Source organism: Pseudomonas sp. MWU12-3088 (genome assembly GCF_023242405.1).
GTDB classification, from domain to species: domain Bacteria; phylum Pseudomonadota; class Gammaproteobacteria; order Pseudomonadales; family Pseudomonadaceae; genus Aquipseudomonas; species Aquipseudomonas kribbensis.
In genome coordinates this window covers 56,046-286,731 of record NZ_JALJEA010000005.1, presented here as the reverse complement: position 1 = coordinate 286,731, position 230,686 = coordinate 56,046, and the positions used below count along the sequence as shown (strand labels likewise).

Below are 230,686 nucleotides of genomic sequence, written 5' to 3'. Positions count from 1 at the left end.
CGGCGTCTGACCCGCTCCCAGGATCGGGTGTTGCTCAACGAGAAGCACCCGGAAGACGGCGTGCTGCTCAAGGACAACATGAAGGGCGACCGTCGTGTGGCCGTGCATCTGGGGGAGGGCTGGCATGTGGCGCGGGCGTTGCTGCCGGTGGCCGAGAAGCGTGCGGTGATGCTGATCGACCCGCCGTTCGAGAAACTCGACGAGATGCAGCGTTGCGCGGCGTCCTTGAAAGAGGCGATCTCGCGCATGCGCCAGACCGTGGCGGCGATCTGGTACCCGGTAAAGGACCAGCGCGCATTGCGTCGTTTCTATCAGGATCTGGCCGGCACCGGTGCGCCGAAGTTGCTGCGGGTCGAGCTGCTGGTGCATCCGCTGGACACGCCGAACAGCCTGAACGGCTCTGGCCTGGCGATCGCCAATCCGCCGTGGGGGCTGGAGGAAGAATTGCGTGAGCTGCTGCCGTGGCTGTCCAAGAAACTTGGGCAGACCCAGGGTGGGTGGCAGATGGACTGGTTGATCGCCGAGAGCTGATCAACCGTCAATCGCTCCCGCACATAGCGCGGGAGCGATCAGGACGGGCTTAGTTACCCGCCAGGCTCGGTGGCATGCAAACGCCAGTGCCGCCAATCCCGCAGTAGCCTTCCGGGTTTTTCGCCAGATACTGCTGGTGATAAGTCTCGGCGAAATAAACGGTCGGGGCCTGTTCAATCTCGGTGCTGATTTCACCCAGACCCGCCTTCGACAGTTCGGCCTGATACACGGCCTTGCTCTTCAGCGCCGCATCCAGTTGCTCCGGGTGGGTCGCGTAGATCACCGAACGGTACTGGGTGCCGATGTCGTTGCCCTGACGCATGCCCTGGGTCGGGTTATGCAATTCCCAGAACATCGCCAGCAGCTCTTCGTAGCTGACCTTGGCCTTGTCATACACCACCAGCACCACTTCGGCGTGGCCGGTCAGGCCCGAGCACACTTCTTCGTAGGTCGGATTCGGCGTGAAACCGCCGGCGTAACCGACCACGGTGCTGACCACGCCTTCGCGTTGCCAGAAACGGCGTTCCGCACCCCAGAAGCAGCCCAGACCGAAAATCGCGAAGTCGACGTCCTGAAAGAACGGGCCCAGCAACGGCGTCTCGGTGAAAACAAAGTGTTTTTCAGGCAGGGCCATCGGGGTTTCGCGGCCGGGCAGAGCTTGTTCTTTAGTCGGTAGCACGTTTTTGTTCACCAGAATTTCCGAGCGCAGAACCATGATCGTTCCTCTCAGTCAGGATGGGATGTAAATAAGCAGACCACCAGTGTGCCCAATGATGCCAAGTTAATCACCAGGCAAAGTGTGCGGATAGTGTCCGGTGGGTTACAGGCAGAGCGGGCCGCGCGGGTAGCGCTTGAGCGCCTGGATCAGCTCGCCGCCCGGAATCGGCCGGTCGAACAGGTAGCCCTGGCCGACGTCGCAGCGGTGGCGGCGCAGGAATGCCAGCTGCTCGGCGGTCTCGATGCCTTCGGCCACGACCTTGAGTTTCAGGTTGTGGGCCATGGCGATCACGGCGGAGGTGATTTCCATGTCGTCCTGGTTGTCCGGGATTTCATGGATGAAGCTGCGATCGATCTTGATGATGTCGATCGGGAATTTCTTCAGGTAGCTGAGCGACGAGTAGCCGGTGCCGAAGTCGTCCATGGCCAGGGTCAGGCCCAGGCGCTTGAGCTGGTCGAGCTGCAAGTGGGTGTCTTCGGTGGCTTCCAGCAGCAGGCCTTCGGTCAGCTCCAGCTCCAGCAGATTGGCCGGCAGGGCTTCTTCCTTGAGGATGTTGGCGATCGAGGCCACCAGATCCGGGTCGGAGAACTGCTTGGGCGACAGGTTGATCGCCACTTGCAGGTTGCCCATGCCGGCGGCGGTCAGCGCTTTGCTCATGCGGCAGGCCTGGCGGGCGATCCACTTGCCGATCGGAATGATCAGGCCGGTTTCCTCGGCGACGCTGATGAACTGGTCCGGGCGGATCATGCCGCGTTCCGGGTGGTTCCAGCGCAGCAGCGCTTCCATGCCGAGCAGACGACCGCTGCGCAGGCACAGCTTCGGCTGATAGAACACGTCCAGCTCGTTCTGGGTCAGGGCGCGGCGCAGGTTGTTCTCGACGAACAGTTTGTAACTGGCCTCGGCGTTCAGCGCTTCGGTGAACACCTGCACCTGGTGTTTGCCGTTGGCCTTGGCCTTGTGCAGGGCGAGGCCGGCGTTACGCATCAGGGTCTGCGGGTCGCGGCCGTGCAGCGGCGCGCAGGCCAGACCCACGGAGCCGGTAACGCTGATCAGCTGGTTGTCGACGAACATCGGTTTGTCGAGAGTCATCAGCAACTGGCTGGCGATCTGTTGGCCGGCTTCAAGGTCGGTGTTGTCGAGCAACACCGCGAATTCGTTACTGGCGAACCGCGCCAGGCTGCCGCTCGGGCTCAGGCTGTTGCGCAGGCGCCGGGCCAGGCTGATCAACAGTTTGTCGCCGGTCTGGTGGCCGAGGCTGTCGTTGATCCGCTTGAAGTTGTCGATGTCCACCAGCAGCAGGCTGATCGGGGTATCGCTGTCTCGGGCGAAGCGTTCGTCCAGATTGCGGATAAATGCAGGCCGGTTGCCGAGGTTGGTCAGGTTGTCGGTGTACGCCAGGCGCTCGATGCGCTGCTGCGCCAGTTTGGTCTGGGTGATGTCTTCGTAGATGCCGATGTAATGCGTCAGCTCACGGTTGTCGCCGTAGACCTTGGAAATCGACAACTGGCCCCAGTAGGGTTCGAGGTTCTTGCGGCGGCTCTTGAATTCGCCCTGCCAGCTGTTGCTCTTGGCCAGCGCGGAGGGGGCGTCGAACAGCAGCTCGCTGAGGTTCTCCAGGGCCGGCAGCTCCGACAGGCGCTGGCCGTGGACCTCCTCGGTGGTGTACTGGGTGATCGCGGTGAAGCTCGGGTTGACGTATTCGACCACGCCGTCGCAGTTGACCAGCAAAAAGGCGTTGGCACTTTGCTCGACCGCACGCTGGAACAGGTGCAGGGCGCTGGTGGCGGTGCGGCGGTTGTGATTGTTGATGACCTGGGCGAACTGGTCGGCCAGCTCGCCGGCAAAGGCGATTTCGTCGGATTGCCAGGCGCGGGTGACGCCGGTCTGCTCCAGGCACAGCACGCCGACCACCTGACCGTCGACGCGGATGCTGGCGTCGAGCATGGCGTTGACGTCACGAGGGCGCAGGGCTTCGGCCATTTCCCGGGTACGCGGGTCGCGCATCGCGTTGTGCGCGTCGATGGCGCGGCTGCCGTGCAGCGCTTCCATGTAATCGGGGAAGCCGCTGACGTCGATCACGTCCGGCAGGATGTATTCCTGGGTGGCGCGGTGGTAGGCCGAGATCGGTACCAGTTTCTGGCCTTCGAGGTTCCACAGGCTGGCGCAGTCGATTTCGTAGATATCGCAGGCGCAACGGGTAATCAGCTCGGCGGCTTCCTGCAGGGAGTTCTGGCTGCTGTAGCGCTGGCGGGCCAGCAACAGGATCAGATCCTGCTGGGCGCGCACCCGCTCCAGGTGCTGCAATTGTTCCTGCTGGGCGCGCTGATTGAGCTCAAGGGCGATTTGCAGGCGGGAGTTCTGGGTTTCCAGGTCGACGGACGGCAGCGTTGGTGCTTCGTCAAATACGTCGTCGACCGCCAGCAGGTAACCACGCAGCAAATGACGGTTGTGCTGTTTGTAGGCTTCGCCGAGTTCAAGAATGCTCAGGGCGCCGGCAGCGGTGTGCAGGGTGTAGCGCACCAGATAATGCGGGCTCTGGCCGAGCTGCTGCTGGATTGCGTCGTGCAACTGATAACGCGCTTCGGGCTCCATCAGGCTGGCGTAGGGCGAACCGACCAGGGCGCAGAGTTCGACGGCCGGCTGGCCGAACTGACGTTCGCAATTGGGATCGAGAAACAGCATCGCCCAGCTGGCTTCATTCAGGCGCTCGAAACGCAGCATGCCGAGCCGCGAGGGCACAGGCAACTGCGTCACTACCTCGGCCGCCATACGGCTGGCGGCATCGGGTTGGCTCTTCATGAAGGGAACTCGCTTGGAAATTTGCTGAACGCGCCGGGCTCTCGCCCTCTTTACTGTTGCCTGCGGCAAGGTTGCATCATTGCGGCACCGACTGACAAGAGACATGAAGGCCAAGTGCTATAAGAATATGTCGGCTGCGGCGGGCATTTCTCCAGCGGGTGGCGGAAAGTAATGCGCGATCGCGCGGAAAGTACCGTTCCAGAGCCATCGCGCAACTGGAACGGTAAAGCCTCCGGGTTTAGCGAAGTGGAATGTTGATCGTTTGCAGGCGCTTGCCATCGCGGTCGTGGTAGTTGACCAGGATGTGCCCGGCCTCGACCACCATGTGGGCAAAATTGTCCTGACTGACGACTTCGCTGGTCAGCGTGTGCCGGTATTCTCCTGCGTCGGTACGGGCCAGCGGCTGATCGAGAATGAACGTCGAGGCCGTGGCATAGGGCAGCAGTTTGCTGTTGCTCAACGGCGAGGACACGATGGTGTGCACTTCGAAGTCAGGATCGTCGCTGTGGGTCAGGCGGGAGGTCAGCGAGCCATGCACGTCGCCGGAAATAAACACCACGTTTCTGATCCGATGCTGGCGGATGGTTTCCAGCAGGCGCAAACGCTGTTCCGGGAAGCCCATCCAGGCATCCTCGCCGTTCATTCTGCGATCCGGGTAGAACATGACACTGGTGACTACCAACTTGACCCGCGCGGGGCTTTCGATCAACCACTTGCACAAGGCCTGTTCCTGTTCTTCATCCAGGATGCGGCGGTTCTCGCTGGACAAGTTGCGACGGGTTCGGCTATCGGTCACAAACCACTCGATATCGCCATCGCTGAATTGATACCAATAGTGCTTCAGCGAAGTATTCACCTGGCCGTTAGTTGTCAGCGAACAGGCCGGGCTGTGACTGACCTGATAGATTTCGTAAGCCGCCATTGCATTGTGAAACAGTGCTTCATCGGATGGGTCGGCATTTGCTGGCCAGTTGTCTTCTATTTCATGGTCGTCGAGAATCATGTAAGTCGAAGTGCCCGACATCAATCGTTGAATATTTGGTTGAGAGAAAGCTGCACGATATTTGGCAATGATCTCGTTATATTCGCGGTCCGGTGCAATCAGGTTCAAATCATCGGCGTAGATCTGGTCACCGCTCATCATGATCGCGCTGACCGGGGGGCGTGCGCCTTCTATCAATTGGCTGATCGAGGCGAAGATCCGGTCGCCCAGCTGCGGGAGCACGGGCAGGCCGGCGGTCAGGCGCAAGTAACGGCAGGAGCCGAGGATGTAGGCCCGTGGTTGCAGAGGCTGGTCGCTGCGAGTACGAAAGCGACAGGTTTCGCGTGGCCATTGCAGCGGGAGTTCCGCCACGCTTTCAACCGTGTGGGCCGGGCTCATCGGGGTGAACCAGCCGGTCTGGTATTCGTAATCGGTGTCGGCGGTCAAGTTGTCGAGAACCAGGACGCCAGATTGATCACGGCTGGCATCAAGTTTGATAAACAGTCCCTTCGACCATTGTTTTGAATCAGTGATCCGGTAACGGATGCCGGCAAATGCCGTCGCGCCATTTTGAAAGTTGCCGCGAATGAATATTCTTGTCTGGTGAGTTGTGGTGTGGCCAATAATCGGGCCGACAACAGGCTTTAGCATGTTCGAATCCATTCGAATGAAAGTTAATGAGTAATAAAGTTTTCCAGTTTTTATTGGCTAACTTTTGTGCGCCAAGATTAGTTGCCTGCTGCTGAAAAATATCGACAGGAAGTGGACTTGGGTCGTGGCTGATGTCAGCGCAAGTTGTGGGAAAAGTACAGGCGTGCGTTATTTCAGGCAAAAAAAAGCCCCGCCAAACTGACGGGGTTGAGGTACGAGCGTGTGGCGCTCGAAAACGTGGAACGCAGTCGGCCCTCCGTTGCCGGAGGGCCGAGCGCTTTACAGCAGGATGGTGCGGATGTCCGCCAGCAGATCGCTCAGACGCTTGGTGAAGCGTGCCGCAGCGGCGCCGTTGATCACGCGGTGATCGTAGGACAGCGACAGTGGCAGCATCAGTTTCGGCTGGAAGGCTTTGCCGTCCCAGACTGGCTGGATGGTTGCCTTGGAAACACCGAGGATCGCCACTTCCGGCGCGTTGACGATCGGCGTGAAGCCGGTGCCGCCAATGTGGCCGAGGCTGGAAATGGTGAAGCAGGCGCCTTGCATCTCGTCCGACGAGAGCTTCTTGGTCCGGGCCTTTTCAGCCAGGGAAGCGGCCTCGGCGGCCAGTTGCAGCAGGCTCTTCTGGTCGACGTTCTTGATGACCGGTACCAGCAGGCCATCCGGGGTGTCGACGGCGAAGCCGATGTTCACGTATTTCTTGCGGATGATCGCTTTGCCGCTTGGCGCCAGCGAGCTGTTGAAGTCCGGCAGTTCCTTGAGCAGGTGTGCGCAGGACTTGAGCAGCAACGGCAGGATGGTCAGCTTGACGCCGGCCTTCTCTGCAACGGCTTTCTGTGCGTTGCGGAACGCTTCCAGCTCGGTGATATCCGCCGAGTCGAATTGCGTCACGTGCGGCACGTTCAGCCAGCTGCGGTGCAGGTTGGCGGCGCCGACCTGCATCAGGCGGGTCATCGGCACTTCTTCGATTTCGCCGAAACGGCTGAAGTCGACGACCGGAATCGGCGGGATGCCCGCGCCACCGGTTGCGCCAGCAGCAGCGGCCGGTACTTCCTTGGCCTTCTGCATCATGGCTTTGACGTAAACCTGCACGTCTTCTTTCAGGATGCGACCGTGCGGGCCGCTGGCGCCGACAGCGCTCAGCTCGACGCCGAATTCGCGAGCCAGTTGGCGCACGGCAGGGCCGGCGTGAACTTTTGCGCCAGGCTTGGCTGGAGCGGCAACCGGAGCGGCAGCAGCCGGTGCAGCGGCGGCCGGAGCAGCAGCGGCTGGCGCCGGAGCGCTCGGAGCAGCAGCGGCAGCTGGGGCCGGGGCAGCAGCCGGAGCGGCGCCTTTGACTTTCAGCTTGAGGATCAGGTCGCCGGTGCCGACTTCGTCGTCCAGCTTGATGGAAATGCTTTCCACCACGCCAGCGGCAGGCGACGGGATTTCCATGCTCGCCTTGTCGGATTCCAGGGTGATCAGCGACTGGTCGGCTTCAACGCTGTCGCCAGCCTTGACCAATACTTCGATGATCTTGGCCTTGCCGGCCGAACCGATGTCCGGAACGTGGATGTCCTGAACGCTGTCGGCAACCGGTGCGGCAGGCGCGGCGACCGGAGCCGGCGCAGCAGCAGCGGCTGGAGCAGCAGCCTGGGCCGGAGCGGCAGCCGCAGGGGCCGCAGCACCCGCCACTTCCAGATCCAGAATCAGGTCGCCGGTGCCGACTTCGTCGTTCAACTTGACGCTGATGGCCTTGACCACGCCAGCGGCAGGCGACGGGATTTCCATGCTCGCCTTGTCGGATTCCAGGGTGATCAGCGACTGATCAGCCTCGACCTTGTCGCCGACCTTGACCTGGATCTCGATGATCTGGGCCTTGCCCGACGAACCGATGTCCGGCACGTGCACTTGCTGAACCGAAGCGGCAGCAGGGGCAGCGGCTGGCGCGGCAGCAGCAGGAGCGGCAGCCGGTGCGGCTTCAGCCTTGGCGGCAGGCGCAGCAGCCGGAGCAGGGGCCGCTTGCGCGGCGCCCTCGACTTCCAGTTCCAGCAGTTCGTCGCCTTCTTTCAGGCGATCGCCCAGCTTCACTTTCAGGCTCTTGATGACGCCGGCCTTCGGGGCCGGCACTTCCATGCTGGCCTTGTCCGATTCCAGAGTCAGGATGCTCTGGTCGGCTTCGATACGGTCGCCGACCTTCACAAACAGTTCGATTACTTCACCTTCACCGCTGCCGATGTCAGGTACGCGAATGAGTTCGCTCACAGAGTTTCTCCTCAGCAGTCCAGTGGGTTGCGTTTTTCCGGGTCGATGCCGAACCTGGTAATGGCCTCGGCCACGACTTTAGGTTCGATATCGCCACGGTCAGCCAGTGCTTCCAGGGCTGCCAACACCACGAAATGACGGTCGACTTCGAAGAAATGACGCAGTTTCTTGCGGCTGTCGCTGCGGCCGAAACCGTCGGTGCCCAGGACTTTGAATTCCTTGGACGGTACCCACTGACGGATCTGCTCGGCGAACAGTTTCATGTAGTCGGTAGAGGCAATGACCGGACCTTTACGGCCGCCCAGGCACTCTTCGACGTAGCTGCGCTTAGGCTTCTGGCCTGGTTTCAGACGGTTGCTGCGCTCTACGGCCAGGCCGTCGCGACGCAGTTCGTTGAAGCTGGTGACGCTCCACACATCGGCGCCGATGTTGAACTCTTCACGCAGGATCTTCGCCGCTTCACGGACTTCACGCAGGATGGTGCCGGAGCCCATCAGCTGTACGTGGTGCGCCGCATCGCGGGTGTCTTCTTCGAGCAGGTACATGCCTTTCTTGATGCCTTCTTCGGCACCGGCCGGCATGGCTGGCTGCTGGTACGACTCGTTCATCACGGTGATGTAATAGAAAATGTCCTGTTGCTCTTCGGTCATCTTCTTCATGCCGTCCTGAATGATCACCGCCAGCTCGTAGCCGTAGGTCGGATCGTAGGTGCGGCAGTTCGGGATGGTGGCAGCCAGCAGGTGGCTGTGACCATCTTCGTGCTGCAGGCCTTCACCGTTCAGGGTGGTACGGCCGGCGGTGCCGCCGATCAGGAAACCACGGGTACGGCTGTCGCCGGCAGCCCAGGCCAGGTCGCCGATACGCTGGAAGCCGAACATCGAGTAGAAGATGTAGAACGGCAGCATTGGCTGGTTGTGGCTGGAGTACGAAGTACCGGCGGCGATGAAGGAACTCATGGCGCCCGCTTCGTTGATGCCTTCTTCAAGGATCTGACCTTTCTGGTCTTCCTTGTAGAACATCACCTGGTCTTTATCGACTGGCTCGTAGAGCTGGCCGACGGACGAGTAGATGCCCAGCTGACGGAACATGCCTTCCATACCGAAGGTACGGGCTTCGTCCGGGATGATCGGAACGATGCGCGGGCCGATTTCCTTGTCCTTGACCAGTTGCGCGAGGATCCGCACGAAGGCCATGGTGGTGGAAATTTCACGGTCGCCGGAACCGTCGAGGATCGCCTTGAGGGTGTCCAGATCCGGAGTCGGTACGCTGAAGCTTTGTGCGCGACGCTGAGGCACGAAACCGCCCAGTGCGGCGCGGCGCTCGGCCAGGTAACGGGCTTCGGCGCTGTTTGGCTCCGGCTTGAAGAACGGCAGGTTTTCCAGCTCTTCGTCTTTCACCGGGATGTCGAAGCGGTCGCGGAACAGCTTCAGGCTGTCGACGTCGACTTTCTTGGTGTTGTGCGCGGTGTTCTTCGCTTCGCCCGCACCGGTACCGTAACCCTTGATGGTCTTGGCCAGGATGACGGTCGGCTGTTCTTTGTGGTTGACCGCTTCGTGGTACGCCGCGTAGACCTTGTACGGGTCGTGGCCGCCACGGTTGAGTTTCCAGATCTCGTCGTCGGACAGGTCTGCAACCATCGCCTTGAGTTCAGGCGTGTTGAAGAAGTGTTCACGCACGAACGCGCCGTCTTTGGCTTTGTAGTTCTGGTACTCGCCGTCGATGACTTCGTCCATGCGACGTTGCAGGATGCCGTCGACGTCTTTGGCCAGCAACGGGTCCCAGAAACGGCCCCAGATGACTTTGGTCACGTTCCACTGAGCGCCGCGGAACACGCCTTCGAGTTCCTGGATGATCTTGCCGTTGCCGCGAACCGGGCCGTCGAGGCGCTGCAGGTTGCAGTTGATGACGAAGATCAGGTTGTCCAGCTTCTCGCGGCCGGCCAGGGAGATCGCGCCCAGGGATTCCGGCTCGTCGCACTCGCCGTCGCCCAGGAAGCACCAGACTTTCTGTTTGCCCGGCTGGATGAAGCCGCGGTGTTCCAGGTACTTCATGAAGCGCGCCTGGTAGATCGCCTGGATCGGACCCAGACCCATCGAAACGGTCGGGAACTGCCAGAAGTCAGGCATCAGCCAAGGGTGCGGGTAGGACGACAGGCCCTGACCGTCGACTTCCTGGCGGAAGTTGTTCATCTGGTCTTCGGAAATGCGGCCTTCCATGAACGCACGGGCGTAGACGCCTGGCGAGGTGTGACCCTGGAAGTAGATCAGGTCGCCGCCGTGTTCGTCGGTCGGGGCCTGGAAGAAGTAGTTGAAACCGATGTCGTACAGGGTCGCGCTGGAGGCGAAGCTGGAGATGTGACCGCCCAGGTCAGAATCTTTCAGGTTCGTACGCATTACCATGGCCATCGCGTTCCAGCGTACCAGCGAGCGAATGCGGCGTTCCATGAACAGGTCGCCAGGCATGCGTGCTTCGTGGGTAACCGGGATGGTGTTGCGGTAAGGCGTGGTGATGGCGTAAGGCAGTTGCGAGCCGCTGCGGGTCGCGAGTTCGCCCATACGGGTCATCAGATAGTGAGCACGGTCTTCGCCTTCTTTGTCGAGAACCGATTCCAGGGCGTCCAGCCATTCCTGGGTTTCGACGGGATCGAGGTCTTGCATGGCTTGCTCCAGGGCGGAAAGGCTTCCAGAATCGGTTGCCTGAGTTTGCGACTGGCCTTGTGGGCAGACGATTTAAAATTCTTGGATTGCCGACAGGTTGTTCCGGCGGCGTGTAGTTTTACTACAAATCATCCGGCATTTCAGCCTTTCGAATGTATAGACGAGTAGTAAAACTACAGATGAAAGGCTTGTGGCCTCCGACTGCGTTGTGAGAATAATCGTTAAGGTTGGTCGTTAGCCATCCGAAAAAGGTGAAAGTTTGATGTTGGCTGCCAAAGAAAAAGAAATTTCAGCTATTTCTCACTTTTGTTCGACAGTCCTTCGCGTAGCGGTTTTTCAATCATCACTACAAGCGGCCATTTACACGCCGATCAAGGATAGACCATGACCCTGCCCGCGCTTGCCGAACTGCCCGCCATTCTCCTGCCGTTGGTCAGCCGATCGGAGCAGTCGTTCCGTACGGCCGTCGCCGGATTGACCGAAGGCGATCACGGCTTCTCCACCTGGACTCCAGAGCGCTGGGCGCAGTTCGCCCGCGTCACCGCCGCCAGCGATTTCGTGATTGAACAGAGTGTTCGTGACCCTTTGATGTTGCTGTCGCTGGTGCAGTCCGGCGAACTCGACCGGCCGTTCGCCCCCGGCGAGCTGTGCGGGCAGATCGCCGCCGCAGTGAACGCTGCACAAACAGAAGACGAACTGGGCCGTGTCCTGCGTCGCCAGCGTGCCCGGCATCAGGTGCGGATTATCTGGCGCGACCTGACCCGTCAGGCCGATCTGGTGCAGACCTGCCGCGACCTTTCCGACATGGCCGACGCCAGCATCGACCAGGCCTATCAATGGCTGTACAGCCGCCATTGCCAGCAATTCGGCACGCCCACCGGCCGGCGCAGCGGCGAACCGCAGCAAATGGTCATCCTCGGCATGGGCAAGCTCGGCGCGGTCGAGCTGAACCTGTCTTCGGACATCGACCTGATCTTCGCCTACCCCGAGGGTGGCGAAACCGTCGGCGTGAAGCGCGCGCTGGATAATCAGGAATTCTTCATCCGCCTCGGTCAGCGCCTGATCAAGGCCCTCGACCCGATGACCGTCGACGGCTTCGTGTTCCGCGTCGACATGCGCCTGCGCCCTTACGGCTCGTCCGGTGCGCTGGTGCTGAGCTTCAATGCGCTGGAGCAGTATTACCAGGATCAGGGCCGCGACTGGGAACGCTATGCGATGATCAAGGCGCGGGTCGTCGCGGGCGATCAGGTGGCGGGCGCGCAGTTGCTCGACATGCTGCGACCGTTTGTTTACCGGCGCTATCTGGACTTCTCGGCGATCGAAGCGCTGCGCACCATGAAGCAGTTGATCCAGCAGGAAGTCCGGCGCAAAGGCATGGCCGACAACATCAAGCTGGGCTCCGGCGGCATCCGTGAAGTCGAGTTCATCGCCCAGGCCTTCCAGTTGATCCACGGTGGTCGCGATCTGAGCCTGCAACAGCGCCCTCTATTAAAGGTGCTGGGCACGCTGGAAGGGCAGGGTTACCTGCCGCCGGCGGTGATCAGCGAACTGCGCGAAGGTTACGAATTCCTGCGCTACACCGAACACGCGATCCAGGCGATTGCCGACCGTCAGACCCAGATGCTGCCAGACACTGCGCAGGATCAGGCGCGCATCGCCTTCATGCTCGGTTTCGCCGACTGGGACGCCTTCCATGAAAAGCTGATGTTCTGGCGTGGCCGGGTGGCCTGGCACTTTGCACAAGTGATCGCTGACCCCGATGAAGAAGAGGGTGCCGATTGCGAAGTAGTGGTCGGCGGCGAATGGCTGCCGCTGTGGGAAGAGGCGCAGGACGAAGAAGCCGCCTGCCGCCAACTGGAAGAAGGCGGTTTTGCCGACGCCACCAAAGCCTTGAAGGCGCTGGCCGGTCTGCGCAGCAGTCCGCAACTGCGGGCGATGCAGCGTCTGGGGCGCGAACGCCTCGACGCCTTTATTCCGCGCCTGCTCGCTCAGGCAGTGGAGCACGACAATCCGGATCTGGTGCTAGAGCGGGTCCTGCCGCTGGTTGAAGCGGTGGCCCGGCGTTCGGCTTATTTAGTGTTGCTGACGGAAAACCCCGGCGCGCTGCGGCGCTTGTTGACCCTGTGCGCCGCCAGCCCGTGGATCGCCGAGCAGATCACCCGTTTCCCTCTGCTGCTCGATGAATTGCTCAACGAAGGCCGCCTGTTCAAGCCGCCGCTGGCGCCGGAACTGGCCGCCGAGTTGCGCGAGCGCTTGACCCGGATTCCGGAGGACGACCTCGAACAGCAGATGGAGGCCCTGCGCCACTTCAAGCTGGCGCACCGCTTGCGCGTCGCCGCCTCGGAAATCGCCGGCAGCCTGCCGCTGATGAAAGTCAGCGATTACCTGACCTGGCTCGCCGAAGCGATTCTCGAGCAAGTGCTGGCCCTGGCCTGGCGCCAGACCGTGGCCAAGTACGGCACGCCGCTGCGCACCGACGGCACGCTGTGCGATCCCGGCTTCATCATTGTCGGTTATGGGAAAGTCGGCGGGATCGAGTTGGGGCATGGTTCGGACCTGGATCTGGTGTTTATTCACGACGGCGATCCGCAGGCGGAAACCGACGGGGCGAAACCGATTGATGGCGCGCAGTTCTTTACCCGGCTCGGCCAGCGGATCATTCACCTGCTGACGGCGCAGACCAACTCCGGTCAGCTGTATGAAGTCGACATGCGTCTGCGACCGTCCGGTGCATCGGGGCTGTTGGTGAGTTCGCTTGGAGCGTTCGCCCGCTATCAAGAAAATGAAGCCTGGACATGGGAACATCAGGCGTTGGTGCGGGCGCGGGTGCTGGTGGGCAGTCAGGATGTCGGCCAGGCGTTCGAGAAAGTGCGGGCCCAGGTATTGGGCAAGGCGCGGGATCTGGCGAAGCTGCAACAGGAAGTGAGCGAGATGCGCGCGAAGATGCGCGACAACCTCGGGAGCAAGAGCACGGCTGCCGGTACCGGGGCGAATGCCTTCGACGCCATGGCGCCGTTCGACCTCAAGCAGGACGCCGGAGGTATCGTCGATATTGAATTTATGGTGCAATACGCGGCCCTGGCGTGGTCGCAAAGCCACCCGCCGCTGCTGCGCTGGACGGACAATATCCGCATTCTGGAAGAGCTGGAACACGAAGGGCTGATGCCCGTCGAAGACGCCAGCCTGTTGCGCGAGGCCTATAAGGCCTATCGTTCCGCCGCCCACCGGCAGGCCTTGCAGAAGGACGCCGGCGTGATACCGGGCGACCAGTTCGCGGACGAACGGCGGCAGGTGATGCGGATCTGGCGAGAGCTGGGGCTAAGCTGATTCTCGAGACGGGGAGGCGTAAGGCCTCCCCGGTTCGTTTATGGAAACCACATGAATATTCTGATCGTTGGGCCCAGTTGGGTCGGTGACATGGTGATGGCGCAGACACTGTTTCAGTGTCTCAAGCAGCGCCACCCGCAGTGCGAAATCGACGTGCTGGCCCCCGAGTGGAGCCGGCCGATCCTCGAGCGCATGCCCGAAGTGCGCAAGGCCTTGAGCTTCCCGCTCGGCCACGGCGCGCTGGAGCTGGCGACCCGCCGGCGGATCGGCAAATCCCTGGCCGGCCAGTACGACCAGGCGATCCTGCTGCCGAACTCGCTGAAGTCGGCGCTGGTGCCGTTCTTCGCCGGCATCCCGAAACGCACCGGCTGGCGTGGCGAATTCCGCTACTGCCTGCTCAATGATGTGCGCACGCTGGATAAAGAACGTTATCCGCTGATGATCGAGCGCTTCATGGCGCTGGCCTATGAGCCGAACGCCGAGCTGCCGAAACCGTATCCGCGCCCGAGCCTGGAGATCGACCCGGTCACCCGCGAGGCGACGCTGACCAAGTTCGGCCTGACCCTCGATCGCCCGGTACTGGTGCTGTGCCCCGGCGCCGAGTTCGGTGAAGCCAAGCGCTGGCCGTCCGAGCATTACGCCAAGGTTGCCGAGGCGCGGATTCGCGAAGGCTGGCAGGTCTGGCTGTTCGGCTCGAAAAACGATCACGCGGTCGGTGAAGACATCCGCGCGCGCCTGATTCCGGGCCTGCGCGAAGAGTCCGTGAACCTCAGCGGCGGCACTTCGCTGGCCGAAGCCATCGACCTGATGTCCTGCGCAGATTCTGTGGTCTCCAACGACTCCGGTCTGATGCACGTCGCAGCGGCGCTGAACCGTCCGTTGGTGGCGGTCTACGGTTCGACTTCGCCGGGTTTCACCCCGCCGTTGGCCGAACATGTGGAAATCGTTCGCCTGGGCCTCGATTGCAGCCCTTGCTTTGACCGCACCTGCCGTTTCGGCCATTACAACTGCCTGCGCCAGCTGATGCCGGACGCGGTCAACGATGCCTTGCAGCGTTTGCAGGGCTCCGTGGTCGAGGTTCATTAACTTGCGGGTATTGCTGATCAAGACTTCATCGCTGGGCGACGTGATTCACGCGTTGCCGGCGCTGACCGACGCGGCCCGGGCGATTCCCGGGATCAAGTTCGACTGGGTGGTGGAAGAAGGCTTTGCCGAAATCCCGACCTGGCACCCGGCCGTGGGCAAGGTGATTCCGGTGGCGATCCGCCGCTGGCGCAAGAACCTCTGGAAAACCATCACCAGCGGCGATTGGAAGCGCTTCAAGCAATCCGTTCGGGCGAACAAATATGACCTGGTGATCGACGCTCAAGGCCTGCTGAAAAGCGCCTGGCTGACTCGCTATGTCAAAGCGCCGGTGGCCGGTCTCGACAAGGGCTCGGCCCGGGAGCCGATCGCCGCGCGTTTTTATGACCGCAAACTGGCGGTGGCCCGTGGTCAGCATGCTGTCGAGCGTGTACGCCAATTGTTCGCTATCGCCTTGGGTTACGACTTGCCCAAAGGCCTGGGCGATTACGGCCTCAACGTCGAGCGTCTGGTCGAACTGCCGCGCAAGAATGCTTACGTGGTGTTCCTGCATGGCACCACCTGGGACACCAAGCACTGGCCGGAAAGCTATTGGCGCGAGCTGACCGAGCGGGTCGGCTATCTCGGCGTCGGGATCAGGCTGCCGTGGGGCAACCCGCTGGAGAAGGCCCGGGCCGAGCGCATCGCCGCCGGTTTCAAACACGCCGAAGTGCTGCCGAAGCTGAACCTGGCCGGGGTCGGCAAGGTGCTGGCCGGCGCCCAGGCCTGCGTCGCGGTGGACACCGGTCTCGGCCATCTCGCGGCGGCACTGGATGTGCCGACGATTTCCCTGTTCGGCCCGACCAATCCGGGCCTGACCGGCGCCTACGGCAAGCTGCAGATTCATCTCGGCAGCGATTTCCCGTGCGCGCCGTGCCTGCAAAAGAAATGTACGTATCAACCGACCGCGCAGGATGCCCGTCAGTTTGACCTGAAACGCGAGTTGCCCTTGTGCTTCACGCGTCTGAATCCCGAGCGTGTCGCCAGCCGACTGAGCACGTTGTTGATGGCTGAGGAGCTGCGTTGATGCAATTGGCATTTGTCCTTTACAAATATTTCCCGTTCGGTGGCTTGCAGCGCGATTTCATGCGCATCGCCCTCGAATGCCAGAAGCGTGGCCACCAGATCCGCGTCTACACCCTGATCTGGGAAGGCGACGTGCCGCCCGGTTTCGAAGTGCTGGTGGCGCCGGTCAAGGCGTTCTTCAATCACCGCCGCAACGAAAAGCTCAGCGCATGGATGGAAGCGGACCTGGCCAAGCGCCCGGTGGATCGCCTGATCGGCTTCAACAAGATGCCGGGGCTGGACGTCTACTACGCCGCCGACGGCTGCTTCGAAGACAAGGCGCAGAATCTGCGCCATTCGCTGTACCGCCGCTGGGGTCGCTACCGCCACTTCGCCGAATACGAGCGCGCAGTGTTCGCCAAAGACGCGAAGACCGAAGTGCTGATGATTTCCGAAGTGCAGCAACCGCTGTTCATCAAGCATTACGACACGCCGCTCGAACGCTTCCACCTGCTGCCGCCGGGCATCGCCCAGGATCGTCGCCGCCCGAAGGATGCCGACGAGATTCGCGCCGGTTTTCGCGCTGAATTCAACCTCAAGGACGACGAACTGCTGCTGGTGCAGATCGGTTCCGGGTTCAAGACCAAGGGTGTCGATCGCAGCCTGAAAGCGCTGGCCGCCTTGCCCGCCGAGCTGAAGAAACGCACCCGGCTGTTTGTAATCGGCCAGGATGACCCCAAATTGTTCCAGATGCAGAGTGCAACTTTGGGTCTGGGCGACAACGTGACGTTCCTCAAGGGGCGCAGCGATATTCCGCGCTTCCTGCTCGGTGCCGATCTGTTGATCCACCCGGCGTACAACGAAAACACCGGTACGGTGCTGCTTGAAGCGCTGGTCGCCGGGTTGCCGGTGCTGGTCAGCGCGGTCTGCGGTTACGCCCATTACATTGCCGAGGCCGACGCCGGGCGCGTGCTGGACGAACCGTTCGATCAGGCGCAACTGACGCAATACCTGACCGACATGTTGCACGACGACGCTGCACGGGCGGCCTGGAGCCGCAACGGTCTGGCTTTCGCCGAGACGGCCGACCTCTACAGCATGCCGCAGCACGCGGCCGATGTGATTCTGGCGGAGCACGCATAAATGAAGTTGATGCTGGCTGAACCGTTCAAGAGCCTCTGGGCCGGCCGCGATGCGTTCGCGGAAGTCGAGGGCTTGCAGGGCGAGGTGTACCGCGAGCTGGAAGCCCGCAGGACTTTGCGCACGGAAGTCGACGGCAACGGATTTTTCGTCAAGATCCACCGTGGCATCGGCTGGGGCGAGATTTTCAAGAACCTGCTGACCGCCAAGCTGCCGGTGCTCGGCGCGGGCCAGGAGTGGAAGGCTATCCAGCGTTTGCAGGAAGTTGGCGTGCCGACCATGACCGCCGTCGCGTACGGCGAAAAGGGCAGCAACCCGGCGGATCAGCATTCGTTCATCGTCACCGAAGAGCTGGCGCCGACCATCAGTCTCGAAGACTTCAGCATCGACTGGGTCAAGCAGCCGCCGCAGCCGAAACTCAAGCGGGCGCTGATCGCCGAAGTCGCACGTATGACCGGCATGATGCACCGCGCCGGGGTCAACCACCGCGACTGCTACATCTGCCACTTCCTGCTGCACACCGACAAACCGGTGACCCCGGAAGATTTCAAACTCTCGGTGATCGACCTGCACCGTGCCCAGACCCGCCCCGCGATCACCCGGCGCTGGCGCGACAAGGACCTGGCGGCGCTGTATTTTTCCGCACTGGACATAGGTCTCACTCGTCGTGACAAGCTGCGCTTTCTCAAGGGCTACTTCCAGCAACCGCTGCGCCAGATCCTGGCTGAAGAAGCGTCGTTGCTGAGCTGGCTCGAAGGCAAGGCCAACAAGCTCTACGCGCGCAAGCAGCGATACGGGGATGCGCTCTGATGGCGGGTTGGAATCTTGAACCCGGATACAGCGACCTCGAAGCGGATTTTGGCAGTCTTGAAGCGGTATTCGCGCTGGAAGGCGAGCGCCTGACCCGCGATCCGCTGTCCGAAGTCATTCGTGTGCAGCGCAACGGCGTCAACTATTACGTCAAACGCTATTCCGGCGCCGGCAAGGGCTTGCGCCGCTACCTCGGCAAGCCGCGGGTGAAGATGGAGTGGCAGAACCTCAAGCGTTTCGCCAAGTGGGGCATTCCTACTGCTGAAGTGGTGGCCTGGGGCCTGGAGCGCAACGGCATGGCCTACGACCGCGGGGCGATGATTACCCGTGAGCTGCCGCGCACCGAGGACCTCTCGGCGCTGGCTGAGCGCAACGATCCCAAGCTGCGCAATCACAGCTGGGTCGATGCCATCAGTCGGCAACTGGCCGTCTATACCCGGACGATGCACGATCATCGCTTCACCCATAACGATCTGAAATGGCGCAACCTGCTGATCGACGATCAGGCACAGCTGTTTCTCATCGACTGCCCGAACGGCGATTTCTGGCGCGGTTTCTGGCTCAAGTACCGGATTACCAAGGACCTGGCCTGTCTCGACAAGGTTGCCAAATATCACCTGTCGAACACCCAGCGCCTGCGCTTCTACCTGCAATACCGCCAGCGTGACCGGCTCAATGCCGCCGACAAGCAACGGATTCGTCACGTGGTGAGATTTTTCGAGGGACGCGAATGACTGATTTTCTCGCCGCTGAAGATCGTGCGCTGCTGGAGCGCCACGGTCTCGGCACGTTCGATGCGCTGTGGGCCAAGCAGCTCGAAGCGGTGGATGAGCCGAACACCGACGGCGGCGGCTGGAGCAGTGTGTTTCGCCTCGAACTCGAAGGCCACGGCTATTACCTCAAGCGTCAAAGCAATTACCTGACCCGCACCTTGCACGCGCCGTTTGGCGAGCCGACGTTTGCCCGGGAGTTTCGCAATATCAGCCGTTACAACCAGCTCGGTATTCCGGCATTGCAGGCGGCGTTTTTCGGTCAGCGCAAGGTCAACGGCGAAGTGCGCGCGATCCTGCTGACCCGCGCCCTCGACGGTTGGGATGATCTGGATTCCTTGTTGCAGCGCTGGTCGAGCCTCGACGTCACGCAGCAATCGGCAATTCTCAAGGCCTGCGGTCAACTGGCGCGGCTCCTGCACGGTGTACGGCAGGTACATGGCTGCTTCTATCCGAAGCATATTTTCATGCGGGCCGAAGGCGCCGGTTATCAGGCGCAGTTGATCGATCTGGAAAAAACTCGCCCTCTGCTGTTCGGTCAGCGGGATCGGGTCAAGGACCTGGAGCCGCTGCTGCGCCGGGCGCCGGAGTGGACTGATGCCCAGTTGCGCGAGTTGCTGGCGGCGTATCTCGATCAGTCGAGCGGCAGTTCGCTGGTCGATAGCTGGGTCACGCGGCTGACCGCACGGCGTAGTCGCAAGGAGACCCGCTGATGCAGCTGTCCGATCTGAGAAACGCCGGGCGCACGCCGAGTCTGCCGCTGACCGTTTCGCTGGCCGATGCGGCCGGGCCGGCCGATCTGCAATTGCTCAGCCTGTTGCGGGTGTTGCCGGGGCAGCGTTATGTCGGTGCCGGTGTGTGGCGCGGGCGCCCGGTGCTGGCCAAATTGCTGGTCGGCAGCAAGGCGGCGCGGCATTTTCAGCGTGAGCTGGAGGGCGTGAAGCTGCTCGCCGCCCAGGGCATGACCACGCCGTTGCTGCTGGCTGACGGCCTGAAGGACGGCGAGGGTGGCTGGCTGCTGTTCGAGTTCCTCGAAGGCGCCGAAAGCCTGGGCGATGCCTGGAGCAAGGTCGAGTCCTTGCCGGTGTTGGCCGACGAACAGTCGGCGGTGCTGGCCGAGGCCCTCGGCGCCATTGGCCAGTTGCACGGCAAAGGCCTGTGGCAGGAAGACCTGCATCTGGACAACCTGCTGCGCCACGGCGGTCAGTTGTACCTGATCGATGGTGCCGGCATCTGTGCGGAAAACGCCGGCCAGCCGTTGTCCCGGCAGAAAGTGCTGGAAAACCTCGGGGTGTTTTTCGCCCAGTTGCCCAAGTCGCTTGAGCCTTTCACCGAAGAATTGCTGGTGTATTACCTGCTGAGCAACAGCGAGCACGCGCTGCCGCTGGAAGCCTTGCAGAAGCAGATTGACAAGGTGCGCGCCTGGCGGTTGAAGGATTTCCTGATCAAGGTCGGTCGTGAATGCACGTTGTTCAGCGTGCGACGCGGAGCCTTTGGCCTGCGTTCGATTCGTCGCGAAGAAGAACCCGCGATGCTGCCGGTGCTGGAGCAGGCCGATGCCTTGCTCGATCAGGGGCACCTGTACAAGACCGGCGGCGCGGCCAGCGTCGGAAAGGTCGAAGTCGCCGGGCGTCCATTGGTGATCAAGCGTTACAACATCAAGAACTTTGCCCATTGGCTCAAGCGCTTCTGGCGCCCGAGCCGTGCCTGGCATTCCTGGCGCGAAGGCAATCGCCTGGCGTTCCTCGGTATCGCCACGCCCAAACCGCTGGCGGTACTGGAAACCCGGTTTTTCTGGCTGCGCAGCAAGGCGTACCTGATCACCGAATACCTGGCCGGGCCGGACATCATCGAGCGTTTTGCGCCGTATGTTGAAAGCGGTGAAGCGCCGGAAGCCGAGTTGCAGGCACTGGATCAGCTGTTTGCGCGGTTGATTGCCGAGCGCATCAGTCATGGCGACTTCAAGGGTCACAATCTGTTCTGGCATGAGGATCGCTGGGCGTTGATCGATCTGGATTCGATGTGTCAGCACGGCTCGGCGGGCAGCTTTGCTCCGGCCTATGCCCGGGATCGCGCGCGCTTCATGCGCAACTGGCCCGAGAGCAGTGCGCTGTATCAGGTGATTGATCAGCGTTTGCCCAAGGATGCATCGGCCGCTGTGTGATTTCTTTCGCAAGCCGGTAAGACGCTTCCGCAATAAAAATCGGGTAAGGCATGTGGCGACAAATCCTTGTGATTTTTCCTACAGCCTTCCCGGAACCCATGAACTGCCCCCCGCAAAGTCCCGATGCTAGTTTGCCCCGACGTTCCCGGAGGGCAAACCTTGACCATCAAAACGGCTTTCACCATCGGCGCATTTTCTCTGGCCCTGTCCGGCTGCGGCACCGCCGTCACCGTGTTGCAGGACGACGAAGACGCCACGCGCGGCCTGCGCAAACAGAAGACCTACTGCCAGTCCATTCCGCGTATCTACAGCGGCCTGGCCCACGACTTCTGCCTGCTGCACGCGCCGCCCGATCCCACCGGGATTCTGGTGCCGGTCGTCCTGCTTGACCTGACCCTGTCCGGCGTCTTCGACACGGCTTTTCTGCCGTATACGATCTATCGCCAGGCGGTGGACGGGAATATCAGTGTTTATTGGCGGCCAGGTCGTGGGTGAGGCTTTTAAAACTTTTGCGGCTTCCAGAAAGCGAAAAGCCCCGGTGATCTCACCGAGGCATCAACGCCGACCGGGATCTCCCAGTCCATTTGCAGGGGAGTCTAAGTTGAAGCTTCTGTTGCGTCAACGCACCGGCCGGCCAGTTCCGCTAGAGGTTTGTCGGCGCTTTTAAGCTATAATCCCGCCCTTTAGCTGTCTCTCGCCCGGTGCGAGGGCACATCATTTTTCAAGGCGCATCGCGCCTGAATGCAGACTAAAGAGGCTAGACCCCTGTGGCATTGACGATTCTTGGCCTGTCCGGCGCCCTTAGCCATGATCCTTCAGCAGCCCTGTACATCGACGGCAAGCTGGTCGCGGCGGCTGAGGAAGAGCGCTTCGTACGCGATAAACATGCAAAGAACCGCATGCCCTACGAATCGGCGAAGTTCTGCCTGGAGCAGGCCGGCATCAAGCCGTCCGACGTTGACGTGGTGGCGATTCCGTTCGCCCCGATCAGCATTTTCGGCAAGGCTCGCTGGCAGTACGCCAAGCGTTACTGGTACGCCCCGGACCGCGCACTCGACGCGATCCTGATGGGCAACCGTCGTTACAAGCGCTATCGCAACAAGATCGTCTGGTGCCTGGAGCAACTGGGCTTCGATCCGAAGAAAATCAAGATCGAGCCGGTCGAACACCACCTGGCCCACGCCTCCAGCGCCTACCACTGCTCGGGTTTCAAAGAGAAAACCGCGATCCTCGGCATCGACGGCAAGGGCGAGTACGCCACGACCTTCTTCGGTTATGGCGAAAACGGCAAGATCCACAAGATCAAGGAATTCTTCGATCCGGACTCCCTCGGCGGCCTCTACGGCGCGATCACCGAGTTCCTCGGTTTCGACATGCTGGACGGTGAGTTCAAGGTCATGGGCATGGCGCCGTACGGCGACGCCAGCAAATACGACTTCTCGCGCCTGGCCTCGTTCGAGAACGGCGAGCTGGTGATCAATACCGACTACGCCAACGTGATCGGCCTGCGTCGCTACAAAGAGAAGGGCAAGGGTTACTACTTCTCGCCGAAGCTGATCGAGTGGCTGGGTCCGAAGCGCGAAGGCGACATCGCCGACGAGCCTTACATCCACTACGCCGCCAGCATTCAGGCGCTGTTCGAAAAAATCGCGCTGCAGATGATCGACTACTATCTGGGCGACGTGCTCAAGGAAACCGGCAAACTGGCGTACGCCGGTGGCTGTGCGTTGAACGTCAAGCTCAACCAGAAAATCATCGCCCGCGACGACGTAAAGGAACTGTTCGTACAGCCTGCCTCCGGCGATGCCGGCACCGCAGTCGGCGCAGCGGCCTATGTGTCCAACGCCCGTGGCGTGCCGGTCGAGAAGATGGAACACGTCTACCTCGGCCCGTCGTACAGCAACGAAGACGTGATTGCTGCATGCGCCCGTCACGAGAACAAGCCGACCTGGCGCAAGCTCGACGACATGCCGGAGCAGATCGCCAAGATCATGGTCGATGGCAACCCGGTCGCCTGGTTCCAGGGCCGCATGGAGTTCGGTCCGCGTGCACTGGGCGGTCGTTCGATCATCGGTTGCCCGAGCGTGGCTGGCGTGGCTGACCGCATCAACCACCAGATCAAGTTCCGCGAGCGCTGGAGGCCTTTCTGCCCGTCGATGCTCGACACCGTTGCACCACAGATGATCAAGATCGATCACCCGGCGCCGTTCATGACCTTCACCTTCGAAGTGGCGGAAGAGTGGAAGACCCGCGTGCCGGAAGTCGTCCACGAAGACGGTACTTCCCGGGCTCAGGTGCTCAAGCGCGAATACAACCCGCGCTACTACGACATGATGAAGGCGCTGGAAGTGCTGACCGGCAACGGCGTGTCCCTGAACACCTCGCTCAACCGCCGAGGTGAGCCGATGATCTGCTCGCCGACCGACGCCCTGAACATGTTCTTCGGCTCCGATCTGCAGTACCTGATCATGGAAGACATCCTGGTGGTCAAAGAAGGCGCAAACGCTTATGACACGCTCGGCTGAACGCCATGTGCTGCAGTTCTGTCACGGCTATGACGGGCCGTTCCTCGACTGCGCGCGGCAGTACGCCAGCCTGTTCGCGGGTACCGGTTATCGGGTCACCACGGTCTTTCTGACCGGGGCGGCCGATAGCGAGGTGGCTGCGGCCTGCGCCTCCGACGAAGTGTTGTTCATGGAATACAGCTCCAAGGCCATTCGTGGCCTGAAGCTGGGTGCCATCGGCGATCTGCGCAAGATCGCCGCTTCACGCAATTTCAGTTTCTGCATCGCCCATCGCTTCAAGCCGATCTACATCGCCTTGCTCGGCACTTCGCTGCCGGTGATTGGCGTGCACCACGCGTTTGGCGATTACAAACGTGGTTCGCGCAAACTCTTTGCGCACATTTTCCACAAGCGCCTGAGCCTGCTCGGCGTGTCCGACGCAGTGCGCGACGACATGCGTCGCTGCCTGCCGAAATGGCCGGCGGCACGTATCCAGACTCTCTACAACCGCATCGATGTCTCGGCATTGCAGATGAGTCAGGTGTCCGCCCGTGAAGCCCGCGAGACCCTCGGTCTGTCTGCGGATGCATTCATTGTCGGCAACGTCGGTCGCCTGCACCCGGACAAGGATCAGGCCACGCTGCTGCACGGTTTTGCCGCCGCGCTGCCCGGTCTGCCGGCCAACAGCCAACTGGTGATTCTCGGCAAGGGTCGTCTTGAAGATGATCTGAAGGCTTTGGCCCGTGAACTGGGTGTCGGTGATCGCGTGCTGTTTCTCGGTCAGGTGCCGGACGCACGCAATTACTTCCGCGCATTCGATGTGTTTGCCTTGAGCTCCGACCACGAACCGTTCGGCATGGTGCTGCTGGAGGCCATGGCCGCCGGCGTGCCGTTGTTGGCCACGGCGTGCGGCGGGGCGAAGGAAGTGGTCGAGGGTGTGGGCATTCTGTTCCCGCTGGGCGATGCCGAGCATCTGGCCCAGGGCCTGAAGCATCTGGCCGGCATGGACGAGCAGCAGCGTCGCCAGTGCGCCGAGATGATGTTCGATCGCCTGCGCGAACGCTTCTCCGACCGCGCCGTACGCGACACCTTCTGGCATTTGCCGCAAGTTACCGATCTGGCACCGAGGGGCTGATGCTCAACCGATTTCAAGGCTGGCGCGAACGTGGCTGGTCGCCCGTTGACGCCTCAACTTATGCACAGGCCTGGCAGCGTTTTGGCGGCAGCGTCGCGACTCACCCGATGGTGGTCGAAAGTCTGGCGGACCTGGCCGGCATTCCGGTGCGTTATCTGGCCTGGGAACAGCAGGGCGAAGTCAAAGCGGCGATCCCGACCTGGGGCCGCGATCTGGCCTTGTCCAAGGACGTGCTCAAGCGCAACGGCAAGAAAGGCCTGTTCGATCTCGGCAACGCCGAACTGATCCTGCCGGCCGCCGCCGATGCCCAGGCCCCGCTGCGCCATCGCGGGCGTTACCTGTCGGCACTCAACGAGAACCGCTTCAGCGGCCTCAAGTTGCAGACCGAACAACTGGCCATGGCCCGTACCCCGGAAGAACTGTCGAAAAAGTTTCGCTACAACCAGCGTCGCGAACTGCGCCTGCTGGAAGAGGCGGGCGGTGTCGTACGACCGGTCAGCGAGTTCACGAGTGCCGAACTGGCAGCGATCTATTGCGACCTGTTCCAGCGTCGCTGGGGGTTTCCGGCCACTGGCGCGGCACGCATGGCCGAGGTCATCGAGCTGCTGCGCGAGTTGCTGATCGGTTCGGTGATCTTCCTCAACGATGCGCCAATCGCGATTCAACTGGTGTACCGCGTCGAAGCCCCGGAGTGGATCAGCGTCGAGTACATCAACGGTGGCGTCGACCCCGAAACTCGTGAGTTCAGCCCCGGCAGCGTCCTGAGTTTCCTCAATACGCAAAGTGCCTGGGAGCATGCGCGGGCAGTGAACAAGCCGCTGCGCTTTTCCTTCGGTCGTGCCGACCGTGAATACAAGGATCGCTGGTGCAATCCTGTGCCGGTCTTCACCGTATGAGTCAGCCCATGAGCCGCAAACAGCAATTGCTCAAGCGTCACCGGCGCAATAAACGGATCAGCCTGTTGATTGCACTGATCGTGTTGATCGCCCTCGGCGTGCTGGTGGCCTGGTGGTTGCCGCTGGTGCTGGCGGTGATTGGCTGGATCGCTCACGAGGCGTGGTTCGCCGATCACTTGTTCTATTCGCCGAAAGACGATTACCAATACAGCTTTCCGCCGTTCACCCCGCAACCAAAAGTGCATTTGCATGGTGAGCAATTGCGCCTCGACGAGGGTGTGATGCTGGTGGAGGACGCCACGCTGATCCTCGCCGTGCGGGTGAAAAGCACCTGGCTGGGACGCTTCTTTGATCCGCGCGTCGAGCTGGCGGGTGGATCGAACCCGGATACCCAGACCTTCGAACGCGGCGTCAACGGTCTGCGTTATCTGAACCTCAGCGGTCAGGCGCAGACACTATCGCAAGGTCTGTTGCGCTTGCGCGGACGCTTTTGCCGGGTGTCCGGCGAGCCGGTTCTGTGGGCGCTGGAGCAACCGGACTACCGCCAGCAGCGGGTAATGGTCATCGCCCCTCACGCCGACGATGCCGAACTGGCCGCCTACGGTCTGTACAGTCAGGCCAAAGAAGCCTGGATCGTCACCCTGACCGCCGGCGAGATCGAGGCCGAACACTATCAGCAGATGGGCCTGAACAAGGTCGAGGCGTCGCGACTCAAGGGCCGCTTGCGTGCCTGGGACAGCCTCGCCGTGCCGCGCTGGGCCGGCGTGCCGCAGGAACATTGCGTGCAGCTCGGTTACTTCTGCCTGCAACTGGCGGCAATGCAGGCTGCGCCGAATCAACCGGTGGGCTCGCGGGAAGCCGATCTGAACGACACGCGGATCTTTCGTCAGCTGAATCCGTTTGCCTTGCCCGGCGATGCCGATGGCGCGCCGACCTGGAACAATCTGCTGGCCGATCTGCGTGACGTCCTGTCCCGTGCGCGTCCGGATGTGATCGTGTTGCCGCATCCGACGCTGGATCCGCATCCCGATCATATCTGTGCCCAGGAAGCCGTGCTGGAAGCCCTGCGTGGTCTTGACTGGCAACCGACCCTGCTCGGTTACGCCAACCACTTGCACGATAACGACCGCTGGCCGATGGGCGACAGCGGGCAGGGCATCGCTCTGCCGCCGACGTTTGATGCGACTCTGGCGATGCAGCCGCTGTGCCTGCCGCTGTCGGTCGAATTGCAACGGGACAAGGCCATGGCACTGGGCATGATGCATGACCTGCAACCGCCGGCACCGTTCAAGCGTCGCCTGCGCCGGTTGTTTCAGCGACTGCTGGCTGGTCGGGCGCCGTCGGTCTACGGCGAGAACGAATTTTTCCGCAAAGCGGTCAGGCGCCAGGAGTTGTTCTGGGTGCTGAAGCAAAGCGAAACAGGCGCGACGGGTTCGCCACGGGGAGAGTCATGAGTCAACGCGCAAAGGTTCTGCAGCTGCAACCCGACTACAACGTCAAATCCCATGACTTCGCCGACCTCGCCGAACAGATCGTCAAGGCCCTGCCGACAGATCGTTATGAGGTGACGGCAGCCTTTTTGCGTGGCAAACCCGGTCCGGGTGAAGCCGTCAGCCGGGCCGACCGTTCGGTGTATTTCGAGTTTTCCGACAAGTCCCTCAAAGGCATGCGCCTGCGGGCGATGTGGCAGTTGTACAAGTTCTGCCGCCGGGAAAAGTTTGATGTGGTGATCTGTAACCGCTTCAAGCCGGTGAACATGATGCTGACCCTCAACCGCTGGTTGAAAGTGCCGTTGTGCATCGGCATTTCCCACGGTTTCGGCGAGTACGACCGCTTCTATCGTCGCCGTCAGACTCAACGACTGATCGACCGGCACTGGCGTTTTGTCGGCGTGTCGCCGGCGGTCAAACAGTACCTGCTGGATTGCGATTGCGGTTTTACCGACCAGAATACGTACGCGATCACCAACGCCATCGACATCGAACAGGCCGAAGGCTTGCAGCACAGCCGCGAGCGTGCCCGCGAGCTGCTGGGCATTGACCCGAAGGTGCGCCTGATCGGTGCGCTGGGGCGGCTGGTGTCGGTCAAGGGCCACACTTATCTGTTGCAGGCTTTCGCCCAACTGAAAGACAAATACCCGAACACCCAACTGGCAATCATCGGTGCCGGACGCCTGCAAGCGCCGCTGGCCGCCGAAATCGAGCAGTTGGGCCTGAGCGGTCGCGCGCACCTGCTGGGCTTCAAGGAAAACGCCCTGCAATACGTGCGTGCGTTCGATATCTGGACCATGCCGTCGCTGGCCGAAGGCCTGGGCCTGGCCTTGCTGGAAGGCATGAGCGGGCACTTGCCGGTGATCGCCTCGAACGTACCGGCCATGTTGCCGTTGATCGAAGGGGCCGGTGGCCTGGCGATCACACCCAAGGACGTGTCGAGCCTGGTCGCGGCGCTGGACACCTACCTCGGGTTGCCGGATGACGAGCTCAAGGCCAAGGGTGAGCAGGCCTATCGTTATTTGCAGGAACAGCACGACATCGAAGTCTTCCGCCAGGAATACCTGAACCTGATCGACTCCGGCCTGGCTCAGGCCCGCAAGGAGCAGCCATGAGTGAGGTCGCCGCCCAGAGCGATGCGCAACCCATCGTCACCGTGATCATCGCTTCGTATAACCACGGACCGTATATCGAGGAAAGCATCCTCAGCGTCATCAACCAGAGCTACAAGAACATTGAGCTGCTGGTGGTCGACGACGGATCGAAGGATGACAGTGTCGAGCGCATCAAGGCCTTGCAGGAACAGCACGGCTTCGATTTCCGGGTGCAGCAGAACCAGGGCCTGACCAACACGCTCAACGGCGCCATCGCACGGGCCAAAGGCAGCCTGATCGTACCGTTCGGCTCGGACGACATCATGTACCCGGACCGCATCGCCACCCAGGTCGCGTACATGGACGGCAAGCCGGAAGTGGGTATCTGCGCCGGCAACATCGAGTTGATGGACGCCGACGGCAACCTTTACCCGGAAAGGCGTCAGCGCCGGGACGTGCCGTTCCGTCGCCTGGACTTCGATGACATGTTCCTGGAGCGCAAGCCTTATCCTCCGGCACCGACCCTGATGATCCGCCGTGAAGCACTGGACAAGGTGGGCGGGTTCGATCCGACGATTCGTCTTGAAGACCTGTACATCGAGCTGAAAATCACCCGCGCCGGTTACTTCATCGATGGTCTGAACGTGGTGATGGCGCGCTATCGCAAGCACGCCACCAACTCTTACAAGAATCACCGTTTCATGATCGAAAACATCCTGCGTACCTACGCGCTGTTCAGCGATCACCCGCTGTATGACGAGGTGCGTTACAAGTCACTCAATTCGATGTTCCTGAAAACCGCCAACCGCGACCGCAAACTGGCGCGGGAGCTGCTGGCGCAGATTCCGTTCAAGGCCTGGAACAAGAAAACCTGGCGCGGTCTGGGCCGGTTGCTGTTTTCGCCGCTGGAAAAGGACTGAGCCATGGGCTGGCTTCAGCGCTGGCGTGAGCGACGCGCCAAACGGGCGATTCGCAAGCTGCCGAAAATCGAACGCGGTGCGGTGCGGTTCGCGCAGGCTTACCCTGACTACAGCTTTGGCCGGGGCAGTTATGGTCTGCCGATCGTTCATGACTGGAAGGAAGGCTCGACGCTGAAGATCGGTGCCTACTGTTCGATTGCCGAAGGCGTGCAGATCTTTCTCGGCGGGCATCACCGGGCGGACTGGGTGACCACGTTTCCGTTTCCGGCGATGCTGCCGCAGGCCGCGCATATCCGCGATTACAGCGGCACTCACGGGGACGTGACGATCGGCAACGATGTCTGGCTGTGCTCCGACTGCACAATCCTTTCGGGCGTGACGATCGGGAGTGGCGCGATCATCGCGGCCGGTACCCTGGTTACGCGGGATGTTGAACCCTACGCGGTCATGGGCGGCAATCCGGCGAAATTCCTGCGCTGGCGCTTTCCCGAGGAGCAGCGCCAGCAACTGTTGCAGAGTGCCTGGTGGGACTGGCCGGAAGCCGAACTGCACGGCCTGGCGCAAAAGCTGTGCAGTGACGACATCGAGGGATTCCTCGATTACGCCCGCCAGCGCCAGCCCTCATAGCCGCTCAGCGTTCCCGGGCGGCTTCTTCGGCCAGTTTTTTCGGACGCTGCTTCTGGCGTAACCAGTGCAGAAATGTCTTTCCGGCTTCGATTCCAGGCTTCTCGATGTACAGGAATGTCAGGCTGGCAATGACGATCAGCAGGCAACTGCAGACGACCATCAACAGCAGATAGAGAACCGGGCTCTGTGGATTGAAGGACATCAGGTGTGGCAGTTGCTGCACCATGATCCAGAGCACATAGCCGTGCAGCAGATAAGTGCTGTAGCTGATCTCTCCCAGCCAGCGGACACTGCGCACACGCAGGGTGCCCCAGAGCGGGTTGCCCGACGCGACGATGGCGAAGAATATGCCCAGCAACAGAAGCGGCATCAGGCTGAAGGCGCGTTTGAACAGAGTCATCGCCAATATCAGGGCCAGCAGGGCAACCGCAGTGGCCGCGTGGGTCTGGCCCCATGCGACCAGCTTCGGGCGTCGTACCCAGTAGGCAGCGGCGATACCGCCAAGAAAACTCGCCAGAAAATGCTTCTTCAGCGAATGCTCCCAACCGACGACCTGGTACAGGGCATAGATCCCGATCAGGCACAGTACGACTTGCAGCCAGTGCCCCCGGTAGATGAACACCATTCCCAACAGTGGCAGAGCCAGATAGAAAAACACCTCGTAGGCCAGTGTCCAGGTCACGTTCGAGATCAACATGCCACTCTGGTGGTACTGATTGATATCAGGCCGGTCGAATGTCAGCCAGCCCAATACCTGCCCGGCCACTTCTGCGGGAGAGTCCTTCAGTTCCCAGTCCTGCAGGTTGAACACGGTGACAAATACAATCAGCATCAGTGGCAGGTAGAGGGGATAAAGCCGAAACACCCGTGACACTGCAAATGCCAGCCAGTCGTGCTGGCGTCCCTGCTTGAGCAGGCGGCTCCAGAACAGAAAACCGGTGATCATGAAAAACAGCGCAACGCTGGCCTGGCCCAGCTGCGAATAAAAGTTGCTCGGCGGAAAGTCGATGACGCCGGTGCGCAGGTAGAACCAGGTAATGAGGGCGTGATGTATGAATACGCCAAAGGCCAGATAGCCGCGCAAGCCGTCGATACTGCCGTAGCGGCTTTCGCCGTTATGCTGCAGATGCAGGGCGGCTTTGGGGACCAGACGCAGGAATATCACTGAAGTCGCGATGGCGAGCAGATACGCTGCCAGGGCGAAGACTGGATTGGTAGCCGTCATGATCAATGGGCCCGTGCCGGGCGACCTCCCTGTTGCACTTGCCTGTGCAGATTATCGACGGCCGCCCGGGAAGCCGTTGTCGAATACCCCTGGAGCAGGGCATCGAAGTGTTCCTCGAACAGCCAGCGCTTGTCTTCCGTATAGCGCTGCATGTGACGCAGATTGCGTTGGCGCAATGAGAGGCTCAAAGGGGAGGGGTAGATGCGCAGGTCGGCCAGGTCGATCAGTCCGAATTCACCGTCATCCAGAACCAGTACGTTGCCCAGATGGAGGGAGCGGAAATACACACCCTGCTCATGCAGTCGCGCCATGAATTTGCCGAATCGCTCGACCAGTGCCTGCCGCACGGCCGGCGCTGTTATGCCCTGGAGCACCTGGCGCAGGGTGTGGCCCGGCAGCGGGGCGTAATGCACTGCGCTGCTGCCGTCATCGAGACGATACAGGTTCAAGACTTGCGGGGTCGGGATGCCCATCAGGCGCAGTTGTTCGCTATTGATGGCAAAACGTTCGGAGTAAGGGTTGAAGTTACCGGAGGTATACCAGCGGCGGCGGCGGAACAGTTTGAGAAAACTGCCGTCGGTCAGGCGCAGGACCTTTGGACCGAGGCCATCCTCTTCAACTACCTGAGCATTGGCAGCCAGCTGTTGCAAACCGGTGGCAGACATTCTCTGTACGGGCAGGGTCAGCAGGCGGCGAGCCCGCTGATTGATGCTCAGTGCGGCAATCAGTGCCAGAGGAATCCACAGCAGGAACCAGTGCTCCTTTGGCCGCGAGATGATCCCGCCGCCCTCGGTCAGTCCGGCACCGATACCGAACACCAGCCAGGTCGACGCGATGATCAGCAGTGGCTGAACGCGCTGACGCCAACTGCTGAACAGTCCCCAGGCCTGGAAGAACAGCCATGGCAGCAAACCCAGAATGCCGACGTAATAAAGCACGCCCAGCACAAAGCTGTGAGGTTCCTGAAAGCTGTAGCCAACGCCCGGATCGATGGCCAGATCGGCGTTGTAGCCATGGCCGAGCCAGGGATGATCGGAAATCTTTTGCAGGGCGATCTGCCAGATTTCGAAACGGTAAGAGTCGCCACGCTCGGTGATCATCTTCGAGAACAGGCAGACCACGGCGATGCCAACGGTGGCCAGGGCTCCCAGCATCACCAGCGAGCGACGGTTCCAACTGATGAAGCTGAGCCACAGCGCAGCCATGGTCAAAGCGACCAGCGGCGTTCTGGAGCCGGTCGCGATCACCGCCGCGAACATGATCAGCATTGCCGGCAGGCTCAGCCAGAGCAGGCGGCCGTGTTTGCACGACATGCTGATGCTGAGCCAATAGGCACAGAAGAAACCGAACAGGTGCGAGCTGAGCAGCGGGTTGTCGAACGCCCCGCCGCCAACCAGGCGGACGCCGGGTGTGTAATGAAGGATGAATGGAATCAGGAAGCACGTCGTTGCGACGAGGGCGACCAGGGCCGCTGCGAACAGCATCGGCGCAAGAATGTCACCGCGATACCGCACAAGCAGGTAGCAACCGACGAACAGCAGCAAGGTATGCAGCGGGGGCTTGAACATGCCAGCGGCTGATTCACCGTCGGCGGGTCCCCAGCCAAGACTGAGCATCGCCCAGGCGACAAACAACAGCACCGCAATAATCAACGGCTCGCGCAGCAGCTCCTTCAGTTCCCGCGGACGCAGGCACAGGGCAACCAGTGCCGGAATGCTGAACAGGCCGTAAAACAGTTTGTGATGCAGGCTGCGACCCGGAAGGAAGAACAGCGCGCACAGAAGCAGGAAGTAGCCGACGGGAAGTATCCACAGGCTGATGAAATCGAAGATTCGACTGGACGTACTGCTGAAGCCGCGAAGTTGCATGCTGTGAGATTCAATCCTGAAGTTGATCGGCCATTTCGTTGATGGCTATTTGATGCTGAAAAGACGCATAACAATAACAGCCTTTGCCCGATTGCCAGAACCCTTAAGAAGCTGTGCTAAAGTCAGCGTCCTTTTTATCGACTTTCGCGTGATATGACCGACTCCAGTCCCGCCGCAAGCCCTTCGAGCTTGAAAATCTACTTCCGCCTGCTCGGCTACGTCCGGCCGTATATCAGTCTGTTCCTGATCAGCATCGTCGGTTTTCTGATTTTCGCATCGACCCAGCCGATGCTCGGTTACATTCTCAAGTATTTCGTCGACGGTCTGTCCAATCCAGAGGCAGTGCTGTTTCCCACCGTGCCTTACCTGCGCGATCTGCAGCTTTTGCAGGCCGTACCGCTGCTGATCATCCTGATCGCTGCGTGGCAGGGCCTGGGGTCCTATCTGGGCAACTACTTCCTGGCCAAGGTTTCCCTGGGCCTGGTCCACGATCTGCGGGTGCAACTGTTCAACAACCTGCTGGTGCTGCCGAACCGGTATTTCGACAAGCATAACTCCGGTCACCTGATTTCACGCATCACCTTCAACGTCACCATGGTCACGGGGGCGGCAACAGATGCGATCAAGGTCGTAATCCGTGAAGGCATGACAGTCATCTTCCTGTTCGCCTCGCTGCTGTTCATGAACTGGAAACTGACACTGGTGATGGTTGCGATCCTGCCGTTGATCGCCGTGATGGTGCGCACCGCCAGCAAGAAATTCCGCAAACAAAGCAAGAAAATCCAGCTGGCCATGGGCGACGTGACCCATGTGGCGTCGGAAACCATCCAGGGCTATCGCGTGGTGCGCAGCTTCGGCGGCGAAGCCTACGAAGAGAAACGCTTCCTCAATGCCAGCCAGAGCAATACCGACAAACAACTGCGCATGACCCGCACTGGCGCCATCTACACGCCGATGCTGCAACTGGTGATCTACACCGCCATGGCCGTGCTGATGTTCCTGGTGCTGTTCCTGCGCGGTGACGCATCGGCGGGTGACATGGTGGCTTACATCACCCTGGCTGGCCTGCTGCCCAAGCCGATTCGCCAGTTGTCCGAAGTCAGTTCGACCATCCAGAAGGGCGTGGCCGGTGCCGAAAGCATTTTCGAGCAGCTGGACGTCGAGCCTGAAGTCGATACCGGCACGATCGAGCGCGATGCGGTCAGCGGTCGTCTGGATGTGCGCAACTTGAGCTTCACCTATCCGGGGACCGAGCGTCAGGTGCTCGACAACATCAGCTTCTCGGCCGAGCCGGGGCAGATGGTGGCGCTGGTCGGCCGTTCCGGCAGCGGCAAGTCGACCCTGGCCAACCTGATCCCGCGCTTCTACCACCACGACAAGGGCGAGATCCTGATCGACGGTGTGGAAGTCGAGCAATACAAGCTGCTCAACCTGCGCCGCCACATCGCCCAGGTCACCCAGCACGTCACGCTGTTCAGCGACACCGTGGCCAACAACATTGCCTACGGCGATCTGGCCGGGGCACCGCGTGAAGACATCGAGAAAGCCGCGCGTGACGCTTATGCGATGGACTTCATCGCGCAGCTGCCCGAAGGCCTGGATACCCAGGTCGGCGAGAACGGCGTGTTGCTTTCCGGTGGCCAGCGCCAGCGCCTGGCGATCGCCCGTGCCTTGCTCAAGAACGCGCCACTGCTGATTCTCGACGAGGCCACCTCGGCCCTCGACACCGAATCCGAGCGCCACATCCAGGCGGCACTGGATCAGGTGATGAAGGGCCGCACCACGCTGGTCATTGCCCACCGTCTGTCGACCATCGAGAAGGCCGACCTGATTCTGGTGATGGACCAAGGGCGGATCGTCGAGCGTGGCACTCATGGTGAATTGCTGGCGCAGAATGGCTACTACGCGCGTCTGAACGCCATGGGCCTCGATGCCCCGGCCGAAGATATCGCCTGATCCCGCCTTGTGAATGCCGGGCGCGCAATGCGCCCGGTGATTTGTATCGAAATACTTACCCTTCTTGACCAAACCTGCATAAAACCCGACATCGCGCTTGTTAAGGTTCCCGGACGAACTCTGACTTCCATCGAAGGGGCCATCCCCGTCGCGCGGGTACTTTCATGTTGCAACGCTATCTGTGGAAGCTGCTGCCCAAGCCGCAGCGGGCTTTTCTGCTGGGGCGCCTGTCGGTGGTCGACCGACAGGCAGTGAACAAGTCAATGTCGGCCTGCCTGCGCTTTCCCGAAGCCTTCGAGCAACGTTCCTGTCTGTTCATTCACGTCCCCAAATGCGCCGGCAGCAGTGTCTGCGAGTCGATGTTCGACGGCTGGCGTCCCGGTCACTTGCCGTTGTACTGGTATGAAGAACAGTTTCCCGCGCAGTACGCCGCGGCATTTAAATTTACTTTCGTGCGTGATCCGCTGGAGCGTGCCTATTCGGCCTATGCCTTCCTGCATGGCAACGAATTGGGCGGGCGCGATCAGGCCGCGCAACAAATGGTCAGGCACTACCGCGATTTCGACGACTTCGTTGCACGCTGGCTACATGCCGACACCATCGGGCGACAATTGCACTTTGCGGCGCAAACCGATTTTCTCACCGATTCACTGGGGCGCCTCGCCCTGGACTTCGTCGGCTATCAGGAACATCTGGAACGGGATTTTCGCCTCGTGTGCGAGCGTCTGGGTCTGACCAGCCAGCTGCAACACATCAACACTTCCCGGCAGCGACGCCCACAGCCGGCCCGTGACTTCTGTACGCAACGCACCCGACGCCTGGTGCGGCGAGTGTATGCACGTGATTACGAGATGCTCGGTTATGAGTGAGGCACTGTCAGTATCGCCGCCACCGGTGATCCGTCCCTATGCGCTGTCTCTTCCCGCCGAGGCGCGCGCCGCGCAGAAGACGCAGCGCCCCCGTTGCCTGTGGCTGACCGGACTGTCCGGTGCCGGAAAATCGACCCTGGCCAATGCACTGGAGCTGCACCTGCATCAATTCGGGCTGCACACGTTCCTGCTCGATGGCGACAATCTGCGCAGTGGCCTCTGTCGTGATCTGGGCATGAGTGACGCCTGCCGGCGCGAGAACATCCGGCGCACCGCCGAAGTGGCGCGATTGATGGTGGACGCCGGGTTGATCGTGATCGTGGCTGCCATTTCACCGTTTCGTGCCGAGCGGGATACGGCACGCCGGCTGTTTGCCGAAGGTGATTTCATTGAAGTGCATGTCAGCACCTCGCTGGAAGTCTGCGCCCGGCGTGATCCGAAGGGGTTGTACCGGGCGGCGCGCGAAGGTCGGATCAAGGACTTCACCGGGATCGACAGCCCGTACGAGGTGCCGCTGGCGGCCGAATGCCGGATCGATACGGACGAGGTCGAGCTGGCCGATGCCTGCCATCGACTGGCGGCGTTTTTGTGCAAAAAATGAGCAAAAAAGCCTGTCGTTTCATCCTGTTGCAGCCGCCGCACAAGCCTTCGCCAACCCTGTGTTAATATCGCGCCCCTGTTCATTTTGTATGTGGGTTGCTCCATGAAGTTGTCCATGCCGCGATTCGATCAAGCCCCTGTCTTGGTGGTCGGCGATGTCATGCTCGACCGTTACTGGCATGGTGGTACCTCACGGATTTCCCCTGAGGCGCCGGTTCCGGTTGTAAAGGTCGAGCAAATCGAAGACCGCCCGGGCGGTGCCGCCAACGTTGCCTTGAACATTGCCGCGCTGGGTGCGCCGGCCTCGCTGGTCGGTGTGACCGGCGATGACGAAGCCGCCGACAGCCTGAGCAATAGCCTCAAGGGGGCGGGCGTGCGCGCCTTGTTCCAGCGCATTGCGCACCAGCCGACCATCGTCAAGCTGCGGGTCATGAGCCGGCACCAGCAATTGCTGCGTATCGACTTCGAAGAACCGTTCGCCACTGACGCCCTGGCCCTTGCTTCCCAGGTCGACGACCTGCTGGAAGGTATCAAGGTGCTGGTGCTGTCCGACTACGGCAAAGGCGCACTGAAAAACCATCAGGCACTGATCCAGGCCGCGCGTGCCAAAGGCATTCCGGTGCTGGCCGACCCGAAGGGCAAGGATTTCTCGATCTACCGTGGCGCGAGCCTGATCACCCCGAACCTCAGCGAGTTCGAAGCCATCGTCGGCGGTTGCGCCGATGAGCACGAACTGGTGAGCAAGGGCGCGAAACTGATGCACGACCTTGAGCTCGGCGCACTGCTGGTGACTCGCGGCGAGCACGGCATGACCCTGCTGCGTCCGGATCATCCGGCGCTGCACCTGCCGGCCCGGGCCCGTGAAGTGTTCGACGTGACCGGTGCCGGCGACACGGTGATTTCCACCCTGGCGGCCGCGATTGCCGCAGGCGAAGAACTGCCGCACGCGGTGGCGCTGGCCAACCTGGCGGCCGGCATCGTGGTCGGCAAACTGGGTACGGCGGCGATCAGCGCCCCGGAACTGCGTCGCGCGATTCAGCGCGAAGAAGGTTCGGAACGCGGTGTGCTGGGTCTGGAGCAACTGATTCTGGCGGTTGCCGATGCCCGTGCGCACAACGAGAAGATCGTGTTCACCAACGGCTGCTTCGACATTCTCCACGCCGGGCACGTGACCTACCTCGAGCAGGCTCGGGCCCAGGGCGATCGTCTGATCGTGGCGATCAACGACGACGCCTCGGTCAGTCGCCTGAAAGGCCCGGGCCGACCGATCAACAGTGTCGACCGGCGCATGGCGGTTCTCGCCGGCCTGGGCGCGGTGGACTGGGTCATCAGCTTCCCTGAAGGCACCCCGGAAAACCTGCTGCGCGAGGTCAAGCCGGACGTGCTGGTGAAGGGCGGCGACTATGGCATCGACCAGGTTGTCGGCGCCGATATCGTCAAGGCCTACGGCGGTACCGTGAAGGTGCTGGGGCTGGTGGAAAACAGCTCGACCACGGCGATTGTGGAAAAAATCCGCAAGTCCGAGTGATGCAAACATGAAGACCGCGCCTGCGATGACTCTCTGGAGTCACTCGCAGGCGCGGTCTTTTGCCGTTCAGGAATTCACTTTCTTGCGCGGCACGATCTTCTTCAGCAGTTGCTTGGCCTTGCCGCGCAGGCGCGCGAGCCCCGTGTCCTTGGGGGGCGGCGTCAGGCCTTGTTGGCGCAGCCAGTCCTTCCAGCGAATCCGCTCATCGCGCACCAGCCAGCCGTCCTGCCGGGCGAAGCTCTCCGCCAGATACAGGCCTCGGGTGCCTGCCGGGGACAACTGACCTTTCTTCAGCGTATACAGCTCGGGCAGCGGTTCGCCGTCCTGCAACGGCATCAAGTACAGATCGGGCCGTTTGCGGTCGAGCCGGGCGACCAGTTGATCGCCTTCCAGCCGTTCATCGACGTGGAACAGGCTGAGGTTCTTGGCTTCCTTGGGCACGTCCAGTCGCAGGTCATAGATCAATTGCAGTGAAGCCGTCGGCAAGTGCACGTAGGCCCGTGGCCGTTCCAGCAATTGCAGATTGGCGCAGCGTACCGGTCGCGCCGAACCGGACAGCGGCGTCAGGCGAAACGGCAGGGCCTCGCGATAATGCAGCGCCGACGCGTATGGTGCCGGCAGCCAGGTGTCGTTGAAGCGCCCACCGAGCCAGCCTTCCGGGGTTTCCAGCAGGCATTCTTCGGCGATCTCCTGAATCGCGGTGTGCAACGGGATATTCAATTCGTGCGCCGGCACGTAGCCGGAAATCAGCTTGAGCACGACATCGCCACGATCCTGCCGCCGCTGGCGTACCAGCACCCAGTAATCGCGATTCTGCCAGTGCAGGGTCAGGCGCACCGAGACGCCGAGGTTGGCCAGCTCCAGTGCAAAGCGCTCGGCATCGGCCACGCTGACCGGTTTGCGCCGCTGCAGGGTCTGGGCGAAATTCAGCGGCATGCCGACGCTCTGGTAGGTCAGGCCTTCGGGCGTCGCTTCGACGAACAGTGGCAGCGTCTTGAAGTTGCTCGGGTTCTTTCTGATGAGCGTACGCGGCATGTCGGCTCCTGCTTAAGGCCGCGGGGCGGCGTCAGTGACCACGAAGGACCTGGGCAACGGTCGCAACGTTATGGGCGAGGTGCAGCGGATTGATCGTCCCGACGATGGCACTGGCCACGCCGGGCCGGGCGAACAGCAACTCGAAGCTGGCGCGCACCGGGTCCACGCCGGGACTCAGGCACACGTGACCGCTGGCCAGGGCCTTTTTCACCAGAATGGCTTTGCCGTGGGCAGCAGCATAGTCAATGACCGTCTTCTCGTTTTGTTCGTTCAGATTGTAGGTGACCATCGCGCAGTCGCCTTGCTCCAGCGCTTTGAGGCCGCCATCGACGGTTTTGCCGGAAAAGCCGAAGCCGCGAATCTTGCCCTCGGCCTTCAGCGCCGCGAGGGTTGCGTAGACTTCGCTGTCATTGAGGATGGCCATGTCGTTGCCATCGGAGTGCACCAGCACCAGGTCGATAAAATCCGTTTCCAGACGTTGCAGGCTGCGCTCCACCGACATCCGGGTGTGAGCGGCGCTGAAGTCGTGGGTCGACTGGCCATCGACAAATTCTTCGCCGACCTTGCTGACGATCACCCAATCCTGACGCTGGCCGCGCAACAGCGGGCCGAGGCGCTCTTCGCTGCGGCCATAGGCCGGCGCGGTGTCGATCAGGTTGATGCCCAGCTCCCGCGCTTGCTTGAGCAGCATGCGTGCGGCGTCGTCGTCAGGGATCTGGAAGCCGTTGGGATATTTCACGCCTTGGTCGCGACCAAGTTTTACGGTGCCCAGGCCCAGCGGCGAAACCAGCAGGCCGGTGCTGCCCAGCGGGCGATGCAGATCGTGCAGGGTCGGCAGGCTCATGGCAGCAGTTGCTCCCAAGCTGGAACGCCCATCGGTGGTTTTGGCAATTCCGGCAACGGTGCCGGGTGGCTCGGCTGGATGCCGTCACGTTGCAGGGAAGCGATCACCCGATCGGCGAAGTCTGGCGCCAGGGCGAGTTTGGTTGGCCAGCCGACCAAAAGGCGACCTTCTTCGGCGAGGAACGCGTTGTCCGGGCGGGTCAGGCCGGTTTGCAGCGGTTCCGCGCGGTCGACCCGCAGGGTCGCCCATTGCACGTTGCCCAGGTCGATCCACGGCAGCAACTGTGCGATTTCCTTTTGCGCAGTGGCGATCTGCTCGGCCGGCTCGCGAGCCACGCCTTCGGACTCGGCAATATCGCCGCCCATGTACCAGACCCACTGGCCGTCGGCGGCCGGGTGGGTGGTCACGGTGATTCGCGGCTTGGTGCCGCCACCCAGGCAATGGGCATACAGCGGCTTCAGGCCCGGGCCCTTGGCGATGATCATGTGCAGCGGCCGGCGTTGCATGGCCGGTCGGGTCAGGCCGAGGGTTTCCAGCAACGCTGCGGTGCCGGCACCGGCGCTGAGGACGATGCGCTGGGCGCGGATCTCGCGGCCGTCGACCTTCAGGCCGACCAGCACGCCGCTTTCCAGCAGCGGCTCGATGTTCTGACCGGCCAGCAAGCCGTCACCGGCGAGGTCGGCAAGACGCTGGATCACGCTCGGCACGTCGACCACCAGTTCGGCGAGGCGGTAGACCTTGCCCTTGAAGCGTTTGTCTTGCAGGGCCGGCGGCAATTGATCGCCCTTGACCTGATCGACCCGGCCGCGCACCGCTTTACTGGCGAAGAAACTGGTGAGGTTGCCGGCCAGGGTGCCCGGCGACCACAGGTAATGGGCTTCGGACAGAAGGCGCACGCCGCTCAGGTCCAGCTCACCGTTGCCGGCCAAGGCTTCACGCCAGCGGCGCGGCATGTCGGCGATGGCTTCCGAGGCGCCGGTCAGCGCACCGTGCAGCGCGTACTTGGCGCCGCCGTGAATGATGCCCTGGGATTTCACGCTCTGTCCGCCACCGAGGCTGGCGCTTTCCACCAGCACGGTCGAGAAACCCTGGCGGCGCAGGCGCGCGTTCAGCCAGAGACCGGCGACACCCGCGCCGACAATCAGCACGTCGGTGGAAATTGGAGATGGCATGCAACGACCTCAAGGCTCAAATAAGCCGCAAGTTTCAAGCTTCAAGCTGCAAGCTGCAACCCGAAGCGGAAAAATCGGCTTGGCTTGGCTTGGCTTGCAGCTTGTGGCTTGAAGCCTGTCGCTGCTGTTAATGGCCTGCAGTTTTCGAGAACAGCTGAATCACCACCACGCCGAGTACGATCAAGCCCATCCCGAGCATCGCCGGGATATCCAGCTTCTGCCCATAGATGAACAGCGCCGCAACGCTGACCATCACGATGCCCATGCCGGCCCACACCGCGTAGGCCACGCCCACCGGCACGCTGCGCACCACCAGCGTAAGCATCCAGAACGCAATGGCGTAACCGACGATGACCAGCACCAGCGGCAAAGGCGTGCTGAGGCCTTTGACGGCCTTCATCGAAACGGTGGCGATCACTTCGGCGCAAATGGCGATGGCCAGATAGACGTAAGCGTTCATGTTCAATTCCTCGTGTGAAGCGTTGCTTTCTGAGGCGGCATTCTAGTGACTGACCGGATGGGGTAAAGTCATTACCTATCTGTTTTGAAGATGGTTTGCCCAATGGACATGCAGTGGAATCTGGATCAGTTGCGCGTGTTCGTGGCCGTCGCCGAACAGCGATCGTTTTCCGCCGTGGCGCGCCAGCAACGCAAGGCACAGTCGGCGATCAGCAGCGCGATTGCCATGCTGGAAGACGACCTCGGCGTCAGTCTGTTCGAGCGTAGCAGCGGTCGCCAGCCGAGTCTTACCGAAGCGGGCGAAGCCTTGCTCGAGGAGGCGCGAGAAGTGCTGCGTCAATGTGAGCGCCTGAATGGTCGCGCCATGGCCATGGTGCGTGGCCAGGAAGCGCAATTGCGCGTGGCTCAGGATGAGGCGATGCCGTATCAGGCGCTGGTGGAAAGTTTCGGTGCATTGGCCGAGCAATTTCCGAGTCTTGAGGTACAACTGACCAGTGCCGCCCAAGGCGAAGTCTCGCGCAAACTGGTGGAGCGTCGGGCCGATCTCGGGCTGTTGTTCTATCACGATGAAATCCCCGAGGCGCTGGAGCGTCGGGTGCTGGGCAGCGTGGAGATGGTCACGGTCTGCGGCGTCAATCACCCGCTGGCGACGCAATCTCGAGTCAATTGCCAGCAACTGGCGCAACATCGGCAACTGCTGATGTCGACCCAGACCAGCGTCTACCCCGGCAGCGAACCGGCCAGTCCGCAGGTCTGGCGCGCCGACAGTTTCTATGTGATGGCCGAATGGCTGGTGCGCGACCTCGGCTGGGCCTGGCTGCCGCGCCACGTGGTGCAGTACTCGGCGTATCAAGGGCTGATGGTGGAACTCGACAGCGAATGGACGCCGCCGGCGCTGGTGGTGGAGCTGGTCTGGCGCCGTGACGAACCGCTCGGGCCGGCGGCACGTTGGCTGGCGGAGCGATTTGCCATACACCTGCGGGCGATCGGCGGCAAAAGCCGATAAACTCCGCCGCCATGAATAGAACTCTCTACACCGCGCTGTTTTACCTGGGGCTGCCATTGGTGGCGATTCGGCTATGGCTGCGTTCGCGCAAGGCGCCGGCGTATGCCAAACGGATTGGCGAACGTTTCTCCTACGGCATGCCGACATTGCAACCCGGTGGTATCTGGGTTCACGCCGTGTCGGTGGGCGAAAGCATCGCGGCCGCGCCGATGATCCGCGCGCTGCTGCAACGTTATCCAACGCTTCCGATCACCGTGACCTGCATGACGCCGACCGGATCGGAGCGCATTCATGCGATGTTCGCCAATGAGCCGCGCATCCAGCATTGCTACCTGCCTTACGATTTGCCCTGCGCGGCGGCGCGTTTTCTCGATCGTGTGCAGCCGAAGCTTGCCGTGATTATGGAAACCGAGCTCTGGCCGAACCACATTCATCAATGCGCCAAACGCGGGATTCCGGTGGCACTGGCCAACGGTCGATTGTCCGAGCGTTCGGCCAAAGGCTACGGCCGGTTCAGCAAACTGACCGCGCCGATGCTGGCCGAGATGAGCCTGTTCGCCGTGCAGACCGAAGCCGAAGCCCAGCGCTTCCGCGATTTGGGCGCACGCCCGGAGACGGTCGAAGTCACCGGCTCGATCAAGTTCGACCTGACCATCGACCCGCAACTGCTGCAACGCGCCGCTGAACTGCGCGGCCAATGGCAGGCGCAGGAGCGTCCGGTGTGGATCGCCGCCAGCACCCATGAAGGCGAAGACGAGGTGGTGCTCAATGCCCATCGCCGTTTGCTGGCCAACCATCCCGATGCGCTGCTGATTCTGGTGCCGCGTCATCCGGAGCGTTTCAACTCGGTGTTCGAACTGTGCCAGCGCGAAGGGTTTGCCACGGTGCGTCGTTCGACCGGCGCCAACGTCGATGCGCAGACTTCGGTGCTGCTCGGCGACACCATGGGCGAGTTGCTGTTTCTCTATGCCCTGGCCGACAGCGCGTTTGTCGGCGGCAGCCTGGTGCCCAACGGCGGGCACAACCTGCTGGAGCCGGCGGCCTTGGCGAAACCGGTGATCAGCGGTCCGCACCTGTTCAACTTCCTCGACATCGCCGCGCAACTGCGCAGCGCCGGGGCCTTGGCCGAAGTGGATGACGCCGAAGGTCTGGCGACGGAAGTGCAGCGGCTGTTCGAATTGCCCCGCGATGCACAGCGCATGGCCGAAGCCGGGCTGAACGTGATGCGCCGCAATCAGGGCGCGTTGCAGCGATTGCTCGATGGCCTGGGACGGTTGATCGACCGCCCATAAAAAAACGCAGCCTCAGGGCTGCGTTTTTTGTTTAAGGCCGGGCCTTGAGCTGTTCTTCGGCGGCCTTGGCCAGATCCGGTGGCAGGAAGTCCTTGTCCGGGTTGTAGTCGGCTTTCAGATAACGGGTCAGGTCCTGCAGGTCACCCGGGTTCAACGTCCCCGCCGCCTGCTTCAGGCGCAGGTTGTCGAGGATGTAGTCGTAACGGGTGTTGTTGTAGTTGCGCACCGAGGTGTAGAGCTGACGCTGGGCGTCGAGCACGTCGACGATGTTGCGCGTCCCCACCTGATAACCGATTTCCGTGGCTTCCACCGCGCTCTGGTTGGAGATGATCGACTGGCGGCGCGCCTGCACCTGTTCGACGTCGGTGTTCACCGCGCGGTGCAGGTTACGGGTGTTTTCCACGATCTGGCGGCGCAGGCTTTCGCGCTGCTGCTCGCTCTGATCCAGTTGCGCGTAAGACTGGCGCACCTGGGAGCTGGTCAGTCCGCCGCTGTAGATCGGGATGTTCAGTTGCAGGCCCACGGTGCTCTGCTCGACGTTGCCGTGATAAGGCGTACCGAACGCGCTCGGGTTGGAGAAACCGAGGGCGTCGTTGTCGCCTTTTTCGTATTTGGCCACGGCGTCGAGGGTCGGCAGGTGACCGGCCTTGCGCTGCTTCAACGTCTGTTCGGCGGAGCTCACCGCATAGTTGCTGGCCAGCAGATTGAGGTTCTGTTTGGCGGCGGTGTCGACCCAGGCCTTGGCGTCGTTCGGCGCCGGCGGCAGGATCGGCAGGGTGTGGACGATGCCCTGAATCGAGTTGTACTGACGGTTGGTCAGGGTGATCAGCGCTTCGAACGCATCATCCACCTGACGCTGGGCAACGATCCGGTTGGCCCGGGCGGTGTCGTAACTGGCTTGCGACTGCAGCACGTCGGTCTTGTCCGACAAGCCCACGTCGAAGCGCTCGTTGGACTGGTCGAGCTGGCGCTTGAACGCGGCTTCTTCAGCCTTGGTCGAGGCCAGGTTGTCCTGGCTGCGCAGCACGTTGAAGTAGCTTTCGGCCGATTGCAGGATCAGGTTCTGCTCGGTGGCCGACAGTTGCAGCGCGGCCTGCTCGTTGACGTCCTTGGCGGCCTGGTACTGGAACCAGCGATCGGCGCGGAACAGTGGTTGTGCGAGTGTCGCCTGATAGGAGTGCGCGCTGCGGTTGGCGATGGCCGAAGGCTGGTCGATCGAGGTGCGCACGCTGGCGGTTTCGGCGCCGCCGGAGAGGTTCGGCAGCAGCCCGGCGCGGGCCTGGGGCACCACTTCTTTCTGGGCGCCGTACTGGGCGCGGGCGGCGGCCAGATCGGCGTTGTTGTCGACCGCTTCCTGATAGACGCTGACCAGATCGGTCCTGGTCGACAAGGGCGCTTCTGCTGCCCAGACCATTGCGTTGGACGCACAAGACACGGCAACAGCCAGTGAGAGTTTGCGCAGCATGAGGCGATCCCTAGCATGAATATTATGGAAATAATCCGGGCGCCAAAGGTAAGGCGCGGGCCGCATAGCGTCAAGGCGCAGCAGGGCAAAGCGAGTGTAGTAGCGCATTGAGGCGCTCACAATCCTGTCGGCCGCCGCAATTGCGCCATTCATCATGGTGTTTGCTGCGGTGTTGGCGTTCTTTGCCGGTTGTGTCTAGACTGGCCGGGTTCTTGTCGGGGTGCCTTGCTATGAGGCTGAGATCGAATAATTTCGGATCCCGTTGAACCTGATCAGGTTAGCGCCTGCGTAGGGAACAAGATTTCTCGTCACCCGGCGAGTCCTCTTGTGCTTCGTCCGGGAAATTGTTCGACAATCGAACGCTCGACGACGATGCACAGCACCAGTCCTGGTGCGTCCGTGCCTTTCAGGTTCTGCTCCGACAATCCACTGCCTGGATGCTGTCTGGAGAGCCCGTGATGACTACAAAATCTAAAAACGCGATCAACCTGAGTGACTCGGCCAAGGTCGACGAGCAGTCGGTTCAACCGTTCACCCGTTCGCAAAAAGTCTACGTTCAGGGCTCCCGCCCGGACATCCGCGTGCCGATGCGCGAAATCACCCTCGATGTGACCCCGACCGACTTCGGCGGCGAAATCAACGCACCCGTTACCGTCTACGACACCTCCGGCCCGTACACCGATCCGAACGTGGTGATCGATGTGCGCAAAGGCTTGGGCGATGTGCGTTCGGCATGGATCGACGACCGTGGTGACACCGAGCGCCTGCCGGGCCTGAGTTCGAATTTCGGTCAGGAACGCCTGGCCGATCCGGAACTGACCAAGCTGCGTTTTGCCCACGTCAACAACCCGCGCCGCGCCAAGGCCGGGGCCAACGTCAGCCAGATGCACTACGCGCGCAAAGGCATCATCACCGCCGAGATGGAATACGTCGCCATCCGCGAAAACATGAAGCTGCAAGAGGCCCGCGCCGCCGGCCTGCTGAACCAGCAACACGCCGGCCACAGCTTCGGCGCGAGCATCCCGAAAGAAATCACCCCTGAGTTCGTCCGCGAAGAAATCGCCCGTGGCCGCGCGATCATTCCAGCCAACATCAACCACGTCGAACTGGAACCGATGATCATCGGCCGCAACTTCCTGGTGAAGATCAACGGCAACATCGGCAACAGCGCGCTGGGTTCGTCCATCGAAGAAGAAGTGGCGAAACTGACCTGGGGCATTCGCTGGGGTTCGGACACCGTCATGGACTTGTCCACCGGCAAACACATCCACGAAACCCGCGAGTGGATCATCCGCAACTCGCCGGTTCCGATCGGCACCGTGCCGATCTATCAGGCGCTGGAAAAAGTTAACGGCGTCGCCGAGGACCTGACCTGGGAGCTGTTCCGCGACACGCTGATCGAGCAGGCGGAGCAGGGCGTCGACTACTTCACCATCCACGCCGGCGTGCTGTTGCGCTACGTGCCGCTGACCGCCAAGCGCGTGACCGGCATCGTTTCCCGTGGCGGTTCGATCATGGCCAAGTGGTGCCTGGCGCACCACAAAGAGAACTTCCTCTACACCCACTTCGACGAAATCTGCGAAATCATGAAGGCCTACGACGTCAGCTTCTCGCTGGGCGACGGCCTGCGTCCGGGCTCGATTGCCGACGCCAACGACGAAGCGCAATTCGGTGAACTGGAGACCCTTGGCGAGCTGACCAAGATCGCCTGGAAGCACGACGTGCAGTGCATGATCGAAGGCCCGGGCCACGTGCCGATGCAGTTGATCAAGGAGAACATGGACAAGCAGCTGGAGTGCTGCGACGAGGCGCCGTTCTACACCCTCGGCCCGCTGACCACCGATATCGCACCGGGTTATGACCACATCACCTCCGGTATCGGTGCGGCGATGATCGGCTGGTTCGGTTGCGCGATGCTTTGCTACGTGACGCCGAAGGAACACCTCGGCCTGCCGAACAAGGATGACGTGAAGACCGGGATCATTACCTACAAGATCGCGGCGCACGCTGCGGACCTGGCCAAAGGACATCCGGGCGCGCAGATCCGCGACAACGCCTTGAGCAAGGCGCGTTTCGAATTCCGTTGGGAAGACCAGTTCAACCTCGGTCTGGACCCGGACACCGCCCGTTCGTATCACGATGAAACCCTGCCGAAGGACTCGGCGAAGGTCGCGCATTTCTGTTCGATGTGCGGGCCGAAATTCTGCTCGATGAAGATCACCCAGGAAGTCCGCGAATACGCGGCCAACCAGCGGATCGACGCGGTCGACGTGGACGTCGCCCAGGGCCTGGCGGAACAGGCCGAGCGGTTCAAGAAGGAAGGCAGTCAGCTGTACAAGAAGGTTTGATCTGACCTGAGTCCGGCGGCGCTCGCGCCGCCGCGATGACGATCGAAAAACAACAAATGTCCCTCTGAGATAACACCCTTGAGCATTCAACCCGGTACTTATTCCCCCGACCTCGCCGTGCCCGCCGACAAGCGTGTATTCGGCGGTCGCGATCTGTTTTCCCTGTGGTTTTCCCTCGGCATCGGCCTGATGGTCTTGCAGACCGGTGCATTGCTGGCGCCGGGGCTGGGCCTGTCGGGATCGCTGCTGGCGATTCTCCTCGGCACCCTGGTCGGCGTCCTGTTGCTGGCGGCGGTCGGCGTGATCGGCAGCGACACCGGCCTGTCGTCGATGGCCGCGCTGAAACTCAGCCTTGGCAGCAAAGGCGCGAGCCTGCCGGCGCTGCTCAACCTGCTGCAACTGATCGGTTGGGGCTCGTTCGAAATCATCGTCATGCGCGATGCGGCGAGTCTGCTCGGCACTCGTGCATTCAGCGAAGGTTCGCTGTGGGCGAGTCCGATGCTGTGGACGTTGTGCTTCGGTGCACTGGCGACATTGCTCGCGGTCAGCGGGCCGCTGACATTCGTGCGCAAGATCCTGCGCAAATGGGGCATCTGGCTGATTCTGGCCGCGTGCATCTGGCTGACCTGGAACCTGTTCGCCAAGGCTGACCTGGGTGCTTTGTGGGCACAGGCCGGGGATGGTTCGATGCCGCTCGCCGTGGGCTTCGACATTGCCATCGCGATGCCGCTGTCGTGGCTGCCGCTGATTGCCGACTACTCGCGTTTCGGCAAGCGAGCGAAGAACGTATTCGGTGGCACGGCCATCGGTTTTTTCATCGGCAACTTCTGGCTGATGAGCCTGGGCGTGGCCTACACCCTGGCCTTTGCGCCGAGCGGTGAAGTCAACGCGTTGCTGCTGGCGCTGGCCGGTGCCGGTCTGGGGATTCCGCTGTTGCTGATTCTGCTGGACGAGTCGGAAAACGCTTTTGCCGACATTCACTCGGCGGCGGTATCCAGCGGGATTCTGCTACGCCTGAAAGTCGAGCATCTGGCCTTGGCCATCGGTGTGATCTGCACCCTGATCGCGCTGCTCGCGCCCTTGGCGCAGTACCAGAATTTCCTGCTGCTGATCGGCTCGGTATTTGCGCCGCTGTTCGGCGTGGTGCTGGTGGATCACTTCATCCTGCGCAAGCGCAGTGGCCAGGTGGCTTCGGCCGCGTTGCGCTGGCCGGCGCTGTTGGCCTGGCTGGGTGGCATCAGCACTTACCATCTGCTGGCCAACCTGTATCCGGATGTCGGCGCAACCCTGCCGGCGCTGGTCCTGGCAGGGCTGCTGCAACTCGTGCTGGGCCGGGCCTTCAGTTACGGCCGGGAAACAGCTCGGGCTTGATGATGCCGTTCAGGCGCGGGTAAGGGATCTTCAGTTCGACGTGGCCCAGCGCGTAAGGCGCGATGGTGCTCACGTCGTACTTGAGGATCACGCCGCCGTAAGTCAGGGCCACGTGCGGGGTTTTGACGAACGGCCAGTTTTTCACGTACTCCGGTTCCTGATCGAGCTTGGTGCTGATCAGCCAGCTGTTATGCGCCACTTGCGCAGCCTTCCAGAAGGCTTCTTCCTGACCCGGCACCAGCATGTCCGACAGGCTCAGCACCTTGTGCTGCTGACGCGAATAGTTGATGAAGCCGCGGCCCGGCGTGCCGTGGGCGCCGCCGGTGTCCAGGTAGCTCGAGACTTCGACAATCACCAGACCGTCATGCTGCTCGCGTACTTTCGCCTGCAAATAGCTGCTGTTGCGCGGGCCGGCCGTGCGCAGGAACTGCTCGCGATAGGCCGCCAGGGTTGGCGCCACCGGGGCGTTCGGTTCGGTGCGGGTGAATTGCAGCAGGCGTTTTTCGATGATGCCGTCCAGCGCAGGCTCGGCCGGGAAGTGCAGCGTGTCGATGTTCACCAGCGGGCAGTCCGGGTTGGAACAGCCGGGTTTCAGGGTTTCCGAGGCGTCGCGGGTGGTTTCCAGCGGCGTGCGGTAGTTGGGCTGGAACAGGCTGGCACAGGCGCCCAGGGTCAGGGCGATGGCCGCCACGGAGGCGATTTTGAAAAGCGACATGGGCGTCCTTTCTGAAACAGGGGAAGGCAAAAAGTTACCGCTTCGACTCTCTGTGAAGCGGTCAGTTCGCCACTAAGCTAATTAGAGTGGGTTTCGCCTCCACCGTCCATCCCGCTGACGGTAAAGGGGCTGCATCAAACATCGCGGGCGCGTTAGGATGGCGCGAAGTCGAGGTTGCCCGTCACAAAAAACGCAGCCTCGTATTGGAATTGCAGTAAACGAGGATGCCCATGACCGATCTTGCCAAAGCCACTCCCGCCGCCATCGATATCGTGCGGCGCGAACAATGCTACAAGGGCTTCTACAAGCTCGACCGTGTGCATTTGCGTCACGAACTGTTCGCCGGCGGCATGAGCCGCGAGATCAATCGTGAAGTGTTCGTGCGACACGACGCCGTGTGCCTGCTGCCCTACGATCCGCAGCGCGATGAAGTGGTGCTGATCGAACAGTTTCGCGTCGGCGCCATGGGCAAGACCGCCAACCCGTGGCTGGTTGAACTGGTCGCCGGTCTGATCGACAAGGAAGAAGTGCCGGAAGAAGTTGCTCGCCGCGAAGCGCAGGAGGAAGCTGGACTCGACATCAAGGCGTTGTGGCCGATGATGCAATATTTCCCGTCGCCGGGGGGCAGCAACGAGTTCGTGCATCTGTTTCTGGGGCGTTGCAGCACCGAAGGTGTCGGCGGCCTGCACGGGCTGGAGGAAGAAGCAGAAGATATCCGCGTCACGGTCTGGGCATTCGAAGATGCGCTGCAGGCCGTACGCGACGGCCGGATTGCCAATGCGGCGAGCATCATCGCCTTGCAGTGGCTGGCGCTCAATCGCGCCGAAGTGAGGGGGTTATGGTCGTAAACAAACTGCGCGATCGTTATCGTGTCGACCTCGTGGGCCTGCAAGCCGCCTGCGAGGCCAACTACGCGCGCCTGATGCGACTGTTGCCGGACATGCGCCGCGAACCTGAAGCGCGGCGCATCGCCGTGACCCAGGGCGACCAGATGCTCGGCGTGCTGGCCATCGAAGTGTTGCAGACCTGCCCGTACACCACGACCCTGCAAGTGCGTCAGGAACACAGCCTGCCGTGGCTGCCGGTGCCGCAGCTGGAGGTGCAGGTCTATCACGACGCGCGCATGGCCGAAGTCATCAGCGCCGAACATGCGCGGCGCTTTCGCGGCGTCTATCCTTACCCCAATGCGGCCATGCATCAGCCGGACGAAAAGGCCCAGCTCAATCTGTTCCTCGGAGAATGGCTGAGCCATTGCCTGGCCTGCGGTCACGAGTACGCCGCCGTTCGATAGTTTCTATTACAGCGGCAAGTTGTGAACTGTGTCCGGTTCGGCGGTTTCTTCCCGGGGCCTTCCCCCAGCATAATTGCGAACCTTTCCGACCCGGCGTCCAGCCCTGGGAGAACGCCTTGCCGAGCGTATCGACTCTGACCACTGCCGATGCGGCGTTGCTGGTGCAACTGTCCGACAGTCATCTGTTCGCCGAGGCGGACGGCGCGCTGCTAGGCATGAAAACTCGTGAGAGCCTGCAAAAGGTCATCGAGCTGGTGCTCGAACAACAGCCGCAAATCGACCTGATGATTGCCACGGGCGACCTTTCCCAGGACGGCACGCTGGAGTCCTACCAGCAGTTTCGTCAGCTGACGGCGCAGATCGATGCACCCGCGCGCTGGATCCCCGGCAACCACGACGAACCACAGATCATGCAAATGGCCGCTGTGCAAAGTGCGCTGCTGGAGCCGGTGGTGGATATCGGCAACTGGCGCGTGACCCTGCTCGATTCGGCGGTGCCGGGTTCGGTGCCTGGGTATTTGCAGGATGACCAGTTGCAACTGCTCGCCCGTGCCCTGAGCGAAGCGCCGGAGCGGCATCATCTGGTGTGCTTCCATCATCACCCGGTGTCGATCGATTGTGCCTGGATGGAGCCGATCGGCTTGCGCAATCCCGATGCCTTTTTCGAAGTGCTCGACCGTTTCCCGCAGGCCCGGGCCGTGTTGTGGGGACATGTGCATCAAGAGATCGACCGCGAACGCAATGGCGTACGGCTGATCGCCTCACCGTCGACCTGCATTCAGTTCGAGCCGCGCAGTGTCGACTTCAAGGTCGGCGAGCAGGCGCCGGGCTATCGCTGGCTGCGATTGCTGCCGGACGGGCGGATCGAGACGGGTGTGGAGCGTGTCACCGATTTCCGGTTCACGGTGGATTACGGCTCCAACGGTTACTGATTCAGGGGCGCAGCGCTGATTTCCTCGGGTGCTGGCCCAACGACCCTCGACTCCCTGTAAACTCCGCTTTCTTTAGCCGACACCCAGGGAGCTCAAATGTCCGGTTCGATCCTCTATATCCACGGTTTCAACAGTGCGCCGGCCTCGAAGAAGGCCTGTCAGCTGGTCGAGGTGATGGAGCGTCTGGGTTTGAGCGATCAACTGCGTGTCCCGGCGCTGCATCACCACCCGCGCGAGGCCATCGGTCAGCTGGAGCAGGCAATTGCCGAGCTGGGCCGGCCGTTGCTGGTGGGAAGCTCGCTCGGCGGCTACTATGCGACTCATCTGGCCGAACGTCATGGCCTCAAAGCCCTGCTGGTCAACCCGGCCGTCAGTCCGCACCGGATGTTCGACGGATACCTGGGGACGCAAAAAAACCTGTACACCGACGAAACCTGGGAATTGACCCACGACCACGTGACGGCCCTGGCCGAACTGGAAGTGCCGGCACCGCAGGATTCGCAGCGTTATCAGGTGTGGTTGCAGACCGGGGACGAAACCCTGGACTATCGCCACGCCCAGCAGTATTACCGGGCCTGTGCCTTGCGTATCCAGGCCGGCGGCGACCACAGTTTCCAGGGGTTTGCCGGGCAATTGCCGGCGTTGCTGAGTTTTGCCGGCATTGGCGCCGATTTGTTTCAGGCAATCGATTTCACCGCGCTGTGAGCGGTTGCCCCCTTAATTTTCTTATTCACCGAACACTGACGACGAGACCTTATGGCCACTCCCAGCGCTAGCTCCTATAACGCCGACGCCATCGAAGTCCTCTCGGGCCTCGACCCGGTGCGCAAACGCCCCGGCATGTACACCGACACCAGTCGGCCGAACCACCTCGCCCAGGAAGTCATCGACAACAGCGTCGACGAAGCCCTGGCCGGCCACGCCAAATCGATCCAGGTCATCCTCCACGCCGACCACTCGCTGGAAGTCTGCGACGACGGCCGCGGCATGCCGGTCGACATTCACCCGGAAGAAGGTGTGTCGGGCGTTGAGCTGATCCTCACCAAGCTCCATGCGGGCGGCAAGTTTTCCAACAAGAACTACCAGTTCTCCGGCGGTCTGCACGGGGTGGGTATTTCCGTGGTCAACGCCTTGTCGACCCAGGTGCGGGTACGGGTCAAGCGTGACGGCAACGAATACGAGATGACCTTCGCCGACGGCTTCAAGGCCACCGATCTGCAAGTGATCGGCACCGTCGGCAAGCGCAATACCGGGACCAGCGTGTTCTTTGCGCCGGACCCGAAATACTTCGATTCGCCGAAATTCTCCATCAGTCGCCTCAAGCACGTGCTCAAGGCCAAGGCCGTTTTGTGCCCGGGGTTGCTGATCAGCTTCGAAGACAAAGGCACCGGCGAAAAGGTCGAGTGGCATTACGAAGATGGCTTGCGCTCCTATCTGGTAGACGCGGTCAGCGAATTCGAGCGCCTGCCGGATGCGCCGTTCTGCGGCAACCTGGCCGGGACCAAGGAAGCGGTCGAGTGGGCGCTGCTGTGGCTGCCGGAAGGCGGCACCTCGGTCACCGAAAGCTACGTCAACCTGATCCCGACGGAGCAGGGCGGCACTCACGTCAATGGTCTGCGTCAGGGCCTGCTCGACGCGATGCGCGAATTCTGCGAATTCCGCAGCCTGTTGCCGCGCGGCGTGAAGCTGGCGCCGGAAGATGTCTGGGAACGCATCGCCTTCGTGCTGTCGATGAAGATGCAGGAGCCGCAATTCTCCGGCCAGACCAAAGAGCGTCTGTCGTCCCGTGAAGCGGCGGCGTTCGTCTCCGGTGTGGTCAAGGACGCGTTCAGCCTGTGGCTCAACGCCAACCCGGAAACCGGTCTGGCGCTGGCGGAACTGGCGATCAGCAACGCCGGCCGTCGTCTGAAAGCCAGCAAGAAAGTCGAGCGCAAGCGCATCACCCAAGGGCCGGCACTCCCGGGCAAGCTGGCCGATTGCGCCGGGCAGGACCCGATGCGTTCCGAGCTGTTCCTGGTGGAAGGTGATTCCGCCGGCGGTTCGGCCAAGCAGGCGCGGGATAAAGAGTTCCAGGCGATCCTGCCGTTGCGCGGCAAGATCCTCAACACCTGGGAAGTCGACGGCAGCGAAGTGCTGGCCAGCCAGGAAGTGCACAACATCGCGGTAGCCATCGGTGTCGATCCAGGCGCCGAGGACATGAGCCAGCTGCGCTACGGCAAGATCTGCATTCTCGCCGACGCCGACTCCGACGGTCTGCACATTGCCACCTTGCTCTGCGCCTTGTTCGTTCAGCATTTCCGCCCGCTGGTGGATGCCGGTCACGTCTACGTGGCGATGCCGCCGCTGTATCGCATCGACCTGGGCAAAGAGATCTACTACGCCCTCGACGAAGCCGAGCGCGACGGGATTCTCGACCGTCTGGTGGCCGAAAAGAAACGTGGCAAACCGCAGGTCACCCGATTCAAGGGCCTGGGTGAAATGAACCCGCCGCAGCTGCGTGAAACCACCATGGACCCTAACACCCGCCGCCTGGTGCAACTGACCCTCGGCGAAGACTTCGCCCAGACGTCGGAAATGATGGACATGCTGCTGGCGAAGAAACGCGCCGGCGACCGCAAGTCCTGGCTCGAATCCAAGGGCAACCTGGCCGAGGTCCTGGCCTGATGCGCTTTGGCTGGGCCCTGGCGGGTGCATTGCTGCTGGGCTCGATGACGGTGTCGGCCGAGCCCGTGCAGGAACTGCGCGTGCTCTCCGAACATCCGGTCGAAGGCATGCGCGGCGGCAACCTTTCGGGGCTGGCAATGTGCGGCAACGAGCTGTGGACGGTTTCGGACCGCGACGATGATCAGATCTATCGTCTCGATACCCGCGATCCGGTCTGGCAGGCCACGGCCGTGCGCATCGACCCGCCGCCGGTGCCCGACAGCGGCTTGCCGTGGGGCATCAAATCGCGGACCTGGGCGGCATCGTTCGTCCGGGGCGGCGATCTGGATTTCGAAGGGATCACCTGCGACAGCGCCGGCAATCGCTACATTGTCAGCGAAGGCCACGCCGCCGTTTTGCAAGTCCCGCCGCAGGGGCCGTCCTCGTGGCTGAAGATTTCGCCGATGATGGTCCGCGAGGCGCGGGCCAGCGGCATGCTGCTGCAATTCAATGCGATCTTCGAAGGCCTGGCGATCAACCCCGCAGGCGATCAGATGTGGCTGGCCGCCGAACGGCAAAACCGTGGCTTGTTGCTGATCAAGCGTCAGCAGACGGTGTGGGACTGTGACGGTCGCTGCGTATTGCTCAGCGAGGGCGGTATGGAAATGCAGCCGCCGCAGTTTCCAAAAGCCAGACCGGTCAACCGGGACTTTTCCGACCTGTCACTGTTCAACGGCAAGCTGTTCACCCTTGAGCGCAACGCCTACCAGATCTGCCGCCGCGATCCGCAGACGGCCAAGGTCGAGCGCTGCTGGTCGTATGCCGACGAACTGTTGCAGGGCAACCGTCGCTACGCCCAGAACTTCGGGCTCGAAGAGGCGTTGGTGATTGATGCTGACGGTGCCTGGATCGGCGTCGACAACAACTTCGGCCCACGCGCCGATGGCGAAGTCCGCCCGATCGTCTGGCGTTTCGCCGCACCCGAGGGTGGCTGGAGTGCCAAGCCTTGAGCCAGCAGCCACCGGGCAAACGCGCCGGTCGGGTACTGATGATTCTGGCCTGGTGCGCGGCGCTGTTTCTGGCCACGCGGTTTTTCGGCCAGTGGGAAGACCGCCAGCGCAATCCCAACGTGGTGGTCAGTTCGGAGCAGGTGGGCGGCGTGATCGAAGTGAAACTGGCGGGTAACGCCCAGGGACATTTCGTCGCCAGCGGACTGATCAACGGCCGGCCGGTGGAGTTCATGCTCGACACCGGCGCGACCGACGTGGCAATCCCGGCCGAGGTGGCGAAAGACCTGCGGCTGGAAGAAGGTTTCGGTGTGACCCTGAGCACGGCCAACGGCCTGAGCCAGGGCTATCGCACCCGTATCGACCGCCTGCAACTGGGCGACATCGTGCTGCGGGACGTCCGCGCACTGGTGGCGCCCGGCCTGCATGGCGATCAGGTGCTGCTTGGCATGAGCGCCCTGAACAAACTTGAATTTACCCAGCGCGGTGGCACCATGCTGCTGCGCCAGACAACGAACCGATGAGGCCCGCATGAGCGACTCCCTTGATCTCAGCCTGGACGGTGTAGAACGCCGGTCGCTGGCTGACTTCACCGAAAATGCCTACCTCAACTACTCCATGTACGTGATCATGGACCGTGCCCTGCCGCATATCGGCGACGGTCTGAAACCGGTACAGCGGCGTATCGTCTACGCCATGAGCGAGCTGGGGCTGGACGCCGATTCCAAGCACAAGAAGTCGGCGCGTACCGTCGGCGACGTGCTCGGCAAGTTCCACCCCCACGGCGACTCGGCGTGCTACGAAGCGATGGTGCTGATGGCCCAGCCGTTCAGCTATCGCTACACGCTGGTGGACGGCCAGGGTAACTGGGGTGCGCCGGACGATCCGAAATCCTTCGCCGCGATGCGTTACACCGAAGCGCGCCTGTCGCGTTATTCCGAAGTGCTGCTCAGCGAGCTGGGCCAGGGCACTGCGGACTGGGGCCCGAACTTCGACGGCACCCTGCAGGAACCACTGGTGTTGCCGGCACGTTTGCCGAACATTCTGCTCAACGGCACCACCGGTATCGCCGTGGGCATGGCCACCGACGTGCCGCCGCACAACCTGCGCGAAGTCGCCACCGCCTGCGTGCGCCTGCTCGATGAGCCAAAAGCCACGGTCGAACAGCTCTGCGAACACATTCAGGGCCCGGATTACCCGACCGAAGCGGAAATCATCACCCCGCGCGCCGACCTGCTGAAAATGTACGAAACCGGCAAGGGTTCGGTGCGCATGCGCGCCGTGTACCACGTCGAAGACGGCGACATCATCGTCACCGCTCTGCCGCACCAGGTTTCCGGGGCCAAGGTGCTGGAGCAGATCGCCGCGCTGATGCAGGCCAAACCGTCGAAAGCGCCGCAGATCGCCGACCTGCGTGACGAATCCGACCATGAAAACCCGTGCCGCATCGTGATCATCCCGGTCAACAGCCGCGTCGATCACGAAGCGCTGATGCAGCACCTGTTCGCCAGCACCGAGCTGGAGTCGACCTACCGGGTCAACGTCAACATCATCGGTCTGGACGGCAAGCCGCAGCTGAAAAACCTCCGGGCGCTGCTGGTGGAGTGGCTGGAATTCCGCGTGCTGACCGTGCGTCGCCGCCTGCAATTCCGTCTCGACAAGGTCGAGCGTCGCCTGCACCTGTTGGACGGTTTGCTGATCGCTTACCTCAACCTGGATGAAGTGATCCATATCATCCGCACCGAGGATCAGCCGAAGGCCAAACTGATCGAGCGCTTCGCCCTCAGCGAGATCCAGGCCGACTACATCCTCGACACCCGTCTGCGTCAGTTGGCGCGACTGGAAGAGATGAAGCTACGCGACGAGCAGGACGAACTGCTCAAGGAACAAGCCAAGCTGCAAGCGCTGCTGAGCAGCGAAGCGAAGCTGAAGAAGCTGGTTCGCAGCGAACTGCTCAAGGACGCCGAAACCTACGGCGATGACCGTCGCTCGCCAATCGTCGAACGCGCTGAAGCCAAGGCGCTGACCGAGCACGATCTGCTGCCGAACGAGAAAGTGACCGTCGTGCTGTCGGAAAAAGGCTGGATTCGTTCGGCCAAAGGCCATGAGATCGACGCCACCGGCCTGTCGTACAAGGCCGGCGACGGCTTCAAGACCTCGGCGGCGGGGCGTTCCAACCAGTCAGCCGTGGTCATCGACTCCACGGGCCGCAGTTACTCGGTGGCCGCCCACACCTTGCCTTCTGCACGGGGCCAGGGCGAGCCGCTGACCGGCCGTCTGACGCCGCCGCCCGGCGCCACGTTCGAATGCGTGCTGATGCCGGAGGACGACGCGCTGTACGTGATCGCCTCTGATGCCGGCTACGGTTTCGTGGTGAAAGGCGAAGACCTGCAAGCCAAGAACAAGGCCGGCAAGGCCCTGTTGAGCCTGCCGAACAACGCCAAGGTGATCGCGCCGCGTCCGGTGGCCGACCGCGAGCAGAACTGGCTGGCTTCGGTCACGACCGAGGGTCGCCTGCTGATCTTCAAAATCAGCGATCTGCCACAATTAGGGAAGGGCAAGGGCAACAAGATCATCGGTATCTCTGGTGAACGTGTGGCCAGTCGCGAAGAATATGTCACGGACATCGCCGTTCTGCCGGAGGGCGCCACCTTGGTGCTGCAGGCCGGAAAACGTACCCTGTCGCTGAAAGCCGACGACCTCGAACACTACAAGGGTGAGCGTGGTCGTCGTGGCAATAAACTGCCACGGGGCTTCCAGCGGGTGGACGCGCTGCTCGTCGAAAACCTCAATTAAGCGGCCAGGGGGCATTCGCACTGATTTCTCCGGCGGAGAAAATGAGTGAGAACGCCTCTCTAGAGCGTCCGATCTTCGATTTAACCCGTAGATCGGCGCTTTGGCGCTGGAGTCGGAACGCATATTCACGGATGATATGGCCTTTCCAAGCGCCGGCGTGGCCGAGCGTTCTTCATATTTTTTGAGTATTTTCACTGTGGTCAGCCTTGTGGCGGCCACCTGGACGGGATGATGACTTCTCTGCGCCCCCTTATTTTCCTGCTCGCCGGCGTTCTTGGCCTGGCGGGTTGCAGCGTCCACCAGCCGGTGTCGCTGTATCAGCTGGACAGCGGAAGTCCGGCTCAGCCTGCGCAAAGCGCGGGCATGGCAGTTTTGCTGGGCCCTGTGACCGTTGCCGATTACCTGCAACGTGAAACCCTGTTGCAGCGTCAGCCGGACGGCAGCCTGCAGGCTGCGGTCGATGGCCGCTGGGCCGGTAGCCTTTCGTCGGATATCGATCAATTGCTGCTGCGTCAGGTTGCCGGTCATCTGGACAGTCAACGTGTAGTGCTGGCACCGGCCACCACCGGGTTCACCCCGGATGTGCAGGTGCTGTTGACCATCACGCGTCTGGACTCCGGTGCCAAGCAACCGGCGATTCTCGACGCGCAGTGGCGTCTGATCGACCGTCGTGGCCAGGTGCGGGACAACCGCATCGTTCACCTGCAAGAACTGCACAGTGGTGGCACGGCTTCGCAGGTTCAGGCCCAGGGCATCCTGTTGCAGCGCCTGGCCGAGCAACTGTCGGTCGCGCTCAAGCCGCTGGCCAACCAGCCACCGGTTGCCGAAGCACCGCGCAAACCGGCACCAAAACCTGCTGCGCCGGCGGCGGAAGCCGAGAAGCAGCCGAAGATCCCGATGGCTTCGCCGATTCGTACCGATATGGAAGTGTTCCGCTTCTGAGGCTGGAACGAGCCAGGACAGAGCCCGCCTTGTGCGGGCTTTGTTGTTTCTGGACGTTGGTGGGTCCATGCTTTGGTGCCCGGCTGGAAAAAGCCCCTCACCCTAGCCCTCTCCCGGAGGGAGAGGGGACTGACCGGGGTGTCTGGCGTTATCCATCGACCTGAGAAATCGTGTCGATTACGGATTCACAGCCGAGCGTTCAGGTCGGTGTATCGCTCGAGTATCCCCCAATCGGTCCCCTCTCCCTCCGGGAGAGGGCTAGGGTGAGGGGGCTCCAAAGCCGGGCGAGATCACGAAACCACCACACACAAAAAAGCCCGCAGACAATCACTCATCTGCGGGCTTCTTCACATCAAGGCCTCAGGCCCGACGCTCATGCATCCGCGCCAGTTGCCGCTCGAGCATCGACGGATAAGGCTCCATCAAACGCTCAACACAGCACGCGCCTTCAGGGCTGGCAATCGGCCGGATCCGCGCACGCTGGCGAATCAGCGTGTCGTCACCGATCTTGCGCTCCACCAGCAGCAGGTTGCGGCTGTGTTGCGACAGCGCCAGGGCGTCCTGGGCGGAGTCGGTCAGCAGCAGGTCGATCTGGCTCAGGCCGAACAGCTCATCACCGAGAGTCAGGCCCAGCTGCAGTTGCAGAGTGATGCCGCTGTCGGCGACTTCGATCTGCAACTGGTGGCCCAACGCTCGCAGCAGTTCGCCGCAGCAGATGGCGTTGGTCAGGTAATCGTCGCCGCTGTCCTCGGTGTGGAACAGCATCAGCGTGCTGCCGTCGTTCAGGGTTTCGATTTCACCCTGATACAGCGAAGCGGCCTGTTCCAGGCAGTCGCGATAGCGCTCCTGCAACTCTTCCAGGCGTGCCCGTGGCAAACGGCGCAATTGCTCTTGCGAACCCAGTTGCACGGCAAGCACCGCGGTGTGTTGCGGCACGCTCGGAGTTGGCTGGCGAACGGCAGGTTGCGCAGGTTCGTTCAGCGACTCGTCACGCAGATCGGCAAACGGATCTTCGTCATCGTCATCTTCAACGGTGCTGACCACATGGCGTGGTGCAGGCTTCTGCGCGGCCATCGGGCGAGTTTCGTCAAAGCTCGGATCACGCAGGTTGCGCACTTCGAATTCCGGCTCGACGTCATCGTCCTCGAACTCGGGTTCCGGCTCAGGCTTGGGGGCAGGTTCCGGGGCAAAGTTGGCGTGCAGTTGACGTGCCAGATCACCGATCTCGTCCTGACGCTCGGTCCCCGGCGTGTATTCGTCGATCCGGCGCAGCCATACCCGCAGTTGCAGCAGCGGTGTGGAGATGTGCCGACCAAGACGCAAGCTCAGGGCCAGCGACAGGGCCAGCAGGATCGCACTCAGAATGCCCATGCTCTGCAGGCTGATGGTCATCGGCTGCTGGAACTGGTCCATGTCCAGGCTGATGCGCAGTTGCCCGGCAGTCACGTCCTGGAAGGTGATCTTGCTCTCGTACATGCCTTCGGCCTCGCCCAACAGGCTGTGCTTGGGCCGCTGACCGGACTCGGCGAGGATGCGGTTGTCCACGCTATAGATGGCGGCATGGGCCACCAGCTTGTTCTTGGTCAGGTTGTTGAGCAGCACGTTGAGGCTGAGGATGTCGTTGGACACCAGCAGCTCGGTCGCGGAAGTGGCGGTCTGCGTGGTCAGGCTTTCGCCCAGCGCATCGGCCTGTTCGTGCATGGCCTGCTTGAACTGCAAGCCCATCACGCAGGCATAGATCACCAGGGCCAGGGCGACCAGGATCACGTTATGGCTGGCAATGCGCAATGCAATCGGTACACGGCGGTGGCGCAGTGCACGGAAGATCAGCAGGAAGAAGTTATCGGTTTTAACTGGCGTGGGCCGGTTCACTGAGCTCGGCTCTTTTGTCCGTGAAGTTGACGCGCAGTATAGCGACAGGCCCTAGACCGGCAAAGCGCTGGCGGTGCCCGATGGTCACTGAAAGTGGGTAGAATGCGGTTTTTTTCCAGTTGCGGGGGTGCGCGTTGCGCGAAATCGTCCTGATTAACATCACGGGAGTCGACCGTCCGGGTCTGACTGCGGCCATTACCGGCGTTCTGGCCCAGGGTGGTGTGAATATCCTCGACATCGGTCAGGCGGTGATTCACGACATGCTGTCGTTCGGCATCCTCGTGGAAATCCCCGACTCCGAGCAAGGCAAGTCGGTGCTCAAGGACATCCTGTTCAAGGGCTATGAGCTCGACCAGCAGGTGCGTTTCACCCCGGTGTCCGAAGAGGATTACCAGCAATGGGTGGGCAATCAGGGCAAGAAGCGCCACATCGTTACCCTGCTGACCCGCAAGGTCACCGCCGGCCAGTTGCAGGCCGTGAGTTCGATCACCGCCAAATATGGCCTGAACATCGACCACATCGACCGTCTGTCGGGTCGCATGCCGCTGGACACTCCGGCCGACAAGGGCAAGGGCTGCATCGAGTTCTCCGTTCGTGGCGAAGCGGCCGATCCGCAGGCCCTGCGCGCCGAGTTCCTCAGCGTGGCCCAGGAACTGAACGTCGACATCGCCTTCCAGGAAGATTCGCTGTTCCGTCGCAACCGTCGCCTGGCGGTGTTCGACATGGACTCGACCCTGATCGAAGCCGAAGTCATCGACGAGCTGGCCAAGGCCGCCGGCGTCGGCGACCAGGTTTCGGAAATCACCGAGCGGGCGATGGCCGGCGAGCTGGATTTCCGCGCGAGCTTCAAGGAGCGTCTGGCGCTGCTCAAGGGCCTGGATGTCAGCGTGCTGGATTCGATCGGCGCTTCCCTGCGCCTGACCGAAGGCGCCGAAACCCTGTTCGCCGAACTCAAGCGCCTAGGCTACAAGACCGCGATCCTGTCCGGCGGCTTCACTTACTTCGCCAAGCAATTGCAGGCCAAGCTCGGCATTGACTATGTGTTCGCCAACGAGCTGGAAGTGGTCGACGGCAAGTGCACTGGCGTTGCGATCGGGCCGATCGTCGATGCCCAGCGCAAGGCCGATCTGCTGAAGCAACTGGCTGAAAAAGAAGGTTTGCGCCTGGAACAGACCATTGCCGTGGGCGACGGCGCAAACGATCTGCCGATGCTGGCGATTGCCGGTCTGGGCGTGGCGTTCCGCGCCAAGCCGCTGGTCAAACAGTCGGCGAAGCAGGCCATTTCCACCCTGGGGCTGGATGGCGTGCTGTACCTGCTGGGCTTCCGGGATCGCGACGGGCAGCTCTGAACCCTCGCTCAGGATCGCAGCCTTGGGCTGCGATCCTTGTTCAAAGGGATTTCCACAACGAGTCGAAATCCTCCTCGCTCCCGCCATTCTGTGCGGCTTCCAGCGAACGATAGGCAAACTGATTGAAACTGTGTGTGCTCGCCACCCGCCGATCCAGTCCGGCGCGGTGCTCTTCGCCCTGGGTGTTGATCAGCACTTTGTTGCCCTCCTGAAACGGCAGTCGCGGCGCCAATAGCGTTGCGGGCAAGTCGATGGCGCTGATTTCCGGCAACAGCAAACCTCGCAGGTAATGGCTGTGATCGTCCCGTGTGCGCACCAGCTGCAGGCCGCAGGGCTGGGCGTATGGCGCTACCAGTTCGATGCCCATTTGTGTCCCGGCGCCCCGCACCTGACGGATCCAGCGCACCACGGCAATGCTCCAGCCCTGATTCGTGGTGTCCTGGATGCCGACCATTTCCCCGGTCTGCAATTCGGCAGGCACTTCTTTTGGCCACGCCAGGCAGTAACCCCCGGGACTGTGATTGATGACCGGCAAGGCATACGTCGGGTAATGCGGCGGGCTGTCGGCGTCGCCTTCGTCGTCCGCCAGCGGTTCGTAGCGGATTTCTTCGTAGGGCAGGAATTCGTCAGTTTTGCTTTGCGGAGCGGCGTCGAAGGCCTGGATCCAGCTGTCCTTTTCGCCTTGGACCACTGCGCGGCTGAAGTTTGCGGCGCGTGAACCGGGATGTCTGAGCAATTCGCTGAATGTGCGTTCACCGCCGAGATAGAAGTGCAGAGCGCTCATGCCGACGCACACGGTCAGGTTGCCCTGGCCAACGGTGCGCTGAAAGCTGCGTTCGGCGGCCTCGCCCCAGGTGGCGTGCAGGTGTTGCAGGGTGTCGAGGGTCAGGCCGGCCGGCACCGGCAGCGGCGTCGACGTGTGCTGATGCAGCAGGTGAGCCTCGATGGCATTCACCAGCGGTTGCGGATCGAAGCCGAGCAGTCCCGGCTGTTGTTCGCTGCGAAATTTGCTGCGATAGCGCGGACCGGCGTCGATCTCCGCAGAAATCGCGAACAGCCCTTCGCCTGAGGTGCCGGGATGCAGTTTCAGCCAGACGCTCCAGGGTTCAAGCACCTGCGCGAGTTGGGCGATCGGGTTCTGGCGCAACTGATTGCAGCGGGCGCTGCCCAGCAGCAGAGCGGCGATATAGGTCTGTTCGACGCTCAATTCACCGGCGAGGCTGGCCAGATCGTCACGGACCCGACGGTGTTGCAACTGCAAGTCGCAGGCACAGCGAAACAACTGGTGCAGCTCAAACCACAGCTGCTCCGGCGCCGGGCTGTACAACTGCGTGGCGCGCACCAGTTGCCCTTTCAGTGCATGAACGGCGCGTTGCAGCGCCTCGCTCAGCAGGGCGGCCCGGTCTTTTGAGTATTTGGGGGCGATGCGCAGAACGATCTGTTTGTAGCCGATGGCCAGCTGGCTTTGCAGGGCCTGACAGAGGTTGCTGATCTTGCGCGAGCGCTCGTCGAGCATGATCGCCTGATGCAGAAAGTGTCGCTCAAGGTGCTGGCAGACGAAGTACACCTCGGGCCGCAACAGCTCCAGCAGATGCAGGCGATTGTCGCTGGGCGTCAGCAATTGATTGAGTTCGCCGAGGCCCTGATAGAGCTGACGTGCGGTTTCGCCGATGTTGGCCTTGGGCAGGCCGGCGATCCAGCGCTTGAGATCGCGCGGGGTCGCCTCACAGAAAGACAGGCGCAACTGCGTTGGCGTCGGTGCGCTCAGTTGCGGTTGGAATCGAGGCTCACTCATGCCGTGACCAGCTCCGGCGGCGAATAGGGCAATGCCAAAACTCTAGCAGTTGTGGTCCGTTTCGCAGGCGCTTGTCGGGCTTTTTTACCGTTGGTCTGCTGGCTTGGTGCCATTTCGGCAGGCGCTACTAGGCTCTCTGGCGTGCGATCGGAAACGCACGGTTGCATGGCTTGCCGCCAACGTCGGGCAGGTCTCTGAAAAACTTCAAGGAGATGAGGTTCATGTCTAAATACGCAGTGGCAAACCAATGGGGCGGTAGTTCGGCACCCTGGCATCCGGGTGGAACCTGGGTTCTGGGCGCGCGGGACAACCAGAAAGTCGTCGCCATCGACATCAAGTCCGGCGACGGCGGCAAAACCTTCAATGGCACCATGACCTACGCCGGCGAAGGCCCTATTGGCTTCAAGGCTCAGCGCACTGGCCAGAACCAGTACAACGTCGAGAACCAGTGGGGCGGCAACGATGCTCCATGGCATCCAGGTGGCAAATGGGTGATCGGCGGTCGGGATAACCAGAACGTTATCGCGTTGAATGTCACCTCGAGTGACGGCGGGAAAAACCTCAGCGGCACCAATACCTACGCCAACGAAGGGCCGATCGGCTTCCGTGGGCAGATAGAGTAACGGCGCCGTTCAGGTCGTGTCCGCCCCTTCGCAGACGTGCGCAGGGGCGGATCAGCAGGTTCAGGCGTTCGACAGTGCCAGGGCCTGACCCATCTGTACCGGCGAGCCGGCTTTCAGTTCTTCAACCCACTTCACCTGATCCGGCCCGAACAGCACGATCGCGGTCGAACCCAGCTTGAAACGACCCAGTTCCGCACCTTTTTCCAGATGAATCGGCGCGCGGGCGGCTTCGTCGTAGCGGAAGGTTTTCAGCTCGCGCTTCGGTGGCGTGACCAGACCGGCCCACACGGTTTCGATCGATGCCACGATCATCGCGCCCACCAGCACCACGGCCATCGGCCCGCGCTCGGTGTCGAAGATGCACGCTACACGTTCGTTGCGGGCGAACAGCTCAGGGACGTTTTCCGCGGTGGTCTGGTTGACCGAGAAGATCCGGCCCGGGATGTAGACCATTTCGCGCAGGGTGCCGGCCAGCGGCATGTGTACGCGGTGGTAATCCTTCGGCGACAGGTAAACGGTGGCGAACTCGCCGCCCATGAACGGCGCGGCATTGGCTGCATCGCCACCCAGCAGTTCCAGCACGCTGAAGCTGTGGCCCTTGGCCTGGAAGATGCGACCGTGCTCGATCGGGCCGAGCTGGCTGATCGCGCCGTCGGCCGGGCTGAGGATTGCGCCAGGCGTCTGATCCAGTGGACGTGCGCCGTCTTTCAGCGCGCGGGTGAAGAAGGCGTTGAAGTGCTCGTAAGCGGTCACGTCTTCAACCAGCGCCTGGGACATGTCCACCTGATAACGCTTGGCGAACCAGGTGGTGAAGGCATTCTTGAACCAGCGCACGCGGCACTCGGCGATGCAGCCGGCCAGACGCGACAGCAAGTGGTGAGGCAGCAGGTACTGGCTGATGATAAACAAACGCTCTTTCATGACTGTCCTTAAAAATCCTTAAAGCTCGACGGGGGTGTCGGGGTGGTTGCCCCATTCGCCCCAGGAACCGGCGTAGCCCTTGACCCGCGGATAACCGAGAGCCTTGGCCACCAGATAAGTGAAACCGGACCGGTGATGGGTCTGGCAGTGAGTGATGATTTCTTTGTCCTTGGTGATCCCGAGGTTTTCGAGGATCCGCGGCATGTCGGTACGGATGCGCAACTGGCGCGCCTGATCCATGCCAGCCGTCCATTCGAAATTGACTGCGCCGGGGATGTGTCCACCTTTGGCTGCCAGCACTTTCTCGCCGGAATATTCCAATGGACCGCGAGCATCCCAGATCGCCAGGTCGGCGGCACCGAGGCGGCTTTGCAGGTATTCACGAGTGGCGGTCGGTTCGTCGTGCAGGGTCAGGGCCACCGGGCCGCCGACCGCAGGAGGGACCTGGATCGACATCGGCGAACCTTCCGCCAGCCACGCCGGCAGGCCGCCGTCGAGATAGTGGTACTTGTCGTGACCGATCACGTCGAGCAACCAGATGAAGCGTCCGGCCCAACCGCCGCCTTCGTCGTCATAGACCACGTAGACCGCGTCCTTGTTGTGGCCCAGTTCACCGAACAGTTCCTCGAGTTTTTCTTTTGTCGGCAACAGGCCCGGAGCCGGTGCCTGGCCCAGCTGGGTGCGCTTCGGATCGACGAAGCGTGCGCCGGGAATATGACCCTCGGCATAGCGGGCGGCGCTGGTCAGATCCACCAGAATCAGGTTGCGGGCGTCGAGTCGCGGGAGCAGGTCGCTCGGCTCGATCACCAGCGCCAGGCCAGAGAAGTCAGACATGTGAGGTCTCCAGAGCACAAAGGGGAAGGATTGTAGCTGTCATTGGCCGCGCTGGCTAAAGCTGTGCAGGGCTTTCTCGATGCACTGCGCGGTTTTGCCGAAGGCTTGCACGGTGATGTCGGCGAACGGTCCGCCACCCTGGTCGGCGACCACAATCATGATCACCCGGCCGTTATGGACCAGCGAGCGCAGAAACAGATGTTCGCCACGAAACAGCGTACGCAGGGACGGTGGCAGCAGGGCGGAAAACTGGGCGTTGTTCTCCGGAGTGATCCGCACCTGTGCCTGTTGCGCGAGCAAGCGTTGCAGCACCGTGCTTTGGCTGACGACGAAATTGAGCGCAGCGGCTTCCTTCGGCAAGCCGGAAATCTGATGCACACGCAGACTGGACTGGGTGCGGTCGGCCATCAGGATCATCACCCGGCGCATGCCGCTGGCCACCAGCGCGTCGCGGGCGGCAATGGTCAGGTGCATGGCGTTGGTGAAACGGCTCGGTTCGGCCAGCAGTTCGGCGCATTGCCGGCGCCATTTGGCCAGGTCTTCGGTACTCGGCGCGGCGGCGGGCAACATGCCGGCAGGCAAACGGCGGTTGTCCCATGGCCACAGCAGCGAAACCGCCGGGTGCCACAGATCCGGCATTGAATGCCGGCGCGCACTGTTGGCGGCCTGCTGGTGCAGCTGTTGCTGCACTTCGTCCATCGGGATTTGCAGATAGAGGCTGGTCAGGTACTGCCAGCGCTCGCTGTGCGGACTGTCCCAGGCCTGTTGCGCCGACAGCGCCAGACCATTGGCCAGCAGCACGGTATTGGCTGGCTGATTGAGCCAGTTGCGCAAGGTCGGATCGTCATCGAGACGGTTCTGTTGGCGCAACGGATGATCGACGTCGCGTGCGATGCGCAGGACCTTGACCAGTTCGCGTTGCTCGGTGAGCAGCAATCGATACCCCTGCTGCACCCAGATCGGCAGGCGCCAGGCTTCGACCAGTGCCGCACCGATCTTCAGCAGGCGCACGCCGAACATTTGTTTTTCCACGTCGCGGGCCGATTCGCCCTTGTGGATGACTCGTACTTCCCACTCTTCGAGCAGTTTGGGAAAGGTCAGCGCCAACGGCCACAGCGGCGAAAGAAACAGCAGGCTGCCCCAATGAATGTCCTGCCACAGCCGCGCCAGGCGACTGGCAAAAAAACCGTTGGCCTGTTGCGTGGCGTGCTGGCTGATCATCTGAATCTGGCGCAGGGCCTGGGGAATTTGCGCCTGAGGTTCGGCGGGCAGGCGTGCCAGCAGTTCTTCGGTGCGGGCGAGGCCAAGACGATTGATCGCCACCTCAAGGTTTTCCGCCGGCTCCGTCAGGCTGCCCTGGGTATGGCGGTTGGCTTCGCGGATGATGCTCAGGGCCAGCGCCGGGCTGTCCTGCATCAGGTCGGCAATGTCGCGCAACGAGCTGCGATTGTCGCGGATCGCCCGGCAGACCTTGTCGTGGGCCTCTTGCGGCACCGGCAGGCGCACGCCGTCGAGCAGCTTCACCCAGCCATCGAGTGTGGTCGGTCTTGCGTGTGGGACGTTCGTTTCATTAGCCATGTCTGGACGGGATCTTGATCTGCTGTAGACGCGCCCGGCACGGGCTAAATTGGCTTTTCGCCTGAACTGGCTATAGTCTGGCGCAGTTTTGCCGATAAGTAGAAGAAGAGATTTTTTAACTTCCGAATATGACCTTGAACCCGACTTAAGTAAGTACTTTCTACCTATGGCTAAAATTATCGGCATCATCGTCGTATTCGCGAGCGTGCTCGGCGGATACGTGCTCTCCCACGGCAAGATTGCCGCCCTGATCCAGCCCTTCGAGGTGATGATCATCGGCGGTGCGGCACTCGGAGCATTCCTCCAGGCCAACCCCGGCTACATGACCATGCACGTGCTCAAGAAATCCCTGGGCATGTTCAGCTCGCGTTTCAGCCACACGTTCTATCTGGAAGTGCTCGGCCTGATCTACGAAATCCTCAACAAGAGCCGCCGTGAAGGCATGATGGCCATCGAAGGCGACATCGAAGATGCCGCTGCGAGCCCGATCTTCGCCAAGTACCCGGCGGTGCTGAAAGACGAACGCATGACCGCGTTCATCTGCGATTACCTGCGCATCATGTCGTCCGGCAACATGGCGCCGCACGAACTCGAAGGCCTGTTCGACATGGAGTTGTACAGCCTCAAGGAAGAACTGGAACACCCTTCCCACGCGGTCAACGGCATTGCCGACGGTATGCCCGGTTTCGGTATCGTCGCGGCGGTACTGGGTATCGTGGTGACCATGGCGTCCCTGGGCGAGGGCGATCAGAAGTCCATCGGTCTGCACGTGGGTGCGGCACTGGTCGGTACCTTCTTCGGTATTTTGGCGGCCTACGGCTTCTTCGGCCCGCTGGCGCACTCCCTGGCCCACGATGCCAAGGAAGAGCTCAACGTCTATGAAGCCATCAAGGCTTCGCTGGTGGCTTCGGCTTCCGGCATGCCGCCGTCGCTGGCCGTGGAATTCGGGCGCAAGGTTCTGTACCCGGCTCACCGTCCTAGCTTCGCCGAGCTGGAACAAGCGGTTCGCGGTCGCTAAGTCATGGAAAATAACCAGCCGATAATCATCAAGCGCGTCAAGCGCTACGGTGGCGGGCATCACGGCGGGGCGTGGAAGATCGCCTTCGCCGACTTCGCGACGGCGATGATGGCGTTCTTCCTGGTGTTGTGGCTGCTGTCCACCGCAACGCCGGAACAGAAGATCGCCATTGCCGGCTACTTCAAGGACCCGGTCGGCTTCTCCGAGAGCGGCACGCCTTACATCATCGACCTGGGCGGTACGCCGACCCTGGCGCCGGAAAACACCCTCAACCCTGAAGTGAAGTCTCAGCCGCAACCGGACAAGGTCACGGTCGACACCGATCAGGTTGAAGGCATGGCCGAGCAGGTCGAGAAAGAACGTCTGGAACTGTTGCTGCAGGAACTGCAGAACAAGGTCGACGAGAATCCGCAACTGCAGAAGTTCAAGGACCAGATCCTGTTCGAGATCACGCCGAACGGCTTGCGCATCCAGATCATGGACGCCGAGAACCGGCCGATGTTCGACTCAGGTTCCGCACGCCTGAAACCGTACTTCGAAGACATCCTGCTGGCCATGGCCGACACCATCAAAGCGGTGCCGAACAAGATCAGCATCAGCGGTCACACCGATGCCAAGCCGTACACCGGCACCGGCGACTTCGGTAACTGGGAGCTTTCGGCCAACCGTGCCAACGCCGCCCGGCGTGCGCTGGTGGCGGGCAGCTATCCGGACGGCCAAGTGGCTCGTGTGGTGGGTTACGCCTCGTCGGCACTGTTCGACAAGGAGAACCCGTTCAACCCGGTCAACCGCCGTATCGACATCGTGGTGCTGACCAAGAAGGCCCAGGCCGCCATCGAAGGTTCGCAAGGCGCTGAGCCGGCAAAACCGGCCGAAGGGCAGAACGGCGCCGATCCGGCCAAACCGGTCGACCCGAACGCCTTGCCGGCGGATCAGCAGCCAGTGCCGGCCCACGAGTTGCGCGAACGGCTGAACCTGTTCGACGACCCGCTGCCGAAACCGGCCGAGCCGGGTAGCGCAGCGCCAGCCCCGGCGCCTGCTGCACCGGCCCCTGCACCGGCTCCCGCGCCGAAGCAGTGACCCACAAAAAAGCCGCGAGATGATCGCGGCTTTTTTGTGTCTGGCTATTTAGTAGCCGTTTTCGGGAAGGCTGGCGATGATCGAGCGGTAGCTGTTCATCCGCTGTTGCTGGATGCGTCCGTCTTCAAGGGCCTTGAGCAAGGCGCATCCCGGTTCGCGATCGTGCTTGCAGTCGCGGAAGCGGCAGGTGCCGAGCAGGTCGTCGAACTCGATGAAACCGGCTTCGACATCGGCACGGCTGACGTGGCCCAGGCCGAATTCGCGGATGCCCGGGGAGTCGATCAGTTCACCGCCACCGGGGAAGTGGAACAGTCGCGCAGTGGTCGTGGTGTGAGTGCCCTGGCCGGACCATTCGGACAGCGGGCCGACACGGGTTTCGACGTCCGGCAGCAGGCTGTTGACCAGCGACGACTTGCCGACACCGGACTGACCGACGAACACGCTGATGCGTCCGTCGAGCAGCGTTTGCAATTGCTCCATGCCGTTGCCGTGGTGCGCCGATACTTCCAGCACTGGATAACCCAGGGTGCGATACACCGCTAGAAGTGCGTTCAGCGCCGGGGCGTTCTGTTCGTCGATCAGGTCGTATTTGTTCAGCAGCAGCAAGGGGCGGATGCCGGCGTGCTCGGCTGCGACCAGATAGCGGTCGATCAGGTTCGCATGGGGCTCGGGCAGCGGGGCGAAGACGATGACGATCATGTCGACGTTGGCGGCCACCGGTTTGAGCTGGCCTCGGCTGTCCGGGCGGCACAGCTCGGTGGTGCGCGGCAGTTGCGCGACGATCACACCGATACCCTGGTTGCCGGCGCGCCAGACCACCCGGTCACCGGTCACCAGAGCAGGCAGGTTGGCCCGCAAGTGGCAACGGAAGACCTGGCCGGCCAGTTCGCCGTCAACGGCCTCGACCTCGACCTGCACACCGAAGTGGGCGATCACCAGGCCGTGCTGTTCAGGGCCCAGGTCGCCGCCTTCGAGCGCCTCGACAGCCGAGGACTCGCGTTTGGCGGCGCGGGCGGCGCGCTCGCCCTGAATCTTTTCGATGCGCCAGTTTTGACGACGATTGAGTTGGCGTTTGGCCATGGGTGTTCCGTCTGAAGAATGCAGCGATTAGGTAAAACGGCCGCGAGTTTAGCACGCCCGGGCATCGCCCTAGGCTAAACTGCGCAGCATTGCCTAGGAGCCGAAATATGCAAAACCCGCAGAACCTGATCTGGATCGACCTGGAAATGACCGGTCTGGATCCGGAAAACGACGTCATCATCGAAATGGCCACCATCGTCACCGACAGTGACCTGAACACCCTGGCCGAAGGCCCGGTGATCGCCATCCATCACAGCGACGAAGTCCTCGCCCGCATGGACGAGTGGAACACTCGCACCCACGGCAACTCCGGGCTGACCCAGCGTGTTCGCGAAAGCCGCGTGAGCATGGCCGAAGCTGAAGCCGAAACCATCGCTTTCCTCGAGCAGTGGGTGCCGAAGGGCAAGTCGCCGATCTGTGGCAACAGCATCTGCCAGGATCGCCGCTTCCTTTATACCCACATGAAGTCGCTGGAAAGCTATTTCCACTACCGCAACCTCGACGTTTCCACCCTCAAGGAGCTGGCCGCGCGCTGGGCGCCGGACGTGCGCGACAGCTTCAAGAAGGGCAGCACTCACCTGGCGCTGGATGACATCCGCGAGTCCATCGCCGAGCTGCAGCACTACCGCAAGCATTTCATCAAGTTCTGAGATCGGCGACCTTTGTGGCGAGGGAGCTTGCTCCCGCCTGTCTGCGCAGCAGCCTGATCCCCTCGTCACAGACGTTCAGCAAAACGCACTTCTGGTGCCGCCCTGAAATGGCTAGACTGCGCGCCTTCCTGCCAGGATCGCCACCATGTTGCTGATGCTCTACCTCGTCGCCATTACTGCCGAAGCCATGACCGGCGCCCTGTCTGCGGGCCGTCGCGGCATGGACTGGTTCGGCGTGGTGCTGATTGCCTGCGTCACGGCATTGGGCGGCGGTTCGGTGCGCGACGTGCTGCTCGGGCACTATCCGCTGACCTGGGTCAAACACCCGGAATACCTGGTGCTGACCACGGTCGCAGCGATGATCACTGTGTTCACCGCCCGCTGGATGCGCCATCTGCGCTCGCTGTTTCTGGTGCTCGATGCGGTCGGTCTGGTGGCGTTCACCCTGATCGGCTGCATGACCGCGCTGGAAATGGGCCACGGCATGCTGGTGGCGTCGGTCAGCGGCGTGATCACCGGGGTGTTCGGCGGCATCCTGCGCGACATCTTCTGCAACGACATCCCGCTGATCTTCCGCCGTGAGTTGTACGCCAGCGTCTCGTTCGCTGCGGCGTGGTGTTACATGCTTTGTCTGTATCTGAATGTGCCGAGTGAACAGGCCATTCTGATCACCCTGTTCGGTGGCTTTCTGCTGCGGTTGTTGGCGATTCGCTTTCATTGGGAAATGCCGAAGTTCGTTTATAACGACGAGCATTGAGAACTGGCTACAGCTTCTTACACTTGATTTCAAGTTCACTTTTGAATGACGTGATATTGATATCCGGCTCCGCCCAATAAAGTGCGGGTGCATCGGAACTGATATCAGTCACAGGAGTGAAAGAATGAGTGAGTTTAATGAACTATCTGCAGAGCGCTCGATCAATTCGGCTTCTCTGGATAGTATTGAATTGAAGGTGAAGTTCGATTCAGGTGGGGCAACGCGAAGCAAGGTGTTGTTTGGCAACGGGCGTGTGCAAGTTAAAGTGCAGGTGCTGGTCTCCGGTTTCGATGAGAACGGTCAACCTGTTTCTATACCGGCTGACGTACTGAATACAGTAGAACTTATTCATTACAATACCGGGCGGACATTGCGGGACGGCTGGAAAGCCAGTGCCGAACAGGGACGGTATACGCAGGAGGCTCCTGTCTCTGCAGATTTGATGGACGCATCGGGCGATGAGTCGCAATACCATGCCCATCGTCATGTGCGCACCTTCTGGGTTTCTTCGGCGGGAGTCGGTTCCACACAGATCGCAGCGCGTGTTTTACTCAACGGAAACGTTATTCAAAGCAACGGTACTGGTCTGCTCGCTCGTCAGGACAGCAGTATCACGCTGGATGCGCTATTGCCGGTCAGCTACTCGCTTGATCAGTTTCACTTGAAAAGCGTACGGCGCGGGAATGAAGCGCCAGGTAACCGGATCTCCAATTACTACCTCGGACTCAATCATCAGGGGCAGCAAATAAAACTGGTGGACTGGGTGGCGTCGCGAGGTACAGGTAACTTGGTTTTTGCTCACGGTAACTGGCTGGGAGCACCTGCGACCAATTATCTGCAAGGTATTCTGGCAAGCCCTGATCAGGATGATGTCACGGTAAAGTTGCCTGTCAATGACAACACTTTTTTAGACGTCATATTTTCAGGGCCTGCCAGTGTCTCTTCAGAGGTGAGTCAGGAGTATCTTGTACGGGTCAACGATCGTCACGGTGAGTTGACTATTGTGCAGGCCATTTCCGAGTATGCGTACAACTACGCCAAGTATACGGTGGATGAGGCGTTTCATTTTTCCGCAATTGATCAATACGGGTCTGAACACAAACTGGCCATTCGAACCGATGCCGCGGAAGGTTTGTTCATTCTTGAGCGGGGGTAAAACTGCATCAGGGCAGTAGATATATAAGCTCACTGTAAAAGAGTAAGTCAGTAAGCTGCGATATCGATGATCCCTGCCGGCATTTCGGCAGGGACACTATTGTCCGTCAGTTCCTTACCGTAAAGGGGCTGACTCAATTTCGCTCAAGGATGAGAGTTGATGCTAAAAAAGCCGCCAAAGGGTTTTGGTCCTGCACCCACCCCGAAACCACCGACTCCCCGTACTCCAGGTCATGAAACACCGCCGCGAGCGGGTGTCGACGTGCCAGGTGTGTCACGTCGCGCTGCATTGCCACCTGTGACAACGGACCCTGGCCATTCAGGCAGGCAGGATGGGCCCCCGTCGTCTGTTGTCGAGCACAGCATGATTGTTTCCGAATCTGTATCCCGGGTATCTGCAACCGCACCGATGCCTCTGGCGTTGGCCGATTTCTGGATCAGCGCTGCAGCAGCACTGCCCGCAGCCGATGCTCAGGGATTCAGAATCATCAAGCAGCGCCGGTACATCGAATTGACCGACGGGCATTTTGTCCAGGTTGCCAGGGATCCCGTTACAGGAGACTGGCGAGCAATGCTGGCAAGTGAGCTTGTTCCTTCCGGGCCGTTACTGTTGCCTGATCAGCACCGCCGTTACTGGCACCCGAAAGACAGCAACGGGGCGCATAAGATTACGAGTGTGGACGAAGCCGATGTTGAAACCTTCGCGTCGGGACCGTCCTCGGCACTCTCAGGCCGCCTGATTTCGCTAGCATCTGTCGAGCGCCGAGTGCGAGCGCTTTATCCCGGGCTTGTGGACGACGAAGTGAGTGCTTTCATCGGAGATCGTTTACACAGTGATCCGCACTCCGTTCTTGTACGACTGGAAAAAGAGTCTGTAGCGTTGCGTGAAGAACTGAAGGACTGGCTAGGGAGTGCGCGCTCAACTCATCCCGGCACTGAGTCCGGATTGAGTGCTGAAGCCCTCGCCAGCCAACGACAGAAGCGTGAAAAATTCAGTCAGGAGCTTCTATCGATCTGGCGGCGCGAGTCGGTGTCGGGCCAGGGTTCTGCCGATCACAGCTTTTCGACGTTCATCGATTTCTCCGGGGAATTGCCACACTTGTCCGCCCGGTTTGAATGGGTGACAGAGCTGGTGCTGACCGCGCGCAATATCGATGTATCGTTGGGTCGGTTTTTAGACAGTTTTCCCAACGTTCGCTACCTGATTCTGGAGTCTGTGCGAATGGAGGAATTTTCTCCGGCGATCTTCCGGATGCGGGATTTGCAGCACCTGATATTGAACGGAAATTCACTTCGACTTTCCGAGAGCAGTACCGAGGGCCTGTCCCGGATCGAAACCCTCACGTTGCTGGATTTGAGGGAAAACCCTTTGGGCATTGCCCCGCCTGTGGGGTTCATGCAGGGGTTGCGAGAGTTGTTTCTGCGCGATTGTGCGATCGACGAGCTTCCGTCCGGGATGGAGCGGTTGCCAGCACTGACTCGCGTGGATTTGCGAGAGAACGATATTTCCATCATCGGCGAAGAGTTGTTCGACATTCCGGATACGCAGAATCTTTACCTGGATTTGAGGGACAACCCGCTCGGCGTGGTGGCGAGGGAGCGAATCACCCACTATCTGGAAAATGCCAGTCTTGATCGTAAAGTGCAGATTCGCTCGGATGAGGACGGTCTTGATGTCGCTGATTCTTCCGAATCAAGCGACAGTTCTGATAGCGGGGTCGAGTCCGACACCTGATAAATACTGAGCAGCCGTTGTCTTGCAATGAGTCTGGTTGTAAAAAATAGATGGCCCACTTTTTTCTTTGTCTTTTTGGCTTTGAAGGGAGTGGGATTTTTTTTGTTGTGATTTTTATATTTCAGAGGGCAGGTTTTATAGTTTGTGTTTCAGGTTGGTGCCTTCGGGTGCTCTGCTTACATGTTGTCAGCTATTGCTGCTGTTGTAGACTTTTGTGATGTGTTTAATATTTGATCGTGCCCTGAATTGTCTGAAAAGGGGTCAATTGAATATTTATACAGGAAGTTATTGATGTTTGAAGAAGTCGTCAGTATTCAGAGGCTCGAAGTCAAATTTGATTCGGCACCCACACTTCGTCATAAGCAACTCTACGCCAACGGTCGGATGCAAGTACGGCTACTGGTCTTGATTTCGGGTGGCGATGCCCAGGCCAACGAAGTGTCTCTGCACGGGCATCCGGCCATGCAGACCCTTCGCCTGATCTCCTACAACGGCGCGCGGCCGCTCTCGGGGGACTGGAACGTCGAGACCCGGGAAAATCGCTACGCCCATGACATGGCAGGCGGCATCGCCCGGGCCACTCCACTGGTACCGGCTGCGCATAACTGCATTACCGACCCTGCCGAACCCGTTCAGGTCTATGAGTTCTGGGTCACCAGCACCAAGCCGGGCTCACTGCAAATCGCCGCCGAAATCACCTTGGGCGATGAAGTGATTCGAAGCAACGGGCAACTGGTGGGCGATAGCAGCGTGACGCTGGAGGCGATATCGCCAGTCAAGTATCCAGTGAGCCACTTTTCCCTGGAAAAGGTCAGTGAAAGCGTCATTGATCGTTTCGACGCGGTTCATCGATACTGCCTGGGTCTTTATGCTGACCGTCGTTCCATTCATCTTCTGGACTGGACCAGCACGCAAGTACAAAAGGATGACGAATACGCGACGTTGTTCTTTGCTTCCAGAAACATTGATGATTCCCACCCGGGGGGAAGAACTTATTGCGGCTACATGGCGCCGGTCTATGGTGCCAGTGCGACCATTCGCGGCCCGAAAGGGTATGTCGGGACGCCAGTCAATCAGCAGCCGGGTAATCTGACGGTATTGAGCTATCTCTCTCCCGACTATCAGAGTCAGCCGGTTCGGGATCAGGTTTTTGAACTGACAGTATTCGATGAGTTCGGTACGGCGCACTGGATTCGTATAAAGCCGGATTTTTCCGCACGTGCATTCAAGTTGGTTTGAGCGGCGATTTTTTAGCAGATTGTTGCGAGCTTATTTTGTTCGGTTTCAACGCGGTCGGTTTGAACTTCGAAGTTCATCGAGTGGGTTGGTTCTTGTGTGGTGAATAAGGAATTTATATATGGAGAACAAATCTCCGGGCTCAGTGCATTCCAATGCATTCAATTTTGGTGAGTTTGTAACGGGCGGTGTTGATCCTCGGACAGGCTTGTATACCTGTTCCTTGTCTTTGGGGGCTGTTCGATCTGCGGATCTCAACGGCCCTTCGTTCGGGCTCGCCCTGGGGTTCAACCCGCTCGATACCCGAAACACCGGATTCGGGCTGGGCTGGTCGCTGGCTACCACCCGTTACGACACGCGCAGCAAGATGATGACCCTGTTCAGCGGTGAGCGTTACAAGGCCGTCGAAACGGTCGCGGGTCTCCGGTTCAGGGAAATGAAGCTGGAAAGCGTCAGGGTCGTGAAAACCGGTGCCGGACGTTTTGATGTTCGTTACAAGGACGGACACCGGGAGGAGTTGACGGTGCAGGGGGGCAGTCTGGTCGCGGTCCCGACGCGGATCATCGCGGCCAACGGCGCAGGCATCACACTGCTGTACAAAGTAGTCAATCAATACCCGGAGCTGATCGAAGTCAGGGATGACCAGCGGACGCTGCTGAAAATCTCCCGCAAGGGCACCCTGGTTACGTTGAGCCAGAACCCGGATACGGCATCCACGGCTGACTTCACAATGAAGCTCGATAGCAACGACCGGGTCGTGGAGATCGGTTTGCCAGAGGGCCGGGGCTGGGATCTCGAATATTCGCTCATCGATGAAGTCGGTTACCTGAAACGGGTCGTGACACCGCTGGGGGCCGTCGAAATCATTCGCTACAAGGAGCAGGGGCATCTGCTGCCCGCCAGCGACGTCGGTGCGACGGCGACGCTGCCTCATGTCATGGCCCATGATATTTATCCGGGTCACGGCCAGCCGAAAACGAGCAGAACCTTCACGTTTTCGGACCGTAATTTCCTTGGGCATGGTCTGTCGGTGGAGCCATCCGACGACGGTGACCCGCTTTACTCGGCACCCTGGAGTTACCAGTATGCGTCCGAGGAGCGCCTGGTGGTTGATGGCAAGGTGCACAGTCACATCAAACGGACGTACAACAAATTCCATTTGCTGGTTGCGCAGGTGACGACGTGCGGGGAGGCGGTCACTTCGCAGTTCACCGAGTATCACCTCGCAACAGGAAAGTCTTTCAACGAACAACCGGCACATTTTCGTCTGCCCCGGGTCCAGAGACTGAAGTTCGAAAACCGTCTCGGCAAAAAGCAACGCGAGGAGACGACGATCACCGAGTTCGATGCGGTGGGCAACCTGCTCAGACATGTGGGGCCCGACGGTGTCACCACGCAGTCCGAGTTCTATCCGGCGGTCGAGTCGCCGGACTGCCCGGTGGATCCGCTCGGCTTTGTCCGTTTCGAGAAGCAAAGGACGGTCACCGCCGCACCCGGCGGCGGGGCCTCGACCTGCACCCGTTTTCGCCATGCCTTGCACCCGACATTGCAAGGCTCGACGCTGGCCAGCGTCGTGCTCATCGAAGAGCAGTTTTTCGAAAAGGTGAAAGACACGGAGGTTCTTCGTTCAAAAGTCGAGCACAGCTATTTCGATACACCGGCGGACCGGCTCCGACATGGTGCATTGCAAGAGCAGCGCAGTACCCGGAACGGTCGCACCACCCGAACGGCGTTTTCCTCTCGGCTGGAAGGTGCTCGCCTTCATCTGACCCACACTGTTCACGGTTTCGATGGTACTTCGCAAAGCACGACGCAAGTCCTGTCGTCATACAGCGGATTGACCTTGTCGGAGACCGACAAGGACGGTGGCCGGATCGACTATGAGTACGACGCCATTGGTCGATGCGTGCGCAAAACGCTCTCCCCGGGCGCTGCCCATGCTGCTTCGACGACCTGGGTTTATCAGGAGGCAAACAGCACTTCGCCCGCGACAGTGACCGTCACGGATCCGGCGGGAGGTGTGCAAACGGTCACTCATGACGGTTTGGGGCGCGTGATCGGCATCAAGGAGCTTGATTGCGACAACCCCGATGAGGGAGCGTCGCAAGAAAACCTTATGCGCACGGTGTACTCCGCACTTCACGACAAGGCGGGGCATCTGGTGGAACAGACCCGCACAGACTGGTGGGATGGCATTGCCCGCCCGGCCATTACTCGACTGGTCTATGACAGTTGGGGGCAAGTGAAACAGACGCGTCATGCTGACGGGCGCGTAGAGCATCGCGAATTCGATCCGGTCGCTCTCCGGGAAACCCTCTGGCAGGAGGGAATGGGCAAGACGGTCTCGGTCTTCAACGCTTTCGGCAAGCCGAAAAGTATCGAGATGCTCGATCGGAAAGGGGAGAGTCTGGGCAAGTCGGTCCTTGAGTATGACGGTTACGGCAGAACCCGCAGCCAGACCGATCAGGAAGGCAACAAGACGCTCTACCACTACGACGTCTTTGATCGATTGGTTCGCAGCGAATTGCCGGACGGGCATGCGGTCGAGACTGAATATGCCGATCACAGCGCCGAAATATTGCCGGTAAGGATCAAGGTCGACACTCTGGAGTTGGGCCGACAGGTATTCGACGGGCTGAATCGCCTGACTGAAAGTACGGTAGGCGGGCGCACATTCACAGCGGGGTATGTGTCGGGCTCCAGCCAGGCCGGATGGCAAATGGGGGCTGACGGTAAAAAAATCGAATTCACCTGGTCGCAGGGAGTGAACAGGCTGGCTGAGCGCAAGGCTGACGGATTGCTTGCGCGCTTCACCTACGACGCCTTGCATGGCAAGCCTGAAACCTGCATTGAGCAGGGGCGCGAGCATCGTTTCGCCTACTATCCTTCCGGGCGCTTGAAGTCCGAAACGACCGTGTACGGTGAACATCGCCAGACAACATCCCACACTTGGTCGCTGGGTGGGCGGCCGTTGACTTTCATCGATGGACTTGGCAACGAACACAAGTCTGAATATGACAGTTGGGGGCGCAAATCCGCTTTCACCCAGGGCCGCTTGCGGTTCGAATACACCTATGACACCGCGGGCTTGCTGGCGCTGATCGATGCCCGGGATACATCGACCGCCCTGCGCATGAAGACGCATCTGAGCTACGACGATATCGGGCGTGAAACGACCCGCCGGTTTGAAGTCGAGGGTCAGGCAAGTCAGACGCTGACCTCGAGTTACACCCCCTCCGGCAAGCTGGCGCAGAAAGTCTTGAAGCGCGGGACTAAAGTACTGCGCGATGAGCGCTTTACCTATGACGTGCGTGGGCGACTGAGTCATTACACCTGTGAGGGCACGCAACGGCCACGGGATCCCTACGGCAAGGAAATCGTCGAACAGACATTCACCTTCGATGCGCTGGACAACCTCCTCACGCTGCAAACCCGCTTCCCCCAGGGCGTCAATCTGACGACTTTCAGCTATAGCAAGATCGATTTCACCCAGCTCACGGATATCAGTCATTCCCACGCTGATTACCCGCAACCGATCACTCTGCAATACGACGCCAATGGCCGGATGATCAAGGATGACCAGGGCCGTACATTGACCTACGACACGCTTGGGCGTCTGACCGGTGTCAGTAATGCTCAGGGGCAGAGCGTGCGGGGCTATCAGTACGACGGTTTCGACCGGCTGATGGCGCTGTCGCAGCCGGGTAGCGCGGACACTCAGCGTTACTATCGCGGTGGACACGTCATTAACGATGTGCGTGGCGGCGATTCGTGCAGTGTCGTGCGCCACGAAGGTCTGTTGCTGGGACAGCACCAGGTCGGAGTGGATGCGGGTGTGAGGATGTTCGGCACGGATCAGCAACAAAGCGTGCTGACACAACTGCAGAATGGCCGGCTTGCCGATATCGCCTACAGCCCGTTTGGGCATCGGGAGGCTGAAGGCGGTTTTTTCAGTCTGCCAGGTTTCAATGGCGAGCAGTTCGATCCCGTCACCGGTCTGTATCTGCTGGGCAATGGCTATCGGGCCTACAGCCCGACCTTGATGCGCTTCATGTCACCCGACAGCATGAGTCCGTTCGGGGCAGGGGGGATGAATGCCTATGCGTATTGCCTGGGTGATCCGGTCAACCGTGTCGACCCTACGGGGCATGTTTCCTGGGAGTCGATTGCCGGGATTGCCCTGGCAGGCCTGGGGATTGCGATCAGTGTTCTGACGCTGGGGGCCGCTACGCCGCTGGGCCTTCTGGTGGCGGGGCTGGGAGTTGCCTCGGGCATTACAGCCGTCGCCAGCGAGGTGGCACATGAACTGGCCCCGGATTCTGTGGCGGGTGACATTCTCGGTTACATCGGTCTGGGGCTTGGGCTGGCATCCCTTGGCGTCGGGCTGGCCGGTGCGGCGGTCAAAGGCGCCAGCAAACTGGCGGGGGCCTTCAAGTCAGGGTTGAGTGGAGACTCTCGCGAGGCCGCCAAGGCCATGGCCAGGGGAATGGGGGGGCGAAACACTCCGGGAACGAGTGCCGGGCCAGGAACATGGACCTACAAGACCCGAGGCTTCAGAGGGAGGGTGGACGGGCAGAAAGCGGGAAGAGGCGCCATTCCTGGTTTTGAGGATCTTGATGACATTTCAAGGGATAAATTCTTCCGGTTCAAGGATGCCATCAAGGATCATGGCAGGTCGCCGAGCGAAGCCGCCAACGCGCTTGGGGGGAAGACTTATTACAATGAAATGGTGCCTTTCAAGTCTCCCAACCCTCGCCAGATCCGTGATCCGGGTTACTTCAATGACACGGGGTACACCGAAATCAGGCTTAACCAGGCCACGCGCTTGTTTTTCTTTGCGGACCACGACACCCGGACGGTGACCATGCATGCGTTCGGACACACCGTGAGAGGCGCTTGACGGGGCGCTGAGCGGGATCATTCGCAGCGAACCATGACCTGGTAAATGTTCCGCCCCGTTCACATAGCTCCTGTCTTTCTGATGGAGGATCACGTCGCGCTTTCAACGGTTCTGGCAACCGTTGAAAGCGCGATTATCCAGTCAGGCGATGCTTGAAACCCGTTCGTCACAGGTTGGCTCTCTTTTGCGCGAGACGCATCTGCTCCTGAATCCGAAATTAATGTAACGGCAGTAGACATATTTACGCCGGCGCGCTGCCGGCATTTCCGTATGCTGATTTCTTTAGCGACAAAAAAGAATCCAAGTGGGAATGACTGACCCGCATACCCGCCATTGATCGCGCAGAGTTGTGTGAACAGTGCAATTCAACCTCAAGGATGAGAGTTCATGGCTGACAAATCACCCAAGATCAAACCCGGTTCCAGCGGAAAAAATGAAACTGCCGTCGATGGTTTCCATCGTGCGCTCTCGATCGATCTTCCCCACGCCCCCTTGCCACATCGCCTGGGTCTACAGCTGCCTTCTGCCCGGCCGGACTCTGTCGCAGCGATGCAAATAGACGGCGGCGCGCCGAGCGTGATGATTTCCTCGATCGAGAACGTGGCAAGCGTTGCCTTTAGACCTTCGATCGCGGATTACTGGATACCTGCCCGGAAAGTCTTCGGCGAGGCTGATGCACAGGGCATTCGAGTGTTCAAACAACGCCAGTACGTGGCTGTTTCCAGCGAACATTTCGTTCAAGTGGTTCGGGAAGCCGGGAGCGGCCTTTTTCGCGCTACGCTCGCCAGAGAACTCAAGGCTTCCGGTCCGCAGATGGTGCCGGATGCCGAGGGCCGGTTCTGGCACCCAATAGAGTCGAGATACCTGCCGGATGGCGTCGATGCTCCTTCGGGATCGTTGCGCAGTGTGGATGAGCGTCTGGCAGCATTGTTTCCAGTCCTGTCCCTCGACGCCCGGGCAACTTTGCGGCGCGAGCGATTGAAAGGCGATCCTTTGCGGGCGGTGGCCCGGCTCGAAGCGGAATACTTCGCTTTGGTGGCGGATCTTGGGACCTGGGTCAGGCAGGTGCCGTCCCGGCATCCGGTTACGGGTCTGGCCCTGACAAGTGCCGAAATGGATGCGCAACGAGCAAGTCGAGAGCGCTTTGCGCAAGAGCTTCAGGATAACTGGTCCCGGAAGGCTACCAGCGCCAATCCGTACACCCATACGACTCTGGATTACGATCTGGATGTCCTTGGAAGCCTGCCTCGCTTATCGGCGGACTTCAGCCATGTTCGTGAGCTAAGTCTCTCCAGCACCACCCCGTTGGACGACAGCTCCTTTCTTTCGAGCTTCCCGGGTGTGCGTTATCTGACCCTGTCGGGCCTGGCGCTGAAATCGTTTCCCGTGGAGGTTTATCAAATGAGGGAACTGATGACCCTGACCCTGGACAACTGTGATATTCGGCTCTCCGAAGCAACCGTCGAAGGTCTTGCCCACATTGAAGGATTGACGTTGCTGGACTTGAGCAACAATCCGCTTGTACTGCCACCTGATATCCGGTTCATGCGGCGTCTGGACAGTCTTTATCTGTCGAATACAGGGCTGGCTGAAGTGCCGGTCGGGCTGTTTGAGAGCGAGAGCCTGGCATTTGCAGATTTGGGAAATAACGAAATTACCAGCCTTCCGGACGAGCTCTTCGAACTGCCCGATGTTCAACCCGTCAATTACAACTTTCGAAGTAATCCGCTGGATGAGGCCACTCTGCAGCGAGTCAAAAGCTATCTTGAAGGGACGGGGCTGGACAGGAAAATCCTGATTCAAGTTGACGGAGACGTTCAGGTGGCGCCGCAGGTTTTTCAGTTCGAAGGTGAGGACAGCGGTATGGAGAGCTCTTGAGACGGAGCGTTCAGTTGCTTTCCTTCGCATGCTGGCGCAGGGCCCATTCGACATGCTCTCTAACCAGCTCCGACGGATAATCCCGTCGTGCCTTCAACGCTTCCAGCACCGGAATCGTTGAAGGTGCATTTCCCAACCCGACTGCCAGATTACGCAGCCAGCGCTCGTAGCCGGCCCGGCGCAGAGGCGAGCCCTCGGTGCTGCTCAAGAACTTTTCTTCATCCCACAAAAACAGTTCGGCCAGCTCGGCGTTATCCAGATTGTGCCGGGGCTTGAAGTCGCTTTCGCCGGACGGGCGGGCGAAGCGGTTCCACGGGCAGCAGATCTGGCAGTCGTCGCAGCCGAACACGCGGTTGCCGATCAGCGGTCGCAGGTCTTCGGGGATGGCGTTCTTCAGCTCGATGGTCAGGTAGGAAATGCAGCGTCGCGCGTCCAGCACATACGGGCCGACGAAAGCGTTGGTCGGGCAGATGTCGAGGCACGCGGTGCAGCGCCCGCAATGTTCGGTGCTGTGGGGTTCATCCACCGGCAGCGGCAGGTCGACGAACAGTTCGCTGAGAAAGAAATAACTGCCGGCCTTGCGGTTCAGTACCAGGGTGTTTTTACCGATCCAGCCCAGTCCCGCCTGCTCGGCGATGGCTTTTTCCAGCACCGGGGCGCTGTCGACGAAGGCGCGGAAGCCGAACGGGCCGATTTCGGATTGAATCTTGTCCGCGAGTTGTTGCACGCGTTTACGGATCAACTTGTGATAATCGCGGCCCAAGGCATAACGCGAGATGTAGGCTTTTTCCGGTTTTCCCAGCATTTGCGCCATTTGCGTATCACCCGGCAGGTAGTCCATGCGCAGGGACACCACGCGCAAGGTGCCCGGCACCAGCTCTTCCGGGTGCGAGCGTTTGCTGCCGTGGGCGCCCATGTAATCCATTTCGCCGTGGTAGCCGGCCTCGAGCCAGCGTTGCAGGTGCTGCTCGTGCTCGGCCAGGTCCAGACCGCTGATGCCGACTTGCTGGAAGCCCAGCTCGCGGCCCCAGTCCTTGATGGATTGGGCGAGGGCGGGAAGATCTGTGGTGATGGCGGACATGAGGCGAGAGAAACCGGAGCTGAGGTGCGTATAATTCTGCCAGACATCGGAGCCCGAAGACGCATGCCGCACACTAAAGATCAATTACCCGACGCGCTGTACCGCGCCGCGCAGGTGCGGGCACTCGACGCACGGCTGATCGCCGCCGGCACGCCGGGCTTCGAATTGATGCAGCGTGCCGCCCATGCCACCTGGCGCGCATTGGTACGCCAATGGCCTTCGGCGAACGAACTGACCGTGCTGGCCGGGCACGGCAACAACGCCGGAGACGGCTATCTGGTGGCTGCGCTGGCCTGTCGTGCGGGCTGGACGGTGCAGCTGCTGGCCGTCGGCGACCCGCAGCGTTTGCAGGGCGACGCGGCCCTGGCGCATGCCGAAGCATTGGCTGAAGGTGTTGCGATTGCTGCGTGGACTGCTTCCAGTGAATTGCGCGGAGTTCTTGTCGATGCACTGCTCGGCACCGGTCTGAGTGGTGAAGTGCGCGAGCCGTACGCGTCTGCAATTTCGGCAATCAATGCCAGCGGCCTGCCGGTGGTGGCGGTCGATATCCCTTCCGGCTTATGTGCCGATACCGGCCATGTGCTGGGCAGCGCAGTACACGCCGATCTCACGGTGACCTTCATCGGTCTCAAGCTTGGCCTGTTTACCGGGGACGCGGCGGATCACGTCGGCAACCTGCTGTTCAACGATCTGCAAGCGACAGTCGAAACTTACAGTGACATTGCCGTCACCGCCCGCCGGCTCGATGCCGTTAATCTGCCGCGTCTGCCGGCCCGGGCACCGGCTGCGCACAAGGGGCGTTTCGGCCATGTCCTGCTGATCGGTGGCGATCATGGCTTTGGCGGGGCGATTCTGCTCAGTACCGAAAGCGCCTTGCGCAGCGGGGCCGGGATGGTGTCGCTGGCGACCCGTCCGGAACATGTCCCGGCGGCATTGAGCCGGGTGCCGGAAGCCATGGCGTTGGGTACTTTGTCGGCGAATCAGTTGATGGGACTGTTGGAAAAGGTGTCCGTATTGGTGGTCGGCCCCGGGCTTGGACAGGCGAGTTGGGGCAGGGCGCTGTTGTCGGCCGCCGCCAATGCGCCGCTGCCGCAGGTGTGGGATGCCGACGCATTGAATCTGCTGGCCTCCGGTTTCGTCAGTTTGCCCAAGGATTGCGTGATTACGCCGCATCCGGGGGAGGCGGCGCGACTGTTGGGGATCAGCACCGCCGAGGTGCAAGCGGATCGGCCGGCGGCGGCGCTGGCGTTGAGCAAAAAATACACAGCGGTAGTGGTGCTCAAGGGCGCCGGCAGTCTGATCGCCCATCCCGACGGGCGTCTGGCGTTGTGTCATCAGGGCCATCCGGCCATGGCCACTGCGGGCCTTGGCGATGTGCTGGCCGGTCTGGTCGGTGCGTTGCTGGCGCAGGGCATGAATGCGTTCGACGCGGCTTGCCTGGCCGTCTGGCTGCATGCCAACGCCGGGGCGCAACAAGGTAAATTCGGCCGTGGGCTGGCGGCCAGTGATCTGATTCCAGCCATTCGTCAGTTGTTGGAGGAGCATGCACCGTGTCTGAAGTAACCCTGTACCTGGCCGATGAACAGGCGATGAGCGACTTTGGCGCACGGATCGCCCGGGTGACCGGCGGCCATGGTCTGATTTTTCTCGAAGGCAACCTCGGCATGGGCAAAACCACGCTGTCGCGGGGCATCATTCGCGGGCTGGGGCATGTCGGTGCGGTAAAGAGCCCGACCTTCACGTTGGTCGAACCCTACGAGATCGGTGACATCCGCGCCTTCCACTTCGATCTGTATCGCCTGGTCGATCCGGAAGAACTGGAGTTTCTCGGCATCCGCGACTATTTCGAAGACGACGCCCTGTGCCTGATCGAGTGGCCCGATAAAGGTGCAGGCTTTTTGCCAAAGCCTGACCTGACCATTACCATTAGCCCGCAAGACAGCGGGCGTTCGCTGACTATTTTGTCCCAGGGCTCGCGTGGCGAGGCCTGGTGTGCCGCTTTGGCGTTGGAATCCAAATAAATGATGGGGTTAGGTATGCGCTTTCGCGCGTTGGTGGCTGCCGCTGGACTGATGTTGATGGCAGTAACCGTCAACGCTGTGGCCGAGACGAAGGTCAACAGCGTGCGCCTGTGGCGGGCGCCGGACAACACGCGCCTGGTGTTCGACCTGACCGGCCCGGTGCAGCACAGCGTCTTCACCCTTACGGCACCGGATCGACTGGTGATCGACATCAATGGCGCCACCCTTGGCGCGCCGTTGAAAGTCTCCACCGCCAACACACCGATCACCGCCATGCGCTCGGCCCAGCGTACGCCGACCGATCTGCGGGTGGTCATCGACCTGAAGAAAGCCGTCACCCCGAAAAGCTTCTCGCTGGCGCCGAACGCGCAATATGGCAACCGCCTGGTGGTCGACCTGTTCGATAACCCGGCCGATGCCGCGCCGCCGCCAACCCCTGCGCCGGCACCGACGGTCGCGACCGTTCCTGCGGTGCCTGTGACACCGGCCGAGCCTGCGATCAAACTGCCTCCGGCCCCGGCCGGCAAGCGCGACATCATTGTGGTGATCGACGCCGGTCACGGTGGCGAAGACCCGGGTGCGTCCGGCTCACGCGGTCAGCGCGAGAAAGACGTGGTGCTGCAGATCGCCCGTGAACTGCAGCGTCAGGTCAACGGCATGAAAGGCTTCCGCGCCGAACTGACCCGTACCGGCGACTACTTCATCCCGCTGCGCGGCCGTACCGAAATCGCCCGCAAGAAAGGCGCCGACCTGTTCGTCTCGATCCACGCCGACGCGGCGCCATCTGCGGCGGCCTTTGGGGCTTCGGTGTTTGCCTTGTCCGACCGTGGCGCAACGTCGGAGACCGCCCGTTGGCTGGCCGACAGCGAAAACCGCTCCGACCTGATCGGTGGTGCCGGCAACGTCAGCCTCGACGACAAGGACCGGATGCTCGCCGGTGTTCTGCTCGACCTGTCGATGACCGCCTCGCTGACCTCCAGCCTCAATGTCGGCCAGAAGGTCCTGACTAACATCGGCCGCGTCACGCCGCTGCACAAGCAACGTGTGGAACAGGCCGGGTTCATGGTGCTGAAGTCGCCGGACATCCCGTCGATCCTGGTGGAAACCGGCTTCATCTCCAACGCCAACGAAGCGAACAAACTCTCGGCCTCGAGCCACCAGCAGGCGCTGGCGCGTTCGATCAGCAGCGGCGTGCGTCAGTTCTTCCAGCAGAACCCGCCACCGGGCACTTACATTGCGTGGCTGCGTGATTCGGGCAAGATCGCCCAGGGGCCGCGTGATCATCGGGTCAGCCCCGGCGAAACCCTGGCCATGATTGCCGTGCGTTATCAGGTATCGGCAGCGACCCTGCGCAGTGCCAACAACCTGAGCAGCGATGAGCTGAAGGTCGGTCAGCACCTGACCATTCCGGGCACTGAACTGGCGTCCAAAGAATGAATCAGGTTCTGAACGCAGCGCGCATCGAACTGCTCAGCCCGCGGCTGGCGAACCAGATCGCCGCCGGCGAGGTGGTCGAGCGCCCGGCTTCGGTGATCAAGGAGTTGCTGGAAAACAGCCTCGACTCAGGCGCCAGACGCATCGATGTCGATGTCGAACAGGGCGGCGTCAAACTGCTGCGAGTGCGCGACGATGGCAGCGGCATTTCCGCCGATGACCTGCCGCTGGCCCTGGCCCGTCACGCCACCAGCAAAATCCGTAACCTTGAAGATCTCGAGCAGGTGATGAGCCTGGGCTTCCGGGGCGAGGCACTGGCGTCGATCAGCTCCGTGGCACGCCTGACCCTGACGTCGCGTACCCGCGACGCCGATCAGGCCTGGCAGGTCGAGACCGAAGGCCGCGACATGGCGCCCCGCGTGCAGCCTGCGGCGCACCCGGTCGGCACCTCGGTGGAAGTTCGCGACCTGTTCTTCAACACCCCGGCACGGCGCAAATTCCTCAAGACCGAAAAAACCGAATTCGATCACCTGCAGGAAGTGATCAAGCGTCTGGCGCTGGCGCGTTTCGATGTGGCATTCCATTTGCGCCACAACGGCAAGACCATCCTCAGTCTGCACGAAGCCCACGATGATGCGGCCCGCGCCCGGCGTGTGGCGGCGATCTGCGGTTCGGGTTTCCTGGAGCAGGCGCTGCCGATCGAGATCGAACGCAACGGCCTGCACCTGTGGGGCTGGGTCGGTCTGCCGACCTTCAACCGCAGTCAGGCGGACTTGCAGTATTTCTTCGTCAACGGCCGTGCGGTGCGCGACAAACTGGTGGCGCATGCGGTGCGTCAGGCTTATCGCGATGTGCTGTTCAACGGCCGGCATCCGACGTTCGCGCTGTTTTTCGAGGTCGACCCGGCAGCAGTCGACGTCAACGTGCACCCGACCAAGCACGAAGTGCGCTTCCGTGACGGACGCATGGTGCATGACTTCCTTTATGGCACCCTGCACCGTGCGCTGGGCGATGTACGACCGGAAGATCAGCTTGCCGGTTCGGTTACTACCGCTATCGTGCGGCCAACCGGTCTCGAGGCTGGCGAGTTCGGCCCGCAGGGTGAAATGCGCCTGGCCGCCAATGCGTTGCTGGAGCAGCCGCAGGCACAACCGGCGTTCAATACCTCGTCGGGTGCGAGCACTAGCGGCGCCTATCAGTATCAATACACGCCACGTCCGCAATCGACCGTGCCGGTTGCCGAGGCACAGGCCGCGTATCGCGAGTTTTTCGCGCCGCTGCCCGAGGCGAATGCCAACGCGCTGCCGACCGGTCAGGAAGACATTCCGCCGCTGGGCTACGCGCTGGCGCAGCTCAAGGGCATCTACATTCTTTCCGAGAACGCCCATGGCCTGGTTTTGGTGGACATGCACGCCGCTCACGAGCGGATCATGTATGAGCGCCTGAAGATCGCCATGGCCAGCGAAGGTTTGAGCGGCCAGCCGTTGCTGGTGCCGGAGTCGCTGGCGGTCAGTCAGCGCGAAGCCGATTGTGCCGAAGAGCATGCGGCGTGGTTCCAGCGTCTCGGATTCGAATTGCAGCGTCTGGGTCCGGAAACCCTGGCGATCCGCCAGATTCCGGCCCTGCTCAAGCAGGCCGAGGCCAACCGTCTGGTGGGCGACGTGCTGTCGGACCTGATGGAGTACGGCACCAGCGACCGGATCCAGGCACACCTGAATGAACTGCTCGGCACCATGGCCTGCCACGGCGCGATCCGCGCCAACCGCCGCCTGGCCTTGCCGGAAATGAACGGCCTGCTGCGCGACATGGAAAACACCGAGCGCAGCGGTCAATGCAACCATGGCCGACCGACCTGGACCCAACTGGGCCTGGACGATCTGGACAAACTGTTCCTGCGCGGTCGTTGATGAGCCAGCTTCCTCCAGCGATTTTCCTGATGGGCCCGACCGCTGCGGGCAAGACCGACCTGGCCATCGAGCTGACCAAGGTGCTGCCGTGCGAGTTGATCAGTGTCGACTCGGCGCTGGTCTATCGCGGCATGGACATCGGCACGGCCAAGCCATCAAAAGAGCTGCTGGCCGAGTATCCGCACCGCCTGATCGACATTCTCGACCCGGCCGAGGCTTATTCGGCTGCGGATTTCCGCCGCGACGCCTTGCAGGCGATGGCGGAAATCACCGCACGCGGAAATATTCCGCTGCTGGTGGGCGGCACGATGCTCTATTACAAGGCTTTGGTCGAAGGTCTGGCCGATATGCCGGCGGCGGATCCCGAGGTTCGCGCACAGATCGAAGAAGAGGCTGCACGCCTTGGCTGGCAGGCCCTGCACGATCAACTGGCAGTGATCGACCCGGAATCGGCGGCGCGTATTCACCCGAACGATCCGCAACGCCTGAGTCGTGCGCTGGAAGTTTATCGGGTCAGCGGTCAGAGCATGACTGAACTGCGGCTGAAACAATCTGTACAAAGTACCGAAGCGGCGGCATCGGGACGGCAACATTTGCCCTATACTGTCGCGAACTTGGCCATTGCTCCGGCAAATCGCCAGGTACTGCATGACCGCATTAAACAAAGATTCACAAATATGCTGGAACAGGGATTCATCGACGAGGTCGTAGCCCTGCGTAATAGAAGTGACCTGCATGCCGGGTTGCCGTCTATACGTGCGGTAGGCTACCGCCAAGTCTGGGATTACCTGGATGGCAAGCTGACGGCGGCCGAAATGCAGGAGCGGGGCATCATCGCCACGCGCCAATTGGCCAAACGCCAGTTTACCTGGCTGCGCAGCTGGGACGATTTGCACTGGCTCGACAGTCTGGATTGCGACAATCTGCCACGCACCTTGAAATACCTTGGGACCATCTCCATATTGAGCTGAGTCCTTGCAATTGCCGTCTATCCTTGGGGGTGTGGCGGCAAAAGCCATCTGATTACCTATTTTTTATATTGAATCCTTAAAGGAGTGCGGCACATGTCAAAAGGGCATTCGCTACAAGACCCTTACTTGAATACTTTACGTAAAGAGAAAGTTGGGGTTTCCATCTACCTGGTCAACGGTATCAAACTGCAAGGCACGATCGAATCGTTCGACCAGTTCGTTATCCTGCTGAAGAACACCGTCAGCCAGATGGTATACAAACACGCTATCTCTACAGTCGTGCCGGTTCGTCCAATTCGTCTGCCAAGCGCAACCGAATCCGAAGCAGGTGACGCTGAGCCAGGTAACGCCTGATAGGAGTCTCCTTTGTTCTTTGAGCGCCACGGTGGTGGTGAGCGAGTCATCCTCGTTCACTTGGATGGACAGGACCCTGAGGCGCGCGAAGATCCGCAGGAGTTTCAGGAACTGGCAAATTCGGCAGGCGCCGAGACCGTTGCGTTTTTCAACGTACCGCGTCATCGGCCAACCGCCAAATACCTGATCGGCAGCGGCAAGGTCGAGGAACTTCGCGACCTGGTACACGCCGAAGAAGCCGATCTGGTGATCTTCAATCACACCCTTACGCCGAGTCAGGAACGTAACCTCGAACGTGTGTTCGAGTGTCGCGTGATCGACCGTACCGGTCTGATTCTCGATATTTTCGCCCAACGCGCCCGTACCCATGAAGGCAAGCTCCAGGTAGAACTGGCCCAGCTTGACCACATGAGCACCCGGCTGGTTCGCGGCTGGACTCACCTTGAGCGTCAGGGTGGCGGTATCGGCATGCGCGGCCCGGGTGAAACCCAGCTCGAAACCGACCGACGCCTGCTGCGGGTTCGCCTGCGCCAGATCAAGGGGCGGCTGGAAAAAGTGCGCAGTCAGCGCGAACAGTCGCGTCGCGGCCGCTCTCGTGCGGATATCCCTACCGTGTCTTTGGTGGGCTATACCAACGCCGGCAAATCCACGCTGTTCAATAACGTGACGAAATCCGAGGTTTATGCGGCCGACCAGCTGTTCGCCACGCTGGACCCGACCCTGCGCCGTCTGGAGCTGGACGACCTGGGGCCGATCGTTCTGGCCGACACCGTGGGTTTCATTCGTCATTTGCCGCACAAGCTGGTCGAGGCATTTCGGTCTACGCTCGAAGAGTCGAGCAATTCCGACCTGCTCTTGCACGTGATCGATGCGGCCGAGCCGGATCGCATGCTGCAGATCGAGCAGGTAATGGTGGTGCTGGGCGAGATTGGTGCTCAGGACTTGCCGATCCTCGAGGTCTATAACAAACTCGATTTGCTTGAAGGCGTTGAGCCACAAATCCAGCGCGACGAGAACGGCAAGCCTCAACGGGTCTGGTTGTCGGCGCGTGATGGCACTGGTCTGGAATTGCTTGAGCAAGCCATTGCCGAATTGCTGGGCAGTGATTTGTTTGTCGGAACCTTGCGTCTGCCCCAGCGGTTTGCGCGTCTGCGTGCACAGTTCTTCGAACTGGGCGCGGTACAGAAAGAAGAATACGACGAAGAAGGTGTCAGCTTGCTGGCCATTCGATTGCCGCGCTCGGAGCTCAATCGACTGGTCAGTCGTGAAGGCGTTGTGCCGACGGAGTTCATCGAGCAACACACTTTGCAATAAAAGCCTGAAAAAGCGGTTGTGCCGCAACGGCAGGCATTCTGTAGCATTGGTCGGCGCGCCGTGGGTGCGTCTTTGCTTTATCAGATGGAGAGCGCTATGGCTTGGAATGAGCCGGGTGGCAACTCGAACAATCAGGATCCTTGGGGTGGCAAGCGCCGCAATAACGGCGACCGCAAGGGACCACCAGATCTCGACGAGGCCTTCCGAAAGCTGCAGGAAAGCCTGAACGGGTTGTTCGGTGGTGGAAAGAAACGGGGTGGTGATGACGGTGGCGGTTCGGGCAAGAGTGGCGGCTTCGGCGGCCTGCTCGGCATCGGCCTCGTCGTGCTGGCGGCCGTGTGGCTGTACAGCGCGGTGTACGTGGTGGACGAGCAGGAGCAGGCCGTGGTGCTGCGCTTCGGCAAGTACTACGAGACCGTCGGCCCGGGCCTGAACATCTACTTCCCGCCGATCGACAAGAAGTACATGGAAAACGTCACGCGTGAGCGTGCCTACACCAAGCAGGGCCAGATGCTGACCGAAGACGAGAACATCGTCGAAGTGCCGCTGACCGTGCAGTACAAGATCAGCAACCTGCAGGACTTCGTGCTGAACGTCGACCAGCCGGAAATCAGCCTGCAGCACGCGACCGACAGTGCGCTGCGCCATGTGGTGGGTTCCACCGCGATGGACCAGGTGCTGACCGAAGGTCGTGAGCTGATGGCCAGCGAGATCAAGGAGCGTCTGCAACGTTTCCTCGATACCTATCGCACCGGTATCACCGTCACCCAGGTCAACGTACAGAGCGCAGCGGCACCGCGTGAAGTACAGGAAGCCTTCGATGACGTGATCCGCGCCCGTGAAGACGAGCAGCGTTCGCGCAACCAGGCTGAAACCTACGCCAACGGCGTGGTGCCGGAAGCCCGTGGTCAGGCCCAGCGCATCCTCGAAGATGCCAACGGCTACCGTGACGAAACGGTCTCCCGCGCCAAGGGTGAGGCCGATCGCTTCACCAAGCTGGTTGCCGAGTATCGCAAGGCGCCCGAGGTCACTCGTCAGCGTCTGTACCTGGACACCATGCAGGAAGTCTTCAGCAGCACCAGCAAGGTTCTCGTGACCGGCAACAAGAACGGCCAGAGCAACCTGCTTTACCTGCCGCTGGACAAGATGATTCAGAACAGTTCGGGCAGCAGTGCACCGGTCACCGGTTCAGCCGCCGCCAGCAACAACACGGATGTCGTGCCGCATGTCACTGACCTGCCGCAGACACGTACAAGGGAGACCCGCTGATGAGCAATAAATCGCTGATCGCCCTGATCGTTGGCGTTGTTGTGGTACTGGTTGGCTGGAACTGCTTCTACATCGTGGCTCAGACCGAGCGTGCGGTGCTGCTGCAGTTCGGTCGCGTGGTTCAGGCCGATGTTCAGCCAGGCCTGCATGTGAAAGTGCCTTACGTTAACCAGGTGCGTAAATTCGACGCACGTCTGATGACGCTGGATGCACCGACGCAACGCTTCCTGACGCTGGAAAAGAAAGCCGTGATGGTCGATGCCTACGCCAAGTGGCGCGTGAAGGATGCCGAGCGCTTCTACACCGCGACTTCCGGCCTCAAGCAGATTGCCGACGAGCGTCTGTCCCGTCGTCTGGAATCGGGCCTGCGTGACCAGTTCGGTAAACGTACCCTGCACGAAGTGGTGTCCGGTGAGCGCGATGCACTGATGGCCGACATCACGGCGTCGCTGAACAAGATGGCGGAAAAAGAGCTGGGTATCGAAGTGGTCGATGTCCGGGTCAAGGCCATCGACCTGCCGAAGGAAGTGAACCGCAGCGTGTTCGAACGTATGAGCACCGAGCGTGAGCGTGAAGCTCGCGAGCACCGCGCCAAGGGTAACGAGCTGGCCGAGGGCATCCGTGCCGACGCTGATCGTCAACGCCGCGTGCTGCTGGCTGAAGCCTATCGTGAATCCGAAGAGATTCGCGGTGACGGTGATGCCCAGGCCGCTGCGATCTACTCCAAGGCCTACGGTCAGGATCAGGAGTTCTACGGTTTCTACCGCAGCCTGCGTGCCTACCGTGAAAGCTTCGCGAACAAATCCGACGTCATGGTCCTCGACCCAAGCAGTGACTTCTTCCGTTACCTGGAAAAGTCCAAGCCTTGATACGACGTTGACCTGAATCATTCCGCCCGGCGGCTAAAACCTCGGGCGGGGTGATCCTTTCGGAAAACGTGTGTATGATGCGGCAGCCGGGAAATTCCCGGCTTTTTTGCGTCTGCACGTTTGATTGCTGTTTTTGTTGCAGAAGATCGGGTTGAATGGCCCGAGCGTTTTTCGAGGAAAGTGATGGGCGAAGCCGGTAACAGGCCTTTCGCCGCGTCGTTCATGCGCGTGCGTTTTGAACGGGCCGGTCATTTTCTGCTTCACTCAAGGCTCGCCCTCGGGCTGGCCGCCCGGATCTAAGGGGAATGGCGTAATGGCAACGGTAGACCGCTGGCTGCTGCCAGATGGCATCGAAGAAGTACTGCCACCGGAAGCGGCGCGCATTGAAGTTGCGCGTCGTCAGGTGTTGGATCTGTTCCAGAGCTGGGGTTACGAGTTTGTCGTGACTCCCCATATCGAGTACCTGGAATCCCTGCTGACCGGCGCGGGCCAGGACCTGGATCTGCGTACCTTCAAGGTCATCGACCCGCAATCGGGCCGGCAGATGGGTTTCCGTGCCGACATCACGCCGCAAGTGGCGCGCATCGATGCGCATACCCTGCGTCGCGAAGGCCCGAGCCGTCTGTGCTACGCCGGCAGCGTGCTGCATGCCCAGCCGCGTGCCTTGTCGTCCTCGCGCAGCCCGATCCAGTTGGGCGCCGAGTTGTACGGCGATGCGAGCCCGAGCAGCGACGTTGAAGTCATCAGCCTGATGCTGGCCATGCTGCAACTGGCCGATGTGCCGGACGTGCACATGGATCTGGGGCATGTCGGCATCTACCGTGGTCTGGCCCAGGCGGCCGGTCTGTCGGGTGAAGTTGAGCAACAGCTGTTCGATGCGTTGCAACGCAAGGCCATCGACGAGGTCATTACCTTGACCGAAGGCCTGCCGGCGGATCTGTCCGGCATGCTGCGTGCGCTGGTCGACCTGTGCGGCGGCCGTGAAGTGCTGAGCGCAGCCCGTGAGCGTCTGGCCAATGCGCCGGCGCCGGTACTGGCGGCACTGGAAGATTTGCTGGCGATTGCCGAAAGACTGTCGGTGCGCTTCCCGGAGCTGCCGCTGTACTTCGACCTGGGCGAGTTGCGCGGTTACCACTACCACACCGGTGTAGTGTTCGCGGTGTTCGTGCCGGGTGTTGGCCAGTCCATCGCTCAAGGCGGTCGCTATGACGACATCGGCGCGGATTTTGGTCGCGCCCGTCCGGCAACCGGCTTTTCCACCGATTTGAAAACCCTGGTGACCCTGGGGCGTGCTGAGGTCGAGCTACCGTCTGGCGGTATCTGGATGCCTGACAGTACGGATGCGGCACTCTGGCAGCAGGTTTGCCAGTTGCGCAGTGAGGGTCAGCGTGTCGTTCAGGCATTGCCTGGACAACCTTTGGCCGCCGCCCGTGATGCGGACTGCGACCGGCAATTGATCCAGCAGAACGGGCTTTGGCAAGTATCGCCACTGGCTTCTTGAGTTTTCCTGCCGGCCAACGCCGGCACCAAGTTTGCGCGAATGAGGACAAGTGTTATGGGTAAGAATGTCGTAGTCCTGGGCACCCAGTGGGGTGATGAGGGCAAAGGCAAGATCGTTGATCTGCTGACCGAACATGCTGCCGCCGTAGTGCGCTACCAAGGTGGCCACAACGCTGGCCACACACTGGTGATCGACGGTGAAAAAACCGTCCTGCACCTGATCCCGTCGGGCGTGCTGCGCGAAGGCGTGCAGTGCCTGATCGGCAACGGCGTGGTGGTTGCACCTGACGCCCTGCTGCGCGAGATCACCAAGCTGGAAGAGAAAGGCGTACCGGTGCGCGAGCGCCTGCGTATCAGCCCGTCCTGCCCGCTGATCCTGTCCTTCCACGTGGCGCTGGACCAGGCCCGTGAAAAGGCCCGTGGCGAGCTGAAGATCGGTACCACCGGTCGCGGCATCGGCCCGGCTTACGAAGACAAGGTTGCACGTCGTGGCCTGCGTGTGGGCGACCTGCTCAACATGCCGCGCTTCGAAGACAAGCTGCGTGAACTGGTGGACTACCACAACTTCATGCTGGTCGGTTACTACAAAGAGCCGGCCATCGAGTTCGAAAAGACCCTGGCCGAGTGCAAGGAATACGCCGAGCTGCTGAAGCCGCTGATGCTGGACGTCACTGCCGAGCTGCACGACCTGCGTCGCGCCGGCAAAGACATCATGTTCGAAGGCGCCCAGGGTTCGTTGCTCGACATCGACCACGGTACCTATCCGTACGTGACCAGCTCCAACACCACCGCCGGTGGTGTGGCGACCGGCTCGGGCGTTGGCCCGATGTTCCTGGACTACATCCTGGGCATCACCAAGGCTTACACCACTCGCGTAGGTTCCGGTCCATTCCCGACCGAGCTGTTCGACGAAGTCGGTGCACACCTGGCCAAGCAGGGTCACGAGTTCGGTGCGACCACCGGCCGTGCCCGTCGTTGCGGCTGGTTCGACGCCGTTATCCTGCGTCGCGCTATCGATGTGAACAGCATCTCGGGCATCTGCCTGACCAAGCTGGACGTACTCGACGGCCTGGAAACCATCAACATCTGCACCGGCTACAAAGACGCGCAAGGCAACGCTGTTGCCCCGACTGACGCTGACAGCTACGTAGGCCTGCAGCCTGTGTACGAAGAAGTGCCGGGCTGGACCGAATCGACCGTGGGTGCCAAGACCCTGGAAGAGCTGCCGGCCAACGCTCGTGCCTACATCAAACGCGTTGAAGAGTTGATCGGCGCGCCGATCGACATTATTTCGACGGGCCCGGACCGCAACGAAACCATCGTTCTGCGTCATCCGTTCGCTTGATAAGTCGTTGATGTAAAAACACAAAGGCCCCTTCATCGGGGCCTTTGTCGTTTATGCCTGTTGGACGGCATGACCTTTGCTGTGAATCTGTCTACAAGAGTGCCATCAAATTAATGGCGTCAGAAGTAGAGGGATTCACAGTGTCGGCCGTTCTCTCACTGTTACAAAGCCGTTTGTTGCGGCCCGTATTCGTTACCCTTGGTATCGCCCTTTTGGTGCAGGTGCTGGTGGCCGTTGCCCTGACGCGGAGCACCGTCACGGCGCTGGAAGCTGACCTGGGCACTCGCCTGGGCGCCGACAGCCAGAAGCTCTCCGGTGAGCTGGAGCAGGCCGGGCGTGAAGTCACCTCGAGCCTCGATACCTTGTCCACCAATACTCGCCAGCGTTTGACTGCCGGCCTGTCCTCGCGTCTGAAAGAGGAGCAGGCACAACTGCGTACGACCCTGGAAAAAGACCTGAAGGACTCGGCCAACGACATGGCCCAGTTGCTCGCCTCCGTAGCGCCTCGCGCCATGTGGGACAGCGACGTGCCGACCCTTTCCGAATTTGCCCGTCGGGCTCAGCGCAATCCCAACGTGCTGTTCGTGGTTTACGACGACGCCACCGGCCAGCATCTGACGCGCTATCTCAACCGCGAAAACCCGATCAACAAGGCCCTTCTGGAAAAAGGCCAGGGCGAGCGGGCGCTGGATAAGGTGCTGGATGCGGCCAAGCATGATCCCTCGGTCTATTACCTCGAAGCCTCGATCAATCCCAACGGCGTTGAGATCGGCAAAGTGCTGATGGGCGTCTCGACGGCCTCGGTGGATACCGATCTGGCGGCACTCGATCAGCGCTTCTCGGCGCTGATCGCCAGCAGTGATCAACTGGTCGGCGATAGCCTCAAGGGCGCCGCCGCCGACAGCGCCACGGCCATGCGCGCGCGCCTGCAGTCGGCGCAATCCACGGCTGCGGAGATGAAAGCCAACACGACCAACACCGTACAGGACGCCGCAGCCACGTTGCGCTGGCGTATCGGTATGGGATTGGCGCTGGTGGGTGCCGGCGTGCTGTTGCTGCTGGCCGTGGTGCTCGGCCACCGCGTGGTCAACCGCTTGAAGATGCTCAACGCCGCCATGGATGATCTGGCAGCAGGCGAGGGTGACCTGACCAAGCGTGTGCAGATCAACAGCAAGGACGAAATCGGCGACATGGCGTCGGCGGTCAACCGCTTTGTGGATAAGTTGCAGCCGATCGTGCGCGAGGCCGGAGATGTGGCTCAGCGTACCGGCGTGGAAATCGGTGCGATGACGTTGCGCAATGCCGGTGCCGACGCGGCGGCCGGGATGCAGCGCGATGAGGTTGCCGAAAGTCTGCGCGCGCTGTCGCAAATGGCTGATGAGGCGCAGTCGGAAAGCCATGCGATGCAGGCGGCGCTAAAGCAGGTGGTGGATATTCGTCAGGCCACCGACGAGAACACCCGCACGTCGGCCAAGGTCGGCAGCCTGATCGAGGCGCTGGCGGGGCAGGTCGACACCGGGGCGAAAGTCATCGAGCGGCTGGCGCAGCAGAGCGAACAGATCGAAGTGGTACTGACCGTGATTCACGGCATCGCCGAACAGACCAATCTTCTGGCGCTCAACGCCGCCATCGAAGCAGCCCGGGCCGGTGAGACCGGTCGCGGTTTTGCGGTGGTGGCGGACGAAGTCCGGGCGTTGGCGAGCAAGACTCAAAGCTCTACCGGCGACATTCAGGCGCATATCGTGGCCTTGCAGCAGGGCGCCCGTGAGGCGGTTGAGGCGATTGGTCAGGCCGGGCGTCAGGCCAGCGAAGGTTTGCTGGTGTTGCGTGACAGTGCGCGGTTGCAGCAGTCGGTGCAGGCCTCGGTCGAGCAGGTGCATGCGGCAATTGGTCTGGCGACTCAGGCGGCGGCGCATCAGGCTCAGGGTGCGCAGGCCGTGCGCGGTCGGGTCGAGACGATTCATGCCCAGGCGGAGAAGGCCGCTCAGGCGGTGGTCGAGACCACGGCCAGCGGCAAGGTGCTGGATGGTCTGGCGGCGCAGCTCAAGGCCAGCCTGGGGCAGTTCCGGGCCTGATAGTGCGGGCAAAAAAAATCGCAGCTTCGGCTGCGATTTTTTATCGGCTCAAATACATCCGGGTTGTCAGCAGGTAGACGGGCAACCCCGACACCACGATCAACAACGCTGCATAAGGCGCTGCGGCTGCGAACTCGACATTCGCGGTATGTGCCCAGACTTCGGTCGCCAAGGTGTTGAGCCCGGTCGGGCTCAGCAGCAACGTCGCCGTCAATTCCTTCATGGCATCCAGAAACACCAGCGCAAAGGCTGCGCCCAGTGCCGGGAAAATGATCGGCAGGGTCACTCGGCAGAACGCCGTGAACGATGACGCGCCCAGTGTGCGGGCGGCTTCTTCGAGTTGTGGTGCGGCCTTGTTCAGCGCTGTGCGGATCGGCGCCTGAGCCAGTGGCAGGAACAGCAGCGCATAGGCGATCAGCAACAGCATGGACGTCTGATACAGCGCCGGCACGTAATGCAGGGCGAAATACACCAGCGTCAGCGCGATCACCAGCCCTGGCAGCGCATGCAAAAGATACGGCAGACGCTCGGCCCAGATCGCCAGTTGGCCTTTGTAGCGCACCACCAGCAATCCGACCGGCACCGCCAGTAGCAGACACAGTCCCGCGCCACCCAGCGACAGCGCCAGAGACGACAGCAGCGCTTCAGTGATTGCCGCCACCGGGAACGCGGCAGACGAACCCACGGCGAGCCAGTACGCCAGCATCCCCAGTGGAATCCCGCTGCCGACAATCGCCAGCATCAGACAATACAACTGACCGGCAATTGCCCAGGGTCCCAGTTGCACTTGTTCGGCCCGACGCGCCGCACCCTGGCCGGTTCGCACATGACGTCCCTTGCCACGCACCCGCAGTTCCAGCCATAGCAACATCAAACAAAGTGCCAGCAGCACCGCCGACAGCATCGCTGCGTTGGCATTGCTGAATTCCAGCTCGAATTGCTGATAGATCGCGGTGGTGAAGGTTTGCAGGCCAATGATCGACAACGCCCCGAACTCCACCAGCATGTGCAGCGCAATCAGCAGCGAGCCGGCCAGCAGCGAAGGCCAGAGCAGGGGCAGGGTAACGCGGAAAAATACGCCCCAGCGATTCTGCCCCAGTGTCCTTGCCGACTCTTCCAGAGAGGGGTCGAGATTGCGCAGAGTGGCCGCCACCGGAAGAAAGATCAGAGGATATTTCGACAGACTCATCACCAGGATCGCCCCGCCGAGTCCTTCGAACTGCGCGCTGAGCGATACCCACGTAAAACTGCTGACGAATGCCGGTACCGCAAACGGCAAACACAGAATCACGCCCCACAAACGCCGCCCCGGCAGGTTGCTGCGCTCCAGCAGCCACGCCAGCGACAGGCCGATCACGCCGCAAGTCACGGTTACGCCGACCATCAGTGCCAGCGTGTTGCGCAGCAGGCCGAACACGTAAGGGCGCCACAGCAAATGCAGCGCCTCGGACCAGCCCGCCTGCCAGGCTTTGAGCCCGACGTAGGCCAGCGGCAACAGGCTCATCACCACCAGCAACAACACCGGCAGCACCAGCCAGAACGACGGGCGCTTGCGCCGTGGCACGTAACCCCCGCGTGTGGCGGGGGCGGATAACGAGGCGCTCATCAGTTCAAGCCAACTTCGCGTTCCAGATCCAGTGCTTCCTCGGCATTGCCCAGATCGGCCGGGGTAACGTCCGGTGCTTCCAGCTCACTGAAAGGCTTGAGGCCGCGATCCGATTCCATGCCGTTGTGCAATGGATACTCGGCGGTGGTCTGGGTAATCACGCGCTGGCCTTCCTCGCTGGCCATGTAGGCGAGAAATTGCTGGGCTTCTTTTGGATGTTTGCTGGATTTCAGCACCGCGGCGCTGGAGACAGTGATCAAGCCGCCCACGTCGCCACCAGTGAAGTAGTGCAGCTTGGAATCAAGCTTGCCTTTTTCCCGTTGCAGGGCGAACCAGTAGTAATTGTTCACCAGCACGGTGGCGACTTCGCCGTTTTCCACAGCCTTGAGGGCGACCATGTTGTTGCTGTAGGTCTTGCCGAAGGCGCGCAGGCCGGTCAGCCATTCTTCGGCGGCTTCACGACCATGCTTTTTGATGATGGCGACGGCCTGTTCCTGGAAGGCGCCGCTGGTGGGCACGAAACCGACCTTGCCTTGCCACTGCGGATCGGCGAAATCCAGCACCGACTTGGGCAGGTCTTTTTCATCGACCAGTTTCGGGTTGAAGGCGACTACACGAACCCGTGCGGTGACGCCGATCCAGGTGCCATTGCCGGCGACGTATTTTTTCGGCAGGACTGCCAGAGTGGCATCGTCGGACTTGGCCAGCAGGCCGAGTTCGCCGAGGTTGTTCAGTGGCGGGGATTCTTCGGTGTAGATCACGTCGGCGGGGGAGCGGTCGCCTTCTTCGATAATCTGGCTGGCGAGTTGGTTGCTGCTGCCCTTGCGCACATTGACGTGAATACCGGTCTTGGCTTCGAAGGCCTTGGCGATCGCGTCGCCGACTTCCTTGTGTTGACCGTTGTAGAGAGTCAGGGAAACCGTATCGGCAGCCTGGGTGAGGGGAGTGGCGAGTGCCAGGCCGAGCAGGGTGAAGGTCAAGCCGCGGCGCAGGGTATTTCGAAACATCATTCGCAGGGTTCCTCACTGTCGCATTGCAAAAACTTGCAACAATGATAAACGATATCGTTTCTCAAATGCTCCTTGCGAGCAGGATAAGGGTTTGGTAGGGCGCTTGAGTTTTCAGGAAGCCGGAAACGCAAAAAACCGCTTTCGCGGTTTTTTGTGAGATTCAAGATCGTGACCTTGAATTTGAATTGGTGCCCAGAAGAAGACTCGAACTTCCACGACCGTAAGGTCACCAGCACCTGAAGCTGGCGTGTCTACCAATTTCACCATCTGGGCTTCATCTTCAGCGTTGCCGCTGTTGATGTGGCGCACTATACGGAGCGCCTTTTGATCTGTAAACCCCTGATTTGATTTTAATAAATCAATTTCAGAAAAAAGTCGGAACGCAGAATGCAAAAAACCCGCTTTCGCGGGTTTTTGTGTGAGTCTTGAAACTGATCTAGTCTCAAACTCGAAATTGGTGCCCAGGAGAAGACTCGAACTTCCACGACCGTAAGGTCACCAGCACCTGAAGCTGGCGTGTCTACCAATTTCACCACCTGGGCATCTCGACAGCGTCTGTACGTCGTCGATGGCGCGCACTATACGGAGCGTCTTTTTAACTGTAAACCCCTGCCAGCAAAAAAATTGGTTTTTTTTACCAGCGGTGTTCAAAACGCCTTTCAGACGTCGATACAAGGCTCAAGACGCGCCTTATAGAGTCGGAAATTTCCCGTTTGATGGCGCCTATGCCAAACTAACCCGCATATAGACAAGGTGAAAACTCTCTAATGGCCGATTGGCAGTCCCTCGATCCCGAGGCCGCTCGTGAAGCGGAAAAATATGAAAACCCTATTCCCAGCCGCGAACTGATCCTTCAGCACCTTGCTGATCGGGGTTCGCCTGCTGCCCGCGAGCAACTGGTCGAAGAATTTGGTCTGACCACAGAAGACCAGATTGAAGCCCTGCGCCGCCGCCTGCGCGCCATGGAGCGCGACGCTCAACTGATCTACACCCGCCGTGGCACGTATGCGCCGGTGGACAAGCTCGACCTGATCCTCGGCCGCATCAGCGGTCACCGCGACGGCTTCGGCTTCCTGGTGCCGGATGACGGCTCCGACGACCTGTTCATGAGCCCGGCGCAGATGCGTCTGGTGTTCGACGGCGACCGGGCCCTGGCCCGTGTTTCCGGCCTGGACCGTCGCGGTCGTCGCGAAGGCGTGATTGTCGAGGTGGTGTCCCGTGCCCACGAAAGCATCGTCGGCCGTTACTTCGAAGAGGGTGGTATCGGCTTCGTGGTCGCGGACAACCCGAAGATCCAGCAAGAAGTGCTGGTCACTCCGGGCCGCAACGCCAATGCCCAGATCGGTCAGTTCGTCGAGGTGAAAATCACTCACTGGCCGACTCCGCGCTTCCAGCCGCAAGGCGATGTGATCGAAGTCGTCGGCAACTACATGGCGCCGGGCATGGAAATCGATGTCGCCCTGCGCACCTATGACATTCCGCACGTCTGGCCTGAAGCCGTTCTGAAGGAAGCCGGCAAGCTCAAGCCGGAAGTCGAAGAGAAAGACAAAGAGAAGCGCGTCGACCTGCGCCATCTGCCGTTCGTCACCATCGACGGCGAAGATGCCCGCGATTTCGACGACGCGGTCTACTGCGAATCCAAGCCAGGCAAGCTGCGCCTGTTCTCCGGCGGCTGGAAGTTGTACGTGGCGATTGCCGACGTTTCCAGCTACGTGAAGATCGGCTCGGCCCTGGACAACGAAGCCCAGGTGCGCGGCAACTCGGTGTACTTCCCCGAGCGCGTGGTGCCGATGCTGCCGGAGCAGCTCTCCAACGGCCTGTGCTCGCTGAATCCGCACGTCGATCGTCTGGCCATGGTTTGCGAGATGACCATCTCCAAGTCCGGCGAAATGACCGACTACTGCTTCTATGAGGCAGTGATCCACTCCCACGCCCGTCTGACCTACAACAAGGTCAGCGCGATGCTGGAAACGCCGAAAGCCACCGAAGGGCGCAAGCTTCGCGGCGAATACACCGACGTCCTGCCGCACCTGAAACAGCTCTACGCGCTGTACAAAGTGTTGCTGGCGGCCCGTCACGTGCGTGGCGCGATCGATTTCGAAACGCAGGAAACCCGGATTATCTTCGGTTCCGAGCGCAAGATTGCCGAAATTCGTCCGACCACCCGTAACGACGCGCACAAGCTGATCGAGGAATGCATGCTGGCGGCCAACGTGGCCACCGCCGAATTCCTGAAAAAGCACGAAATCCCTGCGCTGTATCGCGTTCACGACGGTCCGCCGCCGGAGCGTCTGGAAAAACTGCGCGCGTTCCTCGGTGAGCTCGGCCTGTCCCTGCACAAAGGCAAGGACGGCCCGACGCCGAAGGACTATCAGGCCCTGCTGGCCAGCATCAAGGACCGTCCGGATTTCCACCTGATCCAGACCGTGATGCTGCGTTCCCTGAGCCAGGCGGTGTACAGCGCCCAGAACGAAGGCCACTTCGGCCTGAATTACGAAGCCTATACCCACTTCACCTCGCCGATCCGTCGTTACCCGGACCTGCTCACGCATCGGGCGATCCGCAGCGTGATCCATTCGAAACAGGACACCCCGCACGTTCGCCGTGCCGGTGCCATGACCATTCCGAAGGCGCGCATCTATCCGTACGACGAAGCGGCCCTGGAGCAACTCGGCGAGCAGTGCTCGATGAGCGAGCGTCGTGCCGACGAAGCGACCCGCGATGTAGTGAACTGGCTCAAGTGCGAGTTCATGAAAGACCGCGTGGGCGAATCGTTCCCGGGTGTGATCACCGCCGTGACCGGTTTCGGCCTGTTCGTCGAACTGACCGATATCTACGTCGAAGGTCTGGTGCATGTGACGGCGCTGCCGGGCGATTACTACCACTTCGACCCTGTGCATCACCGCCTGGCGGGCGAGCGCACCGGTCGCAGCTTCCGTCTCGGCGATACCGTTGAAGTGCGCGTCATGCGCGTCGATCTCGACGAGCGCAAGATCGACTTCGAGATGGCGGAAAAAACCATCAGCGCGCCAATCGGTCGCAAGAAGCGTGGCACCGAAACCGCTGCTCCAGCGGCCAAGGCTGTGGAAGAAAAGGCTCCGGCAAAAACTGCCAGCCGTCGTCCGGCCAAGGAAAAAGTCGCCGAGGCTTATCGCCCGAGCGATGCCGTGGCGAAAAACGCCGAGCTGCGTAAAAGCCGTGAGATGAAGAAGGCCTTGCTGGCCGACGCCAAAAACGGTGGTAAAGCGGCGTCCGGGGGAAAGACCGGACGGTCGGCGCCTGAAAAGGCCTCCGGCAGCAAGCCAGGCAAACCGAGCAAACACCGCAAGGGCCCGCCAAAAGCGGGTTCCGCTCCAGCCAAAAGCGGCGGAGCACGTAAACCGAAGGCGAAGTCATGAGTCAGTTGGAAAAAATCTACGGCGTTCACGCGGTAGAAGCGTTGCTGCGTCACCACCCTAAACGCGTCAAGCAGATCTGGCTGGCTGAAAGCCGCAACGATCCGCGGGTGCAGACGCTGATCGAGCTGGCCAACGAAAACCGCGTCCAGATCGGTCAGGCCGAGCGTCGCGAAATGGACGCCTGGGTCGAAGGCGTGCACCAGGGCGTGGTGGCGGACGTCAGTCCGAGCCAGGTCTGGGGCGAAGCGATGCTCGACGAGCTGCTCGACCGCACCGAAGGTGCGCCGTTGCTGTTGGTGCTCGACGGCGTGACCGATCCACACAACCTTGGCGCCTGCCTGCGTTCGGCGGATGCTGCCGGTGCGCTGGCGGTCATCGTGCCGAAAGACAAGTCGGCCACTCTGACGCCGGTCGTGCGGAAAGTGGCCTGCGGCGCGGCGGAAGTGATTCCGCTGGTGGCCGTGACCAACCTTGCGCGCACCCTGGAAAAGCTTCAGCAACGTGGTCTGTGGGTTGTCGGCACGGCAGGTGAGGCCGAGGTCAGCATCTATGACCAGGACCTGACCGGTCCGACCATCCTGATCATGGGCGCCGAAGGCAAAGGCATGCGTCGCCTGACTCGCGAGCACTGCGACTACCTGGTGAACCTGCCGATGGCCGGTAGTGTCAGCAGCCTCAACGTGTCGGTTGCGACCGGCGTGTGCCTGTTCGAGGCCCAGCGCCAGCGCGGTGCCAAGGCCAAGGCGGCTGCCAAAAAGGCTTAAGCCTCGCGCAGTCCAAAATGTGGGAGCGAGCCTGCTCGCGATAGCGGAGTTACATTCAGCATCATTGTTGAGTGTTTCCCCCAATCGCGAGCAGGTTCGCTCCCACAGTGCTTTGTGGTGTGACCCGGATTGGTGGCTGTTCAAATAATCACCAATTGCCTTGCACCTCTTCTGTCCCTTCTCTACAATTGCGCCCCTTGCTGTGACGGCAGGCACCCATGTGCCCCACGCCGGCAAGTCCATAAGTGTCATTCACTCCTTGTCTGACCGTTTTTGAGCGGCAGGCTACAACCCGTAAGGAGCATTCATGCGTCATTACGAAATCATCTTTCTGGTCCACCCTGACCAGAGCGAGCAAGTCGGCGGCATGGTTGAGCGTTACACCAAGCTGATCGAAGAAGACGGCGGCAAAATCCACCGTCTGGAAGACTGGGGCCGTCGTCAACTGGCCTACGCAATCAACAATGTTCACAAGGCTCACTACGTGATGCTGAACGTTGAGTGCACCGGCAAGGCCCTGGCCGAGCTGGAAGACAACTTCCGCTACAACGATGCTGTGATCCGTAACCTGGTCATCCGTCGCGACGAAGCCGTTACCGGCCAGTCCGAGATGCTCAAGGCTGAAGAAAACCGCAGTGAGCGCCGTGAGCGTCGCGAACGTCCTGAGCACGATGGCAGCGCCGATGGCGATGACAGCGATAGCGACAGCGACAACAGCGATAACGCTGACGAGTAATCCACGGACCTTTTAAGGAGCCTATCAAATGGCACGTTTCTTCCGTCGTCGTAAATTCTGCCGCTTCACCGCTGAAGACGTGAAGGAGATCGACTACAAAGATCTCAACACTCTGAAAGCCTACGTATCCGAGACCGGCAAAATCGTTCCAAGCCGCATCACCGGTACCAAAGCTCGTTATCAGCGTCAGCTGGCCACCGCTATCAAGCGCGCCCGCTTCCTGGCCCTGCTGGCCTACACCGACAGCCACGGCCGCTGAGACCGGGTAGTCGACAAGTAAGTAAGGGATCGAATGCATGCGTGCCTTGGCTGAATTCATCATGCGGGGGCGTATGCAGGCCACGCTGGTCGTGGCCGGATCTGCGGCATTGCCGCTGTTGTTCTGGTTGAGTGCCGCTGCAGGTTGCCTTGTGCTCCTGCGGCGCGGTTCGGACGCCTTGAGCGTCCTGGGTGTGGGAGTGTTGTCAGCGTTGGTGAGCTGGCACTACCTCAAAGACCCGACGGCACTGATAGTGCTGCTCGGGGCTTGCGGTCTGGCGCTGGTTTTACGCGCCGAACACACCTGGAATCGCGTGCTGCTGGTCAGCGTGGCCGTGGGATTGTTGGTTGCCGTGAGCCTGGGGACCGTTTTCGGTTCCTTCACCGAAGCGCTGGCGCAGACGTTTGAACAAGTCTTGCCGCTGGCGATGGGTGAGGTCTACGAGAAATTCTCGGCAGACCAGAAGGCGATTCTCACGGGATTGGCGGTTCCACTGTCGATCATTTCGACAGCGGTGTCGTTGCAGGTTTTTAGCGTGCTGTGCCTGATTCTTGGGCGCTACTGGCAGGCGTTGTTGTATAACCCCGGCGGTTTCGGTCGCGAGTTTCGCGCCATCCGACTGCCGAAAGGCGTTGCGCTGTCGCTTCTGGCCGTCATGTGTGTGGCACCGTTCTTCGGTCTGCATGCACTGGTTCTGTTGCCGTTGTGCAGTGTGCCGCTGTTCTTCGCCGGTCTGGCCCTGGTTCACGGGCTGGTGGCGCAGAAACGGCTGGCCGGTTTCTGGCTGGTGGGGATATACGTCACGCTCGTGCCTTTCATGCACTTGCTCGGTCCGTTGCTTGTGGTCTTGGCCATTGTCGACAGCCTGATTGATTTTCGCGGTCGTCACGTGTCGAAAGACACCGATAACGCGAACGGTGAAGGTTAAAAGTTAAGAGGATTTCCACATGCAACTGATCCTTCTGGAAAAAATCGCCAACCTGGGCAACCTGGGCGACAAAGTAAACGTTAAGGCCGGTTACGGCCGTAACTACCTGCTGCCTTTCGGCAAAGCCACCGCTGCGACCGCTGCCAACCTGGCTGCGTTCGAAGAGCGTCGCGCTGAGCTGGAAAAAGCCGCTGCCGACCGTAAAGCATCGGCTGAAAGCCGTGCTGCCCAACTGGCCGAGCTGGAAGTGACCATCACTGCCACCGCTGGCGACGAAGGCAAGCTGTTCGGTTCGATCGGTACTCACGACATCGCTGACGCACTGACCGCCTCCGGCGTTGAAGTTGCAAAAAGCGAAGTTCGTCTGCCGAACGGCACCATCCGCAACGTGGGTGAATTCGACGTGGCTGTGCACCTGCACGCCGAAGTTGAAGCCACCGTACGCGTTGTCGTGGTAGCAGCTTAAGCAACACCCTGATCGACTGGCGGCTTGTACGCCAGGCGGTTAACATCGGGCACGATCCTGTCTTCAGGTCGTGCCCTTTGTCTTTCTGCAATCCCTGCTTTTCCTGAATAAAAAGTGGCCATGAACGAAATCTCCGCTCCCGAGCAATACGATCTGCAAACCGCCGCGCTGAAGGTGCCGCCGCATTCCATCGAGGCCGAACAGGCCGTGCTCGGTGGTCTGATGCTGGACAACAACGCCTGGGAACGCGTGCTCGATCAAGTCTCCGACGGCGATTTCTACCGGCATGACCACCGTCTGATTTTCCGTGCGATCGCCAAACTGGCCGATCAGAACTCGCCGATCGACGTCGTGACCCTTGCCGAGCAACTGGACAAGGAAGGTCAGACCTCGCAAGTCGGCGGCCTCGGATACCTCGGTGAGCTGGCGAAAAACACGCCGTCCGTCGCCAACATCAAGGCCTATGCTCAGATCGTTCGCCAGCGTGCGACGTTGCGTCAGTTGATCGGCATCAGCACCGAAATTGCCGACAGCGCCTTCAACCCTGAAGGTCGCACCGCCGAGGAAATCCTCGACGAAGCCGAACGGCAGATCTTCGCGATTGCCGAGGCCCGGCCAAAAACCGGCGGCCCGGTGGGTGTGAATGACCTGTTGACCAAAGCCATCGACCGCATCGACACCTTGTTCAACACCGCCGACTCGATCACCGGCCTGTCCACCGGCTATACCGACCTCGACGAGAAGACCAGCGGCCTGCAACCGGCCGACCTGATCATCGTCGCCGGCCGTCCGTCGATGGGTAAGACGACTTTCGCGATGAACCTGGTGGAAAACGCCGTGTTGCGCAGCGACAAGGTGGTGCTGGTGTACTCCCTCGAGATGCCAGGCGAATCGCTGATCATGCGTATGCTGTCGTCCCTCGGCCGCATCGACCAGACCAAGGTGCGTTCCGGTCAGCTCGAAGACGACGACTGGCCGCGCCTGACCTCGGCGGTCAACCTGCTCAACGACCGCAAGTTGTTCATCGATGACACCGCCGGCATCAGCCCGTCGGAAATGCGTGCCCGGACCCGGCGCCTGGTGCGCGAGCACGGTGACATCGGCCTGATCATGATCGACTACCTGCAGTTGATGCAGATTCCGGGCTCCAGCGGTGACAACCGGACCAACGAGATTTCCGAGATCTCCCGATCCCTGAAAGCCCTGGCCAAGGAATTCAACTGCCCGGTGGTGGCTCTGTCGCAGCTCAACCGCTCCCTGGAACAACGTCCCAACAAGCGCCCGGTGAACTCCGACTTGCGGGAATCCGGAGCGATCGAGCAGGACGCCGACGTCATCATGTTCGTGTACCGGGACGAGGTGTATCACCCGGAAACCGAGCACAAAGGCATCGCCGAAATCATCATCGGCAAACAGCGGAACGGCCCGATCGGCTTTATCCGCCTGGCCTTCATCGGCAAGTACACGCGCTTCGAGAACCTTGCGCCGGGCAGCTATAACTTCGACGACGACGAATAGCGCGGTTGATCACTTCTGGTGATCAAACAGTTTTTGGGCAACCCTTGGGCTGATGAGCTCCCGCCAGATCCGTTGGTGGGAGCGGCCGGCCTGTTCTTCGCGCTGTTGAAACGCGCTGCCGAGCCTGCTTTGTTCCAGGGTTTTCAAGTGTGCACCCTTGAGTGTGTAGTCCAGCGCCGCGCGATCTTGCCTGTCGTAGTGAAAGTGGGCCTCCCACAACGGCGCATTATCTGAACGTTCGTTGATCGAGTAGACATCGAGGAACGACTTGTCCCTTCCCTTGCCCGTTTGTCTGCGATCTACCGTTTTCACTATTTTCAGCTGTGAGTGATCGAGCAGGAAGTTCAGGCGCAGTACATCCAGCACATCCTTGTTTTTGTACATCCGTATCAGAATGGTTTGTCCTTCGGCGTCCATTAATGCAGCGGCGGTTCTGAGCCGAATGATCAAGCCGCTGGCCTCGGCGTTCTCTGTTACCCGGTCAATGGCCTCCAGACGTTGCGCCAGATCCCTGAAGCGATCCGTTTCTGCGCCCAGAAATTCGACGATATTGGTCGGATTGGCTTTGCGGGCTTCCATCATCCGGGCCTGGGTTACATGTTCATTCACACGTTCAAGACATTCAGTCGCGTTGCTCACAAGTTGTGGTCCGGGCGTGAGAGCGGCGGCGGGGAGAACCCGTCGCCACTCACCTTCGATTTTCTCGTAGCGTTGAGGTGGCTGGTGTGGCTTGAAAAGATCGGGAACCTTGAGCGTGACACTGCCATCCGCTGCGGTGTCCTGCACTCCGACCAGAACCCGGTAAGTGCCATGATGGCGTGTCCGGAACATTTTTCGCGGGGCGGTCGCCCCGATCTCTCCAGCGGGCTGCTCCGGAAGAAAATCGAAATCGATATCCTGATCGTAGAGAGGTAATTGGCTGTTGCTGTCGACCTGTTCATGGAATGCGTTAAGTCGGTTGTCGATTTTTGTTTCGAACGTATCCATCAAGGACAGCACCTGGCTGACGTATCCCGCCTTTACGGGATCCGCTGAAGTATCCAGAGATTCGAACCTGGCTCTGTCACTCCTGATGTTTTCCAGCGTCAATTGCAGCGCCAGCGGTTCAAGGCCACCAGAGACTTCGTGCAAATCCTTGTTCAACAGGTGCAAGGCCATTGCACTACGCATGCCGAAAGGCGGCGGATTTTCGGGGTCGTCGGAAATCAGGCGCAGGCAGATGTTGTATTGACTGGAATGGATCTGATCTACGGTCGGTAATCCGCGGTTCATATTGTCCAGATCTGATGTTGCGCTGCGGTCGGCTTTGCGAATCTGATCCATAACATCCTGACGATCACTCATGATCTTCAGCTTTTTGTTGAGATGGGCAAAATTGTTCTTCAGCGACTCGACCGTTATTGCATGCACGGTCGGAAGGACCCTGCGGTCCATCACGGCGATCAGCTTGTTGAGATATTCGAGTCTGTCCAACTGATGAGTATGCAATTCGCTTTTGTAGAGTCCGCTGGCTTTCAGATAGATCAACCAGCTCTTGTTGTCGATCAGTGACTTGGTGTATTCGGCCTGCATTCTGGTGTGCTTGATGATATGCACTTCAAGCTTGATCAGCGCCTCTTTTTCTGCCTGGCTTCCCTCAGGAAGATATCGGGCACTGTCCCAGAGTTCTCTATAGCGCTTGTCGGATGCGCCTAACGCCTCGAAGGCGCTTCTGATAGGGGCATACCGTTGAAGCAAATAGTCTTTGTTTTCCTGGATCTGTGCGGTACGTCGCATGCCTCCCTTGAGTCCATCCAGACTTGTCGTCCAGATGCCATCGGCATTGCGGGTGATGGCCAGCGTTTCGCCGGATCGGCTTGCGCGATAGATATTTTCGCTGTCAACGGCGACCGGGTCCTTCGGATTGACGACACGCCAGACATTGCGCTTGGGAGATGAAGCGTCAACGTCGCGCATCACCTGATGGGCATGGTTCTCGATGATGACGTAGCGCTTGCCTTCGAAACCATGCAGACCGTCGCTGTCCGGTTCTGCTCCGGAGAAGTCCAGAGGCGTCCTGAAGGTCTCCAGCCGGCTGGCAGAGAGTGGGAGTGGGCTCTCTTCGAATTCGATCAGCGGGTGCCATCGGTTGCTATGGGGATCATGGAAGAGAATCGGCCCGGAGGGCCTTGATTCGCTTCCCAGTCTGGCCCGATAGAGAGCAGTGTCGGGATCCAGGCTGATCTGCAGGATGCTGCCATCGTACATATTGACGAACTGTCGGCCCTTGAACCTTCTGAATCCTGATGCGTCGGCGACCGGCAATCGGGTGTTCGGGGCAACCCTGTAGGCATCAAGTAAAGGCGGTGTGGGTATTGCGGGCGGGTATGAATGAGTTTCGCTGACGCTCACCGATGGCGCTGGAGATATCATGTCCGGGTCTGTGCTGTCCGGGATTCTGCCCGATGTCCTTCCATTGATGAGACTGTGCTCGATAGGACGGATGGTTTGCGAGGCGTCGTGCCGTGGCAGATGGTCATGGGTTGGTCGCAAAGGCGGGTTATGCACCTCGACGGTGGTTACGCCTTTTGACGGAGGTTTTGCAGGCATCTGTATTCATCCTTGAATAAGTTGAAGGGCATCTTTTGGAACCGGTGTGTGGCAGGTGGGGCAACGGAGAGAGAAACCGACCACGGTCGTCGGAATTGGTCAAAATTTGTGCTATATTCCGCGCCCGCGAAATCCAATGAAAGCCAACACCGGTTATCGACATGCAAGCAGCCAAGCCGTTATTTGACTATCCAAAATATTGGGCCGAATGTTTCGGACCAGCCCCGTTCCTGCCGATGAGCAGGGAGGAGATGGATCAGCTCGGCTGGGATTCCTGCGACATCATCATTGTCACGGGTGATGCCTACGTCGATCACCCGTCGTTCGGCATGGCGATCATCGGCCGGCTGCTGGAGTCGCAAGGCTTCCGCGTCGGGATCATTGCCCAGCCGAACTGGCAGTCCAAAGACGACTTCATGAAGCTCGGCGAGCCGAACCTGTTCTTCGGCGTCGCGGCCGGCAACATGGACTCGATGATCAACCGCTACACCGCGGACAAGAAAATCCGTTCCGACGACGCCTATACCCCGGGTGGCATGGCGGGCAAACGTCCGGATCGCGCGAGCCTGGTCTACAGCCAGCGCTGCAAGGAAGCCTACAAGCATGTGCCGATCGTGCTCGGCGGCATCGAAGCCTCCCTGCGCCGCATCGCCCACTACGACTACTGGCAGGATCGTGTGCGCAATTCGATCCTGATCGACGCCAGCGCCGACATTTTGCTGTACGGCAACGCAGAGCGTGCGATCGTCGAAGTCGCCCAGCGTCTGTCTTACGGTCACAAGATCGAAGACATCACCGATGTGCGCGGCACAGCGTTCATCCGTCGTGACACGCCGGCGGGCTGGTACGAAGTCGACTCCACGCGCATCGACCGTCCGGGCAAGATCGACAAGATCATCAACCCGTACGTCAACACCCAGGACACTCAGGCTTGCGCGATCGAGCAGGAGAAGGGTCCGGTTGAAGATCCGCAGGAAGCCAAGGTCGTGCAGATTCTGGCCAGCCCGAAAATGACCCGCGACAAGACCGTGATCCGCCTGCCGTCGATGGAAAAGGTGCGTAACGACCCGGTCCTGTACGCCCACGCCAACCGCGTGCTGCACCTGGAAACCAACCCGGGCAACGCCCGTGCGCTGGTGCAGAAGCACGGCGAGATCGACGTCTGGTTCAACCCGCCGCCGATTCCGATGACTACTGAAGAAATGGACTACGTGTTCGGCATGCCTTACGCACGTATTCCGCATCCTGCGTACGGCAAGGAAAAGATCCCGGCCTACGACATGATCCGCTTCTCGGTGAACATCATGCGTGGCTGCTTCGGCGGCTGCACCTTCTGCTCGATCACCGAGCACGAAGGCCGGATCATCCAGAACCGTTCCGAAGAGTCGATCATTCGCGAAATCGAAGAGATCCGCGACAAGGTGCCGGGTTTCACCGGCGTCATTTCCGACCTCGGCGGCCCGACCGCGAACATGTACCGCATCGCCTGCAAGAGCCCGGAAATCGAATCCGCGTGCCGCAAGCCGTCCTGCGTGTTCCCGGGCATCTGCCCGAACCTGAACACCGACCACTCGTCGCTGATTCAGCTGTACCGCAGCGCCCGTGCGTTGCCGGGCGTGAAGAAGATCCTGATCGCCTCCGGCCTGCGTTACGACCTCGCGGTCGAGTCGCCGGAGTACGTCAAGGAACTGGTGACCCACCACGTCGGTGGTTACCTGAAGATCGCCCCGGAACACACCGAGGAAGGTCCGCTCAACCAGATGATGAAACCGGGGATCGGCACCTACGATCGCTTCAAGCGCATGTTCGAGAAGTACACCAAGGAAGCGGGGAAAGAGCAGTACCTGATTCCGTACTTCATCGCCGCGCACCCGGGCACCACCGACGAAGACATGATGAACCTGGCCCTGTGGCTCAAGGGCAACGGCTTCCGTGCCGACCAGGTGCAGGCGTTCTATCCGTCGCCGATGGCCACCGCCACCGCGATGTACCACTCGGGCAAGAACCCGCTGCGCAAGGTCACCTACAAGAGCGACGGCGTGACCATCGTCAAGAGCGAGGAGCAGCGTCGTCTGCACAAGGCGTTCCTGCGTTATCACGACCCGAAAGGCTGGCCGATGCTGCGTGAAGCGCTGATCCGCATGGGTCGCGCCGACCTGATCGGGCCGGGCAAGCACCAGTTGATCCCGACGCATCAGCCGGCCACCGACAGCTACCAGAGTGCCCGTCGCAAGAACTCGACGCCGGCTGGCAGCCATAAAGTGGCGAAGGACGTAAAAGAGAAGACCACCAAGATCCTCACCCAGCACAACGGTCTGCCACCGCGCGCCAGCGACGGCGGCAATCCGTGGGACAAGCGTGAACAGGCCAAGGCTGCGGCATTTGCCCGCAACCAGCAGGCCGCCAAGGAGCGCAAGGAAGCCGCGAAAGGCAAGGGGCCGAAGCCGGCTCGCAAGCCGGTCGTACCGCGCTGAAACGCACTTGAGCTGAACAGAACGCCAACCTTCGGGTTGGCGTTTTGCGTTGTGCCTCGCAACATTTGCGTGCAACTGTGCCAAACCAATTCACCGCATCGCCCGATTTTGGTGCTGTACTGCCCTGAGCATTCCGGGAAAGCGCCCAGGCCTCTGCATGGCATAAGTCTTGCGCGCTTTCGAATACGCTTGGGCTCGCAGGAGGCACGCCGTGTCGATTAATGTCGCATTGCATCACGTCACGCATTACCGCTACGACCGCGCTGTCGAACTCGGCCCGCAGATCGTGCGCCTGCGCCCGGCTGCCCACAGCCGCACGCGGATTCTGTCTTACTCGCTGAAAGTCTCGCCCGAGCAGCACTTCATCAACTGGCAGCAGGATCCCCAGGGCAACTACCTCGCACGGCTGGTGTTCCCCGAGAAAACCGCCGAACTGCGGATCGAGGTCGACCTGCTGGCCGAGATGGCGGTGTTCAACCCGTTCGATTTTTTCCTCGAGTCTTACGCCGAAAAAATCCCCTTCGCCTACGCCGCCGATGAGCGCAAGGAACTGGCGCCGTACCTCGAAACCCTGCCGCTGACGCCGAAATTCAAGGCCTATCTGGACGCCATCGACCGCACGCCGCTGCCGGCAGTGGACTTCCTCGTGGCGCTCAACCAGCGCCTGAGCGAGGACATCAATTACCTGATTCGCATGGAGCCGGGCGTGCAGACCCCGGAGCATACGCTTGAACAAGCCTCCGGCTCCTGCCGCGACTCCGCGTGGTTGTTGGTGCAACTGTTGCGCAACCTCGGACTGGCGGCGCGTTTCGTCTCCGGTTACCTGATTCAACTGACCGCCGATGTGAAGAGCCTCGACGGCCCGTCCGGCACCGAAGTGGACTTCACCGATCTGCACGCGTGGTGCGAGGTGTATTTGCCCGGCGCCGGCTGGATCGGCCTTGATGCGACATCGGGGCTGTTCGCCGGGGAAGGTCATATCCCGTTGGCCTGCAGTCCCGATCCGTCTTCGGCGGCGCCGATCAGTGGTCTGGTGGAGCCTTGTGAATGCGAGTTCAGCCACGAAATGTCGGTTGAGCGAATCTGGGAAGCGCCACGGGTGACCAAGCCCTACACCGATGAACAGTGGCTGGCGATTCAGGCCCTGGGCCGGCAGATCGATGCCGACCTGCTGGAAGGCGATGTGCGCCTGACCATGGGCGGCGAACCGACCTTCGTGTCCATTGATGACCCCGACGGCGCCGAATGGAACACCGCCGCGCTGGGCCCGGACAAGCGCCGGCTCTCCGCCGAGCTGTTCCAGCGCATGCGCAAGCACTACGCGCCCAAGGGGCTGGTGCATTTCGGCCAGGGCAAGTGGTATCCGGGCGAGCAACTGCCGCGCTGGTCGCTGAATTGTTACTGGCGCCGCGACGGTGTGCCGATCTGGCACAACAACGCGCTGATTGCCGACGAGCAGCAGGATTACGGTGCCACCGGTGAACTGGCCGGGCGCTTTCTGGCGAGTGTCGCCGAACGCCTGAAACTGCCGACACGCTTTGTGTTCCCGGCCTACGAAGATAATTTCTACTACCTCTGGCGCGAGGGCGCATTGCCGAGCAATGTCAGCGCCGAAGACTCGCGTCTGGAGGAGCCGCTGGAACGTGCGCGACTGCGCAAGGTATTCAGTCAGGGCCTCGATAAAGTCATCGGTCAGGTGCTGCCACTGGCGCGCACCGCCAAGGGCGATCAATGGCAGAGCGGGCGCTGGTATCTGCGGGATGAGCATTGTCGCTTGGTGCCGGGAGATTCGCCGCTCGGCTATCGCCTGCCATTGGGTTCGCAGCCCTGGGTGAAAGCGGCGGAGTATCCGTTCATTCACCCTAACGATCCGAATCAGGACTTCCCCGAGCTGCCCGACTCCGCGCAACTCAATCGTCACGACGCGCCGGCTGCCGCCGGTGAACGGATGCCGAAAATCGACGAGTCCGCCGACTGGCTGACCCGCACCGCGCTCTGCGCCGAGGCCCGGGAAGGCCGCTTGTATCTGTTCATGCCGCCGCTGGAGCGGGTCGAGGATTATCTGGAACTGGTGGCCGCCATCGAAGCCACTGCCGAAGAATTGCATTGTCCGGTGCTGCTGGAAGGTTACGAGCCGCCGAGCGATCCGCGCCTGAGCAACTTCCGCATTACGCCGGATCCCGGCGTGATCGAGGTCAACGTCCAGCCTTCCGCGACGTGGGACGAGTTGGTCGAGCGTACGGAGTTCCTGTACGAAGAGGCGCGCCAGACGCGACTGTCCACCGAGAAATTCATGATCGACGGGCGCCACACTGGTACGGGCGGCGGTAACCATTTCGTGCTCGGCGGGGCGACGCCGGCGGACTCCCCGTTCCTGCGCCGCCCGGATTTGTTGCGTAGCCTGATCAGCTACTGGCACAACCATCCCTCACTGTCTTACCTGTTTTCCGGTCTGTTCATCGGCCCGACTTCTCAGGCGCCGCGAGTCGATGAAGCGCGCAACGATGCGCTGTATGAGCTGGAAATTGCTTTCGCGCAGATGCCGGCGCCGGGAGAAGAATGCCCGCCATGGCGAGTGGACCGGCTGCTGCGAAATCTGCTGATCGATGTCACCGGCAATACCCATCGCGCCGAGTTCTGCATCGACAAGTTGTATTCACCGGACGGCGCCACCGGGCGTCTCGGCCTGCTGGAGTTGCGGGCGTTCGAAATGCCGCCCCATGCGCGCATGAGCCTGGCTCAGCAGTTGCTACTGCGGGCGCTGGTGGCGCGGTTCTGGCGCGAGCCTTATGAGCCGCCGAAACTGGCCCGCTGGGGCACCGAGTTGCATGACCGTTTCCTGCTGCCGCATTTCATCGAGCAGGACTTTGCCGACGTCATCGTCGAACTCAACAATGCCGGTTATCCGCTGCGTGCCGAATGGTTTGCCGCGCATCTGGAGTTTCGCTTTCCCAAGGTTGGCGATTACGCCGTCAACGGCATCGAGCTGGAATTGCGTCAGGCCCTTGAACCCTGGCATGTGCTGGGCGAGGAGGGTACGGCTGGCGGCACGGTGCGCTACGTCGACTCATCGCTGGAGCGTTTGCAGGTCAAACTCACAGGGTTGCCGCCGCAGCGTTACCTGCTGACCTGCAACGGCATCCCGGTGCCACTGCAACCGACCGGACGAGTCGGCGAGTTTGTCGCCGGCGTGCGTTTCCGTGCCTGGCAACCGGCCAACTGCCTGCAACCGACGATCCCGGTGCACGCGCCGCTGGTGTTCGATCTGCTCGACACCTGGATGCAGCGCTCGCTGGGCGGCTGCCAGTACCACGTCGCCCATCCGGGCGGGCGCAATTACGAGACGTTGCCGGTCAATGCCAATGAAGCGGAGAGCCGGCGAATGGCGCGTTTCTTCCGGATCGGACACACGCCGGGGAAACTTCCTATACCGAACCTGACTATCTCCGACGAGCTCCCGATGACTCTCGATTTACGACGCTTTTGATTCGTACACGACCCCCGGATTTTTCGTATATCCGGGCGTCATGTGCCTGCGTTAGTCTGACCGTTCCTTGCCGGCTGCCGAGCTTTCCATGCCTGACCTGCTTGACCGCTACCCGCTGACGGCGGGCACCTATCACGAACTGCTCGACGACAGCGGAGCGGTGCGTCCGCACTGGCAGCGACTGTTCGACCAACTGCAGCGCAGCACCCCGGCGCAACTGGTGCAGCGTCAGGCGCTGCTGACCCGGCAGATTCAGGAAAACGGTGTCACCTACAACGTGTATGCCGACCCCAAGGGTGCGGATCGTCCGTGGGAGCTGGATCTGCTGCCCCATGTGATCGCCGCTGACGAGTGGCAACAGCTGTCGGCCGGGATCGCCCAGCGTGCGCGCCTGCTCAATGCGGTGCTGGCGGATCTGTACGGTCCGCAGCGGCTGATCAGCGAAGGGCTGCTGCCGGCGGAGCTGGTGTTCGGCCACAACAACTTCCTCTGGCCCTGTCAGGGTATCTCGCCACCGGACGGGGCCTTTCTGCATCTGTATGCCGTGGATCTGGCGCGCACGCCGGACGGGCGCTGGTGGGTGACGGCGGATCGTACCCAGGCGCCGTCCGGTGCCGGTTATGCGCTGGAAAACCGCACTATCGTGTCCCGGGCCTTCCCCGAGTTGTACCGGGATCTGAAGGTGCAGCACCTGGCCGGTTTCTTCCGCACTTTGCAGGAAACCCTGGCCCGTCAGGCACCCTGCGACGATGACGCGCCGCTGGTGGTGTTGCTGACCCCGGGACGTTTCAACGAAAGCTATTTCGAACATCTCTATCTGGCGCGCCAGCTCGGCTATCCGCTGGTGGAGGGCGGCGACCTGACGGTGCGCGATGCCACGGTCTACCTGAAAACCCTCAGCGGTCTGCGTCGGGTCCACGCGATCATGCGTCGGCTCGACGATGACTTCTGCGATCCGCTGGAGCTGCGTACGGATTCGGCGCTGGGCGTTCCCGGTTTGCTCGAGGCAGTGCGTCAGGGCCGGGTGCTGGTGGCCAACGCGCTGGGCAGTGGTGTGCTGGAGTCGCCGGGGCTGTTAGGCTTTTTGCCGAAGATCAATCTGTACCTGTTCGGCGAAGAGCTGATCCTTCCGTCCATCGCCACCTGGTGGTGCGGAGAGGCGCCGGTGCTGGCCCAGGCGCTGGAGAAGCTGCCGGAATTGCTGATCAAACCGGCCTTTCCGTCCCAGAGTTTTGCGCCCGTTTTCGGGCGTGATCTGAGCGAAGAGCAGCGCCAAAACCTCGCCGAGCGCATGCAGGCCCGGCCTTACGCCTATGTCGCGCAAGAACTCGCGCAACTGTCCCACGCGCCGATCTGGCAGCCCGAGGACGGCCAGTTGCAACCGCGAGCCATCGGCATGCGCATGTATGCGGTGGCCAGTCATGACGGTTATCGGGTGTTGCCCGGCGGCCTGACCCGGGTGGCGGCCGAGGCGGATGCCGAAGTGGTGTCGATGCAGCGCGGTGGCGCGAGCAAGGACACCTGGGTGCTGGGCGACCGGCCGCCAAGCGGCGAGCAATGGAAGACCCAGCGCAATATCGGCGTGCACGATCTGGTGCGCCGCGATCCGTACCTGCCGTCGCGGGTGGTGGAAAACCTGTTCTGGTTCGGCCGTTACTGCGAGCGTTGCGACGACAGCGCTCGGCTGTTGCGGATCATGCTGGCGCGCTACGTCGACGGTGATGACCCGCAGGCCCTGCAGGCGGCCGTGGCGCTCGGCGAGCGGCTGATGCTGCTGCCGGACGAAGGCGAACTGCCGGACCGCTTGCTCGCGGCCCTGCTCGGTGAGGACTGGTCGTTCAGCCTGCGCTCCAACCTGCAACGCTTGCAGTGGGCGGCGTCGCAGGTGCGCGGCAAACTCTCGCGGGAGAACTGGCAGGCGCTGGTGGAGTTGCAGCGCGAAGCGACGGAGCTGGACACCGACGAACCGGATTTCGGCGAGCTGCTGGATTTTCTCAACCGGCTGGTGATGTCGCTGGCGGCGCTGTCCGGGTTTGCCCTCGACGACATGACCCGCGACGAAGGCTGGCGCTTCCTGATGATCGGCCGGCGCATCGAGCGCCTGCAATTTCTCAGCAGCAGTCTTGCGGGTTTCCTGCGTGGCGCCGGGGCGTTCGATCAAGCGGGGCTGGAGTGGTTGCTGGAGCTGGGTAACAGCAGCATCACCTATCGCTCGCGTTATCTGGCAGTGGCGCAGTTGATCCCGGTGCTCGACCTGTTGCTGCTGGACGAGCAGAACCCCCACGCGGTGTTGTTCCAGTTGAAACTGGTGACGCGCACCCTCAAGCGTCTGAACGATGATTTCGGTGTGCCGAGGGAGGCCGGGTTGCCAGAACTGGTCGAGCGTCTGGCGCGCTTTGATCTGGGGTGCCTGGAAAATCCATTGTTCGGCGAATCCAGCGTGCGTGCCGCGCTCGACGGTCTGGCGGATCTGCTGCAAGACATCGCCGACGCCAGCGGACAGGTGTCCGATCGTCTGGCCCTGCGCCATTTCGCCCATGTCGATGATGTCAGCCAGCGCACGGTGTCCGTCTGATGAATGCCCATTACCAAATCCTTCACGACACCTGCTATCGCTACGACAGCCCGGTCTCGCTGGCGCAGCAGCTGGCGCATTTGTGGCCTCGCGATTGCGCCTGGCAGCGCTGCACCGAGCAGCAATTGCTGATCAGCCCGGATCCGACCACGCGTCGTGACGAGCAGGACGTGTTCGGCAATCCGCTGACGCGCCTGGCGTTCGAACGGCCTCATGATGAATTGCAGGTCAATGCACGGCTGACGGTCGAGGTGCTGGCGCGGCCGGCGCTGGATTTCAATCTGTCCCCGGCCTGGGAATTGACCCGTAATGCGCTGACCTACAGCAGCCAGCCGTTGTCCGCGGAGTTGCTGGAGGCTTGTCGTTACCGGTTTCAGTCCCCCTACGTTCACTTGAAGCGCAGCTTCGTCGAGTTCTCCGAAAGCTGTTTTCCATCCGGGCGACCGTTGCTGCTGGGCGTGCAGGCGTTGATGGAAAAGATCTTCGACGAGTTCACCTTCGATGCCGAGGCGACGCAAGTCGCGACGCCGCTGGTCGAGGTACTGGAGCGGCGGCGCGGGGTCTGTCAGGACTTCGCCCACCTGATGCTCGCCTGCGTGCGTTCCCGAGGATTGGCGGCGCGCTACATCAGCGGCTATCTGCTGACACGGCCGCCACCGGGGCAACCGCGACTGATCGGCGCCGATGCGTCCCATGCCTGGGTTTCGGTGTTTTGTCCGATGCTTGGATGGGTGGATTTCGATCCGACCAACAATGTGCAACCGGCACTGGAGCACATCACCCTGGCCTGGGGCCGGGATTTCTCCGATGTGTCGCCGTTGCGCGGGGTGATTCTGGGAGGGGGGAGCCATGATCCGGAGGTGCGGGTCACGGTGATGCCACTGAATGAGTGACGAAGCACACGGCAGGGGCGGGCCAGCCCGTTCCTGCCGGTTTTGCGTTCAGTGGTCCTGCGGTATTGCTCAGGCCTCGGGCGCCTGGTCTTTCGGTGCCTCGACATCATCATCGGTCGCCACTTCACCGTCAGGGTTCAGTGCCGCTTCTTCAGCCATCTGTTTCTTGCGCTGAAGCTTTTCCTCTTTCTTCTGTTCCTTGGCCAGGTCACGTTGACGCTTGGCGAAGGAGTAATTGGGTTTGGCCATGGGCGATCCTCTGGGGTCGAAGGTGAGGTTGAGCGGCGCGTATTCTGCCCTGTATCGGTGCCCGGGGGTTAACCGGGTTTCTGGTCGACCCACTTTGGCGTGACGGTCGGCTGCCACTGGTCGAGGGCATCGAGCAGCGTTTGCGGCGACTCACTCACTTGCAGCATGTCACGGTGCGGTGCGCGAACGAAGCCTTCGCCGACGATGTGATCGAGAAATGCCGTGAGTTTGCTGTAGAAACCGTTCACTTCCAGCAGGCCCAGCGGCTTGCCGTGGTAACCGAGCTGGCCCCAGGTCCAGACTTCGAACAGTTCTTCCAGGGTGCCGAGGCCACCGGGCAGGGCGATGAACGCATCGCTGAGTTCGGCCATGCGTGCCTTGCGGGCATGCATGCCGTCGACCACTTCCAGGCGGGTCAGGCTTTTGTGACCGATTTCCTTGTCCATCAGGCTCTGCGGAATGATGCCGATCACTTCGCCGCCGGCGGCCAGCGCGGCGTCCGCGACAATCCCCATCAAACCCACGGCGCCACCGCCGTAGACCAGCTTCAGCTTGCGCTCGGCAATGGCTGTGCCGAGGGCGATGGCGGCTTCGGTGTACGCCGGGGTGGTGCCGGCGTTGGCACCGCAAAATACACAAACGGATGTGAGAGACATGCCTTCCTCCTGGGTCAATCGGTCACAGGGTAATGGCTGGCACGCCTTGATCCAAGGGCTAGACTTCGCGTTTCGGGGTTTCATAGGTGCCGCTGGCCCCACAGGCGTAGGCGGCGAGCAGACTGCACAACAGGCTGTTGAAGGACATGACTGATGCTCCAGTTGAGTTGAGCCCTGAAGATACGTCCCGGCCAAACGTCTGGCTGTTAGATTGTTTCGATGAGTGTCATAGCCTGAAAGTTGTATACAATTTTTGACTCAAGTCATAGGAACTTGCGAAGATTTCAGGCAGTCTTTCCACCATTCGTGTTTTTGTTAACCCTGCCTTGGAGATTCACCATGTTTTCCAAAGTTGTTGCGGTATCCCTGCTGGCGCTGGCCAGCAGCCAATTGATGGCTGCCGAGTGCAAAACCACCGTTGACTCCACCGACCAGATGTCCTTCAACACCAAGGAGATCGTGATCGACAAGAGCTGCAAGACCTTCACCGTCGAACTGACCCACTCCGGCAGCCTGCCGAAGAACGTCATGGGCCACAACCTGGTGGTCAGCAAGACCGCTGACATGCAACCGATCGCCACCGACGGTCTGGCTGCCGGCATCGACAAGAACTACCTGAAGGACGGTGACGAGCGCGTTATCGCCCACACCAAGATCATCGGCGCCGGCGAAACAGATTCGCTGACCATCGATGTATCGAAACTGGCTGCCGGCACCGATTACGGCTTCTTCTGCTCGTTCCCTGGCCACATCTCGATGATGAAAGGCACAGTGGTTGTGAAGTAAGAAAACCGCAGTCCAAAAAAAAGCGTCCCGAGGGACGCTTTTTTTCATGCCTGAAATTCAAGGCGCAAACGGCATGACCCGCTTGTGATGGGTCTTTTTGTAGGTGTTGATGATGATGTCGAACGCTTCCTGACGCACCGGCTCGCCGTGCAGGAAGGCGTCGATCTCGGCGTAGGTTACGCCGTGGGAGGCTTCGTCCGGTTTGCCCGGCGACAGGTCTTCCAGATCCGCCGTCGGCACTTTTTCCACCAGCGATTCCGGTGCGCCGAAGCTGCGGGCGATGGCCCGGACCTGGTTTTTCACCAGACCGCTCAGTGGTGCCAGATCGCAGGCGCCGTCACCGAACTTGGTGAAGAAACCCATCACCGCTTCCGCCGCGTGATCGGTGCCGATCACCATGCCATGGGCCGCGCCGGCGATGGTGTACTGGGCGACCATGCGCATCCGCGCCTTGGTGTTGCCGAGCACGAAATCCACCGACACCGCGTGCTTGCCTTCGAAGGCTGCGACTTCGCCGGCCAGGGATTTCACTGCCGGGCCGATGTTGACGGTGTGGCGTTCGTCCGGGGCGATGAAGTCCACCGAGGCCTGGGCGTCGTGTTCATCGAACTGCACGTCGTACGGCAGGCGCACGGCGATGAACTTGTAGGCCTCGTCTCCGGTGCGCTCGCGCAGTTCACGCATGGCACGCTGGGCCAAAAGGCCTGCGGTCAGCGAGTCGACACCGCCGCTGATGCCCAGCACCAGGGTCTTGAGTCCGGAATTGGTCAGGCAGTCCTGGATGAAAGTGATGCGTCGGGCGACTTCCGCTTCGAGGGCCTGGTAATCGGCGAACGGCGGCTGAACGTTGAGCTGTTCAGCAATCTCACGCTGTACGGCTTGCATGAATTCACTCCTTGCTAGAAAGGCTGGAAACGGCAGGAACCTGGAAAACGTGTCGCAAGTAGGCGACGAAATTCGGGTCTTTGCAGTGGGTCTTGCCCGGCTCGTCGGAGATCTTCGCCACCGGTTGGCCGTTACAGGCGGTCATTTTAAGCACGATGCTCATCGGTTCGACACCCGGAATGTCACAGGTCAGGTTAGTGCCGATGCCGAAGCTGACATTGATCCGGCCGCGCAACGCCCGGAAGATCTCCAGCGACTTGGGCAGCGTCAGGCTGTCGGAGAACACCAGGGTCTTGCTCATCGGGTCGATGCCGAGCTTGTGGTAGTGAGCGATGCATTTTTCGCCCCACTGCACCGGATCCCCGGAATCATGGCGCAGACCGTCGAACAGCTTGGCGAAGAACAGATCGAAATCACCGAGGAACGCGTCTGTGGTGATGCAGTCGGTCAGGGCGATCCCCAGCAAGCCACGGTACTCGCGGACCCAGCAATCGAGGGCAGCGATCTGGCTGTCGATCAGTCGCGGGCCGAGTTGCTGGTGGGCCATGATCCACTCGTGGGCCATGGTGCCCAGGGGTTTCATGTCCAGTTCGCGGGACAGGTGCACGTTGCTGGTGCCGACGAAACGTCCGGGGAAGTCGTGCTTGAGCACGTTCACCACTTCTTCCTGCACGCGATAGGAAAACCTGCGGCGCGTGCCGAAATCGGCGACCTGCAACTGCGACAACTCTTCAGACGAGGCGTTGGCGGTCAGCCAGTCAAACTTGCGGTACAGCTGCTCGCGAGCTTGTTCCAGTACCGTTTCGCGGTAGCGATAGCGGTTGCGCACTTCGCTGACGATTGCCAGTAACGGCACTTCGAACAGAATCACATGCAGCCACGGCCCGCGCAGGCGGATGAACAGCTCGCCGTTCTCGATGCCGGTGTGCAGGTAGCGCAGGTTGAAGCGGAACAGACCGAGGAACCGCAAAAAATCCGGCTTGAGGAACGAGATGCGCTCGAGAAAACTCAACTGATCGGCGCTCAGGCTCAACTCGGCCAGACGCTCGACCTGGAAGCGGATTTCCGCCAGATACGGGCGCAGGTCTTCACTGTTACGGCAACGGAACTCCCATTCGACTTCGACGTTGGGGTAGTTGTGCAGCACCGCCTGCATCATCGTCAGTTTGTAGAAGTCGGTGTCGAGCAGGTTCTGCACGATGCGATCGGCAAACACACTCTCGCTCATAACGGGGTCTCCAGGCGGGCCGCGCGTTGGCGCGGTATCAATCAATGGCGCTAGTGGCGCATATCCGGGGTGTGGATTGCCAGCGATTTTTATCCCGGCGCCGCCCCTCAGACCGCGTCAGGACTGTCGATCTGCTCCAGCATCCACTTCACGAAATCCCGCACCTTGGGCACTTCCGCCGCGTGTTCCGGGTAGGCCAGGTAATAGGCGTCAGTACTGGGCATTGCATGCTGCCAGGGAATGACCAGTTTGCCGTCGGCCAATTCCTCTTCCACCAGAAACCTCGGCAACAGGGCGACGCCGCAGCCGACCTGCGCCGCGCGGATGCACATATAAAAGGTTTCGAAACGCGGGCCGTGGTAGCTGTGCTCGGTCTGATAGCCCTGGCTGTCGAACCAGTCGTGCCACGCTTGCGGGCGCGAAGCATTCTGCAGCAGCACCAGATCGGTGAGTTGCGTTGGATCAGTCAACGGCGTGTCCGGCAGGCTGCTGGGCGCGCAGACGGGCACCAGCTCTTCGCCGAACAACTTCAGGCATTCGGTGCCGGGGCGTGAACCCTGGCCGAAATAGAACGCCAGATCGCTGCGCCCTTGCAGCAAGTCATCGGCTTCCTGTTCGTTGCACAGGTCCAGATGAATCGATGGGTGACGCAGGCGCCAACCCTTGAGGCGCGGCACCAGCCAGCGAGCACCGAAAGTCGAGGGCGTGGAGACGCGCAGGACTTCGGTTTCGCCGCCGTAGGAACGCAGGTAATGGGTCGACATCTCGACCTGGGTCAGGATTTTTCTGACTTCCACCAGGTACAGATCGCCGGCCGGGGTCATCTGCAAACGGCGGCGCACCCGACGGAACAACAAGTGCTGCAGCAATTCTTCGAGCTGCGCCACCTGCTTGCTGACAGCGCTCTGGGTCAGGTTCAGTTCCTCGGCGGCCCGGGTGAAACTCAGGTGCCGGGTCACGGCCTCGAAGCACTGCAGCGCGGTGATCGACGGCAAGTGGCGTTTGTTCAACATGGGCGATCCTTTTCTTGTCTTTCTGCGCAGCATGAATAAACGGAATGATATCTCGCGTAAAGGTCGTTTGTTGCATGGCCTTCCTGAAGCTACAACTAAAGGCCTGCCCGGTCGTGAAAACGCGACCGCACACATTCAGTTTTTTGCTTGAGGAATGACCCATGGTTGCCGCATTGCTTGATCGTCTTGGTGTGAACCCGGCCCTGTACCAGAACGGCAAAGTGCCGGTGCATTCGCCCATCGACGGCAGCCGCATCGGCGCCGTGAACTGGGAAGGCCCGGCCGAAGTCGAGCAGCACATCAGTCGCGCAGATCATGCGTTCGAACAATGGCGCAAGGTGCCGGCCCCCCGTCGTGGCGAGCTCGTGCGCCAATTCGGCGAAGTCCTGCGTGAATACAAGGCCGACCTCGGCGAGCTGGTGTCGTGGGAAGCCGGCAAGATCACCCAGGAAGGCCTCGGTGAAGTGCAGGAGATGATCGACATCTGCGACTTCGCCGTCGGCCTGTCCCGCCAGTTGTACGGCTTGACCATCGCCTCCGAGCGCCCGGGCCACCACATGCGTGAAACCTGGCATCCGCTGGGCGTGGTCGGCGTGATCAGTGCATTCAACTTCCCGGTCGCGGTGTGGGCATGGAACACCACGCTGGCGCTGGTCTGCGGCAACCCGGTGGTGTGGAAGCCGTCGGAAAAGACTCCGCTGACCGCGCTGGCCTGTCAGGCGCTGTTCGAACGCGTACTGAAGAACTTCAGCGATGCCCCGGCGCACCTGAGCCAGGTGATCATCGGCGGTCGTGATGCCGGCGAAGCGCTGGTGGATGACCCGCGTGTCGCACTGATCAGCGCTACCGGCAGCACCCGCATGGGCCGCGAAGTGGCGCCGAAAGTCGCCGCGCGCTTTGCCCGCAGCATTCTCGAACTGGGCGGCAACAACGCGATGATCCTCGGCCCGAGCGCCGATCTGGACATGGCCGTGCGCGCCATTCTGTTCAGCGCCGTCGGCACTGCCGGTCAGCGTTGCACCACGTTGCGTCGCCTGATCGCCCATGAATCGGTGAAAGAAGAAATCGTCACCCGCCTCAAGGCTGCCTATTCCAAGGTGCGCATCGGTCACCCTCTGGAAGGCAACCTGATCGGCCCGCTGATCGACAAGCACAGCTTTGAAAATATGCAGGATGCGCTGGAGCAGGCGCTGAGCGAGGGCGGCCGGGTGTTCGGCGGCAAGCGCCAACTGGAAGACCAATTCCCCAACGCCTACTACGTGTCGCCAGCCATCGTTGAAATGCCGGAGCAGAGCGACGTGGTGTGCAGCGAAACCTTCGCACCGATCCTGTACGTGGTCGGCTACAGCGATTTCGACGAGGCGCTGCGCCTGAACAACGCCGTGCCGCAAGGCCTGTCGTCGTGCATCTTCACCACCGATGTGCGCGAGGCCGAGAAATTCATGTCGGCAGTCGGTAGCGACTGTGGCATCGCCAACGTCAACATCGGCCCGAGCGGCGCGGAAATCGGCGGCGCGTTTGGCGGTGAAAAAGAAACCGGCGGTGGTCGCGAGTCTGGCTCGGATGCATGGCGCGCGTACATGCGCCGGCAGACAAACACCGTGAACTACTCGCTGGAGTTGCCGTTGGCGCAGGGCATCACGTTCGACTGATCCCTTCGGTCAAATCCCCTTGTGGGAGCGGGCTTGCCCGCGAATGCGTAAGGTCAGTTGATATAGATGTTGGCTGAAACACCGCTTTCGCGAGCAAGCCCGCTCCCACAGGATCAGCAGTGTGTTTGGCAGGTTTCTGTTGGAGTCTGGCAATGCCGTTACGCGAAGAATGTCTGTGGGAAAAACTCACGCCGCAACGACCGGATAACTCGGCGCTCAGGGGCGAGGTCAAAGTCGATGTCTGCGTGATCGGCGCCGGGTTTACCGGGTTGTCGGCGGCGCTGCATCTGCTGGAGAAAGGCAAAAGTGTCTGCGTGCTAGAAGCCCATCGCGCCGGGCATGGCGGTTCCGGGCGCAACGTCGGACTGGTCAACGCCGGGATGTGGATCCCGCCGGACGAGATCGAGGCCGGCTTCGGCGAGGCGGTCGGCAGCCAGCTCAACCGCATGCTCGGAGCGGCGCCGGCGCTGGTGTTCAGCCTTGTGGATAAGTACAACATCGATTGCCAGTTGCGCCGCGAAGGCACCCTGCACATGGCGCACAACGCCAAGGGCGAGGCGGATCTGCGCAGTCGCGAAGAACAGTGGAAACGCCGCGGTGCGCCGGTCGAACTACTGACCGGCAAAGCCTGTGAACAGGCAACCGGCACGCAAAAGATTGCCGCCGCGCTGCTGGACCGGCGTGCCGGCACGCTCAATCCGATGGCGTATGTCACCGGGCTGGCGAAAGCCGTGTCTGGGCTCGGCGGGCAGATGTTCGATCATTCCCCGGTCACCCGACTTGAACGTCAGGGCCAGCAATGGTCGGTGCAGACCGGGCAGGGCTCGGTGCAAGCCGAACAAGTGGTCATTGCCTCCAACGCCTACACCGAAGGCGACTGGACCGAACTCAAACGCAATTTCTTCCCCGGTTACTACTATCAGGTCGCTTCGGTACCGCTCACCGAAGATGCGGCTCAGGAAATCCTGCCGGGCGGGCAGGGCTCGTGGGATACCCGCCAGGTGCTGAGCAGCATCCGCCGCGACAAGGACGGGCGTCTGTTGCTGGGCAGCCTCGGTAATGGCAATCAGAAACCGACCTGGTTCCTCAAGGCCTGGGCCGACCGGGTGCAGCAGCATTATTTCCCCAACCTCAAGCCCGTGGAGTGGGAATGCACCTGGACCGGGCGCATCGCTTTCACTCCCGATCACTTGATGCGCCTGTTCGAGCCGGCGCCGGGACTGGTGGCCGTCACCGGTTACAACGGTCGTGGCGTGACCACCGGCACCGTGGTCGGCAAAGCCTTCGCCGACTACCTGTGTAACGGAAATCCTCAGGCCTTGCCGATTCCCTTTGCACCGATGCAGCCCCTGACGGGCGTGGGCTTGCGCAGTTGCCTGTACGAGGCCGGGTTCTCGCTGTATCACGCGGGCCAGTGCCTGCGCATCGTCATTTGAATGTTGAAAATTGTTGCGTAACGCAGCGCTTTTGCGCGTAGCGACTAGCCTGTAATGGTGCGGGTTGTAGCAGTCCCGCACCAGCAGTGTGCAGTTCGGTGACGCGGGCTGTTACAGGCTGGTTGCACGTCGTTTGGCGCCGCGGTTGCAATGATGGCGCGTGCGGGTTGCGCCTGAAAAAACAAATGGTTTCACCTTCCGCGGTTTAGACGGTTGCACGCCCAATGAAAATGGGAACGAAACAGTCGAAATAACAAGAAAGCAGCGACTTTTTGAAGAATAAAAAACCGATGGCACGGCCCTTGCTCTGAGCATTCCAGTGAAGTCGCAGTGCCAACTAAAAAAAACCTTGGAGCACCACCTCATGTCCCAGACGTTTTACAAGAAAGGCTTTCTGGCCCTCGCAGTGGCTACTGCGCTGGGTGTTTCTGCGTTTGCACAAGCTGATGTGAAAATCGGTGTGGCGGGCCCCATGACGGGCGCCAACGCGGCATTTGGCGAGCAGTACATGAAGGGGGCACAAGCGGCGGCCGATGCGGTCAACGCGGCGGGCGGCGTCAACGGGGAGAAAATCGTCCTGGTCAAAGGCGATGACGCCTGCGAACCGAAACAGGCGGTGACGGTCGCCAAGGACCTCACCAACCAGAAAGTCGCCGGTGTAGTCGGCCACTTCTGCTCTTCCTCCACCATTCCTGCGTCGGAGATCTACGACGAAGCCGGCATCATCGCGATCACCCCGGGTTCCACCAACCCGCAGGTGACCGAGCGTGGCCTGAGCGCCATGTTCCGTATGTGCGGCCGTGACGACCAGCAAGGCATCGTCGCCGGCGACTACATCGTCGACGTGCTCAAGGGCAAGAAAGTGGCCGTGCTGCACGACAAGGACACCTACGGTCAGGGCCTGGCCGATGCGACCAAGGCACAGCTGGAAAAACGCGGCGTGAAGCCGGTGCTGTACGAAGGCCTGACCCGTGGCGAGAAAGACTTCAGCGCCGTGGTCACCAAGATCCGCGCGGCCGGTGCCGACGTGGTCTACTTCGGCGGCCTGCACCCCGAAGCCGGTCCACTGGTCAAGCAACTGCGTACCGAAGGCTTGAAAGACGTGAAGTTCATGTCTGACGACGGCATCGTGACCGACGAACTGGTGACCACCGCCGGCGGCCCGCAATACGTCGACGGCGTGCTGATGACCTTCGGCGCCGACCCGCGCCTGCTGCCGGAAAGCAAGACTGTCGTGGATGCCTTCCGCAAGGCCGGCACCGAGCCTGAAGGCTACACCCTGTACGCCTACGCCTCGATCCAGGCCCTGGCCGCCGGCTTCAACGGCGCCAAGTCCAACAAGGGCGAAGACGCTGCCAAATGGCTGAAAGCCAACCCTGTGAAAACCGTGATGGGCGAGAAGACCTGGGACGCCAAGGGCGACCTGAAAGTCTCCGACTACGTGGTCTACCAGTGGGACGCGACCGGCAAATATCACCAGCTGGAAAAACAGAAGTAAGGGCTGACGCGATCGGCTGACCTCCACAGAACTTCTGTGGGGGCAGTCCGGTCGTGGCTGACACTGCTCCGACGTAAATCTGTATTTTTCCTAGAAGAACCGCGCGCCTCAGGGTGTGCAGGTTCTCACTGCGTGAGATTGCGTTATGGATGGTATTTTCCTGCAGCAACTGGTCAACGGCCTGACCCTCGGGTCGGTCTATGGCCTGATCGCCATCGGCTACACAATGGTCTACGGCATCATCGGCATGATCAACTTCGCCCACGGCGAGGTTTACATGATTTCCGCTTACCTCGCGGCAATCAGTCTGGCTCTGCTGGCTTACTTCGGTATCGAATCCTTCCCGCTGCTGATGCTCGGCACACTGGTCTTCACCATCGTCGTCACGGGGGTGTATGGCTGGGTCATCGAACGCATCGCCTACAAACCACTGCGCAACTCCACTCGACTGGCTCCGCTGATCAGCGCCATCGGTATCTCCCTGATCCTGCAAAACTATGCCCAGATCAGCCAGGGCGCCCGTCAACAGGGTGTTCCGACGCTGCTCACCGGTGCCTGGCGCATCGATGTTGGCTCGGGCTTCGTCCAGCTGACCTACACCAAGATCTTCATTCTCGTCGCGGCGTTCGTCGGGATGGGCCTGCTGACCTACGTGATCAAGTACACCAAGCTCGGCCGCATGTGCCGCGCCACCCAGCAAGACCGCAAGATGGCTTCGATCCTGGGGATCAACACCGACCGGGTGATTTCCTATGTGTTCATCATCGGTGCAGCGATGGCGGCCCTGGCCGGCGTGCTGATCACCATGAACTACGGCACGTTCGACTTCTATGCAGGCTTCGTCATCGGCATCAAGGCGTTCACCGCCGCAGTGCTCGGCGGGATCGGCTCGCTGCCTGGCGCCATGTTGGGCGGGATCATCCTCGGGATCTCCGAGTCGCTGTTCTCGGGCCTGGTCAACTCCGACTACAAAGACGTGTTCAGCTTCTCGCTGCTCGTACTTGTTCTGGTCTTCCGGCCTCAGGGCCTGCTGGGCCGTCCTCTTGTGTCGAAGGTGTAAGCGATGTCTTCAACCACTGCAAAATCCATTGATGTCAAAAAAAGCCTGGTTGAGGCGATTCTCGCCGGTCTGATCGCCCTGATCGTGTTCGGGCCGATTGTCGGCGTGGTACTCGACGGCTACAGCTTCAACCTCGAACCGACTCGCGTGGCGTGGATCATTGCCATTGTCATGGCTGGCCGGTTTGCCTTGAGCCTGTTTCTGCAGACCCCCAAGGGCCTGAAAATCCTCGAAGGATTCGAGAGCACCGGTTCCGGCGTGCATGTGCTGCCCGCCGATCACAAGTCCAGGCTGCGCTGGATCATCCCGCTGCTGATCGTGCTGGCGGTGATCGTGCCATTCGTTTCCAACTCCTACCTGCTGGGCGTGGTCATCCTCGGACTGATCTACGTGCTGCTGGGGCTGGGGCTGAACATCGTGGTCGGTCTGGCCGGCCTGCTCGACCTCGGCTACGTGGCGTTCTACGCCATCGGCGCCTACGGTCTGGCGCTCGGTTATCAGTACCTCGGCCTGGGCTTCTGGACGGTGCTGCCGCTGGCGGCGATCACCGCTGGCCTTGCCGGTTGCATCCTCGGTTTCCCGGTGCTGCGCCTGCACGGTGACTATCTGGCGATCGTGACGCTGGGCTTCGGTGAAATCATCCGTCTGATCCTCAACAACTGGCTGTCGCTGACTGGCGGTCCGAACGGCATGCCGGCGCCATTGCCGACCTTCTTCGGTCTGGAATTCGGCAAGCGAGCGAAGGATGGCGGGGTGCCGTTCCACGAGTTCTTCGGCATCGCCTACAACCCGGACGTGAAGTATTACTTCATCTATGCGGTGCTGTTCCTGGTGGTGCTGGCCGTGCTGTACATCAAGCATCGTCTGGTGAAGATGCCGGTCGGCCGCGCCTGGGAGGCCCTGCGTGAAGACGAGATCGCCTGCCGCTCGATGGGCCTCAACCACGTGCTGGTCAAGCTCTCGGCGTTCACCATCGGTGCGTCCACGGCGGGTCTGGCGGGTGTGTTCTTCGCCACTTATCAAGGCTTCGTCAACCCGACCTCGTTCACCTTCTTCGAATCGGCACTGATCCTCGCCATTGTCGTGCTCGGCGGCATGGGTTCGACCATCGGCGTGGTGATCGCAGCGTTCGTGCTGACGGTTGCCCCGGAACTGCTGCGCGGTTTCGCCGAATACCGCGTGCTGCTGTTCGGGATCCTGATGGTGTTGATGATGATCTGGCGACCTCGCGGGCTGATCCGCATCAGCCGTACCGGGGTCACTCCACGCAAAGGTGCCATTCACTATGAGAGGACTGCGCCATGAGTGAAGTCGTACTCTCTGTTGAAAAACTGATGATGCACTTCGGTGGCATCAAGGCCTTGAGCGACGTCAGCCTGAAGGTCAAACGCAACTCGATCTTCGCCCTGATCGGCCCCAACGGCGCCGGCAAGACCACGGTGTTCAACTGCCTGACCGGGTTCTACAAGGCCTCCGGCGGCAAGATCGAACTCAACGTGCGCGGCCAGCAGACCAACGTCATCCAGCTGCTGGGCGAGTCGTTCAAGCCTACCGACTTCGTCTCGCCGAAAAGCTTCGCCAGTCGCCTGTACTACAAGATGTTCGGCGGCACCCACCTGGTAAACCGCGCGGGCCTGGCCCGGACGTTCCAGAACATTCGCCTGTTCAAGGAAATGTCGGTGCTGGAAAACCTGCTGGTGGCCCAGCACATGTGGGTCAACCGCAACATGCTGGCCGGCATCCTCAACACCAAGGGCTATCGCAAGGCCGAAAGCGATGCGCTGGACTGCGCGTTCTACTGGCTGGAAGTGGTGGATCTGGTGGACTGCGCCAACCGTCTGGCCGGTGAACTGTCCTACGGCCAGCAACGCCGTCTAGAGATCGCCCGAGCCATGTGCACGCGGCCGCAGATCATCTGCCTCGACGAACCGGCCGCCGGCCTCAACCCTCAGGAAACCGAAGCGCTGAGCGCGATGATCCGGCTGCTGCGCGACGAGCACGATCTGACCGTGGTGCTGATCGAACACGACATGGGCATGGTAATGAGCATTTCCGATCACATCGTGGTGCTGGACCACGGCATCGTCATCGCCGAAGGCGGTCCGGATGATATCCGCCACGATCCGAAGGTGATTGCGGCTTACCTGGGCGCCGACGAAGAGGAAGTCGTATGACGCAACCCATCCTCGAACTCAAGGATCTGGACGTGTTCTACGGCCCGATCCAGGCCCTCAAAGGCGTCTCGCTGCAGATCAACGAAGGGGAAACCGTCAGCCTGATCGGCTCCAACGGTGCCGGCAAGTCGACGCTGCTGATGTCGATCTTCGGCCAGCCACGGGCGGCGGGCGGGCAGATCCTCTATCAGGGCGTGGACATTACCCACAAGTCATCGCACTACATCGCCTCCAACGGCATCGCGCAGTCGCCGGAAGGGCGGCGGGTGTTCCCCGACATGACCGTCGAGGAAAACCTGCTGATGGGCACCATCCCGATCGGCGACAAGTACGCCAAGGAAGACATGCAGCGCATGTTCGAGCTGTTCCCGCGGCTCGAAGAGCGTCGCACCCAGCGGGCGATGACCATGTCCGGCGGTGAACAGCAGATGCTCGCCATCGCCCGGGCCCTGATGAGCCGTCCCAAGCTGTTGCTGCTGGATGAGCCGAGTCTGGGGCTGGCGCCGATCGTGGTGAAACAGATCTTCGCCACCCTGCGGGAACTGGCGAAAACCGGCATGACCATTTTCCTCGTCGAACAGAACGCCAACCATGCGTTGAAGCTGTCCGACCGGGCCTACGTGATGGTCAACGGCGAGATCCGCCTGACGGGCACCGGCAAGGAATTGCTGGTGAACGAGGAGGTGCGTAACGCCTATCTTGGCGGGCACTGAGTTCTCAGGTTTTCCACAGCGATAAAAGCCCCGAGACGCGAGTCCCGGGGCTTTTTTGTATCCAGAATCGATCACGATCCACGCCATTCCCGAAATTGTGGAAAACAAAATCCCCAACCTGCCAAAGCGCGACATATAGACGCTGCAAATCGCTGTTTTTCCACAGTTTTGACTTGTCCCCGTTTGCTGTGGAGCCGGCTGTGAATAACGTGGGAGTAGCTGGCTGAGAACCTTTAAAACCGTGGCTTGCAGGCGTGTGATTGTTTTTTGATCAGGCCTTTTCCCAGTTGCTGGGGGCTCGTTTGTCAACCTTTTTATGGCCACGGCAAAACAGGCGAATGCATGTGGGCAAGCCTGTGGATAAGTCTGTGATTAAACTCTGGAAAGACTGCGCTGAGGGCCGTGATTACTGGCCCTGCGCAATCACGGCGGTGACTGGCCAGTCGTGCAGAATGCCTTGCTCTGCACAGCAGGTTCTCCGGGGTCAAGAAAAAAACTTTCCATATCCCGTGCAAAGCCTTGTGGGTAAAGGGTTTATGCAACTTTCACTTGCCCCCAGAGACTGTGGGCCTGTCTGTGGATAACGTGCGCGTAGTTGGCTGAAAGCCAAGCCAGACAAGGCCTGGCGGTGGTTGGTTATTTTTTGAACAGTGCACATGAATAAATCTTCACTTCGCCAATTCCGGGTTTGGATAATCTGCGCGCATCGCCTCACTCTGTGTGGGGTTTTTGTCAGTGGAAGACCTGGAGCCAATGCATGACCGATAGCCCCGCTTTTGTTCCGGCCGACGTCAGCCCGGTCCGTCGGCTACGCCAGCGAATCGGCTATCAGATAGCAGTGATGGATCTTGGCGGTCGCGGTTTGCTGTTGATTGGCGGGCTGCTGTTTCTGGCCTGGCTCAGTTCGGGAATCTACAAGGTACAGCCTGACGAACAGGGCATTGTCCTGCGATTCGGGCGCTGGCAGCAGACCGCTGAATCCGGTTTGCACTATCACCTGCCATTCCCCATCGAAACGGTGCTGTTGCCGAAAATCACTCAGGTCAATCAGTTGCAACTGGGCAGCAGCATCAGTGTGCAAAGTGCGGCCGGCACCGGTGCCCGCGACAAGCAGATGCTCACCGGTGACGAGAACATCGTCGAAGCGGATTGCACGGTGTTCTGGCGGATCAAGGATGCACGCCTGTACCTGTTCAGAATCAGTGACCCGGAACGCTCGGTGAAACTGGCGGCAGAAAGTGCATTGCGCGAAGTGATCGGACGCACGCCGATTCAGTCGGTCATGTCTGACAAACGGGCGCAGATCGCCGATGAAACCCGTGAGTTATTGCAGCAATTGCTGGATCGCGAAGAGGCCGGGATTCTGGTCACGCAAGTCCAGTTGCAGCGGGTCGATCCACCGCCACAGGTCATTGATGCATTCAACGACGTGCAACGGGCGCGTGCGGACCAAGAGCGCTCGCGCAACGAAGCCGAAGCCTACGCCAACGATGTGATTCCCCGGGCGCGTGGCGATGCTTCGCGCATTACCCAGGAGGCCGAGGCGTACAAGGCTCAGGTCGGCAATCTCGCCGAAGGTGAAGCCAAGCGCTTTCTCTCGGTCTATAACAGCTATGTGCAGTCCCGGGATGTCACGGCGTGGCGCCTCTACATGGAGAGCATGGATGAGGTGTTGAAAAAAGCCTCCAGAGTGATCGTCGATTCCTCTGGCAAAGGCATGTCCGGCGTGGTGCCTTACATGCCGCTGGGCGAGTCGGTGAAAGCGGCTCCAAAGGAGTCCCGACCATGAATCGACTGTTCAAGCGCGCGGCGCTGGTCAGCGCAGCGTTGGGACTCTGGGCGTTGGGGGCTTCAGCCTATGTGGTCGACGAATCGCAGCAGGCGTTGATCATTCGCTTCGGGGCGCCGATGGGGGTGGCCGGCGAGCCGGGCTTGAAATTCAAGGTGCCGTTCAGCGATTCCATTGTCTTCTACGATCGTCGTTTGCAGACGCTGGCATCCCCGGCCGAGCAAGTGATTCTCGGCGATCAGAAGCGTATCGAGGTGGAAACCTACAGCCGCTTTCGTATCAGCGACCCGCTACGTTTCTATCAGGCCGTCGGGACGCTTGATCAGGCCAATGCGCAGTTGATGCAAATGGTCAGCTCGTCACTGCGTCGGGAACTGGGTGAAGTTTCGTTACGTTCGCTGTTGTCGCCTGCACGACAGCAATCCGTTGCGATCATCGAGAAAGACGTCGCCGAAAAGGCTCGAGCCTTGGGTATCGATGTCACGGAAGTGCGCCTGCACCGTCTCGATTTGCCGCTGGAGGCCAGTCAGGCCATTTACGACCGAATGAAGTCCGAGCGGCAACGCGAAGCCAAGGAGTTGCGTGCCCAGGGATTCGAGTGGGCGCAGCAGATCCAGGCCAAGGCGGATCGCGATCGCACGGTGCTGCTCTCCGAGGTTCAGCGCCAGTCGGCAATCACCCATGGTGAAGCGGATGCGGCGGCCAACCAGATTCTCTCGGCGGCATTCAGCAAGGACCCGGGGTTTTACAAACTGTACCGTTCGTTGCAGACCTATCGTCAGGCATTGTCGGACAGCCAGCCGATGCTGGTGCTGAGCCCGGACGCCGCGTTTCTCAAACAGTTTGAAAACGGCCCGGCCGCTAGCGACGACCGCAAGCCATGAGCGACCTTCGTGCCACCGCACCGGCCTTGCGCCAGCGCCTGACGCGCATGCTGACCACCGTGGGGCCAGGACTGGTGGTGATGATGGCCGATACGGAAGCCGGCAGTGTGATAACGGCTGCGCAAAGTGGTGCGCAATGGGGCTATCGGTTGCTGTTGTTGCAGTTTCTGCTGGTGCCGTTGATGTTCATGGCTCAGGAGCTGACGGTGCGCCTGGGCCTGTGCACCGGCAAGGGTTACGTCGAATTGATACGGCAGCGCTTTGGCCGGGTAATGGCGGCGATCACGGCGACAGTCCTGCTGATCAGTTGTTTTGGCGCATTGCTGACGCAGATGAGTGGACTGGTCGGTGCCGGCAGTCTGTTTGCGATTCCCGGCTGGGTGATCCTGCTGATGCTGGTGGTGTTCATCCTCGGCATGGTTCTCACCGGCTCCTATCGTTCGGTGGAGCGAGTGACGCTGGCGCTGGGCCTGTTCGGGCTGGCGTTCGTGGCCATGGCGATCAAGTCCCGCCCGGACATGTCCCGACTGCTGCATGACATCGCCCGCATGCCGCTCGACAACCCGGATTACCTCTATCTGATGGCCGCCAATCTGGGCACCAGCGTCATGCCGTGGACAGTGTTTTATCAGCAGTCTGCATTGATCGACAAAGGCCTGGATGCCACGCATTTGCCCATCGCCCGCGCCGATACGCTGATGGGGGCGGTGTTCTGTCAGGTGCTGACGGCGGCCATCGTCATCGCGGCGGCAGCGACCCTCGGCGGGCACCCGGCGGGACTGGACAGCATTGCGCAGATCGGCGAAGCGTTTGGTGCGCTGATCGGTCCGGCCTGGGGCAAGTTGGTGTTCGCCATTGGCCTGGCGGGAGGCGCGCTGGTCGCGACGATCGTGGTCTGTCTGAGCGCCGTCTGGGCAGTGGGCGAGGCGTTGGGAGTCAGGCATTCGCTGGAGCAACACCCGCTGGACGCGCCATGGTTCTATGGCCCGTTCGCTCTCTTGTTGATTGGCGGCGCTTTGCTGGTGGGGTCGGGGGTGAACCTGATTCGCCTGTCGATTGCCGTCGGTGTGCTCAATGCCTTGCTGATTCCACTGATCCTGCTGTTTCTCTTTTGGCTGGCGTACCGCGCGTTACCGACGGAGCACCGCTTGCGGGGACGTTACGCGCAGGTTGTCGCAGTCATTTTCACCCTGACTTCGGCGCTCGGCCTGTATGCAGGGCTCGGTGGAGCACTGGGGTGGTGAAGGCCGTGTTTTCCGGGGAATCATTCGATGCTGTTTGACGGTGCGCTGCATGCCTTGAGTCTGGTGCTGGAGGTATTCCTGCTGGACTTGATCCTGTCCGGAGACAATGCGCTGGTCATCGCCCTGGCCTGTCGCGGCCTGCCTCCCGAGCAACTCAAGCGGGCCGTATTGATCGGCACCAGCGGCGCGATTCTCTTGCGCGTGCTGCTCACGACCCTGGCGAGCTGGTTGTTGTCGGTGCCGGGACTCAAACTTATCGGCGCCGTGCTGTTGCTGATGATCGCCATTCGCCTGCTGACCGAAGAGGCTGCGAACGAAGAGGGGGAGGCGGTGACGGGGGCCGCTTTGCCGACCATGAGCAGCGCGGTGTTCACCGTCCTGACCGCCGACCTGATCATGAGCATGGACAATGTCCTCGGACTCGCGGCAGTGGCGCAGGGCAGTGTGTTCTATCTGTTGCTGGGGCTGTTGCTGAGCGTGCCGGTGCTGATGTTCGCCAGTGTGCAGATCTCCAGACTGTTGCAGCGTCAGCCTCGACTGATCGCGTCAGGGGCGGCATTGCTGGGTTATGTGGCGGGCGACATCGCGGTTGGCGATCCGCTTGTGGTGGGTTGGGTCAACAGTCAGTCGCCTGCGCTGAATCAGATGGTGCCGTTGCTGTGTGCAGTATTTGTGGTATTGCAGGCACGGATTATCCACAGGCAGCGTGAAAAGGTGCCCAGACCGTTGTTCATTCGGCAACTTGTGGTCAAGGCACAAGCGATGGAAGTCCCGGTGATTGCACCGCACGTCGAGGTTCTTCCTCACGTAGTCTCGACCGTCGAGGCAGACGCCAACCCGGTTCGGCAGACCCGACGTTTTCGGGCCCCTGGCGGCTGGGTGACCGTTTTGGCCGGATTGGCGGGCATTTTTCTACTCGGCGGCCTTCTCTACAGCGCTGTGGGCGCCTTGGCCAACAGTTTGCTGCCGGCTGCACAAAAGGACTCTGCCTACAGTTGCACCGAGGCCAGTGCGACACTTTACTTCCGTCCGGGCGGCAGCGCGGTCCGGCTTGTCACGGGTGGTGGTGAAGCTACCGGCTATGTGAACTATGGAAAAATTCTCTGGGAAAATGCACAAACGGCGGCCAAAGCGTTGCACCTGACACTCCCCGACGAGATTGAAAAGACCAGCGCGAACGTAGTGACACTGCGTGGCGGCAGCTTCGCACAGATCCCCTGTACTCGAAATCTCTGACGGGCATCCTGCAGACCCGGTTGCCGCTGCTCGCCGGGCCGGGCATGCTGCCTGCTGATTTTCTATTCCAATGGCTGCCCCGGGTGGCCGAAGCAAGGAGAACACGATGTCCAACACCCTGTTTATCACCGGCGCGACGTCCGGTTTTGGTGAAGCCTGTGCTCGTCGTTTTGCCGAGGCCGGCTGGAAACTGGTGCTGACCGGTCGTCGTGAAGAACGCCTCAACGCGCTGTGCGCCGAGCTGTCGAAGCAGACCGAAGTGCATGGCCTGGTGCTGGACGTACGTGATCGCAAGGCGATGGAGGAGGCGATTGCCAACCTGCCGCCGTCCTTCGCCAAGCTGCGCGGCCTGATCAACAACGCAGGTCTCGCGCTGGGTGTGGACCCTGCCCCCAAGTGCGACCTCGACGATTGGGACACCATGGTCGACACCAACGTCAAAGGCCTGATGTACAGCACTCGCCTGTTGCTGCCACGCCTGATCGCCCACGGTCGTGGCGCCGGTATCGTCAATCTGGGTTCCATCGCCGGTAACTACCCGTACCCGGGCAGCCACGTTTACGGCGCGACCAAGGCGTTCGTCAAACAGTTCTCGCTGAACCTGCGTTGCGACTTGCAGGGCACTGGCGTTCGCGTCAGCAACATCGAGCCAGGCCTGTGCGAGAGCGAGTTCTCGCTGGTGCGTTTCGCTGGTGACCAGGCGCGTTACGACGCGACCTACGCCGGTGCCGAGCCGATCCAGCCGCAGGACATCGCCGAGACGATCTTCTGGGTGCTGAATGCGCCGGCGCACATCAACATCAACAGCCTGGAACTGATGCCGGTGAGCCAGACCTGGGCGGGTTTTGCCATCGAGCGCAACAAGGCTTGATACGGTTTTGCCCTCTTCGCCAGCCGGCCGGCGAAGAGGGCAAATCGGCCAGAATCTGGCAGTAAGGTAGACTCATCCCTCAACAACCCCACCGCACCCTGCGGTTATCAAGGTTTTTCGAGGAGTCAAAGTGAGTAACCGAGGTGAGCAGTCGCTGCTCAAACAATCGACCCTTCTGATGTTCGCCGTGTCGATCGCCGGGATCGTCACCGGTTTTGTTTCGGGTTCCCAGTCCATCCTGTTCGATGGCTTTTTTTCGCTGATTGCCACGTTCATCAAAGTCCTGATGCTGATCACGGCGAAGCTGATCGCCAAGCAAAGCAACCAGCGTTTCCAGTTTGGTTTCTGGCACCTGGAGCCGATGGTGCTGTTGATCGAGGGCAGCTTCCTGCTGCTGATTGCGATCTACGCGTTTCTCAACGGCGTGTTCGGCATTATCAATGGCGGTCGTGAAATCGAGCTGGGTCTGGTGATCATCTACGCGGCGGTGTTTACCGTTGTCGAGTTCGCCTACTTCTTCTACGTGCGCCACCGCAATCGCAAGCTCAAATCGAGCCTGATCCAGTTCGACAACATCAGCTGGCTGGTGGACGCGATGCTCTCCGTGGGCCTGTTGATCAGTTTCCTCGCGGCGCTGCTGCTCAAGTCCCAGGGCTATGGCGAGTGGGCGAAGTTCGTCGATCCTTTGATCCTTATCGTACTGGCCCTGACCATGCTGCCGCCGGCGTTCAAGATTCTCGGCCCGGCACTGCGTGACGTGCTCGGCATTGCGCCGGACACGCTGGATGAGCAGGTGCGCGAGGTGATGGAGGCGGCGAAGGCCGAGCATGGTTTCGACGACTACGTGTCCTACGTGCAGAAGCACGGGCGGGCGCGGTTCATCGAGATTCATGTGGTGTTGCCGGCGGATTACCGGTTGCAGAGCGTCGGCCAGCTGGATGTGCTGCGCGAGCAGATTTCCGCGAAGCTGGGCAAACCGGACGCGGCACGCTGGCTGACTATCAGCTTTACCGGCGACAGGAAGTGGATTGCCTGAAGACCAATCGCCAGCAGGCTGGCTCCCACATTGCAATGCAAATCCTGTGGGAGCCAGCCTGCTGGCGATTGCGGAAGGTCAGTCAGCGTAGATATTCAGTCAGACCGGCATAACAGGTCGCCAGATGATACGGCGTGGTCGACGGCATGTCCTTGCGGCTGACCTCGCCCTGTTCGTCGCGGCATTCATGCCAGCCACCGGCATGCAGGAATCGCTGCTGCAACGCCTGCAACTGATGCAGCACGGTGGCTTCGCTGTCCGGGCGCAAGGTCAGGGCGCGCAGGTATTCGGCCTGGGCCCAGATGCGCTGGGTCGAATCTTTCGGGCGCCCGTCCATATTCAGATCGAGCATGGCCCGCACCGCGCCGGACGATTGCACTACGCCGTACTGCTCGGTGAAGGCAAAGGCCCGGTCCAGCGCGGCATGCAGTTTCGAACTGCGCAGCAGGGGCGAAGACTCCAGCAGGAAATACCACTCGAACTGATGGCCCGGTTCATACCAGTTATCCACAGCCCCCAGCGGTTTCTCCATCAGCACACCGGCCTGAGGATCGACGAAGTGCTTGTGCATGGCTGTGCATAACTCGCTCAGCGCCTGCTTGACCTGCGCATCTTCACGCACGGCCAAGGTGGCCAGGAAGGCTTCGGCCAGGTGCATCAGCGGGTTCTGCAGCGGGCCGGTTTCCAGCGTGATCCAGTCGCGGTCGAGGCAGGCTTCATAGAGGCCGTCACCGGTGGCGAAACGCCGGCCGATGACCTCCAGCGCAGCGTTCAGGGTCGATTCCACCAACGGTTCGCGAGACTTGTCCCAATAGTGGGCGCAGGCGAACAGGATGAAGGCGTGGGTGTAGAGGTCCTTGCGCTGATCCAGCGGTTTGCCCTGGGGATCGATGCTGTAGAACCAGCCGCCGAACTCGGCATCGTGGAAGTGCCGTTGCAGTGAGCGAAACAGAGCGGCCGCCCGCACTTCGGCGTTATCCACAACCCCGATCAGGCTGGAAAACAGGTACAGCTGCCGTGCACAGGCCATAGCCCGATAGCGCTGCGGTGGCAGCGGCTGATGCGCGGCGTCCAGCGCCTCGTAAGGCAACGCCATGTCGGCATTCCAGCCCGGTCCTTGCCAGAGGGGCACGATCACGTCCAGAAAGTGCTGTTGCACTTCACCGAACAGGGTGGTCAATTCAGGCAGGGAGGCGGAGCGGGAAGCGTGGGGCATGGGCGGACGTCGTCACGGCAGGGGCGATTGCGCGACATGGTAGCAGAGCGGCGGCGTGATGAGACGCGGTGTCTGTCAGTCCGCTATCGCCAGCAGGCTGGCTCCCACAGGTTTTGATTACGCTGCAAATCCATTGTGGGAGCGAGCCTGCTCGCGAAGAGGCCAGTTCAAGCGATAGAAATCAGCCGGCCAGCAACCACGCGCCGGTCACCGCCGAAGCGGCTCCGGCCAGTCGAACCAGCGGCGCGGCAGCCTGAGGCAGAAAACACACGACCGCATATCCTGCCGCATGCAATGCGGCTGTCGCGACCACGAAACCGGCGGCATACGCCCACGGGCTCGACATGTCCGGCAACTCCAGACCATGGGCCACGCCGTGGAACAGCGCAAACAACGCCGTCGCCGCCACCGCCATTACCAGCGGCGGACGCACCGCCAGCGCCACCGCCAGGCCCAGCGCCAGCACCGAGGCGGCAATCCCGCTTTCCAACGCCGGCAACTCCAGCCCTTCAAACCCGAGCAGGCCGCCAATCAGCATGGTGCCGACAAACGTGCACGGCAGCGCCCAGCGCGCCGCGCCTTGCTGCTGCGCCGCCCACAGGCCGACGGCCACCATCGCCAGCAAATGGTCGAGGCCGCCGATCGGGTGGCTGATACCGGCCACCAGGCCGGAATCGCCGTGGCCAGGGTGAGCGAAGGCCAGTGCCGGTGTCAGCAGGAGTGCGACGGCGCCGAGAATGCGTTTGAGTGTCATGGAGAAGCTTCCTTGTTGATCAGTGAATCAGGCTGCGGTCAGCAGGCCCTGGCGTTCGATGAAGGCGATGATGTCTTCCAGGCCCTGACCGGTTTTCTGGTTGCTGAACACGAACGGCTTGCCGTTGCGCATGCGTTGGGTGTCGCTGTTCATCATCTCCAGCGAGGCGCCGACCAGCGGTGCGAGGTCGATCTTGTTGATCACCAGCAGGTCGGACTTGCAGATACCGGGCCCGCCCTTGCGCGGCAACTTGTCGCCGGCCGAAACGTCGATCACATAGATAGTCAGGTCGGACAGTTCCGGGCTGAAGGTGGCGGAAAGATTGTCGCCACCGGACTCCACCAGAATCAGGTCAAGTCCCGGAAAGCGCCGGTTCAGTTGATCCACCGCTTCGAGGTTGATCGACGCGTCTTCGCGGATCGCCGTGTGCGGGCAGCCGCCGGTTTCCACGCCGATGATGCGTTCCGGTGCCAGCGCTTCATTGCGCACCAGAAAGTCGGCGTCTTCGCGGGTGTAGATGTCGTTGGTGACCACGGCCAGGTTGTAGCGCTCGCGCAGCGCCAGGCACAGGGCCAGGGTCAACGCGGTTTTGCCGGAACCGACCGGGCCGCCGATACCGACGCGCAGGGGTTGTGTGTTCATGTGATTCTCCAGACTGAAAGGCCCTAGGAACGGAACAGGCGGCTGTACTGGCGCTCATGGGCCATGCACGCCAGGGACAGACCGAACGCGGCGCTGCCGAGGTGTTCGGGATTGATTCGGGTGGCGTCCTGCTGGGCCTGTTGCAGCAGCGGCAGCAGTTCGCTGGTCAGGCGCTGGGCGGCTTGCTGGCCCAGCGGCAGGGTTTTCATCAAGACCGCGAGCTGGTTTTCCAGCCAGCTCCACAGCCAGGCGGCGAGGGCGTCCTGCGGGCTGATCTGCCAGGCGCGGGCCGCCAGTGCCCAGCACAGAGCCAGGTGCGGTTCGTCGCAGGGTTCGAGAAAGTCCCGCGCGGCCTGATCGAGTTCGGGCAAGCCGTTGAGCAATTGCTGCAACGAGTAGCCCATCTGCCGGCTCTCCAGGTGCAGCTCGCGGGTTTCGCGGCTGGCGCGGTGGCTTTCGCAGAGCTTGCGCAATTCATCCCAGTGTTCGTCCGCCGCCGCCTGGCAATGGGCGAGCAGCAGCGGCGCTTCGAATCGCGCGAGGTTGAGCAGCAATTGATCGCTGATCCAGCGCCGGGCGCTGTCCGGGTTATTCACCCGGCCGTTATCCACAGCCATCTCCAGACCCTGGGAATAGCTGTAGCCGCCAATCGGCAGTTGCGGACTGGCCAGGCGCAGCAGCGCCCAGGCCGGGTTCACAAACGGACGCCGAACTGGTGGAGTTTCGGCGCGTAGTTGAAGTCTTCTTCACCGTGCCGCGAATGGTGATGGCCGCCACCGTAGGCGCCGTGTTCCGGCTGGAACGGGGCTTCGATGGATTCCACCTGCGCACCCAGTTGCTCAAGCATGGCTTTGAGTACGTAATCGTCGAGCAGACGCAACCAGCCATCGCCGACTTGCAGCGCGACGTGGCGATTGCCCAGGTGATAGGCCGCGCGGGTCAGTTCGAAGGCGTTGGCGCAGGTGACGTGCAACAGTTGTTCGGGGCGGGCGCAGACCCGGACGATCCGGCCATCTTCTGCCTGCAGGCATTCGCCGTCATGCAGCGGCGGCTGGCCGCGCTCCAGAAACAGTCCGACGTCTTCGCCGTCGGCACTGAAACAGCGCAGGCGGCTTTTGCTCCTGGCTTCGAAAGTCAGGTGCAACTCGGCGGCCCAGACGGGTTGGGGGTCGATTCTGCGATGAATCACCAGCATCGGAAAGCTTCCTGCTAAGAACAATGCTCAGGCTAGAGCAAGGGGCTTGCCAATCGCACGAGACGTAGGAAAACCCTGTCGGAGACTAGCGGATGTTTCAAGATGTTGCAGGATTGTGAGGTGTTTTGGTGCATGAAGTTTTTTACATGCACCAATTTGCGGCGCAAAAAAAATCGCAGCCTTGGCTGCGATTTTTTGCTGACTTACTCGGTACTGCCGAGCCCTTGCCAGTGCTTGAGCCCGATAAAGATGAAGCGCAGCTGCTGGGTGATCTTCGCCTGGGGCGTCAGATGTTCGGGCAGGGCTTCGGCCGGCGGGTCGATGATGTCCGGCAGGGTGGCGAACACCGATTTGACGATCAGGTCGGCCATCACGCTCAGTCCTTCACGGTTCAAGTGCTGGAGCTTGGGCATCAGGGCCAGATCCGCCGCCAGGTCGGAGCTGATGTCCTCCCGCAAACGGCCAATCGCCTGACGGACCGGCAGCGATCCACCGTATTGCTCGCGGGCCAGGAACAGAAACTGCGAACGGTTGGCACTGACCACGTCGAGGAAGATTCGTACCGACGCATCGATGATGCCTCCCATGACGAATTCGTTATGGCGCACCAGGCGGATGGTTTCGCGGAAGGTCTGGCCGACTTCGCTGACCAGTACCAGCCCGAGTTCATCCATGTCGGCGAAATGCCGGTAGAAACCGGTGGGCACGATGCCGGCGGTTTTCGTCACTTCACGCAGGCTCAGGCTGCCGAATCCTCGGCCGCTTTCCATCAAATGGCGGGCAGCGTCCATCAGGGCGTTGCGGGTCTGTTGTTTCTGTTCGGCGCGGGGCAGCATCGCAAGGGTGTGTTCTTAGGCAAGACAAGCGCCGCACTCTAGCAAATCGGCTTTGTCGGCGTCGAACGGCAGCGGGGGAGAGGGCGCAGGGAAATCTCGACTTCTTTATACAGGCTGCTGAAAAGTCAAAAGCCCAATCCGGGGATTGGGCTTTTTTTCCAGGCCGCCACGGGCTTAGCTCAAAGCACTGTTGCGTTCGATCACGCGGTCACCACCACCTTCGGCCAAGGTTTGACCTTGTGGGGTTTTATCGTAGCCATCGGAAGCCAGGGTCTGACCTTGTGGGGTCTTGTCGTAGCCATCGGAAGCCAGAGTCTGACCTTGTGGAGTCTTGTCATAACCGTCCTGGACCAGACCTTTCTCTTCCAGACGATCACGGCCACCTTCGGCTAAGGTTTGACCTTGAGGGGTTTTGTCATAGCCATCTTGAACCAGACCTTTTTCTTCCAGGCGGTTACGACCGTTTTCAGCCAGGGTCTGGCCTTGTGGAGTGCGGTCCGAACCGTCAGCCGCGACAGTCTGGCTGAACACCGAGTGGCTGGATTTCACTTGCGGGGTAGCCTGATCGGCAGCTGGCAGAGCGAAAGCGGTGCTGGCCAGCATCGAGAGGGTAAGACTGAACAGAAGTTGGCGTTTCATGATGGGTTGCTCCTTGGGAGGGCGATAAAGTGGGTACGAAGCCAATGCTACTCTCGATAAGTCGATATAAAAGTTCATAAACACAATGGTAATAATCAACAGAATTGATTGTTCGCTTGGGAGGCTCTAGCTCGGGCGTTTCAGGCGGGCGGTTTTGCACTGCGGTGGGTATTTTCCACCCACTTGCGCCCCGCAAAAGTGCGGGGCCGGTAACGCCGATTCGACCGATCGGTCAGAATGGCCACCGTTTTTTGGCCCTGATGGGGCTTTCGATTAAACCTGCGGGCGGTTTGTCAGTCGTAGACTTCATGAGGGCCTTGCAAGGCCCGTTGTATCAGCGGCGTCGACCCGCAGTCGTTTTCAGGAGCTTTGTGCATGACGCGCACCCGTAAAATCTTCGCCTGGACCTTCGCCACCCTCGTGCTGTTGCTGGCGGTGCTGGTCCTGATCATCGTGTTCTTCGACTGGAACCGGATCAAACCGCCGCTCAACGCCAAAGTTTCGGAAGAACTGCACCGACCGTTCGCCATCAATGGCAACCTCGCCGTGGTCTGGCAGCGCGAGCCGGACGAGGGCGGCTGGCGCGCCTGGGTGCCGTGGCCGCATGTGGTGGCCGAAGACCTGACCCTGGGTAACCCGGACTGGTCGAAGCAGCCGCAGATGGTCACCCTCAAAAAGGTCGAGTTGCGCATTTCGCCGCTGGCCTTGCTGGCGCAACGGGTGACGATCCCGCGCATCGACCTGACCGAACCCAACGCGCAATTGCAGCGCCTGGCCGATGGTCGCGCCAACTGGACGTTCAAATTCGATCCCAAGGACCCGAATGCGGAACCTTCGAACTGGGTGGTGGACATCGGCGCCATCGGTTTCGACAAGGGCCATGTCACCCTGGATGACCAGACCCTCAAAACCAACCTTGACCTGTTGATCGATCCGCTGGGCAAACCGATTCCCTTCAGCGATATCGTCGGCGACAAAGCGGCGAAAACCGCGCTGGAAAAGGGCGGCGCGCCGCAGGATTACGCTTTTGCACTGAAAGTCACCGGCCAGTACCACGGTCAGAAACTCACCGGACAAGGCAAGGTCGGTGGCCTGCTGGCCCTGCAGGATGCGGCCAAACCGTTCCCGCTGCAGGCCCAGGCGAAGATCGGCGACACCAGCATCGAGCTCGCCGGCACCTTGACCGATCCGCTCAACCTCGGCGCCCTCGACCTGCGCCTGAAACTGGCGGGCGCCAGCCTTGGAAATCTCTATCCGCTGACCGGCGTGACCCTGCCGGATACGCCGCCGTATTCCACCGACGGTCATCTGATCGCCAAGCTGCATGAGCCGGACGGCGCGCAGTTCCGCTACGAGCAGTTCAACGGCAAGATCGGCGGCAGCGACATTCACGGCGACCTGGCCTACGTTGCCAGCCAGCCACGGCCCAAACTCAGCGGGGCGTTGCTGTCCAATCAACTGCTGTTCGCCGACCTTGCGCCGCTGATTGGCGCGGATTCCAACGACAAGCAAAAGGCCCGCGGCGGTGAGAGCAAGCAGCCGGTGGACAAGGTGCTGCCGGTAGAGGAGTTCAAGACCGATCGTTGGCGGGCGATGGACGCCGACGTCGAATTCACCGGCAAACGCATCGTTCACAGCGAGAAACTGCCGTTCACTGACCTCTATACCCACCTCAAACTCAGCGACGGCGAACTGAGCCTGGAACCGCTGCGCTTCGGCGTGGCCGGCGGTAACCTCGATGCGCAGATCCGCCTTAATGGCCGTACCGAGCCGCTGGAAGGCCGGGCGAAACTGACCGCGCGCAAGTTCAAGCTCAAGCAGCTGTTCCCGACTTTCGAGCCGATGAAGACCAGTTTCGGCGAGCTCAACGGCGATGCCGATATCAGCGGTCGCGGCAACTCGGTGGCCAAACTGCTGGGCGGCGCCAACGGCAACCTGAAGATGCTGATCAACGACGGCGCCATCAGTCGTGAACTGATGGAGCTGGCGGGACTCAACGTCGGCAACTACGTGGTCGGCAAGGTCTTTGGCGACAAGGAAGTGAAGATCAACTGCGCGGCGGCGGACTTCGACATCAAGACCGGCCTGGCGACCACGCGGCTGTTCGTGTTCGATACCGAGAACGCGATCATCTACATCGACGGCACGGCGAACATGGCCACCGAGCAACTGGACCTGACCGTGACGCCGGAGTCCAAAGGCTGGCGTCTGATTTCCCTGCGCTCACCGCTGTACGTGCGCGGCAAGTTCATCAAGCCGGATGCCGGTGTGAAAGCGGTGCCGCTGATGCTGCGCGGTGCCGGCATGGTCGCGCTGGGTGTGATCGCCGCACCGGCGGCGGGGCTGCTGGCGCTGGTGGCGCCTAGCGGTGGCGAGCCGAACCAGTGCGCGCCGTTGCTGGAGCAGATGAAGGCCGGCAAGGCACCCGTGACCGTCAAACCCACTAAATGATTCTTTAGCGTTTATCAGAAAGCTATCGCGGGCAAGCCCGCTCCCACAGGTTCCGTGAAAACCCTGTGGGAGCGGGCTTGCCCGCGATTGGATCTGGAGGAATCAGAGGTCTTTGAGGATGTCCGCCATGTCATCCGCATGCTCTTCTTCCTGAGCCAGGATGTCTTCGAAGATCCGGCGCGTGGTCGGATCCTTTTCACCGATGTACTGGATGATTTCGCGATAGCTGTCGATGGCGATCCGCTCGGCCACCAGGTCTTCGTAGACCATTTCCTTCAGGGTTTTGCCGGCCACGTATTGCGCGTGGGACATCTTCGACAGCAGATCCGGATTGAACTCGGGCTCGCCGCCCAGTTGCACGATGCGCTCGGCGAGGCGGTCAGCGTGAGCCGCTTCCTGAGTGGCGTGCTCGAGAAATTCGTCGGCGGCAACATTGGCTTTCAGGCCGTTGGCCATGAAGTAATGGCGCTTGTAGCGCAAGACGCAGACCAGCTCGGTGGCCAGCGATTCGTTGAGCAGACGCAGCACTTCTTCTCGATTGGCGCTGTAGCTTTCGGTCACTGCGCCGTTTTCAACGTGTTGTCGTGCGCGTTCGCGCAGGGTTTGAACATCAGACAAATGCAGGTCACTCATTTCAGTCTCCTGGAGGCTAATCCGATTGGCGCCACGTTCTGCCGACGTGATCGCTACCCAGGTTGTGAGTGATGCGCGCTGCAAAAAGTTTTATGTATTTTTCGGCGATCTCGGCGACAGTCCGGACAACTGCGCTTCTTCCTGCAGCCAAGCGAAGAATGCGCGCACCGGCGGATGCCGCTCGCGCCCCGGCACGCACAGTGCGCTGTAACCCGCGCCATCGACCTGCACCTCGCCCTTGTACGGCACCAGCAAGCAGCTGGCGACGCTTTCCGACACCAGAATATTGCTCGCCAGCACCAGCCCTTGCCCGGCGATCGCGGCTTGCAGGGCGTAGTGCTCTTCGTCGTATTCACGGATCACCGGATGCTGATTCATCCAGTTCTCACCGGACTTGCCGCACCACGCTTCCCAGCCATGGGCATACAGCTTCGAGTTGTGCCAGTGCACGCTGATCAGCGATGGCGTGCGACGAGCGGCCAGCGCCACCTGCTCCGGCGAGCCGTACACGCCGAACGATTCATCGAACAGGCACAACCCGTAGAGGTTCGGGTAATCGTCGAGGCTGTAGCGCAACACCAGATCGACGCTGGCGTCCTGATGCAGATCGATCACCTCGCAGTGGGTGTCCAGCCGCACATTGATGTTCGGATGCTTCGCGTAAAACCGCCCCAGTCGCGGCACCAGCCACAGCGCGGCGAACGCCGCTGTGGTCGACAGCGTCAGGCTGCTGCCGCTGCGCTGCGGGCGCAGGGTGTCGACACTTTGTGCCACCTCCAGCAATGCGCCGTGCAGGCTGCGAAACAGCCGCTCGCCGCCCTCGGTCAGGCGCACCTGACGCGGCAGACGTTCGAACAGCGCCACGCCGAGCCAGTCCTCCAGCGAACGGATCTGATGGGAAATCGCCGTCGGCGTCACCGCCAGTTCTTCGGCGGCCGCCTTGAAGCTCAACAGGCGCGAAGCGGATTCGAAGGCGCGCAGGGCGGTCAGTGGCAGTGAAGCGAACATGAAAACTCCAAGGATGAAATTAATTCATCCAGACTGATTTTTGCTCATTTGAGGTGAAGAAGTGATGCCTGCAATCTGGCGCTACACAGTCACTCAAGTCTAGTCCCAAGGAGTTTCAGATGAGCAAGATTCTTGCGATCCATGCCAGCCCACGCGGTGAGCGTTCCCATTCGCGACGCCTGGCGGAAAGTTTTCTCAGTGCCTGGCAAGTCCGTCATCCGCAGGCGCAAGTCACTCGCCGCGAGGTTGGGCGTGCGCTGATTCCGGCGGTCAACGAGGCGTTTGTCGCCGCAGCGTTTTATCCGGAGCCCGAAGCACGGCCGCTGTCGATGCAGGCCGATCTGGCCCTCAGCGATCAACTGGTGGGCGAGTTGTTCGATCACGACCTGCTGCTGATTTCCACGCCGATGTACAACTTCAACGTGCCCAGCGGCCTCAAGGCCTGGGTCGATCAGATCGTGCGTCTGGGCCTGACGTTCGACCACACCCTGGACAACGGCGTGGCCCAGTACACGCCGCTGCTGAAGGGCAAGAGAGCGCTGATTGTCACCAGTCGCGGCGGTTTCGGTTTCGGTCCGGGCGGTGAGCTGGAGGCGTTGAACCACGCCGACCCGTGGCTGCGCACGGCGCTGGGGTTCATCGGCATCAACGACGTCACGGTGGTCGCGGCCGAGGGCGAAGAATCCGCCGAACGCACCTTTGCGGTGTCGGTGGCCGAGGCCGAGCAGCGCTTGCTCGACCTGGCCCGGGAGTTCTAGGTGGCCTGGCTGTTTCTGCTGATTGCCGCCGGGTTCGAAGTCACCTTCGCCATGGGCATGAAATACGCCGAAGGGTTCACCCGGCTCTGGCCGTCGCTGATCACCGTGGTTGCGGCGGTGGGCGGGGTTTATTTCCTGACCCTGGCCATGCGCGAGCTGCCCGTGAGCATCGCCTACCCGATCTGGACCGCCATCGGCTCGCTCGGCACGGTGTTTCTCGGTTTCGCGCTGCTGGGCGAGAGCCTGACGTTGATGAAGTTGCTGTCGGTGGGGCTGATTGTGGCGGGGGTGGTGGGGCTGAAGTAGGCTGGTCGTGGACTTGTCATCATCGAGGAGGATGCTTGGCGGGCGTTTTGCACGTCATGCATCCACCCACCGACCACAGGGATGTCTGCCCATGTCGCAGGAATCGGCCACACGTTATCCACTGGTGCTGGTGCCGGGAATGCTCGGTTTCATCCGTCTGGTGCTGTACCCGTATTGGTACGGGATCATCGCGGCGTTGCGCCGGGGTGGGGCGACGGTGATTGCGGTGCAGGTGTCGCCGCTCAATTCCACCGAAGTGCGCGGCGAGCAGTTGCTGACGCGCATCGATGAAATCCTGCGCGAGACCGGAGCGGCCAAGGTCAATCTGTTCGGTCATAGCCAGGGCTCGCTGACGGCGCGTTATGCGGCGGCCAAACGCCCGGATCTGGTGGCGTCGGTCACATCGGTGGCCGGGCCCAATCATGGTTCGGAGCTGGCCGACTATCTGGCGAAGCACTATCCGGCGGACAGCGCCCGGGGCCGAATCCTCGAGGCGCTGTTGCGGTTTGTCGGCTGGTTGATGGCGCTGCTGGAAACCGGTTACCACGGGCCGAAACTGCCGGTGGATATCCACGCCTCGCACAACTCCCTGACTACTGAAGGCGTGGCGCTGTTCAACCAGCGTTATCCACAGGGCTTGCCTGACACTTGGGGCGGGCACGGGCCGGAGGAGGTCAACGGCGTGCGTTATTACTCATGGTCCGGCACCTTGCAGCCGGGCAAGACCGACCGTGGCGGCAACCTGTTCGACGGCACCAACCGCAGCTGCCGGTTGTTCGCCAAAACCTTCGTGCGCGAGCCGGGACAATGTGACGGCATGGTCGGACGCTACAGCTCGCACCTCGGCACGGTCATCGGCGATGACTACCCGATGGATCACTTCGACATCGTCAACCAGTCACTGGGACTGGTCGGCAAAGGCGCGGACCCGGTGCGGCTGTTTGTCGAGCACGCGGCGCGGTTGAAAGCCGCCGGGGTTTAGGCGGCGCTCGGGGTGCGGGAGCGGCCGAGGACGGTGGTCCAGCGCTCGGAAAGAATCACCCCGCCCAGCGTCAGCAAGCCACCGACCAAGTGATACATCGCCAGTTGTTCCTTCAACACCACCGCGGCAATCAGCGCGGTGATCAGCGGCAGCAGGTTAAAGAACAGCGTGGTCCGGCTCGGCCCCAGACGCTGCACGGCCTGCATCCACGCCAGTGGCGCAAGCATCGAGGCCAGCAGGCACGCGTACAGCACCAGCGGAATGTTCTGCAGGGTCAGGCCGGTTTTCGGCGAGACGGCATACAGTGGAAACAGCACCACCACCGCCACCAGCACCTGCAGGTACAGCAACACCAGCGGTGGCAGGCGCAGCTGCCATTTTTTCAGCAGGGTGCTGTAGATCGCGTAGGCGAGGGTGGCGATCAGCATCATCGCGTCACCCAGATTTACCCCGTGTTGCAGCAGCGCGCCGAGGCTGCCGGACGACACCACCACCAGCACGCCGGCGAATGACAGCACCGCACCGACCAGCGCGCCGGCGGTCAGGCGCTGGCCGAGGCTGATGATTGCCATGGCCAGCGACATCAACGGCATCAGCGACAGGATGATGCCCATGTTGGTGGCGCTGGTCATGGTCGCCGCGAAGTAGGCCAGGCTCTGATAGACCGCCATGCCCAGCACGCCGAGTATGAAGATCTTGCCCAGGTTCGGGCGGATCTGTGGCCAGTGTGCAATCACCTTTTTGAGCATGAACGGGGTGAACAGCAGGCCGGCGAGCAGCCAGCGGTAGAAGCCGATCTCGGCGGGAAAGATCGCGCCGACGGCCAGCTTGTTGATCACGGTGTTGCCGGCCCAGATGAAAATCGCCAGCAGGGGAAACGCGTATTGCATGGGAGGAGAAACCAGTACGTTGATGAACGGTGATTATCCCCTGTCTGGATGCAGGCCTATACTGCGAACCGGACAACCCGCCCCTGATTCCGGACAGCATGAACAGTAAACACATCGATCTGCTGGATTTCAGCGAATTGCCGTCGGCGGTGTATTTCCGCTACGCCGACTTCAACGCCCACGAATACGCCGCGCCGCACCGCCATCCGTGGGGCACCCTGGAATACGCAGCCCACGGCGTGCTGCACATGGATGTCGACGGCAGCCGCTTCATGTCGCCGCCGCAATACGCGGTATGGGTGCCACCGCAGGTCGAGCACAGTTTCTACAGTCATCAACCGGTGAATTACCGGGCGGTGTGCCTGGCGCCCGAGGTCTGCGCGGACTTGCCGGCGCAGGCTTGCACCCTGGCGATCAGCGATATTCTCAAGGCCATCCTCAAGGACTTCGCCGCCCGGGATGTGAAGATCCCCGCGTTCGACGCCGATCAGCGTCTGGCCCAGGTGCTGGTGGATCAATTGCGCCAGGCGCCAGTTCACCAATGTTATCTGCCCTATGCCAGCAGCCCCGGTCTGCTGACCATCCTCGAAACCCTGCAGGCCGAGCCCGGTAACAACGAGCCGCTGGCGCACTGGGCGGCGCAGGTGCATGTCAGCGAACGCACCCTGGCCCGGCAATTCGTGCGGGAGTTGGGGATGAGTTTCGGCGAGTGGCGCCAGCGCCTGCGCTATCTCGCCGCCATCGAGGCGCTGGAGAGTTCGCGCAGCGTGCAGGAAATCGCCTTCGATCTCGGTTACAGCAGCGGCTCGGCGTTCATCGCCATGTTCGCCCGTCAGGCCGGGTGTACGCCGGAGCAATACCGGCGCAGTCACCTGGAGAGCAGGAAGGTGTAACAAGCTTTGACTACACTCAGCCGGAGGCCGTATCCATCGATGCGGCGACAAGGAGAAAACTCCATGAAGATGCTGCGTGTCCCTTTGTTGATGATCGGTCTGCTGCTGTGCTCCCAGGGTTTCGCCGCCACGGCGCAACAGAACAAGATGACCACCTGCAACGCCGACGCCACGGCCAAGAGCCTCAAGGGCGACGAGCGCAAAGCCTTCATGAGCACTTGCCTGAAGGCAGCACCGGCGGCCAATGACGCCAAGACCCTGACCCCGCAGCAGGAAAAGATGAAAACCTGTAATGCCGACGCCAAGACCAAGGCGCTGACCGGTGATGCGCGCAAGACCTTTATGAGTGATTGCCTGAAGAAAAAATAATCAGTTGAAACTTGTGGTGAGCAGGCCGGCCTCATCGCGGGCAAGCCCGCTCCCACAGGTATTCTGGTTGATCACAACAATTGTGTTCGGCACTTAACCTGTGGGAGCTGGCTTGCCAGCGATGAGGCCCGAAAGGTCTGCCCGCATATCCCTAGTGCTCATCCCGGATCGCTGGCAGACTGCCAATCCTTTTACGCCGTTCGTTTTGAGGCTGTATGCCAACGTTTTCTGAGCGTCATGTTGTGTTCTGGGTCAGTTGCATCATCATTTTCGGCGGTTTGCTGCTGGTGCTGCCGTTGCGTCTATTGCCCAGTCTGCTGGCCGGGTTGTTGGTATTCGAGCTGGTCAACATGCTCACTCCGCAACTGCAACGGCTGATCGAAGGTCGCCGCGCGCGCTGGCTGGCGGTGGCATTGCTGGGCACGCTGGTGGTGAGTGTGCTGGCGCTGATCTTTGCCGGGGCCATCAGTTTCCTGCTGCACGAGGCGGAAAATCCCGGGGCTTCCCTCGACAAATTCATGGGCGTGGTTGACCGTGCGCGCGGGCAACTGCCGCCGTTTCTCGACAGCTACCTTCCCGCCAGTGCCGCCGAATTCCGTGTGGCCATCGGTGAATGGGCGAGCAAGCACCTGTCCGAGCTGCAACTGGTGGGCAAGGACGCGGCGCACATGTTCGTGACCCTGCTGATCGGCATGGTGCTCGGCGCAATCATCGCCCTGCAGCGCGTGCCGGATGTCACCAAGCGCAAGCCGCTGGCGGCCGCACTGTTCGACCGTCTGCACCTGCTGGTTCAGGCATTTCGCAACATTGTCTTCGCGCAGATCAAGATTTCCCTGCTCAACACCTTCTTCACCGGGATCTTCCTGGCGGTGATCCTGCCGCTGTTCGGGATCAAGCTGCCGCTGACCAAGACCCTGATCGTGCTGACCTTCCTGCTCGGTCTGTTGCCGGTGATCGGCAATCTGATGTCGAACACGCTGATCACCATCGTCGGCCTGTCACTGTCGATCTGGGTGGCGGTTGCCGCGCTGGGTTATCTGATCTTTATCCACAAGCTCGAATACTTCCTCAACGCGCGCATCGTCGGCGGGCAGATCAGTGCCAAGTCCTGGGAGTTGCTGCTGGCGATGCTGGTGTTCGAGGCCGCGTTCGGCCTGCCGGGGGTGGTGGCGGGGCCGATCTATTACGCGTATCTGAAGAGTGAGTTGAAGCTGGGCGGGATGGTTTAAGGACAGCGAAGATCCTTGTCAGATCGTTCCCACGCAGAGCGTGGGAACGATCATCGTGGTGTCAGTTCACCGAGCCGTAACGCTTCATGGCCTCAATCGCCAGACCGCTGCCGATGCTGCCAAAGATATTGCCTTCCACATGCCGCGCGTTCGGCAGCATGGCCGAGACGCTGTTGCGCAACGCCGGGATACCGCTGGAACCGCCGGTGAAGAACACCGTATCGACCTGACCCACCGCGACATTGGCGTCCGCCAGCAATTGCGTGACGCTTCCGCGCACGCGCTCAAGCTGCGAATCGATGGCCGATTCGAACAGGGCGCGGGTCAACTCCACGTTCAGCCCGGATTCGATCCGGTCCAGCGGCACGTGTCGGCTGTCGTTGTGGGTCAGATGAATCTTGGTTTCTTCCACTTCCATCGCCAGCCAGTGCCCGGCGCGCTGTTCGATCAGCTTGAACAGACGGTCGATGCCGCCAGTGTCCTCGATGTCATAGCGCATGCTGCCCAGGGCCAGGGTCGACTTCTGCGAGTACACCGAGTTGATGGTGTGCCAGGTCGCCAGGTTCATGTGGTGGCTGGTCGGCATGAACGCGCCGCTCTTCATGCGGCTGCCGTAGCCGAACAGCGGCATCAGGCCTTGCAGGCTCAGTTGCTTGTCGAAGTCGGTCCCGCCGATGTGCACGCCGCCGGTGGCGAGAATGTCGTCGTGACGGTTATCCATGCCCCGGCGCTCGGGCGACAGGCGCACCAGCGAGAAGTCCGACGTACCACCGCCGATGTCGACGATCAGTACCAGCTCTTCCTTTTCGATGGTCGACTCGTAGTCGAAGGCTGCGGCAATCGGCTCGTACTGGAACGACACGTCCTTGAAACCGAGCTTGCGCGCCACTTCCACCAGGGTGTCTTCGGCTTCCTGGTCGGCCAGCGGATCGTCGTCGACGAAGAACACCGGACGGCCCAGTACCACCTGCTCGAACTCACGACCGGCGGCAGCTTCGGCACGGCTCTTGAGCTGGCCGATGAACAGCCCGAGCAGGTCCTTGAACGGCATCGCGGTGCCGAGGACGCTGGTGTCGTGCTTGATCAGCTTGGAACCGAGCAGGCTCTTGAGCGAGCGCATCAGCCGGCCTTCGTAGCCTTCCAGGTATTCGTGCAGCGCCAGGCGACCGTAGACCGGGCGGCGTTCTTCGATGTTGAAGAAGACCACCGACGGCAGGGTGATCTTGTCGTCTTCCAGCGCGATCATCGTTTCCATGCCGGGGCGCAGCCAGCCGACGGTGGAGTTGGACGTGCCAAAGTCGATGCCGCAGGCACGGGCTGGAGAGGCGTCTTTCATGTCTTTCGGTTCCGGTCAAAAAAACGGCCGCGCAGTGTATGTCAGTGCGCGACAGATTCGAAGGCCGGTCATCCGCTATTTCGCGTCTAAGCTTGCTTGAAAGTCGGCGCTTTGCCCCAAACTTGCTGGCATGGGCCGGCAGACACACCGGCGGTCGCAAGAACCGCCGTCCACTGCCGATAAACTTCTGCTGCGCCACCCGGTCACAACCTTGAGATCGGTCAACCGGCCTTGCGCGAATCGGCGCATGCTGGCAACGGCGCGAAATCGATAACGGATGGTGATTCCTTCGATGGACTTCAAAGACTATTACAAGATACTCGGCGTGGAGCCGACGGCTGACGACAAGGCAATCAAGGCTGCCTATCGCAAGCTCGCGCGCAAATACCACCCCGATGTCAGCAAGGAAAAAGACGCCGAGGCCAAGTTCAAGGACGCCTCGGAAGCCTATGAAGCGCTGAAAAGCGCCGACAAGCGCGCCGAATACGACGACCTGCGTCGCTACGGCCAGCACGGTCAGCCGTTCCAGGGCCCGCCGGGCTGGCAGAGCCGTGGCGGCTTTGGTGGCGGCGGTGGCGAAACGGGTGATTTCTCGGACTTCTTCAGTTCGATCTTTGGCAATCGCGGCCCCGGTTTCGGTGGCGGCGCTGGCCGGCAATCCCGCAGCGCCGGACGGCGAGGGCAAGACGTGGAACTGGAACTGCCGATTTTCCTGGAAGAAACCCTGTCGAACGAATCGAAAAAGATCAGCTTCCAGGTGCCGCAATACAACGCCAGCGGCCAGCACGTCAGCAACACCAGCAAGAGCCTGAACGTGAAGATCCCGGCGGGCGTGACCGATGGCGAGCGAATCCGCCTCAAGGGCCAGGGCGCGCCGGGCATCGGTGGTGGCGCCAATGGTGATCTGTACCTGACGATTCGTTTCGCGCCGCACCCGAAATTCGACGTCGAAGGCGAAAACCTGATCATCACTTTGCCGCTGGCTCCGTGGGAACTGGCTCTGGGCACCGAAGTGGCGGTGCCGACCCTGACCGGCAAGATCAACCTCAAGGTTCCGGCCGGCAGCCAGAACGGCCAACGCATGCGCGCCAAGGGCCACGGTCTGCAGAACAAGGCCGGCGAACGCGGTTATCTGTTCGTCCAGCTCAAGGCCGTGATGCCGAAGGCCGCCGGCGATGACGTCAAGGCGCTGTGGCAGGAACTGGCGAAGAAGGCCGCCTTCAATCCGCGAGAGAACTTCTGATACTGACGACGGAGTAGCCCATCATGAGCAGCCCCCTGATCGTTCAACTGGACATGGCAGAATTCTGTGAGGCGGCCGATCTGTCGGACGTCTACGTGATCGAAATCGTCGAACACGGCATCCTCGAACCTCAGGGCGCGCAGCCCCGGGAATGGCGTTTCACCGACTACGAACTGGCCCTGGCCAAACGCGCCGCCAAGCTGCGGCGCGATCTGGAGCTGGAATGGGAAGGCGTCGCCCTGGCGCTGGACCTGCTGGAAGAGGTGAAGGAACTGCGGGCCGAGAACCGCATGCTGCGTCAGAGGTTGGGGCGACTGGTGGTCGAGTGACCGCTTCAGCTCTTCCTTGGCAGCATCACGCTGAACAGCGTTCCTTCGGTTTCGCTTGAGCTGACTTCGATCGTCCCGCCGTGGGCGGTCACCACTTCCTTGACGATGAACAGCCCCAGGCCAAGGCTGGTGGACGGCTGGCCAAGCTCTTCGTCGGCGCTGCGTACCAGCGGATCGAAAATCGTGCCGATCGCCTCATCCGGGATCGGCTCGCCATAGTTGTGCACCGACAGATGCACCGCGTCGTTCTCGCCGCGCAGGGTCACGATCACTTCTCGCGGATTCGAACCATGCTGCAGGGCGTTGCCGATCAGATTCTGCAGCAGCTGATCCAGCCGCCCGGCATCCCAGACACCTCGGGTATCGCCGTCGATCTTCAGGGTCGGATCGCATTCGGGATTGCCGGCGCAGGCTTCGGCGATGGCCGCTCGCACCGTGTCGGCCAGGTCCATCGGCGCCGGTTCGATCGGCAGGCTCTTGCCCAGGCGACTGCGTACCAGTTCCAGCAGATCGCTGACCATGGCCGCCATGTGTCGCGCGCCGTGTTTGATATTCAATGCGCAGGTCAGCGCATCCCCTTCAAGGGTGGTTTTACGCATCAGCAACTCGGTCGACATGCTGACCGCCTGCAGCGGTGCGCGCAGGTCGTGACCGAGGATCGCGAGGAATATGTCGCGCGAGCGATTGACCTGTTCGGCGTAGGCCGCGGTCGATTCGGCCAGGGCTTCGTCGATGGCTTCGTTGAAACGGATCATGTCCTGGAAGTACGCCATGTCCGGCGACTGTAACGTGCCGACCCACAAGCGGATCACGCAGGCACGCAGGTGGCGGAATTCCGAGGTCATCTGTACCAGGTCGAAGCCTACGGTGTGGCGCAACTCACCGTGGCTGGCGCCGGCCTCGTCGAGGCTCGGGGTTTTCTCCGGGCCTTCGCCCTTGGCCTTGGCGATTTGCTCGCTGGCGGTCTGTGCGGTGTCCATGTCGCGGGCGGCGGCCAGCAGGATCGCCCTGGCATGGTCGCGCAGCGCCGCCTGGTCCAGGGTGTCGGCCGCCGGAGTGATGGTCCTGGCGAACTGCTCCCACTCCTCGACGATGTGATCCGCGTGTTGCCTGATGAATTCGGATAAACGCATGTCCGGGGTCCTGGAAATTCGAGGCGGGGCGTTCGAATATTAGCCCCTTTGCGCGGGAATGAAAGCGCCGCTCGGGCCTGAAATTTGCGCTGACAAGACGCCGTGCGACAAGACATATGTACCTCAGCCACGGCGGTTCTCCATGGTCTGCTTTCGCTCCATTTCAAGGAGTGAACTCATGTCCGAAATCCCTGCCGCTTTAACTTCTGCGGACAACGTTGCGCCGCCGGAGCCAGTCGTGACGCAAAGCCTGCACGCTGACTGGCTTCAGCAGTCCAGCCCCGAGTGGCTGGTCAATGCACCGATGGGCCAGCGCGAAGCATTGAAGAATGCCGAATCCGCCCCGCCGGACTGGTACAGGCGGGCATCCGGCGAGCAACGCAAGGCCGTCGGTGATGCTGCGGCCGACAGCCTCGCCGCCCGGTCGCGCCTGGACAAGGCCATGGCGACTTTCCAGGACATCGACAGCTTCGCCGCGCCACTGCTGGCCCAGGCCCTCAAGGACCGTTTCAACGTGACGCTGGACGTCAGCAAGACCTGGCTGGTCCTGAACAAACCGGTGGAGGTGGGCATTTTCGCCATCGAAGTCGATTTTTTCGAAGTCCTGAAGCTGCCCTTGCTACAGGCCGCTCTGCATAACTTCGAAGCCCGTGAATGTAAAAGCGGGTTCTTTCATCGATCCTCGGGATTTCGCCTCGAAACCTCGACCCCGGGAACCCTGGAACCGTTGACTACCCGTCTGACGGTCGATCAGTTCACCGGTCTGTGCCATTCGCTGGACCTCGGGGCGAAGTATCAGGCGTATCTCAAGGATTTCCTGCACCCCCAAGACGCGGTGGCCGAACATGTGCTGCGCGATAAGTTCATCGACGCGCACAAGACCGCCCTGCGTGCGGCCGCCGAGCTGGCTCTGGTCAAGGGCGACATCGGGCGTGAGGACTACGCTTCGGTTCGCTCGATCCTCAATGGCGAGCTGGCGCCGCGTCAGGGCAAACGGCAGATCTGGTTCTGCGATCTGGGCCTGATGGGCCGGCGCATGACCGGCTGCGTGCTGTTCACGATATGCGAAAAATACCGCTACAGCGACGACTCGATCCTGTATATCCCGGGCGATCCTTTCCACCCGCTCAAGCGCTACAAGGGCCGGGAAATGGAAGCGATATTCAAGCAGCGCTTCACCGCGCAAGACGCCAGTCAGGCACATCCCGCAGAGCCGAATGCCTACCAGCGTTTTTTCAGCCAGTTCGTCGCCTATGCTGACCGGCCATACTTTTTCAGTCAGTTCACCAACGACACGCCCGACCGGACATTCGCACAGAAACTGGAGCCCTACGCACCGCTGTTCAATGAGATTTACAAGGCCCTGAACCCGATCAACGGGGCGTTGACCGGGATTCGCGAATTGCCTCCGGCGTCACCCGTCGCGCAGGTGCCGAATGCGGATCCGTATCTGAATCCCGTGGACCTGTCCCGCAAGGGCCACGGGATCTGGGCGGATAATGTCGATCTGTGGAACTACCTGTTCGACCAGCATCGCGACCGCCTGATTGCCGATGCTCGCAGCCATGCGGTACCCACGGCGGATGTCGATGCCAGAGTGCGATCGGAAAAGCTCGCCGTGCTGCTGAACATCGGCATGCTGGTGCTGACCGGCATTTCGATGTTCGTGCCGGTATTGGGCGAAGTGATGATGGTGGTGATGACCGGGCAATTGCTCGAAGAAACCTTTGAAGGCTCCATCGAGTGGAGTGAGGGGGATCGCAAGGCTGCAAAGGCACACCTGATCGATGTCGCGCAAAACCTCGCGTTGATTGCCTTGATGGCGGGGGCCGGCAAGGGGCTTGCCCGGCTGACTGCTGCCAGATCGACACCGGTCATCGAGAACCTGCATCAGGTACAGATGCCAGACGGCAGGACCCGATTGTGGAAACCTGACCTGAACGGCTACGAGAGTCCGGTCACGCTGGACTCGCGTGCGGCGCCGAACGCACTGGGGCAGTACCGCGTCGGGCAAGACCACTACATTCGGCTTGAAGGCAAGACGTACCGGCAGACTTACGACGAGTCGCTCAAGGCATGGCGAATCGATCACCCGGATGATCCGCAGGCTTATCAACCGCCGCTGGCCCACAACGGCGCCGGCGCCTGGCGACATACGCTCGAACGCCCGCAGGCCTGGGACCGGCTGACACTCCTGCGGCGTATCGGCCACAGCACTGATGTTTTCGCTGACGAGCAGTTGCTGGCCCTTGCCGATACGGCCGGTGTCAGCGATGGCGCCCTGCGCAAGATGCACCTGGACAATGCCTTGCCACCCCCGGAGCTGGCGGAGGCCATGCGCCTGTTCAACGCCGAGCGGGATGCCGGACTGATCGTCGAGCAGATTGCAGGGCGACAATCCATTGATGATCGTTATTTGCAGGTGCTGCCTCTGCTGCCCGACATGCCGCGCTGGCCGTGGGGGCGGCAGTTGAAGGTCTACGATGCTGCGGATTTTTCGGGCACGGCGCTCAGCTACGGGACGAAGCGCAGGGGCAAGGCGCCGATCCGGATCAGCCGGACCGAGGTGCTTGGCGGTGCGCTGCCGGTGCGAATCCTCGCGGCGCTGGATGAAGCCGAGACGGTTCGTCTGTTGGGTGGCGAGCCTGCGCGCGTTCTGGCTGCACGGGCACACGAACTCGCCGGACAGATTGCCGACTTTGCCAGCGCCCGTCAGCCGGCGTTGTTCGACAGCCTGCTCAAAGGTACTGCTCCGGTGGCTTCCCGGACGGCGAAGCTGCAACGGATCATCCCCGGCCTGACCGAGCGGGGGGCATCCGCCGTCCTGAGTCAGGCGAATGCCGAAGAGCTGGCGAGGCTGGACAGCGCAGCGAAGGTCCCGCTGCATTTGCAGGAGCTCGGTCGCTGGTATGGCCAGACGGGTCGCCTGACCCGGGCTCTGGCCGGGTTGCGCAGTGAGACCATGGCGTCTGCCGACAGCCGCCATCTCGCATTGCAGACGTTGGGACGACTGCCAGGCTGGTCCAGTGACGTGCGTCTGGAAGTCCGGGAGGGCAGCATCAGCGGGCCGATGCTGGATGCCATCGGCAGCGAAGCGGCTTCCACACACAAGTATCTGGTCAAGTACGGGGACGCTTACCAAGCCACCAATGAGCGTGGCGAACCGCTCAACAGTATCCCGCACAAAGGCGACAATTTTTACGCTTCGTTGATGCATGCCCTGCCCGATGAGGCACGTCATGGGCTGGGCCTGCCGAACGTCTGGCAGAGCAACGACCTGCAACGCACCATCATCGAACGGGCGCTCGCCGAACGCAGCCAGTCGGCGCGGATTCTGCGGGCAGGCACCATCGACAAACCATGGTTCAAACCCCCGCAACGCATCGCACCCGGAGTGCTGGGTTATCCCGCCAGTGGCGACGGGCCAGGGCCGAGCCATGCGTTGACCGTCCACGTGCAGAACGTCTATCCGGGGTTGAGCGACGTTCAGGCCCGGGGCTTCATTCTTGAGCAATGGCGCTCGGGCAGGAGCGATCAACAGATTTTTCATCTGCTCAACAACCGGTTGAGCGAGTGGCGGGAGCTGGAGGCAACACTCGATCAATGGTTGATGGCGCAGAACCTGCGTTTGCGCACCACCCGTGACGAGTTCGTCAGCGTGGTGCAAAACATCAAGGACTGCTGGCGCAATGCACCGTTGGCCGAACACAGTCCGCACGCGGCCCGCCTGACCCTGATCAGCGACGCACCTCTGCCGTCATTGACGGCGGACTTCGCCCACGTTCGTGAACTGACGCTGCATAGCCCGGTGGTCGGCGATACGCTTGCAGCGTTTCCCAGCGTCGAAAAACTTGCCCTGAACGCGAGTGTGGCGGAGTTCGACAAAGTGCTCGCGACATTGAAAACACTGCGACACATGACCCGCCTGAAACTCTCCACGCCGATTACCGGCCAGGTGGCGTCGCGTCTGCGCGAGCTGACCCGGCTGGAAGAGCTGGAGCTGCGTTGTACCGCAGGCGGGGTGAATCCGGTGGTGCCCATGACGCTCGATTTCGGGGGCATGCGGCAGTTGCGCAGGCTCGTCGTCGGCAGTCCGCAGATGCACCAATGGCCTCATGGGGTACTCGATCTGCCGCGACTGGAACGCCTGAATCTGCGATCGACCGCGATCAATACCCTGCCGATGGAAATCTATGAAGGCCATCAACGACTGTTGTCCGGTCTGTCACTGGACTGGTCGAAATTTCCCCGTCGGGTGTTCAAGCCGATCTATGAGTTTGTCCGGAGTCAGCCTCGGCATCTGCTCGATCTGGATGAAATGGTTGCGGACTATTGTCGTGGTGAACTCAAGCGTTTTGTCGGCATGGAACCAAGCCTGTTCGATGTCTTGAGCACCGGGTTCAAGGCGCAGTGGACGGACGTCGGCAGTCGTTTCGCCGCGATCGAAACCTTGAGTGAGCAATTCAGTGAACTGAACCGGCTTCAGGAATGGGTCGGCTCCGCACCGACAGTGTTCAATGGCGGTGCCGCACGCTCGGCGGTGGCCGAGGCGTTGAGAAACAGTTGGCGCAGCGGATTGTTCCAGCGCTATGGCGCGCGCACTGAAAGTCTGTTCTACAACCTGTATGTAAGCCTGCCCAATGAGGCCTCGGTGCTGGATATTCTCGGCTCGCCGGTGGAGAGCTTGCCGACCTTGCCCGCTGAAGGTTTCACCCACGTCAGAAGCCTGCACCTGGCAGGGTTGCAGGCACCGGTTGATCAACTGCATGGGTTCATCCGTACTTTTCGCAATGTCGATACCCTGGACCTGAGCCATTGCGGGCTGTCCGCGTTGCCGCTGGAGCCTGGTGATCTGCCGGCGCTTGAAACGCTCAATCTGCATGACAACCCGTTGGGCATGATTGACGTGCGGGGTATGAATCGTCTGATGGCGCTGGACTTGAGTGCGACGGCCCTGCGTGAATGGCCGACCGGTGCCGAAGAGCTGCCGGAACTGACCTGGCTGGACCTCAGTGACAGCCAGTTGACTTCGCTGCCGGATGCGCTGCTGGCGCGTGATGCATTACTGCTTGATACCAGCCTGACCGGTACTCCGTTGAACCCGCAAGCCAAAGCGGCTCTTGCCACTGCGCGGGAGAGGATTGAAGAGAACCGAGGTCTGGTTCCCGGTTCGTTGCAGCGTTTTGCGCTGGAAGAGCCGCGCCACCGTACACCGCCCAGCGAAAGTGGCTCGGTCATCGCCCGACGATTGCTGCCGTTACCGCCGCCGGTGACAGTCGAGGGCCTGGCGGGTCGGGTCGCCCGTGTCCGGCGTCTGCGCCCGCAGTACGACAACGCCCGGGCGCAACAGGCCATCGAGCGGATGCAGGTCGCGGGACTGACCGAGATGCAGATCGGTGAGCAAATCGACGCATGGGACCGCGACTTCGAGTCCCTGACACGGCGTCTGAACGATTGGCTGTTCACCCATGAAACCCGGGGCATGGATTGGGTGGTGTCATCGCGCACCCGCCAGCTCGCCGCTCAACGCATCATGGAATGCTGGCGCGAAGGCACCGTCGACTGGAATGGTGTCCCGGATCACGAGCTGGATCTGAACGGTCTGCAGGTGGGCAACCTGCCCGAGCCGGGCGCAACGTTCGCGGCGGTGAATAGCCTGAACCTCGGGGGAGTGAAGCTTACTTCGCAAGGTTCCAACGGTTTCCTCAGGGCATTCACTCACGTGCGCCGGCTCAACCTCAGCGGCAATCACCTGCCGGCGGTGCCTGAGCCGGTGACACAAATGCTTCAGCTGGAGCGGCTGGAACTGTCGCTTACCGGCCTCGCGGACTCCGCTGCTGCGGGTCAGGCGCTGGAGAGCCTTACACAGTTGCAGTGGCTGGATCTGAGCCACAACAGCCTGCGTTCCTTCCGTGTCACGGGGTTCGGGCAGCTGGAGCGGCTGGATCTGCGCGATAACCTGCTTGTCGCCTGGCCGGAGGGCGTATTGCAAGCCCCACGCTTGCAAACGATCGACTTGAGCAGCAATGAAATCGCATCGATCCCCACAGCGTTGTTTGACGACAGCCATGCGGCCTTATTGGCCGGAAGCAGCCTGGCGGAAAACTACGAGATATCGCAACAAAGTCTGCTCGGGCTGCGTGAATACGCCGATGCTCATGGACGGCGTGACGTGCTGGGCCTGACGTATGCCGACATCGACCGGATGATCGATGACATGGACAGCACCACTGAAAGCGATGCCGAAGAGCTGGAGATCGAAAGTGAACCCGATGAGGTCCTTCCGGCGCTTGCCGAAACGGTCCTTGAGCAGCAAGTGACACCGTGGATTGAAAACATCCCTGAGGAGGACGCCGGGCGTTATCGGGCGATGTGGCAGCGGTTGGCTGGCGAACCCGACAACGAAGCCTTCTTCCACCTGCTTTCCCGGATGCCGGACACCGAGGAGTTCCGGGTTTATCGCGCCGACCTGACCCGACGGGTCTGGGACATCGTCGAGGCGGCCGATGGCAGTCAGGAGCTTCGCGACACGCTGTTCTCCATGGCGAGCACGCACACCACCTGCGTCGACGGGCGAACCTTGGCGCTCAGCGAAATCGAAGTCAAAGTGTATGAGTACAACGCCTTGCGCCATTTACAGCCCGGTCTTGCGGACAAGGGGCGCGCGTTACTCGACCTGTCGCGGCAACTGTTTCGCCTGGGGCAGGTGGAAAAACTCGCGGCCCGCAGCATGGGCCGTCACGCCGATCCGGCGGAAGTGCGTCTGCAGTATCGAATCGGTCTGACGTCGGGCTGGGAGGACGGTCTGCAACTGCCGGGGCAACCCGGCCACATGCGGTTTGCCCGGCCGCTCAGGGGCGATGATCTGATAGCTGCCCGCGCGGCAATCATGAGAGCCGAAACGAGCGAGCAGTTTTATGAAGAGCTGATCAGCCGTGATTACTGGGTGCAGTACCTGACCGAGAAATACCCGGCTGAAATTGACGCGCTCAAGCGCGGCGCAGATGAAAAGCTGCAACGACTCGAGGATGAATACGAAGACGTGACCAGCACGGCGTACCAGGAGGCGGTGCAGATGCTCGAGGTTGAGCGCAGTATCGAGCGCAACCAGCAACTGATTGCCCTGTCGCGCCTGGAAACAGGCGAGCCGGTGATGATCGGGCCCGAAGAGGAACAGCCCGGCTCTTCACGTTATTTGATGGATACCTCAACCCGCTGAAGCGTAGTCAGCCCCGGTCATCGAAAACCTCGACGACCGGGGCTTTTTCTCAGAACAGAAAGTAACGCTGGGCCATCGGCAGGGTCTCGGCCGGTTCACACCAGAGCAGCACGCCGTCGGCCTTGACCTGATAGGTCTGCGGGTCGACGTCGATCTGCGGCAGGTAATCGTTGTGGATCAGGTCGGTTTTCTGCACATCGCGGCAACCTTTGACCACGGCGATTTTCTTCTTCAGGCCCAAGGCTTCGGGCAGCCCCGATTCCTGCGCCGCCTGGCTGATGAAGGTCAGGCTGGTGGCGTGCAACGAGCCGCCATAACTGGCGAACATCGGGCGGTAGTGCACCGGTTGCGGGGTCGGGATCGAGGCGTTGGCGTCGCCCATCAGGCTCGCGGCAATGGCGCCGCCCTTGAGGATCAGCGTCGGTTTCACGCCGAAGAACGCCGGGCGCCACAGCACCAGATCCGCCCATTTACCGACCTCCACCGAACCCACTTCATGGCTGATGCCGTGGGTGATCGCCGGGTTGATCGTGTACTTGGCGATGTAGCGCTTGGCGCGGAAGTTGTCGTTGCCTTCGCCGTCCTGAGGCAGCGGGCCGCGCTGCTTTTTCATTTTGTCGGCGGTCTGCCAGGTGCGCGTGATGACTTCGCCGACGCGGCCCATGGCCTGGCTGTCGGAACTGATCATCGAGAACGCGCCGAGGTCGTGAAGGATGTCTTCGGCGGCAATGGTTTCGCGGCGGATGCGGCTTTCGGCGAACGCCACGTCTTCGGCGATGCTCGGGTCGAGGTGGTGGCAGACCATCAGCATGTCGAGGTGTTCGTCGATGGTGTTGCGGGTGAACGGCCGGGTCGGGTTGGTCGAACTCGGCAGCACGTTGGCGAAACCGCAGGCCTTGATGATGTCCGGCGCATGGCCGCCACCGGCACCTTCGGTGTGGTAGGTGTGGATGGTACGACCCTTGAACGCGCCGAGGGTGGTTTCGACGAAACCGGATTCATTGAGGGTGTCGGTGTGGATCGCCACCTGCACGTCGTACCGGTCGGCGACGCTCAGGCAGTTGTCGATGCTCGCCGGGGTGGTACCCCAGTCTTCGTGGAGCTTGAGGCCGATGGCGCCGGCCTTGACCTGCTCGATCAGCGGCTCCGGCAGGCTGGCGTTGCCCTTGCCGGTGAGGCCGATGTTCATCGGGAACGCATCGGCGGCCTGGAGCATCCGCGCCAGGTGCCATGGCCCGGAAGTGCAGGTCGTTGCATTGGTGCCGGTGGCCGGCCCCGTGCCGCCGCCGATCATGGTGGTGACACCGCTCATCAGCGCTTCTTCGATCTGCTGCGGGCAGATGAAGTGGATGTGCGTGTCGATACCGCCGGCGGTGAGGATCATGCCTTCGCCGGCAATCACTTCGGTGCTGGCGCCGATGGCGATGGTCACGCCGGGCTGCACGTCCGGGTTACCGGCCTTGCCGATGGCGGCGATGCGCCCGTCCTTGAGGCCGACGTCGGCCTTGACGATGCCCCAGTGGTCAATGATCAATGCGTTGGTGATCAGCGTGTCGACTACTTCGGCGGCCAGCAACTGGCTCTGTCCCTGGCCGTCGCGGATCACTTTGCCGCCGCCGAATTTCACTTCTTCGCCGTAGGTGGTGAAATCCTGTTCGACTTCGATCCACAGCTCGGTGTCGGCCAGGCGCACCTTGTCGCCGACGGTGGGGCCGAACATGTCGGCGTAGGCTTGTCTGGAAATCTTCATCTAGCGTCCTTCAGAGAAATAGCGGTACACACGGGCTCAGAGGTCACCCATGACCCGCCCGGCAAACCCGAACACCCGGCGATGCCCGGCGTAATCCACCAGTTCCACCTCGCGGCTCTGGCCCGGCTCGAAACGCACCGCAGTGCCTGCCGGGATGTTCAGGCGCATGCCACGGCTGGCGGCGCGGTCGAAGGTCAGCGCGTCGTTGGTTTCGAAGAAGTGGTAGTGCGAACCGACCTGGATCGGTCGGTCGCCGCTGTTCGCCACTTTCAGGCTGATCGTGCGGCGACCGACGTTGAGTTCGATCTCGCCGGGCTGGATCCGGTATTCGCCGGGAATCATCAGTTCGCTCCTTGCAGGACTTTGTAATAGAGGGCCGTCGGGCGATAGGTGCCGTTCGGGTCGCAGGCGTAGTCGGGGATTTCCCCGGCTCGGGTGTAACCCAGGGCCTTGTAGAAATCTTCGGCCGGGGAGCCGGCCTCGGTGTCGAGGTAGAGCATGCCGCGCTTGTACTGGCGGGCCGTCAGTTCCAGCGCTTCCATCAACTGCTGGCCGAGGCCGCGCCGGCGGGCCTGTTCGCGCACCAACAGTTTCTGCACTTCGGCGCGGTTCAGGCCGTTGGCCTTCTGGCACAGGCCCAGTTGCACACTGGCCTGCACTTGTTCGTCCTTGACCACCACCCACAGCAAGACGTTGCCCTTGTTCAGGTTGTCCTGCACTTCATCGAAATAGGCGCGGGCCTGAACCGCATCGAGATCGGCCATGAAGCCGACGCTGGCGCCATAACCCACGGCGTCCAGCAGCAGCTCGATCAGGCCCTGACGATAGTGCGCAAAACTTTCGGCATTGACGCGTCGCAGTTGGGCGGGGTTCATCGGTGTCACTCCTTGTTGGCGGGCGGCGGCTCCGCGCCAGGATTGAGGGTCAATTGCATGAAGGTCAGGTCGAGCCAGCGGCCGAACTTGGTGCCGACTTGCGGCATCTGTCCGGTGGTGATGAAACCGGCGCGCTCGTGCAGGCGGATCGACGCCGCGTTGCCGCTTTCGATGGCGGCGACCATGACGTGCTTGCCGCAGGTTTTTGCGCGTTCGATCAACGCGGTCATCAGTTGCGGGCCGAGGCCGTTGCCGCGCTGGTCGCTGCGCACGTAGACCGAATGCTCGACGGTGTGGCGGAAGCCGTCGAACGGCCGCCAGTCACCGAACGAAGCGTAGCCGAGGGTGGTGTTGTCGGCGTCGACGATCACCAGGATCGGATAACCCTGGGCCTGGCGGGCGCTGAACCAGGCTTGACGGTTACCCAGATCGACGGCGGATTCATTCCAGATCGCCGTGGTGTTGAGCACGGCGTCGTTGTAGATGTCGCGGATCGCCGGCAGGTCGGCGTGCAGGGCATCGCGGATGGTGTAAGTCATGGCGCGGCCTCAGACGATCGGTTGGTGGACGGTGACCAGCTTGGTGCCGTCGGGGAACGTCGCTTCGACCTGGATCTCCGGGATCATTTCCGGGATGCCTTCCATCACTTGATCGCGGGTCAGCAGGGTGGTGCCGTAATGCATCAGCTCGGCCACGGTCTGGCCGTCCCGGGCGCCTTCGAGCAGCGCCGCCGAGATATAGGCCATGGCTTCCGGGTAGTTGAGCTTCACGCCACGGGCCAGTCGCCGCTCGGCAACCAGGCCGGCGGTGAAGATCAGCAGCTTGTCTTTTTCGCGTGGGGTCAGGTCCATCGTTTGAAATCCATTGTCGGCAGTTGAAGAAAATCAGGTGTTCCAGATTCGGGGAGGCAGGGCTTCGCGGCCAAGCAGCGCAGGCCTGAGCAATCGCCAGAGTTCGATCAGCCAGGCTCGCGCCAGCAACGCTTCACTGGCCAGGCAGCGGGCGACCAAAAGACCGGGCAATTGCGTCAGATCCCCGCGCACCTCATGGCCCAGCGAGCGGCAGCGCTCCAGCAGTTCGGCATCGATTTCGCCGGTCACCAGCAACGTCGCAAACACCGGATTGCCATCCAAACCGATCGGCGAATCAAGGAGACCGTCATCACCGACGATGCGCTGGCGCTCATGCCAGAGCAACCGGCCATCCCGGCGAATATCCAGATGGGCCTGGAAATGCCCGAGGTCGAAACGCTCGCCACTGGCCGGGCGCCCGAGGGCCACCACGTCCCAGTAGAAAAGTCGTGCATCGCCCTCAAGCTCGATCGAGGTCGAGAGTTCCGCCTGGGCGGCGCTGTAGACGATGGTTTCCTGGGGCAGCCATTCCAGTGTCGCGCCGGCAGCGACGTGCAGGTCCAGCGACTGATAAGCGGGGCCCGCCGCGCGATACCACTTGGCGGCGCCGGGGCTGGTGATCTGTGCCCAAGCGCCCGGTTCGACGCGGGCGCTGATGTTCAGCCGGTCGCCGCCGGCAATGCCGCCCGGCGGGTGGACGACGATGTGCTGACAGACCTCGGGCCCTTCGGCGTACAGATGCTTTTGCACCCGCAGCGGGCCGAGGTGTCGGCGACAGGTAGGGCGCGTGCAATCGCCGAAGCGGGCATAGGCCAGCTCAAGCTCGGCGTGCCAGCTCGGGGTAAACAGGGCAGTCGCTAAAGGTAAGTTCATGTTTTCTGATTATCGTTAGGACGCTACAGATTAGACCGTAACTTCAAATAGTCACCAGCCCGCGCACGCCTTCGGCTTCCATATTTTCTCCACGGCCCTGCTGCACGATCTCGCCCCGGGACATCACCAGGTACTGATCGGCCAGTTCGGCGGCGAAATCGTAGAACTGCTCCACCAGCAGAATCGCCATGTCGCCCCGGGCCGCGAGCTTCTTGATCACTGCGCCGATTTCCTTGATCACCGACGGCTGAATGCCTTCGGTGGGTTCGTCGAGAATCAGCAGACGTGGACGGCTGGCCAGCGCGCGGCCGATGGCGAGCTGTTGTTGCTGGCCGCCGGACAGGTCGCCGCCGCGCCGCTGTTTCATTTGCAGCAGCACCGGGAACAGTTCGTAGATGAACGCCGGAACCTCCTTGGCTTCGCTGCCGGGGAAACGCGACAGGCCCATCAGCAGGTTTTCTTCCACGGTCAGCCGGCCGAAAATCTCCCGGCCCTGGGGCACATAGGCGATCCCGGCGTGCACCCGCTGATGCGGCTTGAACGTGGTGATCGGTTTGCCTTCCCAGTTCACCGCACCTTCCTTGGCCGGTAGCAGGCCCATCAGGCATTTGAGCAACGTGGTCTTGCCCACGCCGTTGCGCCCGAGCAGGCAGGTCACTTCGCCGACCTTCACGTCAAAGCTCAGACCGCGCAGGATGTGGCTTCCACCGTAGTATTGGTGCAGTTTGTCGACTTGCAGCATGTTGAAATTCCTCTTCAGCGGCCGAGATAGACTTCGATCACGCGCTCGTTGTCCTGCACCTGTTCCAGCGATCCTTCAGCCAGCACGCTGCCCTGATGCAACACGGTGACGTGGTCGGCAATCGAGCCGACGAAGCCCATGTCGTGTTCCACCACCATCAGCGAATGCTTGCCGGCGAGCGACTTGAACAGCTCGGCAGTGAACTCGGTTTCGGCGTCGGTCATGCCGGCCACCGGTTCGTCGAGCAGCAGCAATTGCGGGTCCTGCATCAGCAGCATGCCGATCTCCAGAAACTGTTTCTGCCCGTGGGACAGCAGCCCGGCGGGGCGATTGACTGAGGTGGTCAGGCGAATGGTGTCGAGCACTTCGCTGATCCGGTCTTTCTGCTCGCCGCTCAACTTCGCCCGCAGGCTGGCCCACACCGACTTGTCGGTTTTCTGCGCCAGCTCCAGGTTTTCGAACACGCTCAGGGCTTCGAACACCGTGGGTTTCTGGAACTTGCGACCGATGCCGGCCTGGGCGATCTGCACTTCGCTCATCTGCGTCAGGTCGAGGGTTTCGCCGAACCACGCCTTGCCGTGGCTCGGGCGAGTCTTGCCGGTGATCACGTCCATCAGGGTGGTCTTGCCCGCGCCGTTGGGGCCGATGATGCAGCGCAGTTCGCCGACGCCGATGTACAGGTTCAGAGCGTTCAGCGCCCGGAAACCGTCGAAGCTGACGCTGATGTCTTCCAGGGTCAGGATCGTGCCGTGACGGGTGTTCAGCCCAGGCCCCACGCGTTGGCCGAGACCGAGGGCATCACGGCTGGTGCCGGCGTCCTTGTTCGGTTCCAGCGGCGGGAAGAAGGCCGGTTCCAGCATGAATTCAGCGCTCGCCGTGACTCTCATGATTCACCTCGTTTCTTCAGCAGACCGATCACGCCTTTGGGCAGGTACAACGTCACGACGATGAACAGCGCGCCGAGGAAGAACAGCCAGTATTCGGGGAAGGCCACGGTGAACCAGCTCTTCATGCCGTTGACCACGCCGGCGCCGAGCAGCGGACCGATCAGCGTACCGCGCCCGCCAAGGGCTACCCACACGGCGGCTTCGATCGAGTTGGTCGGCGACATTTCGCTGGGGTTGATGATCCCCACTTGCGGCACGTACAGCGCACCGGCCAGGCCACACAACACCGCGCTCAACACCCAGACGAACAGCTTGAAGCCGCGCGGGTCGTAGCCGCAGAACATCAAACGGTTTTCCGCATCGCGCAGCGCGGTCAGCACCCGGCCGAACTTGCTGCGGGCCAGCCGCCAGCCGATGAACAGGCTCGCCACCAGCAGCAGAACCGTCGTCAGAAACAGCACCGCACGGGTGCCGGGTTCGGTGATGCCGAAACCGAGGATCGTGCGGAAATTGGTGAAGCCGTTGTTGCCGCCGAACCCGGTCTCGTTGCGGAAAAACAGCAGCATCCCGGCGAAGGTCAGGGCCTGGGTCATGATCGAGAAATACACGCCCTTGATCCGCGAACGGAAGGCGAAGAAACCGAACACCAGCGCCAGCAACCCCGGCGCCAGCACAACCAGACACATCGCCCAGAGGAAGTTGCCGGTACCGCTCCAGTACCACGGCAACTCGGTCCACGACAGGAAGGTCATGAACGCCGGCAAGCCGTCACCGGCGGCCTGACGCATCAGGTACATGCCCATCGCATAACCGCCGAGGGCGAAGAACAGACCGTGGCCCAGCGACAGGAGACCGGCGTAACCCCAGACCAGATCCAGTGCCAGGGCGACGATGGCGTAGCAGAGAACCTTGCCGACCAGCGTCAGGGTGTAGGCCGAAACGTGCAGTGCACTTTCCGCCGGCAACAACGACAGCAGCGGCAGGGCGATCAGCAACGCGAGAACGACGGCACCGACAGCGAGGGTGACTTTGGGTCCGGCCTTTTGCGTGGCCGTAAGCATCAATGGCTGATTCATCAGTCGATCACCCGTCCTTTTAGTGCGAAGAGGCCTTGCGGACGTTTCTGGATGAACAGAATGATCAGCGCGAGGATCAGGATCTTGCCGAGCACCGCACCGATCTGCGGTTCGAGAATCTTGTTGGCGATGCCCAGGCCGAAGGCGGCGAACACGCTGCCGGCCAGTTGCCCGACGCCGCCGAGCACCACCACCAGGAACGAGTCGATGATGTAGCTCTGGCCGAGGTCCGGGCCGACGTTGCCGATCTGGCTCAGAGCCACGCCACCGAGCCCGGCGATGCCCGAGCCGAGGCCGAAGGCGAGCATGTCGACGCGCCCGGTGGGCACGCCGCAGCAGGCGGCCATGTTGCGGTTCTGGGTGACGGCGCGCACGTTCAGACCGAGGCGTGTCTTGTTCAGCAGCAACCAGGTCAGCACCACTACGAACAACGCGAAGGCGATGATCACGATGCGGTTGTACGGCAGCACCAGATTCGGCAGCACCTGAATCCCGCCGGACAGCCATGCCGGGTTCGCCACTTCAACGTTCTGCGCACCGAACAGCAACCGGACAAGCTGAATCAGCATCAGGCTGATGCCCCAGGTGGCGAGCAGGGTTTCCAGCGGCCGGCCGTAGAGGTGGCGAATCACCGTGCGCTCCAGTGCCATGCCGATGGCGGCGGTGACGAAGAACGCCACCGGCAGCGCAATCAACGGATAGAACTCGATGGCCTGCGGTGCGTAGCGCTGGAACATCAACTGCACCACATAAGTGGAGTAGGCACCGAGCATCAGCATCTCGCCGTGGGCCATGTTGATCACGCCGAGCAGGCCGAAGGTGATCGCCAGTCCCAGGGCTGCAAGCAGCAGAATCGAACCGAGGGACATGCCGCTGAAGGCCTGGCCGAGCAGTTCGCCGATCAGCAGTTTGCGTTTGACCTGGGCGAGGCTGGTTTCGGCGGCGGTGCGCACGTTGGCATCGGTTTCGACGCCGGGTTCGAGCAGGCCTTCGAGGCGAGTGCGGGCCAGTGGGTCGCCGGTTTCACCGAGCAGACGCACCGCCGCGAGGCGCACGGCCGGGTCAGTATCGACCAGTTGCAGGTTGGCCAGCGCCAGGCTCAGGGCGGCGTGGACGCTTTCGTCTTTTTCGCCAGCCAGTTGCTGGTCGAGGAATTTCAGCTGCGCCGGTTTGGCGCTTTTCTGCAATTGCTGCGCGGCGGTCAGACGGGTTTTGGCGTCGGCGGCGAGCAATTGGTGGCTGGCCAGCGCGGTGTCGATCAGACCCCGCAGGCGGTTGTTCAGGCGCAGGGTCTTGGTTTGGCCGTCGAGGGTCAGTTCGCCTTGTTGCAGGGCATTGATCAGTTCGACACGGGCCGGATCGGGCTGCGCGGCCCAGGCTTCCAGCAGTTTTGCCTGTTGCACGGGGTTGGCGGCGACGAAGTCTTCGGCGTCGCTGGCGTGGGCGGCCATCGGCAGCAGCAGTGCGATGGCGCAGATAAAGCGGTAGATGGCAGTTGGCATTGATGGTGTCCTGTTCAACCGCCCCCTCACCCTAACCCTCTCCCGGAGGGAGAGGGGACTGACCGAGGTGTTTGGGCGATTTGCTGCAACCTTCAGATTCGAGTCGAACTCAGGCTTTGAAAAGCTTGAAGATCTACTCCCTTTCCCCTCTCACTCAGTGAGAGGGGACTGACCGAGGTGTTTCGGCGATGTGCTGCAACTTGCAGATTCGAGTCGAACTCAGGCTTTGAAAAGCATGAAGATCTGCTCCCTTTCCCCCTCTCCCTGAGGGAGAGGGCTGGGGTGAGGGGGATGGATCTCAAGCCGTTCCCTCACTCCAGAGCTGACTCAGTTGCTCTTCACCGCATACTCCGGCTTCTTGTCATTACCCGGAATGAACGGGCTCCACGGCTGCGCACGGATCGGTCCCTCGGTCTGCCATACCACGTTGAACTGACCGTCGGCCTGGATCTCGCCGATCATCACCGGTTTGTGCAGGTGGTGATTGGTCTTGTCCATAGTCAGGGTGTAACCGGACGGCGCGGCGAAGGTCTGGCCGCCGAGGGCTTCGCGGACCTTGTCGACGTCGGTGGATTTGGCTTTTTCCGCCGCCTGCGCCCACATGTGGATGCCGACGTACGTGGCTTCCATCGGGTCGTTGGTCACGGCTTTGTCGGCGCCCGGCAGGTTGTGTTTTTTCGCGTAGGCTTTCCAGTCATCGACGAACTTCTTGTTCACCGGGTTCTCCACCGACTCGAAGTAGTTCCACGCCGCGAGGTTGCCCACCAGCGGTTTGGTGTCGATACCGCGCAGTTCTTCTTCGCCCACCGAGAACGCCACCACCGGTACGTCGGTGGCCTTCAGGCCCTGGTTGGCCAGCTCTTTGTAGAACGGCACGTTGGAGTCACCGTTGACGGTCGAGATCACCGCGGTCTTGCCGCCGGCCGAGAATTTTTTGATGTTGGCGACGATGGTTTGATAGTCGCTGTGGCCGAACGGGGTGTAGACCTCTTCTATGTCTTTGTCCGCTACGCCTTTGGAGTGCAGGAACGAACGCAGGATCTTGTTGGTGGTGCGCGGGTAGACGTAGTCGGTGCCGAGCAGGAAGTAGCGCTTGGCGCCGCCGCCTTCTTCGCTCATCAGGTATTCAACCGCCGGGATTGCCTGCTGGTTCGGCGCGGCGCCGGTGTAGAACACGTTCGGCGACATTTCTTCGCCTTCATATTGCACCGGGTAGAACAGCAGGCCGTTGAGTTCTTCGAACACCGGCAGCACCGATTTGCGCGACACCGAAGTCCAGCAACCGAACACCACCGCCACCTTGTCCTGAGTCAGCAGCTGCCGGCCCTTTTCCGCGAACAGCGGCCAGTTCGACGCCGGGTCGACCACCACCGGTTCGAGCATCTTGCCGTTCACCCCGCCCTTGGCGTTGATCTCGTCGATGGTCATCAACGCCATGTCCTTGAGCGATGTTTCGGAGATCGCCATGGTGCCGGACAACGAATGCAGAATCCCGACCTTGATGGTCTCGGCGGCCTGTACCGTCCAGGTCATGCCCATCGCGGCAATGGATGCCGTGAGTGTGAAAGCCTTGATCAAACTGCGACGCTTCATTGTGCGATCTCCATGAACGTTAAAGTTTTTTATGGTTGGCAGATGCGAACGACTGAAGGCTGTTTTGCAAGGGCTGTGCCCGGTCGGGATCGGGCAGGGAAATGTCGGTTTAGAGCGGTTGCGCGCCGAGACGGCGCACCATGAAGGGACGTGTTGCAGGCAAGGGTGCAGCGGGGTGCGCCAGATTGGGGCGCAACCCCGAGGGCTCAGCGGCGGCGCATCAGGCCGATGAAGAACAATCCGCCGAGGGCAGCGGTGGCAACGCCGATGGGCAAGTCTTCGGGAGCGATCAGCGTGCGTGCGGCGACATCGACCCACACCAGAAACACACTGCCGAGCAACACGCACACCGGCAGCAGACGCCGATGTTCTGCACCGATCAGACGCCGGGCAATGTGCGGCACCATCAGCCCGACAAAACCGATGGAGCCGCTGATCGACACCAGCACCCCGGTCATCAGCGAAGCAATCACGAACACTCGCAGACGCACCGCTCGCGCGTTCAAGCCGAGGGTGACGGCGGTCTGTTCGCCGGCCATCAAGGCGTTCAGCGGACGGGCCATGCCGATCAGCAGAATCAGCCCGAGCAGGACGCTCAGTGCCGGCACCGCGAGCAATTCCCAGCGCGCCAGACCGAGGCCGCCGAGCATCCAGAACATGACTGCCGAGCTGGCCCGATGATCGCCCATGAACAGCAGCAGATTGGCGATCGCCATCATCACGAACGACACCGCTACGCCGCACAGCAACAGGCGATCACTGTCCAGCCGACCCTGACGGTTGGCGATGCCCAGCACCAGAAACATGCTCAATAGCGCGCCGATGAACGCGGCAATCGGCAAGGTCAGCAGACCGACGATTTCGCCGACGTGCAGCACCACGATCACTGCGCCGAGGGTGGCGCCGGAGGTGACACCGAGCAGGTGCGGATCGGCCAGCGGATTACGTGTCACCGCTTGCAGCACCGCGCCGATCAACGCGAGCCCGGCGCCGACCAGTGCACCGAGCAACATGCGCGGCACGCGGATCAACCAGACGATGTGCTCCTGGCCGGCGCTCCAGTCCGGCACGCCGAGGCCGAACAACTTGTGCAGCAGAATCCGCCACACCACGTTCACCGGTACCCGCGCCGGACCGAAGCCCAGCGACACCACGCACGACACCAGCAGCACCACACCGAGGGCGATCAGCAGCCAGGCGTAACGACGATTGATCATTCGCCGTGGAACCCTTTGGCCAGGGTTTCAACCGCGAGCACGTTGTCGATCCCCGGCGTGGCCTGCACGTAGGGGATGACGATGAAGCGCTGGTTCTTGATCGCGTCCACCGATTGCAGCGACTTGTTCTTCAGCAGGAATTCAATCTTCTGCTCGGCGGTGATTTCGCTGTAGTCGACGATCACGATCACCTGCGGATTGCGCTCGACCACGGTTTCCCAGTTGACCCGGGTCCAGCTCGCTTCGACGTCATCGAGAACGTTGCGCCCGCCGGCGGCGTCGATCAGCGCCTGCGGCATGCCGAGGCGGCCGGAGGTCATGGCGCGGTCCTCGCCGCTGTCGTAGAGGAATACTCGCGGTTTTTCGGTGGGCAGGTCTTTGCGGATTTCCGCGATCTGATTTTGCATGTCGGCGATCAGCGCGTTGGCGCGGTCCTGCACGTCGAAGATTTCGCCGAGGTTGCGCAGGTCGTTGTAGGTGTCGTCCAGCGTGGCGGCCGGGCGTTGCATCACGAAGGCGCAGGATTCGGTCAGCTCATAGACATTGATGCCCAGCGGTTGCAGGGTCTGCGGCGTGAGGTCACCACCGACGCGCATGCCGTAATCCCAGCCGGCGAAGAAGAAATCGACGTTGGCGTTGAGCAACGTTTCCACCGACGGGTATTTGGCCGCCAGTTCCGGCAGGCCATCGAGCAGCGACTGCATTTCCGGCGTCACCGATTTCCAGCCACTGACGCCGCTGTAACCGGCCATCTTCGACTTGAGGCCGAGGGCGAGCATCATCTGGGTCATGTTGATGTCGTGGCTGACCGCGTGTTTCGGCGCTTCCTTGAAGGTCACTTCGCGGTTGCAGCTGTGGATCGTCAGCGGGTACTTCGTGGCCTCGGCGAAGGCATGGGTGGTGCCCATCAACAGAGCGAGGAAAAGCAGGGAGCGCACAGTCATGGTCGGGTTATCCAGGTGATTCGCGGGTAGCCGTGGAGGGGATGTGGATCGATCAGTGCTTCGACGCCGAACACGTCGCGCAGCAATTCAACCGTGAGGACTTCTTGCGGGGTGCCGCTGGCGACGATGCGACCGAGGTTGATCACATACAAGCGATCGCAGAATGCGGCGGCCAGGTTCAGGTCGTGAATGCTCGCCAGGGTGCCGATCTGCAAACGCTTGACCAGTTGCAGCAGTTCCAGCTGATAGCGCGGGTCGAGGTGGTTGGTCGGTTCGTCGAGGATCAGCAGTTGCGGTTGCTGGGTCAGGGCGCGGGCCAGGATCACCCGCTGTTTTTCACCGCCGGACAGCGTGGCGAACTCGTGGTCTTCGAAGCCGTCCAGCCCCACGGATTTCAGTGCCTGAGTGGCGAGCTGGCGGTCTTCCAGCGTGTCGCCATCGAACAGGCCTTTGTGCGGTGTGCGGCCCATGGCTACCACTTCTTCGACGGTCAGGCCGAAGGCATCGGGGAATTCCTGCAGCACCACGGCGATGCGTTGCGCGCACCAGCGCGAGGATCGTTTCCAGACGTTGTGGTGCTCGAGTCTGACCTCACCGTGCTCCGGCTGACTGAAGCGGTAGGCGCAGCGCAACAGGCTGGTCTTGCCGCTGCCATTGGGCCCGATCAGCCCGACGAACTCACCGGCGGCCACTTGCAACGAAGCGTCACGCAGCTGGAACTGGTGATGGCAGTGGCCGTGGCCCAGGGGTGTCCAGGCGAGATCGGTGAGGGTCAGTGAGGTCATTTCGTTCCTGTTCTAGAAGGTGTAATCAGCCGTGACAAAGAACGAACGAGGCTCACCCAGAATCCACTGCTGGCCCTCATTGTATTGGCTTTGCGCATAGGTCCGGTCAAACAGATTGTTCACCTGCAGGCCCAGCGTGGTGTTGCGCAGGGCTTTCCACGACAGCGTCGCATCGACCACGGTGTAGCTCGGCAGCTCGTTGCGGTTGGCCATGTCGGCGTAGCGCGCATCGACATAACGCATGCCGGCGCCGGCTTTCACGTCATCCGTAATGGCTTTGCTCAGCCACAGATTCGCCGTGCGCCGTGGCACGTCCACCGGGCGATTGCCATTGCGCGACACCGGTACGCCGCCGACCACCTCCTCGAAATCGTCGTACTTGGCTTTGACGATGGCGGCGTTGGCTTGCAGTTGCCAGGCGTTCGGCAGTTGCAGATCGAGGCTGGCTTCCAGGCCGTTCGATGATTGCTGGCCGACCTGCTGCTTGAGCGTCGGATTGCCCGGATCGTCGGTCAGCAGCTTCTTCTTCACGATGCGATACGCCGCCAGGGTGAATTCGCCACGCTGATCCCAGAACAGCTGCTTCATGCCGATCTCGGTTTGCCGCGCGGTGGACAAGTCGTATTGCTGCTGGCTCGGGCTCAGGGAGATCAAACCGCCGATGCCATCGGTGCTGGTAGCGACCTGACCGTAGAACGAGGTGTCCTGCGTCAACGCGAACACCAGCCCGGCCTTCCAGTTGTTGCCGGTCAGGGTCTTGTCGCTCTGGCTGCCGTCGACCAGGTTGTTGCGATCCACGTGCACGTAGTCGCGGCGTACACCGGTCACCAGCGACCAGCGCTCACTCAGTTGCGTGCGGTTTTCGGCGAACACCGACATTTGTTTGGTGGTGCTGTCGAATTGATCGCGGTACGGGTCGGCGCTCTCGAAATAACCGGTTTGCGGGTGATACAGATCCAGCGGCTGACCGTTCGGTAATACGTCATTGAACGGCGAGTTGCTGTTGAGCTGGAAGCGGATGCGGTTGTAATCGACGCCGGTCACGGTCTGGCTGTCGAGGCCGAACAGCGAATGCTTGAAGGTGAAGGTCTGGCGGTCGCCGACCTGTTCCTGCTTGTGGCCGATGCCGAAGTAGCCGCTGCGGCTGAGTTGCTGGCTGCCGGCGTCGAAGTTGTAGTTCTCGGCGTTCTGCCAACGACGCTGGGCCTTGAGGTAATACAGCTCGTTGCTGGCGCTGACCGCATCGTTGATCTGCCAATCCGTGGTCAGGCGCGTCCATTGATCGTTGTAGTGCTGCTTGTCGTCGCGCACGTTGTAGTTCTTGTTGCGCAGGCTGTCCTTTAACTGGCCGTTGATCAGCGGCGTGCCGAAGTAGTTCTGCGGGCGCTGATCGCCGTAGTCGTGAGCCAGGGTGAAGGCCAGATCGTCGGTGGCCTGCCAGCGCAGGGCGGCGCTGATGAAGTCGCTGGAGGAGTCGCCGCGATCGACCCAGCCGTTGCTGCGCAGGCGGTTGAGGTTGAGGCGATAGCTCAGGGTGTCGGTCAGCGAACCGCCGCTGTCGAACGCCTGCTGCTGGCTATCGAACGAGCCGTAGCCGACGCGCACGTGGTTTTCGATTTCGCCTTCGAACGGTTTCTTCGGGATCACGTTGACCACCGCACCGGTCGCGCCTTCGCCATACAGCACCGAAGCCGGACCGCGCAGCACGTCGACGCGCTCCACCGACCAGGTGTCGACCGGGAACGTCACGGTGCCCATGCCGGTGTACATGCGGTTGCCGTCATACAACTGCATCACCGAACTCTGCCCGGTAAAACCCCGGGCCTGCAACGAGGTGCCGCCATCGCCCGGCGTGCCGGTGCGGCTGATGCCGGTGCTGCGCGACACCGCGTCCTGCACGCTGCGATCACCACGGGCGCGGACTTGCTCGCCGCTCAGGCTTTCGACGCTGGCCGGGGTTTCCATGGCGCTGAGGTTCAGACGCGAGCCGGCGCTGGTCGGCGTGGTCAGGCTGACAGTTGGATCGTCATTGGCCAGGGCGGTGATGGTGCCGGTGGGCAGCGTCAGCGCGGCGTTTTCGGCGTGGGCACTGTTGTTCAGGGCGAACAGGCAGAGGCTGGACAAGAGGTACTTGTTCATCGGGGCGGTGAATCACTTCTTCAAATGAAAAGCCCGCAGGCTCATGACCATGCATGGCTGCGGGCAGAGCAGCAATTAGCGTTATACAGTAACACTAAAAATTGCCGGAGTTTAAGCCCCGGCAGTTTAAAGATCTGTCTAGGTCGCGCATCTCGCCTGTTTCATGATGAAGTTGAGGCAGATTCAGTTTGCCGGCCCAGACGCGACAACAGCAGCCGATCCAGCAACCACACCACCACCAGCGAAGCGCCCACCAGCGGAAACACCACCGCCAGCACCAGCATGATCGCCACCCCGGTTTTCCACTTCGGCAGATCGTGGCGCAGCGGTGGTACGCCGAACTTGCCCTGTGGCCGACGCTTCCACCAGATCACCACGCCGCTGACGGCACTGAGCAGGATCATCAGGCAGATCAGCAGCACGATGATCTGGTTAAAGGTGCCGAACATCTTGCCTTCATGGAGCATCACGCCGATTTCCGTGGCCCGGGCCACGGCGCCGTAGTGCTCGAATCGCACGTCGGCCAACACCTTGCCGGTGTACTGATCGACATGCAGCGTGGCGTCGTTGCGCGGGTCGTCGGCGAACACGGCGATGGTGAACACGCCGGTGGCGGTGGTCGGCAGGGTGATGCTGTAGCCCGGCTCGACCTTGCGTTCGATGGCGATGTTCTGTACGTCCTGCAGGCTGATGGCCGGCGCGGCGGGGCCGTGTTGCATGCCGCCGTGGGCCATGTGTTCGGCGTGGTCGCCGGACATCGGCATCGGGGTATTTTCCATGGCCCACGGTACGGTCTGGCGGGCGGCGTTGTTGAGGCTGCCGGCCTCGACGTCGGAGGTCGGCACATTGTTCCACATCGCCGCCGGGAACACGTTCCACACCTGGGCGTACTGCTTGCCCCAGAATCCGGTCCAGGTCATGCCGCTGAGCAACATCACCAGCAGCAACGCCGCGCCCCAGAATCCGGTAACGGCATGCAGGTCACGCCACAGCACACGACCGCGACTGTTCAGACGTGGCCACAGAATCCCGGCCGCCTGACCGCGCGGCCACCACAGGAAAACCCCGGACACCACCAGCACCACGCCCCAGCCGGCGGCCAGTTCGATCAGTCGGTCACCGACGGTGCCGATCATCAATTCGCCGTGGATGGCCCGGGCGAGTGCTTGCAGGTTCTGCTTGGCATCCTGCTCGCCGAGGATGTCGCCGTGGTACGGATCGACAAACACGTTCAGCTCATGGCCGGCATTTTTCACCACGAATTGCGCGCTGCGTTCGGCGTTCGCGGGCGGCAGGTACTGGGTGACCTGGCCTTGTGGATAAGCGCTTTTGACCTTTTGCAGCAGGTCATCGGCCGGTACGGTGTGATGCCCGGCCGGGACGTTCAGCAGGCTGCTGTACATCAGCGAATCGAGCTGCGGTTTGAACAGGTAAATGATGCCGGTCAGGGCCAGCATCACCATGAATGGCGCGACGAACAATCCGGCATAGAAATGCCAACGCCAGGCCAGGTTGTAGAAATTCGGTTTGGGCTGTTTCATCACGAGTGCTCCGCTTGGCTTGGATCTTCTAGTTGTCTGTTGGCACTCGCTCCCTCAACGGGAGCGAGTGCCCTTGAGGGTTAGAAACTCATGTCCACCTTGGTCCAGAGCGTGCGCCCCGGCTCATTGATGGCTTGCGGGTCGTTGGCCGGGTAGCCGAACCCGGCGTTGCCCGCCAGGTTGAGATGTTCGGCGTAAGCCTTGCCGAACAGGTTGTCGACCCCGGTACTGACCTTCCAGTTCTTGTTGATCCGGTAGGCACCGTTGAGCGAGAACACGCCGAAGCCCGAACTCTTGTCGTAATCCTTGCCGACCACGTTGCCCTTGTTCTGGTCGATCCGGTTTTGCGCGGCAACCACTCTCCACAGTGCTCCGGCGCTCCAGTTGTCTTCGCTGTAGGTCAGGCCGAAGCGTGCATCCAGCGGCGGCATCTGCGGCAAGGCCTTGCCGTCGCTGCTGTTCTTGCCCCAGGCGTAGGCCAGGGTCGCATCGGCTTTCCAGTTGTCGGTGAGTTTGTAAGCGGCACCGAGTTCACCGCCCATGATCCGCGCGTCGATGTTCTCGGCGCGGGAGGTGCTCATGCCCATCATCGTCGGGGTGTAGTCGAACAGGATGTAGTCGCGCACCACGCCGATGTAGCCCGAGGCCCAGGCTTCGAGGTCGGCGTCCTTGTAGTTCACGCCGAAGTCGAGCTGAGTGGTTTTTTCCGGTTTGATCGAATCGAACGCATTGACCGAACCCGCCGGGCCGGACTTGGGCGAAAACAGCTCCCAGTAATCCGGGAACCGCTGTGCGTGGCCGAGGCCGGCGTAGAGTGTGGTCGGGCTGTCGGCCAGATCATGCTCGTAACGCACGAAGCCGCTCGGCAGGGTGTCGGCGCGAGTATCGCCAGCGGTCGGGTTCGGGCGGGACATCATTCCCGATCCGGTGGTCTGCCGATAGTCCTTGGCCGAGGCGCGGTCGACCCGGGCGCCGGTGATCAGCCGGTCACGGTCGGCGGCGTACCAGGTCATTTCGCTGAACACCCCATAGTTATGGAAGTCGGCGTCCTTGGTGTACGGCTGATCCTTGTAGGTATCGATGCCCATGCCGCTGCGCTGACGGTGTTCGTTGGTCTGCGCATCGAGGCCGGTGATCAGCTGGATATCGGCCCAGCGCCAGGTGGCCTTGATCCGCGCGCCGAGGGTGCGGCGGTCGACGTTGGACGCCATGGGACCTGCCATCATCCCGGTGCCGGATGGCGTGCGCAGGGTGTAGTTGTCCATCACGTGGTCGGCGTAGTTGTAGTAGACCTGCGCTTCGAGCTTCTCCAGCACATCGCTGATGTTGGATTTTTCGAAGCGCAGGCCGAGGCTTTCCCGCAGGAACTGCGAGCCGTCCATGCCGCGTCCGGCGTAGCGCGCTTCGCCGTCGCCCTTGCCGGCGGTCAGTTCGATCAGGGTGTCGGCGTCCGGGGTCCAGCCTAGCGCCACATCGCCGTTCCACTTGTCGTAGCGTGAGGCAACGGTGTCGTTGTTGCCGTCGCGGTAGTCGTCGGAATGTGCGGTGTTGCCGATCACCCGCACGTAGCCCAATGGCCCACCGGCAGCGGCATCGACGACTTTGTCGAAACGTCCGTTGGAGCCCGCCAGCACGCTGGCATTCACCCGGGTGCCGAGTTCGCCGAAGCTTTCCGGCTCGCGGTCGAACAGGACCGTGCCGGCCGATGCGCCCGGTCCGTAGAGTACGGTTTGCGGGCCTTTGATCACGGTGAGTTTGTCGTAGGTCTCGGGCGAGATATACGAAGTCGGCGCGTCCATCCGGCCGGGGCAGGCACCGAGCATCATGCTGCCGTTGGTGAGGATGTTCAGGCGCGAACCGAACATGCCGCGCAGCACCGGATCGCCGTTGGTGCCGCCGTTGCGTACCAATGCGAAGCCTGGAATGGTCTTCAGGTAGTCGCCGCCATCGCTGGCGGGCACCGGTTGGCGCGGGTCTTTCGGGTTGGTGACGATGGTCAGAGGGGAGCTCGGGGCGATGGCGGTGATTACCGTCGGGCTCAGTTCTTCAGTGTGGCCGGCATGTTCATCGGCGTGGACCAGCGGGGACAGCAGGACGCCGCAAAGGACGGCGGTAGCGTGCCTGAAACGGATGCGCGATTCGTTCAGGGCGAAGGACGCCGGGGCAGAACCCGAGCGTGGGACAGCAGAAAACCTGGACATGACAATTTCCATCAAACAGTCGTAAACGACACGGCCGGCAGCCTGAAGCTGTCTTCTCGACCGTGTGCAATCAGAGGTGGGTGTTTACGCTGCGACGGGTGGGGCGCGGCTGCGGGCGCCGGGGAAGAAGGTCTGCCGGGCATGGCCCAGACGCGGGGAGGGAGGGGTGAAGGTGTTGACGTGGGGAATGCTGAACGTCGCAAAACTGCCGCCGCCGGTCAGCGCCGGGCAGTTGAACAGCAGGCTGCAATAACCGCATTTTTCCCACAGCACATGGTGCGAGGATTGCGGCGGGCAGTGCTCGGCCGAGGGTTTCGCTTCATGGGCGGAATGATCCATGCCCGCCATGGCCATCGACATGTCCATGGGCATGGAAGTCGAGGCGTGCTGATCCATCGGCATCGACTGAGAAATCAGCGGGCCGATGAAAATCATCAACATGGCGAACAGGGCGATCCAGCTGCCGCGTGTCAGTCGTTCGGTCTGACGGCGTTGCATGGATGCCCCGGCGCTGCGCGGGCGCACGGGCGGAGTCTGCCGGAACGGTTATTGGGCGTGCGCGTGTTCCGGCATGTCCTGCGGTGGTTTCTTTTGCACGGCGACTTCGACGGTCACGTCACCGGCCTTCTCGAAGTGCATCGTCAGCGGGAAGCGCTTGCCGTCGGTCAGCAGGCTGCGGTCAGTCGGATTCATCAGCATCACGTGATAGGCCATCGGCGCGAAGGTCACGTTCTCGCCGGCCGGGATCGCCACGTTCGGCACCTGTTGCATCTTCATCAGGTCGCCCTGCATCACGTGTTCGTGCAGCTCGGCTTTTGAAGCGATGGGCGAGTCGACACTCAGCAGGCGGTCAGCGGTTTTGCCGCCGTTGTGAATGATGAAATACGCGGCAACCGTCGGCGCGTTCGGCGGCAGTTCCTGCGACCACGGGTGGGCAATTTCCAGCTCGCCGGCCTTGTATTCGTGGGCATGGGCGAAGCACGCAGGCAGCAACAGCGCAGCGATGACGATGAATTTGTTCAACATGGCAGTTCTCCAGAACGATTTGAAACGCAGGTCAAATGCGGGAACAAATCAAACCAGAGGGGACGCGCGGGGATTGAGGCTCGGCCATTGCTGGCGCGGTGTCGGGGTTTGCAGCAAGGCGGGCGCCACACTGCGATTGCTTTCGTATCGGGCGAAATACAGCTGCGGCGAATGCCCCGGCAACGCCACCACGGGCGCCGATCCGGAACAGCACCAGCAATGCTGCATGGTCGAATGATTGTCACCGCTTTGCGGTGCTTTCTGATCGAGGCTGCCGATGTCGATCGCCACCATCTTCGTGCCGCTGCCGGTGCAGAAACTGCTCCACAGCAACTGCTCGGCCGGCGTCTGCGCCGCCTGCGCCATCGCTCCCGTCAACGGCATGGCGAGCATGTTGAACAGCACTGCGAAGCAGGCGATCCAGGCAAATGCGAGCCGGTGTCGGGTCATGGGACAGGTCCGTAGGGTGGGCGATCAGGCGCGGCTATTTAGCCTGATCAGGGCCGATAAGTAAAAAAGCGTCATGCGGTTTGGTGTCGCAGAGGATTCAGCCTGCTACTGCATGTAACCGCAAACCCAGTGCCTTCATGACTTTCATGATAGTCGCGAATTCCGGATTTCCAGTGCTGCTCAGCGCTTTATAAAGGCTTTCGCGACCCAGCCCTGCATCTCGTGCAACCTGGGTCATGCCTTGGGCGCGGGCAATGTCATTCAGTGCTGCACGGATGAGAACGCCGTCGCCAGCATCTTCGTCAAAACAAGCGTCCAGGTAAGCCGCCATTTCCTCGGGCGTTTTAAGAAATTCTGCAGCGTCGAAGCGGGTGGATTTTTCGAACATTGGAATCGCGTCCCGAAGCAGGTTGATATTGCAAAATGTATGCTCGGGAGGAGGCTGCTGGCAGTCAGTCGGGCTTTAAGTTGTTGTGCGTAGCGTCCGATTGACTGGTAGGACTCAAGTTTTTCGTTGTGAGAGCCGGCGCCATCGCGGGCTTGCCCGCGAAGGCGTACTCAAGAGCGCAAAAGGCTCAAGGCGGTAAGTTGATGGTGAGTGCGTTGATGGCTTCATCAACCGTCGAAAACTCCCGATCAACCCCCGCCAACTCCGGCCGCTTCAACACCATCACCGGCACCCCAAGCTCCCGCGCCACGTCCAGTTTCGGCTCGGTTGCGGTGCTACCGCTGTTCTTGCTGATCAGCACGTCGATCTGCCGGCGTTCGAACAGCGCTCGCTCATCCTCCAGCAGAAACGGCCCACGGGCACCGATGACTTCGCAGCGTTCGTTGCCGGGGTAGACGTCGAGGGCGCGCAGGGTCCAGAACTGGTGCGCGGGGATTTCATCGAGGTGTTGCAGCGGTTCGCGGCCGAGGGTGAACAGGGGACGGTGGAAGGGAGCGAGGGCTGTGATCAGTTCGGCCCAGTCGGCGACTTCGCGCCAGTCATCGCCCGGTTGAGGTTGCCACGCCGGGCGACGCAGGGCCCAGCAGGGGATGCCGGTAAGTTGCGCGGCGGTGGCGGCGTTGTGGCTGATTTGTGCGGCGTAGGGGTGGGTGGCGTCGAGCAGCAGTGTGATGCCTTCATCGCGAATGAACTGCGCCAGCCCTTCGGCACCGCCGTAGCCGCCGACGCGCACCTGACACGTCAGATCAGTCGGCACACGGCCGACGCCAGCAAGGCTGTAAATGTGTTCCGGCCCCAAAGTGCGCGCGATGGCCAATGCTTCAGTCACGCCGCCCAGCAACAGAATCCGTTTCATGCAAAAGCCCCCGCATGGCCGACGATGCCGCCCTGACGATCAATCGCAAACACCTCGACCTGCACCTGCGCCGGCACCACGCTGCGGGCGAATTCCAGGGCATGACGGCAAACTTCATCACCCAGGGCAACGCCCGCCGCGCTGGCCATCGCCAGCGCCTGCTGACTGGTGTTCGCCTCGCGGATGGCTTGCTGCAAGGTGTCGTCGGCGCCAATCGCTGCCGCCCATTCGGCCAGTTGCGGCAGGTCGATGCTCGAATGGCGCGAGTGCAGATCCATGTGCCCGGCCGCCAGTTTGCTGATCTTGCCGAAGCCGCCGCACAGGCTGAGTTTATCCACAGGGACTTTGCGCAGATGCTTGAGCACCGCGCCGACGAAGTCGCCCATTTCGATCAGGGCGATTTCCGGCAGGTCGTAGACCCGGCGCATGGTGTCTTCGCTGGCGTTGCCGGTGCAGGCGGCGATGTGCAGGTAGCCGTTGGTTTTCGCCACGTCGATGCCTTGATGGATCGAGGCGATGTACGCCGCGCAGGAAAACGGCCGGACGATGCCGCTGGTGCCGAGGATCGACAGACCGCCGAGAATCCCCAGGCGCGGGTTCATGGTTTTCAATGCCAGAGCTTCGCCGCCCTCGACGTTGACCGTCACCTCGAAGCCGCCGCGATAGCCGGATTCTTCGGCGAGCAGGGTCAGGTGATCGCTGATCATCTTGCGCGGCACCGGGTTGATCGCCGGCTCGCCGACGCCCAGCACCAGCCCCGGCCGAGTGACGGTGCCGACGCCTTTGCCGGCGATGAAGCGGATGCCCGGCTCGGCCATCAGCTGCACGCGGGAATAGAGCAGGGCGCCGTGTGTCACGTCCGGGTCGTCGCCGGCGTCCTTGATGGTTCCGGCTTCGGCGCCGTTCTCGGTCAGCCGGCAGAACTCCAGGCGCATCTGCACCTGCTTGCCTTTGGGCAACACGATTTGCACTGCGTCCGCCACTACACCGCCAAGCAGCAGGCGCGCGGCGGCGAGGCTGGTGGCGGTGGCGCAGCTGCCGGTGGTCAGGCCGCTGCGCAGGGGCGCGGGTTGTTCGGCGGTTTCGTCACGCATCGAGGGGTTTGACCAGATCGAGCAGGGTGATCGGCAACGCCTGGCGCCAGGTGTCGAACTCGCCCAGCGGCTGCGTCTGGGCGATGTGGATGCGGGTCAGTTCGCCGCCGTAGCGTTCGCGCCAGCTCATCAAAGTCATTTCGCTTTGCAGGGTCACGGCGTTGGCGACCAGTCGCCCGCCCGGTTTGAGTTGTTCCCAGCAAGTGTCGAGTACGCCTTCGCGGGTCACGCCGCCGCCGATGAAAATCGCATCCGGACGTTCCAGCCCGGCGAGGGCCTGCGGGGCACTGCCGCGAATCAGTTGCAGGCCGGGTACGCCCAGTGCGTCGCGGTTGTGTTCAATCAACTGCTGTCGGCCGTCATCGGCCTCGATGGCCAGGGCGCGGCAACTCGGGTGAGCGCGCATCCATTCAATGCCGATCGAACCGCTGCCGGCGCCGACGTCCCACAGCAGTTCGCCGGGTGTCGGGGCGAGGCGGGCGAGGGTGATGGCGCGCACGTCACGCTTGGTCAGTTGACCGTCATGTTTGAAGGCCGAGTCCGGCAGGCCGGCCAAGCGCGACAGGCGCGGTGTCTGCGGATCGGCGAGGCACTCGATGGCGATCACGTTGAGATCGGCAATGGCCGGGTCGTTCCAGTCATTGGCGGTGCCATCGATCCGGCGTTCGGCGCTACCGCCCAGATGCTCCAGAGCGCTCAGGCGACTGGCACCGAATCCACGCTCGCGCAGCAATGCCGCAACGGCGGCCGGGCTCTGGCCGTCATTGCTCAACAGCAACAGGCGCACGCCGCTGGACAACTGACCATTGAGGGCCGCCAGCGGGCGGGCCACCAGCGAAAGAATGCTGACATCCTGCAACGGCCAGCCCAGCCGGGCGGCCGCCAGCGAACACGAGGACGGCGCCGGCAGCACCAGCATCTCTGCGTCCGAGACCTGCCGCGCCAGACTTGCGCCAACGCCGTAGAACATCGGATCACCACTGGCCAGCACACACACCGCTTCGCCACGGCGCTCGAGCACCGGAGCCAGGGAAAACGGGCTCGGCCACAACTGGCGCTCGCCACTTATGCACACCGGCAACAGATCGAGCTGACGCTGACCGCCGATGATCCGCGAGGCGCCCATCAAGGCGCGCCGGGCATTCTTGCCCAGGCCCTTGAAGCCGTCTTCACCGATTCCTACTACCGTCAGCCAGGCCGTCATGCTGTTCCTCAATTATTGTGCGCGTATCAGGTCGGCATGATAGCGCGGCGGCCGTTGTCGGCCACTGAAACTTCCCGTTGCTGTAAGGCGGTTGTCGGATTCGATATGCCTGTTAGGGTTCGGATGAACTTGAACCAAAGCCAGGATTGGCGGGAATGCATATGGATATGGATATGAACGCAGGGCTGCTTGCTCATCAGGCAACCCTGGTAGGGGATATATTGCTGACGGGCCTGCAGGGACAGTCCCGAACGGATTACGACTTTGCATTGAACTGCACCTATCTGGCAAAGAAGCAGGCAGACAGTACGTACAGCAGCGAAACGCAACCGGGGCGCTGGATCGATTATTACGCCGATGTCCTGTGGTCCCACGGCTGGAATCGTGACCAGCCTGCGGTGGAGTATGTCCAGCCGCAGTTTTCGGGAAGCGTGAAGCAGGCCTGGATGAGGGCGGCGACGTCGTTGCTCGAACAAGAGCAGGTCGCGGGGGTGGAGGCAGGACTTGCGACGCTTGAGCAACGAGTCGATCTGCTGGAAAAGACCAGGGGGCTCAGCGGCAAGGCGTTCGACCTGAAGATCGTACCGGTCAGCTATAACCCCGCCGGTGATATGGAGCTGGTCGTGACACACGTCAGATTCATCAAGTCGAGCCTCAATACCCGATATTTGTTCTGGGACATATCCCAAGCCATGAATCAGCTGGATATCAGAGCGCGGCGGCTCGTGATCAGTCGCCGGGTTCTGGAGGCACGTCGGGCCAGTGTCGAAAAGGCGATCAAAAACATGTCGTTCAATTTCGAGGACCATGAGTTGTAGGTCCGCTCGACGAGGGAATTCCCCGGTTCCAGGGAATCCGACCGGCAGGCATTTTCATGCACTCGGGCAAAGCAGGCATAATGGCGACCTTTCGCCCATCCTGGCGCTGCCCGTCAGCCGGTCATCCCTTGAACGAACGCCCGATATCCACAGCTATTCGCCCCTCGGCCTGCCCGGGGTTGCTACGTATCGTCCAGGCGCTGGATGGCGGTATCTGCCGGATCAAGCTTGATGGCGGTTCGATCACGGCCGATCAGGCCGATGCTGTGGCCAATGCCGCCGAGCGGTTCGCCAGCGGGGCGATCGAGGCGACCAACCGGGGCAATCTGCAGATCCGAGGCATCGGCGACCAGTCCGCTGTGCTGATCGACAGCCTGCTGGCCGCCGGGCTCGGGCCGCGAACCGCAGCGGGCGACGATGTGCGCAACCTGATGCTCAGCCCGGCCGCCGGCATCGACCGGCAGATGCGCTTCGACACTCGACCATTGGCCGGACAGATCCTCGAGACCCTGCAAAGCCATCCGCGCTTCCATGAACTGAGCGCCAAGTTCGCCGTGCAACTGGACGGCGGTGAAGCACTGGCGATGCTCGAACATCCCCATGACCTGTGGTTGTCGGCATTCAAAAGCGGTGAAAACACGTTGTTGGCGTTCGGCCTGGCGGGTTGCCCGACGGATCGTCCGCTGGCTGCCGTGCTGCTTTCGGACGGACATGCGCTGGTGGTCGCGGTGCTGGAGCTGTTCCTGGAGCTGGCCCGACCGGAGCAGACGCGGATGCGTCATCTGCTGGATGAATGCCCGGCGCCGGTGTTCCTGGAAAAGCTCGGTCAGCGGATCAGTCTGCAAAGCGTTGGCGACTGGCAGCGTGAGGCCGTGCCGGAAGGTTTGCACCTCGGCGCTCATCCTCAGCAATCGGCGGGTCAGGTGTATGTCGGTGCCGCACCGGTGCTCGGTCGTCTCGATCCGGCCATGCTGCGTGGTGTCGCACAATTGGCCAGAACCTTTGGCGATGGCAGCCTGCGTTTCACCCCATGGCAAAGCCTGCTGTTGCCCAATGTTCGGGAAGCGGATGCTGTTCATGTGCTCGATGCTCTGGGCAATCTGAACCTGCTGACCCAGTCCGAAAATCCGCTGTCACACCTGATCGCCTGCACCGGTTCCAACGGCTGCGGCAAAGGCCTGGCCGACACCAAACACGATGCCCGCCTTCTGGCTGAGCTGTTGCCACACGCCGTGGAGGTGCACCTGTCCGGCTGCCCGCGTTCCTGCGCCGCCGCGCACCGGGCTGCAGTGACTCTGCTGGCGGTCGCTCCCGGTCACTACGATCTCTATTTTCGCGATGCAGCACAGCCCGGTTTCGGCGCGCTGCACGCTCACAACCTTACTATCGAAGCGGCCGCGACCCTGCTCGCCGCCCGCTCACGGAGCCCCCTTGATGCTTGATTACATCCGCGACGGTCAGGAGATCTATCGCAACTCCTTCGCGATCATTCGCAGCGAGGCCAACCTGGCTCGCATCCCGGCCGACCTGGAAAAACTCGCCGTGCGGGTGATCCACGCCTGCGGCATGGTCGAGGCCATCGACGGGCTGCAATTTTCCGAGGGCGCGGGCAAGGCCGGGCGCGATGCGCTGGCCTCCGGCGCGCCGATTCTGTGCGATGCGCGGATGGTTTCCGAGGGCGTGACCCGTGCGCGCCTGCCGGCCAACAATGAAGTGATCTGCACCCTGCGCGATGACAGCGTGCCGGAGCTGGCGCGCGAGCTGGGCAATACTCGTTCCGCTGCCGCTCTGGAACTGTGGCGTCCGCATCTGGAAGGCAGCGTGGTGGTGATCGGCAATGCGCCGACCGCGCTGTTCTATCTGCTGGAAATGCTCGACGCCGGCGCTCCGAAACCGGCGCTGATCCTCGGCTTCCCGGTAGGCTTCGTCGGTGCTGCCGAGTCCAAGGCCGAACTGGCCGCCAACAGCCGTGGCGTGCCGTTCGTGATCATGCAGGGCCGTCTCGGCGGCAGTGCCATGGCCGCCGCTGCAGTCAATGCCCTCGCTACGGAGATCGAATGATGCAGGCCAAGGGACGTTTGATCGGCTTGGGCGTCGGCCCCGGTGATCCGGAACTGATTACCGTCAAGGCCCTGCGCCTGCTGCGCGAATCGCCCGTGGTGGCGTACTTCGTGGCCAAGGGCAAGAAGGGCAACGCATTCGGCATCATCGAGGCGCACCTGCAGGACGCGCAGAACCTGCTGCCGCTGGTGTACCCGGTGACCACCGAAGTGCTGCCGGCGCCGCTGTCCTACGAGCAAGTGATCAGCGATTTCTACGATGACGCGGCAGAGGAAGTGGCTGCGCATCTGGATGCCGGTCGCGACGTGGCGGTGATCTGTGAAGGAGATCCGTTCTTCTACGGCTCCTACATGTATCTGCACGACCGCCTCGCCAGCCGTTACGAAGCCGAAGTGGTGCCGGGCGTCTGTTCGATGCTTGGCGGCGCTTCGGTGCTGGGCGCGCCGCTGGTGTATCGCAATCAGAGCCTGTCGGTGCTGTCCGGCGTGTTGCCTCACGATGAACTCAAGCGCCGTCTGGCGGATGCCGACGCGGCGGTGATCATGAAGCTGGGGCGCAACTTTCCGAAGGTGCGCGACGTATTGGCAGAGCTGGGCCTGGCCGAGCGTGCGCTGTACGTCGAGCGCGCAACCATGGCCAATCAGAAGATCGTGCCGCTGGATGAGGTCGAGCCGATGTCGTCGCCGTACTTCTCGCTGATCATTGTTCCCGGCGAACGGTGGCAAGGCTGATGAACCATTCCACACCGGCCATCGTCATCCTGGGCCAGGGCGCGCTGGCCACGGCTCGTCGCCTTCAACAGGTCTATCCGGCCGCGCAGGTTCACGGACTGAAAGGGCGCGTCGAAGGCGCCGACCTGACTTACAGCGAGTTCGGCGCAACCCTGCGCGAGTTGTATCAACAGGACACGCCGATCATTGCCCTGTGCGCGGCGGGTATCGTCATCCGCACACTGGCGCCGCTGTTGCTGGAAAAAGGCGTCGAGCCACCGGTGCTCGCCGTGGCTGAAAACGGCAGTGCCGTAGTGCCGCTGCTCGGTGGTCTGGGCGGTGTGAATGTCATGGCCCGCGAGATCGCGGCTGCGCTTGAAGTGGCGGCGGCGATCACCACCAGTGGCGAATTGCGCTTCGGCACCTGCCTGCTCAACCCGCCCGGCGGTTATGCCCTCGGCGATCTGGAGCAAGGCAAACGCTTTGTCTCCGATCTGCTCGCCGGCCACAGCGTGCGCATCGATGGCGCCGCACCTTGGCTGGCTCAGGCGCAGCTGCCGGAAGATCCACAGGCACAGCGCTCGATTCATGTCGGCAGTGATGCCCGTGTGGCGAGCGCCAGTGAGTTGCTGATTTATCCGCGCAGTGTGGCGGTGGCAGTCGGTGCCGATGTGGCCGATCTGCCGGGCGCGATACGCGGTGCGTTGCTGCAGGCTGGTGTGGCGATTCAATCGCTGGCCTGTCTGGTGGCGGCCGATGTTCAGATGGCCAGCCCGGCATTGCGTGAAGCGGCGCTTGAACTGGCGGTGCCGCTGCGCTTTGTTGCGTCAGCGAGTGACATCGCGGAGCTGGCAAACCATGCAGTCCCCGACGCTCGAATCATCACAACATCCCACGACTTTGCCATCGCCGTGGCCGAAAAACCGCTGGATGTTTCGCAGATCGGTCGCCCGCGCGGACGTCTGGCTGTCATCGGCCTCGGCCCAGGTGCGGCGGAGCTGATGGTGCCGGCGGTGAAAGCCGAACTCGCTCGAGCCACCGACGTTCTCGGCTACGAAACCTATGTGCGCATGGCCGGCCCGTTTCGCGATGACCAGGTGCAGCACTGCACCGACAACCGCGAAGAAATGCAGCGTGCCCGCCATGCTTTCAGGCTGGCCGCCGAGGGCCGTTCGGTGATCGTGGTTTCGTCTGGCGATCCGGGCGTGTTCGCCATGGCGGCGGCGGTGCTCGAAGCGCTGCACGAGTCGACGGATCCGGCCTGGCACAGCGTCGATCTGGAGATCCTTCCGGGTGTTTCCGCGTCACTCGCCACCGCCGCTCAGGCCGGTGCACCGCTGGGGCACGACTTCTGCGTGATGTCCCTGTCGGACAACCTCAAGCCTTGGTCGATCATCGAAAAGCGTCTGGATCTGGCCGCCGAGGCGGATCTGGCGCTGGCGTTCTACAACCCGATCTCCCGTGCCCGTCCTTGGCAATTGGGGCGCGCGCTGGAAATCGTCGCGCAGCACCGTGCGCCGCAAACACCGGTGGTGCTGGGCCGTGATATCGGTAGGCCGGGGCAGACGCTGCGGGTGACGACATTGGGTGCGCTGACACCGGATCAGGTGGACATGCGCACGATGGTGCTGGTCGGGTCTTCCATGACCTGTACTTTCCCCCGGGCCAGCGGTGGCGACTGGGTGTACACCCCGCGCTGGTATGGCGAGAAACCCAATACTTGAGGCATAAAAAAGCGGCTCTTCGGAGCCGCTTTTCATTTCAGTGGTAGCAGGTCAGCCAAGATAACCTTTCACCCCGGTGAAAATGATCTGCGCCGCCAGCGCGCAGACAAACAGGCCCATCAGGCGGCTGACGATCTGCAATCCCTGATCGCCAAGAATCCGCTCGATCCGATTCGACAGATACAACACCACGCCGACGGTAAAACTGGCCAGGGCGATACTCATGATTGCGATCAGCTTGTCATCCCAGTGCGGCTGGCTGACGCCCATCACCAGCAGCGCACCGATGGTGCCGGGGCCGACCGTCAGCGGGATGGTCAGCGGGACGATAGTCACGTCCTGCTGCACATTGTCGGCCTGCACCGCCGACTTGCCCTGGGCCATGCCCAGCGCCGAAATGAACAGCACGCTGCCGGCGCCGATGCGGAAAGCATCCACGGTGATACCGAACACGTCGAAAATCACCCGCCCGAACAGATACAGCAAGACGCTCGATACCAGGGTGGCGATTGCCACTTTCCAGGCCAGGCGCCGTTGTTCCTTGCGCGAATAACCCCGGGTCAGGCTGATGAAGCAGGACAACACGAAGAACGGGCTGTAGAGCACCAGCATCTTCAGGTAAACGCTGAACAACACATGGAGCATGGTTAGAACTCGCGCGGGCGGAAGTTGAAAGGAGTCTATCAGGCGCCGCACAGTCTGTGGGCAAGATCGTTATGGATAAGTGAGTGGAAGTTTTGAAGTTGCTGTTGTTTGTTTTAAGGCGAGTGCTGTTGTGACTTTTTGTTGTTATCTATTGGTAATGGTTGTTGGCTTGTTAGTTGGTTTTCTGCTGTGTAGTTTTGTTTTGCGGGCTCAGGAAGGGTTCGCTGAAAAAATAAACCAAGGAAATAAGTAATGGAAAATAATGCTGTTGTTACCGTCGCCGATCGCCTGGAACGTCTAAGTGCTTATGATGTAACGCCTGAAAAGATCATTATCAATTCTCGCAGTGCTCCCGCTGTGATGGCTTTTGATATTGAAGAACCGAGCCGGGCTTCGGTTGTGGGTGATGCGATTCTGTCTTTTGTTTCGGGGATGTCCGATCAGAATCGTGCAGATGTGCTCAATACTTATCTGTTTGCATCGCTGGCGGCGAACAAGAAATACCCCGCCGATAATCAGGGCAAGGAGTGGTATCAAATCTTCCTCCAAGTCATGCAGGACGCTGGCTGGATCGTCCTGAAGCGTTACTACGACTCGACCAGCGCCTCGGGTAAAAGCTTCACCATGGACCAGTTGGCCCTGAAAATCCTGAGCTCGGCAGTCGCTGCGGCGGCGGTTCCCGGGCCGACTTCGGCACTGCTGCTAAAAGTGGCTGCCGATGCGATGGCCTCGCTGCAGAGCTCGGATAAACCACTGAAAGTATTCGATCAGAACATTAAAGAAAAAGGCACTGGCGGTTTTGCCGTGGGCTCTTGTCTTGAAGCCGATGGCCAGGAAGTTATTTTGACATTGGGTTCTGTTCGATTTATCAATCGTACCAATCAGACCAAGGTGCTGTTCGTTAATTGGGATAGCAGCTCCGTGGATCTGTATCGTGGTGAGTCGCATATGACCATGGTGCCGTCAATTATTGAGAGGACACGCGCCATTATCGCTGGAAAGTTGGGTGATCGTGCGGTCAAACAAATCAGTGAGTGGGAAATCTGATTCAATAAAAATAGATGGCGGTGTGAAACAACGCCATCTATTCCCTGTGCCGGAGGTATGGATGAATACGCAATACTTGGCTTATGCCAATGCGGGAGCACTGGTTTTGCTGCCGTCAGGAATGTCCGCCCAGGAACAGCAAGACGTTCAGCACTCCGTCTTGTTTGCACAATTGGCAGCTACCCGGAAATGGCTTCAATCCAGCCAGGTCGATTGGTATTCGATCTGGCAGCAAGTTTTGAAAGACAGTTGGTTGCAGCGGAAAGTGGCATGGGACACCTTCGCCCCGCCGGTGGACGCCACGGCGTCGGCCATGGACTGGATGACCCTGCTGCTGGAGAAGTCGCTTGATGGTGTCGACGCCCGTGAATGGCTGCCGGTACTGCAGGACATTGCCGGTTTGCCGGCGGCAGATCCGCTGATCGGGTTACTTCGGGAAAGGATCCAGCAACCTGTACCGGCCGCGAAAGGCGAGGCCGGGACGGTTGACCTGCTTCGTTTTCTGGTCGTCGTTGCGCAACCGGGGCCTCGTCTGAACGCGGTGTATATCACCCTGAAGTCTTCCGAGGGCGGTACAGTCAATCCGTTTTCCAGGGTCTTCACATCGGCGGAGGTGCAGGGTGTCGTCGAACAGAAGTTTTTCCAGGCGGATATGTCCGCCGCACTCAACGACCCGATCCGAAGCGTGCTGGAAAAACGCCTGGAACCGTTCGCTGGACTGATCCGGCCAATGCCCGGGAAGCCAGGGGTGGAAGTCGGTGTCGAACGCTGATCAAGACGTCCGTGCGGTACTGCGATTTTGCTGATCACGCTGGGCCACCCAGTGCTCGATCAGCTCGCGCAGTTGCGACAGTTCCACCGGTTTGGCCATGTGCCCGTCCATGCCGGCCTGGCGCGCACGCTCCTTGTGTTCGGCGAGGATGTGCGCGGTCAGTGCGACGATCGGCGTACGGATACGCTGATTGCCGACTTCCCAGGCCCGCAGTTGCTGGGTGGCGGAGAAGCCATCGAGGATCGGCATTTCGCAATCCATCAGCACCAGGTCATAGCGCTGGGCCTTCATGGCCTGCAAGGCTTCTTCGCCATTGCTGGCGGTGTCCGGCTGCAGGTTGAGCTTGCCGAGCATGCCACGGATCACCTTGGTGGAAATCGTGTTGTCTTCGGCGACCAGAATGCGGAAATCGCTCGGGACCTTGACGGCCGTGGCCGGGCCGGCGGCTTGAGGCTGGAACACCGCCTGGCCACGGTTGCGCTGGTTCAGTTCGTCGGCCAGCGTGGTCTTGAGCGTGTAGCCGGCCACCGGTTTGGCCAGGATGCGTTTGATCCCCGAATTGCGCGCGATGATCTTGCTCGGCGCATTGCTGATGCCGGTGAGCATGATCAGCAGGATATCGTGGTTCAGGCTCGGGTCTTCCTTGATCTTGGCGGCCAGTTGCATGCCGGTCATGCCAGGCATGTTCTGGTCCAGCAGGACCACGTCGAAATAGTCGCGCAGGTGCGCCTTGGTGCGCAGCAGGGCCAGCGCTTCCTTGCCCGACGGCACCGCACTGACGTTCAGGCCCCAGGCGCTGCACTGCTGCACCAGCACTTTGCGGCAGGTGTCGTTGTCGTCGACCACCAGTACCCGCGCGCCTTGCAGCGGACTGTCGAGATCGGAGGTCGGGTGCTCCAGGCGGTCGGGATCCAGCGGCAGGGTCAGCCACAGCGTGCTGCCCTGGGTGGCGCCGCTCTTGATGCCGAACTCTCCGTGCATCAGACGAATCAGTTGCCGTGCGATTACCAGCCCGAGGTTGCCGCCCAACCGGTTGGCCGACAGGAAGTGCTTGCTGTGCAGCTCGGCGTGCATCAGCGCGTCGCGTTCTTCCTGGTCCATCGGCTGGCCGCTGTCCTGCACGGCAATGCGCAGGCGCGGTTTGGTGCTGCGCTCATCGAGGGCGACGACCACCAGCACTTCGCCTTCTTCGGTTTTCTTCAGGGCGTTTTCCAGCAGGCTCAGCAGCGTCTGACGCAGACGGGTCGGGTCGCCACTGATGACCCGTGGCACTTGTGGCTGGATGAAGCTGATCAGCTCGACGTTCTGCTGCTCGGCCTTGGCGCGATAGATGCTCAGGCAGTCGTCGATCAGTGCGTTGAGGTCGAACTGCACGTCATCCAGCTCGATCTGCCCGGACTCGAGCCGGGAGATGTCGAGGATCTCGTTGATCAGGGTCAGCAGTTCGTTGCCGGCGCTGTGAATGGTCTGCACATAGTCGCGCTGTTTGACCGACAGCGGCGTGCCGAGCAGCAGTTCGGTCATGCCCAGCACTCCGTTCATCGGGGTGCGGATCTCGTGGCTGATCTTGGCCAGGAACTCGGCCTTGGCATTGATCTCGGCGTTGCTCGCGGCGAGGTCGCGGCTGATGCTGAAGCGGCTTTCGGTGATGCTGCGCTGGCGTTCGCCCAGGGCGATGCTCATCAGCAGGCCACTGATGCAGATGAAACCCATCAGGGTCATGATCAGGCCCTGCGGCGCCACCAGGGTCAGCCCCAGCAACGCCGGGAGGATGATCAGTGTGCCGATGTTGAACACCACCATCGCGGCGACGAACAGCCGGGCAGGGCGGTAGCCTTTCTGCCAGTGATAGAACGCCACCAGCAACATGCTCAGTCCGGCCAGGGCCACCAGCGCGTAGGTGATGATGTTCAGCGGCAGGGTGTTGACGAACAGCAGCAGCAGGCTGCAGATCACGATGAACAGAATGTCGCCCAGCAGCAGCTTGTTCAGCGGATGAGGGCCGAGCGGGGCAAAGAAGCGGTAGGCGAACATCAGGCCGGCAGGCGCGGTCAGCAGCAGGGCCAGGTAGGCGCCAGGGGTCTGGATTGCATGCCAGTTCGGCAGCCAGGGGCCGGCCAGGTTGAGCAACAGCAACAGGCTCAGGCTGAGCAGGCCTTCACACACCGCCAGCCACAGGCTGCTGCGTGAACGGGTGTAGGCGTAGCGGATCAGGTTGTGCAGGATCAGCATGGCGAGGCAGCCGAACAGCAAACCGTAGATCAGCGTCTGGTTATGGTTGGCCGCGCCCATCACCGCCGATTGCAGGGTGATGTACGGACGCAACTGGTGGTCGGAGACCAGTCGCAGGTAGACGTCGAGGGACTTGTCACTTTGCGGCAACGGCAACAGGAAGTCGCTGCTGGGCAGCGGCCGTTCGACCTGAGCCTGCGTGGTGCCGGTTTCCCGCTGTTCGATCAGCCGGTCGCCGTCGAGCACGTACAGATTGAGATGCGACAGGTCGGGGGCGAAGATCCGCAGCACTTGTTCGTGCTTGCCGGGCGCCAGTCTGAAGCGCAGCCACAAAGCGCCGTCGGGTTCGGCCGCGGTGAGGCGGTCAAGCTCGATGGGGCTGAATTGATTGGTGTAGCGGGCGGAGCGGATGTCGCTCAGCTGGAGGTTGCCCTGATCGTCGAGCAATACCGACCAGCCACTGCCTTGCGCGGCCTGGGCCGGGAGCATGCAGAGCAAGGTCAACAGTGTGACGGTGAAACCTATGGCAATCCTGAGCCAGCGCACGGCGAAATCCCTTCGTAGGTTGATGCCAGAATATAACGATGCGCAGCGTCGGAACAGCCCGGCAAGGACCAAGGGCCCTTGCCGGAAACACAGCGTAGCTTATTAGCGGGTTTCGCCGCGTTCACGGGCGATGGCGCGGTAGCCGATGTCGGTGCGGTAGAAGCAGCCTTCCCAGTCGATGGCCTTGGCCAGCTTGTAGGCCTGCTCCTGGGCGGCACCCACGCTGGCGCCCATGGCGGTAGCGCAGAGCACCCGACCACCGGCCGTCACAACGTTGCCGTCCTTGAGCGCGGTGCCGGCGTGGAAGACCTTGCCTTCCAGTGCGGCGGCTGCGTCCAGACCGTTGATCGGCGCGCCTTTGGCGTAGTCGCCCGGGTAACCGCCGGCCGCCAGCACGATGCCGACGCTCGGACGTGGATCCCACTGCGCTTCGACTTTATCCAGTGCCTGGGCCAGGGCCGCTTCGACCAGCAGCACCAGGCTCGACTGCAGGCGCAGCATCACCGGTTGGGTTTCCGGATCGCCGAAACGGCAGTTGAACTCGATGACTTTCGGATTGCCGGCCTTGTCGATCATCAGACCGGCGTACAGGAAGCCGGTGTAGACGTTGCCTTCGTCAGCCATGCCGCGCACGGTCGGCCAGATCACCTGGTCCATCACGCGCTGGTGCACGTCGGCGGTGACTACCGGGGCAGGGGAGTAGGCACCCATGCCGCCGGTGTTCGGGCCGCTGTCGCCGTCGCCGACGCGTTTGTGGTCCTGGCTGGTGGCCATCGGCAGGACGTTCTTGCCGTCGACCATGACGATGAAGCTGGCTTCTTCGCCGTCGAGGAACTCTTCGATCACGACGCGGGAACCGGCGTCGCCGAACGCATTGCCGGCGAGCATGTCGCGCACGGCGTCTTCGGCTTCGGCCAGGGTCATGGCGACGATCACGCCTTTACCGGCGGCCAGGCCGTCGGCCTTGATCACGATCGGTGCGCCTTTTTCACGCAGATAAGCCAGGGCCGGCTCGATCTCGGTGAAGTTCTGGTAGTCGGCGGTCGGGATCTTGTGGCGAGCCAGGAAGTCCTTGGTGAAAGCTTTCGAGCCTTCCAGCTGCGCGGCACCTGCGGTCGGACCGAAGCAGTCCAGGCCACGGGAGCGGAACAGATCGACGACGCCGGCAACCAGCGGGACTTCCGGGCCGACGATGGTCAGGGAGACGTTCTTCTCGGCGAAGTCAGCCAGTTGCTCGAGGGCCAGCACGTCGATGGCGACGTTTTCGCACTTGGCTTCAATCGCGGTACCGGCGTTGCCCGGAGCGACGAAAACTTTCTGCACGCGCGGATCCTGAGCCACTTTCCAGGCCAGGGCGTGTTCGCGGCCACCGCTGCCAATGATCAAAACATTCATTTCAAAAACCTCGGATGACGCTAATTCTGTTGAGCGCCGCTGGGGCGCTTTTCTGTGGGAGCGAGCCTGCTCGCGAAAGCGGTTGTGTCAGTCACATCTGAAGTGAATGTGCCGCCGTCTTCGCGGGCAAGCCCGCTCCCACAGTGGATCGTGTACTTAGTGACGGAAATGACGCATGCCGGTGAACACCATCGCAATACCGGCTTCATCGGCAGCGGCAATCACTTCAGCATCACGCATCGAGCCGCCCGGCTGGATAACCGCAGTGATACCGACCTTGGCCGCATTGTCCAGGCCGTCGCGGAACGGGAAGAACGCATCGGATGCCATCACCGAACCGGCAACTTGCAGACCGGCGTGCTCAGCCTTGATCGCAGCGATACGCGCCGAGTTCACGCGGCTCATCTGGCCGGCGCCGACACCGATGGTCTGACGGTTCTTGGCGTAGACGATGGCGTTGGATTTGACGAACTTGGCCACTTTCCAGGCGAAGATCAGGTCGTGGATTTCCTGTTCGGTCGGGGCGCGCTTGGTCACCACTTTCAGGTCATCGGCGCCGATCATGCCGATGTCGCGGCTCTGGACCAGCAGGCCGCCATTGACGCGCTTGTAGTCCCAGGCCGGAACGCGATCCGCCGACCACTCGCCGCAGGCCAGCAGGCGCACATTGGCCTTTGCCGCAACGATTTCGCGAGCTTCTGCGCTGACGCTTGGCGCAATGATCACTTCAACGAACTGACGCTCGACGATCGCCTTGGCGGTCTCGGCATCCAGTTCACGGTTGAAGGCGATGATGCCGCCGAACGCCGATTCGGTGTCGGTGGCGTAGGCCAGTTCGTAGGCCTGACGGATGCCGCCTTCGGCGTCCGGGCTCACGGCCACGCCGCACGGGTTGGCGTGCTTGACGATCACGCAGGCCGGTTTGACGAAGCTCTTCACACATTCCAGCGCGGCGTCGGTGTCGGCCACGTTGTTGTACGACAGCTCCTTGCCTTGCAGTTGGGTCGCGGTGGCGATACCGACTTCGGCAGGCTTGGCCTCAACGTAGAACGCCGCGCTCTGGTGCGGGTTCTCGCCGTAGCGCATTTCCTGGGCCTTGATGAACTGGCTGTTGAAGGTGCGCGGGAATTCGCTGCGGCCTTCAGTGCTCAGGGTTTCGGCGGCCTGGTTCACGGTGCCCATGTAGTTGGCGATCATGCCGTCGTAGGCGGCGGTGTGTTCGAACGCCTTGAGCATCAGGTCGAAACGCTGAGCGTAGGTCAGGCCGCCGGCCTTGAGGTTTACCAGGACGTTGGCGTAATCGCTGGCATTCACCACGATGGCCACGTCTTTGTGGTTTTTCGCCGCCGAACGGACCATGGTCGGGCCGCCGATGTCGATGTTCTCGATGGCGGTCGGCAGGTCGCAGCCTGGCTTGCTGATGGTGGCTTCGAACGGGTACAGGTTGACGGCTACCAGATCGATCGGCTTGATGCCGTGCTCGTTCATGATGGCGTCATCGATACCGCGACGACCGAGGATCCCGCCGTGGATTTTCGGGTGCAGGGTTTTCACCCGACCGTCCATCATTTCTGCGAAACCGGTGTAATCCGCGACTTCCACTGCGGCCACGCCGTTGTCCTGCAGCAGTTTGAAGGTCCCGCCGGTGGAAAGGATTTCCACGCCCAGGGCTTCCAGCTCCCTGGCGAATTCGAGGATCCCGGTCTTGTCGGAAACACTGATCAAGGCGCGGCGGATCGGCAGGCGGGTAGTCTGGTCGGTCATCTCAATTTCCATCAAAAGCAAGGGAAGTCAGCAAAAAAGGCGACCGGTTTTACGCGGGCGCCTTTCTGGTTGGATTGAATGCTTACAGCAGATCGTACTGCTTGAGTTTCTTGCGCAGCGTGCCGCGGTTGAGTCCGAGCAGCTCGCTGGCCTTGGTCTGGTTGCCCTTGACGTAGTTCATCACGCTTTCGAGCAGGGGAGCCTCGACTTCGGAGAGCACCAGGTTGTACACGTCCGTGACGGCTGCGCCCTCAAGGTGGGCGAAATAATTGTGCAGCGCCTTCTCGACACTCCCGCGAAGGGTCTGGCCTTCTTCGCTCGGGGTATTGAGGTGCTGTTTCAAATTCACGTTGTCGCTCACGGGTGTTGTTCCACTCACTAAAGTCTCGGTCATCATCGTCATGCGGCCACCCCTTCTCCGTCCCCTGTCAGGCTCTTGTAACGTTCGGCGAAGAACTCCCGAACGTTGGCGCATTGTGTTTCCGTACCATCCAAACGATTGAAACGGGCGCGGAACTCCTTGGCGCCCGGCAAGGTTGCGAGATACCAGCCCACATGCTTTCGGGCAATGCGTACGCCCATCACGTCCCCATAAAAGGCGTGGAGGGCAGCCAGATGCTCAAGCAGAATGCGTTCCACCTCGGACAGCTCCGGCGCCGGCAGTTTTTCACCGGTACGCAGGAAGTGTTCGATCTCACGAAAAATCCACGGCCGCCCCTGGGCAGCCCGGCCGATCAACAGGCCATCGGCACCGGTCGCGTCGAGCACGTAGCGGGCCTTTTCCGGCGATACGATGTCGCCGTTGGCAAAGACCGGAATCGACACCGCCTGCTTGATCGCGGCAATGGTGTCGTACTCGGCTTCGCCGGTGTACAGGTCGGCGCGGGTGCGGCCATGCACCGCCAGCGCCGTGATCCCGGCCTGCTCGGCGATCTTCGCCACGGTCAGGCCGTTCTTGTTGTCGCGATCCCATCCGGTGCGGATCTTCAGGGTTACCGGCACATCAACCGCAGCCACCACGGCGTGCAGGATCTCGGTAACCAGTGCTTCATCCTTCAACAACGCGGAGCCGGCAGCCTTGTTGCAGACCTTCTTCGCCGGGCAACCCATGTTGATGTCGATAATCTGTGCGCCCAGTTCGACGTTGGCGCGGGCTGCATCCGCCAGCATCTGCGCGTCACCACCTGCGATCTGCACCGAGCGTGGCTCGGGATCGCCTTCGTGGATCATGCGCATGCGCGACTTGCGGGTGTTCCACAGGCTCATGTCGCTGGTGACCATTTCCGAGACTACAAGCCCTGCGCCCAATCGCTTGCACAACTGACGAAAGGGCTGGTCGGTGACACCCGCCATGGGGGCGAGGATCAAGCCGTTCTGCAATGTATATGGGCCGATGCGTACCGCCGACATAGGACTTCCCTGAAGTGGGGCCGGATCATGAGAGTTCGAAAAAGGGTTGGCATGATACCCGCTCTCGATGACTGGATAAAGGCTGAATTGAACAAAATCTGAACAGTCATTTCGTTATTGCCTGCGGTTTGGTCGCGCAGGGCAAAGTCAGAAAACTGCCGTCAATCCTGGAGCGGTGAAGTGTTTCACTCGGGGGAGTGGAAACTCAGACTGTAGTTCACCGCTTTCGGTCCCGGATCGAGGATGTCCAGCGCGATGTGGATGGGCGTTTGCGGAGGCATTTCCGCCATGCCCTCGAGATCGCCGTTGAGGTATTCACCGGGTTTGAATCGGCGACTGGCGATCAGGTGGCCGTTGAGGTCGGCAAAGCGCAACTCCAGCAGCGGAAACGGTTGCGAGAACGGGGCGCGGTTGTAAATGATCGCGTCCACCACCAGTGCACCGCTGAATTCCGGGTGGCTGCGCACCACCAGGTTGCTGCTCTTGATCTTGGCGATATCGACCTTGGACGGCACCGTGCAGCCGACCTGCGGGCATAGTTGCTGAAACCATGGGCGGTACTGGTCCTGGCGGGCCAGTTCGTCGAAGTGATAGGCGATGTACTGGCCGGCGAGACCGGCGGCAGCCAGCATTACCAGCAACAGCCACAGCAGACGTCGGCCCCAGGGCGAGCGGCGTTTTTGCCAGTCCAGTTGCAACGGATCGTCGGTCAGGTCCTGCAAAACCTCGGCGCGCACGCCGGGTTCGTCACGTTCGCGCTTTTTGCGTGGAGGTTCGAGTGCAGGCAAATCGTCATCGACGTCTTCGCTGGCCGACAGGCGCTCATGGCGGGCGGAAGGATCGATCGGATCGTGCAGGCGCAGTTGCGGAATGGGAGGCTCGTCGTCGAGGTCTACCGGTTCCAGCGACAGCGAAGGCTCGGTGCGTTCCGGTTTCACCGGTTCGAAATCGACCGTTTCGGCTGTGTGTTCAGGCTCGAAGGTCCGCTCGTCCGCCGGTTCGCTGAACAGGCTGCCTGACCATGGCTCTTCTTCCGGTTCATGGCTGTCGCGGCGAGCACTGAGGGATTCCTCGCGTGCACGGCCGAATTCGGTGGTCGGCTGGATTTCCCGCTGCTCGAGGCGGGCCAGTTCTTCGTCCAGATCAAGGCTGTCGAGATCGAGCTCGGCCGCGCTCCACTGCTTCTGGCTGATGGCGCGAGGTTCGGGTGGTTCGATTGGCTCGGGTAGTTTCGCGACGACCGGAGCTTCAGTAACCGGTGCCGGTTCGACAATGGCTGGTGGCGCCACTGGCGTGACTGCTTCCTTGCCTGCGCGTTGCTCAAGCAGCTGTTTGGCGGCGTTGAACACTTGCAGGCAGGAGCCGCAACGAACCACCCCGCGGGCCACGCTCAATTGAGTGTGGCTGACGCGGAAACTGGTTTGGCAATGCGGGCACTGGGTGACGAAGCTGTCGGTCATGCGGCGATCCGGATTGAGCAGGCGGTCATTCTAGCGCCGACGGCCAGTGATGCGCACCCAGCCGTCGCGATTGGCAATTGGATCGAGATCGAAGTCCTGCGCGTAGGCGGCGGCGACTTCTTCGCCCTGTTCGGCGAGGATCCCGGACAGCGCCAGACGGCCGCCGGACTTGACCAGCCCAGACAGTTGCGGTGCCAGCGAAACCAGCGGGCCGGCCAGGATGTTGGCCACCAGCACATCGGCTTTGACTTGCGGCAGGTCTTCCGGCAGATACAGCGGGAACAGCTCGTCGGCAATGCCGTTGCGACCGGCGTTGTCGCGGGAAGCTTCAAGCGCCTGCACGTCGATGTCGGTGCCGACCGCTTCTTTCGCGCCGAGCAGCAGGGCGGCAATGGCCAGAATCCCCGAGCCGCAGCCGAAGTCCAGCACGTTGCAGTCTTTCAGGTCCTGACCGTCCAGCCATTCCAGGCACAGGGCGGTGGTCGGGTGGGTGCCGGTACCGAAGGCCAGGCCCGGATCCAGCAGCAGGTTGACCGCGTCAGGTTGCGGCGCGGCATGCCAGCTCGGCACGATCCACAGGCGCTGGCCGAATTGCATCGGCTGGAAACCATCCATCCAGCTGCGTTCCCAGTCCTGGTCTTCGATGACTTCGCTGTGATGCTCGGGCAGAGGGCTGCCGGTCAGCAGTTCCAGATGGGCCAGTACCGGGGCGGCTTCGGTGCCGCCCTCGAACAGGGCCAGCAGGTGGGTGTGCGCCCACAGCGGGGTGGTATTGAGTTCCGGTTCGAAGATCGGCTGATCTTCGGCGTCCATGAAGGTCACCGAAACGGCGCCCACTTCAAGGAAAGCGTCTTCGTAGGTTTCGGCTTGTTCTGGGCTGATGGCGAGACGGACTTGCAGCCAAGGCATGGCGGGCACCTGTGAAAAAGATTGATTGCAGCCTAGCGGCCTGCGAGAAGCGCGCAAGTTTACGCGAGCGCGACGGTTTTGTGGGAGCGGGGAATGTGTGAGCAGATGAAACCTGCAGAAACAACAAGGCCGCCCGAAGGCGGCCTTGTCATGTGCGGGCTTGAGCTTAGTGCTTGTCGCCAGCCAGCTTGTGCTCGAGGTAGTGAATGTTCACGCCCCCTTTGCAGAAGCCTTCGTCGCGGGTCAGATCACGGTGCAGCGGGATGTTGGTCTTGATCCCGTCAACCACGATTTCGTCCAGGGCATTGCGCATGCGTGCCATGGCTTCGTCGCGGGTGGCGCCGTAAGTGATCAGCTTGCCGATCAGCGAGTCGTAGTTCGGCGGAACCGCATAACCGCTGTACAGGTGCGAATCGACGCGAACGCCGTTGCCGCCTGGAGCGTGGAAATGCTTGACCGTACCCGGGCTCGGCATGAAGGTCTTTGGATCTTCAGCGTTGATCCGGCATTCCAGCGAGTGACCGCGGATAACCACGTCATCCTGAGTGAACGACAGCTTGTTGCCGGCGGCGATGCTGAGCATCTCCTTGACGATGTCGATACCGGTGACCATTTCCGAAACCGGGTGCTCCACCTGAACACGAGTGTTCATTTCGATGAAGTAGAAACGACCGTTCTCGTACAGGAACTCGAAAGTACCGGCGCCACGGTAGCCGATGTCGATGCACGCCTTGACGCAGCGAGCCAGGACTTCCTTGCGTGCGTTCTCGTCGATGCCCGGTGCCGGCGCTTCTTCGAGAACCTTCTGGTGGCGGCGCTGCAGCGAGCAGTCACGGTCACCCAGATGGATGGCGTTGCCCTGGCCGTCGGACAGCACCTGCACTTCGACGTGACGAGGGTTGGTCAGGAATTTTTCCAGATAGACCATCGGGTTGCCGAACGCCGCGCCAGCTTCGGAGCGGGTCAGTTTCGCCGAGGCGATCAGGTCTTCTTCCTTGTGCACCACGCGCATGCCGCGACCACCACCGCCGCCGGCGGCCTTGATGATCACCGGGTAGCCGACTTCACGACCGATGCGCAGCGCCGTTTCTTCGTCTTCCGGCAGAGGGCCGTCGGAGCCTGGAACGGTTGGAACGCCCGCTTCGATCATCGCGTGCTTGGCCGATACCTTGTCGCCCATCAGGCGAATGGTCTCGGCTTTCGGGCCGATGAAAGCGAAACCGGAGTTCTCGACCTGCTCGGCAAAGTCGGCGTTTTCCGCGAGGAAACCGTAGCCTGGGTGAATGGCGGTAGCGCCAGTCACTTCAGCAGCCGCAATGATTGCCGGGATGTGCAGGTAGGAGTGCGCGGCAGAAGCCGGGCCGATGCAGACGGATTCGTCTGCCAGACCCAGGTGCATCAGCTCTTTGTCGGCCTTGGAGTAAACGGCGACGGTCTTGATGCCCATCTCTTTGCAGGCACGCAGAATCCGCAGGGCGATCTCACCGCGGTTAGCGATCAGAACTTTTTCCAACTTCGCAGTCATCAAAGGCTCTCCGCAGTTCAAACGATGGTGAACAGCGGTTGGTCGTACTCAACCGGCTGGCCGTCTTCGACGAGGATGGACTCGATCACACCGCTGGTTTCAGCTTCGATGTGGTTCATCATCTTCATGGCTTCGACGATGCACAGGGTGTCGCCTTTCTTCACGGTCTGGCCGACTTCAACGAAAGACGGCGAGGTTGGCGAAGATTTGCGATAGAAGGTGCCGACCATCGGCGAACGGGCAACGGTGCCGTTCAGCGCTGGAGCAGCAGCGGCAGCTGGAGCAGCGGCTGCGGCGGCAACCGGAGCGGCAGCAGCGGCAGGTGCAGCGGCCGGAGCCTGCATCGGAGCCGGAGCGTAGTACTGCTGCGCCGGGGTCTTGCTGTGGCGGCTGATGCGTACGGACTCTTCGCCTTCCTTGATCTCGAGCTCGTCGATGCCGGACTCTTCCAGCAATTCGATCAGTTTCTTAACTTTACGGATATCCATGAATCATCAACTCCCAAGGGTCGGTCAGGGGCGTATAGCTTGTTGTTCAAGCTGCTCTAGTGCAGCCTCCAGGGCCAGTCGGTAACCGCTGGCGCCAAGGCCGCAGATCACTCCCACCGCTACGTCGGAGAAGTAAGAGTGATGGCGGAAAGGTTCGCGTTTGTGCACGTTGGACAAATGCACTTCGATGAATGGGATGCTCACTCCCAGCAGCGCGTCACGTAATGCGACACTTGTGTGCGTAAAAGCTGCCGGATTGATAAGTATGAAGTCCACGCCTTCGCTGCGCGCGGCATGGATACGGTCGATCAATTCGTACTCGGCATTGCTTTGCAGATGCAGCAGATGATGGCCGGCTTCGCGAGCGCGGCGTTCCAGATCCTGATTGATCTGCGCCAGGGTGGTCGACCCGTAGGTCCCGGGTTCCCGGGTGCCGAGCAGGTTCAGGTTGGGGCCGTGCAGCACCAGTAGCGTTGCCATCTGCGTGTTCCTTGTTATGGGTGAGCCTCGTCAGAACCCGGCGACTATGCCGCAAAGACTTTGTGACTGTCCAGTTCTCTGCAATAGCCAGCACGATCTCCGATGTTTGCGCGAAATATGTGACTGAGTGATCAGATCCGGTCATTCACACCGCCAAACCCGGCACAATCGCGATCAGACGCGGAATGCCTGAACCGCTGTATGCAGTTGCCCGCCCAATACCAGCAGATTCTCCCCCTGTTCGCGTCCTTCACCGATGCGCAGCAGGTTATCCCCACCCAATTGGTGAATCCGTTCGCTGTGATCGCGGATTTCGCTGACCGCGCCGCTTTGCTGCGCCGTGACATCGGCAATGCGCACCGCCGTGTCGGAAATGGTCTGGATTGCGCCGACGATTTTGTCCAGCGCACCGTCCGCCGATTGCGCCTGATTGGCCGTGGCTTCGGCGTGTTCGACCTGGGCGCGCATGCCTTCGACCGATTGTCGGGCGGCGGTTTGCAGGCCGGCGATCAAGGTCTGGATTTCTGCGGTGGCGCCGGCGGTGCGTTGTGCCAGTGAGCGGACTTCTTCGGCCACCACGGCAAAACCACGACCCATTTCCCCGGCGCGGGCGGCCTCGATCGCCGCGTTCAGCGCCAGCAGGTTCGTCTGATCGGCAATCGAGCGGATCACTGTCAGTACGCCGCCGATGGTGGCCGACTCTTCGGCCAGATGCTCGATCATTTGCGCGTTGCCTTGCACTTCTTCTACCAGTGCATGCAGGCCGGTGAGGCTCAGGCCGATGACTTTTTGCCCATGTTCGACAGCCTGTCCCGCGTGATGGCTGGCATCCGCAGCCTGACGCGCGTCGCCGGCCACTTGCTGGATGGTTGCTTCAAGTTCGCTGAGGGAGTCGCGGATCAGTGCGGTATCGCCGGCCTGATGTTCGGCGCCGCTGTGCAGGTCGTTGCTCAGTTCGGCGAGGGTGCGGCTGCTGCCCGCCACTTGTTCGGCGTTGCCGCGAATCGTCCCGACCAGATCCACCAGATAGGCACGCAGGCGATTGAGCGAGGCTTCGATGTCGTGCAGCTCGCGGTTGGTCTTGCCCAGATGGATGTCGCGGCTGAAGTCGCCTTCGGCCCAGGTCGAAAGGGCAGGGGCGAGATTGGTCAGGGTGCGGGCCAGGCGTCGCTGCAGGGTGTCGATCAGCAGGGCGATCAGCAGGATCAGGCCGATCATCACGCCTTGCATCAGGCGCACTTCGCTCTGGATTTGCCCGTGCTGGGCGCGTACCACCGGTTCGAGTCCGGCGATGGCTTGTTGCACGGCGGCGATTTTCTGGTGGGTCGCGGTGCTGAGGTCGGTGCGTTTCTGGATCTGGTCGCGGGTACGTGCCAGTTCGGCCGGGTAGCGATTGAGCAAACTGTTGAGGTCGCGTTTGAGGCCTACGCCGGCGTCTTCGGCGACTGCCTTTTCAGTGCTTTCGATACCCATCATCGAGGCGAAATCGTCGCTGCCGGATTCACTGCTGGCGACTACACCGAGCAGGGGCAGGGCATCGATTGCCTGAGCCTGGGTGCGGATGTTGCTGACCTCGCGCTCGACATCGGCAGCCAGTTCACTGCGCCCGCTGCTGACCAGTTTGTCCCGGGCCAGCGACAGCTTGCCCAAATGCTGAGACGCGGCGAGCAGCGGTGTCATGTATGCCACGTTGCCGCCGGCATAAGTGCTGAGCTGATCGAGGCTGGCGCTCAGTTCGCGCTCCGCCTGCAAGAGCAAGGCTTGGGGATCACCGGCCAGTTTGCCGGCAGCGAGGAGGTCGGTCTTGCTGAATTCTTCGAGGCCCGACAGGCTCGGACGCAGCGTTTCGGCCAGCGCCGGTGGCAGTTCGCCGAGTTCTTTCTGCAGGCTGTCGATGGCCTGGCTGGCACTGCTCAGGCGCAGAGCATCGCCGCTACCGAGGTAGTCCTCGACGTTGCGCGCGACTTCATTCTGAAATTGCTGGGACAGCCCGAGGTAGCGCTCCATCAACAGATACGGACGTTCGAGGGCTTTTTGCGACCACCAGAGCGTGGCGCCGAGGGCCACGCAGACGGCGACCAGCAACAGCGTGTTGAGATTGGTGAGCAACTTCAGGCGCATGACGGCTACCAACGGCAGTAATGGTAAGCGCCTGAATTTATTGCGGTTCTGTTACAGGGTTATGACCGAATCGGTGGATTCCGGTGAAAAAGTGGCACTTTGCTTTGAGTCCCGCGCGGTCTGCACCCGATTGCGGCCTTCACCCTTGGCGCGGTACAGCGCCTCGTCGGCCTGGCTGGCCATCATCAGGCTGTCGGAATCGTCGTGCATCTCCACCACCCCGGCGCTGAAGGTGCACCACAAATCCTGTGGCTGGGCCGGGTAATGGATTTCGGCGAAGCGCTGACGGATTTCGTCGAGCACTTTGTGCGCGGCTTCTATATCGGTGTCGGGCATGACGATGGCGAACTCTTCGCCGCCGTAACGGCCGATGAAATCGGTCTTGCGCAGACGCTGCTTGAGGAACAGCGCGAGGCTCTTGATCACCCGGTCGCCCATGGGGTGGCCATGGCTGTCGTTGACCCGTTTGAAGTGGTCGATGTCGAGCATCGCAAAACTCAGCGGCTTGTTTTCGCGGCGGGCGCGGAACGAGCAGTCTTCCAGCAATTGCAGGATGTGCGTGTGGTTGTACAGGCCGGTGAGGCTGTCGCGAACCATCCGCGCCTTGAGATTGCGCGCACGGGCAGCGCGGTTGCGCACCGTGGTGATCAGGTGACGCGGCTTGATCGGTTTGGTCAGGAAGTCGTCGCCGCCTTCGCTCATGGCGTCGAGCTGCTTGTCCAGGTCGTCTTCGGCCGACAGGTAAATGATCGGCACGCTGACATAACGGTCGTTGTGACGGATGACCTTGGCCAGTTCGGTCCCGGTACAGGCCGGCATGTACATGTCGAGGATGATCAGGTCCGGCTGGAAGTCCGCCAGCTCGGCCATCGCCTGAATCGGCTCGATCAGCGTGCGGGTGACGATCCCTGCACTGTTGAGCAGGCGCTCGGTGTGCATCGCCTGGGCGCGGGAGTCGTCGATGATCAGCACTTTATAAGGCTCGTACTGGGCGACGCAGGTCAGGACTTCGATTTTTTCCAGCAGGCTCGAGGCTTCGAGCGTGCCGGTGAGGAACTCCTGACCGCCGGCGCGCACGGCGGCGAGACGGGTCGGGGTGTCGGTTTCGTGCAGGCTGAAGAACAGCAATGGCAACGGTTCTTCCAGACCTTGCTGGGCTTCGGCGGCGAGTTTCAGGCCGACGCCGGCGCCGCTGAAGTCCACGTCCATGACGATGGCCGCCGGCAGGCGCTCGACCATCGACGAGCGGAACGCCGACACACTGTCCAGCGCCTGAGCACTGAGGCCAAAAAACTCAAGCTGTTTGGCCAGTCGTTCGGCGCGGTCGTGATCCTGCAGCATCACGTAGATCGGTTTGCGCAGGGGCGGCAGAAAGGTCTGGTCGAGCTGATCGCCATGGCGCAGGCCGGTACGCGACAAGCGCTGCATCAAACGGTTGAGGTCGGTGATCAGGCCGCTGCTCAGGCGCCCGCGATTGGCATCCACCGCTTCCAGCGACTGGCTGATGTGGTGGGCGAGTTGGGTGTGCTCGGGCTGTTCGAAGCGCTCGGCAAAACGCAGCAGGCGCAAATTGGCCTCGCTCAGTTCGGCGAGGTCGGCAGTGGACCACTCACTGCGTTGCAGGCGCTGCCATATCTCAAGAATCTGACGTGCCTGATGAATTACCCGCTGGGCAAAGTGGTGCTTGAGGCGCTCACGGCTGGGGTCTTCTGGCTCGGTCATATCCTGACTACTAGTTAGGGTGCATGCTGAGATCGACTGGTGGCTCTATGCTAGCACCTCTTTCCGGTTACATGAGTGTCGTACGTCAATAATCTGCGGTACGTCACCATTCAGTTTGTGACCATAGGGTTTCAATTCGAACCCGCTCGTCGGGAACACCCCCGTGAACAGGGCGTCGCGTGGCAATCCGCAGATCAGGTTTTGCTGCTGGAGAGAAGCTGACATCCGGGGATTCACGATTTTTTCCGTTCCCGTCGACAAGGATTTTTCGGGGCGAGGCGTATCAGGGAATCCCTTAGCTGCCGGAATCGGTTCTGAAGCTTCACCGCCTGTCATTATTCACGGGTGCGGGGCAGAGGCACGTTGTTGTATGGTTGCTGTCGAACCGTTGAACCCAAGATTGAAAGGATATCGCCATGCTGGACTGGAAGAATCGCGCGGGCAGCGCGCCCGAACGTGCCGCCGAGCCGAAATCCGCCACCCGCAGCTATGTGGGCGGCCTGTTGTTCAGCCGAGCGCTGGCCACGCTGGTCGGTATTTACCTGTTGGTGACCATCGCCCTTGGCTGGTACTGGAGCGAGGAGCCGGCCCTGTTCCCCGTGGCGCAGAACGCCCAGCTGGCCGCCGAGAAGGAAGGCAAGCAGATGGTGGTCGGCTACACCACCGTCGAGACCCTCAAGACCGTCGCCGGCACCCTGCTGAACAAGCCGGGCGGTTACATTTCCAACGACCGCTTCCCGCCGGGCCTGTGGATGGACAACATGCCGAGCTGGGAATATGGCGTGCTGGTCCAGGTGCGCGACCTGACCCGTGCCTTGCGCAAGGACTTCGCCCGTTCGCAGTCGCAATCGGCTGAAGACGCCGATCTGGCCAAGGCCGAGCCGCGCTTCAACTTCGACAACAAGAGCTGGATCCTGCCGTCCAGTGAGTCGGAATACCAGGAAGGCATCAACTCCCTGAGCCGTTATCAGGCACGCCTGTCTGACCCGACGCAAAAGAATGCGCTGTTCTACGCCCGCGCCGACAACCTGAACAACTGGCTGGGCGACGTCGGTACGCGTCTCGGTTCGCTGTCGCAACGGCTGTCGGCCAGTGTCGGTCGCGTCAAACTGAACACAGCGTTGAAAACCGAAGTGCCGGCTGTGGGTGAAGTGCCGCAGGTCGACGAAGAAGTCGTCGAGACCCCGTGGATGCAGATCGACAACGTGTTCTATGAAGCCCGTGGCCAGGCCTGGGCGCTGTCGCACCTGCTGCGGGCCATCGAAGTCGACTTCGCCGACGTCCTGGCGAAGAAGAACGCTACGGTCAGCGTGCGTCAGATCATCCGTGAGCTGGAGGCTTCCCAGGAAACCGTCTGGAGCCCGATGATCCTCAATGGCAGCGGTTTCGGCATTCTGGCCAACCACTCGCTGGTGATGGCCAACTATATTTCCCGGGCCAACGCCGCCGTGATCGATCTTCGTCAACTGCTCAATCAAGGCTGAGTCATGAGCGACAACGCCAGAGAGGCGGCCCACCGCGCCGCCTCGGATGCCGAACAGATCGCCTGGGTCGACGAGCAGGACAACCTGCTCGGATCCCTTGTCCGTTCCGACTTGCGCGAGCGCGGGCTGATCGGGCGCGGCACCTACATCATGCTGTTCAACTCTGCCGGTGAGCTCTGTGTCCATCGACGGACCCTGAGTAAAGCCATTTATCCCGGGTATTGGGACGTGGCGGCGGGCGGCATGGTGCAGGCGAACGAGACCTACGCCGAGTCGGCGGCCCGTGAGCTGGAAGAAGAGTTGGGGGTGAGCGGCGTCGAGCTGACGGCCCACGACCATTTCTACTTCGAGGATCCCGGCAATCGCCTGTGGTGTTCGGCGTTCTCGGCGGTATGGGACGGGCCGCTGATCCTGCAGCCGGAAGAGGTGCTCGAAGCACGCTTCATTCCGGTCGATCAGGTGATGCTGGAAATCGAGCAAAAGCCTTATTGTCCGGACTCTCTGGCGGCCTTGAAGCGTTATCTGAAGGCTCAACGAAGCGACGTCGCAAAGAACTCATAAATTGGCGCCGATTGGCACTTAGCAATCGGCGTTTTTGCCGTTACACTGCGCGACCTTTTCAAGCTGTGCCGGCCTGCTTTACAGGAGCAACCGGTGCAGTAGCGCTGCCCCTGCCTGAGTGGGGCTTCGCGGTCGATAGCCTTGCCCAAGGCTGCGATCAGTCTTTGTCCTCCCGAGAGGATTGCCGGTGGCCAAAAAAGCCGCATCCTTCGCCGCCCTGGGCGGCCTGGTATTTTCCACCGACGCAGGTCGTCATTGCCCGGAATGCAGTAAACCGGTGGACGCCTGTATCTGCAGACAAACCGTGATCCCGGCCGGCGACGGCATTGCCCGCGTACGTCGCGAGAGCAAAGGTCGTGGCGGCAAAACGGTGACCACCATCACCGGCGTGCCCCTGGCCGAAGACGCACTCAAAGAGCTGGCGACAACGTTGAAGAAACGTTGCGGCACCGGCGGTGCGTTGAAAGACGGGGTCATCGAGATCCAGGGCGATCATGTCGAGCTACTCTTGGCCGAGTTGACCAGGCACGGTTTCAAGGCGAAGAAGTCCGGCGGCTAGCAGCCTCTGTGAAAACCACCAGCGGCTTGATCCGGCTCTGATGCTCGTCAGTCCCGGCGTCGTCTCCATGGTTTTCACAGAGCCTGTTCATGACCGGTTTCTAAACTCAACGCTGTCAGCGCGGTCTACCGCCCCGCTGACGAACCGTCATTTTCATTCTTTAGACTGCGCCGGCCTGCAATCAGGCGACGCACTATGACTTCTTTATAGGGGACTTCGATGTCCGTACGACGCACACGCAAAGACGATGGCAGCCAATGGACAGTTGCGGACAGCCGCAGTGTTTACGGGATTCGCCATTGGGGGGCCGGGTATTTCGCGATCAATGACGCCGGTCGCGTCGAAGTTCGTCCGAACGGCCCGAGCAGCTCGCCTATCGATCTGTTCGAACAAGTCGACCAGTTGCGCAAGAGCGGCCTGTCGTTGCCGCTGCTGGTGCGTTTCCCCGACATCCTGCAAGACCGCGTGCGTCAGCTGACCGGTGCTTTCGACTCGAACATCGAGCGTCTGGAATACCAGAGCAAATACACCGCGCTGTACCCGATCAAGGTCAACCAGCAGGAAGCGGTGATCGAAAACATCATCGCCACCCAGAACGTCTCCATCGGTCTGGAAGCCGGCTCCAAGCCTGAGCTGCTGGCCGTGTTGGCGCTGGCGCCGAAGGGCGGCACCATCGTCTGCAACGGTTACAAGGATCGCGAGTTCATCCGTCTGGCGCTGATGGGCCAGAAGCTCGGCCACAACGTGTTCATCGTGATCGAGAAAGAATCCGAAGTCGGTCTGGTGATCGAAGAAGCCGCATCGCTGCGGGTCAAGCCACAGGTCGGCCTGCGCGTGCGCCTGTCGTCGCTGGCCTCGTCGAAGTGGGCGGATACCGGCGGCGAGAAATCCAAGTTCGGTCTGTCGGCGGCGCAACTGCTGTCGGTGGTCGAGCGTTTCCGCGCGGCGGGTCTGGATCAGGGCATCCGTCTGTTGCACTTCCACATGGGCTCGCAGATCGCCAACCTGGCCGACTACCAGCATGGCTTCAAGGAAGCGATCCGTTACTACGGCGAGCTGCGCAACCTCGGTCTGCCGGTCGATCACATCGACGTCGGTGGCGGTCTGGGTGTGGACTACGACGGTACTCACTCGCGCAACGCCAGTTCGATCAACTACGACATGGATGACTACGCCGGTGTCGTGGTCGGCATGCTCAAGGAGTTCTGCGACGCGCAGAGCCTGCCGCATCCGCACATCTTCTCCGAGAGCGGCCGTTCGCTGACCGCCCACCACGCGATGCTGGTGGTGCAGGTGACCGACGTCGAGAAACACAACGACGACGTGCCGCAGATCGAGAACAAGGAAGCGCTGCCGGAAACCGTGCAGTGGCTGGTTGACCTGCTCGGCCCGACCGACATCGAAATGGTCACCGAAACCTACTGGCGCGCCACCCACTACATGAGCGACGTGGCGGCCCAGTACGCCGACGGCAAGCTGACCCTGGCCGAGAAAGCCCTGGCCGAGCAGTGCTACTTCGCCGTGTGCCGTCGCCTGCACAACTCGCTGAAGGCGCGTCAGCGTTCGCACCGTCAGGTGCTGGACGAACTCAACGACAAGCTGGCCGACAAGTACATCTGCAACTTCTCGGTGTTCCAGAGCCTGCCGGACACCTGGGCGATCGATCAGGTGCTGCCGATCATCCCGCTGCACCGTCTCGACGAAGAGCCACTGCGTCGTGCGGTGCTGCAGGATCTGACCTGTGACTCCGACGGCAAGATCAACCAGTACGTCGACGAGCAGAGCATCGAGACCAGCCTGCCGGTGCACGGGCTGAACGAAGGTGAAGACTACTTGCTGGGCGTGTTCCTGGTCGGCGCCTATCAGGAAATCCTCGGCGACATGCACAACCTGTTCGGTGACACCGACTCGGTGAACATCTACCAGAACGCCGACGGCAGCGTGTACCACGCCGGGATCGAAACCCACGACACCATCGAAGACATGCTGCGTTATGTGCACCTGTCGCCGGAAGAGCTGATGACCCACTACCGCGACAAGTGCGCCAGTGCCCGCATCAGCGCCAGCGAGCGCACCCAGTTCCTCGATGCATTGCGCCTGGGTCTGACCCGTTCCTCCTACCTGTCTTCCTGACGTCAGGTTCCGAACCCATCAGGTTGTCTGAAATTGTTCCGCGCGCAGCGGAAGTTTCGGATGACCTGATGCGACTTCTCTTTTTCTGCCAGCGAAATGACCTTCATCTTCACAAGAAAAGTGATGTCGTCTGCTTTTCGCGTAGGCCATTTCCTAATTTGTACTTCGGCTCTCTACTCGGCCATGGCTCTCGGCGAGAATCCCCGGCCGCCCCTCCTGTAGAGAATCGCCCATGTTCGATCCAGTCGACGAGTCGTCGTTTCGTCTCGATGTCGCGGGTCTGTCCGCTCCCCTCGAAGTCCTGGCCTTTACCGGTTGCGAGGCAATCAGCGAGCCTTTTGCGTTCGAAATCGATCTATTGATCGACGATCCTCATCTCGACCTTGCCGGTCTGTTGTATCGCCCGGCACGCCTGTGCTTCGGGCCTTCTGGCAATGGGGTGCACGGACAATTACAGAGTCTCGTCCAGAACGAGCACGGCCATGGCGCCAGGTTGTGCCGGGCACGGCTGGGTCCGAAACTGAGTTGTCTGGGGCTGCGCCATAGCCAGCGAATGTTCAGTGGCCGATCGGTACCGCAGATTCTCGATCAGGTGCTCAGGGAGCACGGCATCACCGGCCATCAGCGCCGGTTCGAATTGCACGCCGATCATCCGCCCCGCAGGTTCTGTGCTCAATACGGTGAATCGGACCTGCAACTGGTACAGCGTCTGTGCGCGCAGTCGCAGATCCACTATCACTTCGAGCATGGGCGCGAAAGTCATTGTCTGGTGTTTGGCGACGACCTGGCGCGGTTGCCGCGAGCGGGGGAGTTGCTGTTCGATGCTCAGGCTTCCGCACCAGCGGTGCGCCGCTGGCTGATTCGAGAGCAAGTCAGCGGGGCTTCTGAGACAGCCGTGCGTTCCCGGACGGCGCAGGGACATTCCGATGTGCCGACCCTGCGTTGCGGTCGGTGGCTGAGTTTGTCCCCGCAGCCGTTTGCAGAGTGCGACACCCACTGGCTGTTGACCCGTATCGAGCACTGCGCCGATCAGATGCTCGAGCCCTCCTACAGTAACCGCCTCTGTGTCGCCGAGCACCTGAAGGCGTGTGAACCGGTCGTCGAACGTCCGGTATTGCGCATGGGCAGTCTGCAGCGGGCCTGGGTGGTGGCGGTCGACGAGCCGCAACCGGATCGCTCGCGGCCGGTCGCGGTGCAGTTCGACTGGCTCTATCAGGGCGAAGGGGCAAAACCCAGCCACTGCTGGCTGCCATTGGCCCCCGCGTTGGCGGATACGACGCTGACGTCATTGCATGAAGGCGTCGAGGTGGTGGTGAGCTTTCTCGAAGGCGATCCCGAGCAACCGGTGATCAGTGGTGTTCTGCAGCCGACGGCAATCGCCGAGAACCATAAGGATGATGAACCGCCGTCGTTGCCCGATACCCTGGCAAGTGAAGGCCTGGCGCCATGGCTGAGTGCGCGCGAGCCTTTGCTGCTGTTGTGCCTGATGCCGGGTGGCGGCAGCTACCGGCACTGTCGGGAGACGGTCTGCAGCTGCCGGCTGGTCGCCGGACTCAGCCCTGGCGATGGACGATGAGCGGCAAGGTACCGGGGCAGCGTGCGCAATGGCTTTTGCTGGATGCCGTGCACGCTCCACAGGCGTTGAGCGTGTTGCGCCAGGAAATCGCTGGCCTGCCGAGTTTGCGGCTGTTTGACGGTACGGAGTTTCAGCCCGTGTGCGAGCAAGGGCCGTTGTTGATCGATCTGCGCGATTGCCCGGTGCTGTCGGCGTTGTGTCACACCGACCCGCACACCTGGTGCGGGCTGTTGCTGGGCAGCGATGCCACGATCGAATCGTTGCGTGCGCATTTACAGCGGATGCTGACGGTTTCTGTGGGCCTGAATCATCGTGCGCTGCTCAATTACTACGACCGGCAGACAGCCAGCTACTTTTTCGACGCCTGCGATGCTCGTCAATTGAGCTGCTGGCTCGGGCCGATCAACTGGCTGCGCTGGTTCGGCGGTACCTGGGCCGATCGGGCGAGCGGCAGTCTGGGCTGGCAACAGCTGCGTAATCCGGGCCTGGACGTAGAGCCACTGGAGATTGAACAGGGGCTGACCCGTCATCAACGCGAGCGCCTGCATCGCTGCCTGCTGGAACAGCATATCTGGCGCTGGAGCCAATCGACGGGAACCGATTACCGCACGCTGTGCTCCCACGTTGAACAAGGCCTGACTTTGGGTTTCAGCGAGCGGGCCGTGCTGGACGACTGGTTGTGGCTACGCTTGCTGCATCCGCGTGCAGAACTGCTGCAACCGCCACAAGGGTTGACCCAGCAAGAGCGGCTCGAACATCTGCGTCGCCGCTGGCAGAACGACCCACCCTGACACGAGGTTTCGCGCGCATGGCCCACTCTTTACGGCATTGGTTTTGCGCGGTCCCTGCCGGTTTCTTGCTGTTGCTGCTCAGTGCTTGTTCGCCGCTGAAAATGCTCAACGGCCTGACACCGGACGGTAGTTACGTCAAAACCGCAGGCATCGCCTATGGAGAGGATCCGCGTCAGAAGCTCGATGTCTATGTGCCGCGCCATCTGCTTGAAAACGCCCCGGTGGTGGTGTTTTTCTATGGCGGCAGCTGGAACAGCGGCGAGCGTGGCGATTACCGGTTTGTCGGCGAGGCGCTGGCCTCCCGGGGCATCGTGACGGTGGTGGCGGACTATCGGTTGTACCCGCAGGTGCGTTATCCGTTGTTTCTCGAGGACGGAGCCCGCGCCGTCGCGTGGACCAAGGCCAACATCCACGAATATTCCGGCAATCCCCGGCGGCTGTACCTGATGGGACACAGTTCCGGGGCCTACAACGCATCGATGCTGGCGCTGGATTCGCGCCTGCTGGGCGCGGTCGGAATGTCCCCCACCGACCTGAGTGGCTGGATCGGCCTGGCCGGGCCTTACGATTTCCTGCCGATCAAGAACCCCGAGGTGCGCCCGGTGTTTTTCTGGCCGGACTCGCCGCCGCAATCGCAGTCGATCCGGCATGTCGGCCACGGCGCGCCACCAGCGCTGCTGATTGCCGCGAGCCGCGACAGTCTGGTTGATCCGATCCGAAATACCGGCGGCCTGGCGCGAACACTGCGCGAGGCCGGCGTGCCGGTACAGGATCTGTACTACGCCCGGCCCAACCACGCGACGCTGGTGGCGACAATGTCTCGGCCATTACGTTGGCTGGCGCCGGTGCTGGATCAGGTTGTCGCCTTCATCCGGCACACGCCGCCTCAGTGAGCGGCACCGGCAAACCAGCCGTCGTTGCGCCGCAACCGCCACGCCAATGTGCCGAGGGTCAGGCTGCGCAGCACCATGAACAGCAGGAAAGATATCCACAGGCCGTGATTGCCCAGCCCGCTCAATGCCCAGGCAATCGGCAGCAGCAGAGCGACCGTCAGCAACATGCCGTTGCGCATTTCCCGGGCGCGAGTGGCGCCGATGAACAGGCCGTCGAGCATGTAGCTCCACACCGCAATCAACGGCAGCACGGCGAGGTAGGGCAGATAGATGAACGCGGTTTCGCGCACGCTCTGAATGTCGGTCTGCATCTCGATGAACAGATGCCCGGCGAACAAAAACAACGCAGCAAAACCCAGGCTCGCCAGCAACGACCAGCCGCCGGCCACTACCAGCGAACGACGCAACGCAAGACGATCGCGAGCGCCGATGGCATGCCCGCACAAGGCCTCGACCGCGTGGGCCAGACCGTCCAGCGCATGGGCGGTCAACAGCAGGCCGTTGAGCAGTAGCGCATTGGCCGCGACCGTAGCGTCACCCAGTCGCGCGCCTTGTACGGTGATCAGGAAAAACACCGATTGCAGCGCCAGACTGCGGATGAAGATGTCGCGGTTGACCCCCAGCAGCGGCCGCCAGCTCTGCCACACCTTCAATGCCGCCCAGACGATTTGCCCGGGGTAAGCGTGCAAGGCCTTGCGGGTGAGCGCCAGGCCGAGCAGGGCGCCGCACCATTCGGCGACCACCGAGGCCCGGGCCGAACCGACCACGCCCCAGTCCAGACCGATGACGAACCACAGGTTCAGCACGATGTTGATCAGGTTGGTCGTCAGCAGAATCGCCAGCGGCGCCCGGGCATTCTGGGTGCCGAGGAACCAGCCGACCAGCGCATAACTGGCCAGCGCCGCCGGTAGGCCGAACAGGCGGGTGTGGAAGAAGTCGCGAGTCAGTTGATTGAGTTCCGGCGACGGTTGCATGAAGTGCAGGGCGACCCCGCTCAGCGGCACGCCCACCGCTCCCAGCAGCAACGCCAGCCCCATCGCCAGCAACAAACCCTGCAGCAGGATTTGCCGCAGCGCCGCACCATCGCTGCGCCCGGCCGCCTGCGCGGCGAACCCGGTGGTGCCCATGCGCAGGAAACCCATGGCCCAGGCCAGCACGGTGTACAGGCTGGCCCCGACCGCCACCGCGCCCAACTGATGGGCGTGAGGCAGGTGACCGATGACGGTGCTGTCGACCAGCGCCACCAGCGGCACGGAAATGTTGGAAAGGATCATGGGGGCGGCGAGGGCCCAGACCCGGCGATGAGTCGGGCGGTCGCGCCAGTCGGCGATCAGGTTGGACATGCGGGCTCCTTGGGGAGCGGCATTGTAGCGGGAGGTGTCAGTGAATGATCCAGCTCAGCAGCCACAGTCCCAGCAGCAGCCAGATGATCCCGGCAATGATCGACGCATTCATGAAGGCGCGGATCGCCGACCACAGCAGCATCAGGCCGACGATCAGCGCGATGATGCTGATGATCGAAGTGTCCATGCCCAGGGCCTTCGCCAGCCCGTCGACGAAGTTGCCGCCGGCATGGCTCAACAGATTGAACAGGCCGCTCAGGCCGTCGACGATGAAACGGATGATCGAGCCGAGCGCCTGGCCCAGCCATTCGAAAAAGCTTTCTACCTGCATGTTTGCATCCTGATGAAAGAGCTGAGCCTTGGGCCGCGCCGGGGGCGGCCGAGTTCCCTGCAAGCATAGAGGGTTTGCCGGGTGGTGGCTGCCCCTTGCCTTCGCGCGGCATCCCCCCGAAGCTATACGCCTTCAGGAGAACCCGATGAACCTTGTTGAACTGACCGAACGCCTGCACGCCATTCGCGACCGCAATGACTGGCGGCAATTTCACAGCCCGAAAAACCTGGCCATGGCCGCCAGCGTGGAAATGTCCGAGCTGGTGGAAATCTTCCAGTGGCTGACCGAAGACCAGTCCCGCGAACTGCCGGCGGACAAGCTGGCCCACGCCGGCCAGGAAGTCGGTGACATCGTCCTCTATCTGTTGCTGCTGTGCAGCGAGCTGGGTCTGGACATGAATGAAGTGGTGCGCAGCAAGCTCGCCGACAGCGAACGGCGGTTCAGCTGATGAGTGACCGTCATTTCGATCAGTTGGCGACCCGTTTCGCCGAAAAGATCTACGGCGGTGCCAAAGGCGCGATCCGCCTCGCGGTGTTGCAGGCCGATCTTGCCGAAGCCTTGCCGGATCGTCCGTTGCGGGTGCTGGACATCGGTGGCGGCCTGGGCCACATGTCGCTGTGGCTGGCCGAGCGCGGGCACGACGTGACCTTTACCGAGCCAGCCGAGCCGATGCTCGAAGGCGCACGCCAGCGCTTTGCCGACGCCGGGCAGACCGCAACGTTCATTCAGGCGCCTTGGCAGGAACTGCTCGGTCAACTCACCGATCCCTATGACGTGGTGATCTGCCACGCCGTGCTCGAATGGCTGGCCGAACCCCACGCGATCCTGCCGGTGCTGCATCAACTGACCAAGCCCGGCGGCTGGCTGTCGCTGGCGTTCTACAACCGTGATGCGCTGGTCTATCGCAACCTGCTAAAAGGCCATTTCAAGAAAATGCGCAGGAACGACATGGCCGGCGAAAAGCAGAGCCTGACCCCGCAGCAGCCGCTCGATCCACGGGAACTGGCCACGCAACTCGAAGGGTTGTGGCAGGTCGAAACCCAGAGCGGGATCCGGGTTTTCCACGATTACATGCCGGTGGAATTCCAGGCCCGTGCCGAGTTGATTGATTTGCTCGAGATGGAGCTCGCCCACCGTCGTCACCCAAGCTTCGCCGGGCTTGGGCGCTACTTGCACTGGATCTGCCGGCCGATCTGATCGGAGCATGAAATGAAAGGTCATTCCGGGTTATTGCTGATCTGTCTGGGGTTGGCCGCGTGCCAGGGCAGCAACCCTTATGTGGCGCAGTCGCGGCCGTTGCCGCCGGCGCCACCGCAAGCCGCAACCACCTTCGACCGCAGCGCATACCCGGCGCCGCCACGGGATTACGGGCGCTACCGCAGTTGGGCGTGGCTCAACGGACGCCTGCCACCCGGCAGTGCCTGGGCGGATTCGGCACAAGTGGCCGAGGCGGTCAGCAGTGCGCTGGACCAGCGCGGCTTGCGACCTCTGCATGACAATCGTCCGGCCGACTTGTTCGTCAGCGCCAACCTGAGTCTGGAAACCCGCTTGCGCCAGGTCCAGGACGATTACGGTTACTACGGCGGATACGGCGGCTATGACCGTTACGGTCGGGGTTACGGGATGTACAACACGGTCCCGATTGTCCGAACCTATCAGGAGCAGGTCGTGGTGGTACGGGTCGATCTGTTTGACGCCGGCACCGGCCAGCCGGTCTGGAGTGCCAGCGCCGAAACCGGCACTCAGGGCAATCAGAGTGACCGGGCCGATGCGATCCGGGAGGCTGTCGAAAAGGCCATGTCGGCGTATCCTCCCAGTTAGCTTCCCGTGAACCGGAAGCTCCCTCAGGTTCATGTTTTCCACCGGAGAAAAACCATGTTCCGCCGTTTTGTTTTACTGGCCATGGCCACGCTGCTCAGTGCCTGCGCCGCCAACCAGGTCAATCATGACTTTGACGCCAGCCGCGACTTTGCCGCCTACCGCAGCTGGAGCTGGAAAGAACCCGCCCTGCAATACCGCCCCGACGACCCACGGATCAAGAGCGACCTGACCGAACAGCGGATTCGCCAGTCCGTCGCCGATCAACTGGATCAGCGCGGCCTGCGCCCGGCCGCTGCGGGCACCAAAGGTGACTTGAATGTGCAGACCTACCTGATCGTCGAGGATCGCCAGCAACAGGTCACCACCAACTATGGCGGTGGTTGGGGTGGCCCGTGGAACGGTTACTGGGGCGCTCCGATGTACAACGAAACCCGCAACATCACCTACAAGGTCGCGACGATCCAGATCGATCTGCTCGACGGCAAGGACGGCAAACTGGTGTGGCGCGGCAGCGACGAGCAGATGCTCAGTCGCACGCCGAATCCGGCGGATCGCAGCAGCGCCATCCATGAAACGGTGACGCGGATTCTGTCGAACTACCCTCCGCGCTGAGCCGGCGCACAAAAACGGGAGCCAATGGCTCCCGTTTTTTATGGAGAAGCGGCTGGCGCGTTGCCAGCAGTGTCGATGCGCCGCGTCTACACTGACATCCACCAATGGAGCTTGCGCCCGGCCGTGTGCCGACAAAGGAGTGCGCCATGTCGCGTCTTTCGCAGTGTCGCGGCCCCGCCCGACAGCGCGGGGCCATCGGTTTGATGGCGGCCGCGACCCTCAGCCTCGCGCTGATCCTGATGTTGCTGGTGGTGGACACCGGCCGTCTGTACATGGAGCAGCGCAAGTTGCAGCGGCTGGTGGATAACGCGGCGCTGGAAGCGGTCAGCCGTGGCGGCAATTGTCTGCCGGGCCTCACGGCGGCCAGTTACGCGGGGCAAAGTGCGACACGCAACGGTTTTGTCACGGACGCAAATAACGTGCTGGTGGTCGACTGCGGCACGCTGATAACGGCCTCCAGCGGTTTGCGCACGTTCAGCGTGGACGCCACCCAGGCGGTGGCGGTCAAGGTCGCGGCCAACCACACAGTGACCACCAGTTTTGCCGGCGGCGTGCAGTCACTTTTCAGTGGCACACCGTTGAGCCTGAACACCGTGCTCTATGCCTCGGCCGTGGCCGCGCAACCCCAGCCCACCGTGGCCCAGCTGAATATCCGCAGCAACCTGGCCAACATCAGCACCGCCCAGTCGAGCATCCTCAACCCGCTGGTCTCCGGCCTGCTGGGCGGCAGTGTGAATCTGACGGCGGTGGGCTGGAACGGCCTGCTCAACACCGACATCAACCTGCTCAGCTATCTGAATCAACTGGCAATCAACCTCAACGTCGCCGCCGGCAATTACACCCAGTTGCTCAATACCCAGACCACCGTGACGCAATTGATCCAGGCCGCGATTACGGTGGTCCAGCTCAATGGCGCAACCGCCGACGTGATTACCGCGCTGGGGCAACTGCAAGTGGCGGCGATCAATGCCGCGCCGCTGAAACTGGGCGATATCCTGCAGCTGCAGACCGGCACCACGGCGGCCGGGCTCGACGCCAATCTGCAACTGCTGCAACTGATCCAGGGCGTGATCCAGCTGGCCAACAGCAACAGCGCGGTGGCCGCCACCCTGCCGATCAGCGTGCTGGGGCTGGCGAATGTCACGGTGCGGGTCAAGGTCATCGAGCCGCCGCAGTTTTCCGCCATCGGCGATCCGGCACTGGCCAAGGCAAACCCCACCGGGCCGAACCGGATTTACGTGCGTACCGCGCAGATCCGCACGATGCTTTCGGTGAATCTGCCGGTGTTGTCTGGGGTGACCGGTTTGACCAACGCCGTGCTGGGACTGGTCGGAACCCTGACCCCGACACTCAATGCGTTGCTCAGTCTGAACCTGGTCGCCACCCTGAATTCGGTGGGTTGCCTGCTCGGCGCCGGTTGCCAGCAATTGGACCCGTTGCTGCTGCCATCGCCGGAAATCGACATCAGCCTCGATGCCGGCGGCGCCATCAGTTACGTCACCGATTACAGCTGCCCCACCGGCAATACCGGGACCAAGAGCCTGACGGCCCATACCATCACCTCCGTTGCCGATCTCAAGGTGGGCAAGATTGATCCGACCAACGCTTTTTCGTCCTCTGCCGAACCGACGGTCACCCCGTTGCCGCTGGTGGATCTGGGCACCGTGACCTGCCACAAGATTCTGGCGATCGGCAGTTGTGACGAAAGCACCCACGTGCAATACGGCGCCGGCGGCATCGCGATCATGGTCAACACCAGCGTGGCGCAGAACACTCAGGATCTGGTGTTTTCCAGCGGCACGCCGTTCCCCACGCCACCCAACCTGAAACAGCCGCCGAGCGTGATTTCCGCTGCGCCTACCAGCAATATCGTTAACAGCCTGGCGAGCACGTTGGCGGGGATCAACCTGATCGTCTACAAACCCCAGGGCAGCAACCCGCTGGGGGCGATCATCACCGGCGTTGCCAGCCTGA

191 protein-coding genes, 2 tRNA genes and 1 riboswitch (2 of these 194 only partly in view) are annotated in these 230,686 nt (G+C 61.4%); of the genes, 112 read left to right on the top strand and 81 right to left on the bottom strand.

The features are described 5' to 3' along the window. Window positions 1-531 carry the 3' portion of a 23S rRNA (adenine(2030)-N(6))-methyltransferase RlmJ gene (locus M5B98_RS15045; protein ID WP_085711101.1) on the top strand. 309 nt of this gene lie to the left of the window's left edge, so only the last 531 of its 840 coding nucleotides appear in the window; its start codon lies off the left edge, out of view; it ends in the stop codon at window positions 529-531. Between the two features lie 49 nt (window positions 532-580). On the opposite strand, the gene msrA is transcribed toward M5B98_RS15045, so the two are convergent. The 5 genes from msrA to aceE all read right to left on the bottom strand — a co-directional run bounded on the left by msrA (window position 581) and on the right by aceE (window position 10,582). Then, window positions 581-1,246, bottom strand: coding sequence for a peptide-methionine (S)-S-oxide reductase MsrA (gene msrA, locus M5B98_RS15040; protein ID WP_085711102.1), 666 nt, complete (start codon window positions 1,244-1,246; stop codon window positions 581-583). Window positions 1,247-1,351: 105 nt separating this feature from the next. After that, window positions 1,352-4,048 carry a putative bifunctional diguanylate cyclase/phosphodiesterase gene (locus M5B98_RS15035; RefSeq protein ID WP_085711103.1) on the bottom strand — a complete coding sequence of 899 codons (2,697 nt, stop codon included), beginning with the start codon at window positions 4,046-4,048 and terminating at the stop codon, window positions 1,352-1,354. Window positions 4,049-4,286: 238 nt separating this feature from the next. Beyond that, window positions 4,287-5,681, bottom strand: a complete 1,395-nt coding sequence (locus tag M5B98_RS15030; RefSeq protein WP_248743119.1) for an alkaline phosphatase D family protein — start codon at window positions 5,679-5,681, stop codon at window positions 4,287-4,289. A 279-nt stretch (window positions 5,682-5,960) separates the two neighbouring features. Beyond that, window positions 5,961-7,925, bottom strand: coding sequence for a dihydrolipoyllysine-residue acetyltransferase (aceF, locus tag M5B98_RS15025; protein WP_248743118.1), 1,965 nt, complete (start codon window positions 7,923-7,925; stop codon window positions 5,961-5,963). 11 nt (window positions 7,926-7,936) lie between these two features. Continuing rightward, window positions 7,937-10,582: a pyruvate dehydrogenase (acetyl-transferring), homodimeric type gene (aceE, locus tag M5B98_RS15020; RefSeq protein WP_248743117.1), complete on the bottom strand. Its 2,646-nt coding sequence runs from the start codon at window positions 10,580-10,582 to the stop codon at window positions 7,937-7,939. 384 nt (window positions 10,583-10,966) lie between these two features. Between aceE and glnE the strand changes: the two genes are divergently transcribed. The 16 genes from glnE (at window position 10,967) to M5B98_RS14940 (ending at window position 29,586) form a co-directional block, all read left to right on the top strand. Then, window positions 10,967-13,909 carry a bifunctional [glutamate--ammonia ligase]-adenylyl-L-tyrosine phosphorylase/[glutamate--ammonia-ligase] adenylyltransferase gene (glnE, locus tag M5B98_RS15015; RefSeq protein ID WP_248743116.1) on the top strand — a complete coding sequence of 981 codons (2,943 nt, stop codon included), beginning with the start codon at window positions 10,967-10,969 and terminating at the stop codon, window positions 13,907-13,909. A gap of 51 nt (window positions 13,910-13,960) precedes the next feature. Continuing rightward, complete coding sequence (gene waaF, locus M5B98_RS15010; protein ID WP_248743115.1) at window positions 13,961-14,995, top strand: lipopolysaccharide heptosyltransferase II; 1,035 nt, start codon at window positions 13,961-13,963, stop codon at window positions 14,993-14,995. 1 nt (window position 14,996) lies between these two features. Beyond that, window positions 14,997-16,058, top strand: a complete 1,062-nt coding sequence (gene waaC / locus M5B98_RS15005) for a lipopolysaccharide heptosyltransferase I (RefSeq protein ID WP_248743114.1) — start codon at window positions 14,997-14,999, stop codon at window positions 16,056-16,058. Further along, a complete protein-coding gene (locus M5B98_RS15000) occupies window positions 16,058-17,179 on the top strand; it encodes a glycosyltransferase family 4 protein (protein WP_248743113.1) in 1,122 nt (373 codons plus the stop codon). The genes waaC and M5B98_RS15000 overlap by 1 nt, the downstream gene beginning before the upstream one ends. Continuing rightward, window positions 17,180-17,986: a lipopolysaccharide core heptose(I) kinase RfaP gene (gene rfaP / locus M5B98_RS14995; RefSeq protein ID WP_119429490.1), complete on the top strand. Its 807-nt coding sequence runs from the start codon at window positions 17,180-17,182 to the stop codon at window positions 17,984-17,986. Next, window positions 17,986-18,720: a lipopolysaccharide kinase InaA family protein gene (locus M5B98_RS14990; RefSeq protein WP_248743112.1), complete on the top strand. Its 735-nt coding sequence runs from the start codon at window positions 17,986-17,988 to the stop codon at window positions 18,718-18,720. The genes rfaP and M5B98_RS14990 overlap by 1 nt, the downstream gene beginning before the upstream one ends. After that, entirely contained in the window at window positions 18,717-19,469 is a 753-nt protein-coding gene (locus M5B98_RS14985) for a lipopolysaccharide kinase InaA family protein (protein WP_248743111.1), read from the top strand. The genes M5B98_RS14990 and M5B98_RS14985 overlap by 4 nt, the downstream gene beginning before the upstream one ends. Continuing rightward, window positions 19,469-20,920 carry a lipopolysaccharide kinase InaA family protein gene (locus M5B98_RS14980; RefSeq protein WP_248743110.1) on the top strand — a complete coding sequence of 484 codons (1,452 nt, stop codon included), beginning with the start codon at window positions 19,469-19,471 and terminating at the stop codon, window positions 20,918-20,920. Before M5B98_RS14985 ends, M5B98_RS14980 begins: the two co-directional genes overlap by 1 nt. Window positions 20,921-21,079: 159 nt before the next feature. After that, complete coding sequence (locus M5B98_RS14975) at window positions 21,080-21,415, top strand: YceK/YidQ family lipoprotein (RefSeq protein ID WP_248743109.1); 336 nt, start codon at window positions 21,080-21,082, stop codon at window positions 21,413-21,415. Window positions 21,416-21,687: 272 nt separating this feature from the next. Further along, complete coding sequence (locus M5B98_RS14970; RefSeq protein ID WP_248743108.1) at window positions 21,688-23,445, top strand: carbamoyltransferase; 1,758 nt, start codon at window positions 21,688-21,690, stop codon at window positions 23,443-23,445. Next, window positions 23,429-24,559, top strand: a complete 1,131-nt coding sequence (locus M5B98_RS14965; protein WP_248743107.1) for a glycosyltransferase — start codon at window positions 23,429-23,431, stop codon at window positions 24,557-24,559. Before M5B98_RS14970 ends, M5B98_RS14965 begins: the two co-directional genes overlap by 17 nt. Next, window positions 24,559-25,455, top strand: a complete 897-nt coding sequence (locus M5B98_RS14960) for an antimicrobial resistance protein Mig-14 (protein ID WP_248743106.1) — start codon at window positions 24,559-24,561, stop codon at window positions 25,453-25,455. The genes M5B98_RS14965 and M5B98_RS14960 overlap by 1 nt, the downstream gene beginning before the upstream one ends. An 8-nt stretch (window positions 25,456-25,463) precedes the next feature. Next, window positions 25,464-26,909 carry a PIG-L family deacetylase gene (locus M5B98_RS14955; RefSeq protein WP_248743105.1) on the top strand — a complete coding sequence of 482 codons (1,446 nt, stop codon included), beginning with the start codon at window positions 25,464-25,466 and terminating at the stop codon, window positions 26,907-26,909. Continuing rightward, entirely contained in the window at window positions 26,906-28,060 is a 1,155-nt protein-coding gene (locus tag M5B98_RS14950) for a glycosyltransferase family 4 protein (RefSeq protein ID WP_248743104.1), read from the top strand. The genes M5B98_RS14955 and M5B98_RS14950 overlap by 4 nt, the downstream gene beginning before the upstream one ends. Beyond that, complete coding sequence (locus M5B98_RS14945; protein WP_248743103.1) at window positions 28,057-28,959, top strand: glycosyltransferase; 903 nt, start codon at window positions 28,057-28,059, stop codon at window positions 28,957-28,959. Before M5B98_RS14950 ends, M5B98_RS14945 begins: the two co-directional genes overlap by 4 nt. 3 nt (window positions 28,960-28,962) lie before the next feature. Then, entirely contained in the window at window positions 28,963-29,586 is a 624-nt protein-coding gene (locus M5B98_RS14940) for a CatB-related O-acetyltransferase (protein WP_248743102.1), read from the top strand. Window positions 29,587-29,590: 4 nt separating this feature from the next. Here M5B98_RS14940 and M5B98_RS14935 read toward each other — a convergent pair whose 3' ends face one another. Next, window positions 29,591-30,811, bottom strand: a complete 1,221-nt coding sequence (locus M5B98_RS14935) for an acyltransferase family protein (RefSeq protein WP_248743101.1) — start codon at window positions 30,809-30,811, stop codon at window positions 29,591-29,593. Window positions 30,812-30,813: 2 nt separating this feature from the next. Beyond that, a complete protein-coding gene (locus M5B98_RS14930) occupies window positions 30,814-32,679 on the bottom strand; it encodes a bifunctional O-antigen ligase/aminoglycoside phosphotransferase family protein (protein WP_248743100.1) in 1,866 nt (621 codons plus the stop codon). A gap of 153 nt (window positions 32,680-32,832) precedes the next feature. On the opposite strand from M5B98_RS14930, the gene msbA reads away from it, so the two are divergent. The 4 genes from msbA to hldE all read left to right on the top strand — a co-directional run bounded on the left by msbA (window position 32,833) and on the right by hldE (window position 37,632). Then, a complete protein-coding gene (gene msbA / locus M5B98_RS14925; RefSeq protein WP_248743099.1) occupies window positions 32,833-34,635 on the top strand; it encodes a lipid A export permease/ATP-binding protein MsbA in 1,803 nt (600 codons plus the stop codon). A gap of 164 nt (window positions 34,636-34,799) precedes the next feature. Further along, window positions 34,800-35,504 (top strand): sulfotransferase family 2 domain-containing protein, encoded by a 705-nt coding sequence (locus M5B98_RS14920; protein ID WP_248743098.1) that lies wholly within the window; start codon window positions 34,800-34,802, stop codon window positions 35,502-35,504. Then, window positions 35,497-36,105: an adenylyl-sulfate kinase gene (gene cysC, locus M5B98_RS14915; RefSeq protein WP_248743097.1), complete on the top strand. Its 609-nt coding sequence runs from the start codon at window positions 35,497-35,499 to the stop codon at window positions 36,103-36,105. The genes M5B98_RS14920 and cysC overlap by 8 nt, the downstream gene beginning before the upstream one ends. Before the next feature lie 102 nt (window positions 36,106-36,207). Continuing rightward, the gene (hldE, locus tag M5B98_RS14910; RefSeq protein WP_085711125.1) at window positions 36,208-37,632 is read left to right on the top strand and encodes a bifunctional D-glycero-beta-D-manno-heptose-7-phosphate kinase/D-glycero-beta-D-manno-heptose 1-phosphate adenylyltransferase HldE; all 1,425 of its coding nucleotides are present in this window, start codon (window positions 36,208-36,210) and stop codon (window positions 37,630-37,632) included. A 66-nt stretch (window positions 37,633-37,698) separates the two neighbouring features. On the opposite strand, the gene M5B98_RS14905 is transcribed toward hldE, so the two are convergent. The 4 genes from M5B98_RS14905 to M5B98_RS14890 form a co-directional block, all read right to left on the bottom strand. Then, window positions 37,699-38,667, bottom strand: coding sequence for a metal ABC transporter ATPase (locus M5B98_RS14905; protein ID WP_114881185.1), 969 nt, complete (start codon window positions 38,665-38,667; stop codon window positions 37,699-37,701). Between the two features lie 31 nt (window positions 38,668-38,698). Continuing rightward, window positions 38,699-39,511: an aldo/keto reductase gene (locus M5B98_RS14900; protein WP_248743096.1), complete on the bottom strand. Its 813-nt coding sequence runs from the start codon at window positions 39,509-39,511 to the stop codon at window positions 38,699-38,701. Continuing rightward, window positions 39,508-40,683, bottom strand: a complete 1,176-nt coding sequence (locus M5B98_RS14895) for an NAD(P)/FAD-dependent oxidoreductase (RefSeq protein ID WP_248743095.1) — start codon at window positions 40,681-40,683, stop codon at window positions 39,508-39,510. Before M5B98_RS14895 ends, M5B98_RS14900 begins: the two co-directional genes overlap by 4 nt. Window positions 40,684-40,810: 127 nt before the next feature. Next, complete coding sequence (locus M5B98_RS14890) at window positions 40,811-41,143, bottom strand: DMT family transporter (protein WP_248743094.1); 333 nt, start codon at window positions 41,141-41,143, stop codon at window positions 40,811-40,813. A gap of 102 nt (window positions 41,144-41,245) precedes the next feature. On the opposite strand from M5B98_RS14890, the gene M5B98_RS14885 reads away from it, so the two are divergent. Both M5B98_RS14885 and waaA read left to right on the top strand, forming a co-directional pair. Next, complete coding sequence (locus M5B98_RS14885; protein ID WP_248743093.1) at window positions 41,246-42,148, top strand: LysR family transcriptional regulator; 903 nt, start codon at window positions 41,246-41,248, stop codon at window positions 42,146-42,148. A gap of 11 nt (window positions 42,149-42,159) precedes the next feature. After that, a complete protein-coding gene (gene waaA, locus M5B98_RS14880; protein ID WP_248743092.1) occupies window positions 42,160-43,440 on the top strand; it encodes a lipid IV(A) 3-deoxy-D-manno-octulosonic acid transferase in 1,281 nt (426 codons plus the stop codon). A 31-nt stretch (window positions 43,441-43,471) separates the two neighbouring features. Here waaA and M5B98_RS14875 read toward each other — a convergent pair whose 3' ends face one another. Then, the gene (locus tag M5B98_RS14875; protein ID WP_114881190.1) at window positions 43,472-44,905 is read right to left on the bottom strand and encodes a TolC family outer membrane protein; all 1,434 of its coding nucleotides are present in this window, start codon (window positions 44,903-44,905) and stop codon (window positions 43,472-43,474) included. Between the two features lie 206 nt (window positions 44,906-45,111). Next, window positions 45,112-45,217, top strand: a riboswitch (TPP riboswitch). 146 nt (window positions 45,218-45,363) lie between these two features. Between M5B98_RS14875 and thiC the strand changes: the two genes are divergently transcribed. Then, on the top strand, window positions 45,364-47,253 hold the full coding sequence (gene thiC / locus M5B98_RS14870; protein WP_085711132.1) for a phosphomethylpyrimidine synthase ThiC: 1,890 nt from the start codon (window positions 45,364-45,366) through the stop codon (window positions 47,251-47,253). Between the two features lie 78 nt (window positions 47,254-47,331). Then, complete coding sequence (gene cytX, locus M5B98_RS14865) at window positions 47,332-48,624, top strand: putative hydroxymethylpyrimidine transporter CytX (RefSeq protein WP_248743091.1); 1,293 nt, start codon at window positions 47,332-47,334, stop codon at window positions 48,622-48,624. Here the strand turns inward: cytX and M5B98_RS14860 are convergent. Further along, window positions 48,593-49,339 carry an RsiV family protein gene (locus tag M5B98_RS14860; protein ID WP_192552768.1) on the bottom strand — a complete coding sequence of 249 codons (747 nt, stop codon included), beginning with the start codon at window positions 49,337-49,339 and terminating at the stop codon, window positions 48,593-48,595. The two genes, cytX and M5B98_RS14860, sit on opposite strands and share 32 nt — an antisense overlap. Window positions 49,340-49,569: 230 nt before the next feature. Between M5B98_RS14860 and M5B98_RS14855 the strand changes: the two genes are divergently transcribed. The 9 genes from M5B98_RS14855 (at window position 49,570) to M5B98_RS14815 (ending at window position 58,950) form a co-directional block, all read left to right on the top strand. Next, window positions 49,570-50,187: an NUDIX domain-containing protein gene (locus M5B98_RS14855; protein ID WP_134825273.1), complete on the top strand. Its 618-nt coding sequence runs from the start codon at window positions 49,570-49,572 to the stop codon at window positions 50,185-50,187. Next, complete coding sequence (locus M5B98_RS14850) at window positions 50,178-50,630, top strand: DUF1249 domain-containing protein (protein WP_085711136.1); 453 nt, start codon at window positions 50,178-50,180, stop codon at window positions 50,628-50,630. The genes M5B98_RS14855 and M5B98_RS14850 overlap by 10 nt, the downstream gene beginning before the upstream one ends. A 116-nt stretch (window positions 50,631-50,746) precedes the next feature. Then, on the top strand, window positions 50,747-51,562 hold the full coding sequence (gene cpdA / locus M5B98_RS14845) for a 3',5'-cyclic-AMP phosphodiesterase (RefSeq protein WP_248743090.1): 816 nt from the start codon (window positions 50,747-50,749) through the stop codon (window positions 51,560-51,562). A 96-nt stretch (window positions 51,563-51,658) separates the two neighbouring features. Then, window positions 51,659-52,267, top strand: a complete 609-nt coding sequence (locus tag M5B98_RS14840) for a YqiA/YcfP family alpha/beta fold hydrolase (protein ID WP_085711138.1) — start codon at window positions 51,659-51,661, stop codon at window positions 52,265-52,267. A 51-nt stretch (window positions 52,268-52,318) separates the two neighbouring features. Next, window positions 52,319-54,226: a DNA topoisomerase IV subunit B gene (parE, locus tag M5B98_RS14835; protein WP_114881197.1), complete on the top strand. Its 1,908-nt coding sequence runs from the start codon at window positions 52,319-52,321 to the stop codon at window positions 54,224-54,226. Beyond that, window positions 54,226-55,215 carry an esterase-like activity of phytase family protein gene (locus tag M5B98_RS14830; protein WP_114881198.1) on the top strand — a complete coding sequence of 330 codons (990 nt, stop codon included), beginning with the start codon at window positions 54,226-54,228 and terminating at the stop codon, window positions 55,213-55,215. The genes parE and M5B98_RS14830 overlap by 1 nt, the downstream gene beginning before the upstream one ends. Continuing rightward, on the top strand, window positions 55,212-55,736 hold the full coding sequence (locus M5B98_RS14825) for a TIGR02281 family clan AA aspartic protease (RefSeq protein WP_114881199.1): 525 nt from the start codon (window positions 55,212-55,214) through the stop codon (window positions 55,734-55,736). The genes M5B98_RS14830 and M5B98_RS14825 overlap by 4 nt, the downstream gene beginning before the upstream one ends. Before the next feature lie 7 nt (window positions 55,737-55,743). Next, window positions 55,744-58,008 carry a DNA topoisomerase IV subunit A gene (gene parC, locus M5B98_RS14820; RefSeq protein ID WP_085732649.1) on the top strand — a complete coding sequence of 755 codons (2,265 nt, stop codon included), beginning with the start codon at window positions 55,744-55,746 and terminating at the stop codon, window positions 58,006-58,008. Between the two features lie 231 nt (window positions 58,009-58,239). Then, entirely contained in the window at window positions 58,240-58,950 is a 711-nt protein-coding gene (locus M5B98_RS14815) for a membrane integrity-associated transporter subunit PqiC (protein WP_085711143.1), read from the top strand. A gap of 360 nt (window positions 58,951-59,310) precedes the next feature. Here the strand turns inward: M5B98_RS14815 and M5B98_RS14810 are convergent, their stop codons facing one another. Continuing rightward, window positions 59,311-60,822, bottom strand: a complete 1,512-nt coding sequence (locus M5B98_RS14810) for an AhpA/YtjB family protein (protein WP_248743089.1) — start codon at window positions 60,820-60,822, stop codon at window positions 59,311-59,313. Between the two features lie 134 nt (window positions 60,823-60,956). On the opposite strand from M5B98_RS14810, the gene serB reads away from it, so the two are divergent. Next, the gene (gene serB / locus M5B98_RS14805) at window positions 60,957-62,171 is read left to right on the top strand and encodes a phosphoserine phosphatase SerB (protein ID WP_248743088.1); all 1,215 of its coding nucleotides are present in this window, start codon (window positions 60,957-60,959) and stop codon (window positions 62,169-62,171) included. 40 nt (window positions 62,172-62,211) lie between these two features. Here serB and M5B98_RS14800 read toward each other — a convergent pair whose 3' ends face one another. Continuing rightward, window positions 62,212-63,966, bottom strand: coding sequence for a molecular chaperone (locus tag M5B98_RS14800; protein WP_248743087.1), 1,755 nt, complete (start codon window positions 63,964-63,966; stop codon window positions 62,212-62,214). Window positions 63,967-64,187: 221 nt separating this feature from the next. On the opposite strand from M5B98_RS14800, the gene M5B98_RS14795 reads away from it, so the two are divergent. Next, window positions 64,188-64,589: a lectin OAA gene (locus M5B98_RS14795; protein ID WP_085711146.1), complete on the top strand. Its 402-nt coding sequence runs from the start codon at window positions 64,188-64,190 to the stop codon at window positions 64,587-64,589. Between the two features lie 60 nt (window positions 64,590-64,649). On the opposite strand, the gene asd is transcribed toward M5B98_RS14795, so the two are convergent. The 3 genes from asd to M5B98_RS14780 are packed head-to-tail and all read right to left on the bottom strand — an operon-like array spanning window position 64,650 to window position 67,922. Beyond that, window positions 64,650-65,510 carry an archaetidylserine decarboxylase gene (gene asd, locus M5B98_RS14790; RefSeq protein WP_065258758.1) on the bottom strand — a complete coding sequence of 287 codons (861 nt, stop codon included), beginning with the start codon at window positions 65,508-65,510 and terminating at the stop codon, window positions 64,650-64,652. A gap of 18 nt (window positions 65,511-65,528) precedes the next feature. Continuing rightward, complete coding sequence (rhdA, locus tag M5B98_RS14785; protein ID WP_248743086.1) at window positions 65,529-66,344, bottom strand: thiosulfate sulfurtransferase; 816 nt, start codon at window positions 66,342-66,344, stop codon at window positions 65,529-65,531. Between the two features lie 39 nt (window positions 66,345-66,383). After that, window positions 66,384-67,922, bottom strand: coding sequence for an HDOD domain-containing protein (locus M5B98_RS14780; protein WP_248743085.1), 1,539 nt, complete (start codon window positions 67,920-67,922; stop codon window positions 66,384-66,386). A 166-nt stretch (window positions 67,923-68,088) separates the two neighbouring features. On the opposite strand from M5B98_RS14780, the gene motA reads away from it, so the two are divergent. Both motA and motB read left to right on the top strand, forming a co-directional pair. Further along, window positions 68,089-68,940: a flagellar motor stator protein MotA gene (gene motA, locus M5B98_RS14775; RefSeq protein ID WP_114881205.1), complete on the top strand. Its 852-nt coding sequence runs from the start codon at window positions 68,089-68,091 to the stop codon at window positions 68,938-68,940. A gap of 3 nt (window positions 68,941-68,943) precedes the next feature. Continuing rightward, complete coding sequence (motB, locus tag M5B98_RS14770; RefSeq protein ID WP_134825284.1) at window positions 68,944-70,020, top strand: flagellar motor protein MotB; 1,077 nt, start codon at window positions 68,944-68,946, stop codon at window positions 70,018-70,020. Between the two features lie 48 nt (window positions 70,021-70,068). Here the strand turns inward: motB and rsgA are convergent, their stop codons facing one another. Beyond that, complete coding sequence (rsgA, locus tag M5B98_RS14765) at window positions 70,069-71,100, bottom strand: small ribosomal subunit biogenesis GTPase RsgA (RefSeq protein ID WP_248743084.1); 1,032 nt, start codon at window positions 71,098-71,100, stop codon at window positions 70,069-70,071. Window positions 71,101-71,207: 107 nt separating this feature from the next. Between rsgA and orn the strand changes: the two genes are divergently transcribed. The 7 genes from orn (at window position 71,208) to M5B98_RS14730 (ending at window position 83,411) form a co-directional block, all read left to right on the top strand. Beyond that, window positions 71,208-71,750 carry an oligoribonuclease gene (gene orn, locus M5B98_RS14760; protein ID WP_085608493.1) on the top strand — a complete coding sequence of 181 codons (543 nt, stop codon included), beginning with the start codon at window positions 71,208-71,210 and terminating at the stop codon, window positions 71,748-71,750. Window positions 71,751-71,895: 145 nt separating this feature from the next. Beyond that, on the top strand, window positions 71,896-72,507 hold the full coding sequence (locus M5B98_RS14755) for a trimeric intracellular cation channel family protein (protein WP_064379088.1): 612 nt from the start codon (window positions 71,896-71,898) through the stop codon (window positions 72,505-72,507). 124 nt (window positions 72,508-72,631) lie between these two features. Then, on the top strand, window positions 72,632-73,663 hold the full coding sequence (locus M5B98_RS14750; protein ID WP_248743083.1) for a hypothetical protein: 1,032 nt from the start codon (window positions 72,632-72,634) through the stop codon (window positions 73,661-73,663). 363 nt (window positions 73,664-74,026) lie between these two features. Continuing rightward, complete coding sequence (locus M5B98_RS14745; protein WP_248743082.1) at window positions 74,027-75,397, top strand: leucine-rich repeat domain-containing protein; 1,371 nt, start codon at window positions 74,027-74,029, stop codon at window positions 75,395-75,397. A 291-nt stretch (window positions 75,398-75,688) separates the two neighbouring features. Continuing rightward, a complete protein-coding gene (locus tag M5B98_RS14740; protein ID WP_248743081.1) occupies window positions 75,689-76,636 on the top strand; it encodes a hypothetical protein in 948 nt (315 codons plus the stop codon). Between the two features lie 118 nt (window positions 76,637-76,754). Then, window positions 76,755-81,533, top strand: coding sequence for an RHS repeat-associated core domain-containing protein (locus M5B98_RS14735; protein ID WP_248743080.1), 4,779 nt, complete (start codon window positions 76,755-76,757; stop codon window positions 81,531-81,533). A 387-nt stretch (window positions 81,534-81,920) separates the two neighbouring features. After that, window positions 81,921-83,411, top strand: a complete 1,491-nt coding sequence (locus tag M5B98_RS14730; protein WP_248743079.1) for a leucine-rich repeat domain-containing protein — start codon at window positions 81,921-81,923, stop codon at window positions 83,409-83,411. A gap of 10 nt (window positions 83,412-83,421) precedes the next feature. On the opposite strand, the gene queG is transcribed toward M5B98_RS14730, so the two are convergent. Beyond that, window positions 83,422-84,492, bottom strand: a complete 1,071-nt coding sequence (gene queG / locus M5B98_RS14725; protein ID WP_248743078.1) for a tRNA epoxyqueuosine(34) reductase QueG — start codon at window positions 84,490-84,492, stop codon at window positions 83,422-83,424. Window positions 84,493-84,555: 63 nt separating this feature from the next. Here queG and M5B98_RS14720 point away from each other — a divergent pair, with 63 nt between their 5' ends. The 12 genes from M5B98_RS14720 (at window position 84,556) to M5B98_RS14665 (ending at window position 99,551) form a co-directional block, all read left to right on the top strand. Then, window positions 84,556-86,055 (top strand): NAD(P)H-hydrate dehydratase, encoded by a 1,500-nt coding sequence (locus M5B98_RS14720; protein ID WP_248743077.1) that lies wholly within the window; start codon window positions 84,556-84,558, stop codon window positions 86,053-86,055. After that, window positions 86,043-86,513 (top strand): tRNA (adenosine(37)-N6)-threonylcarbamoyltransferase complex ATPase subunit type 1 TsaE, encoded by a 471-nt coding sequence (gene tsaE, locus M5B98_RS14715; protein ID WP_065258770.1) that lies wholly within the window; start codon window positions 86,043-86,045, stop codon window positions 86,511-86,513. The genes M5B98_RS14720 and tsaE overlap by 13 nt, the downstream gene beginning before the upstream one ends. Window positions 86,514-86,564: 51 nt before the next feature. Further along, a complete protein-coding gene (locus tag M5B98_RS14710; protein ID WP_371320912.1) occupies window positions 86,565-87,950 on the top strand; it encodes an N-acetylmuramoyl-L-alanine amidase in 1,386 nt (461 codons plus the stop codon). Further along, window positions 87,947-89,854: a DNA mismatch repair endonuclease MutL gene (gene mutL, locus M5B98_RS14705; protein WP_248743076.1), complete on the top strand. Its 1,908-nt coding sequence runs from the start codon at window positions 87,947-87,949 to the stop codon at window positions 89,852-89,854. The genes M5B98_RS14710 and mutL overlap by 4 nt, the downstream gene beginning before the upstream one ends. Beyond that, the gene (gene miaA, locus M5B98_RS14700; RefSeq protein ID WP_248743075.1) at window positions 89,854-90,825 is read left to right on the top strand and encodes a tRNA (adenosine(37)-N6)-dimethylallyltransferase MiaA; all 972 of its coding nucleotides are present in this window, start codon (window positions 89,854-89,856) and stop codon (window positions 90,823-90,825) included. The genes mutL and miaA overlap by 1 nt, the downstream gene beginning before the upstream one ends. 93 nt (window positions 90,826-90,918) lie before the next feature. Then, on the top strand, window positions 90,919-91,179 hold the full coding sequence (hfq, locus tag M5B98_RS14695; RefSeq protein WP_007902656.1) for an RNA chaperone Hfq: 261 nt from the start codon (window positions 90,919-90,921) through the stop codon (window positions 91,177-91,179). Window positions 91,180-91,191: 12 nt separating this feature from the next. Further along, complete coding sequence (gene hflX / locus M5B98_RS14690) at window positions 91,192-92,493, top strand: ribosome rescue GTPase HflX (protein ID WP_064379099.1); 1,302 nt, start codon at window positions 91,192-91,194, stop codon at window positions 92,491-92,493. A 96-nt stretch (window positions 92,494-92,589) separates the two neighbouring features. Continuing rightward, a complete protein-coding gene (gene hflK, locus M5B98_RS14685) occupies window positions 92,590-93,762 on the top strand; it encodes an FtsH protease activity modulator HflK (RefSeq protein ID WP_085711157.1) in 1,173 nt (390 codons plus the stop codon). Then, window positions 93,762-94,631, top strand: coding sequence for a protease modulator HflC (hflC, locus tag M5B98_RS14680; RefSeq protein WP_027611416.1), 870 nt, complete (start codon window positions 93,762-93,764; stop codon window positions 94,629-94,631). The genes hflK (M5B98_RS14685) and hflC (M5B98_RS14680) overlap by 1 nt, the downstream gene beginning before the upstream one ends. 313 nt (window positions 94,632-94,944) lie before the next feature. After that, entirely contained in the window at window positions 94,945-96,132 is a 1,188-nt protein-coding gene (locus tag M5B98_RS14675; RefSeq protein ID WP_248738524.1) for an ATP phosphoribosyltransferase regulatory subunit, read from the top strand. Between the two features lie 54 nt (window positions 96,133-96,186). After that, a complete protein-coding gene (locus tag M5B98_RS14670; RefSeq protein WP_085711159.1) occupies window positions 96,187-97,476 on the top strand; it encodes an adenylosuccinate synthase in 1,290 nt (429 codons plus the stop codon). A gap of 140 nt (window positions 97,477-97,616) precedes the next feature. Continuing rightward, a complete protein-coding gene (locus M5B98_RS14665) occupies window positions 97,617-99,551 on the top strand; it encodes a methyl-accepting chemotaxis protein (protein ID WP_134825289.1) in 1,935 nt (644 codons plus the stop codon). A 40-nt stretch (window positions 99,552-99,591) separates the two neighbouring features. Here the strand turns inward: M5B98_RS14665 and M5B98_RS14660 are convergent, their stop codons facing one another. From M5B98_RS14660 to M5B98_RS14645, 4 genes are all read right to left on the bottom strand, one after another. After that, window positions 99,592-101,157, bottom strand: coding sequence for an ABC transporter permease (locus M5B98_RS14660; RefSeq protein WP_248743074.1), 1,566 nt, complete (start codon window positions 101,155-101,157; stop codon window positions 99,592-99,594). Next, window positions 101,157-102,167 carry an extracellular solute-binding protein gene (locus M5B98_RS14655; RefSeq protein ID WP_134825291.1) on the bottom strand — a complete coding sequence of 337 codons (1,011 nt, stop codon included), beginning with the start codon at window positions 102,165-102,167 and terminating at the stop codon, window positions 101,157-101,159. Before M5B98_RS14655 ends, M5B98_RS14660 begins: the two co-directional genes overlap by 1 nt. Window positions 102,168-102,353: 186 nt before the next feature. After that, a tRNA-Leu gene (locus tag M5B98_RS14650) sits at window positions 102,354-102,440 on the bottom strand. 182 nt (window positions 102,441-102,622) lie between these two features. After that, a tRNA-Leu gene (locus tag M5B98_RS14645) sits at window positions 102,623-102,709 on the bottom strand. Between the two features lie 225 nt (window positions 102,710-102,934). Here M5B98_RS14645 and rnr point away from each other — a divergent pair. The 7 genes from rnr (at window position 102,935) to dnaB (ending at window position 110,236) form a co-directional block, all read left to right on the top strand. Then, window positions 102,935-105,565 (top strand): ribonuclease R, encoded by a 2,631-nt coding sequence (rnr, locus tag M5B98_RS14640; RefSeq protein ID WP_248743073.1) that lies wholly within the window; start codon window positions 102,935-102,937, stop codon window positions 105,563-105,565. After that, window positions 105,562-106,329: a 23S rRNA (guanosine(2251)-2'-O)-methyltransferase RlmB gene (rlmB, locus tag M5B98_RS14635; protein WP_007967448.1), complete on the top strand. Its 768-nt coding sequence runs from the start codon at window positions 105,562-105,564 to the stop codon at window positions 106,327-106,329. Before rnr ends, rlmB begins: the two co-directional genes overlap by 4 nt. 307 nt (window positions 106,330-106,636) lie before the next feature. Next, window positions 106,637-107,065 (top strand): 30S ribosomal protein S6, encoded by a 429-nt coding sequence (gene rpsF, locus M5B98_RS14630; RefSeq protein ID WP_007950702.1) that lies wholly within the window; start codon window positions 106,637-106,639, stop codon window positions 107,063-107,065. Window positions 107,066-107,093: 28 nt separating this feature from the next. Continuing rightward, window positions 107,094-107,324: a 30S ribosomal protein S18 gene (gene rpsR, locus M5B98_RS14625; RefSeq protein WP_002551829.1), complete on the top strand. Its 231-nt coding sequence runs from the start codon at window positions 107,094-107,096 to the stop codon at window positions 107,322-107,324. A gap of 37 nt (window positions 107,325-107,361) precedes the next feature. Next, window positions 107,362-108,252 (top strand): hypothetical protein, encoded by an 891-nt coding sequence (locus M5B98_RS14620; protein ID WP_248743072.1) that lies wholly within the window; start codon window positions 107,362-107,364, stop codon window positions 108,250-108,252. 19 nt (window positions 108,253-108,271) lie between these two features. Further along, window positions 108,272-108,718 carry a 50S ribosomal protein L9 gene (gene rplI, locus M5B98_RS14615; RefSeq protein WP_003186385.1) on the top strand — a complete coding sequence of 149 codons (447 nt, stop codon included), beginning with the start codon at window positions 108,272-108,274 and terminating at the stop codon, window positions 108,716-108,718. Between the two features lie 120 nt (window positions 108,719-108,838). Then, window positions 108,839-110,236 (top strand): replicative DNA helicase, encoded by a 1,398-nt coding sequence (gene dnaB / locus M5B98_RS14610; RefSeq protein WP_085711165.1) that lies wholly within the window; start codon window positions 108,839-108,841, stop codon window positions 110,234-110,236. 9 nt (window positions 110,237-110,245) lie between these two features. Here dnaB and M5B98_RS14605 read toward each other — a convergent pair whose 3' ends face one another. Beyond that, window positions 110,246-112,825: a hypothetical protein gene (locus tag M5B98_RS14605; RefSeq protein ID WP_248743071.1), complete on the bottom strand. Its 2,580-nt coding sequence runs from the start codon at window positions 112,823-112,825 to the stop codon at window positions 110,246-110,248. A gap of 161 nt (window positions 112,826-112,986) precedes the next feature. Between M5B98_RS14605 and M5B98_RS14600 the strand changes: the two genes are divergently transcribed. The 4 genes from M5B98_RS14600 to M5B98_RS14585 all read left to right on the top strand — a co-directional run bounded on the left by M5B98_RS14600 (window position 112,987) and on the right by M5B98_RS14585 (window position 122,254). Beyond that, window positions 112,987-115,299 (top strand): YgiQ family radical SAM protein, encoded by a 2,313-nt coding sequence (locus M5B98_RS14600; RefSeq protein WP_248743070.1) that lies wholly within the window; start codon window positions 112,987-112,989, stop codon window positions 115,297-115,299. A gap of 211 nt (window positions 115,300-115,510) precedes the next feature. Then, a complete protein-coding gene (locus tag M5B98_RS14595; RefSeq protein WP_248743069.1) occupies window positions 115,511-118,786 on the top strand; it encodes a DUF2126 domain-containing protein in 3,276 nt (1,091 codons plus the stop codon). Between the two features lie 88 nt (window positions 118,787-118,874). Beyond that, on the top strand, window positions 118,875-121,361 hold the full coding sequence (locus M5B98_RS14590) for a circularly permuted type 2 ATP-grasp protein (RefSeq protein ID WP_248743068.1): 2,487 nt from the start codon (window positions 118,875-118,877) through the stop codon (window positions 121,359-121,361). After that, window positions 121,361-122,254, top strand: coding sequence for a transglutaminase family protein (locus M5B98_RS14585; RefSeq protein WP_248743067.1), 894 nt, complete (start codon window positions 121,361-121,363; stop codon window positions 122,252-122,254). Before M5B98_RS14590 ends, M5B98_RS14585 begins: the two co-directional genes overlap by 1 nt. A 69-nt stretch (window positions 122,255-122,323) precedes the next feature. Here M5B98_RS14585 and M5B98_RS14580 read toward each other — a convergent pair whose 3' ends face one another. Then, window positions 122,324-122,503, bottom strand: a complete 180-nt coding sequence (locus tag M5B98_RS14580; protein ID WP_085701299.1) for a hypothetical protein — start codon at window positions 122,501-122,503, stop codon at window positions 122,324-122,326. A 68-nt stretch (window positions 122,504-122,571) separates the two neighbouring features. Beyond that, window positions 122,572-123,159, bottom strand: coding sequence for a TIGR00730 family Rossman fold protein (locus M5B98_RS14575; protein WP_248743066.1), 588 nt, complete (start codon window positions 123,157-123,159; stop codon window positions 122,572-122,574). Between the two features lie 339 nt (window positions 123,160-123,498). Between M5B98_RS14575 and azu the strand changes: the two genes are divergently transcribed. Then, complete coding sequence (azu, locus tag M5B98_RS14570) at window positions 123,499-123,945, top strand: azurin (RefSeq protein WP_248743065.1); 447 nt, start codon at window positions 123,499-123,501, stop codon at window positions 123,943-123,945. A 57-nt stretch (window positions 123,946-124,002) separates the two neighbouring features. On the opposite strand, the gene nadE is transcribed toward azu, so the two are convergent. From nadE to M5B98_RS14555, 3 genes are all read right to left on the bottom strand, one after another. Continuing rightward, window positions 124,003-124,830 carry an ammonia-dependent NAD(+) synthetase gene (gene nadE / locus M5B98_RS14565; protein ID WP_248743064.1) on the bottom strand — a complete coding sequence of 276 codons (828 nt, stop codon included), beginning with the start codon at window positions 124,828-124,830 and terminating at the stop codon, window positions 124,003-124,005. A 4-nt stretch (window positions 124,831-124,834) separates the two neighbouring features. Then, window positions 124,835-126,058, bottom strand: a complete 1,224-nt coding sequence (pncB, locus tag M5B98_RS14560; protein WP_114881226.1) for a nicotinate phosphoribosyltransferase — start codon at window positions 126,056-126,058, stop codon at window positions 124,835-124,837. Between the two features lie 107 nt (window positions 126,059-126,165). Further along, window positions 126,166-127,071, bottom strand: a complete 906-nt coding sequence (locus M5B98_RS14555) for a LysR family transcriptional regulator (protein ID WP_007950669.1) — start codon at window positions 127,069-127,071, stop codon at window positions 126,166-126,168. Between M5B98_RS14555 and M5B98_RS14550 the strand changes: the two genes are divergently transcribed. From M5B98_RS14550 to M5B98_RS14485, 14 genes are all read left to right on the top strand, one after another. Next, the gene (locus tag M5B98_RS14550) at window positions 127,070-127,222 is read left to right on the top strand and encodes a hypothetical protein (RefSeq protein WP_170931610.1); all 153 of its coding nucleotides are present in this window, start codon (window positions 127,070-127,072) and stop codon (window positions 127,220-127,222) included. The two genes, M5B98_RS14555 and M5B98_RS14550, sit on opposite strands and share 2 nt — an antisense overlap. A 10-nt stretch (window positions 127,223-127,232) precedes the next feature. Continuing rightward, window positions 127,233-128,723, top strand: a complete 1,491-nt coding sequence (locus M5B98_RS14545) for an aldehyde dehydrogenase family protein (protein WP_114881228.1) — start codon at window positions 127,233-127,235, stop codon at window positions 128,721-128,723. Between the two features lie 152 nt (window positions 128,724-128,875). Continuing rightward, window positions 128,876-130,159: an NAD(P)/FAD-dependent oxidoreductase gene (locus M5B98_RS14540; protein WP_248743063.1), complete on the top strand. Its 1,284-nt coding sequence runs from the start codon at window positions 128,876-128,878 to the stop codon at window positions 130,157-130,159. 364 nt (window positions 130,160-130,523) lie between these two features. Beyond that, window positions 130,524-131,657, top strand: coding sequence for an ABC transporter substrate-binding protein (locus tag M5B98_RS14535; protein WP_085711176.1), 1,134 nt, complete (start codon window positions 130,524-130,526; stop codon window positions 131,655-131,657). A gap of 145 nt (window positions 131,658-131,802) precedes the next feature. Beyond that, window positions 131,803-132,717 (top strand): ABC transporter permease subunit, encoded by a 915-nt coding sequence (locus tag M5B98_RS14530; protein WP_007950661.1) that lies wholly within the window; start codon window positions 131,803-131,805, stop codon window positions 132,715-132,717. 3 nt (window positions 132,718-132,720) lie between these two features. After that, on the top strand, window positions 132,721-134,022 hold the full coding sequence (gene livM, locus M5B98_RS14525; RefSeq protein WP_134825300.1) for a high-affinity branched-chain amino acid ABC transporter permease LivM: 1,302 nt from the start codon (window positions 132,721-132,723) through the stop codon (window positions 134,020-134,022). After that, window positions 134,019-134,891, top strand: coding sequence for an ATP-binding cassette domain-containing protein (locus tag M5B98_RS14520; protein WP_248743062.1), 873 nt, complete (start codon window positions 134,019-134,021; stop codon window positions 134,889-134,891). Before livM ends, M5B98_RS14520 begins: the two co-directional genes overlap by 4 nt. Beyond that, a complete protein-coding gene (locus M5B98_RS14515) occupies window positions 134,888-135,604 on the top strand; it encodes an ABC transporter ATP-binding protein (protein WP_007950655.1) in 717 nt (238 codons plus the stop codon). Before M5B98_RS14520 ends, M5B98_RS14515 begins: the two co-directional genes overlap by 4 nt. Window positions 135,605-136,361: 757 nt before the next feature. Next, window positions 136,362-137,393: an FtsH protease activity modulator HflK gene (hflK, locus tag M5B98_RS14510; RefSeq protein ID WP_248743061.1), complete on the top strand. Its 1,032-nt coding sequence runs from the start codon at window positions 136,362-136,364 to the stop codon at window positions 137,391-137,393. Continuing rightward, entirely contained in the window at window positions 137,390-138,277 is an 888-nt protein-coding gene (gene hflC, locus M5B98_RS14505) for a protease modulator HflC (protein WP_248743060.1), read from the top strand. The genes hflK (M5B98_RS14510) and hflC (M5B98_RS14505) overlap by 4 nt, the downstream gene beginning before the upstream one ends. Continuing rightward, window positions 138,274-139,521, top strand: coding sequence for an Nramp family divalent metal transporter (locus tag M5B98_RS14500; protein WP_248743059.1), 1,248 nt, complete (start codon window positions 138,274-138,276; stop codon window positions 139,519-139,521). The genes hflC (M5B98_RS14505) and M5B98_RS14500 overlap by 4 nt, the downstream gene beginning before the upstream one ends. 27 nt (window positions 139,522-139,548) lie before the next feature. Further along, window positions 139,549-140,757: a TerC family protein gene (locus tag M5B98_RS14495; protein WP_248743058.1), complete on the top strand. Its 1,209-nt coding sequence runs from the start codon at window positions 139,549-139,551 to the stop codon at window positions 140,755-140,757. A gap of 106 nt (window positions 140,758-140,863) precedes the next feature. Continuing rightward, window positions 140,864-141,628, top strand: a complete 765-nt coding sequence (locus tag M5B98_RS14490; protein ID WP_007950653.1) for an SDR family oxidoreductase — start codon at window positions 140,864-140,866, stop codon at window positions 141,626-141,628. Window positions 141,629-141,758: 130 nt separating this feature from the next. Beyond that, window positions 141,759-142,664: a cation diffusion facilitator family transporter gene (locus M5B98_RS14485; RefSeq protein WP_248743057.1), complete on the top strand. Its 906-nt coding sequence runs from the start codon at window positions 141,759-141,761 to the stop codon at window positions 142,662-142,664. Between the two features lie 82 nt (window positions 142,665-142,746). Here the strand turns inward: M5B98_RS14485 and M5B98_RS14480 are convergent, their stop codons facing one another. The 7 genes from M5B98_RS14480 to M5B98_RS14450 all read right to left on the bottom strand — a co-directional run bounded on the left by M5B98_RS14480 (window position 142,747) and on the right by M5B98_RS14450 (window position 147,946). Further along, on the bottom strand, window positions 142,747-143,880 hold the full coding sequence (locus M5B98_RS14480; protein ID WP_248743056.1) for an AGE family epimerase/isomerase: 1,134 nt from the start codon (window positions 143,878-143,880) through the stop codon (window positions 142,747-142,749). Between the two features lie 181 nt (window positions 143,881-144,061). Next, window positions 144,062-144,634: a HupE/UreJ family protein gene (locus M5B98_RS14475; protein ID WP_248743055.1), complete on the bottom strand. Its 573-nt coding sequence runs from the start codon at window positions 144,632-144,634 to the stop codon at window positions 144,062-144,064. Between the two features lie 27 nt (window positions 144,635-144,661). Continuing rightward, window positions 144,662-145,276 carry an urease accessory protein UreG gene (gene ureG / locus M5B98_RS14470; protein WP_007950645.1) on the bottom strand — a complete coding sequence of 205 codons (615 nt, stop codon included), beginning with the start codon at window positions 145,274-145,276 and terminating at the stop codon, window positions 144,662-144,664. Between the two features lie 23 nt (window positions 145,277-145,299). Further along, the gene (locus tag M5B98_RS14465; protein ID WP_248743054.1) at window positions 145,300-145,974 is read right to left on the bottom strand and encodes an urease accessory protein UreF; all 675 of its coding nucleotides are present in this window, start codon (window positions 145,972-145,974) and stop codon (window positions 145,300-145,302) included. Further along, a complete protein-coding gene (ureE, locus tag M5B98_RS14460; protein WP_085711182.1) occupies window positions 145,971-146,471 on the bottom strand; it encodes an urease accessory protein UreE in 501 nt (166 codons plus the stop codon). The genes M5B98_RS14465 and ureE overlap by 4 nt, the downstream gene beginning before the upstream one ends. A gap of 203 nt (window positions 146,472-146,674) precedes the next feature. Further along, the gene (locus tag M5B98_RS14455) at window positions 146,675-147,307 is read right to left on the bottom strand and encodes a TetR family transcriptional regulator (RefSeq protein ID WP_007950628.1); all 633 of its coding nucleotides are present in this window, start codon (window positions 147,305-147,307) and stop codon (window positions 146,675-146,677) included. A 174-nt stretch (window positions 147,308-147,481) separates the two neighbouring features. Beyond that, window positions 147,482-147,946: a hypothetical protein gene (locus M5B98_RS14450; RefSeq protein ID WP_114881238.1), complete on the bottom strand. Its 465-nt coding sequence runs from the start codon at window positions 147,944-147,946 to the stop codon at window positions 147,482-147,484. Between the two features lie 375 nt (window positions 147,947-148,321). On the opposite strand from M5B98_RS14450, the gene M5B98_RS14445 reads away from it, so the two are divergent. Then, on the top strand, window positions 148,322-150,397 hold the full coding sequence (locus M5B98_RS14445) for an AsmA family protein (RefSeq protein WP_248743053.1): 2,076 nt from the start codon (window positions 148,322-148,324) through the stop codon (window positions 150,395-150,397). A gap of 102 nt (window positions 150,398-150,499) precedes the next feature. Here M5B98_RS14445 and M5B98_RS14440 read toward each other — a convergent pair whose 3' ends face one another. Next, window positions 150,500-151,030 carry a ferritin-like domain-containing protein gene (locus M5B98_RS14440; protein WP_085711185.1) on the bottom strand — a complete coding sequence of 177 codons (531 nt, stop codon included), beginning with the start codon at window positions 151,028-151,030 and terminating at the stop codon, window positions 150,500-150,502. A 90-nt stretch (window positions 151,031-151,120) separates the two neighbouring features. Continuing rightward, the gene (locus M5B98_RS14435; RefSeq protein WP_248743052.1) at window positions 151,121-152,038 is read right to left on the bottom strand and encodes a LysR substrate-binding domain-containing protein; all 918 of its coding nucleotides are present in this window, start codon (window positions 152,036-152,038) and stop codon (window positions 151,121-151,123) included. Window positions 152,039-152,157: 119 nt separating this feature from the next. Between M5B98_RS14435 and M5B98_RS14430 the strand changes: the two genes are divergently transcribed. From M5B98_RS14430 to M5B98_RS14420, 3 genes are all read left to right on the top strand, one after another. Further along, window positions 152,158-152,796 (top strand): FMN-dependent NADH-azoreductase, encoded by a 639-nt coding sequence (locus tag M5B98_RS14430; protein ID WP_114881240.1) that lies wholly within the window; start codon window positions 152,158-152,160, stop codon window positions 152,794-152,796. Further along, on the top strand, window positions 152,797-153,102 hold the full coding sequence (locus M5B98_RS14425; RefSeq protein WP_248743051.1) for a DMT family transporter: 306 nt from the start codon (window positions 152,797-152,799) through the stop codon (window positions 153,100-153,102). A 91-nt stretch (window positions 153,103-153,193) separates the two neighbouring features. Then, entirely contained in the window at window positions 153,194-154,084 is an 891-nt protein-coding gene (locus M5B98_RS14420) for an esterase/lipase family protein (protein ID WP_248743050.1), read from the top strand. On the opposite strand, the gene M5B98_RS14415 is transcribed toward M5B98_RS14420, so the two are convergent. Then, window positions 154,081-154,974, bottom strand: a complete 894-nt coding sequence (locus M5B98_RS14415; protein WP_248743049.1) for a DMT family transporter — start codon at window positions 154,972-154,974, stop codon at window positions 154,081-154,083. The two genes, M5B98_RS14420 and M5B98_RS14415, sit on opposite strands and share 4 nt — an antisense overlap. Window positions 154,975-155,072: 98 nt before the next feature. Here M5B98_RS14415 and M5B98_RS14410 point away from each other — a divergent pair, with 98 nt between their 5' ends. The 3 genes from M5B98_RS14410 (at window position 155,073) to M5B98_RS14400 (ending at window position 157,465) form a co-directional block, all read left to right on the top strand. Further along, window positions 155,073-155,867, top strand: a complete 795-nt coding sequence (locus tag M5B98_RS14410; RefSeq protein WP_085711295.1) for an AraC family transcriptional regulator — start codon at window positions 155,073-155,075, stop codon at window positions 155,865-155,867. Between the two features lie 63 nt (window positions 155,868-155,930). Further along, on the top strand, window positions 155,931-156,236 hold the full coding sequence (locus M5B98_RS14405) for a PsiF family protein (RefSeq protein ID WP_169428648.1): 306 nt from the start codon (window positions 155,931-155,933) through the stop codon (window positions 156,234-156,236). Between the two features lie 215 nt (window positions 156,237-156,451). After that, window positions 156,452-157,465: an AI-2E family transporter gene (locus tag M5B98_RS14400; RefSeq protein WP_085711192.1), complete on the top strand. Its 1,014-nt coding sequence runs from the start codon at window positions 156,452-156,454 to the stop codon at window positions 157,463-157,465. A gap of 61 nt (window positions 157,466-157,526) precedes the next feature. Here M5B98_RS14400 and M5B98_RS14395 read toward each other — a convergent pair whose 3' ends face one another. Continuing rightward, window positions 157,527-158,801, bottom strand: a complete 1,275-nt coding sequence (locus M5B98_RS14395; RefSeq protein WP_248743048.1) for an Hsp70 family protein — start codon at window positions 158,799-158,801, stop codon at window positions 157,527-157,529. A gap of 292 nt (window positions 158,802-159,093) precedes the next feature. On the opposite strand from M5B98_RS14395, the gene M5B98_RS14390 reads away from it, so the two are divergent. Beyond that, on the top strand, window positions 159,094-160,044 hold the full coding sequence (locus tag M5B98_RS14390; RefSeq protein ID WP_248738498.1) for a DnaJ C-terminal domain-containing protein: 951 nt from the start codon (window positions 159,094-159,096) through the stop codon (window positions 160,042-160,044). Between the two features lie 23 nt (window positions 160,045-160,067). After that, window positions 160,068-160,373, top strand: coding sequence for a chaperone modulator CbpM (locus M5B98_RS14385; protein ID WP_085711194.1), 306 nt, complete (start codon window positions 160,068-160,070; stop codon window positions 160,371-160,373). A 5-nt stretch (window positions 160,374-160,378) separates the two neighbouring features. On the opposite strand, the gene M5B98_RS14380 is transcribed toward M5B98_RS14385, so the two are convergent. Beyond that, window positions 160,379-161,506, bottom strand: a complete 1,128-nt coding sequence (locus tag M5B98_RS14380; protein ID WP_248743047.1) for a sensor histidine kinase — start codon at window positions 161,504-161,506, stop codon at window positions 160,379-160,381. Window positions 161,507-161,684: 178 nt separating this feature from the next. On the opposite strand from M5B98_RS14380, the gene M5B98_RS14375 reads away from it, so the two are divergent. Continuing rightward, a complete protein-coding gene (locus M5B98_RS14375; protein WP_248743046.1) occupies window positions 161,685-168,725 on the top strand; it encodes an NEL-type E3 ubiquitin ligase domain-containing protein in 7,041 nt (2,346 codons plus the stop codon). 49 nt (window positions 168,726-168,774) lie between these two features. Here the strand turns inward: M5B98_RS14375 and ureC are convergent, their stop codons facing one another. From ureC to cbiE, 24 genes are all read right to left on the bottom strand, one after another. Next, a complete protein-coding gene (gene ureC, locus M5B98_RS14370; RefSeq protein ID WP_248743045.1) occupies window positions 168,775-170,475 on the bottom strand; it encodes an urease subunit alpha in 1,701 nt (566 codons plus the stop codon). Window positions 170,476-170,511: 36 nt separating this feature from the next. Then, window positions 170,512-170,817: an urease subunit beta gene (locus tag M5B98_RS14365; RefSeq protein ID WP_085711197.1), complete on the bottom strand. Its 306-nt coding sequence runs from the start codon at window positions 170,815-170,817 to the stop codon at window positions 170,512-170,514. Further along, a complete protein-coding gene (locus tag M5B98_RS14360) occupies window positions 170,817-171,350 on the bottom strand; it encodes a GNAT family N-acetyltransferase (protein ID WP_248743044.1) in 534 nt (177 codons plus the stop codon). The genes M5B98_RS14365 and M5B98_RS14360 overlap by 1 nt, the downstream gene beginning before the upstream one ends. Before the next feature lie 5 nt (window positions 171,351-171,355). Beyond that, window positions 171,356-171,889, bottom strand: coding sequence for a GNAT family N-acetyltransferase (locus tag M5B98_RS14355; protein WP_114881247.1), 534 nt, complete (start codon window positions 171,887-171,889; stop codon window positions 171,356-171,358). Window positions 171,890-171,898: 9 nt separating this feature from the next. Next, window positions 171,899-172,201, bottom strand: coding sequence for an urease subunit gamma (ureA, locus tag M5B98_RS14350; RefSeq protein WP_039766748.1), 303 nt, complete (start codon window positions 172,199-172,201; stop codon window positions 171,899-171,901). A 33-nt stretch (window positions 172,202-172,234) separates the two neighbouring features. After that, entirely contained in the window at window positions 172,235-173,074 is an 840-nt protein-coding gene (locus M5B98_RS14345; protein ID WP_248743043.1) for an urease accessory protein UreD, read from the bottom strand. A 43-nt stretch (window positions 173,075-173,117) separates the two neighbouring features. Next, window positions 173,118-173,816 carry an urea ABC transporter ATP-binding subunit UrtE gene (urtE, locus tag M5B98_RS14340; protein ID WP_007950600.1) on the bottom strand — a complete coding sequence of 233 codons (699 nt, stop codon included), beginning with the start codon at window positions 173,814-173,816 and terminating at the stop codon, window positions 173,118-173,120. Window positions 173,817-173,830: 14 nt separating this feature from the next. Further along, window positions 173,831-174,703 carry an urea ABC transporter ATP-binding protein UrtD gene (urtD, locus tag M5B98_RS14335; RefSeq protein ID WP_248743042.1) on the bottom strand — a complete coding sequence of 291 codons (873 nt, stop codon included), beginning with the start codon at window positions 174,701-174,703 and terminating at the stop codon, window positions 173,831-173,833. Continuing rightward, the gene (urtC, locus tag M5B98_RS14330; protein ID WP_248743041.1) at window positions 174,700-175,779 is read right to left on the bottom strand and encodes an urea ABC transporter permease subunit UrtC; all 1,080 of its coding nucleotides are present in this window, start codon (window positions 175,777-175,779) and stop codon (window positions 174,700-174,702) included. Before urtC ends, urtD begins: the two co-directional genes overlap by 4 nt. After that, a complete protein-coding gene (gene urtB / locus M5B98_RS14325) occupies window positions 175,779-177,281 on the bottom strand; it encodes an urea ABC transporter permease subunit UrtB (protein WP_248743040.1) in 1,503 nt (500 codons plus the stop codon). The genes urtC and urtB overlap by 1 nt, the downstream gene beginning before the upstream one ends. 327 nt (window positions 177,282-177,608) lie before the next feature. Next, a complete protein-coding gene (gene urtA / locus M5B98_RS14320) occupies window positions 177,609-178,874 on the bottom strand; it encodes an urea ABC transporter substrate-binding protein (protein WP_085711205.1) in 1,266 nt (421 codons plus the stop codon). 206 nt (window positions 178,875-179,080) lie between these two features. Continuing rightward, window positions 179,081-180,091, bottom strand: a complete 1,011-nt coding sequence (locus M5B98_RS14315; protein ID WP_248743039.1) for a FecCD family ABC transporter permease — start codon at window positions 180,089-180,091, stop codon at window positions 179,081-179,083. Further along, window positions 180,088-181,035, bottom strand: a complete 948-nt coding sequence (locus M5B98_RS14310; RefSeq protein ID WP_248743038.1) for an ABC transporter substrate-binding protein — start codon at window positions 181,033-181,035, stop codon at window positions 180,088-180,090. Before M5B98_RS14310 ends, M5B98_RS14315 begins: the two co-directional genes overlap by 4 nt. Further along, window positions 181,032-181,820 (bottom strand): ABC transporter ATP-binding protein, encoded by a 789-nt coding sequence (locus M5B98_RS14305; RefSeq protein ID WP_248743037.1) that lies wholly within the window; start codon window positions 181,818-181,820, stop codon window positions 181,032-181,034. The genes M5B98_RS14310 and M5B98_RS14305 overlap by 4 nt, the downstream gene beginning before the upstream one ends. Before the next feature lie 12 nt (window positions 181,821-181,832). Continuing rightward, on the bottom strand, window positions 181,833-183,959 hold the full coding sequence (locus tag M5B98_RS14300) for a TonB-dependent receptor (protein WP_248743036.1): 2,127 nt from the start codon (window positions 183,957-183,959) through the stop codon (window positions 181,833-181,835). Window positions 183,960-184,120: 161 nt separating this feature from the next. Next, on the bottom strand, window positions 184,121-185,500 hold the full coding sequence (locus M5B98_RS14295; RefSeq protein WP_085711210.1) for a PepSY-associated TM helix domain-containing protein: 1,380 nt from the start codon (window positions 185,498-185,500) through the stop codon (window positions 184,121-184,123). An 80-nt stretch (window positions 185,501-185,580) separates the two neighbouring features. Continuing rightward, entirely contained in the window at window positions 185,581-187,701 is a 2,121-nt protein-coding gene (locus M5B98_RS14290; protein WP_248743035.1) for a TonB-dependent copper receptor, read from the bottom strand. An 84-nt stretch (window positions 187,702-187,785) separates the two neighbouring features. Further along, window positions 187,786-188,226, bottom strand: coding sequence for a DUF2946 domain-containing protein (locus M5B98_RS14285; RefSeq protein WP_248743034.1), 441 nt, complete (start codon window positions 188,224-188,226; stop codon window positions 187,786-187,788). Window positions 188,227-188,247: 21 nt separating this feature from the next. Then, window positions 188,248-188,727 carry a copper chaperone PCu(A)C gene (locus M5B98_RS14280; RefSeq protein ID WP_085711213.1) on the bottom strand — a complete coding sequence of 160 codons (480 nt, stop codon included), beginning with the start codon at window positions 188,725-188,727 and terminating at the stop codon, window positions 188,248-188,250. 48 nt (window positions 188,728-188,775) lie between these two features. Continuing rightward, a complete protein-coding gene (locus M5B98_RS14275) occupies window positions 188,776-189,177 on the bottom strand; it encodes a DUF2946 domain-containing protein (RefSeq protein ID WP_248743033.1) in 402 nt (133 codons plus the stop codon). 97 nt (window positions 189,178-189,274) lie between these two features. After that, entirely contained in the window at window positions 189,275-189,565 is a 291-nt protein-coding gene (locus M5B98_RS14270) for an addiction module antidote protein (protein ID WP_248743032.1), read from the bottom strand. A gap of 187 nt (window positions 189,566-189,752) precedes the next feature. Next, a complete protein-coding gene (locus M5B98_RS14265; RefSeq protein WP_248743031.1) occupies window positions 189,753-190,481 on the bottom strand; it encodes a cobalt-precorrin-6A reductase in 729 nt (242 codons plus the stop codon). Further along, entirely contained in the window at window positions 190,478-191,575 is a 1,098-nt protein-coding gene (locus M5B98_RS14260; RefSeq protein WP_248743030.1) for a cobalt-precorrin-5B (C(1))-methyltransferase, read from the bottom strand. Before M5B98_RS14260 ends, M5B98_RS14265 begins: the two co-directional genes overlap by 4 nt. Continuing rightward, window positions 191,568-192,779, bottom strand: coding sequence for a precorrin-6y C5,15-methyltransferase (decarboxylating) subunit CbiE (gene cbiE, locus M5B98_RS14255; RefSeq protein WP_248743029.1), 1,212 nt, complete (start codon window positions 192,777-192,779; stop codon window positions 191,568-191,570). Before cbiE ends, M5B98_RS14260 begins: the two co-directional genes overlap by 8 nt. 161 nt (window positions 192,780-192,940) lie before the next feature. Here cbiE and M5B98_RS14250 point away from each other — a divergent pair, with 161 nt between their 5' ends. The 5 genes from M5B98_RS14250 (at window position 192,941) to cobJ (ending at window position 198,092) form a co-directional block, all read left to right on the top strand. After that, the gene (locus tag M5B98_RS14250; protein WP_248743028.1) at window positions 192,941-193,597 is read left to right on the top strand and encodes a hypothetical protein; all 657 of its coding nucleotides are present in this window, start codon (window positions 192,941-192,943) and stop codon (window positions 193,595-193,597) included. A 143-nt stretch (window positions 193,598-193,740) separates the two neighbouring features. Then, entirely contained in the window at window positions 193,741-195,039 is a 1,299-nt protein-coding gene (gene cobG, locus M5B98_RS14245; RefSeq protein ID WP_318654180.1) for a precorrin-3B synthase, read from the top strand. Next, complete coding sequence (locus M5B98_RS14240) at window positions 195,032-195,658, top strand: precorrin-8X methylmutase (protein WP_248743026.1); 627 nt, start codon at window positions 195,032-195,034, stop codon at window positions 195,656-195,658. The genes cobG and M5B98_RS14240 overlap by 8 nt, the downstream gene beginning before the upstream one ends. Then, a complete protein-coding gene (locus M5B98_RS14235; protein ID WP_372238685.1) occupies window positions 195,655-196,389 on the top strand; it encodes a precorrin-2 C(20)-methyltransferase in 735 nt (244 codons plus the stop codon). The genes M5B98_RS14240 and M5B98_RS14235 overlap by 4 nt, the downstream gene beginning before the upstream one ends. Continuing rightward, a complete protein-coding gene (cobJ, locus tag M5B98_RS14230) occupies window positions 196,389-198,092 on the top strand; it encodes a precorrin-3B C(17)-methyltransferase (protein WP_248743025.1) in 1,704 nt (567 codons plus the stop codon). Before M5B98_RS14235 ends, cobJ begins: the two co-directional genes overlap by 1 nt. Window positions 198,093-198,143: 51 nt before the next feature. On the opposite strand, the gene M5B98_RS14225 is transcribed toward cobJ, so the two are convergent. After that, window positions 198,144-198,737, bottom strand: coding sequence for a MarC family protein (locus M5B98_RS14225; RefSeq protein ID WP_119429392.1), 594 nt, complete (start codon window positions 198,735-198,737; stop codon window positions 198,144-198,146). Between the two features lie 252 nt (window positions 198,738-198,989). Between M5B98_RS14225 and M5B98_RS14220 the strand changes: the two genes are divergently transcribed. Together M5B98_RS14220 and M5B98_RS14215 are read left to right on the top strand one after the other, a co-directional pair. Then, window positions 198,990-199,784: a hypothetical protein gene (locus M5B98_RS14220; protein WP_248743024.1), complete on the top strand. Its 795-nt coding sequence runs from the start codon at window positions 198,990-198,992 to the stop codon at window positions 199,782-199,784. 61 nt (window positions 199,785-199,845) lie between these two features. Then, the gene (locus tag M5B98_RS14215) at window positions 199,846-200,556 is read left to right on the top strand and encodes a hypothetical protein (RefSeq protein WP_248743023.1); all 711 of its coding nucleotides are present in this window, start codon (window positions 199,846-199,848) and stop codon (window positions 200,554-200,556) included. On the opposite strand, the gene M5B98_RS14210 is transcribed toward M5B98_RS14215, so the two are convergent. The 12 genes from M5B98_RS14210 to gcbA all read right to left on the bottom strand — a co-directional run bounded on the left by M5B98_RS14210 (window position 200,557) and on the right by gcbA (window position 216,608). Next, complete coding sequence (locus M5B98_RS14210; protein WP_248743022.1) at window positions 200,557-203,334, bottom strand: hybrid sensor histidine kinase/response regulator; 2,778 nt, start codon at window positions 203,332-203,334, stop codon at window positions 200,557-200,559. A gap of 102 nt (window positions 203,335-203,436) precedes the next feature. Next, the gene (gene purD, locus M5B98_RS14205; RefSeq protein ID WP_248743021.1) at window positions 203,437-204,729 is read right to left on the bottom strand and encodes a phosphoribosylamine--glycine ligase; all 1,293 of its coding nucleotides are present in this window, start codon (window positions 204,727-204,729) and stop codon (window positions 203,437-203,439) included. Between the two features lie 156 nt (window positions 204,730-204,885). Beyond that, window positions 204,886-206,493, bottom strand: a complete 1,608-nt coding sequence (gene purH, locus M5B98_RS14200; protein WP_248743020.1) for a bifunctional phosphoribosylaminoimidazolecarboxamide formyltransferase/IMP cyclohydrolase — start codon at window positions 206,491-206,493, stop codon at window positions 204,886-204,888. A gap of 82 nt (window positions 206,494-206,575) precedes the next feature. After that, complete coding sequence (gene fis / locus M5B98_RS14195) at window positions 206,576-206,896, bottom strand: DNA-binding transcriptional regulator Fis (protein ID WP_003186237.1); 321 nt, start codon at window positions 206,894-206,896, stop codon at window positions 206,576-206,578. After that, window positions 206,893-207,903 carry a tRNA dihydrouridine synthase DusB gene (dusB, locus tag M5B98_RS14190; RefSeq protein ID WP_085711228.1) on the bottom strand — a complete coding sequence of 337 codons (1,011 nt, stop codon included), beginning with the start codon at window positions 207,901-207,903 and terminating at the stop codon, window positions 206,893-206,895. Before dusB ends, fis begins: the two co-directional genes overlap by 4 nt. A gap of 185 nt (window positions 207,904-208,088) precedes the next feature. After that, window positions 208,089-209,363, bottom strand: a complete 1,275-nt coding sequence (locus tag M5B98_RS14185; RefSeq protein ID WP_248743019.1) for a DUF3426 domain-containing protein — start codon at window positions 209,361-209,363, stop codon at window positions 208,089-208,091. A 30-nt stretch (window positions 209,364-209,393) separates the two neighbouring features. Then, window positions 209,394-210,272 (bottom strand): 50S ribosomal protein L11 methyltransferase, encoded by an 879-nt coding sequence (gene prmA / locus M5B98_RS14180; RefSeq protein ID WP_085732735.1) that lies wholly within the window; start codon window positions 210,270-210,272, stop codon window positions 209,394-209,396. A gap of 166 nt (window positions 210,273-210,438) precedes the next feature. Continuing rightward, complete coding sequence (accC, locus tag M5B98_RS14175; RefSeq protein ID WP_085711231.1) at window positions 210,439-211,797, bottom strand: acetyl-CoA carboxylase biotin carboxylase subunit; 1,359 nt, start codon at window positions 211,795-211,797, stop codon at window positions 210,439-210,441. A gap of 17 nt (window positions 211,798-211,814) precedes the next feature. Further along, a complete protein-coding gene (accB, locus tag M5B98_RS14170) occupies window positions 211,815-212,285 on the bottom strand; it encodes an acetyl-CoA carboxylase biotin carboxyl carrier protein (RefSeq protein ID WP_064379210.1) in 471 nt (156 codons plus the stop codon). Window positions 212,286-212,309: 24 nt separating this feature from the next. Then, window positions 212,310-212,765: a type II 3-dehydroquinate dehydratase gene (gene aroQ / locus M5B98_RS14165; RefSeq protein WP_065260261.1), complete on the bottom strand. Its 456-nt coding sequence runs from the start codon at window positions 212,763-212,765 to the stop codon at window positions 212,310-212,312. Between the two features lie 174 nt (window positions 212,766-212,939). Beyond that, window positions 212,940-213,983 (bottom strand): methyl-accepting chemotaxis protein, encoded by a 1,044-nt coding sequence (locus M5B98_RS28855; RefSeq protein WP_412546962.1) that lies wholly within the window; start codon window positions 213,981-213,983, stop codon window positions 212,940-212,942. Window positions 213,984-214,937: 954 nt separating this feature from the next. Then, complete coding sequence (gene gcbA / locus M5B98_RS14155) at window positions 214,938-216,608, bottom strand: diguanylate cyclase GcbA (RefSeq protein ID WP_085711233.1); 1,671 nt, start codon at window positions 216,606-216,608, stop codon at window positions 214,938-214,940. A 416-nt stretch (window positions 216,609-217,024) separates the two neighbouring features. Here gcbA and M5B98_RS14150 point away from each other — a divergent pair, with 416 nt between their 5' ends. The 7 genes from M5B98_RS14150 (at window position 217,025) to M5B98_RS14120 (ending at window position 224,605) form a co-directional block, all read left to right on the top strand. Next, window positions 217,025-218,092 (top strand): DUF2333 family protein, encoded by a 1,068-nt coding sequence (locus M5B98_RS14150; RefSeq protein ID WP_065260254.1) that lies wholly within the window; start codon window positions 217,025-217,027, stop codon window positions 218,090-218,092. A gap of 3 nt (window positions 218,093-218,095) precedes the next feature. After that, window positions 218,096-218,653, top strand: coding sequence for an NUDIX hydrolase (locus M5B98_RS14145; protein ID WP_114881278.1), 558 nt, complete (start codon window positions 218,096-218,098; stop codon window positions 218,651-218,653). 187 nt (window positions 218,654-218,840) lie between these two features. After that, window positions 218,841-219,212 carry a translation initiation factor Sui1 gene (locus M5B98_RS14140; RefSeq protein ID WP_114881279.1) on the top strand — a complete coding sequence of 124 codons (372 nt, stop codon included), beginning with the start codon at window positions 218,841-218,843 and terminating at the stop codon, window positions 219,210-219,212. 219 nt (window positions 219,213-219,431) lie between these two features. Then, window positions 219,432-221,345, top strand: a complete 1,914-nt coding sequence (gene speA / locus M5B98_RS14135; RefSeq protein ID WP_114881280.1) for an arginine decarboxylase — start codon at window positions 219,432-219,434, stop codon at window positions 221,343-221,345. 232 nt (window positions 221,346-221,577) lie between these two features. Further along, window positions 221,578-222,921: a type VI secretion system Vgr family protein gene (locus M5B98_RS14130; RefSeq protein ID WP_248743017.1), complete on the top strand. Its 1,344-nt coding sequence runs from the start codon at window positions 221,578-221,580 to the stop codon at window positions 222,919-222,921. Continuing rightward, on the top strand, window positions 222,918-223,712 hold the full coding sequence (locus M5B98_RS14125; protein WP_248743016.1) for a DUF4123 domain-containing protein: 795 nt from the start codon (window positions 222,918-222,920) through the stop codon (window positions 223,710-223,712). The genes M5B98_RS14130 and M5B98_RS14125 overlap by 4 nt, the downstream gene beginning before the upstream one ends. Window positions 223,713-223,729: 17 nt before the next feature. Beyond that, a complete protein-coding gene (locus tag M5B98_RS14120; RefSeq protein WP_248743015.1) occupies window positions 223,730-224,605 on the top strand; it encodes an alpha/beta hydrolase in 876 nt (291 codons plus the stop codon). On the opposite strand, the gene M5B98_RS14115 is transcribed toward M5B98_RS14120, so the two are convergent. Further along, entirely contained in the window at window positions 224,599-225,948 is a 1,350-nt protein-coding gene (locus M5B98_RS14115) for an MATE family efflux transporter (protein ID WP_248743014.1), read from the bottom strand. The two genes, M5B98_RS14120 and M5B98_RS14115, sit on opposite strands and share 7 nt — an antisense overlap. 37 nt (window positions 225,949-225,985) lie before the next feature. After that, the gene (locus M5B98_RS14110; RefSeq protein ID WP_248738457.1) at window positions 225,986-226,279 is read right to left on the bottom strand and encodes a hypothetical protein; all 294 of its coding nucleotides are present in this window, start codon (window positions 226,277-226,279) and stop codon (window positions 225,986-225,988) included. Between the two features lie 145 nt (window positions 226,280-226,424). On the opposite strand from M5B98_RS14110, the gene M5B98_RS14105 reads away from it, so the two are divergent. From M5B98_RS14105 to M5B98_RS14085, 5 genes are all read left to right on the top strand, one after another. After that, a complete protein-coding gene (locus M5B98_RS14105) occupies window positions 226,425-226,727 on the top strand; it encodes a MazG-like family protein (RefSeq protein ID WP_011332275.1) in 303 nt (100 codons plus the stop codon). After that, window positions 226,727-227,476: a methyltransferase domain-containing protein gene (locus M5B98_RS14100; RefSeq protein ID WP_248743013.1), complete on the top strand. Its 750-nt coding sequence runs from the start codon at window positions 226,727-226,729 to the stop codon at window positions 227,474-227,476. The genes M5B98_RS14105 and M5B98_RS14100 overlap by 1 nt, the downstream gene beginning before the upstream one ends. Window positions 227,477-227,488: 12 nt before the next feature. Then, window positions 227,489-228,100, top strand: a complete 612-nt coding sequence (locus M5B98_RS14095) for a DUF4136 domain-containing protein (protein ID WP_085732749.1) — start codon at window positions 227,489-227,491, stop codon at window positions 228,098-228,100. 54 nt (window positions 228,101-228,154) lie between these two features. After that, entirely contained in the window at window positions 228,155-228,712 is a 558-nt protein-coding gene (locus tag M5B98_RS14090) for a DUF4136 domain-containing protein (RefSeq protein WP_248743012.1), read from the top strand. A gap of 146 nt (window positions 228,713-228,858) precedes the next feature. Beyond that, on the top strand, window positions 228,859-230,686 hold the 5' portion of the coding sequence (locus tag M5B98_RS14085; protein WP_248743011.1) for a pilus assembly protein TadG-related protein. Its footprint extends 170 nt past the window's final position; the window shows 1,828 of its 1,998 coding nt (coding positions 1-1,828); its start codon is at window positions 228,859-228,861; its stop codon lies beyond the right edge, outside the window.

Bases quoted from the DNA above. Each gene is read 5' to 3' on its own strand.
- msrA (WP_085711102.1), bottom strand. From the start codon at position 1,246: ATGGTTCTGCGCTCGGAAATTCTGGTGAACAAAAACGTGCTACCGACT.
- M5B98_RS15035 (WP_085711103.1), bottom strand. From the start codon at position 4,048: ATGAAGAGCCAACCCGATGCCGCCAGCCGTATGGCGGCCGAGGTAGTG.
- M5B98_RS15030 (WP_248743119.1), bottom strand. From the start codon at position 5,681: ATGCTAAAGCCTGTTGTCGGCCCGATTATTGGCCACACCACAACTCAC.
- aceE (WP_248743117.1), bottom strand. From the start codon at position 10,582: ATGCAAGACCTCGATCCCGTCGAAACCCAGGAATGGCTGGACGCCCTG.
- glnE (WP_248743116.1), top strand. From the start codon at position 10,967: ATGACCCTGCCCGCGCTTGCCGAACTGCCCGCCATTCTCCTGCCGTTG.
- waaF (WP_248743115.1), top strand. From the start codon at position 13,961: ATGAATATTCTGATCGTTGGGCCCAGTTGGGTCGGTGACATGGTGATG.
- M5B98_RS15000 (WP_248743113.1), top strand. From the start codon at position 16,058: ATGCAATTGGCATTTGTCCTTTACAAATATTTCCCGTTCGGTGGCTTG.
- rfaP (WP_119429490.1), top strand. From the start codon at position 17,180: ATGAAGTTGATGCTGGCTGAACCGTTCAAGAGCCTCTGGGCCGGCCGC.
- M5B98_RS14990 (WP_248743112.1), top strand. From the start codon at position 17,986: ATGGCGGGTTGGAATCTTGAACCCGGATACAGCGACCTCGAAGCGGAT.
- M5B98_RS14985 (WP_248743111.1), top strand. From the start codon at position 18,717: ATGACTGATTTTCTCGCCGCTGAAGATCGTGCGCTGCTGGAGCGCCAC.
- M5B98_RS14980 (WP_248743110.1), top strand. From the start codon at position 19,469: ATGCAGCTGTCCGATCTGAGAAACGCCGGGCGCACGCCGAGTCTGCCG.
- M5B98_RS14965 (WP_248743107.1), top strand. From the start codon at position 23,429: ATGACACGCTCGGCTGAACGCCATGTGCTGCAGTTCTGTCACGGCTAT.
- M5B98_RS14960 (WP_248743106.1), top strand. From the start codon at position 24,559: ATGCTCAACCGATTTCAAGGCTGGCGCGAACGTGGCTGGTCGCCCGTT.
- M5B98_RS14955 (WP_248743105.1), top strand. From the start codon at position 25,464: ATGAGCCGCAAACAGCAATTGCTCAAGCGTCACCGGCGCAATAAACGG.
- M5B98_RS14950 (WP_248743104.1), top strand. From the start codon at position 26,906: ATGAGTCAACGCGCAAAGGTTCTGCAGCTGCAACCCGACTACAACGTC.
- M5B98_RS14945 (WP_248743103.1), top strand. From the start codon at position 28,057: ATGAGTGAGGTCGCCGCCCAGAGCGATGCGCAACCCATCGTCACCGTG.
- M5B98_RS14940 (WP_248743102.1), top strand. From the start codon at position 28,963: ATGGGCTGGCTTCAGCGCTGGCGTGAGCGACGCGCCAAACGGGCGATT.
- M5B98_RS14935 (WP_248743101.1), bottom strand. From the start codon at position 30,811: ATGACGGCTACCAATCCAGTCTTCGCCCTGGCAGCGTATCTGCTCGCC.
- M5B98_RS14930 (WP_248743100.1), bottom strand. From the start codon at position 32,679: ATGCAACTTCGCGGCTTCAGCAGTACGTCCAGTCGAATCTTCGATTTC.
- msbA (WP_248743099.1), top strand. From the start codon at position 32,833: ATGACCGACTCCAGTCCCGCCGCAAGCCCTTCGAGCTTGAAAATCTAC.
- M5B98_RS14920 (WP_248743098.1), top strand. From the start codon at position 34,800: ATGTTGCAACGCTATCTGTGGAAGCTGCTGCCCAAGCCGCAGCGGGCT.
- cysC (WP_248743097.1), top strand. From the start codon at position 35,497: ATGAGTGAGGCACTGTCAGTATCGCCGCCACCGGTGATCCGTCCCTAT.
- hldE (WP_085711125.1), top strand. From the start codon at position 36,208: ATGAAGTTGTCCATGCCGCGATTCGATCAAGCCCCTGTCTTGGTGGTC.
- M5B98_RS14905 (WP_114881185.1), bottom strand. From the start codon at position 38,667: ATGCCGCGTACGCTCATCAGAAAGAACCCGAGCAACTTCAAGACGCTG.
- M5B98_RS14900 (WP_248743096.1), bottom strand. From the start codon at position 39,511: ATGAGCCTGCCGACCCTGCACGATCTGCATCGCCCGCTGGGCAGCACC.
- M5B98_RS14895 (WP_248743095.1), bottom strand. From the start codon at position 40,683: ATGCCATCTCCAATTTCCACCGACGTGCTGATTGTCGGCGCGGGTGTC.
- M5B98_RS14890 (WP_248743094.1), bottom strand. From the start codon at position 41,143: ATGAACGCTTACGTCTATCTGGCCATCGCCATTTGCGCCGAAGTGATC.
- M5B98_RS14885 (WP_248743093.1), top strand. From the start codon at position 41,246: ATGGACATGCAGTGGAATCTGGATCAGTTGCGCGTGTTCGTGGCCGTC.
- waaA (WP_248743092.1), top strand. From the start codon at position 42,160: ATGAATAGAACTCTCTACACCGCGCTGTTTTACCTGGGGCTGCCATTG.
- M5B98_RS14875 (WP_114881190.1), bottom strand. From the start codon at position 44,905: ATGCTGCGCAAACTCTCACTGGCTGTTGCCGTGTCTTGTGCGTCCAAC.
- thiC (WP_085711132.1), top strand. From the start codon at position 45,364: ATGACTACAAAATCTAAAAACGCGATCAACCTGAGTGACTCGGCCAAG.
- M5B98_RS14860 (WP_192552768.1), bottom strand. From the start codon at position 49,339: ATGTCGCTTTTCAAAATCGCCTCCGTGGCGGCCATCGCCCTGACCCTG.
- M5B98_RS14855 (WP_134825273.1), top strand. From the start codon at position 49,570: ATGACCGATCTTGCCAAAGCCACTCCCGCCGCCATCGATATCGTGCGG.
- M5B98_RS14850 (WP_085711136.1), top strand. From the start codon at position 50,178: ATGGTCGTAAACAAACTGCGCGATCGTTATCGTGTCGACCTCGTGGGC.
- M5B98_RS14840 (WP_085711138.1), top strand. From the start codon at position 51,659: ATGTCCGGTTCGATCCTCTATATCCACGGTTTCAACAGTGCGCCGGCC.
- parE (WP_114881197.1), top strand. From the start codon at position 52,319: ATGGCCACTCCCAGCGCTAGCTCCTATAACGCCGACGCCATCGAAGTC.
- M5B98_RS14830 (WP_114881198.1), top strand. From the start codon at position 54,226: ATGCGCTTTGGCTGGGCCCTGGCGGGTGCATTGCTGCTGGGCTCGATG.
- parC (WP_085732649.1), top strand. From the start codon at position 55,744: ATGAGCGACTCCCTTGATCTCAGCCTGGACGGTGTAGAACGCCGGTCG.
- M5B98_RS14815 (WP_085711143.1), top strand. From the start codon at position 58,240: ATGACTTCTCTGCGCCCCCTTATTTTCCTGCTCGCCGGCGTTCTTGGC.
- M5B98_RS14800 (WP_248743087.1), bottom strand. From the start codon at position 63,966: ATGAGTGAGCCTCGATTCCAACCGCAACTGAGCGCACCGACGCCAACG.
- M5B98_RS14795 (WP_085711146.1), top strand. From the start codon at position 64,188: ATGTCTAAATACGCAGTGGCAAACCAATGGGGCGGTAGTTCGGCACCC.
- asd (WP_065258758.1), bottom strand. From the start codon at position 65,510: ATGAAAGAGCGTTTGTTTATCATCAGCCAGTACCTGCTGCCTCACCAC.
- rhdA (WP_248743086.1), bottom strand. From the start codon at position 66,344: ATGTCTGACTTCTCTGGCCTGGCGCTGGTGATCGAGCCGAGCGACCTG.
- M5B98_RS14780 (WP_248743085.1), bottom strand. From the start codon at position 67,922: ATGGCTAATGAAACGAACGTCCCACACGCAAGACCGACCACACTCGAT.
- motA (WP_114881205.1), top strand. From the start codon at position 68,089: ATGGCTAAAATTATCGGCATCATCGTCGTATTCGCGAGCGTGCTCGGC.
- motB (WP_134825284.1), top strand. From the start codon at position 68,944: ATGGAAAATAACCAGCCGATAATCATCAAGCGCGTCAAGCGCTACGGT.
- rsgA (WP_248743084.1), bottom strand. From the start codon at position 71,100: ATGGCCAAACGCCAACTCAATCGTCGTCAAAACTGGCGCATCGAAAAG.
- orn (WP_085608493.1), top strand. From the start codon at position 71,208: ATGCAAAACCCGCAGAACCTGATCTGGATCGACCTGGAAATGACCGGT.
- M5B98_RS14755 (WP_064379088.1), top strand. From the start codon at position 71,896: ATGTTGCTGATGCTCTACCTCGTCGCCATTACTGCCGAAGCCATGACC.
- M5B98_RS14750 (WP_248743083.1), top strand. From the start codon at position 72,632: ATGAGTGAGTTTAATGAACTATCTGCAGAGCGCTCGATCAATTCGGCT.
- M5B98_RS14745 (WP_248743082.1), top strand. From the start codon at position 74,027: ATGATTGTTTCCGAATCTGTATCCCGGGTATCTGCAACCGCACCGATG.
- M5B98_RS14740 (WP_248743081.1), top strand. From the start codon at position 75,689: ATGTTTGAAGAAGTCGTCAGTATTCAGAGGCTCGAAGTCAAATTTGAT.
- M5B98_RS14735 (WP_248743080.1), top strand. From the start codon at position 76,755: ATGGAGAACAAATCTCCGGGCTCAGTGCATTCCAATGCATTCAATTTT.
- M5B98_RS14730 (WP_248743079.1), top strand. From the start codon at position 81,921: ATGGCTGACAAATCACCCAAGATCAAACCCGGTTCCAGCGGAAAAAAT.
- queG (WP_248743078.1), bottom strand. From the start codon at position 84,492: ATGTCCGCCATCACCACAGATCTTCCCGCCCTCGCCCAATCCATCAAG.
- M5B98_RS14720 (WP_248743077.1), top strand. From the start codon at position 84,556: ATGCCGCACACTAAAGATCAATTACCCGACGCGCTGTACCGCGCCGCG.
- M5B98_RS14710 (WP_371320912.1), top strand. From the start codon at position 86,565: ATGTTGATGGCAGTAACCGTCAACGCTGTGGCCGAGACGAAGGTCAAC.
- mutL (WP_248743076.1), top strand. From the start codon at position 87,947: ATGAATCAGGTTCTGAACGCAGCGCGCATCGAACTGCTCAGCCCGCGG.
- miaA (WP_248743075.1), top strand. From the start codon at position 89,854: ATGAGCCAGCTTCCTCCAGCGATTTTCCTGATGGGCCCGACCGCTGCG.
- hfq (WP_007902656.1), top strand. From the start codon at position 90,919: ATGTCAAAAGGGCATTCGCTACAAGACCCTTACTTGAATACTTTACGT.
- hflK (WP_085711157.1), top strand. From the start codon at position 92,590: ATGGCTTGGAATGAGCCGGGTGGCAACTCGAACAATCAGGATCCTTGG.
- hflC (WP_027611416.1), top strand. From the start codon at position 93,762: ATGAGCAATAAATCGCTGATCGCCCTGATCGTTGGCGTTGTTGTGGTA.
- M5B98_RS14675 (WP_248738524.1), top strand. From the start codon at position 94,945: ATGGCAACGGTAGACCGCTGGCTGCTGCCAGATGGCATCGAAGAAGTA.
- M5B98_RS14670 (WP_085711159.1), top strand. From the start codon at position 96,187: ATGGGTAAGAATGTCGTAGTCCTGGGCACCCAGTGGGGTGATGAGGGC.
- M5B98_RS14660 (WP_248743074.1), bottom strand. From the start codon at position 101,157: ATGAGCGCCTCGTTATCCGCCCCCGCCACACGCGGGGGTTACGTGCCA.
- M5B98_RS14655 (WP_134825291.1), bottom strand. From the start codon at position 102,167: ATGATGTTTCGAAATACCCTGCGCCGCGGCTTGACCTTCACCCTGCTC.
- rnr (WP_248743073.1), top strand. From the start codon at position 102,935: ATGGCCGATTGGCAGTCCCTCGATCCCGAGGCCGCTCGTGAAGCGGAA.
- rlmB (WP_007967448.1), top strand. From the start codon at position 105,562: ATGAGTCAGTTGGAAAAAATCTACGGCGTTCACGCGGTAGAAGCGTTG.
- rpsF (WP_007950702.1), top strand. From the start codon at position 106,637: ATGCGTCATTACGAAATCATCTTTCTGGTCCACCCTGACCAGAGCGAG.
- rpsR (WP_002551829.1), top strand. From the start codon at position 107,094: ATGGCACGTTTCTTCCGTCGTCGTAAATTCTGCCGCTTCACCGCTGAA.
- M5B98_RS14620 (WP_248743072.1), top strand. From the start codon at position 107,362: ATGCGTGCCTTGGCTGAATTCATCATGCGGGGGCGTATGCAGGCCACG.
- rplI (WP_003186385.1), top strand. From the start codon at position 108,272: ATGCAACTGATCCTTCTGGAAAAAATCGCCAACCTGGGCAACCTGGGC.
- dnaB (WP_085711165.1), top strand. From the start codon at position 108,839: ATGAACGAAATCTCCGCTCCCGAGCAATACGATCTGCAAACCGCCGCG.
- M5B98_RS14605 (WP_248743071.1), bottom strand. From the start codon at position 112,825: ATGCCTGCAAAACCTCCGTCAAAAGGCGTAACCACCGTCGAGGTGCAT.
- M5B98_RS14600 (WP_248743070.1), top strand. From the start codon at position 112,987: ATGCAAGCAGCCAAGCCGTTATTTGACTATCCAAAATATTGGGCCGAA.
- M5B98_RS14590 (WP_248743068.1), top strand. From the start codon at position 118,875: ATGCCTGACCTGCTTGACCGCTACCCGCTGACGGCGGGCACCTATCAC.
- M5B98_RS14585 (WP_248743067.1), top strand. From the start codon at position 121,361: ATGAATGCCCATTACCAAATCCTTCACGACACCTGCTATCGCTACGAC.
- M5B98_RS14580 (WP_085701299.1), bottom strand. From the start codon at position 122,503: ATGGCCAAACCCAATTACTCCTTCGCCAAGCGTCAACGTGACCTGGCC.
- M5B98_RS14575 (WP_248743066.1), bottom strand. From the start codon at position 123,159: ATGTCTCTCACATCCGTTTGTGTATTTTGCGGTGCCAACGCCGGCACC.
- azu (WP_248743065.1), top strand. From the start codon at position 123,499: ATGTTTTCCAAAGTTGTTGCGGTATCCCTGCTGGCGCTGGCCAGCAGC.
- nadE (WP_248743064.1), bottom strand. From the start codon at position 124,830: ATGCAAGCCGTACAGCGTGAGATTGCTGAACAGCTCAACGTTCAGCCG.
- pncB (WP_114881226.1), bottom strand. From the start codon at position 126,058: ATGAGCGAGAGTGTGTTTGCCGATCGCATCGTGCAGAACCTGCTCGAC.
- M5B98_RS14550 (WP_170931610.1), top strand. From the start codon at position 127,070: ATGGGCGATCCTTTTCTTGTCTTTCTGCGCAGCATGAATAAACGGAAT.
- M5B98_RS14555 (WP_007950669.1), bottom strand. From the start codon at position 127,071: ATGTTGAACAAACGCCACTTGCCGTCGATCACCGCGCTGCAGTGCTTC.
- M5B98_RS14545 (WP_114881228.1), top strand. From the start codon at position 127,233: ATGGTTGCCGCATTGCTTGATCGTCTTGGTGTGAACCCGGCCCTGTAC.
- M5B98_RS14540 (WP_248743063.1), top strand. From the start codon at position 128,876: ATGCCGTTACGCGAAGAATGTCTGTGGGAAAAACTCACGCCGCAACGA.
- M5B98_RS14535 (WP_085711176.1), top strand. From the start codon at position 130,524: ATGTCCCAGACGTTTTACAAGAAAGGCTTTCTGGCCCTCGCAGTGGCT.
- M5B98_RS14530 (WP_007950661.1), top strand. From the start codon at position 131,803: ATGGATGGTATTTTCCTGCAGCAACTGGTCAACGGCCTGACCCTCGGG.
- livM (WP_134825300.1), top strand. From the start codon at position 132,721: ATGTCTTCAACCACTGCAAAATCCATTGATGTCAAAAAAAGCCTGGTT.
- M5B98_RS14520 (WP_248743062.1), top strand. From the start codon at position 134,019: ATGAGTGAAGTCGTACTCTCTGTTGAAAAACTGATGATGCACTTCGGT.
- M5B98_RS14515 (WP_007950655.1), top strand. From the start codon at position 134,888: ATGACGCAACCCATCCTCGAACTCAAGGATCTGGACGTGTTCTACGGC.
- hflK (WP_248743061.1), top strand. From the start codon at position 136,362: ATGACCGATAGCCCCGCTTTTGTTCCGGCCGACGTCAGCCCGGTCCGT.
- hflC (WP_248743060.1), top strand. From the start codon at position 137,390: ATGAATCGACTGTTCAAGCGCGCGGCGCTGGTCAGCGCAGCGTTGGGA.
- M5B98_RS14500 (WP_248743059.1), top strand. From the start codon at position 138,274: ATGAGCGACCTTCGTGCCACCGCACCGGCCTTGCGCCAGCGCCTGACG.
- M5B98_RS14495 (WP_248743058.1), top strand. From the start codon at position 139,549: ATGCTGTTTGACGGTGCGCTGCATGCCTTGAGTCTGGTGCTGGAGGTA.
- M5B98_RS14490 (WP_007950653.1), top strand. From the start codon at position 140,864: ATGTCCAACACCCTGTTTATCACCGGCGCGACGTCCGGTTTTGGTGAA.
- M5B98_RS14480 (WP_248743056.1), bottom strand. From the start codon at position 143,880: ATGCCCCACGCTTCCCGCTCCGCCTCCCTGCCTGAATTGACCACCCTG.
- M5B98_RS14475 (WP_248743055.1), bottom strand. From the start codon at position 144,634: ATGACACTCAAACGCATTCTCGGCGCCGTCGCACTCCTGCTGACACCG.
- ureG (WP_007950645.1), bottom strand. From the start codon at position 145,276: ATGAACACACAACCCCTGCGCGTCGGTATCGGCGGCCCGGTCGGTTCC.
- ureE (WP_085711182.1), bottom strand. From the start codon at position 146,471: ATGCTGGTGATTCATCGCAGAATCGACCCCCAACCCGTCTGGGCCGCC.
- M5B98_RS14455 (WP_007950628.1), bottom strand. From the start codon at position 147,307: ATGCTGCCCCGCGCCGAACAGAAACAACAGACCCGCAACGCCCTGATG.
- M5B98_RS14450 (WP_114881238.1), bottom strand. From the start codon at position 147,946: ATGAAACGCCAACTTCTGTTCAGTCTTACCCTCTCGATGCTGGCCAGC.
- M5B98_RS14445 (WP_248743053.1), top strand. From the start codon at position 148,322: ATGACGCGCACCCGTAAAATCTTCGCCTGGACCTTCGCCACCCTCGTG.
- M5B98_RS14440 (WP_085711185.1), bottom strand. From the start codon at position 151,030: ATGAGTGACCTGCATTTGTCTGATGTTCAAACCCTGCGCGAACGCGCA.
- M5B98_RS14435 (WP_248743052.1), bottom strand. From the start codon at position 152,038: ATGTTCGCTTCACTGCCACTGACCGCCCTGCGCGCCTTCGAATCCGCT.
- M5B98_RS14430 (WP_114881240.1), top strand. From the start codon at position 152,158: ATGAGCAAGATTCTTGCGATCCATGCCAGCCCACGCGGTGAGCGTTCC.
- M5B98_RS14420 (WP_248743050.1), top strand. From the start codon at position 153,194: ATGTCGCAGGAATCGGCCACACGTTATCCACTGGTGCTGGTGCCGGGA.
- M5B98_RS14415 (WP_248743049.1), bottom strand. From the start codon at position 154,974: ATGCAATACGCGTTTCCCCTGCTGGCGATTTTCATCTGGGCCGGCAAC.
- M5B98_RS14410 (WP_085711295.1), top strand. From the start codon at position 155,073: ATGAACAGTAAACACATCGATCTGCTGGATTTCAGCGAATTGCCGTCG.
- M5B98_RS14405 (WP_169428648.1), top strand. From the start codon at position 155,931: ATGAAGATGCTGCGTGTCCCTTTGTTGATGATCGGTCTGCTGCTGTGC.
- M5B98_RS14400 (WP_085711192.1), top strand. From the start codon at position 156,452: ATGCCAACGTTTTCTGAGCGTCATGTTGTGTTCTGGGTCAGTTGCATC.
- M5B98_RS14395 (WP_248743048.1), bottom strand. From the start codon at position 158,801: ATGAAAGACGCCTCTCCAGCCCGTGCCTGCGGCATCGACTTTGGCACG.
- M5B98_RS14390 (WP_248738498.1), top strand. From the start codon at position 159,094: ATGGACTTCAAAGACTATTACAAGATACTCGGCGTGGAGCCGACGGCT.
- M5B98_RS14385 (WP_085711194.1), top strand. From the start codon at position 160,068: ATGAGCAGCCCCCTGATCGTTCAACTGGACATGGCAGAATTCTGTGAG.
- M5B98_RS14380 (WP_248743047.1), bottom strand. From the start codon at position 161,506: ATGCGTTTATCCGAATTCATCAGGCAACACGCGGATCACATCGTCGAG.
- M5B98_RS14375 (WP_248743046.1), top strand. From the start codon at position 161,685: ATGTCCGAAATCCCTGCCGCTTTAACTTCTGCGGACAACGTTGCGCCG.
- ureC (WP_248743045.1), bottom strand. From the start codon at position 170,475: ATGAAGATTTCCAGACAAGCCTACGCCGACATGTTCGGCCCCACCGTC.
- M5B98_RS14365 (WP_085711197.1), bottom strand. From the start codon at position 170,817: ATGATTCCCGGCGAATACCGGATCCAGCCCGGCGAGATCGAACTCAAC.
- M5B98_RS14360 (WP_248743044.1), bottom strand. From the start codon at position 171,350: ATGAACCCCGCCCAACTGCGACGCGTCAATGCCGAAAGTTTTGCGCAC.
- M5B98_RS14355 (WP_114881247.1), bottom strand. From the start codon at position 171,889: ATGACTTACACCATCCGCGATGCCCTGCACGCCGACCTGCCGGCGATC.
- ureA (WP_039766748.1), bottom strand. From the start codon at position 172,201: ATGGACCTGACCCCACGCGAAAAAGACAAGCTGCTGATCTTCACCGCC.
- M5B98_RS14345 (WP_248743043.1), bottom strand. From the start codon at position 173,074: ATGAACTTACCTTTAGCGACTGCCCTGTTTACCCCGAGCTGGCACGCC.
- urtE (WP_007950600.1), bottom strand. From the start codon at position 173,816: ATGCTGCAAGTCGACAAACTGCACCAATACTACGGTGGAAGCCACATC.
- urtD (WP_248743042.1), bottom strand. From the start codon at position 174,703: ATGAGAGTCACGGCGAGCGCTGAATTCATGCTGGAACCGGCCTTCTTC.
- urtC (WP_248743041.1), bottom strand. From the start codon at position 175,779: ATGAATCAGCCATTGATGCTTACGGCCACGCAAAAGGCCGGACCCAAA.
- urtB (WP_248743040.1), bottom strand. From the start codon at position 177,281: ATGCCAACTGCCATCTACCGCTTTATCTGCGCCATCGCACTGCTGCTG.
- urtA (WP_085711205.1), bottom strand. From the start codon at position 178,874: ATGAAGCGTCGCAGTTTGATCAAGGCTTTCACACTCACGGCATCCATT.
- M5B98_RS14315 (WP_248743039.1), bottom strand. From the start codon at position 180,091: ATGATCAATCGTCGTTACGCCTGGCTGCTGATCGCCCTCGGTGTGGTG.
- M5B98_RS14310 (WP_248743038.1), bottom strand. From the start codon at position 181,035: ATGACTGTGCGCTCCCTGCTTTTCCTCGCTCTGTTGATGGGCACCACC.
- M5B98_RS14305 (WP_248743037.1), bottom strand. From the start codon at position 181,820: ATGACCTCACTGACCCTCACCGATCTCGCCTGGACACCCCTGGGCCAC.
- M5B98_RS14300 (WP_248743036.1), bottom strand. From the start codon at position 183,959: ATGAACAAGTACCTCTTGTCCAGCCTCTGCCTGTTCGCCCTGAACAAC.
- M5B98_RS14295 (WP_085711210.1), bottom strand. From the start codon at position 185,500: ATGAAACAGCCCAAACCGAATTTCTACAACCTGGCCTGGCGTTGGCAT.
- M5B98_RS14290 (WP_248743035.1), bottom strand. From the start codon at position 187,701: ATGTCCAGGTTTTCTGCTGTCCCACGCTCGGGTTCTGCCCCGGCGTCC.
- M5B98_RS14280 (WP_085711213.1), bottom strand. From the start codon at position 188,727: ATGTTGAACAAATTCATCGTCATCGCTGCGCTGTTGCTGCCTGCGTGC.
- M5B98_RS14275 (WP_248743033.1), bottom strand. From the start codon at position 189,177: ATGACCCGACACCGGCTCGCATTTGCCTGGATCGCCTGCTTCGCAGTG.
- M5B98_RS14270 (WP_248743032.1), bottom strand. From the start codon at position 189,565: ATGTTCGAAAAATCCACCCGCTTCGACGCTGCAGAATTTCTTAAAACG.
- M5B98_RS14265 (WP_248743031.1), bottom strand. From the start codon at position 190,481: ATGAAACGGATTCTGTTGCTGGGCGGCGTGACTGAAGCATTGGCCATC.
- M5B98_RS14260 (WP_248743030.1), bottom strand. From the start codon at position 191,575: ATGCGTGACGAAACCGCCGAACAACCCGCGCCCCTGCGCAGCGGCCTG.
- cbiE (WP_248743029.1), bottom strand. From the start codon at position 192,779: ATGACGGCCTGGCTGACGGTAGTAGGAATCGGTGAAGACGGCTTCAAG.
- M5B98_RS14250 (WP_248743028.1), top strand. From the start codon at position 192,941: ATGGATATGGATATGAACGCAGGGCTGCTTGCTCATCAGGCAACCCTG.
- M5B98_RS14240 (WP_248743026.1), top strand. From the start codon at position 195,032: ATGCTTGATTACATCCGCGACGGTCAGGAGATCTATCGCAACTCCTTC.
- M5B98_RS14235 (WP_372238685.1), top strand. From the start codon at position 195,655: ATGATGCAGGCCAAGGGACGTTTGATCGGCTTGGGCGTCGGCCCCGGT.
- cobJ (WP_248743025.1), top strand. From the start codon at position 196,389: ATGAACCATTCCACACCGGCCATCGTCATCCTGGGCCAGGGCGCGCTG.
- M5B98_RS14225 (WP_119429392.1), bottom strand. From the start codon at position 198,737: ATGCTCCATGTGTTGTTCAGCGTTTACCTGAAGATGCTGGTGCTCTAC.
- M5B98_RS14220 (WP_248743024.1), top strand. From the start codon at position 198,990: ATGGAAAATAATGCTGTTGTTACCGTCGCCGATCGCCTGGAACGTCTA.
- M5B98_RS14215 (WP_248743023.1), top strand. From the start codon at position 199,846: ATGAATACGCAATACTTGGCTTATGCCAATGCGGGAGCACTGGTTTTG.
- purD (WP_248743021.1), bottom strand. From the start codon at position 204,729: ATGAATGTTTTGATCATTGGCAGCGGTGGCCGCGAACACGCCCTGGCC.
- purH (WP_248743020.1), bottom strand. From the start codon at position 206,493: ATGACCGACCAGACTACCCGCCTGCCGATCCGCCGCGCCTTGATCAGT.
- fis (WP_003186237.1), bottom strand. From the start codon at position 206,896: ATGACGATGATGACCGAGACTTTAGTGAGTGGAACAACACCCGTGAGC.
- dusB (WP_085711228.1), bottom strand. From the start codon at position 207,903: ATGTCGGCGGTACGCATCGGCCCATATACATTGCAGAACGGCTTGATC.
- M5B98_RS14185 (WP_248743019.1), bottom strand. From the start codon at position 209,363: ATGACCGACAGCTTCGTCACCCAGTGCCCGCATTGCCAAACCAGTTTC.
- prmA (WP_085732735.1), bottom strand. From the start codon at position 210,272: ATGCCTTGGCTGCAAGTCCGTCTCGCCATCAGCCCAGAACAAGCCGAA.
- accC (WP_085711231.1), bottom strand. From the start codon at position 211,797: ATGACTGCGAAGTTGGAAAAAGTTCTGATCGCTAACCGCGGTGAGATC.
- accB (WP_064379210.1), bottom strand. From the start codon at position 212,285: ATGGATATCCGTAAAGTTAAGAAACTGATCGAATTGCTGGAAGAGTCC.
- aroQ (WP_065260261.1), bottom strand. From the start codon at position 212,765: ATGGCAACGCTACTGGTGCTGCACGGCCCCAACCTGAACCTGCTCGGC.
- M5B98_RS28855 (WP_412546962.1), bottom strand. From the start codon at position 213,983: ATGATCGGCCTGATCCTGCTGATCGCCCTGCTGATCGACACCCTGCAG.
- gcbA (WP_085711233.1), bottom strand. From the start codon at position 216,608: ATGACCGAGCCAGAAGACCCCAGCCGTGAGCGCCTCAAGCACCACTTT.
- M5B98_RS14150 (WP_065260254.1), top strand. From the start codon at position 217,025: ATGCTGGACTGGAAGAATCGCGCGGGCAGCGCGCCCGAACGTGCCGCC.
- M5B98_RS14145 (WP_114881278.1), top strand. From the start codon at position 218,096: ATGAGCGACAACGCCAGAGAGGCGGCCCACCGCGCCGCCTCGGATGCC.
- speA (WP_114881280.1), top strand. From the start codon at position 219,432: ATGTCCGTACGACGCACACGCAAAGACGATGGCAGCCAATGGACAGTT.
- M5B98_RS14130 (WP_248743017.1), top strand. From the start codon at position 221,578: ATGTTCGATCCAGTCGACGAGTCGTCGTTTCGTCTCGATGTCGCGGGT.
- M5B98_RS14125 (WP_248743016.1), top strand. From the start codon at position 222,918: ATGAGCGGCAAGGTACCGGGGCAGCGTGCGCAATGGCTTTTGCTGGAT.
- M5B98_RS14120 (WP_248743015.1), top strand. From the start codon at position 223,730: ATGGCCCACTCTTTACGGCATTGGTTTTGCGCGGTCCCTGCCGGTTTC.
- M5B98_RS14115 (WP_248743014.1), bottom strand. From the start codon at position 225,948: ATGTCCAACCTGATCGCCGACTGGCGCGACCGCCCGACTCATCGCCGG.
- M5B98_RS14110 (WP_248738457.1), bottom strand. From the start codon at position 226,279: ATGCAGGTAGAAAGCTTTTTCGAATGGCTGGGCCAGGCGCTCGGCTCG.
- M5B98_RS14105 (WP_011332275.1), top strand. From the start codon at position 226,425: ATGAACCTTGTTGAACTGACCGAACGCCTGCACGCCATTCGCGACCGC.
- M5B98_RS14100 (WP_248743013.1), top strand. From the start codon at position 226,727: ATGAGTGACCGTCATTTCGATCAGTTGGCGACCCGTTTCGCCGAAAAG.
- M5B98_RS14095 (WP_085732749.1), top strand. From the start codon at position 227,489: ATGAAAGGTCATTCCGGGTTATTGCTGATCTGTCTGGGGTTGGCCGCG.
- M5B98_RS14090 (WP_248743012.1), top strand. From the start codon at position 228,155: ATGTTCCGCCGTTTTGTTTTACTGGCCATGGCCACGCTGCTCAGTGCC.